We start from the raw sequence: 227,884 nt of genomic DNA on the forward strand, positions 1-227,884 counted from the left end.
GCTATGTACGGCCGGTCACGGCAGTCCCGCGCTCCCGGCATACACCAATGCGCCGATCAGAAGCGCGAGGCCGGCAAGCAGCAAGGCTATGATAAACCACTGCCGGGTCGATTTCGCCTTTTCCCCTTCGGAGAGCGGCCGCATCGCATCGGCATACTCGGTTGACGTGTCCACCGGGGTTCCGGAAAGCTGGTCGTTGCGCGCGTCTTGCGCAGCTCGCCGGGTGACGGGCACTCCGCCCGCTTCGTCATCGGTCTCAAGCGGCGCTGCTGATGGATCGAAGCCGCGCGTCTTGTCCCCGGTGCGTCCATGCTGGACGTCGCCGCGCACCTGCGCCGGATTCGTTCGAGGCTGTCTGGTCATGCTCGCTCCTGTCTCCTCAAGCAACAACCGGCTTTTGCACCCTTTGTTCCGGTGTATGCAGATTCCGCAAGAGTTAACCCACGGTCTTGCGGTCTGAACCTGCTTAGGTCATCCGTGAAAGCGTCATCATCAGCAGAAAGCCTGCAGCGTTGGCGATCGCGGCAGATTGCTGGAAGTGGTGCGCCTCCGCTTCCGGCACCAGATCGGTAATCGTCAGATAGAACATTCCTCCCGTCCCCGCCGCAAAGAGGATGCCGATCACCGTCTCTGAAAGGCCGCTCAGGAAGTACCAGCCTGCAAGCGCGGCGACGAATACAGCGAGGCCGATAAGCGAGGTCCAGCCGATGATGCGCCACTTTGCGTTCTTCTGCATTTCGGACAGGCTCAACTCGCCGATACTCATTCCCTCGCTGAAGTTGTCGATGCAAATGGCGAGCGCCACGATGACGGCGGTTTTCGGTTCGAAGGCGGCTCCAATGCCAATGGTGATGCCTTCGATCACCTCCTCCGCGCTGGTGCCTCCGGCAAGGACGGAAACACCGCTTCCACGTGGCCTCCTGCGCTGGTGCAGGCGATCGACGGCCGGTTTCTCGTCTGCCGCATTTCCCGCCATATGCCAACGGTTTACGTATAGGTCGAGGCCGTAGACAGCCCCAAGGCCAATCAGGAAGCCAGCCACGGTGAGCGGAACGGATGCCAGCTCCAACGACTTCGGCATCATTTCGAATGCGAAGGTACCCATCAGGACGCCGGCGGCAAAGCCGACCGCGATCGAAAGGACGAGGCTCGACGGGCGGGTGACAATCGCGGCCAAACCGCCGAGCGGTGACGCAAGGGCGGCTGCAGCCGCCACGCCGAAGATCATAAGGAGATCGTGATCCATCGATCACCCGCTAAATTCAGCGCAACTTTCCCTCCGGCGAGCGGTCGTACAGCTCCTCGACTTTTTGGTTCTGCGCTTCCTTGTCGGCAGGCGGGAGCGGCTTCTGTCTCATGATCGCATAAACCACCGCGGCACCGAGCGCAAAAGCTCCGCCCGCGGTCGCCAGCAGCCACAGGTAATCCATCACCATAGCCTTCCCTCCAGTTTCATTCGCTCCGCGGCGTCTTCACGTCGCCAAAGCGCACCTCTTCACGCTCGGGATTGTCGGCGATCGCCTCCTCCTCATCGTCGCTCGGGAGAGCATCATCCGTGTCGATGTTGGCTTCATCGCGACTGCGAACCGGAGGAACCCGCCCCTGGTCCAGGGGCTCCGCCTCCTCCGTGTTCCGGGCGCTTTCGGGCCCTTTCTCTTCCCATTCGGGAGAGAGTACATCCTCTTTGGCAGGACCGGGCTTTGCTCGCTCGTACTGTTCGGGGCTGTGTCTTGGCATCGGATTTCTCCCTTCGACAAGGGAAAGCCGAGATCCGCCATTTGTTCCGGCTTCAATCATGGTCGTGCCGCCGCGCATGCCGCACGGAACAATTCCAACCTCTGGCGATTGAGTTGCCCAGGAACACACGGGATAGGAAAACATGCAGGAAGAGCTGAGGATATATCGGCTGTCGCCGCTCGCCGCACTCGACGACCCGAACTGGCAAAATGCGACGTACCAAGGCGAAGTGATCGTCGCCGCTAGATCAAGTGGCGACGCGCGTATCGTCGCCGCGGAGGCGGAACTCGACTTTCTCGAGATCGACGCCAAACCGGCGGAGGGAGTCACGACGGAAATGGCCAGCGCCTTTCGCAGCGACAAGCTCTACAGCGTCATAGAGGAGGGGCCGGCGCCAGTTGGATTGAAGCGCGGTGTGGTCGGCGGCACAGTCAGGGTCGACAACATCGTATCGACGCAACTCTAACGCGTTCGTTCTTATAGGCCGAAGGGGAATGTCTCCGGTATCCCCTCGCCGACGTGGTCCGCACCAAGCGGTGTGACCGGTGTCGTCTCGTCGAACCAGACGAAGGCATCGAACTGCCGGGGAAGCGACGCATAGGCATAGTGGCTCAGGCGCTCCGTTTCCGGACGGTAGATCACGCCTATAAAACGCTCGAGCTTCGGCTCCAGAAGACGCTGGCGAAGCGCGGGGTCGCGCGAAAACTCGAGAAGAAAGTGTCGGACCTGCGAATCGTGGCACAGCCGCTCATAGCTGCCCTCAAGCGAAGCGCGGATCGGCTTCACTTCCATGTCGCCTCCCCAATCGGTCGCGGCTGCGACCTTGCCGCCATGGGTGCCGAAGCCGATCAGCGCCGTCTCGCCGGGAAATCGCTCGCGGCACAGCTGACCGATGTTCACCTCGTCCCGCGCCATTCCCATGTCGGTGTAGCATGCATCGCCGATGTGCGAATTGTGAGCCCAGACGACTGCCTTGGCGCTGGGGCCACGCGCCGTCAGCAGATGTTCCAGTGTCTCGAACATGTGGGTGTCGCGCATGTTCCAGGATTCTGGCCCAGCATAATACATGATACGATAATATCGCTCGGCCGAGGCGACCAGGCGGGCGTTCTGCGCCGCGTCCATGAGTTCGTCTCCGGCCGCAAGTCCGGCGCGCAATTGCTGCTCCAACAGTTCCCGGCACTGGCTGACGACGGCCTGCTCGCAATTACGGAAGCCTTTCGACAGCGCCGCTCGGCCGTAGGTCGAGGGCTCGTTCTGCCAGGGCGTCAGGCACCCGTAGCGCTCACGAGCAACCGCTGCCGCCTCCGGGTCGGTCCTGTCGAGATAGTCGAGAACCGCCGCGATCGAACCGCGCATGTTGTATATATCCAGCCCATGGAAACCGGCGCGGTCCGCCTCGGCTTTCTGTTGATTGTAAGCGCGCAACCACTCGACGAATTCGACGACTTCGCGATTTCGCCACATCCAGGTCGGGAAGCGTTCGAACGCGGTCCGCGGTCCCGCAGCCTGCCGCTGCCGCACGTAGCGGTCGACGGCTGCCGCATCGGGCCAGTCCGCTTCGACGGCGACAATCGTGAAGCCATGCGCCTCGATCAGCCGGCGGGTGATCGCCGCGCGTGCCCGGTAGAATTCGGAGGTGCCGTGGCTGGCTTCGCCCAGAAGCACGAGACGGCGGGCCGCGAAGCGGTCGAACAGACGGCCGAAGGCCGGGTCGTCGAAATCGGGCAGGGGTTCGGCGGCGGCGGCAATCAGTTCGGAGAGGGGCATGGCGGGCGGCCGCCCTTTCGCGCCCTGTTGATCGGCGGCCCGGCCCTGCTCCGAGACGAGCGGCACAAAGCGCACGCCACCGAGATCCTGTTCCTCGAACGTGGTGGCGTTCACGCGCGTGATCCGCATCAGGCGCTGTTCCTCGGCGGAGCCAACCGGAATGATTAACCGGCCGCCAAGATCGAGCTGCTCTTTCAGCGCATGCGGCACATTCGGGCCACCGGCCGCCACAAGGATGGCGTCGAAGGGCCCGGCCTCCGGCCAGCCAGCCGTGCCGTCACCGATGCGCACATCGATATTGTCGTAGCCGAGATCGGCAAACCGATTCCGTGCCGCCTTCGCCAGTCCGGGGTGCCGCTCGATGGTATAGACATGCCCTGCAATCCGGCTGAGAACTGCCGCCGCATAGCCGGAACCCGTTCCTATTTCGAGAACGATGTCGCCCGGTTCAAGCCCAGCGCGTTCGATCATCAGTGCGACGATATAGGGCTGCGAAATAGTCTGGCCGTGACCGATCGCGAGGGCTGAGTCCTCATAGGCGAACTCCTCGAAGCCTGGATCTACAAAAGCCTCCCGCGGGACGTTTCGCATTGCGTCGAGCACATCTGGATCATTGATTCCGCGGCGGGAGAGCTGCGACGCGATCATCCGGTCCCTGGCGCGTGAAAAATCGACCATGTCGGACGGCCTCCAGCCTCGGTTGGACGTTCCGGTGTTGCCGATCAGGAACCGCGCATGGACCGCATTGTTCCCCATCACGCGCAGGCACCGGTTCGTGCGGCGTCCGCTGCCTCACTCTGGAGGGCCTTTCGCCCGGCCGAAGGCGGGATGGACATGGAACCTGCCCGTGTCCCTGACGTTCATTCACCAGGATGGTCACGCGAAAGAAAGCGTCGAGGCGCGAAAGCAAAGACACCACGATCCCGATGAGCAATCACATCGAGACGGACAGTGAGCTGCACAATGAATCCGACACGCGGCCGCTCGAGCCCGATGACCTGATGAAACAGCGGGCCGCGCGGGAGGCGACACGCATCAAAAGGGATGAATATCTCGTCGAAACCGACTTGGAAGATGCGGATGAGCGTTTTCCTCTGCCGAATATGAAAGAGCAGGAGTGACTCAAGGAGAAGAGCCATGAAGAAGAAGCCGAAACCGGGAGCGCCGGGTACTACGGAACAGTGGCCGAGATGGGAGGGTCCGAAGGAAACCCGACCCAGAGGTTACATGCCCGCCAAAGACGACCCGGAACAGGACAGGGACGCGGTCGGCGAAAATTTGAAGGATCCCCATCGCGGCAAGCTGAGCGACGCCCTCAAGCAGAAAGACGAGTGAGGGTCGCTTGCCGGATCGTCAACGCAGCGGTCTTGCGATCAGGAGCGGCGGCAAACCCTCGGGATAATCGTGGACAGGAATATCTGCACGGTCTCGGAACCGAGCGGCGGTCCGGCGGTTTGGCTGGGGTCCAATCTTGAAAGGAGAACGGAATGGCTAGCAGGCACGAATGGAGGCGCAACGATCCCGAACGGCGTCACCGCAGGGACTGGTATGGCACACCGAACGACGAGGACCGACGCCGAGCCCGCCGTTTCGAAGAGACCGGCGCACGCGGGGCAGATTGGGAGAATGCGGAGTACTATCCGGATGCCGAGCCGGGTCGCGCCGCTCGATACCGTGGATGGGGCCAGGACTACGAGGCCAGAGATCGCGAACGCGCATTCCGCGACTATTACGGGCCCGGCTTCGGCGCACGTGGTGGCTATTACCCCAGCGGCGACTATTACCCGGACTACGGTTACGCCCGCCGCTATCCCTATCGCGACTATGATCGGGATCGGGATTATGGCGAACGCGGGTTCATGGAGCGCGCCAGCGATGAGGTCGCTTCCTGGTTCGGCGATGAGGATGCCGAACGTAGGCGCAGGATGGACGAATACCGTGGCAAGGGACCCAAGGGATATACGCGGTCCGACAGCCGCATCCAGGAAGACGTCAGCGATCGCTTGAGCGACGATGGAGCGCTCGACGCTTCGGATATCGAGGTGTCCGTCTCCAATGGGGAGGTGCAACTCGGCGGTTTCGTCAATTCGAAATGGGCCAAACGGAGAGCGGAGGACTGCGCCGAAGACGTCTCCGGCGTGACCAATGTCCAGAACAATATCCGTGTTCGGGCAGAGAGTTCGTCCGAATGGAGCAGCGCGGAAAGCGAGACCTAAGCAGGTTCAGCAAAAGCGTCCCACCGCTTTGCGATCAGAACCTGCCGCAAGCCTAAGGGCCTGATATAAGCAGATAGTCGTGGGTAAACCCACGACTATCTGCTACAGCGATCATTTTATCGCGTGCCTTCGCGGCGGCGAAGCCGGACCTGACGCGCTCGCTGATCAGATCACGTTCGAATTCCGTAATGCCGGATATGTCGCGAGCATCCGGCCGTGCGGCGAGGACAGATCGAATGCCATGCCGTTCATGGCGATCACTGAGACCTTCCATCCTTCCAATTTGCGCGGCGTGTGGAGAAGATCGACGGTCGAGCGGTCCCAGCGAGACAACTCCGTGGCCAATATCACGTCGATCTTTCGAGCTGGACAAGAGCCATGACTTTTTGGCTCGACCCCTTAAATCGACCTTGTTATCCCCAAACGCGACGAATCGCATCGAACGCAGCGGCGATGGTGGGATAATCCCTGCGAGCCTCTAGACAAAGGAAACTTAAGGTCGTCCCGATCGTTACCGCATCGGCGACGATAAGCCCATGCGCTTGCTGTTCGTGAAGGGCTATCGATTCGCGGCAAAGGCTTAAACCCACGCCCGTCCGAACCATGGCGACCATCGATGCTTCCTGATCCACTTGGGCGACGAAATTCTGCCGTAAGCCGAGATCCATGAACAGGCGCGTCAGAAGGCGATTGTGTACCGAAGCAGGCGGAGTGCCAATCCATGGCAGGGCGGCAAGCTGTGTCCAATCCGCACCACGCACGAAGCTGGCGAGGGAGGGTGGTGCGACGACGCGGTAAGTCAATCGCGCCAGATCCCTGCCGTGGAACAGCTTGGCTGCGTCTTCGCCGCAAAGTTCAGATACGGGTTCGAAGTCGTTCGGGTCTCCAAGGAAGAAGCCGGCATCGAGTTCGTTTCGCCGGAGCCCTTCGGGCACGTCACCGCTCATGCCGTGGCGCAGCGTCGTTTCGATGCCAGGCCCGCTTTCGATCAGCGCCTTCAGGAACGCGCCCAACCGCGTGAACTCCGGGTCGATGATCGTGCCAATCCTTAGTTTTCCCCGGACGCGGGTGGCGAGATGCCCGGCCGTCTGTCCGAAATCCACCAGCGCTGCGAGCACCTGCTCGGCCTTGGCAGCCAGCAGGGCGCCTTCATGGGTCAGTTCCAGACCTGTTGACGTTCGCCGGAACAGGGTGATGCCGGTATCGGCCGCAAGGCGCTTCAGTTGCAGGGTGACGGCCGGCTGCGTGAGGTGCAGTTGTTCTGCGGCGCGCGTGACATTGCCCTCGCGCGCGACGGTCACGAAGGCTTTCAATGTTCTAAGGTCGACCGAGTGCATCATATTAATTTCACTTATAATGCTTTGCGTCATTTGTCATTGGATTTCCCCGCTGATCGTCGGCTATTGCTTGGAAAATGCGAGGAGGACGATTGAATGCCGTGCCCAACAGTTAGGCTTTATAAGTGCGAACTGTCTCTTCGCGACGGGCGCGTAAGCCGATGACGCGCCGGGACACTCGTCAATCCGACGATCGCTTCGACTACATCGTCGTCGGGGGCGGCTCCGCCGGCTGCCTGCTGGCCAACCGTCTCAGCCGCGATCCCTCGATGCGCGTGTTGCTGCTCGAAGCCGGAGGGAAGGACGACTATCCCTGGATCCACATCCCGGTCGGCTATCTCTACTGCATTGGCAACCCGCGAACCGACTGGTTGTTCAAGACCGAACCGGATGCTGGCCTGAACGGGCGGTCGCTGCGCTATCCACGCGGCAAGACGCTCGGTGGCTGCTCCTCGATCAACGGGATGATCTACATGCGAGGGCAGGCCCGCGACTATGACGGCTGGGCGGCGGCAACCGGGGACGATACCTGGACCTGGCAGAACTGCCTGCCCGATTTCAAGGCGCATGAGGATCACTATCGGCTCGACAATGGCAACGACCCCGAGACCGGAGGCAACAGCCGCTTTTCCGACATGCACGGGCACGGCGGCGAGTGGCGAATCGAAAAGCAGCGGCTGAAATGGGATATTCTCGAATCCTTTGCCGAGGCTGCCGTCGAAGCCGGCATTCCGCGTTCCGACGATTTTAACAGCGGCGACAATGAGGGGGTCGGCTATTTCGAGGTCAACCAGAGGTCCGGCTGGCGCTGGAACACCTCCAAGGCCTTTCTGCGCCCGGCGAAGAACCGGCCCAATCTCTCTGTCTGGACGCAGTCCCATGTCGAAAGGCTGGTGCTCGAAACTGAGGCCCCGGACCCCAAGCGCTGCACCGGCGTCGTGCTTCAGCGGCAGGGCCGGAGAGTGGAGGTCCGCGCTGACAGGGAGGTCATTCTCTGCGCCGGCGCGATCGGTTCGCCGCACATCCTGCAATTGTCGGGCATCGGGCCGGCCGGCCTGCTGAAGCGCCACGGAATCGCTGTGATACACGATCTGCCCGGAGTCGGGGAAAACCTTCAGGACCATTTGCAGATCCGGGCGGTTTTCAAGGTCGGCAACGCGAAGACACTGAACACGCTCGCCAATAACCTCCTTGGCAAGGCGATGATCGGGCTCGAATATGTGCTGAAACGCAGCGGCCCGATGAGCATGTCGCCGTCACAGCTCGGCGCCTTCACCCGCTCGGACGACAGCCAGGCCCACGCCAATCTGGAATATCATGTCCAGCCTCTGAGCCTCGACACCTTCGGCGAGCCGCTGCACAACATCCCCGCCTTCACCGCGAGTGTCTGCAACCTAAACCCGACGAGTGTCGGTAGCGTGCGGATTCGATCCAACAGGGCCGCCGATGCGCCGGCGATCGCGCCGAACTATCTGAGCACGGAGGAGGACCGGAAGATTGCCGCTCAAAGCCTCCGGCAGGTGCGCAAGATCGTATCGCAGCCGGCGCTGGCGAAGTACCGGCCGGAGGAATGGAAACCCGGCCGGCAATTCCAGAGCGACGAGGAGCTTGCCCGGCTCGCCGGCGACATCGCCAACACCATCTTCCATCCGGTCGGGACGACGAGGATGGGGCGCGACGACGATCCGACGGCCGTCGTGGACAGCCGCTTGCGGGTCAGGGGTATAGCGGGTCTGCGCGTCGTCGATGCCGGCATCATGCCGAAGATCACCAGCGGCAACACCAATTCGCCGACGCTGATGATCGCCGAAAAGGCTGCAGGATGGATCGTGAATGACGCGCGGCGGCGCGGATAAGAACAATATAGTCCGGAGGAACCCCACATGACATCGATCTCACGCTCCGCCCTTCCTCTTTCCGGCGTCAGGGTCCTCGATTTCGGCCAGTACATCGCCGGGCCGGCGGTGGCAATGATCCTCGGCGATCTCGGCGCGACCGTCGTGCATGTCGATCCGCCGGCGGGCCCCCTCTGGGACAATCCCGCCAATGCGATCCTCAACCGCAACAAGCTGATCGTTTCCATCGATCTCAAGACCGAAGAAGGGCTGGAACAGGCGAAGGCGCTGGTGGCGCAGGCGGACATAATCGTCGAGAATTTCCGCCCCGGCGTGCTCGCTCGGCTCGGTATCGATTTTGCGGCACTGCGCAAGGCCCGGCCGGAGCTGATCACCCTGTCGATCCCCGGTTTTGCTTCCAACGATCAGTTGCGCCGCGACTGGCGTGCCTTCGAGACGGTGATCGCGGCCTCCTCCGGCGTGTTCACCGACATGGGCCTGAACCGGGTGCTGATGGGCATCAACCCGTCCTTCTCGCCGCTGCCGCTCGCGTCCGCCTATGGGACGATGCTGGCGGCCTCGGCCTCGGTCCTGGCGCTCCAAGCCCGGGAACGCACCGGGCATGGCGACCATATCGAGGTGCCGCTGGCAAGCGCGGTCATGGAGGGCCTGTCCTACAATTCGATCCAGATCGATGAGTATCCGCTGCGCTATAAGACCCAGCGCGAACGGGAGATCGAACGACGGCGGCGCGAAGGCCTGCCGATGGATATGTCCTATGACGAACTCCAGGAATTCCTCGACCCCTTCTATCGCAGCTACATGTGCAGCGACGGGCGGATGTTCTACGTCGTCTGCCCTAGCCACAAGAACCATGCAAAGCGTTGCCTGCAAACACTCGGCCTTTATGACGAACTCGTGGCAGAAGGGCTTCGCGAGGAGGAAGACACCTACCTGCCGGTCTCGGAGTGGTCATCGGACGTCTCGCTCGGCGTCTATCCCCTTCCGAAATATTGGGCCGACAAGATCGCGGGCCGCATGAAAGAAGTCTTCTTGACCAAGACGGCGGCGGAGTGGGAACGCATTTTCGGGGAGGGGCAGTTTCCGGGCGCGCCGCAGCGCTGGCTGAAGGAATGGATCGCCGACGATCACGCGAAAGCCGCGGGCCTGATGATCGAGGTGGAGGATCCGATTCTCGGCCGCATGATCCAGCCGGGACCGATGGCCTGGTTACAGGAAAGCGGCGAAGCCATGCTGACGCCGCAGCCGCGCACATGGGGAAGATTTCCGGACGCATTGGCAAAACTGTCAGAGAGCAAAGGTCCAACATTGTTTGCTCCGACGACCAATGTCCCTGGCGGTTGGCTTGATGGTGTCAAGGTGCTCGATCTCTGCAACGTGATCGCCGGTCCGCACTCGGTCGCCTATCTCGCCCGTTTCGGCGCCGAGGTGATCAAGATCGACCCCGCCAAGCCGCTTTACGATTGCTGGAATACTGTGATCTTCGGCATGTCGCATATGCGGGGCAAGCAGTCGGCGCTGCTGAACATCGGTTCACCCGACGGTCGGGTGATTTTCGAGGAACTGGTGCGGTCCGTGGACATCGTGGTCTGGAATGCCACCGACCGCCAGGTCAAGGCGATGGGGCTCGATGCCGAGCACTTGAAGGCGCTCAATCCGCAGGCGATCTTCTGCCAGCTCGATTGCTTCGGTGGCGTCCGCACCGGGCCGCGCACCGACTATCTCGGTTATGACGATCTGGTTCAGTCGGCGACGGGCATCATGTTGCGCTTCGGCGGATCGATGCAGACGCCGGAAGAACATGCGCATGTCGGCACCATCGATGTCATGTGCGGCTTCGGCGCAGCCCTTGGTGTGGCGGCCGCCCTTTACCAGAAATCGAGGACGGGCATCGTCGGTCGGCCCCGCACCTCGCTGTCGGCACTGACCGGGCTCGCCCAGATTCCGTTCTGCTACGATTATCAAGGCCGCCGGCCGTTCGACGAACCGGCCGGGCGCGAGACCAGGGGCTATGACGCGATGTCGCGTCTCTACCAAACGGCATCCGGCGATTATCTTCTGCTTTGCGCATCGGAAGCGGATCTCCCGCGGTTCGAAAAGGTCGAGGGATTGAGAGGGCTTCCCTCGATGCCCGCATCCGATCGCGAAATCTATCTCGCGCAGGCGTTCATGACCGCGCCCGCTGAAACCTGGCAGCAGAGACTGCTACAGGCCGATATCGGTGTCTCGCTCTGCGAGAACATCGAAACGATCAGAAGCCGAAGCGTACGAATCGCGGACGGCAGGCCGGGGACCGACCGCGGCAGCTATTCCTTCTCGATCTTCCCGGATCATCCCAGCGGGCACACCGTGACCCAACTCGATCCCTTTGCCATTCGTCCGGCCGTCGGCAAGGTCACGGCGGTCGCGCCGGCGGAAAAATACGGTGCCTCCACGCGCTCCGTTCTGAAGTCCCTGAACTATACCGACGTCGAGATCGACAGGCTGATCGCCTCCGGAACGATCAGCGAGACATGGAGCTCGCAATATCTGCCAAGCTGACCGACGACGGCGGAGACGGAGCTCTGAGGAGGGCGCCGGAGGCAGTCCGTTTGACGTGTGCGATGTCGTCGGCGGCTGAGGAATTCCAGCATCGCTTGGGAGGAAGTGCTATGAAAGAAATGTTCGCGTCGACATGCCTTGCAGCGGCCATGTTGACCATTGCCAATAGCGCCTGGGCCGCCGATTGCGGCGAGGTCACGATTGCCAGCATGAACTGGCAATCGGCCGACGTGCTTGCCAGTCTCGACAACATCCTGACCGAAGGCTACGGATGCGACGTCTCGATCATACAGGGAGACACGGTCCCGACGATCACGTCCATGACCGAAAAGGGCAGACAGGATCGGGGGACGAGTAAGCTGCCTCTGATGGAAAACCGTAGTTGAAAGTCAACTCTATTTCTGGGTCGACAGCAAAACCTTGGTTTGCCCGCAGCGAGGCGGGGCCAACGGCGACCGGGCCGGAACCCATCGCACCATATGATACTTTTCCGGCACCTGCTCAGACCGGGCCTGTCGACGGCAGTAGACGACGGGCGCCATTCATTGGCGCTGGTCGCGCCTGCTCCCGGTCACGGCTGGTGCGGGACAGGAACCTCAGCATCCGAGCCTCCTCCAAACGCAGTTCCGACTTCCCCCGGCTGCGCGCGTGCAAACGCCCGGCCGAGGAAGCGGAGGCGCCGCTGCCCAGGGCGATGATGTCCGGATGGATGTAGCTCTTGCGGCAGATCGCGGGCGTATTGCAGAGGACCGCTGCCGCCGCCTCGCTCATCTCTTTGACCGTCGGCCGCCGGTCCTGCTCGATTGCCGCCCGTGCCGCCGCGAAGGCCGCCACACTGCCCGCCCAGGTACGGAATGTCTTCGCTGATACCGAGAAGCCGGCGATCTCCGCGAGGTACCGGTTGAGGCGACCGGAATCGACGGCACGCAAGGCGTCACTCTCGTCCTTCCAGACGAACAACTGACGGCCCGGCAGGTCCGCAATCTCCTCCAGCAGCCGCTGCAGCTTGGGCCGGCGTAGCCGCCGCCTCACACGTTTTCCGCCCTTGGCGGTGAAGCTCAATTCGATGAACTCACTTCCAAGCTTGAGATGCCGCTTCAAGAGCGTCGTTGCACCGTAGGTCCCGTTTTCTTCCACATATGTGCGGTTTCCCGGTCGCAAATGCATTTCGTCGAGAAGCGCCACCATAGCTGCAAGCACGGTTTGGATACTTTCGGGCCGGCCGTCCATATGGCGTCGTATCGTCCGCCTTATCCGGGGCAATGCTTTCCCGAAAGGGATTAATTGCGCGAACTTGTCGGCACTTCTCAGCGCTTGCCAAGCTTGGTGGTAGCGATATTGCTTGCGGCCGCGCGCATCGTAGCCGGTCGCTTGCAGGTAGCCGTTCTCCTCAAGACAGATCCAGACATTCTCGTAGGCTGGCGGCAAGCCGAGGGACGCAATGCGTGCCTTGGTCTCGGGGTCGGACAAGATTGAACCATCCGGCATTCTGTAGACGAAACCCTTGCCGCACCGTCGCCTTGTGATGCCCGGCTCGCAATCGCTGACAAAGACCAGATCCGCTGCCGAGATCCCCTGCTGATCCGCAAAGGGCGGCTCCCCCGCGGACCGCCGGGTTCCATACTTCTGCTGCCTCGCATCGAGTTGCAATTGCATCCGCTTCTTCTTTCTTCGAGCGTGAAGTCCGCATCGCAAGTAACGCGCGCGCTGCTCGATCGGATCCTCGGGCGAGCACTAAAAGCGGGCTGCGCCGCCGCCGCGTGTCATTTCAGATGCGCAAAGACCCGCGTTGGCGCAGGGGAACATATTCAGGCGCAGAATGTTCCTCCGGCACTGGCCGAAGCGGGAGAGCTGCGATGCGAAAATCTCTGAAAGACGCCGTGGTCGTCATCACAGGTGCCTCTTCCGGTGTCGGACAGGCAACGGCCGAAGCGTTCGCCAGCCGCGGGTCGAACCTGGTGCTTGCGGCGCGCGACGCAGCGGCGCTGCAAAGCGTGGCCAAGACGTGCCGCGCGCTTGGTGCGGTCGTTCTGGTCGTGCCGACCGATGTCACCGATGCCGATGCCGTCAAGGAACTGGCGAGAAAGGCCATGAGCTTCGGCAGGATTGACGTCTGGTTCAGCAACGTCGGCGTCGGCGCGGTTGGGCGATTTGAAGAGACGCCGATCGAAGCGCATGAGCGCGTCGTGCGCACGAACCTCATCGGGCATTTCAACGATGCGCATGCGGCAATCCCCATTTTTCTGAGGCAGGGCCATGGCACCTTCATCAACATGATTTCGCTTGGCGGCTTCGCCTCGACCCCGTATGCGGCCGCCTACAGTGCCAGCAAGTTCGGTTTAAGGGGCTTTTCCGAGGCGCTGCGCGCCGAACTTGCTGATCAGCGCGATATCCATGTCTGTGACGTCTACCCCACGTTCCTTGACACGCCCGGCGTCGCGCATGGTGCAAACTATACGGGCCGCCGGTTGACCGTGCCGCCTCTGGTTTACGATCCACGCCGCGTCGCGCGGGCCGTCCTGCGCCTCGCTCAGCGCCCGCGTCACTCCGTTACCGTCGGCGCAATCGCCGACTTGACGCGCCTGGCGCATTTTCTTGCGCCCAACACAACGTCGCGGCTGCTTGCCCGGCTGACCTCGATGTATCTGAGAAGGGCGCCGCGAGCGGACAAGAGCAACGGCAACCTGTTCCGTCCTCCCGCGCAGCCGGGTGGTGTCGAGGGCGGTTGGCGGTCGCAGCACCGGGTGCCGGTTGCTGCCATCGCAGCCGCCGCAATCGCCGGTCTGGCGCTCGCGGTCGCGCTTCGCGGCGTCCATCGAACATCGTACCGACGAGCCTGGTAGAGGGCATAGCGCTGGTTTCCCGCTAAACAACGCCAAGGTAGAACGAAGCCTGAACGCTGTCACGCCGCTCGCTGTTTTCCAGCCAGGTTGAGCGGTTTCCGGTCGGTTGTCTTCGCGGCACGATCCCAGAGGAAATCGCCGGAGAAGGCGATGTGCTCCCATCCGACCGGTGAGGTATGGGTCAAGAGCTCGTCGGGGACGATTTCGCCTTGTGCCCGCAGGTGCGCCACGGCGTCGGCCATCTAGATCGAGTTCCAATAGACGATCGCCGCGGTGACGAGGTTCAAGCCCGACGCCCGGTATTGCTGGGCATCATCACTGCGGTCGATGACGCGCTCCTGTCGGAACGTGCAGATGGCCTGCGCCAAGGCATGGCGCTGCTCGCCTTTGTTGAGCCCGGCGTGGCATCGGCGGCGCAATGCCGGGTTCTCCAATAGCATGGCGCAGAACGCAAACACGTGATCGGTGGCGCCGCCAGTGTCGGTGTAATGCTCCATGATTGAGAGGTTGCTCCCGTGGTGAAGCAGGCCGTCAAGGACATAGGGTGCCTCGTGCGTCGCCGCCGAAATCACCTTGACGCTTAGGGCCGTGCTGGACGGAGACGTCGGTGTAGATGAAACCGGGATCAACGCCGTAGCGGGCGTTGATGTCGCCGCCGCGGCCGGGGGTCAGCCGAACTGCTTAGCGCAACTTGGGCTTTACGACCAGATATTAGACGTTCGTTCCAACCCGCGCCAACGTCGCATACCGGATTTACGCTGTCATTTTTTTGGCAGTTGGGATCTGTGCGGAGACGGATTGCGCTTGCAGACAGCGAAAATGTACACAGAGATAATTTTCCGGACGCAGTGCTAATGACAAGCGGAAAGCTCGAGCTGAGAATTACAAAACGGCCATAGTATACTCCGTTGGCGTTAACAGTAGTACGCCGAAAGATATATTTTCTAGCTGGCCAAAAATGGTAAGAAATCAACAATGGGATAAGGGTCTGCTGAAGCCGCAAACGCGTTAGCGTAGAAAGTGGCGGAGGGGAAGCAAAGTAAATTTTGAGAATACGCCAGGCCGGCCATTTGAGCGCGCCGGCTGGGGAGGAGCAGGCGTGTGTAGAGTAGTTTCACCTGATGAGGGTGCGCCAGCTTGGATTTCGGGGGAACCGGCTAAGTTTGGTCGGTTTCCCACCCTCTTCGCGAACGCGATTTGCACCGCGACGAATTTCCCCATTCTCGGACGGGCCAGATCTCCGACGGGACAGACGATCCGGATGCCTTTGTCCCGAATTTTCCGGATCCCGCCGGGTCGCTGCGAACGGAATTGCAGGAGCCGCAATTCGGCGCCTTTTGCGCCAGCGAGATTTTCCAGCAGCGGCATATCGTCGGCTGAAGCAAGGCGGCGGCCGCTAGTCCCATGTACCGTGAAATCAAAGTACCTCGACGCAAACGTTAGGTAAGGGGGAAGGCTTATGTCTACGCAGACCACGGGTGGTGGGAGCACTACATCCTTCAGTAACACGCCACAGGCGCAAGGCGACGTCTATGCATGGACCGAAGAGGAGCTGCTCGCGTCCAAATACTATGACGCGGCAACGTACACCATCACTCTGGACGTGATGGCCAACGACCTCGGCGGCAAGGCAAAGACGCTCTGGTCGATCGATGACGGTGGTACGGATTTCATGTCCGAGCTCCTGAAAAGCAACATCACAACTGGATGGGAAAGGACTGCGAACGGAAACTGGATGCGAATCTGCAATGGCAAGATCGAATACAGAATATCTGATGGTTCGGACTCGCCTGATAAAGCCCGAAGTGTCGATTCGCTGACCGAGGGCGAGTACCTTCAGGATACGTTCTATTATTCGATCCGGCTGGCCAACGGTACGCTCAGCTATGCGAAAGTGACGCTGGAGATCACCGGCCAGAACGACGCCGCGACCTTCGGCGGCTCTTCCGCGGAATCCGTGATCGAAGCGGGAGGCACGAACAACGGCCATCCTGGTTCGCCCACCGCCGCTGGCACGCTGCATGTCTATGATGTCGATACCGGCGAGAACCATTTCAAGGCGCCACCAGCAAACGCCCTGAACGGCACTTATGGCAGCTTCAGTTTCAATCACCTGACCGGAGAGTGGAGCTACACACTCGACAACGGCCGCGGGGAGACGCAGGCGCTACACGCCGGGCAGGTGGTGACAGAGAAGCTGAAGGTTTGGTCCGCTGACGGCACGGCCAGCCAAGACATCGTGGTGACCATCCACGGCAGCAACGACGACCCGACGACGGCGCCGGTGACGCTGGCGGCGATCGCCGAGGACAGCGGGCCGCGGCTGATCACCCAGGCGGAACTCTTGACCCAAGCCGGCGACGTCGACGGCGACAGCCTGACGGCGACCAACCTGCAGATCGTCTCGGGCGGCGGCACGCTGGTCGACAACGAAGACGGCACCTGGACCTACACGCCGGCCGCCGACGACGACACGGCGGTGTCGTTCGGCTACACCATCGCCGACGGCCATGGCGGCAGCACCGCCGGGGCGGCCAGCCTCGACATCACCCCGGTCAACGACGACCCGACGACGACGCCGGTGACGCTGGCGGCGATCGCCGAGGACAGCGGGCCGCGGCTGATCACCCAGGCGGAACTCTTGACCCAAGCCGGCGACGTCGACGGCGACAGCCTGACGGCGACCAACCTGCAGATCGTCTCGGGCGGCGGCACGCTGGTCGACAACGAAGACGGCACCTGGACCTACACGCCGGCCGCCGACGACGACACGGCGGTGTCGTTCGGCTACACCATCGCCGACGGCCATGGCGGCAGCACCGCCGGGGCGGCCAGCCTCGACATCACCCCGGTCAACGACGACCCGACGACGGCGCCGGTGACGCTGGCGGCGATCGCCGAGGACAGCGGGCCGCGGCTGATCACCCAGGCGGAACTCTTGGCCCAAGCCGGCGACGTCGACGGCGACAGCCTGACGGCGACCAACCTGCAGATCGTCTCGGGCGGCGGCACGCTGGTCGACAACGAAGACGGCACCTGGACCTACACGCCGGCCGCCGACGACGACACGGCGGTGTCGTTCGGCTACACCATCGCCGACGGCCATGGCGGCAGCACCGCCGGGGCGGCCAGCCTCGACATCACCCCGGTCAACGACAACCCGACGACGACGCCGGTGACGCTGGCGGCGATCGCCGAGGACAGCGGGCCGCGGCTGATCACCCAGGCGGAACTCTTGACCCAAGCCGGCGACGTCGACGGCGACAGCCTGACGGCGACCAACCTGCAGATCGTCTCGGGCGGCGGCACGCTGGTCGACAACGAAGACGGCACCTGGACCTACACGCCGGCCGCCGACGACGACACGGCGGTGTCGTTCGGCTACACCATCGCCGACGGCCATGGCGGCAGCACCGCCGGGGCGGCCAGCCTCGACATCACCCCGGTCAACGACGACCCGACGACGGCGCCGGTGACGCTGGCGGCGATCGCCGAGGACAGCGGGCCGCGGCTGATCACCCAGGCGGAACTCTTGGCCCAAGCCGGCGACGTCGACGGCGACAGCCTGACGGCGACCAACCTGCAGATCGTCTCGGGCGGCGGCACGCTGGTCGACAACGAAGACGGCACCTGGACCTACACGCCGGCCGCCGACGACGACACGGCGGTGTCGTTCGGCTACACCATCGCCGACGGCCATGGCGGCAGCACCGCCGGGGCGGCCAGCCTCGACATCACCCCGGTCAACGACGACCCGACGACGACGCCGGTGACGCTGGCGGCGATCGCCGAGGACAGCGGGCCGCGGCTGATCACCCAGGCGGAACTCTTGGCCCAAGCCGGCGACGTCGACGGCGACAGCCTGACGGCGACCAACCTGCAGATCGTCTCGGGCGGCGGCACGCTGGTCGACAACGAAGACGGCACCTGGACCTACACGCCGGCCGCCGACGACGACACGGCGGTGTCGTTCGGCTACACCATCGCCGACGGCCATGGCGGCAGCACCGCCGGGGCGGCCAGCCTCGACATCACCCCGGTCAACGACAACCCGACGACGGCGCCGGTGACGCTGGCGGCGATCGCCGAGGACAGCGGGCCGCGGCTGATCACCCAGGCGGAACTCTTGACCCAAGCCGGCGACGTCGACGGCGACAGCCTGACGGCGACCAACCTGCAGATCGTCTCGGGCGGCGGCACGCTGGTCGACAACGAAGACGGCACCTGGACCTACACGCCGGCCGCCGACGACGACACGGCGGTGTCGTTCGGCTACACCATCGCCGACGGCCATGGCGGCAGCACCGCCGGGGCGGCCAGCCTCGACATCACCCCGGTCAACGACGACCCGACGACGGCGCCGGTGACGCTGGCGGCGATCGCCGAGGACAGCGGGCCGCGGCTGATCACCCAGGCGGAACTCTTGACCCAAGCCGGCGACGTCGACGGCGACAGCCTGACGGCGACCAACCTGCAGATCGTCTCGGGCGGCGGCACGCTGGTCGACAACGAAGACGGCACCTGGACCTACACGCCGGCCGCCGACGACGACACGGCGGTGTCGTTCGGCTACACCATCGCCGACGGCCATGGCGGCAGCACCGCCGGGGCGGCCAGCCTCGACATCACCCCGGTCAACGACGACCCGACGACGGCGCCGGTGACGCTGGCGGCGATCGCCGAGGACAGCGGGCCGCGGCTGATCACCCAGGCGGAACTCTTGACCCAAGCCGGCGACGTCGACGGCGACAGCCTGACGGCGACCAACCTGCAGATCGTCTCGGGCGGCGGCACGCTGGTCGACAACGAAGACGGCACCTGGACCTACACGCCGGCCGCCGACGACGACACGGCGGTGTCGTTCGGCTACACCATCGCCGACGGCCATGGCGGCAGCACCGCCGGGGCGGCCAGCCTCGACATCACCCCGGTCAACGACGCGCCAGTCAACACCCTGCCTGCTTCCCAAACGGCCGATTCGAACACCGCGACCGCAATCAGCGGTGTTTCAGTTGCCGACGTGGACAGCACCAATGTCACCACGACCCTCTCCGTTTCCCACGGCAAGCTGACGGTTGGAACGGGCGGCGGTGTGACGGTGAGCAACAACGGCACCAATACGGTGACGGTCAGTGGGACGCTCGCCCAGGTGAATGCCGCTCTGGCCGCGCTCAGCTATCTCAGCAATACAAACTACAGCGGTGCCGATACGTTGACCGTTATAACTTCGGATGGCTCTCTGGGCGATACCGATACCGTAACGATCACGGTCAATCCGCCGCCCAATCTAGCTCCTGCAACTCCAACCTTTGCCTTCAATCCGGGCGCAGTGGACAGAGACGACGGCAAGCAACTCCTTTCGGGCACGCTTCTGGGCACCTTCGCCGCGGTCGATCCCGATGGCGATCCAGTCACATACAGCCTTGCGGGCAGCACGATCCAGGGTTTGACCCTGAACCCGGCTTCAGGTGCACTCACCCTTTCGGACAATCTCGCCGGCGTGGACCAGACATTCTACGTGGTCGCGACAGATTCGGCCGGTAATCAGTCAACCTCGACGACTGTAAGGCTTTGGATCGGGACCCCTGGCGCAAACCCCATTACGTTCAATAATAACAGCGAAACGATCATCGCCTTTGGTTTGGACCAAAGAGATACGATAACCATTACGGGGGGGACCGGAAATGACATTCTCGTCGGCGGCGGCGGCAACGATACCCTAAGCGGCGGCGGCGGCAACGACTGGCTCATTGGCGGCGCCGGAAATGACACGATTGACGGGGGTACCGGAAATGATCTGCTTGACGGCGGTGCCGGCAACAACATTCTCACCGGCGGCGCAGGCAACGACACCTTCTTCTTTCAAAAGCTCGCCAGCACGACCAATCACGTCACCGATTTCGAAGCGGGCACGAGTTCGACGACGGTCGACACACTCCGCTTCGATGTCGGTACCGGAGCCAACGAGTTCTCGGTCGGCAACAACAATACGGTGGTGGAGAACTTTAAGACGGGGAATAACGCGGCGATCAATGTTGCCGGCACGGAGGTCGCCGTCAAAACCGATGCCAGCGTCACCAACGCGACAGTCCAAAGCACGATCAACGGCTATGGCAACATCACGACGGGTGCATTCTTCGTATTCCACAATACGGATCTGAGCCACGCCGCGGTTTACTACGATCCCAATCCGGCCGTGGCTGGCGGCGCGGTGCTTGTCGCGGAACTCGACAATGTCACGTTGTTGGGTCTCGGCAATTTCAATGCCGGCGACTTTTTGTTCGTCTAAGGGCCGGGCGAGCGAGGATGCACTCTGTGCCTAACCAGTCCTCACTCCAGGCGGTGATGTCCGAGCTTCGGCGCGCCGCCTGGCCGCTCGTGGGTTTCAGCGCGGCGATCAACGTCCTGATGCTGACGGCCGCTCTCTACATGCTGCAGGTCTACGACCGTGTGCTGTCGAGCCACAGTCTGGAAACACTCACGGCACTGACGATCATCGCCGTCGTGGCTCTCCTGTCGCTCTCGATATTGGAAGCCGCACGCTCGCAGCTGCTGATCACGGCCGGCACTTGGATGAACGGGCGCCTGTCACCCATTCTGCTCGCTGCCTCGATCGAGCAAGCGGCGGCGACGCCCGGCGAGCGCGACGGTCGAGCCCTCCGTGACCTCGAATTGTTCCGCAATTTCCTCACTGGCGCGGGCATTTTCCCGATCCTCGACGCCCCTTGGGCACCGATCTTCTTCGCAGCGATGTTCCTGCTTCATCCTTGGCTCGGTTGGCTGGCGGTTGGTGGCGGCATCGCGCTCTTTGCGCTGGCGGTGTTGACCGAATTCGTCACCCGCAAGCCGGTTGCCGAGGCGAGTGGGGCCCAGGCCAAAGCTTACACCCAGGCAGAGGCAGCCATACGCAACGCCGAAGCCATTCAGGCGATGGGCATGCTGGCGGCGCTGATGCGCAGTTGGACTCCGGTGCAGGCTACTGCCGCCGAGGGGCAGGCGATCGCGAGTATTCGTTCGGCAGTGCTTGCGGCTGCAGCACGTTTTCTGCGGCTCGGGCTGCAGATCGGTGTTCTTGGGCTTGGCGCATATCTCGTCCTCCACGCGGAAGCCTCGCCCGGCGCCATGGTGGCGGCGTCCATTCTGATGGGGCGTGCACTCGCCCCGGTCGAGCAGGCGATCGGCACCTGGAAAGGGGTCGTGGCTGCCCGATCCGCCTATCGGCGGCTGGCGGCCGTCGCGGGAACGCGGCGAGAGGAAGGCCCCATCCTCCCCTTGCCGCGACCGAAGGGACGGCTTCTCGTCGAGGGCATGATCCTTGCGCGTCAAGGCGGCGGCGAGCCGATCCTGAAAGGCATCGGTTTTCAGTTGGTGGCCGGAGAGGTAATGGCACTTATCGGACCGTCGGCTGCCGGCAAGACAAGCCTGGCTCGGCTACTCGTCGGCGCGTGGAAGCCGACGGCAGGACGTGTGCTGCTCGACGGCATGGATGTCGCGCAATGGGCGGCCGAGGATCGCGGTCGGCATGTGGGCTACCTGCCGCAGGATATCGAGCTGTTCGCGGGCACCGTCGCCGAAAACATCGCACGCTTTCAGGAACTCGACGAGCAGAGCTTCCAACAGGTCGTCCACGCTGCGCGCGAGGCCGGTGTCCATGAGCTCATCAAGGGGCTTTCCAAGGGGTACCACACCGAGATCGGCGAAGCCGGCGCAGTGTTGTCGGGTGGCCAGAGGCAACGGATCGCCCTTGCGCGCGCCCTTTATGGCGATCCTGCTTTCCTGCTCCTGGACGAGCCCAACTCGAATCTTGATCGCGACGGCGAGGAGGCTCTGAACGACACCCTAAAGGCACTCAAGGCAGCCGGGAAGACGTTGATCCTGATCGCCCACCGCCCGAACATCATGGAAACGGTCGACAAGATTCTCGTACTGCAGGGCGGACAAGTGGACCTCTTTGGCCCACGTGATGATGTGCTGCGAGCGCTTGCCGATCGAGCGCGCCGCGCCGCGCCCGCGCCGATATTGGGGGTCGTCACCGGATGATCACTGCAACCATGGGCGCGACCAGCAAAGTTCTAGGCACCGCATCCGACGTGTCGCGTCTGCTGCCCCGCTTGAAATCGGTAATCACGCTCGGGCTTGTCATTGTCGTCGGATTCTTCGGCGTCTTTGGCGGTTGGGCCGCTTTGGCGCCGCTCGATAGTGCGGCAGTGGCGCAGGGAGTGGTCAAGGTCGCGGGCGAGCGCAAGTTGGTCCAGCACCTCGAAGGAGGCATCGTTTCCCAGCTGAAGGTCGCAGACGGCGAGCGCGTCAGGGCTGGGCAAGTCTTGATCAGATTGGACGAAACACAGGCGGCGGCACACTTGGAGCTCATCAGGAATCGCGTCCTGTCACGACTGGCCCTCGCGGCGCGCCTGCGTGCAGAGCGGGACGGGAAGCTGGACGTCGAATTCGAGCAGGACCTGCTTGCACCTGGAGCGCCACTGGCAGCCCGCGACGCGGTTGCTGTCCAACGCGACGTCTTTCAGGCGCGCCGCCGGGCTTTGAGCGACGAGAAGAACATTCTGCGTCAGCGGATCTTGCAGGGCGAATACGAGATCAACGGTCTGGAAGAGTTGATCAGTGCTCAGGATCAGGTGATGGAATCCATCAAAAGCGAGGCTGCGGACCTCGAATCGCTGTCGAAGAAAGGCCTGGCCACCCGCGAACGCCATCTCGCATTGCGCCGGCGTCAGGGAGAGCTCAAAGGCGAGCGCGCCACCAATATTGCAGCCGTCGCACGGGCCGGGGAAGCGATTGCAGAGGTCGAACAGCAGATCCTGAACCTCTCGACCACTCGGCTCAACGAGGCAGTGTCCGAGCTCAGCAAAGTGGAGGCTGAGCTCTTCGAGCTCGAGCAGCAGCAGCGTTCTGCAGCGGACGTCCTCGCGCGACTCGACATTCGAGCTCCAGTCGACGGCGTCGTCATGGGAATGCAAGTGCACACCACGGGAGGTGTCGTTCGCCCTGGAGAGCCGTTGATGTCGATCGTCCCGATGGGCGAGCGACTGGTGGTCGAAGCAATGGTGCGCCCGGAAGACGTCGACGCGATTGCCGTTGGCCAGACGGGGCATGTCAGGATATCGGCTTTTGCGCGCTATGACATGAGGCCGCTCGAAGGTGTGGTCGAGTTAATCTCGGCCGATCGCCTCGTGGAGGAGCGCACCGGCATAGCTTATTTCACAGCCACCATCGTCGTCGACGAGCAGGAGCTCGAAAGGCTTGGGAGCCGCAAGCTCCTCCCCGGCATGACCAGCGAAGTGATGATCCGCACTGGCAGCCGCACCATGCTGGGCTATGTGAGCGAGCCGCTGGCCCGGACCTTCCGAAGGGCTATGCGGGAGAACTGAATCTCGGTTCCATTAAGCAGGATCGCGCGGGACTTGAGCAAATATCGGGCAGGCCTCCAGGTATCAGAATCGTCGGCAGCGATTGCAGATTGATGGGACAATGTGGATTTCCACCCAAACGAGAAGTTCGCCGCACCATGCGTTCCCGTACGCTCTTCTTCTCTCCGTTGGCGTAGTTTAGCGGGAAACTAACGCTATGCCCTCTGCCCTGAGCCGCTCCAACTGCCGCGCATTAAGCCGTTCAGGCGAGCACAACCCGCTCTCGGTTTATCCGGTCTCGCGCTAAAGGGGGCGACAGGGCTTAATGGAGCGTCTTGGACTTCGAGGGGCGCACCGCTGCGGAGTCCTGTGCGATCGTGCTTGTGCAGGCGGTGGCCAGAACGTATTGCTCGACCAATTCCATCAGCGCCAGCGCTATCTCCTCCCACGACCAGCCGGCGCTTTCCGCCCACCTCGTCAATGTTTCGAACTCGCAGTTCAGCGCCCGTTCGCATTCCCGCTGGCGCTCGGCTCTTTCTTCAAACACATGGGATGATAACTTCGTCATGACAAAGCAACGCCCAAGAAACACGAAGGTTCCGGCTCCAATGCGTGAATATTGTGAAGAATAGATAATGCGGGATGTCGTGTTTAGCGGAACCCCGGCGAAGCCGCCGGGGCGATTGCTGCAAAGATCAAAGGGTCAACCACAAGCTTGCGCGATGGTGGCAGCTCGCGGCAAGGCCCTCACCAGGTCTGGCGACCGTACCAATCATCGATGTCTTGCCTTACACGATCTCTCGCGATTCCGTAGCGTTCCTGGATCTTGCCTTCGAGCTGTTCGCGGCTTCCGTCGATCTCGTCAAGATCATCGTCGGTGAGGCGCCCCCACTGCTCCTTTACCCTTCCCTTGATTTGCTTCCAGTTTCCTTCGATCCGATTCCAGTCCATGGGATACTCCTTCGTGAGACATCGTCCACCGCAATAATGCATGGGGCGGGCTTTTGGTTCGACTTGTGAACGGGAAATTTCCTGAAGCCGGAAAGAAAGCTGCAAGCTTGCCGCCGCACAAGTGACAAAAGCTGCGCTAGGGGAGTGGTGCCCGGAACCATGATAGCCCATGGCCGTTTAGCTTGTGGAATGCCATCATGGAGGACGTCGAATGCATCTAGTTGGTGTACAGGTCATACCCGAACAGGGCGGTCGAGCCGGCTTCACCGTTGAATTCGTGGGGAAGGAGGGAGAGGTCGTATCGGTCTGCCTGCCCAACGACGCCGCCCGCAATCTCAACCGGTTGAACGCTGCAGAAAGAGCAAAGGAGCTCTTTTCAGAGCTTGCAACCGCGGATCTAGAGGCGCTTGAGAACGTCGGCGATGGAGAACCGCACGCGCGGCGCAGTGCCCGTTCGACAAAGGATGCCGACGCATTGGAGGAGCAGCTGGACGAAGGGCTGGAGGACAGCTTTCCGGCGAGCGATCCGGTTTCCATCACCACATCCACCGTACCAACTGACCGTGTCCGACGGCGGGAGTAGAAGGGAGGGCTGATCGCTCAGCCTTCCTTCCAAGTCCCGGGAGAATATCCGGGCTCTCAGGAACCAAAATGCTGCACAGGCATTCTCCCTCGCGTTACCAAAAATCTCGGGCAGAAGGACTATAGTCGATATGCCTGCCATCATCAGCGAAGCGCGTCAGCCGTCATCGCGAGTAGAAGAACAGGTCGTCGATCTGATACCAGCGTTGCGGGCATTCGCGCGGACGTTCACATCGTCGTCCTTTGAAGCAGATGATCTCGTACAGGAAACTTTACTGCGGGCCCTGCGAAGCATCGACCAGTTCGCGCCCGGTACGAGTCTCAAGTCATGGCTCTTCACGATCATGCGCAATGTGTTCCGGACGCAATACAAACTCAGGAAACGGGAAAGTCCGGGGGCGATGGACTCCGCGGAATTGTCGATACCTGCGGCCCCTGCCCAGGAATGGTCGGTCCTCAATGGTGAGCTTCGCCATGCGCTTGAGTTGCTGACTCCGGAACACCGCGAGGTTCTCGTCCTGGTGGCCGGATTCGGGATGAGCTACAAGGAAGCCGCCGATATCTGCGATTGCGCGATCGGGACAATCAAGAGCCGCCTTAACCGGGCGCGCGAGGAATTGGTCACCCAGATGCATGGCAATCCTCTGAACTGACGTTTCCGCCACGAACCAGTTACTTCATTCGCGCGGCAAGGGCGTTCTGCAGCCGTTGCGCCAGTTGCAAAAGCCGCTCCGGCACGGTCTCCTTTTGGATTTCCTCCATCAGCAAGGCGATTTGCTCGTCGACGGCCCTGTCTTCTCCGACCGGTTCCGCCGGGACTTTTGTTTCGCTCATCCGCACTTCCTATCCGTGGCAGGACCAGAAGATAAAATATCATTCCTCAGCCTCTGTAAATTCCAAATGGCCGACAAATGGCGCGGTGCCGGTATAGGCTCACGACTTCGAAGCGTGCTGCGGCTTGCCCTTGCGCTTCGTCGACGCGAGCTCCTCAAGCTCCTTTTCTGTCATCGATTCAACCATTTCCTTCGAAGCGCCCTTGAGTTCGCTTTTCTTTTTTTCACCACGCTTGGCAGAAAGGGCTGCGCCGGCAGCCATCTGCTGCGCTTTCGATTTCGCAGGCATTGCTCTCTCCTTTGCACGCTGCAGAAGCGGCAATGGAACCGGCCAGTAGGGATTATGTTCCGCCGATTCATCGGAGAAGACGCATTAATTGTGTATGGAACCGCGGCTGTGAAGAGGGGCGGCAGGCGGATGATAGCGTCTCTGCCAGGGCGGATGAGTTGACGCCACCCTCAGCGAAGGAGACCTTGCCCGCCATCTACCCAGACCGGACTTCCCGTGACATGACGCGCAGCATCGGAGACCAGGAAACACACGACGTCGGCCACATCCTCCGGCTCTCCCGGTTTTCCTTCGGTCAGCGGAATGTCGCCTTCCGGCCACTTTACCGGAACCGCCGCTTCGTCTCGGCCGCGCTGGCTCGTATTGTCGGAAATATTGGTCTCAATGGCGCCGGGACAAACGGCATTGACGCGGATCCGGTGCTTCCCAAGCTCCAGTGCCAACTGCTTTACCATCGCCACCTGCGCCGCCTTCGTGGCGCTATAGGCGGTGGCCCCCGGGGTCGTGAAGGTACGTGTGCCGTTGATCGACGACACGACCACGATCGCGCCGCCACCGGCCGCCTTCAGATGCGGAACGCAAAAGTGCAGGGTGAGGTAGGTACCGCGAAGATTGGTTGCGATCGTTTCGTCCCATTCTTGCGGCTTCAGGTCTTCGACGGGCGCCCAGACGCCGTTGATGCCGGCATTCGCCACGACGACGTCGAGGCGGCCGAATTTTCCGATCAGTTCTTCAACCGCCTCGCGCATATCAGCCTCGTGGCGGATATCGGCATTAAGAGCGAGAGCGTCGCCGCCCCGCGCGCGAATTTCATCGACGGTCGTCGCGGTCTCCTCCGGCGTGTGCCCGAGCGCGGCCACGGCGATATTGTCCCGAGCGAGCCGCAAAGCAATCGCCTTGCCGATACCTGACCCGGCGCCAGTGATCAGCGCCACGCGCTTCGATGCCGCCACATTCATCAAAAGGCCCTCCACCGAACGGCCCTGCCGCCGCGCAAGCCAATCATCGTACGCGACACTCGCATGCTATCATGCGTCCTCACGGGGCCAGCGGCTGACGCGGAAGCCTGCTTCACTCGCCGCGTCCAGAAAGGCCTCCAGAGCCGCATCCGGGGAAGCATCGCCGGCCAGTGCGGCCTCGCAACCGGACATGGCAGCCTGCCGCGCCGGGCCCGGCGAGCGCCAATGGTTCTTGAGGCAGAGAAGCGCATCGCGCGTGCTCTGCACACGCAGCACTCGCTCGCCGGCCTCGAGGATCACCGGCTCGTCCCACTGCCGATCAATATTCAGCTCGACCATCCCTGTGTCCCCCCTGCATTGCGCGCTTGATCGGCAACCGAAGCCAGCACGAAAGCGCCGAAATCCGGATATACCCGAGCGATATCCGCGAGCGCGAGGACCCCGATTGCGCGACGTTCGTCGTTCACGACCACAAGTCGCCGTGAACGGCTGCTTGCCATCTTCTGCGCCGCGGCGAGTACGCTATCTCCAGGGGAGCACGTCTCCGGTGAGACCACCATGAATTCGCGAACCGCTGCGGTGGTGGAGAGGCCTTGCGCAAGCACGGAGACGACAATGTCCCTGTCGGAGATCGAGCCGAGGATTGCCCCGACAGGCGGGAACTCGACCGGTAGAAAGCCCACCCCTGTCTCCTCCATGAGGCGAGCCGCCGACTGGGCCGAGTCGTCCGGTGAAACCGTGTAGACCGTGGGCGTCATCACCGATGCCACGGTTATCTGCCCCTCACTCTCGGCCATTGCTCAAACTCCTGCCGTCGATCGATGCTGGCACTCGAACCTCGTCGAGGGGAGACGTCGGTAAAGGCAAGTCCACCTTTTGCGGCACGAGCACCTGCGGCTCCTGCGCGTTCTTTCGAGGGCGCCTCGCTTCCGGCGACTCCGGTTGGGTCACCCTCGGTTTGCTGCGCCTGAGCTTACGTCGCATCATCGCTTCGGCCTCCTTTTGCGGTTGCGATTTGGTCCAATTAGCCCAACGTGCCGACAAGCAGATAGGTTCCCCTCGCCGTCGAATTTTCGAGGGGTTGCGTACGTTCTCATGCGGATCCGCTCGATAACGGCGGCTGAACCGCCGCCAGCCGCCGCTTGCCCCAGCCTTACCGGATCATTGATTGTGAGCGCCTCCCGGCTCTGTCACGCCTTGAAGGCCAACACCCGCGACCGAGGGATCCGACCGGGCAGCGTCGGCGAGCGACACGACCCCGACCAGGCGCTTCGCCCTGTTGACCACCGGCAGCCGGCGAATCTGCTGATCGCCCATATTGTGGGCGACATCCGATAGCTCCTCATCGTCGAAGCAATATTTGACGTCGGTGGTCATGACGTCGGAAACGCGCGTGTTGGCGTCGCGGCCATCGGCCACGCAGCGAACCACGATATCGCGATCCGTTATCATTCCGACCAGCCGATCATGGTCGCCAACCGGTAGGAAGCCGATATCATTATCGGCCATGTGCCGAGCAACTGCCGCAACCGTATCGTCGGGGTTTACCACATGGACATTCTTCGTCATGACGTCTGCAACGCGCATGATTGATACTCCTTACTGATTCAGGCCTTGTTGGCATCCGGGGTTCGTTCGGTTCCAAGGGAGGCGGGGGCTGCCGGCGCATTCAGCGCGCCGGTGGTGCCTTCCGTCTCTTCCATCGGATCTGGCCCGTTGCCGCGGGCCATCTCGCGGCTGGCCTGCTCCCAGTGTCGCTTGTCCTGACCGTCCGGGCGGCCTTCCTTTTCCCAAATTGCATAGGCCCGCCGTCGGATGAGTTCTTCTCTTTCATCCATCACCGCTCTCCCGTTAAAGAATGGACGCGGATTGCCAACGACTGAGCCTTTCATTTGTTCCGCTGCGCGTGGCTCGTGGGAGCAGCAATGAAGACGACGACGCTCTGTTCCGGTATCAGTTCGCTATCGTCGGCGGGACGGACTTCGAAGCTTGCCTCCACGCTGTCCAGGATGTGCCGCCATTGCCAGCCGTCCCGAGATCGGGGTAGAGAGAAGCGGCAATCGGCTCCTGAGTTGAGCATGATGATGAGATCGCCCTCCGCGCTATCGCCGGCGTGCAGGTGCACACCGATTGCCTGCTGCTCCATTCGATGCCAGTCCTCATGCGTCATTTGCTGGCCGTCGGGACGAAGCCACGTGACCAGCTCCGAATCCAGGAAACCATCCTCTCGAAGGAGGGGGTGATCGAGCCGAAAGGCGATGAGCCCCTTGCAAAAGCAAAGGAAATCCTCATCGTTTGCGCCCCAGTCGACCCAGCCGATTTCGTTGTCCTGGCAGTAGCTGTTATTGTTGCCGCCCTGGCTGTTGCCGAGTTCGTCTCCGCCGAGCATCATGGGCACCCCGCGACTCAGCATCAGGGTAGCCAAAATGGCCCTGCGCCGGCGCGCGCGTGCTGCAAGCACATCAGCATCGCCGGTTTGGCCTTCCACGCCGAGATTATCCGAGCAGTTGTCCGCGTGCCCGTCGCGATTTTCCTCGCCATTTGCCTCGTTGTGCCGCTCGCTGAAGGAGACCGTGTCGGCGAGCGTCAAACCATCATGGGCGCTGACCAGATTGATCGATGAGGTCGCCACACGGCCGGAATGATTGAATTCCGTGGGAGAGCCCACAAGGCGCTGTGCGAGGCACGGAACCTGCCCGGGATCGCGCCTCCAATAGCGCCTCACGTCGTCGCGAAAGCGGTCGTTCCATTCGCGAAATGGCGGAGGAAAGCCGCCGAGTTGATATCCGTCGTCGCCAATGTCCCAAGGCTCGGCGATCAGCTTGACGCCGGCGAGCACGGGATCCTGGCGAATAGCGTCGAAGAAGCCGCCCTCGCGGTCGAATTCGATCTGCTCTCTTCCGAGCGCACTCGCGAGATCGAAACGGAAGCCGTCGACATGCATCGCGGTGACCCAGTAGCGCAGGCTGTCCAGCACCATGCGAAGCACCATGGGATGCGCGACATTGAGCGTGTTGCCGGTGCCGGTCATGTCATATGTGTGCCTGCCGTCGGGCGATTGGCGATAGTAGCTCAGGTTATCGAAGCCGCGAAAGCTGAGCGTCGGCCCCAGTTCGGAACCTTCACCTGTATGGTTGTAGACCACGTCCATGACGACTTCGATGCCGGCGGCATGGAAGGCCTTCACCATGGATTTGAATTCCTGAATGCTGCCATTCGACAAATAGCGGCGAGCCGGAGCAAAATAGCCCAGCGGCTGGTATCCCCAGTAGTTGCGCAATCCTCGTTCAATCAGGTGGCGATCGTCGAGGAAATACTGCACCGGCAAGAGTTCGACCACGGTCACGCCAAGCTTCGTGAGATGTTCCATGATCGCGGGGTGCGCCATTGCGCGGAATGTGCCCCGTTCCTGCTCCGGTATGCCCGGACACGTCATCGTCAGTCCCCGGATATGCGCCTCGTAGATCACGGTGTCCGTCCAGGGGCGCCGAATGGCCTGCTCGCCCTCCCAGTCGAATTCCGGATCCTGCACGACCGCCTTCACCATAAAGGGAGCACTGTCGCGTTCATCGAAGCTGAGATCCGCCTCCGCATGGCCGACACGATAGCCAAAGAGAACATCGTCCCATCTCAGTTCTCCGAATATCTGCTTGGCATAGGGATCGAGCAGGAGTTTGTTGGGATTGAAGCGATGACCATTTCCCGGATCGTAGGGGCCGTAAACACGATAGCCGTAGAGCGTGCCGGGTCCGATCCCCTCGATGAAGCCGGACCAGACATCCCCTTCGCGGCTGGGCAGCGGAAGGCGGGCGATTTCCGTTTCGCCGTCGCTGGAGAAGAGGCAGAGCTCGACCTTTTCGGCATGTGCCGAGAAGACTGCGAAATGCGTGCCATCGCCTATGTACTCGGCTCCAAGCTCCGGTTTGAGGAAATCCAGCTTCGAGAAGGAGAGATTCATAGGCGTTTTTCACCCTTTGGCTTTCAGTCGAGCACGATCGGTGGCCGAGAATACGGCAGCGTGCCAACGCGCTGCGAAGCAAGTTTGTTCCTGCGGCCGCGCATGCGCAACGGTTGTCGGGAACTTTGCGCCAGCGGCCGGGTTCTAAGCTCGCATGGGCCATCGAAAAATGCTGACACGCGAAGCAAGAACATGGGGGTCGAGGCTTATCGAGCCCGGCAAGGCCGAATTCCGCATCTGGGCACCGGATCAGGGACGCATGGCTGTCGTCGTCGGCGATCGGACGACCGATATGGTCGCGGAGCAGGACGGCTGGTTCTCGGCAGTGGCGGCAGCCGATGCCGGCAGCCTGTACCAATTCGCCCTTTCTGACGGAACGCGAGTAAGCGATCCTGCGTCCCAGGCTCAGGCCCATGGAGTCGAGGGGCCGTCAGTACTGGTCGATCAGGATCGATATCGCTGGAAATATCGCGAATGGGGCGGGCGCCCCTGGAACGAAGCCGTCATTTACGAGCTGCATGTCGGCACCTTCACCGAGGAAGGAACGTTCCGGGCCGCCAGCGCGCGCATTGGAGATTTGGCGCGCGTGGGCATCACGGCACTGGAAATCATGCCCGTGGCCCAGTTTCCCGGCCGCCGCGGGTGGGGCTATGACGGCGTGCTTCATTTCGCACCACACAATGCCTATGGCACGCCCGACGATCTGAAGGCCCTGATCGACGCGGCCCATGGACATGGAATGATGGCCATTCTGGATGTCGTCTACAACCACTTCGGCCCGGCAGGCAATGCGCTGGCGCGCTATGCATCACGCTTCTTCAACAGCAGACGAGAGACCCCCTGGGGTGTGGCGATCGAATTCGACCAGCCCGCCGTAAGGCGGTATTTCATCGAAAATGCCCTCTATTGGCTTCAGGACTTCCGTTTCGACGGTCTGCGCCTCGACGCGGTAGATCAAATCAAGGACACGCAGGAGCCCTCGTTTCTTCAGGAGCTCGCCCGAACGGTGCGCCGGGCCATACCCGATCGTCACATTCATCCAACGGTCGAGGACGACGAGCGGCGGCCGGAGCTTGTTGCCTATTCGGGCGATGGAGAGCCTTTGCGCTTTTCGGCGAGCTGGAACGACGACTTCCATCACGCGGCCCACGTCATTGCGACCGGGGAGACCAGCGGCCACTACCAGCCTTACGAGCACGCCCCTCGGACGATCCTGAAAGAAATTCTCGCCACGGGCTTTTGGTCGCGTTCGGTTGGCGGAAATCGAAACGTCGGGCAAACCACGCCGTTGTCCCGGGTCGCATTTCTGCAGAACCACGATCAAATCGGGAACAGGGCGCTCGGCGAGCGGTTGCGAACGCTGGTCCCGCCGGACCTTCTCGACGTGCTGATGTCCCTCCTTATACTCTCGCCACAAATCCCACTGTTGTTTATGGGAGATGACTACGGCGAAACCCGGCCCTTTCATTTTTTTGCCGACTATGAAGGCGAGATCGCCGATGCGATCCGGAGAAACCGACCGGAAGAAGCGGTGCGTTTTGGCGGGAACCCGGAAGACGCGAAGCACATCCCCGACGCCTTGGACCCGCGGACCTTCGCGGCTTCCAAATTGAACTGGACCCGGGCCGGGAGCGGGGAAGGGGAGCGCGAACGCAGCAAGCTCAGCAAGCTCATAGCCCTCAGGATGCGCCACATCGTTCCGATCCTCGCTCCGCCGAAACGGGTCGTCGTTCACCCGTCACCCGAAGGGCTGATCGCAATCGACTGGCATTTCAGCCGGGCGACGCTTCAATTGAGAGCCAATGTCTCAAAGGAGCAGCAGGCTTTTCCCGGTGTTGAGGGGGACGTCATCTGGACTATCGGCCGTCCGGCCGAGACGCCGGTGCTCATGGCTCCCGGAATTCTCGTTGCGGTGGCGGAGAAGGCAGGCGAGCGGTGAGGAGGCTGGACACGAGCGGAGCAGGAAAATGAAGCTTGGCCCAGCTCTTGTCGGCGACCATGCACACGGCGCGTCGCTCGACGCCATCGGCCGGCAGGCCGAGGGCTGCCGGCGCTGCGATCTCTACAAGTACGCCAAGCAGCTCGTCTTCGGTGAAGGACCTCGCGACGCCAGGCTTATTCTGGTCGGCGAACAGCCGGGCGACCGCGAGGACATCGAGGGCCGGCCTTTCGTCGGGCCGGCGGGCAATCTGCTCGCCCGGTGCCTGGAAGAGGCCGGCATCGAACGGACGGAGTGCTACGTCACCAACGCGGTCAAGCATTTCAAGTACGAGCAGCGAGGCAAGCGCCGAATTCACTCGAAGCCGAATGCCGGCGAGATCCAGAGCTGCGCCTGGTGGCTCGGGGCGGAAATCGAGAAAATCCAGCCGGAAGTCATTGTCGCGCTTGGCGCAACAGCAGCAAGAACGCTGCTTGGCAGCTCGGTTAAAGTCATACGAGACCGCGGCAGGGCGTTCCACGCCGGACAGGAATTCGATGTCGTGGTGACGATTCACCCCTCCTATCTGTTGCGCATTCGCGAACGCGACACGGCACGACGTGAACGCGAGCACTTCATCGAAGACCTTAAAACAGCAGCATCACTTCGATCGCAACATTGAGCGCCCCCTGGCGACGTGACAGGATTGCGCTCGAGAGTTCAACGAAAACGCGACCCGCGGTCGGCAGGGCCACGGCCGCCACGAACTCATGTGGACAGAGGGAGAATGTTGGATGCCGTGGAATCTCGATGAGACCGTGCAAACATCTGCAGGCACAGTGGCGGCAGGCCGCGCCGGAAACGGACCTCCGCTCGTGCTAGCTCATGGGTGGCCATGGTCCTCCTTCTCATGGCACCGGATCATTCCGGAGCTTTCCGAGCGATTTTGCGTCCATTGGTATGACATGCCCGGATACGGACGATCCGACAAGGACGCGGAGCAGCGCACCTCCCTTGACGTGCAAGGGAGGATATTCGCCGAGATGCTGGCTCACTGGGGCCTCGATCGCCCGAGAGTCATTGCCCATGACATGGGCGGAGCGACGACCCTGCGCGCCCATCTGCTGCATGGCTGCAATTTCGAGCGGTATGTTCTGATGAATGTCGTCGCGATGCGCCCCTGGGGCTCGGAGTTCTTCGCTCACGTCGGACGCCACGTGGATGCCTTCATGGGGCTGCCGCCCCATATCCACAGAGCCGTCGTCGAGGCCTACATCAAAGGGGCGATCATCAACGACATCGATTCCGCCGACGTCGAGATGCTCGTCAAACCCTGGATATCCGAGGAGGGGCGGGCGAGCTTCTACCGCCAGTTCGCACAGGCCGACGAGAGGTATACCGCCGAGGTCGAACCATCATTCGCCGAGATTCGCTGTCCGGTGCAGATAATCTGGGGCGAGGAGGACCCCTGGATCCCGATCGACAGGGGCAGAGCGCTTCACGCGCTGATCCCGCACGCCTCTTTCGAAGCACTTCCGGGCATCGGCCATTTGCCCCAGCTCGAACAGCCGGATCTTGTACTCGGACGATTGCGTTCATTTCTGCGGTAAACTCTGCTGCATGTCTTCGTCCTTAAACCGAGGTTAGTTTCAAGGAAATAGCAGTGGTGCTGTTGAAGCGATATGAAGCGAATCGAGATGTCCATTGAATCTTCCCTTAGCATATGCGTAAATTCTCAACGTCGGGGATGTCAGGAGATTTGTCACCATCATGGAAGCGGTTACGCTTGTACTGACCGTCTGCCTGCTGTCGGCCCCCGAAAGGTGTCAAGAGGAGATTCTGCGGCTCGAAGACACGGGCTCAGTGACGCAATGCATGTTCCGGTCCGTCATGTACATCGCTGCATGGTCCGAGCAGCACCCGGCATTGCGGGTAAAGAAATGGCATTGCAAGCTGCCAGATATCGGCCGAACCATCTGACGCCCGAATACTGTCGCGGGAGTGGAAATGTCCTCGGCGCAAAGCAGAATCTCGCCTCAGGCTATGCACTGCATGGCACACGGACCCGATCTGAGCCGCTGAGGTGGGTTGCGAGGACAGATCGGAGAGAGGCTGCATCCTCTGCGGTGCGCCTGTATTCATGTCGTATACCAAGCCTCAATAATCCCGACTCTCGGGATTCCCAAAAACCGACGAATCTGAATCGACGGCGCAATCAGGAGGTTTGCGATGGGTTCGGCGATTTCGTTGCGATCGGACTTTGATGGGAACCGGCTGCGACTACTGGCCCGGCAGACAAAAGATGCCAGCCAGGCGCGGCGTTTGTTGGCGCTTGCATCGATTTATGATGGTGGCTGTCGTGCGATGCTGCTCGGCCCGGCAGCGTCACTGTGCAGATCGTGCGTGACTGGGTGGTGCGGTTCAACGCGCGCGGTCCCGACGGTTTGATCAACGGCAAGGCTCCAGGCAAGCCGTCGCTGTTGAACGATGATCAACGCGCGGCCCTTGGCGCAAGCCATCGAGCGCGACCCCACACCCTATCTCGATGGCGTCGTGCGCTGGCATCTGTGCGATCTGTCCCGATTGCTTTGGGAGGAATTCCGTGTCTCGGTGAGCGAGCGGACCTTGGGCCGCGAAGCGCGCTCGATGGGCTACCGTAAACTCTCGGCTCGGCCGAGGCATCTTGGTGCGACACTCATGCCATGAACCAGCATCTGATCGAGATATCGCGAAACGTCGCCGGCGGTGCGCACGCCATCCTGATCATGGACCAGGCAGGATGGCATATGTCCAACAAACTGATGGTTCCCGAGAACATCACCATTCTGGCCGTGCGGCCGAAGTCGCCCGAACTCAATCCCGTCGAGAATATTTGGCAGTTCATGTGCGAAAACTGGCTCTCAAACCGCGTCTTCAAATCCTACGAGGACATCGTCGACCACTGCTGTGACGCATGGCGAACACTGCAGGACCGACCCTGGAAGATCATGTCCATCGGTCGCAGGCAGTGGCTCCATGGGTTCTGATCAATGAGCGTTGGTATTAAGAGCCGTCTAGCTACTTTTGGTTATTTTAAAAAAATCTTATGTAATATAAAATCCATTTTCAGAGAAAACCTTGAATACTGGCATTTTTCTGGCCGTCATTACGCTCCCAGTGCCAAAGGTTTGCGCCAAATTGGCCAACATAAACATAGCGGCGCCCTTGTCTGAGCAGCTTCGAGTTTTGCTCGCGATTGCATGGTAAACTTGTAAATCCGCCATCTCATATTCGCTCTTAGAGATAAAACGTTTTGCAGCAGTAGCATATGCGGATTGTAACGCGCGTAACGTCCGCAGCAAGTCGATATACAGTCGTAAAACTTCGGCGGCCTTTGTGCAGCCACAAGGAGTTTGAGATGAAAGCAGAAGATTTCAGCACTAATGGATGCCGGGATAGCCCGACGGGCATGAGCTTTGTCTGCCTAAAGACCGGCACATGAATAGTTGGAGCATCGCGATATCCCGCTAGTGGGAGCAAACCTCAAGGGCCAGCAAGTGAGCTTCGAGATTGGCCACCCAGCCGGCTACCGCCCCATTGTCGTATGATCGCGAGACATACTCACGAGTAAAGGCTCGTGAGTAGCTTTGCCCCGGAGATACGCCATGTTGAGCAAGATCATCGGCCTGAGCCTGCAGTTTCGCTATCTGGTTCTTCTTTGCGCGGCCTTTTTCGTGTTCTCGGGGATATCGCAACTTCGGTCCAAATCCGTCGATCTCCTCCCTGAGTTCGGACCGCTGGAAGTCGAGGTACAAACCGAAGCACTCGGCCTGGCGGCCGCCGAGGTCGAAGCACTCATCACGAACCCCTTGGAAGAAATACTGACCGGCATTCCATGGCTTGAGTCAATGAACTCCAATTCGATCACCGGCCTTTCCTCGGTGGTGCTCGTCTTCAACCCTGGCACCGACATGATGAATGCACGCCAGATGGTGCAGGAGCGCCTTCTGCAGGCGAGCGCGCTTCCGAAGGTCTCGAAACCTCCCACCATGCTGCAACCCGTGTCGTCACTGAACCGGACCATGCAGGTCGGCCTGTCTTCGGGGAGCCAATCTCTGATCGAGCTCTCAATTCTGGCGCGCTGGAAGATCAAACCCCGCCTGATGAGCGTGCCGGGCGTCGCGAATGTTTCCATCTGGGGGCAGCGAGAGCGCCAGCTACAGGTTCAGGTCGATCCGGGTAAGCTCAGGGAAAAAGGTGTTCGGTTGGATGATATCATAAAGGCGGCCGGTGATGCGTTGTGGGTTTCGCCGCTGACCTTCCTGCGTGCTTCCACCCCCGGAAATGGCGGCTTCATCGATACTCCCAGCCAGCGCTACGACATCCGGCACGTTCTTCCGATTTCCTCTTCCGAGCAACTTGGCCGCATATCATTTCCAGTCGCCGATGGCTCCACATTGCTCCTGAGCGACGTTTCAACCGTGGTCGAGGGGCACCAACCGATGATCGGCGACGGCATCGTCAACGACGCGCCGGGCATTTTGTTGATGGTCGAAAAGCTGCCCGGGGCGAACACGCAGCGGGTGACGGATGGCATTGAAAAGGCGCTCGAAGCCTTGAAGCCTGGCTTGGCGGGGGTGGAGATCACCTCCGACGTCTTCCGGCCGGCTACATTTATCCAGACGTCTATCGCCAATCTCTCCCGAGCTGTCATCGCCGGCGGCTTTTTGGCAATCCTGGGTTTCACCCTGCTGCTTAGGAATTGGCGCGCGGCGATCATAGCACTCGTCGCGATTCCGCTCTCACTGCTTGTCGCCTGGATAAGTTTCGTCTTGGCCGGAGTAACGATCAACGCGCTGATCCTGGCGGGGCTCGGGGCCGCTCTCGCCCCGGTCGTGGACGATGCGGTCGCCGACGCCGGCAATATCAAGCGCAGGCTTAGCGAGGAGCGCGATGCGGAGCCGGCTACGACCAAGATCTTCGCGGCCGCGCTCGAAGTCAGGCGACCACTCCTGCACGCCACGGCAATCGCGACGCTAGCCATCCTACCTTTCCTCTTCCGGGATACCGCGGGCGGATTGCTTCAGCCACTCTTCCTGGCGATCCTGGTAGCGCTGCTGGCATCGATGATCGTAGCCCAAACCGTCACTCCGGCACTGAGCCTGCTTATGTCGACGGGATCGCAACAAGCGCGCGAGCCGGCGTTCCCTGGAATCCTCGGACCTTATGAAAGGCTTTTGTCGAAAGCTGTCGCCTCGCCATGGGGAGCGGCTACGGCTGTCGGGTTGCTTGTGCTCCTGGGCCTGCTTACGCTTCCCTTCCTTCACTCCTCTCTGCTTCCTGCATTCAAGGATCGGGACCTCTCGGTCAGCTGGACCATGCCGCACGAAACATCCCACCCGAAAATGAGCCAGATACTGCGCGAGGCGTCCAAAGAGGTGAGGAGTATAGCTGGTGTTCGTTCAGTCGGTGCAATAATGGGGCGCGCGATACAGTCGGACACCGTCGCGGGGATCAATTCCGGCGAACTATGGGTGAGTATCACACCTGATGCCGACTATGACGACACGCTCGCCGCCGTCATGCGGGCATTGGAAAAATATCCGGGGATCCGTAGCGAGCCGATGTCGTTCGCGACCCGACGGGTTCGGGAATTGACGGATGAACGCGGCGAAGCTGTGGTCGTCCAGATCTACGGCCCCGCCTGGGACGTTCTGCAGAACGTGGCAGAGGAGGTCCGGCAAGCCCTTTCTGATGTGCCCGGCGTCGTAACCCCACAAATCCGTACTCGTGAACACGAACCAAGCATCGAAATCGAAGCCAATCTCGCTGCGGCAGAACGTTACGGTCTGAAGCCGGGGGACGTTCGCCGAGCGGCGGCCACACTGATGGGCGGTATCGAGGTCGGCAGCCTCTACGAAGGGCAGAAGATCTTCGAAGTAGTGGTCTGGGGTGCGCCCGAGATGCGGCGTGACCCGACCCAGATCAGTGAAATATTGATCGACAGTCCAAGTGGACAAAAGGCTCGCCTGGGCGATGTCGCCGACGTCCGTCTCACCTCGAACCCCGCGGTCATCAACCGGGGCGGCGCCTCGCGGCACGTTGATGTGGTTGCGGGTATAGGCGACCGCGATCCCAGCGCGGTGCTGGCCGATGTCGGGAAGACGCTGCAAGGCATTGCGTTCCCGCTCGAGTATCATCCTGAAGTGATTGGAGAAGACGCTGAGCAGCAGACTGCCATCGTCTGGCACGCCAGCTTCGGCATTGCCGCGGCAGTAGGAATTTTCCTTCTTCTGCAGGCTTCGCTCGGAAGCTGGCGCCTTGCCGCGCTGGTCTATCTCCTTCTCCCGGTCTCATTGACGGGCAGCGCTCTGGCAATGCTGGTTGGTGGCGGCGCCGTCACGATCGGATCTCTGGCTGGCCTGTTCGCGGTGCTCGTCATCACGACGCGCAGCGCAATCGTTCTCGTCCATCGCTTTCAGCGCATCGAGGAGAGGGAGCACTGGCCCCTCTGGCCGGACATCATTCTGAAGGTCGCTGGATCCCACGGTGCGCACGTCGTGACCACCGCCACCGTCACAACACTTGCACTTCTTCCCCTTCTTATCTGGGGTCCGGCGCCGGGCCTGGAAATCATTCATCCTATGGCTGCGGCGATAGCCGGTGGTCTTGTGACGTCGACCATCGTCGTCCTGTTCGCTCTACCTGCCTTTTACTCGACTTTGCTCTTCCGGCCGAGGCCCGAAGCAGTGATCGAGCCGGAAGTCCGAGCGGAGGGGAGTATCCAACATGCTGCAGAGTAGTCATTGGATTAGCTTTGCGCTCATCGTTGCGGTCCTGCCGTTTCTTGGCGGCCAAGTGGCAGCTGGTTCCCTTGGAAAGGACGAGCCTGCCCATGTCGAACCGGTACCAGGATCAAAGTTCAATCGTGTTACCTTGAAACGAAGTGCTGTCGAGCGACTGGGGATTGAGACCGTTGCAGTTCGCCAGATGTTGGCCGTACGGAAACGGCAGGTCGCTGCGATTGTGATGAATGCAAGCGACCTGGAGAAGATCGGTGTTGCGGCGAGAGTGTCGCAACCGGCGGCCGGCCTCTCGCCCGCTGCTCGAGACGTGCCCGCCACCTATGTCGGAATGGCCTGGTTGCGCGTACTGCCGATCAGCGATGCCCCTAAGGTAGCGCAGGACCAACTTGCACTCGTCATGCCCCTGGTCAAGGGTAGCGGGTTCCGCCCCTTACCGGCACGCTTCGTATTCCCGTCAAGCCCCGACAGTACCAGCGAGGGTGGCGGATCGCTTTACTATGTCGTGGATGATGCGGGCATGGCCTTGCTTCCTCAGACGCGTGTTCTGATCGAATTGCCGTATATGGCGGTGTCTAGAGAAGCCATCCCGTTCAGCGCGGTCTTCTTCGACGAACACGGCCAGGCATGGGTCTATACTACGCCGGAGCCGCTGAAATTCATGCGGCATCCCATTCTAGTGGATTACGTCAGCAAGGATCTCGCCTTCCTGTCCGAGGGACCTCCAGTGGGTACTGAGGTAGTAACGACCGGAGCGTCCATGTTGTACGGCATCGAGTTCGGGGTCGGCCATTAGCCGGGGGGCCAAGCGATGATGCGCTGGATCATTGAAGGAAGTCTCAAAATCCGCTTTTTCCTGGTTTTTGCCGCTGCCATGCTGGTCTTCTTTGGGGTGGGCCAGCTTAGGGGGATGCGAACGGACGTGTTTCCCGAATTCGCGCCGCCTCTCGTGGAGATTCAGACCGAGGCGCTCGGACTTTCAGCCGAGGAGGTAGAATCCCTGGTCACACTCCCACTGGAACTGTCCTTTGCGGGCACGCCCGGGTTGGAGACCATGCGCTCGAAGTCGGTTCCCGGATTGTCATCCGTGGTTCTCATCTTCAAGCGCGGGACCGACCTGTTTTCAGCGCGGCAGTTGGTGCAGGAGAGACTCGCAGCCGCAAAACCCTTGCTCCCCAACGTGGCGCGACCGCCTTTCATCATTCAGCCCTTGTCGGCAACAAGCCGGGTCATGAAGATCGGCCTCTCGTCAAGCGAGATGTCCCTCGTCGATCTCTCGGAAGTCTACCGCTGGACGATCCGTCCGAGGCTGATGAGGGTGCCAGGTGTCGCGAATGTGGCAGCCTGGGGCGTGCGGAAACGCCAATTGCAAGTGCAAGTGGACCCGGAGCGGCTAAGAGCCTTTGGCATTACGCTCGACCAGGTGTTGGAGACAACGGGGGATGCGCTCGATGTCGGTTTGCTCCCGCACAAGCGGCAATCGAAGACACAGACCGGTGGACTGATCGACGCCGGCGACCAGCGGCTGAACGTGCGACATGTTTTGCCGGTGGTGTCCCCGGAGAATCTGTCTCGCGTGGCGTTTCCTGCTGTCGCCGATTCGTCTTTGCGTCTTGGCGACATAGCCGACGTGGTGCAAGGCCATCCCCCGATGATCGGCGACGGCATCGTCAATGACGGCCCGGGCCTTCTGCTGATCGTTGAAAAATTTCCTTGGGCGAACACCCTGGACGTCACCGAGGGAGTTGATCAGGCACTAGAACTTCTCGGGCCCGGCCTGCCAGGGATCGCAATTGATCCCACGATTTTCCGTCCGGCAACATTTATAGAGATGTCTCTCGACAATCTTACGAAGGCTCTGATTGTCGGCAGCATTCTCGTCGTTCTGGTCCTCGTCGCATTTCTCTACCAATGGCGAGCAGCCGTGATCAGTCTCGTTGCAATTCCGCTGTCATTGGTGGCCGCGGGCCTTGTTCTCGACGTCATGGGGGCAACAATCAACACAATGATACTCGCGGGTTTCGCGATCGCCCTGGGAGCGGTTGTCGACGACGCCATCATCGACGTAGAGAACATTGTAAGACGTTTGCGCGAAAATCGTCGCCTCCGAAATCCGAAGCCGATCGCGACCGTCGTACTCGAAGCATCGCTGGAGATCCGTCGGGCCATCGTCTACGCGACGCTGATCATCATTCTCGCAGTGTTGCCGGTCTTCTTTCTCGATGGCCTGTCGGGGGCTTTCTTCAAGCCCCTGGCTTTAGCCTATACGCTGGCCCTTTTTGCCTCGATGCTGGTCGCGCTTACCGTTACGCCTGCTCTAAGCCTGATATTGTATGCGCGGGCTCCATTGGACGAGACCCCCCCCGCATTCTTGCGTACGCTACAAGGGGGCTACAGTAGGCTCCTCTCCTCAATCATACGCGCCCCGCGCGCGGTCTTCGTTATCACCGGGACAGTTACGGCCATCGGCTTCGCGGTTCTGCCCCTTCTCGGTAACGCGCTCCTCCCTGATTTCAAAGAACGCGATTTCCTGATGCACTGGGTGACGAAGCCAGGCACGTCCTATCCGGAGATGAACCGGATCACCATCAAGGCCAGTGCCGAACTGCGGAACATTCCCGGCGTCCGCAACTTCGGGGCGCATGTCGGCCGCGCCGTGGCATCGGATGAAGTCGTCGGCATCAATTTCACGGAGAATTGGGTCAGCGTTGCGCCTGAAGCTGACTACGACAAGACACTCGCAGCCATTCAAGAGGTGGTCGACGGTTATCCCGGTCTGTACCGTGACGTACAAACATATTTGAAAGAGCGAATCCGCGAGGTTCTGACCGGCGCGAGCGAGGCGCTCGTTGTCCGCATCTACGGACCCGAACTGAACGTGCTGCGTGCGAAGGCAGCAGATGTCAAGAAAGCTCTCGGCGATGTTGCCGGCCTTGTTGCCTTGCACACGGAACTGCAGGAGGATATCCCCCATATTACGATACAGCTCGATCTCGCCGCCGCGAAATCATACGGGATAAAGCCGGGAGATGTCCGCCGGGCGGCCGCGACCATTCTGGCTGGCATCGAGGTGAGCGATATTTATCGCGGACCGAACCTTTACGACGTTGTGGTGTGGGGAATTCCGGAGGCACGGCACGATGTCGGCAGCATCCGAGATCTCTTGATCGACACACCGACTGGCGGCCACGTGCGGCTGGCTGATATCGCGGAGGTGAAAGTCGCCCCGACGCCGAACGTAATCAAGCACGAAAGGGTCTCACGACGCATAGACGTCTCTGCGAATGTGAAGGGACGTGACCTTGGCTCAGTCGTGTCAGATGTGAAAGAGCGGCTAGCGCGGGTGGAATTCCCTCCGGAGTATCATCCGGAGCTCGTCGGGGAATACGCAGAACGGGAAGCTGCCGAGAGGAACATGATGCTTTTCTCGGTCGGTGCGGCGACAGGAATATTCTTCCTTCTGCAAGCCTCTTTCGCAAGCTGGCGGCTTGCGCTGCTCGCATATCTCCTACTGCCGGCTGCCCTCGTCGGTGGTTTGCTGGCAGCATACGCCGGCGACGGCGTCATCTCGCTTGGGTCGCTTGTCGGATTTTTGACGGTACTCGGCATCGCTGCACGCAATGGCGTTCTGCTCGTGGACCATTTTCAGCATCTCGAGCAGTACGAAGGAGAGAGTTTCGGACCAGGGCTCGTTCTGCGCGGGGCCTCTGAACGGCTTTCGCCGATCCTGATGACTGTCCTGACAACCGGGCTGGCGATCATTCCGCTGGTTTATCTTGGGCAGGTACCGGGGAACGAAATCGAACATCCAATGGCAGTGGTGATCATCGGAGGACTCGTCACATCGACCCTCCTCAATCTGTTCGTTCTGCCGTCCCTGTATCTGCACTATGGATCAGGAATTCGCAGGACTTCGGCTGGACCGAATACGGCGGGAGTGGAGGCAGCCGGCGCGTGAGCCGGGCGTTCAGAAGAGATTTACCTCTGCCACCTCGATATCATCCCTGACTCTGCCCGGGCAATGCAGGCGGATGTCGTATCTGGAGTGGCGATGGAACTCTCTTCTTCCGGCAGGCACCCGCCGATTGATCAAAGGCCGCGCCTTCGAATTATTCGCTTGTGCGTTGTTCTGGGCATCGCTGGCCTGCTGGTGACCCGGCCCGCGTGGAACGAAGCATCAGCGGTCCACGAGTTGATCGAACTCATTGGTTTCGGGCTTGTGCTGCTGTGTATTATTGGACGACTTTGGAGCATTCTCTATATCGGCGGCCGCAAGAATGTGGAACTGGTGGTAAGCGGTCCTTACTCGATCACCAGGAATCCGCTTTATCTCTTCTCTACAATCGGTGCGGCCGGAGTCGGCTTGATGTTCGGGTCTCTTGTCGCCGCCTCGCTGTTCGGTGTGACGACTTACATCTTACTCTTCAAGACCGCTCGACGGGAGGAGTGCTTCTTGCGGGGCAGGTTTGGGCCAGCCTATCAGTCTTATGAAAAGCGAACTCCGCTATTCTGGCCAAATCCGATCCTATACCTTGGGGCTCGCCAGGAAGTAATTTCGCCGAAGGCCGTCCGGCGGACGTTCAGAGAAGCATGCCTGCTTCTGCTTTTCTTTCCGCTGATAGAAACATCCGAATATTTACAGACCGAAGGGCTCCTTCCAGCGGTTCTCTGTGTCTATTGATGTTTACCGACGTAGTGACATCAACACACGCTTCACAGCCACCAGAAATCGTGCCGTATGCATGTCATGCATGAGTCATGTAACTAAAGTCGAACGGCTGCTCTGGCGCAACCTTTCTCAATCTTTATCAATATGAAGCAAATATGGGCTGTTCGCTGAACGAACCTGGTGAACGCGCCTGCCGCCGCCGAGCGATGACCGCGGGATCGTTCATGAAATCCGTCCGCTTGCCCGGCTTGCGGCCCCGCAGTTTGTAGCCAATCTTCTGTGAGCGCGACGAGCTGCCCACGGCTTTAGTCTGTTGACGGACGAGGAGCCGTCCGTTGTTTCAGAACTTCTGCTTTGCGCGCTTTGGCATGAAGTAGCTTCGGATGTTGACGAGCGCTTCGCCGACTGCAGCAGCATCCTCGTGGGTGGCGGGCCCCTTAGTATCGCTGAATTTGCGGATTGGCGCGATGATATCGCCGGTGACGGCATGGCCGCGAATGACGGGCCTCCACAGCTTTGGGGGCGAATCCGGTTCCTATCAGAAAGCAGACGTCCCAGTCCATGGCATCGAAAGTTAGATCATCGATCCTGGTGAACCTGGGACGGTCAGGCTGCGGCCGCGAATCCGCTCGATCAGTTCAAGACGTTGCAATTCTTTCTGCGACATGGTGATCAAACAAAACATGACGACTCCGAACGCTCATGGTCTCAACCACGCTTCCGTCGCCAGTCTTCCTTCCAAACCTTGACGTTTACACGGCAACTGATCGAAGCAGGAGGGTGATCGCGACGGCCGCTTAGTCCAACTTAAGTGGCCATCGCTGAGCCCCATGAAGAACGGTCAAGATTTCGACGACGTCGGGCCTCACCCGGTAGGCGACAATATAGGGAATATCCGCAAAGACGTACTCGCGGGTACCCTTAATACGTCCGACACGTCCCATGGCCGGCTGCTTCGCTAGACTGTCTACGGCCGAAACGATGCGTGCGACGACGCGGGCGGCAGCCTCGGGATCGTCCTTCGCGATATAGCTACCGATTTGGTCGAGCCTTCGGACAGCTCTGCGAGTCCAGCGTAATGCGTGGCTGCTCATGCTTGGCGAGCGGCCTTTACGTACTTTGCCACCACACTGGCCAATTCGTTCGCGCTGGCAAACTCGCCGCGATCGGCCTCATCTATCCCAGCTTGGATCTCGGCCAACTGCCATTCCTCTCTTGCGACATAGTCCTCAATAGCCTGGGCGGCTAAATTGGCACGAGAGCGATCAGAAAGCGCGGCTATCCTGTCAAGCTTTTCAGCAATTTCGTCTTGCACGCGCACAGTGAAAGCAGCGGTCATTATCTTAACCTCATTGGTTCACGGTTAATATTGGCGAACCATCTTGGTTCGTCAAGGGTAAGGACAACGCGGCAGTCGTCTACATAGTGATCAAACAGGACATAACGGCTCCGACCGCTCATGGTCTCAACCAAGCGAAGGTCGCCATGCTTGCTCCCAACGTTGACGTTGGCCAGCGCGTCGAGAGGCGGGACTGTCGCATCTCTAGCTGGGCCAACTGTTGGCTACACGACATGACATGACATGTCATGTGGCGGCCAGGTTGAAATGTCCGCCGTCGCGCAAAGTCAAAATGTCACGTCAGGCTGCCACACGGCACGCCGACCAGCCCCGATCTGACCGGCTGGGCCGGGTTGCAAGGTGAGATCGGGGCGGGTGAGGGGCACCCATCGGCTTTAGCTTTGACAGCCAGATCCGCCGATCATTCCGCCGCATCAAGTTTAGAAAGCGCCTGCTGCCGTCGGGCGATGACAGTGGGAACGTTCATGAAATCAGTCCGACGTCCCGGCTTGCGGCCACGCGGTTTGTAACCGATCCTCTCGCTGTTGGTCTTCACGGCCGGCTTCGTCTGCTGCTCCTGACGTTCCTTGATGTAGGCCAGCACATCGGAAAGCCGCTTGTTCTCGGTGATCGCCGCATGCGTCACCCGCTGGTCCTTGTCGAACACCCGGTAGGGCAGGGAATGCCCTTTCCAGCGCACATCAAGGTGGCCATCGGCATAGGCATAGGTCTCGACATAGCGACCAGCCAAACCGCGCGTCACCTCGGTCTCCTCAAGCATGATCCGCTGGCGCTCGAACGAAAACGTCAGCTGCGATCCGACATAGCGCTGCTCGCGCTTGCACAGGATCTCTTTGAGCCGATCCGGCGCCAGATTTATCGGCCGGTGAAGGTCATCGGACCGCGCAGGGGCGACCGAAAACCGCGCATTGTAGTGCTCCATGAAGCCCGGCAGAAACGCATTGCCCGCCTCCATGTCGTCGATACCCGCCAGTCTCAATTCCTTCACCAGCCGATCCTGCAGCGTCCGGTTCATCCGCTCGACGCGGCCCTTCGCCTGACTCGAATTCGCGCAAAGAATCTCGATGTTTAGCTCTGAAAGTGCACGCCCGAACTGGGTCATGCCCTGGCCGCCCTTGGCGTCCTTCTTCGCCACCCGGAACACCGAATGCTTGTCGGAATAGAAGGCGACCGGAGCACCATGCGCCGTCAGATAGAGCGCCAGCGCCTCGAAATACGTAAATGCGCTTTCCGAGCGCACGAACCGCAACTGCATCAACTTGCCGGTCGCATCATCGACAAAGACCAGCAGCGAGCACGGATCACCGCGATCTTCGAACCAGCGATGCTCGGATCCATCGATCTGCACCAATTCGCCATAGGCCTCGCGCCGCAAGCGCGGTTGATGAAACGTCCGGCGCTGCTGGCGCGACAGCCACAGGCCGGCCGCCGACATCCATTTGCGCAAGGTCTCGCGCGACACCGTCAGGCCATCAAGCTCCGCAAGCTTCTCGGCCGCCAGCGTCGGACCGAAATCCGCATAGCGCTCGCGCACGATCGCCACGGCATAGTCGCGCACGCCGTCGCTGATCCGGTTGTTCGACGGGCGACCGATCGCCCTGTGCCGGATCGATGCCGCACCCTCCGTCCGGATCCGCTCCAACAGCCGGCGCACCTGACGCGTGCTCAAGCCCAGGACATGCGCCGCCGACACCAGCGTCATGCGGCCGTCGGTCACCTTCGACAAAACCTCGATCCGCTGCAGATCGCGTTCGCTCATCGCAATCAATCCCATCCGCAATCTCCCACGTCATTAAAACGCGGGGAGAGTGACATTCTTACTTTGCAGAAACAGGACACTTTAACTTTGCGGCTACATGTCATGTCACAGCTATTTAAAGATGAGACAACGTAGTCAACTTAGAAATGCGACATCATCCTATCCTTTACTACTGCGTTTGCAAGTTGCTATATTTACAAAGTACGTAGACGCAAGCCGCCGGCCGGGTGGAGCTGGTCAGGGTTGCGCAGCCCGGACGGCGGCGGATGGCTCCAGCTGCAAGATAAACCTTTAGACTTGACACCCCGATCACTCCGCCGCTTTCAGCTGCGCAAGGGCTTGCTGGCGCTTGGCGATGACCACCGGATCCTTGGTAAAATCCGTCTTGCGGCCAGGCTTTGTGCCGCGCTTTTGGTAGCCATTGCTCTGACTGCCGTCGCGAATGCCGAACATATGGTCCGTCTGGCCGGTGCGGCGCGGCCCGCCCTTGCTGCGCTGTTGCTCTCGTCCGGCCTGCATCTCGGCCACCACCGCCAGCATGTCATCAAGGCGCTTGTTCTCGACCACCTCGCAGCGGTGCACCGAGCGCAGCGTGTCGAAGGTTCTATAGGGCAGGGACGTCCCCTCATGGGTGATCTCGAGGCGGCCGTCGGGATAATCGCAGACAATGAGCTTCTGGCCGGCGAGCGCCGTGGCGAAATCCGTCGGATCAAGGAGGAACATCACCTTGTCATAGCGCAGCGTCAGCGACTGCGACAGCTTGCGGATCTCCTTGCGGCACATGGCGCCATCGAGGTTCTCATGCGCGGCAAACGGCCGATGCATGTCCTTCGGATTGCGCGGCGCCTTGCCAAAGCGACGATTGAAGTCGGCCATGAACTCCGGCGCGTAGGCATTGGCCGCCGCGATCGTGTCGATGCCGCGCAGCCGCAGTTCCTTGACGAGGCGATCCTGCAGCGTCTGGTTGGCGCGCTCGACGCGGCCCTTGGCCTGCGGGGTGTTGGCGCAGATGATGTCGATGTTGAGCTCATAAAGGGCCCGCCCGAACTGCGTCAGGCCACTGGTCCTGTCCTTCTTGGAAGCATGGGTGGTGCGGAAGATGCCATGCTTGTCGCTGTAGAAGGCGATCGGCTTGCCCCATTGCTGCAAGTAGGCCTTCGTCGCGTGCAGATAGTCGAAGGTGTTCTCTGAAGTCGCAAAGCGTAAGTGCAAGAGCTTGCCGGTGGCATCGTCGATATAGACGAGCAGGGCGCATTTGGGACCGCGGTTCTCGAACATGGAGTAATCGCGGCGCGACCGTCTCTGGTTTTTGGGCTGGTGAGGGTGGTTGCCCCCGATAGGATGGAAAAACGGGCTCTCGATTGGAACCGGGCCCAAACATCGGATGGAGGCAACCTTGAACCAATATATTGGCCTTGATGTTTCATTGAAAGATACCGCAATTTCGATCCGGGAGGACGGGAAACGGATCTGGCGGGGGAAATGTCCTTCGGATCCCAATCTTCTCGCGCAGATGATTCGCAAAAAAGCTCCGCGCGTGCAGCGCGTCGTATTCGAAACGGGACCGCTGTCGACGTGGTTCTATCACGCGCTGACGAGCGAGGGGTTGCCGGCGGTCTGCATTGAAGCGCGGCACGCGCAAAAGGTATTGAACGAAACGCTCAACAAAACCGATGCCAACGATGCCGATGGTTTAGCTCAACTCGCTGAAGCAGGCTTTTACAAAGCGGTTCGCGTCAAGTCGTTTGGCGCTATGATGACCCGCACATTGGTGGCTGCCCGCGAACAACTCCTGTACATCTCAACGCAACTTGGCAATCAAATCCGCGGCCTGATGAAGACCTTCGGTCTGATCATCCCGAAAGGGAAGGGTCGGGTGTTTGATGGCGATGTACGGAAGCTCTTAGATGGTAACAACGAGCTTGCGAAGATTATCTTGCCTCTTTTGGAGGCGTGGCACGATATCCGCAAGCGCGCAGCCGATCTTGGTCGCCAGTTGCTTATAGTGGCCCGTCGGAGCGAAGCCACGAAACTATTGATGACGATTCCGGGAATCGGCGCGGTCACAGCGGTGTCCTACGTTACGGCAATTGAAAATCCAGAAAACTTTCGAACGTCGCGCTCGGTGGGCGCCTGGCTTGGGCTGACAACCCGGCGTTATCAGTCAGGCGAGGTCGACTATGACGGCCATATCTCGCGAAGGGGTGACAATCGTTTACGTGGGCTGCTTTATGAAGCAGCGACAGTGCTTCTGACGAGAACCAGTGCCAGGACGGAGAGCAGTCTCAAGCGTTGGGGACTTAAGCTGCGCGAGCGACTTGGCTTCAAACGGGCCGCCGTGGCCGTCGCCCGGAAACTCGCGGTCATCATGCACAGCATGCTCAAGACGGGAGAAGTGTTCAACGCATCGGCTGGCGCGACCATATAGGAGACGCTCAGCCTTCCTCCCTCAGCGCGCCATGTAACTTTGGGTGCTGAGCGTCCCTGCTGCGGACGTGGGCAGGATCATTCCGCTTCTGGTGGCTGCAGCTCGTTGAGACTGCGCCTCGAACATCAGGAAGATCCCACCTGCGAAAACCATTGTGCGGCGACACTTGTCGACCGCGGAGACAACCCTGCTCCCAGCACTGGATAGCTCCGGAGGACACGGCCGGTGAGGCGGATCCAGCCAATCAGTTCAGCCGGTTTGCCTGTCCCGCAAGCCGGAAAGGGTCGCTGAATGCTCAAACCAGCTTGACGGATGGACTGCGATTAGACAACCACCAATGATGCGAGCCATCGATCTGGACCAGTTCGCCGAAACATTCGCGCCGGCCGCGCGGCTGGAAGACCCGCTTCTTGCGCTCGCGTCTCGATACCCAAATGCCAGCCTCGATCATCCACTGACGCAGCGTCTCCTTGCTGACCGCTATCCGATGGCGTTCGAGCAGCTTCTCGGCCGCCAACGTTGGTCCGAAATCCACGTAATGCTCACGCACCAGGTCGAGCACCAGGTTGCGAAAATCCTCACTGTAACGCCGGTTGCTCGGACGGCCGCGCTTCTTCGAGACCAGTCCGTCGGCGCCGGCCAGGTCATAGGCCTGCAACAGCCGGTGCACCTGACTGCGGCTAAGACGAAGCAACGCGGCCGCCTCGACGACGGTCAGGCTGCGGCCGCGAACCCGCTGGATCAGTTCAAGACGATGCAATTCCTTCTGCGACATGGTGATCAAACAAGACATGACGACTCCGAACGCTCATGGTCTCAACCACGCTTCACGTCGCCAGTCTTCCTTCCAAACGTTGACGTTTGACCAGCATCCCAAGAGGCGACGACCGTCGCATCTCTAACTGGCTCATATGTCGCATCTCTAAAATGCCGTGGAGAATCTAATCCAAGTGCAACAATGCCGTGTGAAGGGTAGGGCATCAGCTACTTTCGCGCAAATGCGCCATGAAGACCTCCGCCGGTGTTCGATAACCGAGGCACTTCCTGGGCAGCGAGTTCATGTGATGGGCAAGGGCGACCAGCTGTTGCTGGCTGACGGCGGATAGGTCCGTATCGCTTGGCACAAAGCGGCGGATGCGCTTGTTGGTGTTCTCGACTGCGCCTTTCTGCCACGGTGAATTTGGATCGCAGAACCAGCTCCTGGCGCCGAGCCCATCTTCCAGAGCCTTGAAACCGCGAAACTCGGTACCGCGGTCGAAGGTGAAGCTCTGCCGGGCAAAGGCGGGCAGCGGTGAGAAGGCATCGACGATCTTGTCGATAAGCGGCCGAGAGTGGCGGCTGCCATTCTTGATCATCACCGTGTAGCGGCTCTTGCGCTCGACCAGCGAGGTGACATTGGCTTCACCGAGGTCGCGCCGGAAGATCAGGAGATCGCCCTCCCAGTGGCCGAACCGCGAGCGATCGGCAATGAAATCAGGGCGTTGGCTGATCCTGCAGTCCAACGGGATCGAGCCGTCGCGGGGTTTGCGGGAGCGGCGCGGGCGGCGCTTGCGGCGGCCTTCCGGCAGATGCTGATAGAGCTGCAGCGGATAATCTTCCTTGCCATAAATGAAGCGGTAGATCGTTTCCGTGCAGACACGCAGGGCGCTCACACCGTCGGCAAGCAGGCGGCCGGCGATCTGCTCCGGCGACCAAAGTGCCTTCAGCTGCTCAATGACCAGTTCGCGTAATTGCGGGTGGCGGCTGAGCTTGCGCAGCCGTCGCCGACGCTCCTTGGAGATGTCGTTGGCGATGCCGCCGTAGTAGCCGCTGTATTCCGGAAACTCGGCATCATGAAAGGTATTGCGCTTCAGTTCACGATAGATCGTCGATCGATGCCGACCGAGTTGGCGGGCGATGTCGCCGACAGGAACCTTGCGTTCCACGAGCTGATGCAAACGTCGGCGGTCGGAAAGGGTGAGCTGCGAATAGCAGAGCGACATCCAAAAATCTCCAAGGCGAAGCCTTTGTTTTTATTGGCATGTCGCACTTGGAAATAGAATGTACCCCGCTACATGTCAAAATCAGATAATCTATGTTATGGAACTTTACCTGACTTGCCCAAGCGGATGGCAATAATGTGTGCGCAAGGCGTTCGCGCGAAGCGGCACCTGCGGCAAGCGCACGAACGTCCGCGTTCCGCCTGAGAAAAGCCCCGAGACAGGCAAGCCCGAGTTGACTTCCACATCATCCTGTGGGCTAGCCTTTTCAAGGTTCACCGTCGGCGAGCGGAGAAAACGACCGCGCTTCCAGCGAACCGGCGAGCATGGATTGGAGGAACGCACTTGCATCTTCGTCATCAGATCGTCGCCCTGGCCATCGTCCCTCTGATCGTCGCGATCCTGACCATTACCGCCTTCATCACATTGCAGTCGACGACACTCGTTCAAAGCAGCATCGATACCTTCGAGAAAAACATGCTGAAGGCGAAGGAGAATGAGCTTCTGAACCTCACCAATCTCGCCCTCTCGGCAATCAACGAGGTCTATGGCAAGGCGGGTCCCGACGACGAGGCAGCGAAGGAAAAGGTCAAGGCGATCCTCAAGAGCCTCGACTACGGCCGGGACGGCTATTTCTTCGTCTACGACTACGACGGCAACAATCTCGTCCATCCCCGACAGGAGTTCCGTCCGGGACGCAACTGGCTCGGCCTGGTCGATCCCGATGGCGACCGCGTCATCGCCAATCTGATCGCCAAGGCCAAGGAAGGCGGCGGGCTCCATCAGTACAAATGGGAAAAGCCCTCCTCCGGCAAGCTTGCCGACAAGCTCTCCTTCGCCGCCGGCCTCGACAAATGGAACTGGATGATCGGAACGGGGGTCTATCTCGACGACGTCTTTGCGCAAACCGCAGCCGCCAAGGCGGATCTCCGCGAGAATATCCGCACGACCTTTCTGGTCGTGACGCTGATCGCCGTACCGGCCGTGCTGCTCGTCTTCGCCACCTGCATGCTGGTGACGCTGCGCGAACGGCGAATGGCGGACGGCAAGCTGAAGCAGCTGACGCAGCGCATCATCGACACGCAGGAGGAGGAACGGGCGCGGCTCGCGCGCGAACTGCACGACGGGATATCGCAGAACCTCGTCGGCGTGCGCTATGCGATCGACCTTGCGAGCCGCCAGGTCAAGAACCGTAGCGAGGACGCTTCCAGGGCGATCGACGTCGGCGTCGAGGCCTTGAACGGCGCGATCAAGGAGGTGCGACGGCTTTCGCACGAATTGCGGCCGCGGGTGCTCGACGATCTCGGCCTGACGCCGGCGCTGAAGGCGCTGAGCGAGAATTTCACCGAGCGCACCGGGATTGAGGTGGACATGGAAGCCGCGTGGCGGGACATGCTGAGGCCGGAGGCGAGCACGGCCCTTTACCGCATCGCCCAGGAAGCCCTCAACAATATCGAGCGGCATTCCGGGGCAAGCCGGGTGGAAATCAGGCTCTGGAGCGAAAAAGAGCGCGTCAGGATGACGATTGCCGACAATGGCAATGGTTTTGTGGAGGACGAACTCAAGGATGGCCGAGGCGGGCTTGGCCTGCGCAACATGCAGGAACGCATGGCGCATTTCGGCGGTCTCCTGCTCGTCAAATCAGGCCCGGAGGGGACGCGGCTGACCGCTATGCTGCCGAAATCGGCAAACCACGAGCCTGAAAGACGGCGGGAGGCAGCATGAGCAGACAGCAACCCATCAAGGTCCTCCTGATAGACAACCATCCACTGGTGCTCGACGGCCTCAAGGCGCTGCTCGAAACCTACGGCCAGGTGGAGGTGGTTGGCACCGCGGGGCTGGCGCGCGCGGGGCTCGAGATTGCCCTGCGCGCGCAGCCGGACGTCGTGCTGATGGACATCAACATGCCGCAAGTGAACGGCATCGACGCGATCGAGCTCTTCAAGCAGCAACTGCCCGGCATACGCGTGCTCATGCTTTCCATGCATGACAGCCGAGAATACATCTCGACGTCGGTTCTCAAAGGCGCCCGCGGCTATATCCTCAAGGATGTCTCGACCGAGGAGATCGTTGCGGCGATCGAGGCGGTCGCGCGCGGCGAGACCTACTTCTCCTCCGGGGTCTCGGACGTGCTGATGGAACGCAATGCCGACGACAACGCCGTGCCGCTTACCCTTCGTGAGCAGGAGGTGCTGCGTCTCTTGGCGTCCGGCCAGAGCAATCGCGATATCGCACAGACCCTCGGCATTTCGGCTGCCACGGTGGAAACGCATCGCAAGAACCTGAAAAGGAAGCTCGGCATTGCGACGACCGCCGGGCTGACGCGGTATGTCATCGAGCACGGGTTGACGTGAGCGGCCTACCCACTTCTGGGTATGTTATTGAATCTCCTCAATATTCCTCCTTGCAGCCAGGAAAGCGCGGGCATACCAATTGCCGCGACGACCGGTGGTCCCAGCCACCCGTCATCGGGGAGGAAGTTCGATGCCTATTCTATTGTCGCTGTCTCGCGTCATCGACGCGATGAATACCCATGCGGGCAAGGCGGTCTCTTGGCTGCTTCTGGCTGATGTGCTGATCAGCGCCCTCAATGCGATCTCGCGCAAGCTTTTCGACCTCAGCTCGAACGCTTGGCTCGAGGCGCAGTGGTATCTGTTCTCGGCTGTCTTCCTGGTCGCAGCCGGTTTCACCCTGCTCAACAACGAGCATGTCAAGGTCGACCTCTTCTATGGTCACCTGCCGCGCCGTGCGCAGCTCTGGATCGAGGCGATGGGAACGTTCCTTTTCCTCATGCCCTTCTGTCTGATCACGATCTATCTGGCGACGCCGATCTTCTTTGCGAAGTTCTCGAGCGGCGAGATCTCCAACAATACCGGCGGCCTGGTTCTCTGGCCCGTCTGGATGCTGATCCCGATCGGATTCGGACTGCTGGCGCTGCAGGGGCTTTCGGAACTGATCAAGCGCATCGCCATCCTTCGCGGTGACCTGCCCGATGCGATTGCGCTCGCCGACGCCGAAGCCAACGCCCTCTAGAGCGGTATGCGCTCACATGCGTTCGCACAACCGCTCTATCTGTTTGTTTTTGCCGCATTTGTGCGACTTCAGGTGATTCCACCTGACTGCAAAATGCTCTAAATCAGGATCTCGTCACATGTTCGCTTTCTTCGCGGAAAATCTCGCGCCGATCATGTTTCTGTCGCTGATCGTCGTGCTGCTGATCGGCTATCCGGTCGCCTTTGCCCTCGCCTTCGTCGGCTTCGTTTTCGGCTTCATCGGCATCGAAATGGGCCTCCTGCCCGCGAGCCTCTTCGGGGCCATTCCCGACCGGATCTTCGGGCAGATGTCGAACGAGACTCTGCTTGCGATCCCCTTCTTCACCTTCATGGGCCTCATCCTGGAGCGAAGTGGGATGGCGGAGGATCTGCTCGACACGATCGGGCAACTCTTCGGACCGGTTCGTGGCGGGCTCGCCTTCGCCGTCGTCTTCGTCGGCGCGATCCTGGCGGCGACTACGGGCGTCGTTGCGGCCTCGGTCATCTCCATGGGTTTGATCTCGCTGCCGATCATGCTGCGCTACGGCTACGACCGGAGGATAGCTGCCGGCACCATCGCCGCCTCGGGAACGCTTGCGCAGATCGTCCCGCCGAGCCTGGTGCTGATCATCCTCGCCGACCAGCTCGGCCGCTCCGTGGGCGACATGTACAAGGGCGCACTAGTGCCGGGTCTGCTGCTCGTCGCCGTCTATGCCGGCTTCATCGCGGTCATGTCGCTGCTGCAGCCGAAGAGCGTGCCGGCGCTGCCGCCCGAAGCCCGGTCGCTCCGCGGCCTCAAGCTCGCACGCAAGGTGATGACGTCCCTCATCCCGCCCCTCGCCCTCATCTTCCTCGTGCTCGGCACCATCTTCATCGGCCTTGCTACGCCGACGGAAGGCGGCGCCATGGGCGCGGTCGGGGCGCTGATGCTGGCCGCATTCAACCGCCGCCTCGATCTGACGATCCTGCGTTCGGCGCTCTATGCAACGGCAAAGCTCTCCTCCTTCGTGATCTTCATCCTGCTCGGCGCGCGCGTCTTCTCGCTCACCTTCTACGGCGTGAACGGCCATATCTGGGTCGAGCACCTGATGACGTCCATACCCGGAGGCGAGCTTGGCTTCCTGATCGCCGCCAACCTGCTCGTCTTCTTCCTCGCCTTCTTCCTCGACTATTTCGAGCTGGCCTTCATCATCATCCCGCTGCTGGCGCCGGTCGCGGATAGTCTCGGTATCGACCTCATCTGGTTTGGCGTGATGCTGGCGATCAATATGCAGACGAGCTTCATGCACCCGCCCTTCGGCTTCTCGCTCTTCTATCTCCGCTCGGTGGCACCGGCTCGCGCCTATCGCGACAAGGTGACCGGCGAGACTATCCAACCGGTTACTTCCGGCCAGATCTATAGGGGCGCGCTGCCGTTCCTCGGCATCCAGCTGGCAATGGTCGTACTCGTCATGTCGTTCCCCGGCCTCGTCACCCACTACAAGTCCGGCCAGGTGGAGGTGGACCCGTCAGAAATCCAGCTGGATGTCCCGATGCCGGGAGACGCGGAAAGCAATCCCTTCGGCACCCCGGCCGCGCCCTTCGGCACGGAAGACGGCGGGACGAGCCCCGACCTCTCGTCCGTGGACTTCGGTTCGCCCACGCCAGATTTCGGCGCGCCGCAATAGTAAGCACCCAACGACCCTAGTCCGGCTGCCGCTTCGCCCCGACAGCCGCCCGGAATCACCCATCCAAAACTGAGGAGGACCACGCGTGACTCATACTCTCAACAGACGAAACTTCCTGTCGAAAGGCGTGCTGGCCGGCGTTGCAACAGCCGCCGGTTCGACGCTCGCCGCTCCTGCGATCGGCGCGGAATTGCCGACCCTTCGCTGGCGCCTGACCTCGGGTTTCCCGAATAATCTCGACACGATTTACGGCGGCGCCGTGGTGATGGCCGAGGCTCTGTCGAAGATCACCGAAGGCAAATTCCAGATCCAGGTATTCCAGGCCGGCGAGATCGTGCCCGGACCACAGGCCCTCGACGCAGTGAACGCCAACACGGTCGAAATCGCCCATACTTGCGGCTACTATTTCACCGGCAAGGATCCGACATTCGCGATCGGCTCGACCATTCCCTTCGGCATGAACGCGCGCCAGCAGAATGCCTGGCTCTATCATGGCGGCGGCAACGAGCTCTACAACGCGTTTCTCGCCGACTATGGCGTCGTCGGCATTCCTGGCGGCGCGACCGGCGCCCAGATGGGCGGCTGGTTCCGCAACGAGATCAAGAGCCTCGCCGATCTTAAGGGCGTCAAGATGCGCATCGCCGGTATTGCCGGCCAAGTCATGGCGAAACTTGGCGTCGTGCCGCAGCAATTGCCGGGCGGCGACATCTATCCGGCGCTCGAGCGCGGCACGATCGACGCGGCCGAATGGATCGGCCCCTATGACGACGAGCGCCTCGGCTTCTACCAGATCGCGCCGAACTATTATTATCCGGCCTATTGGGAAGGCGGGTTGACCGTGCACTTCTTCGTCAACAAGGCGCAATACGAGGCGCTGCCGGAAGCCTACAAGGTCGCGCTCGACACCGCCTGCAAGGCGGCGAACCTCAACATGCAGGCCATGTACGACGTCAAGAACACGACGGCGATCCGTACGCTCGTCGGCAAGGGCGTAAAGCTCAGGCCGATGCCGCGCGACATCCTCGATGCGGCCTACCAGGCCACCTTCGAGCTCTACGGCGAATTCGAGGACAAACATCCCGCCTGGGCGAAAATCTATCCGCAGTGGAAGAAGTTCCGCGACGAATCCTTCCAATGGTTCCGCGTCGCCGAATACAGCTATGACAGCTACAACTACGCGGCACAGGCGGCCGGCAAGTAAGCAGAATGCAAATCTCGCTCCAGGCCCTCGGCCTGGAGCGAGATTACTCCATATAGTCAGAGCAGTAGAGCCGCTAGCTCATCCGAATTGGAAGGGGCTCGGCTTCATCTAAACGTGCGGCACGGCCGGGGTTCGCTGTGCCCGCAGGTCGTGGAGCAACCGTTCCTGACCGACGCGGATCACATGCTCCATCGCACCGCGGGCGCCCTCCTCGTTCCGGCGCCGGATTTCCTCGACGATACGGATATGGGCCATGGCGACGCGATCGATCTCGGTCGCGTCGGCGCGGGGGCTCGTTCGCCTGAAGACCCCCACCAATGCCGCTTCGATCAGGCTTCCCACCGTATGCATGAATGGATTGAGAGAGGATTCGAGCAGGCTCAGGTGAAATTCCAGATCGGCCTGGGCGAGCGTCTGCCCGTCGTGGCCGGCTTTCCCCATGGCAACGGCGAGCCGCATCATCCGGGCAATGTCCGCATCAGTCGCCCGCCGCGCCGCGAGACCCGCGGCATAGGGCTCGAGTGCCAGCCGCACCTCGCAGACATGGCGCAGAAAATCCTCGTCGACGCCGGCATTGAAACGCCATGTGAGCACGTCGCTGTCGAAGAGATTCCAGCTGGCTCGCGGCAGCACGCGCGTGCCGATGCGGGCCCGGGCGAGCACCAGGCCTTTGGCGGCAAGGGTCTTCATCGCTTCGCGCAGGACCGTACGGGAGACATTGAAACGGGCTGCAAGTTCGAGGTCTCCGGGCAGTATCTCGCCCACCGCAAACTCGCCGCCGACGACGGCTTGTCCCAGTTCGTCCACGACGAGGCGATGGCTCGTCCTTTTGCCCGCAGGCCTGCCGAAGCGTGACGGCATTTCACCCGGCCCTCCCCCTCGTCATGCGTGCTGCCTCTCAGCCCGCGTCAGCCGGATGATCCCCTTCTGCAACAGGATGAAGGCGAAGAGCAGCAGACCGATCAGGATCTTCGTCCACCAGCTCGACAGCGTGCCGTCGAAGGTGATGTAGGTCTGGATCAGCCCCTGGATCAGGATACCGACGAGGGTCCCGGCGACGAAGCCCGAGCCGCCGGTCAAAAGCGTCCCGCCAATGACGACGGCCGTGATCGCGTCGAGTTCGACGCCGACCGCAGCGAGCGAATAGCCGGCCGAGGTATAGAGCGAGAAGACGATGCCGGAGAGCCCCGCCAGCAGCCCCGAGAGGGCGTAGATGCCCATGGTCGTTCTCGCGACCGGCACGCCCATCAGTTGCGCCGTCGCGGCGCCGCCGCCTAGCGCATAGACATTGGTGCCGAAGCGGGTTCTGTGCGCAATCACAATGCCGACGGCGAAGACGAGCAGCATCAAACCGCCGATCAGCGTAATCCGACCGCCGCCGGGCAGCTTGTAATAGAACCCTTTCAAGGTGGCATAGAACGGATGCTTGATCGGAACGGAATCGATCGAGAGCACGAAGGCCATGCCGCGGGCGAGGAACATGCCGGCGAGCGTGACGATGAAGGCAGGCATTTCGAGGTAATGGATGATCGCTCCCATGAGCGCCCCGAACGCCGTGGTGATAACAAGCACCAGCGCGAAGGCGACGAGCGGGTGCATACCGCCCTGCTCCAGAACGACGGCGAGAAACACGCCGGTAAAGGCGATGACCGCACCGACCGAGAGGTCGATGCCGCCGGACAGGATGACGAAGGTCATGCCGACGGCAGCAATGCCGAGGAAGGCGTTATCCGTCAGCAGATTGCCGATCACCCGCGTCGAAAGCATGTTCGGGAACTGCATGACGCAGAGCGCATAGCTCAGTACGAAGATGAGGATCGTTGCCGTAAGCGGAAGATATTTCTGCTTCATTTTGCTTCTCGCTCGGTCGGTTTTCCGGTGGCGCGCGGCAGCCTGACGAAAGTGAAGGCGGTCCTGAAGCGCGGCGATTGCAGCACGAGGATGAACACGATGATCGCCGCCTTGATGATGAGGTTGAACTCAGGGGGGAAGCCGGACAGGAGAATGCCCGTGTTGATTGCCTGGATGATGATGGCGCCGAGCACCGAGGCCGCGATGCTGAAGCGCCCGCCGAGAAGCGACGTCCCGCCGACCACGACGGCGAGGATCGCATCGAGCTCCAGCCAGAGACCGGCATTGTTGGCGTCCGCTCCCCGGATGTCGGCGGCAGCGATGATGCCGGCCGTCGCCGCACAGAGGCCGGAAAGCACGTAGGCAGCGATCAGGAGAACGGGGGTGAGGACGCCGGACAGCGTGCTCGCCTGACGATTGACGCCGATCGCTTCGATCAGCATGCCAAGTGCCGTCTGACGAACGAGTAGCGCGACGAGGATACCGAAGACCAGCCAGATGATGACCGGCATCGGCAGGCCGGCAAAGGAACCGCTACCGATGAAGATAAGGCCAGGGTGGTTGAAGGTCAGGATCGCGCCCTCGGTGATGAGCTGCGCGATGCCGCGGCCGGCCACCATCAGCACAAGGGTCGCGATGATCGGCTGGATGTCGAGGATGGCGACGAGAAGTCCGTTCCAGACGCCGCAAAGGATACCAACCACGAGCGTTGCCAGGAGGGTTTCGGTAAGCGAGTGGCCGGAGGTGATCAGCGAGGCGGCAACAGCGCCGCAGATCGCCATGACGGCACCGACCGAGAGATCGATGCCCTTGGTGGCGATGACCACCGTCATGCCGATCGCCAGCAGCACCACGGGGGCACCGCGGTTGAGGATGTCTATCAGGCTTCCATAGAGGCGACCATTCTGGATTTGTAGGTTGAGAAAACCAGGGAAAACCATTGAAATAGCGATCACAATCGCGGTCAGCGCAATCAATTGCGGCAGCAGTCGGCCGAGATAGGTTTTAGCGGTCGCCATCACGATGGCCCCCTTCATTCGCTGCCGCGATCGCTTCGACGATGTGATGCGCGGTAATTCGGTCGCCATCGAGTTCGGCGACATGGGCACGATCGCGCAGGACGATCACCCGCGTGCTGTAGGCGACCAGCTCTTCGATCTCGGATGATATGACGATCAGCGACAGGCCCTTTTCACGGAGGCTTTCGATGAGCCTGACGATCTCCGCATGCGCGCCGACATCGATGCCCCGCGTCGGTTCGTCGAGAATCAGGAATTCCGGCTCGGTTGCGAGCCAACGGGCAAGAATAGCCTTCTGCTGATTGCCGCCCGATAGCAGCTTGATCGGCTTTTCACGGTCGGCGGTGCGGATATCGAGCACGCGGATATAGTGGTCTGCGAGGCGATTCTGCTCCGAGCGGGAGATCGGCCGGGTCCAACCGCGTCTTGCCTGCAGCGCCAACACGATGTTCTCGCGCACCGAAAGGTCGCCGACGATGCCGGCGGTCTTGCGGTCCTCGGGGCAAAAGCCGAATTTCCGGCGGATGGCGGCCCGCGGCGACAACAGATCGACCGCGCGCCCGTCGATCTCAGCTGTACCGCTATCGGCGCGGCTGGCGCCGAAAAGCACCTCCGCCGTTTCCGTCCGCCCCGATCCGAGCAGGCCGGCAATTCCGACAACTTCACCAGCCCGCACGTCGAGGTCGAAGGGATCTATGTGTCCGCGGCGTCCGTAATTGCGAAAGCGGTAGCGTAGCCGCCCCTCGCTCGCGGATGCGTGATGGCTGTGTATCTCATCCGCGAGTTCGCGGCCGATCATCATTGCGATCAGTTCGCGCCGGTCGAGATCGGCGGTCTCGCGGGTGCCGACCAATTGACCGTTGCGAAGCACGGTGATGCGATCGGATATCTCGTAGACCTGCTCGAGAAAATGGGTGATGAAGATGATGCCCAGTCCGCGCGCCTTCAAGCGCCGGACGATGCGGAAGAGCATCGCCACTTCATGCGCGTCGAGGCTCGCGGTCGGCTCGTCGAGGATAAGCACCTTGCCGGAAAGATCGACGGCGCGGGCGATCGCCACAACCTGCTGGATCGCCACCGAAAAGCTGGCGAGGTCGCGCGTGACGTCCAGATCGAGCTCGTATTCGGAAAGCAGTTCGCGCGCCATTCGGTTCATTGCGCCGGTGTCGATCATGCCGATGCGGCGTGGCTGCCGCCCGAGGAAGAGGTTCTCGGCAACCGTGAGGTTCGGCAGCAGATTGACTTCCTGGTAAACGGTGCCAATCCCCAGCCTCTGGGCGTCGAAGGTGTCGCGCGGGTCGACTTCGACCCCGTCGAGCAGGATGCTGCCGCCGTCGCGTCGATAGGCGCCGGTCAAGCATTTGATGAGCGTGGATTTGCCGGCGCCATTTTCTCCGAGAAGCGCATGGACTTCGCCGCGCCGCAGCTGGAAATCGACCTTGTCGAGCGCCTTCGTACCTGGGAAGCCCTTCTCGATCCGGACTGCCGAAAGAATATTTTCGCTGATGCTGTGCATGGATACCGTCTCGTCAGGACCGCCCGCCGGGGTGGACGGGATGGGAAAGCCCGCGCCGAAATACGGCGCGGGCGATTGGCGAGATCAGTAACCGAGCCCTTTCTTCTCCTCATAGACCTTCATCGGATCGTCCGCCTGGGTGTAGAGCTTCGATTCCGTCTGGATCCACTTCGGGGGCTCCTTGCCGTCCTTGAGGTAAGCGTCGAGGGCGTCGAAGGCGGGGCCCGCCATGTTCGGGGTCAGTTCGACCGTCGCGTTGGCTTCGCCTGCGGCCATGGCCTGGAAGATATCCGGAACGGCGTCGATCGAGACGACGAGAATATCCGTGCCCGGCTTCAGGCCGGCCTCCTTGATCGCCTGGATCGCCCCGACGGCCATGTCGTCGTTATGGGCATAGAGGGCGCAGATGTTCTTGCCGCCGTTTTCTGCCTTCAGGAAGCTCTCCATGACTTCCTTGCCCTTGGTGCGGGTGAAGTCGCCGGTCTGGCTGCGGATGATCTTCAGATTGTCATGACCGGCAAGCGCCTCTTCAAAGCCCTTCTTGCGGTCGATTGCCGGAGAGGACCCGGTCGTGCCCTGGAGCTCGACGACATTGCAGTCCTTGCCGGCAACGGTGTCGACGAGCCACTTGCCCGCGACACTGCCCTCGTGAACGAGATCCGAGGTAACCGCCGTCAGATAGAGATCATCGGAAGCATCCACCGTGCGGTCGAGCAGGATGACCGGGATTTCGGCGTCCTTTGCCTCCTGCAGCACTTCGTCCCAGCCGGTGGCGACGACCGGCGCGAGCAGAATGGCGTTGACGCCCTGCGCGATGAAGGACCGGATCGCCTTGATCTGGTTTTCCTGCTTCTGCTGCGCATCGGCGAATTTAAGGTCGACGCCGCGCTGCTCTGCCTGCTGTTTCGTCAGGGTCGTCTCAGCCGCGCGCCAGCCGGACTCCGATCCAATCTGGGAAAAGCCGACGACGAGGTCGGCGGCCGAAGCGCTGCCGACCATGCATGCAGCAAGGATCGTGGCACTCGCGAGTGCTTTACGAAAATTCATGATTTCCTCCCAAAGAAAGCTGCCTCCGTGCAGCTCGGGGATAAAAAATCATATAATATTACTTTTGTAAACTCCCATTTGTAATCAGGAACACACTTCTCGGCAGCGCTTGCGGGAGAGAGCGCTAGGCACGATCCGCTCTCGAGCCGAACCGTCAACACGGAAGGCCAGCCTCCTACGCAACAATCAAAAAACATCCCGTTTCGTCGCGGAGCGGCAATCAGAAAACGAAGAGACTGTTTGCCAGCGACCGGCGCAAATTGCCTTCGGCTCCGCCCGTGGGGTCGCTGCGGCCGATGGCCGGCCTGTGCCGGCGTTGCTGGATAACGCCTCACGGCGCTGCTGCGCTCCCTTTGAACCTTCACTGCGCGCATGCTGCGTTGCAGCGACGAATTGCACTTGATCTGTTTAGTAAAACGTATATCACTAAACATATTGCTTAACATGAGGGAGTACCGCTTGGGCATGTGAGCAAGGGAGAATTTTTCCGAGGCCGGCGACCGGTCGATACTGTATCTGGGAGGAATACATGCGGAAGATGACGAAGGCCCTGACGGGCATGTCGTCGGCACTCATACTGTCGACGGCGATACCGGGAATGGCGAAGGCCGATGAATTGACGCTGTGCTGGGCTGCCTGGGATCCGGCCAACGCACTGGTCGAACTCTCCAAGGATTTCACCGCACAGGCAGGCACGACGATGAAGTTCGAGTTCGTGCCGTGGCCGAACTTCGCCGACCGTATTCTCAACGAGCTCAATTCAGGCGGTAAGCTCTGTGATCTTCTGATCGGCGACAGCCAGTGGATCGGCGGTTCCGCCGAGAACGGTTACTACGTGAAGCTCAACGATTTCTTCGACAGGGAAGGAATCAAGATGAGCGATTTCGCCGAAGCAGCAGTCAACGCCTATTCCACCTGGCCGAAAGGGACCCCGAATTATTGGGCATTGCCGGCCATGGGCGACGCCAATGGCTGGTTCTATCGCAAGGACTGGTTCACAAAGCCGGAATTGCAGGCCGAGTTCAAGGCGAAATACAGTCACGATCTCGGCCCGCCGCAGACCTGGGATGAGTTGAAGCAGGTTGCCGAATTCTTCACCGGCCGGGAGATCGATGGCCAGAAGGTCTATGGTGCCGCAATCTTCACCGAGCGCGCCTCCGAAGGCATCACCATGGGCGCAACCTCGGCGCTCTATCCCTACGGCTTCAAATATGAGCAGACGCCGGGAAAATACGACATGGACGGCGCGGTCAATTCGCCTGACTCCGTCGCAGGCCTCGAGGCCTACAAGGCGCTCTACAAATGCTGCCAGCCGCCCGGCTATACCGACAGCTACATGGGCGAGGGACTTGACGCTTTCAAATCCGGCCAGGTGGCTATGGCGATGAACTGGTTCGCCTTCTTTCCCGGCCTCTACAAGGACGAGAACGTGGGCGGAGACAAGATCGGCTTCTTCGTCAATCCCAAGCAGAAGGTCGCCGCCTCGACACTCGGCGGCCAGGGCATCTCGGTTGTCGCCAACACCGACAACATGGACGGCGCGCTCGCCTACATCAAATGGTTCGCCCAGCCTGACGTCCAGAAGAAGTGGTGGGCGCTCGGCGGCTACGCCGTGCATAAAGCCGTCCTGAACGATCCGTCCTTCAAGGATAGCCAGCCCTTCGCGGCCGACTTCCTCATGGCGATGAACCAGGTGCAGGACTTCTGGCAGGAGCCGTCCTACGCGATTCTCCTGCAGGCCATGCAGAAGCGTCTGCATGACTATGTCGTGGCCGACAAGGGGACGGCGCAGGAGGCGCTCGACGCCCTGGTCAACGACTGGAAGGAAATCTTCGAGGACGAAGGCAAGCTCTAGCCTCATCTTGAACGGCCCGGCTGCGAAGTCCGGGCCGTCTTGGCCGCGCCCCGAACCTTTCCCAATTCAGGTGACGTCAGTGACCGATGCCCCTTCCACCATCGCGGAGCGATCCGCCGAAATGCTCGCCCGCTCCACGCCGACGACGATCGCGGCCCGGGTGCGCGGCCTTTCCGATCGCGCAATCGCCTGGCTGTTCATCACGCCGACCATCGCCTTGCTGCTGGCGATCAATATCTTTCCGCTGATCTGGGCGGTTTATCTCTCCTTCACGAATTTCCGTGCGAACCGTCCCAATGCCGAAGTCGTCGGTGTCGGTTTGCGCAACTACCAGCGGGTGCTGAACGATCCGGACATCTGGATCGCCATGCAGACGACGGCGCATTTCGTCTTCTGGACGATTCTCTTCCAGACGGTCATCGGCTTCGCGCTCGCCTACCTCATCGACCGCAAATTCCGTGGCCACGCCTTCTGGACGACGGTCATCCTCATTCCGATGATGCTGTCGCCGGCGGTGGTCGGCAACTTCTGGCGCTTCCTGTACCAGCCCCAGATCGGCCTCTTCAATTATATCGTCTCGTTCTTCTCAGGCATCCCGCCGTCCTCCTTCGAGATGCTCGGCTCGGTGACGCTCGCACCCTGGGCGATCATCGTCGTCGATACCTGGATGTGGACCCCTTACGTGATGCTGATCTGCCTCGCAGGCCTCAGATCCATTCCCGATTACATCTACGAGGCGGCGGAAGTCGATCGCGCCTCGGCCTGGCGGCAATTCTGGTCGATCACCGTGCCGATGGCCCTGCCCTTCATCATGCTGGCAGTGCTCTTCCGCGGCATCGAGAACTTCAAGATGTTCGACATGGTGATGCTGCTGACCGGCGGCGGACCCGGCTCGACGACCGAGGTGGCATCGATCACGCTGAAGCGCGAGGCCTTCGAAAGCTGGCTCACCGGGCGATCTTCCGCCTTCGCAATCATACTTTTCGTCGCGGTGTTCGGCCTCGCCAACATCTACGTCAAGGCGCTCAACAAGGTGAAACAGAGATGAGTTCGGTCAACACCACCGCCCATTCCGTGGTCGAGCCGACGCCGACCGTCAAGCGCATCGCCGGCGTGATCGTCATCCTCTATGCGCTCGTGACGATGATACCGCTCGCCTGGATCTTTCTCACGAGCATAAAGTCTCCGCCGGACTCGATCAGCTACCCGCCGAAGATCGTGTTCACGCCGACACTCGAGGGCTATTGCAACCTTTTCACCACGCGTACACGGCAGACGCCGGATTATATCCAGTCCTTGCCGCCGGCGACCGGCACCTGCGACGAGATCACGCGCAGCCGCAACATGGTGATCGCCGGGCCGTCGAATTACTGGCCGCGCTTCGGCAATTCGCTGATCATCGCCTTCGGCTCGACCTTCCTCGCGGTGTCGCTTGGAACGCTTGCCGCCTATGGCTTCTCGCGGTTCCGCGTGCCGCTTGCCGACGATCTCCTGTTCTTCATCCTCTCGACCCGGATGATGCCGCCAATCGCGGTCGCGATCCCGATCTACCTCATGTACCGCCAGTTCGGCCTATCCGACACGGCGCTCGGCATGATCCTGCTCTACACCGCCGTCAACGTCTCCCTCGCGGTCTGGCTTCTCAAGGGCTTCATCGACGAGATCCCGCGCGAATACGAGGAAGCCGCGATGATCGACGGCTATACCCGCCTGCACGCCTTCTGGAAGGTCGTGCTGCCACAGGCGACGACCGGCATCGCCGCCACCGCGATCTTCTGCCTGATCTTCGCCTGGAACGAATATGCCTTCGCGGTGCTCCTGACCTCGGGTTCTGCGCAGACCGCGCCGCCATTCATACCGACGATCATCGGCGAGGGCGGCCAGGACTGGCCGGCGGTTGCCGCGGGGACGACGATCTTCCTGGTGCCAATCCTCGTCTTCACCATCATCCTGCGCAAGCAGTTGCTGCGCGGCATCACCTTCGGAGCTGTACGCAAATGACGAGCCCGCAAGAAATGACCCGTGCATCCCGGCAGAAGCGGCCGTTCTTCCTGCGGCGCGGCCCGATGGAAAATATCGCGACGGTACTGATCGCCAGCGGCTTCCTGATGCTGTTCCAGCCGTTCCTGCTGACGCTCTACACCTATTCGCTCGCCATGCTTCTGACTGGAACCGTCCTGTTCATCATCGTTTCGAAGTTTCCGGAGTGAGCAATGTCCGAGATCAAGATCGTGAACCTCCGCAAACAGTTCGGCGATTTCGCTGCCGTCGAGGATTCGTCCTTCACCGTCGAGGATGGCGAATTCCTGGCGCTGCTCGGCCCTTCGGGCTGCGGCAAGACGACGACGCTCAGGATGATCGCCGGGCTTGAACTGCCGACCAGCGGAAAGATCCATCTCGATGGCGAGGACGTCACCTTCAACCGCGCGAGCGCCCGCGACATAGCCTTCGTCTTCCAGCTCTTCGCACTCTATCCGCATATGAACGTGCGCCGGAACATCGGCTTCCCGCTCCTGTCGCAGGGCGTGCCCAAGGCCGAGATCCGCGCCCGTGTCGAGGAAACCGCGAAGCTCCTGCGCATCGACCACATCCTCGACCGATCGGTTTCGGGGCTCGCCGGCGGCGACCGGCAGCGTGTTGCGCTCGGCCGTGCGATCGTCCGGCGGCCGAAATGCTTCCTGATGGACGAACCGCTCGGCACGCTTGATGCGGAGTTCCGCGAGGTGATGGTCCACGAACTGCGCGAACTGCATAATCGCATCCATGCGACGACGGTCTACGTGACCCACGACCAGCATGAAGCCATGGCGATGGCCGACAAGATCGCGGTGATGAACCATGGCGTGATCGAGCAGTACGGTACGCCGCAGGAAATCTACAATAGGCCGGCCTCGATGTATGTCGCCGACTTTATCGGCTCGCCGCCGATGAATTTCATGCGATTCCGTTCGGGCCTGCACAGGGGGACGCAGTCTATCCTTCTCGACGGTATCGAGATCCCCGTGCCGCAGGTGAGCGAGGATGTGCGGCCCGGTGAACTGGCGCTCGGCGTGCGTCCCGAACATATCCGCTTCAACGACGCATCACGCCTTCGCGGCGCCGTCTACGGCAGCGAGTATCTCGGCACGAACCAGGTCGTTGCCGTCGAAACCGCCTCCGGCATCGTCAAGGCGAGAATCCCGGCCGACCGCAGCTTCAGGCTCGGAGAGACCGTCGGGCTCGAGTTCAATCCGGCAAAGCTCGCCCTCTTCGACTGCGCTTCGGGCAGGGCGATCGCCTCGTCCCTCTATCAGGAGGCCCGCCATGGCTGAGGTCGTACTCCAAGGTGTCCGCAAGACGTTCGGCGAGGCGGTCGCGGTCGACGATCTGTCACTGACCATCCGGGACGGGGAACTCGTCGTCCTCCTCGGGCCGACCGGTGCAGGCAAGACCACCACGCTGCGCCTGATCGCCGGCCTCGAAAGGCCGGATCGCGGGCGGATGACGATTGGCGGTCGCGATGTCGGCAGTCATTCGCCGGCGGAGCGGGACGTGGCCTTCGTCTTCCAGCAATATTCGCTCTATCCACATTTGAGCGTCTACGACAATCTCGCCTTTCCGCTGCGTTCGCCGGCCCGCCGGCTCGCAGCCGAGGAGATCGACCGCCGCGTGCGCGAAGTGGCGCGCATGGTTCGCATCGAGCACAAGCTGGAAAACCGCTCGACGCGGCTTTCGGGCGGCGAGATGCAGCGTGTCGCGATCGGCCGCGCGCTCGTGCGCCGGCCGGCCATCTACCTGATGGACGAGCCGCTGTCGTCGCTCGATGCAAAGCTGCGCGCCGAACTTCGGCTGGAGCTGAAGCGGATCCAGAACGAGTTGAACTCCACGCTCCTCTACGTGACCCACGACCAGGTCGAGGCGATGACGATGGCCGACCGCATCGGCATCCTGTCCGAAGGCCGCCTCGTGCAGATCGGAACGCCGCGGGAGATTTACGGTGATCCCGCCAACCTGCATGTCGCGGCGCGCCTCGGCCAGCCGCACATAAACATGCTGCCGGTCGATCTCCTGCCGGGTGCGGCGCCGCCATCAGGCGCGCGTACGATCGGCGCGCGCACCGAGCATCTGGAGATTGCAGCGAATGTGTCGGGCAATGCCGAGGTCGACTGGATAGAGCACCTCGGCGACCAAAACCACCTGCATATCCGGGTCAAGGGTCACAGGATCGTGACGCTTGCCGACCCCTATCTCTCCATCAGGCCGGGAGACCGGATCGATCTCACGCTGAGACAGCCCCTCTATTTCGGGGCGGACGGCGAACGCCTGCGCTGACGCCGCCGAGCATTCGACGAAGCAATTGGATGACAAACGATGAAGCACTTTTTCAACCGCAGGGAAGATATCGTCACCGAAGCGCTGGACGGCCTGCTGCAGACGGCGCCGGCCGGAAGCCTCGCGCGGCTTGACTCCTATCCCGACATCAAGATCGTCCTGCGCGGCGACTGGGACAAAGCGAAGGTTGCCGTCATCTCGGGCGGCGGGGCGGGCCATGAGCCCTCGCATGCTGGTTTCGTCGGGCGCGGAATGTTGACCGCAGCCGTATCGGGTGAGATCTTCGCCTCGCCGAGCGTCGATGCGGTGCTGACCGCGATCCGGACCGTCACGGGCCCGATGGGCTGCCTGCTGATCGTCAAGAACTACACTGGCGACCGCCTCAACTTCGGGCTTGCGGCGGAGAAGGCGCGAGTCGAGGGTTTTCGCGTCGAGATGGTGATCGTCGCGGACGATATCGCGTTGCCCGACATTGCCCAGCCGCGCGGCGTTGCGGGAACGCTCTTCGTGCACAAGATCGCCGGGCATCTCGCCGAGCGCGGCGCCGACCTCGAGACCGTCGCGGCGGCAGCCCGTTCGGCGGCGGGCAGCATCGTCTCGCTCGGCGTCTCGCTCTCGTCCTGCTCCATTCCCGGCCAGGCCCATGCGGAGCGGCTCGCGGCTGACGAAGGGGAACTGGGGCTCGGCATCCATGGTGAACCGGGTGCTGAGCGGATCGCGCTGCAGGAGGCGCGAAGCATCGTCGCGACCATGTCCGAGCGGCTTTCCAGAGCTCTGCCCGAGGATGGCGACTATGCGCTGCTCCTCAACAATCTCGGCGCCGTGCCGCCGATCGAGATGGGCCTGATCGCCCACACGGTGTTTGCCTCTTCGCTGGCCGATCGCGTGAAACTGACAATCGGTCCGGCACCGATGATGACGGCGCTCAACATGAACGGCTTTTCGCTTTCGCTTATCAGGCTCGATCCCGAGCGCGAGGCGGCGCTGAAGTCACCGGTTGCGCCGCATGCATGGATGCCTGCGGTCGACCGGCGCGAAATCGTCGTTCTGCCGATCGCCGCCGCGCCTGCCGGAGAAGCGCTGCCGGCCAGTTACGACCCGGCCGTCGATCGGCTGATCGCGGCGATTTGCGATCATCTCCTCTCGCTCGAAGCAGAGCTTAATCATCTCGACGCGAGGGCTGGCGACGGCGATACGGGTTCAACCGTGGCGACCGGCTCGCGTAGCGTGCTCTCCCAGATCGAACGGCTGCCGCTGAAAGACATCGGCGCGACGCTTTCATCGATCGGAAGCATTCTCAGCACCAGCATGGGTGGGTCCAGCGGCGTGCTGCTCTCGATCTTCTTCACGGCCGCCGCCAAGGCCCACTCCGATACGAAGGACATGGCGAGCGCGCTGCTGGCCGGGCTCGAACGGATGACGTTCTACGGCGGGGCTGCGGTCGGCGACCGAACGATGGTGGATGCCTTGGACCCGGCGCTCCGCGCTCTCAAGACCGGCGGACTTGCCGCCGCCGCGTCGGCAGCGCGTGCCGGCGCCGATGCGACCTCGGCCATGAAGAAGGCAAAGGCCGGGCGCGCCTCCTATGTCGGAGAGCGGGATCTCGACGGCGTGCCGGATCCGGGCGCGATGGCCGTCGCCGCCGTCTTCGAAGTTGCAGCGGGTCTTCGTTAATGCAGGTCCCCCCAAACGTGCGCAATGGTCTTGGGGCAACGATATGCAGAAGGGCAAGAGCCTTAAGCGCGTTGCAGGACTGGTTAATGGCAACGCGCTTTACAGCGCCGCGCATCTTTTCAGACGCGCAAAGGTCGCGGTAACGCTTTGAATCTGCGCATCGGCCCGAAAATCGGGTACGATTTTCGGGCCGATGCGCTAGCCGATCGCGTGTATGATCGCGCAAGGGGTGGCAGAAGGGTGTTGGTCGTGCCGGCAAATGCAGCGCTCATAGGCGGGTTGATCGAAGCCTGCCGTCAGACGATTGCCGCCAATGCCGATCATCTTTCGGAACTCGATAGGGCGATCGGCGACGGAGACCATGGGACCAACATGCGCCGCGGCTCCGAGGCGGTCTATGCCGAGCGGGACCGGCTCGTGCATCTGCCGATGCCGAAGGCGCTGGAGGAGATCGGCCTCACCCTTGTCATGAGCATCGGCGGTGCGGCCGGTCCGCTCTATGGGACGCTCCTGATGGAGATCGGCCGGCAGATGGCCGGGGACGCCGACTTTGCGCGCGTGCTCGAACGCGCGATCGACGCCGTAGCGCGGCGCGGCCGCGCAAGCGCCGGCGACAAGACGCTGCTCGACGTGCTTTACCCGGTGCATGCCGAAGTGGTAAGGCGCGCGGGTCTCGCAGGCATTGCTGAAGAGGCGGAACGCGCGGCAAGCCTCACTTTCGCCATGAAAGCGATGCGCGGGCGCGCCGCGTTCCTTGGCGAACGGTCGATCGGACATGTCGATCCAGGCGCGAAGAGCTGTGCATTGTTGACGGCAGCGATCTGTCGTTTCCTGGAGGAGCAAGGTCCGGCATGAACTCGAAATCCGCAAATGTCGGCATCGTCATCGTATCGCATTCCCCGCTTGTCGCCGAAGGTACCGCCGACATGGTACGGCAGATGGTCGGCGACGGCGTGCCTCTCGCCTGGGCGGGGGGCAACGCCGATGGCGGGCTCGGAACGAACTCGGGCAGCATCCTGGCGGCGATCGAACGGGCCTGGTCGGATGCGGGCGTCGCCGTCTTCGTCGATCTCGGCGGCGCGGAGACCAACAGCGAGATGGCGATCGAAATGCTCGGCCAAGCGCGCTCCGGCCGGGTTGTCATTTGCAATGCGCCATTGGTGGAGGGTGCGGTGATGGCCGCGGCCGAGGCCTCCGGCGGCGCGGCGCTCGCCCGCGTGGTGGCGACCGCGGAGGAGCTTTCGCCGTGATGGACAACAGGTCGCGACAGCAAGCCCCGGCGGCAGGTGATGCACAGGGCTACTGCCAGACGGAGATCGAGGTGACGCACGGCTTCGGGCTGCACGCCCGCCCGTCGGTCACCTTCACGCGGCTGGCGAAGTCGTTCCCCTGCACCGTCGAGATCGAGGTCAATGGCAGCCAGGTGTGGCTGAACGGCAAGAGCATCGTCAAGATCATGGGAGCCCGGATTCGCAGGGGATCGATTCTGAAGATTCGAACCCGTGGGCTGCGTGCGGCAGAAGCGATCCATGCCCTCCAGGCGCTTGTCGAGCGCGACTTCGATGAAGAAAAGAAACATGGCCGGAGCGCTTGAAATACAGGAAATACAAGGGCTCTGCGCGTCTCCGGGCGTTGCAGTCGGGACCGTCCATCTCGCCGTGGAAGTTGCCGCCGATGCGCTGCCGCCGGGCGATAGCCCGGCCGCGGACCGCGAAAAGCTGCGTCGGGCCGTCGCCGCCGCTATCGCGGAGTTGAAGGCGCTGGTAGGCCGGTCGGACGAGGAGAGCGCCGGCATTCTCGATTTCCAGATCGAGATGCTGCTGGACCCGGTACTCGTCGAAATGGCCGAGGAGCGGATCCTCGCAGGAGATGGCGCCGCGCTCGCCTGGGTCGCGGCGCTGGACCACTATATCGCCGGTATCGAGGAGGCGCCCGACGAGCAGCTCCGCGCCCGCGCGGCCGATGTCGTCGATATCCGCAATCGCGTCCTCGGCGCATTGACCGGCCGCGCGCCGGAGGATTTCGCGCCGGGTTCGGTCTTCGTCGGCAAGGACCTGCAGCCTAGTCTCTTCCTTGCGCATGACTGGACCGCCGGTGGCGGCATCGTCCTCTTCGACGGCAGCATCGCCAGCCACGTTGCGATGCTCGCCCGTAGCCGTTCGGTGCCTATGATCGTTGCGACGGGACGTTTTGAAGTCGCCGATGGCGCGCGCCTGCTCGTCGATGCGAAGGAGGGGCGAGTCGTCATCGCGCCGGAAGAGGCGCGCATTCGCGAGGCGAAATCCAGAATGGCTGAAGCAAGGCCGGCTGAGCCGCCTCGCGCGGGCGGAACGATCGAGACCGCCGATGGCGTCGCGATCCGCCTGTCGGCGATCATCAACGATCCACTCGAGTTCGGGTCCATCGATCCTTCGCTGTTCGCCGGTATCGGCCTGATGCGCACCGAGTTTCTGATGACGTCACCCACGGATGCCTTCAACGAGGAAAGGCATTACGAGATCTATCGGCAGGCGCTGCGCTGGGCCGGCGACGCGCCCGTTATCGTCCGCATGCTGGATCTCGGCGGTGACAAGACATTGCCGGACCTCGGAGCCAGGAAGAGCGAGTCATTCATGGGCTTGCGCGGCATACGGTTGCTCCTGGCGCGGCCGGAGCTTGCCCGTCTCCAGGCACGCGCGCTGTTGCGCGCAACTGCGCACGGCAGGCTCGGCGTCCTGCTGCCGATGGTGACGGTCCCGGACGAGCTTGATGCGATGTCGACGATCTTCGAAGAGGAATCGGCCGTTCTCGTCAGGCGCGGGGTGCAAACGCGCATGCCGGAGATCGGTATGATGGTGGAAGTCCCGGCGGCGGCGCTGATGCTCGACCGCTTTTCGCGTTCGGCCTTCTTCTCCTTCGGAACGAACGACCTGGCACAGTATCTGGCGGCGGCGGCAAGAGACGACCGGAGCGTGGCTGAACTCTACGATGCCGCCGCGCCGGCTATCTGCCGTCTCATCGCCGGGGGCGTGGCGCTTGCCGACGCGATGAAAAGGCCGGTCGGCATCTGCGGCGAGATGGCCTCCGAGCCCCGCCACATCCCGGCCCTGCTGGCCGCCGGCCTTCGCAACTTTTCGGTGGCGCCCAATCGTTTAGCGGACATACGATCGGCTATCGGCGGCTTGTACTCGGACGGACTGGCCGCGGCGGAGAAGAGCTGAATGACTCGCGAGACGGTTGAAGACGCCATCATGGCCTATAAGACGATCCTGGCGCAGATCATCGACAATCGGCCGTCGGGGACTCGTCAGCGGCTCGCCGTGGCTCTCGGCAAGCATCGCAGCTTCGTGACGCAAGTGACAAGCCCGGCTTATTCGACCCCTCTGCCGGCGCGCCACCTCGCCACGATCTTCCAGGTCTGTCACTTCAGCCCCGGCGAGCAGGAGCGGTTTCTCCAGGCCTATCAATCGGCGCATCCCGGCAAGCTGCCGGATCTCGGAGGTGCAGAGAAACTGCGCCAGCTCTCGCTGATCGTTCCCGATCTGGGCGATGAAAAGAAGAACCGCCTGTTCGACGAGGCGATCGAGGAACTCGTCCAAAACATGGCGAAACTGATTGGAACGGTGGATTAGCCAGGCCCGATGCGGTTCAGTGAATGCTACCTGCGGCATGCCCCTTGAAAATCTGCACCGATCGAGGGGAGCTTGTGCCAAGTTGGGGATATTGCGGCGCTTGTTGCTGAGCGCGAGGAAGCGTGGCGTCGAGGAGGGGCATTATGAAGAAATTCATGAACAGGGCCGAAACGCTGGTTGCCGAAAGCCTCGCCGGCTTTGTCGCAGCACACGAACGCCTGGTGGCCTTCGGCGCCGAGCGGAAATTCGTTCGCCGGCGGACCCTTCGTCGGGGCAAGGTCGCGCTCATTTCGGGCGGTGGCGCCGGGCACGAGCCGATGCATGTCGGTTTTGTCGGGAAAGGCATGCTGGACGCCGCCTGCACCGGACATGTCTTCACCTCTCCGACACCGGACCAGATCATTGCCGCGATCCGGGAAACCGACGGTGGCGAGGGGTGTCTGCTCATCGTCAAGAATTACGACGGGGACGTCATGAATTTCGAGATGGCCGCGGAGCTCGCGGCGGCCGAGCACCGGATCGCCACCGTGGTCGTGCGCGATGACGTAAATCCCAGCGGGTCGAAGCGCAGCCAAGGCAGAAGAGGCGTTGCCGGAACCCTCGTGGTCGAGAAGCTGCTCGGAGCGGCGGCGGAGGCAGGCTGGCGGCTTGAGGAACTGAGTGCGCTTGGCGACGACCTGAACGCCCGCATCCGCACCATGGGAGTGGCGCTTGGCGGCGTGACCGTACCTGACACCGAGCGGGAGACGTTCGTGCTCGATGAAGACGAAATGGAGATGGGCGTCGGGATTCACGGAGAGCCGGGCCGCGCACGGGTCAACTTCGCGACCGCCGACCAGATCGTGGAAACGATGCTCGAGGCGATCTTGAGCGATCTGGCGCCGGACGGGGGCGACAAGCTGCTTCTCTTCATCAACGGCTTCGGTGGCACGCCGGTGTCGGAGCTCTATCTCGCTTACAATGCCGCCCGGGCGCGGTTTGCGCGCCTCGGCGTCACAGTCGCCCGGTCGCTGGTCGGAACCTATGTCACCTCCTTGGACATGGCGGGCCTCTCAATCACCGTAGCGCGCCTCGATGAACGAGAGCTTTCCTTGTGGGACGCACCAGTCGACACCGCGGCGCTGCGCTGGAGAAGCTGATCGCATATATCGGTCTGCGCACGGCCTATGGAATTTTAGGTCTTCGTGAGGAAAGCACTTCTTGGGCGCGTTTGCGGGAGCCGGCAGCCGGGGCGTGGACATCACTAAATCTGGTGCAGCGAGTCTACCCCCGTCGGTGCGGGTTAAGTCAATCGGCGAATTGCCGGAAAGCTCGCCTTTTCTACACTTGGCGTTCTGCTCGAATGAGAGGAGAGAACCATGCGTACGATCTCGACCGCGATTATCGGGCTCGCCGTTCACCCCGAGCTGATTTGCACCGTGAACATAGCGAGTGGTGACGTGGCGTGATAGGTGTTGGACTTGGATCAAGTCCAGCATCCACCTGAACGCCCGGCAGAGGACAGATGCCATGGGAGACCAGATACGCCCGCTGCAACCGGGGGAATACGCGCCCGCATTCGCGCTTCCGTCGGCAAATCAAGAAGGAACGGTCTCTCTCGCCAGCCTCCACGGTCACCCGTTTCTGATCGCCTTCTTCCGCGGGTTGCACTGCCCGTTTTGTCGGCGTCAACTGGCACAGCTCGGTGGCCTACAGCCTGCCCTGCGCGCCGCAGGGGTGGAAACTATTGCCGTGATCAACACGCCGGTGGAGCGCGCCCGCATATATTTCGGGCACCGGCCGACGCCGGCCGTGCTCCTATGTGACCAGGATTGCTCCACGCACCGTGCCTTTGGCGTACCGCGCGCCGAGTTCCTGCCCGAGGACAGCCGCGAGCAGCCTGTGTGGCCCTATCTGGCAAGCATGGAGCAATTCGAGACCGCTCGCATTAACCCGACGGGCGAATTGCCGGAAGCCCTACATCCAATGGCGGCCAATACCATACTCAACGCCCAGGACGGCTTCGAGCTTAATGAAGTTGATCGTGCTATCCTCGTAAGTCACCCCACACAGCTTGTCGGGCACTTCCTCATCGACGCCGACGGCATCGTTCGCTGGGTGCAAATTGAAGCGCGCGACGGGCCGAACAGCCTCTCCGTCTTTCCAAGCGCGGCGGAGATGCTCGCAGCTGCCAACAGTCTCCCTCACTGAGGCCGCATCTTCGAAATTCGTCTGGCCTGCATCACGTCGCCGGGGCGGCGATGAGTTTGACGGGGGATGGTTAGGAAGACTACAGCGCAGACAATCGCAGGGCGCTGTCGGTTGGAGTCAAATCGGACCAGATGCACTTTGCCCTTCACCAGTGACCGTAGTAGGTCGAACTTGGCAATCTGCTGGCGTGTGTGGCCGAAAACCCGCCACCATCCTCGCGTGAAAGTCGTCACGGCCGCTCACGGGGGCAAGGTAACCCGCCCTGTCGCTTGTGGCATTTCGCATGCGACTAACGCCGCCGGTGCCCGCGCCTCACGCTCGATTGATGGTCGGCAGTAGCAGCTGCACTTCGCGTTGGCACTCGGGGCTCAAGGTCTCGACATGGCGTTTCCAGAACGCCTCCGCCTCGTGCGGCTCGGACTCCCATTCGCGAACCGATGTCTGGTTATCGTCGATGACGACCCGACGGTGTCCGCCGAGACGCAGATACTCATCGGCCAGTCTGCGCGCGTTTGTCAGTTCCATGGCTGTCCTCCAGATCTCGTCCCGGACGCCTTGCTGCACATCGGTACGAACCCCGATCCGGACGTCCCGGGACCATGCAATGGGTATTGTTATACGCGTTTTGCCTCACCGATGCGAGGTTCGACCGGGCGCCGGTGCAGTGACAGCCATCCGCTCCCGCCGAGACGGACTTCGATATGGGCGTAATGCGCGAAACTCACATGCGGCGTTTCACCCGCAGCCGCATGCGCTCCGGTGATGACCACGATCTCGGCCCCGGCCGCCCTGCCGGCGAGGATCCCCGCCGGAGCGTCCTCGAAAACGAGGCAGTCCTCGGCACGCACGCCAAGCCTCTCGGCCGCCAGGCGGTAGCCCTGCGGGTCGGGTTTGCCGATCGTCACGTCCTCGCCGGTCACCATATGGCGTGGGACCGGAATACCGGCCGCGGCGAGCCGGCGCGTTGCGAGTTCGAGCGGCGCCGACGTCACGATTGCCCAACGCTCCGGCGGCAGAGAGCCGAGGAAGGCGATCGCGCCGGGAATTTCGACGACACCCTCGACATCGGCGATCTCGACCGCCGCAAGGTCGCGGGCCTCGCGCTCCGGATCGACCGGCAGGCCGAGCTTGCGGATCACGTCGGCCGCCCTGACGCCGTGCACCGTCTTCATCAATCGGGCCGGATCTATCCCGTTGCGAATGGCCCATGCACCCCAGACCCGTTCGACGACGGCCATGGAATTGAGCAGCGTCCCGTCCATGTCGAACAGGAGGGCTGCGAAATCATTGGGGAATATCGCTGAAGACGGGAGATCCAATTTGGCTCCTTTTGGCCCCTCGTGCTCAAGGGCAGTTTCGACGACCTGGGGCGGCGGGCGCGCGAGTCCTTGCCCCTCCCCGGCTGGCTCCTCACCCTAATAGGCGTCTTCTCCGGCGGCCACAAGAAACTCGATCGGCCCGCCCGGCGCATCGTCGTCGAAGACGGCACAAGAGAGCATGCCGCCGAAAACCGCACCGGAGTCGACATTGGTCCTGTTGCCGACCGTCCGCGGATTGCTGCGGCTCGGCGTATGTCCGTGGCAGAGATGCCGGCCCCAGTAGCGCCCCGAATAATCCGGATCCGTGCGGATCCAAAGCAGAACCTCGTCGCTCTGCTCCTCCAGCGGAACGGCTTCATCGACGCCGGCATGGGCGTAAATTCGAAAGCGGTCGACGAGGATCGACGGCAGATCGGCCATCCAGACCAGATGGCTGAGCGGTATGGCGCCGCCATAGGACTCCAGCGTCTCATAGCCGCCGTTCATCAGCCACATGCTCATCTCGGCCATGCCCTTGCGCGCCGCCACCAGCATTTCCTCGTGATTGCCCTTGAGGGTGACCCATTGCCAGCCGGGACGGGTCGGCCCGGCCATGATCCGTTCGACGACGCCGCGACTGTCCGGCCCCCGGTCGACGAGGTCACCGAGAAAGATGACCCTGCCGCCAGGGGCGGCGGACTCGATGCTTGCCAGGAGCGTATCGAGTTGCGCGAGGCAACCGTGAATGTCGCCGACCGCAAAGGTGAGACGCCGGCCATTCATGAACTGGTACTCCTCTGCCCGCGAAACCCGGCATTCTCCACTTGCAATTGATCAATCGGCGCCGGCGGGCTGAAGGCGCATAGGTGCTTCCATTACGAAGACCTTTCGAAGAGGTCTAGCGCATTCTCTTCCGCATCGGAATCGATTTCCGCACAAGATATAGAAACTCAAGAGGTTAAGGTAAACGAGCGGCACAGCGCTGACGCGTTGGGAGGGGACGGCCAAGTGCCCCGGCCTTGCAAGACCAAAGCTCGCTCCGATTGTGGCGCGCTCACCGCCGCGGCGTGCCCCGCGGGATCGTCGAACTGGTGATGGAGACGGGATCGCTTGCCGGAAACGTATCCTCGAGCCCCTCCTCCAATTGCTCTTCCATCGCCTGCTGGTCATGCGCCTGGCGCGCGCTTGCCAGGGTGCCTGCCGGCACCGATGCGGATCGCCTCGTGGCGGTGATGCCGGGCGGGATCTCCTCGGCCTCTGCAGCAGCGGCCAGGATTTCCTTTGCACGGGAAACGGCATTCAACCGGTTGAGCGTGCCTTCGGCATTTTGCGGACATAGGACCGTCACGATCTCGCCGTCCGCGCCGACGAATTCGACGGTGTAGCCCGCCTTGCCGCCGCGTTCGGGAAGAATCTGAATCCCAACGAATTTCATCGGTTCCCTCCTTGGTTGGGCAACGCCACGTTCACCGTGAGAGAATAAAACAGGGCCGCGGCTCCGAAGCCAAGTCTATCAGATTTGCCGCATGACCGACAGTTTTGCCCTGCGCCGGTCAAGCGGTCGGGCGGTGAAAACCGCCCGTATCGGTGCCGGCCAGCAATGTCGGCCTCTCAGTTGATTTGCCTCAAGGCGGATCGGGCAATTGGAGCCTAAAGATTTTGTATGAAGGACCGGATTTTCGTAATCGGCGCATCGCTCAGCGGCATTGATGCCTTGTGCGACCTGGTGTCCAAACTGCCAGCGGGATTTCCGGCCCCGATCTTCGTTGCCCAGCACGTTGCACCCCATAGCCCCGGTATGCTGCCTTACCTGCTCAGCAACGCCGGGCCGCTTCCCGCCATCCATCCAAAGACCGCGGAGTTGTTTGAACCCGGCGCGATCTATGTCGCGCCACCGGACCGTCACATGCTCCTCGAGAGGGGCTACATCCGGCTGTCGCACGGCCCTCGTGAGAATCTGGCCCGACCGGCAATTGACCCGTTATTCCGATCGGCAGCAATCGCCTATGGCTCGGCTGCGGTCGGGGTGGTTCTCACTGGACAATTGAACGACGGGACCTCCGGATTGCTTGCCATCAAGGACCGTGGAGGATTGAACTAACCCGCTGACGCGGGAGAGGTGGGCATTGGAGGCGCGGTCTCCTGATGGGATGTTGGGGTGTTGAGAACCAACCCCTGACCAGGAGACCGACCGATGACCGACGCCCCGGCAGCGGTGAACCCGCTGCGCCGCCGCATGATCGACGACATGACGCTCCGCAACCTGTCGCCGGCCACGCAACGATCCTACCTGCATGCCGTGACAAAGTTCAGCCGTTATTTTGGCCGTTCACCGGATCGACTGGGGCTGGAGGATGTGCGCGCCTACCAGGTGTACCTGGTGTCGCAGGGCATCTCCTGGCCGGCGCTCAACCAGACGGTTTGCGCATTGCGCTTCTTCTACGGCGTGACGCTGGACCGGGCCGAGATTCCCGAGCGGATTGCCTATGCGCGCACGCCGCGCAAGCTGCCGGCGATCTTGAGCGCCGACGAGGTCGTGCGGTTTCTCGAAGCGGTACCATCCCTGAAGGCGCGCACGGCGCTGACGGCCGCCTATGCCGCGGGCCTGCGCGCTTCGGAGGTGGTGAGCCTGAAGGTCGCCGATATAGACAGCCAGCGCATGGTGATCCAGGTCCGGCACGGCAAGGGCGCCAAGGATCGCACGGTGATGCTCTCGTCGCAGCTGCTTGGCATCCTGCGCGTCTATTGGCGGCTGGCGCGCCCCGGGGACTGGCTGTTTCCCGGACGCGGCGACAAGCCGATCGATGTGCAGGTGCTTTATGCCGCCTGCCGTTCGGCGACCAAGGCGGCGGGATTGACCAAGCGGGTCAGCGTGCACACGCTGCGGCACAGCTTTGCCACCCATCTGCTCGAGAGCGGCGTCGATATCCGGATCATCCAGGTGCTGCTCGGCCACACCCACCTGTCGACGACGGCGCGCTACACGCAGGTGGCGACAACCACGATCGCCCGGACCGAGAGCCCGCTCGATCGGTTGCGCCTCGAGGTGGTGCCGCCGGCCTGAGATCGCGCCATGCGGCCAGCGCTGGAGGTGGCGGAGATCTTCCGCCGCCATGGCCTCGCCTATCGTCGTGTCCATGACGGTCATCTCGGCCGGGGGGAGCGCCGCGTCATGGCGGCGATCGAGCTGTGCCGAACGGCGGCGCTCGGCGGCCATGTCGAGACCTGCGACGACTGCGCCTTGAGCCGCGTCGCCTATAATTCGTGCCGCAACCGCCACTGCCCCAAATGCCAGGGTGCCGCGCGCGAGCGCTGGCTCGCCGACCGAGAGGCCGATCTGTTGCCGGTGCCGTACTTCCATGTCGTGTTCACCATGCCGGCCGAGATCGCCGCGATCGCCTATCAGAACAAGCGGCAGGTCTATACAATCCTGTTCGAGGCTACCGCCGAGACGCTCAAGACCATTGCCGCCGATCCCAAGCATCTCGGTGGCGAACTCGGCTTCCTTGCCATCCTCCACACCTGGGGGCAGACGCTGACTCATCACCCGCATCTCCACTGCCTCGTACCCGGCGGCGCCTTGTCCGCCGACGGCGGACGCTGGATCGCCTGTCGCCGCCGCCGTTTCTTCCTGCCGGTCCGGGTGCTCTCCCGACTGTTCCGCCGCCTGTTCCTCGAGCGCTTGCAGGCGGCACAGGCGGCCGGAGGCCTGCATTTCTTCGGCGCCCTCGAACCGCTTGGCGACGGCAATGCCCTGGCCCGGGCGCTGCGTCCGCTGCGCAAGAAGCGCTGGGTCGTCTATGCCAAGCCGCCGTTCGGATCGCCCGAACAGGTCCTTTCCTATCTCGGCCGCTATACCCACCGCGTCGCCATCGCCAACAGCCGTCTCGTGAGCGCCGACGACACCGGCGTGACCTTCCGCTGGCGCGATTATCGCCATGGCAATGCACCGCGCTCCATGACGATGGCGCCGCACGAGTTCATCCGCCGTTTCCTGCTCCACTGTCTGCCCGACGGCTTCCACCGCATCCGCCACTACGGTTTCCTCGCCAACGGCATTCGCCGCACCCGGCTCGCAATCATCAGGCGATTGCTGGCCGATGCCCCGCCGGAGCGCCGCCGGGCCGAAGGTTGCCAGCGCGCGCCCTTCGATCCGACCGTCTGTCCCTGCTGCGGCGGCATCCTGCGCATCACCGCCAGGCTGCCGCCAGCGCGGTTATGGCCCGATACGTCATGAATAGCCGCCGCGCCCATCGCTTCCGACAGCCTTGCCGCACCGGCCCTCGTCGAGGCAAGGCGGAGCTGTGCCCCCTGCGCCATCCCGGGCGGGATCGGGGCTGTCACCAGCGCGCCCAAGCCCCCGGGCAGCCCCGCCGCGCCAGCGCAGGACGCCGCCCCACTGCGGCATCACCCTTGCCGCAACGGCGCGCACCATCAATACCGGCGCGCCAAGCTCAAACGCCGCAGCACTAAATCCATAGCGCCGTGCCAGCGTCAGCGGGCCAGTTCAATCCGGCTTCAATGAGGTCGCGCATCGCGTCCGGTCGCCAGCGCATCCCAGCGCGACCTCACAGAACCCTCCAGATTCACAATCGTGCAGGAGCCTGGCGAGGCAACGTCTCGCTCCATGCCGTTGAGCGCCATTCGCCACGTCTCGGTTGACAGGGTGTGTAAGCTGGACGAGATGGCACGCCTCTTCGTTGAGCTTGCCAATGACGCGCCGCCACCGGACGACCAAACTCTGCAAAGGTTGATGCAGATCGAAAACCGTATTGCTGGAGGGATATTCAGGGTCGAGGACTGGTGGGAACTGGAACGAATGAGTACACCGTCTGGACTGAACTGCCCCTATTGCCACAGCGCGCTCTACGAGCTGAAAGACCACCGCGTGCTACGCTATCGCTGCCGGTCGGGCCATGCCTATTCGGCGGAGAGCCTCTTGAGCGGACAAGCGGACACTCGTGAGGCGCTTCTGTCGTCGCTCTTCGGCGCCCTCATAGAAGAAGCCACGCTCGCAAAACGACTGAGGCATGAGCCGACTTTTTCCGGGGACGCTTCCGAGGGCCTGGACGAAAGGATCAGTTCATTGGACCGCGAGGCGAATCAGGTTTCCGAGTGGCTGCATTTGATGGTCGGACTCGTAGAGCCCGAGCCCCGCATGTCGGGTTCGGGTCTGACATCGGCGGCAACAAAGCCAAGTGGCGAGCTTTGACGCGATCAGGGAGTACCCCCTACTCATGCTCCAGGTCGGAAAGTGCGATGACTTCAAGCCGCTTCGGCCAAATTCAGAGAGCATTGGCCAAAGTCGCAGCCTTGGCTTCGCCCGCCGCGTGGTATCCCGGCGCTCCGTTTCTTTCTCCGTCCGGAGACGGCGTACAGGCGGCGAAGGCGTCAAGGGACCGGTCATAGACGCCCGTTTGCACATCCATCATGCCGAGCACCGTGTGGAAAAGGTTGTCGTGCGACTTCGGTAAATTGGCGTCTTTCGCCAAGCAAGCGATATCGACCCCCATTTCCTCCTGATAGACTTTGGAGAACCAGGCGATGAAAGGCACCTGCGTCTGCTCCTTCGGGGCGATCGCATAGGGCGCGCCGTGCAGGTAGATGCCGTTTTCGCCGAGCGACTCTCCGTGATCCGACATGTAGATCATCGCCCCGGAAACGTGATCATGGTGCTTTTCGATGAGTCGGGCAACGCTCGCGAGGATATGGTCGGTGTAGAGGATCGTATTGTCATAGGCATTGACGATTTCGTCGGTCGTGCAGTTCATCAACTCGGCTGTCCGGCAATCCGGCCGAAAGCGGCGATAAGCCTCCGGGTAGCGCAGGTAATAGGAGGGCCCATGGCTGCCGAGCTGGTGCAGCACGATGACGCTGTTCTTCGTCGTCGCGCCGAGCTTTCGGTCCAGTTCGTCGAGGAAGATTTCATCGAGGCATTCGCCATTGTTGCAAAGTGGGCTTTCCTTACTGTGGGTCATTCTGGCAAAGCTGATGAGGTCGGCAATGCCCTTGCTGCCGGTGTTGTTGTCCCACCAGGTCACGGGAACGCCGGCATGGGTCAGCACGTTCACCAGGTTTTCGGTGGAGCGGGCCTTCCAGTCGCTGTACTGCTTGTGCGTATAGACGGAAAACATGCAGGGCAGTGAAACGGCGGTCGCCGTGCCGCAACTCGTCACATTTCGATAGTTGATGGTCCCTCCGAGCGCCCCGAGTTCTGGATTCGTGTCCCGCTTGTAACCATTCAGTGAAAAGTTCATCGCCCGGGCCGTTTCGCCGGCGACCACGACGACGACCACGGGCTTTCCGGCTCTCGCGAGTCGCTGCCCGACATGTGCATCGGTTCCGAGTGGCTGAACCACCAGGTTGCGCTCGCGATAGGTCGAAAGACCGTAACGCACCGCCGACGTGATCGGTCCCGCCGGATTGAAGCGGGGCATCAAGTCCCTGTGCTCCCGCAACGCATAGGCGATGGTGGCGAAATTGCCGTAGATGAGCAGACCGCTCAGGATGAGCGATGGGCCGATGAAGAGGAAATTGACGCCTGCTTTGGCGAAGAACCGCCTGTGCGTGATTTTGATCCAGGCGATCAGAAGTGCGGGCACGAGAGCATAAAGAGCGAGATGAAGCGCAAGGCTGCCGGTCAGCAGATGGCCCGCCTCGGCTCCGGTGGTGGCCGTGACATTGCCGATCATGTCCTTGTCGATGATGACGCCGAACGTGTCGACGAAATAGGAGGCGGAAACCGAGACGAGAATGGAGAAGATCAGGACCGGCTTCGCGACGTACTTCATGGATAATGCCGTCAGGACTGAAAAGGTCGTGAGCCAGAGCGCCACGCCGAGTGCCAGCAATCCTGGCCATGCGCCGTCGAAATAGACCACGGCATGGCTCCAGAAGGCCCTGTTGGCTGCCAGCAGCAAGTAGAGCGTGACGAGGGCACTCAGGGCCACGCTACCGATTTCGGGTGGGCGAATTCTGAAAACAGCCAAAACAATCTCTCCAAGCGGAAGCTGCTCGCTCAATCGCGTCGCAGCATCACGGGGTCGCCATCGATTGCGTGAATGCAACCGACCGCCGGCACCCTCGAGCCATTCGCCAGTAATCCGGGCAAACCGTCGAATTCCTGTCAGGGACCGGCCGAGGAGGCGGAGGCGCACCGCTGATTTTGGCCACCGACAGGGTTTCGACAGCTTTGCGACGTCAGGTTCCGCATGGCCGTTCCCGAGGGCGGCCTCTTGGTCAAAGGAGCATTTTATGAAATCGATGTTTCTCTGTGCGTTGGCGGCCGTCGCCCTTCCCGGCTTGGCCCTCCCCGGCTCGGCTTTGGCCGACGACGACGATGCTGTCTGCACGAAAGCGCCCAAATCGGCCTGGATGAAACCGGAGGAGGCGGCCTCGAAGCTTCAGGAGGCCGGCTATTCCGACGTGCGAACCGTCAAGGTGGCCGGCACGTGCTATGAGATCTACGCCTTCACGACGAAGCACGAGCGAGCCGAGGTCTATATGAACCCCGTGAACGCCGAAATCGTCAGGGCGGAGATTGACGACTGATGCCGGAGTCGACAGTTGCAAAGCGGGAGGCAATCGCCTCCCGCGGCGGCGGCCTCCGTGTCTGGGACCCGCTGGTTCGCCTCTTTCATTGGGGTGTAGTGACGTGCTGTGCCCTCAACCTGTTTCTCCTGTCCCCGGGCAAGATGGCGCACCGTTACGTGGGCTATACGGCGCTGACGCTGCTCGGCTTGCGCTTTGTCTGGGGCTTCCTCGGCACGAGACATGCCCGTTTCTCCGACTTCGTCCGCGGACCGGCCGCCGTCCTGCGATATCTGCGTGTCTTTGCCGCGGGCAAAGCCGAGCGCCACATCGGGCATAATCCTGCCGCAGGCTGGATGATGGTGCTGCTGATGGTTCTGCTGGCGGCGGTCGGCGCATCCGGCTGGCTGACGACGCTCGATGCCTTCTGGGGCAACAAGCTGCTCGAGGAAGGTCACGAGGTGCTGGCGAACCTTATCCTGGTCCTTGCCGGGGTGCATGCTTTCGCCGCAGTTGTCGAAAGTTGGCACTTTAGAGAAAACCTCATATGGTCGATGGTCACCGGCCGTAAGAAGGCTTGAAGTCAAGGAAAAGCATGCGCCTGCTGCTCGTCGAAGACAGCCCACGCCTCATCGAACTGGTGGGCGAGACCATGCGTGAGGCCGGCTGGCGGCTCGATGCGGTTTCAAGCGTGCGCGCGGCAGAGGCCGCAATCGCAGATCGGGAGCACGATCTTGTACTCCTTGATCTCGGACTGCCGGATGGCGACGGGCTCGACCTGTTGAGATGGATAAGGCAAGAGCATGCCGGCTTGCCCGTATTGATCATCACGGCGCGCGGCTCGGTCGACGAGCGCGTTCAGGGACTGGACGCCGGCGCCGACGATTATCTGGTGAAGCCGTTCCACCACCGCGAATTACTGTCGCGCTGCAGGGCCATGCTTCGGCGTAACCCGCTCGCAATCCAGCCGGTGCTGGAAGCCGGTGCCCTGCGCTTCGATCCTGCCACGGCGGAACTTTGCTGCGACGGGTCCGTCGTGCCGCTGCCGCCGCGCGAACGGTCCCTGATCGAGATCCTGATGCGTGAGGTCGGACGCGTCGTTCCAAAACGCCGGCTCGAGGTCGCCCTCTCCGAGTATGGACAGGAACTCAGCGCCAATGCGCTGGAACTCGCCGTGTCCCGGGTACGAAAGCGATTGCAGCCGCTCGACACCGGCGTATCGATCGAAACCGTGCGCGGCATCGGCTATCTCCTGAGGACCGCCGCATGAAAGAAGAAAACCCGTCGCTGATCGGCATCGTCGCGCGACGCATCATCGCGTTTTCGCTGCTCGCGATGGTGCTGCAGATCGGCGTCGTCTTCGCCGATTATTGGTTCGACGACTACAAGCTCAGCATTCTGATGCTGCAGCAGGAGACAGCGACATTTTCGCGGGCGATCACCAGGCACGACGGACGTCTCACCTTTAGGCCGGGTCACGACTTGCAGGAGCGCTACCGGGTGCGCCCCGGTGACGAGGGCGCCATTTATGTCCGGGTGCGTACCGGTTCCGGCTCGGTGCTCTTTTCCAACTGTGCGACCGAATGCGCCGAGCACTTTCTGCCTTTGAGCGTCGACGTGCCGAGTTTCTGGAAGCGCGTGATCAAGCCGGGTAAGCCCTTCAGCATCGCCGGCGGGCAATCCTTCGATCGCAACGGCATGCCGGTTCTCGTCGAACTGGCGATCATCAAGGACCCGAACGGCTTCATGTACGATGCCCTGCTGCACGAGATGTTCGATTCGATGATCGTGCCGATGACGCTGATGTTCTGCCTCGTCATCGGGGCGACGATCTGGTCGATCCGCAGTGCGCTCAAGCCCGTGGCGATGGCTGTCAGGGCGGCCGACGCCATCGACCCGCGCGACAGCGGCGCGCGCCTGCCGGCAGCCCGCATGCCGCAGGAGATCGAACGCCTCGTGAGCGCCGTCAACCGGCTGCTCGCGCGCCTCGGCGATCTCATCCAATCGCAGAAACTCTTCTCCTCCTCGATCGCGCATGAAATCCGCACGCCGGTCGCGATCGCCAAGATGGAACTGGGCCGTATCGCCGATCCCCGTGCGCGCAATGCCGAACGCGACCTCGACGCGCTCACCCATATCCTGGAGCAACTGACCTCGCTTGCCCGCGCCGATGTCGTCGACCCTTCCGCCTACCGGCGCGCCAGCCTCTCCGAAATCGGCGCCGCGGTCGCGGAAGCAACGGCACCCTTCGTCTTCGATCAGGGCAAGTCGATCGAGTTCATCGACCACGGCACGGCGCCGGTGACCGTAATCCCCGGGCTGGTCGAGAACATGCTCAGAAATCTGATCGAAAACGCGGTCAAGCATAACCCCGCGGGCACCGCCATCATCGTCACCTGCGGGCCCGGTCCGCAGGTGACCGTCGAGGATAATGGCCGCGGTCTCGTCGACCTGCCGGAGCACAACGAGGATCTGGGCTACGTCAAGCGCTCGGGCCAGCTTGGGCTGGGCCTGAAAATCGTTCACCGCATCGCCGAACTCCACAAGGCGAAAATCGCAATCGACACGGCGCGCGACCGCGGCACGAAAATCGCGATCGTCTTCACGGCATCCGAGTAAACTCCTCGCTCTTCAGTGCGTCGGCCCGAAACCCGTACCCGATTTTCGGAAAGCTCCCTGCGCAGGTTCAAAGAGTCCAGCGCGTCTTTCAGATGCGCGGCGCGTATCCTCGTGTGACATTTAACAGGCACGATGCATATTTTTTAATCCGGCAAGTTTTCTTGGATGCGAATTTCGTGCCCAAACTAACGTCACATGCTATTGAGCCGTGCATATTTGCCCCGCAGCCCAGAGCAGCCTCATAGTTCGCACCCCATAGTCCCGAGCATCCATGTCCAAGGCTACATTCCTGCTTCGCCTGATTCCCTCCCTCGCGCCGATCAGCCAGGTCGAACGGCTTCGCTCGTCATGCGGCGCGCTCCTGGGGATACTATTGACCGGATTCATCAGCACGCTCGCGGTTGGCGACGATGCGAGCCTGCCGCTCCTCATCGCGCCGATGGGCGCCTCCGCCGTATTGCTCTTCGCCGCGCCGTCGAGCCCGCTGGCGCAGCCCTGGTCGATCCTCGGCGGCAACATCGTCTCTTCGGCGGTCGGGGTCACCTGTGCGCTTCTCATCCCGGACCCGGTCGTCGCCGCGGCCATCGCCGTCGCGGTTGCGATCGGGGTTATGCTGCTTCTCGGCTGCCTGCATCCGCCAAGCGGCGCGGTTGCGCTCACGGCCGTGCTCGGCGGGCCGGCCATTCGAGAGGCGGGCTATGCCTTCGTGTTTTCGCCGGTCGCCATCAACTCGCTGCTCATCCTCGTCGTCGCACTCGTTTTCAACAATCTGACCGGTCGGCGCTATCCGCATCTCGCACCCGCCGCCAATCCGCACAGCACCGACGATCCGCTGCCAAGCCAGCGCCTCGGCGTCGTGCCGGAAGATCTGCATGCGGTGCTGGCGCAATATGGCGAGGTCGTCGATGTCAGCCCCGAGGAACTGGATGGGTTCATTCATCAGGCCCAGATTCGCGCCTTTACCCGCCGATCCGGTGAAATCACCTGCGGCGAGATCATGTCGCGCGACGTGGCGACCGTCTCACCGGATACCGCCTTGCGGCACGCCTGGCGGATGCTCGTCGAACACCGCATCAGCGCTTTGCCGGTCGTTACCGAAAAGGATGGCCTTGTCGGCATCATCACCCAGACCGACTTCATGAAGCACGCGGTGCTGACGCCGGAGGGGCGGCTACAAACCGGGCTCCGCGAGCGCGTCGGCAACGTCATCGGTCTTCCGCCGAAGTCCCCTCGCCTCGTCTCCGAAATCATGACACGGCGCGTGCAATCCGCCTTGCCCGAAACGATGATTGCCAAGCTCGTGCCGCCGATGGCGGATATGGGCCTGCATCACATGCCGATCGTGGATGCGGATAACCGCATCGTCGGCATCGTCACGCAATCCGACCTGATCGCCGCCCTGTTCCAGAGGCGGATCGAGGCCGATGCGCGCATGCGCGACGTCGCCTGAGCGCGGCGACTCGCCGGCCTTCTTCAGCGAATTGAATCGCCTATATACCGGCGATTCTCGCCGGCTATTCGAATTCATTCGATTGACTTAATCGCTTGATTGAAGCAGGATGCCTGTCATGACGAAAGCCGATCTGACGATACCGCCGCGCGGCGACGCAACCCGCGAGAAGCTCCTCAATTCCTCCATTGGCGTCTTCGGGCGCTATGGCTTCGAGGCTGCGACGACGCGCAAACTTGCCGATGCGGCAGGCGTCAACCTCCAGGCGATTCCCTATTATTTCGGCGGCAAGGAAGGCCTCTATGTCGCCGCAGCCGAGCACCTGGCTTCGCTCATCGGAGCCCATGTCGGCGAGCTGCGGGCTGCGCTGCAGAACCGTTTCGCCGAACTCGACGTCGAGGGCAGGCAGATGACGTCCACCGAAGCGCGTGGCCTTCTCACGCAGATGGCTCAAAGAATGATGACGCTCTTCGTCAGCAAGCAATCGGAAAGCTGGGCACGGTTCATCATCCGCGAGCAGATGGAGCCGACGGAGGCCTTCCAACGCATCTACGGTCAGATCATGCGGCCCATGATAGAGATGGCGCGCCGTTTGATCGGCGCCATTCTGGGGGAGAATCCGGCATCGGAACACATTAGGCTCAGGACGCTGTCCTTCGTCGGGAGCGTACTGGTCTTCCGCACCGCCCATGCGGCTGTCTTCACCCAGCTCGAATGGAAGACGGCCGGGCCGCGGGAGCTTGAAATCCTGCAGCGCCACGCCGCCGAACTCGTGGCCGTGCTTGGCGCCGAGAAGAGCGACCGGCCATGAGAAGAGTCGTCCTGATCGTGCTTCTTCTCGCGGCAGTCCTCGCCGGCGGCTGGTGGTTCGACGCACCGGAGCGGCTTGGCTGGGTGGAGACGCGCCGGAACGGAATTCTCTATGGCAATGTCGACATCCGTCAGGTGTCGCTCGGTTTTCGCGTCAGCGGCCGCATCGCCGAACTGCTCGTCGACGAGGGCGACGCCGTCAAGGCCGGCGATCTGATCGCCCGCCTGGATGCCGCGCCGCTCCAGCAGGCTTTGGACGCGGCGAAAGCGGAAGCCGACGCCCTGCGGGCCGCGCTCGCGAAGCTGAAGGCCGGTGCCCGAGAGAGCGAGATTGCCCAGGCACGGGCCACCCATGAGGAGCGGCTTGCGGAACTGGAAAATGCCAGGCTTGCCCACGAGCGTGCCGAGCGATTGCGGCCGGCCGGCACGATCTCGCAGGCCGAACTCGACCAGGCGAGTGCCACCCGCGCCGCCGCCGCCGCGCGCGCCGCATCGGCACGCGAGGCCCTCGCCCTCATCGAGGAGGGCAGCCGCCCGGAGGACATCGCGGCGGCGGAAGCGCAGCTTGCTGCGGCGGAGGCCAAGGTCGCAAGCGCCCGTACCGCGGTCGAGGACGCGGCATTGCTTGCGCCCAACGACGGGATCGTTCTGTCACGCGTGCGCGAAACCGGGGCGATCGTTTCCCCCGCCGACACGGTTTATGTCCTGTCGCTCACAAAGCCGGTCTGGGTCCGCGCCTATGTCCCCGAAACCGATCTCGGGCGCGTCCATCCCGGCATGAAGGTGACGGTTGCCTCGGACACCGGTCCCGAGCAGCCCTATCGGGGCACGGTCGGCTTCATCTCACCCGTGGCGGAATTCACGCCGAAATCGGTCGAGACGCCGGAACTCAGAACCGACCTTGTCTACAGGCTCAGGATCGTCGTCACGGACCCCGGTCCCGACCTGCGCCAGGGCATGCCGGTGACGATCCACCTCCGGCCCGAGGAGGAGGCGTCGCGATGACGCGCCGCAACGAGCCGAGCCCCGCGCCCTTTGCGCGGCTGACGGCAGTCACCAAGCGCTTCGCTCAGGCGCCGCCGGCGCTCGACGGCATCGAAGCGACCATCCGTGGCGGGGAGATCACCGGTCTCGTCGGTCCGGACGGCGCCGGCAAGACGACCCTGATCCGGCTGATGACGGGGCTGATGCTGCCCGACGAAGGGAGCGTCGAGGTGCTTGGCCATGACACCCGCCGGAATCCCGCCGAGATACAGGCGGCCATCGGCTATATGCCACAACGCTTCGGCCTCTATGAGGACCTTTCGGTGCGGGAGAACCTCGACCTTTACGCCGATCTGCGCGGGCTGCCCACGCCGGAGCGCGCCCGCACCTTCGCCGAACTGCTCGATTTCACCGACCTCGGCCGCTTCACGACGCGTCTTGCCGGCCGGCTTTCCGGCGGCATGAAGCAGAAGCTCGGCCTCGCCTGCGCGCTGTTGCGCAAGCCGCAATTGCTGCTCCTCGATGAACCGGGCGTCGGCGTCGATCCGATATCGCGGCGCGACCTGTGGCAGATGGTCCGAAAGCTGACGGAGGAAGGCATCGGCGTCGTCTGGTCGACTGCCTATCTCGAAGAGGCGGAAGCATGTGACCACGTCCTTTTGCTGAACCGCGGCAGGCTCATGTTTTCCGGTCCGCCTCGGGAAATGACCGCACGCGTCGAAGACCGCGTCTACCGCCTCACCGGCGTCGATGGCCGGCGCCGCGACCGGCTCGCGCGCCTGCTCGGCGATGAAGGCGTCGTCGACGGGGTGATCCAGGGTGAAGCCATTCGCCTTGTGATGAAGCCCGGCGTTCCCCCTCCCCGGCGCTTGACAGACGACGAAGCCTCGGCGCGCACGACCGCCGCGCCGCCGCGTTTCGAGGACGCATTCGTCGACATGCTCGGGGGCGGACCCGGCGGCCGATCCCGGCTGGCGGAAGCCCAGCGCTCCTTCGTCGCCGAAGATCACCAGCCCGTCATCGAGGCGCATGGGCTTACAAAGCGCTTCGGCGATTTTACCGCCGCCGCCGACATCACCTTCGACATACCCCGCGGCGAGATTTTCGGCCTGCTGGGGCCGAATGGCGCCGGCAAGTCGACCACATTCAAGATGCTGTGCGGTCTCTTGAAGCCGACCGCCGGGGAAGGCCGCGTTGCCGGCTTCGACTTGCGGCGCGATGCGCCGGCGGCGCGCAATCGGCTCGGCTATATGGCCCAGAAATTCTCCCTCTATGGCGATCTGAGCGTCGGTCAGAATCTGAATTTCTTCGCCGGCGTCTATGGCCTGTCGGGCGCCAGGAAACGCGAACGCATCGACCTGATGACGGATATCTTCGATTTCCGGCCAGTCGCCGACATGTCGGCGAAGAATCTGCCGCTCGGCCTCAAGCAACGGCTGGCGCTTGCCTGTGCCGTGCTGCACGAGCCGGAAGTGCTCTTCCTCGACGAGCCGACCTCCGGCGTCGATCCGATCACGCGCCGAGAATTCTGGACCCATATCAACGGCCTCGTCGAAAAGGGCGTGACGGTGCTCGTCACCACCCATTTCATGGACGAGGCAGAATATTGCGACCGGATTTCCCTGATTTATCGCGGCCGCTCGATCGCGCTCGGCTCGCCCGACGAGATGAAGACGCGCGCCGCGAGCGAAAACCTCCCGGATCCCTCCATGGAAGACGCCTTCATTGCCCTGATCCAGGCGTCGGAGCAGGCGGCATGATCGTTGCGCCCCCAAGCCGAAAGGCACGCGCCGGCGCCAGCCGCCGCTTCGCTGCCCTCGTGCGCAAGGAAATCTACCAGATCATCCGCGATCCAAGCAGCATCCTCATCGCCTTCGTGCTGCCGATGATCCTCCTCTTCCTGTTCGGCTATGGTGTTTCCCTGGACACGACCCGCACGCGGATCGGCCTCGTCGTCGAAGACGAGACGCCGCTCACGCGCGATCTCGCCGCGAGCTTTGCGGCTTCGCGCTATTTTGCCGTCGTCGAGGGACGGCACCGCCGCGATTTCGAGGATGACCTCGTGCTCGGGCGCGTGCGCGGCCTCGTGGTGATCCCGGCAAGCTTCGCCGCCGATCTTGCGGCAGGGCGCGAGCCGACCGTCCAGGTGCTCGTCGATGGCACCGATCCGAATACGGCCAACTTCGTCCAGAACTATGCGCAGGGCGCCATTGCCAACTGGGAACGCCAGCGCACCAACGAAGGCCTGGCGCGCCCTCCGTCGATCGCCGCCGAACAGCGCTTCTGGTTCAATCCCGAGCTGACGAGCCGCAACTTCCTCGTTCCCGGTTCGATCGCCATCGTCATGACGCTTGTCGGCACGTTGCTGACGTCGCTCGTCGTCGCCCGAGAATGGGAGCGCGGCACGATGGAGGCGATGATGGCGACGCCGGTTTCGGCCGCAGAACTGCTCGCCGGCAAGCTCCTGCCCTACTTCATTCTCGGGCTCACCTCCATGACGCTCTGCGTGCTGATCGCGGTCTTCCTCTTCGACGTGCCGTTCCGCGGCTCGGTCGTCGCCCTTTACGTGCTCTCCGCCGCCTTCCTCATGCCCGCCCTCGGGCAAGGCCTGCTGATCTCAGCCGTCACCAAGAACCAGTTCCTCGCCTCGCAGCTCGCCCTGATCTCCGGTTTCCTGCCAGCCTTCCTGCTCTCCGGCTTTCTCTTCGAGATCAATTCGATGCCGGCGGCCATACAATGGATCACCTATGTGGTGCCGGCGCGCTATCTGATCCCGAGCCTGCAGACCGTGTTTCTGGCCGGCGACATCTGGCCGATGTTCGCACAGGCGATCGCAGTCATGCTGCTGATCGGCTCCATCTTCTTCGCACTTGCCGCCCGCAATACCAGGAAGAGGATCAGCTGACATGTGGTGGGCAAGACTGAAAGCGCTGATCGTCAAGGAGCTGCTGGCCGTCCTGCGCGACCCGAAGGGCCGGACCATTCTCATCGGCCCCCCTATCATCCAGCTCCTCGTCTTCTCCTATGCGGCAACGCTCGAAGTGAAGAATGTCGATCTCATCGTGCTGAACCGTGATGCGGGCCATTGGAGCCAGGAATTGGTGCAGGAGATCGGCGGGTCCCCGACCTTCCGCACGATCAGCTTTGCGTTGAGCCCGGGGGAGGTCCGCCAGGCGATCGATGCGCAACGCGCTCTCGCGGCGATCGAGATCGGTCCCGGCTTCTCGCGCGACATAGAAGCGGGGCGGCCGGCGAAAGTGCAGGTGATCCTCGACGGAAGGCGCTCCAATGCTTCGCAAATCGTTTCCGGCTATCTCGGCCGCATTGTCGGAACGCTTGCAGCCAGGACGCCAGCGGGCGAGCGCGCCGTTTCCGATTCGGTCAGGGTCGAGGCACGCAATTGGTTCAACCCCAACCTCACCTATCAATGGTTCATGGTGCCGAACCTGGTGGCGAGCATCGCGCTTCTGATCGGTCTCATCGTCACGGCGCTATCGGTCGCCCGCGAGCGCGAGCTCGGCACCTTCGACCAGCTGATCGTCTCGCCGCTGCGCACGCATGAGATCCTCCTCGGCAAACTCATCCCGCCGATGATGATCGGGCTCTTCCATATCACGATCTATATTCTGGCGGCCGTCTTCATCTTCGGTGTGCCATTACGCGGCTCGCTGTTCCTGCTTTACGGCAGTGCCGTCTTCTATCTCGCCGCCGTCGTCGGCATCGGTCTGTTCATATCCGCGCTCTCGATGACGCAGCAGCAGGCCATCCTCGGCGCCTTTCTGTTCATGGTGCCTGCGATGCTGCTTTCCGGCTTCGCCACCCCGATCGAGAACATGCCAGGCTGGCTGCAGCCGGTGACATTCATCAATCCGCTGCGCTACTTCCTGGTGATCGTGAAGGGCGTATTCCTCAAGGACCTGCCGCTTGCCGAGGTTGCGCGCCAGACGGCCCCGCTCTGCCTGATCGCCCTCGTCACCCTCTCCGCCGCCGCCTGGCTCTTCCGCCGGCGGCTGGAGTGAAGGTTCAGACGAGCCGGATGGGACCGGGATAGCGCCCGACGCTTCCGCCCGTCCCGCTAGAACGGCATGGTGATGTCTTCGCCGATCTGCATGGCCCCTGCCCTGAGACAGTCTCCAAGACGGTTCCTATCCTCGTCGGTGAGCATCCCCGCCCCTGCCCTGATGCCTTCCTGCCACGCGTGCCCGCGTTCCCACGCTTCATTGTAGACAAGCGCCAGATCGGATGTCCTCCTCGTCTGCTGGAGGGCTTCGAACAGGAGCGCAGCTTGTCGGATGTCCTTGTTGCGCTTCACGGACCCTTGCCCGCCGTATTGCCGACGGCTCGCCACGATAAGCTTGTGGACAGCGTACCGGGACGGATCAGGGACCGTTACAGGGACGCCGCTCTTGTGCAGCAGCATCGTCCTGACGGGATCCCGGGTGAGGAAGTCGAGAAAGCGAAGCGGATCGGCGCTAGCCCCGCCGAGAGCGGGCATCTTCGCCGGCTGATCCAGGCAGTCGTCGCTGCCTCGGTTGGTGGTCAAGAATTCGACCCTGTAGCCGGAGCCGTTCACGAACGCCGACGAAGCCGCGGCCCCCGATCTATGCGGGACGGGGCGGAATGTCGGATCGACCGACTGCACCAGTTCGAGGATAGGAGGCAGGCTGTCGTCGACCTCGGACGAGACGGCGTAGTCCTGGGCGACGTCAGCATCCCCGGTCAGGATCGCCGCCATTGGCAGGCGCACCCCGAGGATTCCGGAGTAGGTCTGAAAGGCGACCGTCCCTATGAGGACGCCCCGGAGCCGGAAAAAGCCGCCTGCAGCCAGCGCCTCGATGACATCGCCGGACATGCTGTCGGGAGCGATCATCCCTCCCTCGCGCGTCAGGCTGCTGACCATGCGCCTACGGGCGCGGAGGTCGTCCTTCTCCCGCTTATGGGTCTCCACTCGCTGCGCGATGTCCTGATCGTCGGCAGGACCGACGTAACGACGTGTCTTGCCGCCTTGCCCATCCGGGATGTCGAAGTACCAGTACGTCCTCCCCTTCACAGTGACTGGCGTGAAGCGGCCTTCCGGAGGGAAGTCGGCTGTCCAAGCCGCGTCGAGCGAGCGCTGGCCGAGCTCGGCGAGCATCGTCTGGTACACGAGATCGATCTGCTTCACGCCGCTCACCTGTCGGTGTTATACCTTTTTTGGGAAAAGATATAGCTGGCGAGGCAGTGGTTGCAAGAGGGCCGTCATATGGGGGTCAGAACAAGATCTGTTCTCCCAGACACGCTAAGGCCGTACGGAACATGAACATCACGCGGCGCGCAGGATTCTTCCGGGAAGCCGCAATGGTCTACGTCGATTGGAACACTGCCAAGACACCTATTGACACAAGGGAGCCTAAACGTTTATGTATCGGCTTGAGGAGAACATAAACGTTTAGGTGAGGAGCTGAACGTGCCACCCCGGGTGACATTGCACGATATTGCCAACGAGGCAGGGCTGTCGACATTTACCGTTTCGAAGGCGCTTAACGGCGGCAAGGGCGTGTCCGCGAAGAGCCGTGATCACGTACTCGCGGTCGCGCGCAGTCTAGGCTACGTCGCTAACCTCGCGGCGCAGGAACTGCGCGGGTCCGTCAGATCCTCCGTCGCCGTCATCACGGCGGGAACTACCAACGCCTATTACCTCGACATGATGAACGGCATACAGCGGGCCATGCAGGACACGAACCAGTCGGTGGTCCTGATGGATATCGCGATAAACGGTGTGTATGACGAGGGTCTTGAGGACCGTACGATCCAGCGTTTGCTGGAAGCGCGGATGTCCGGAGTGATCTCGACCTTGACGCTCAAGCCCGAGAGCATTGAGCGGCTCGCACAGTGGGACATCCCGGTTGTCTTTGTCGACTCATCGCCACCCGAGGGCATGGCGCATCTGCCGAGCGTAACGACCGACAATTACAACGCCAGCCTATTGGTCGGTGAGCACCTTGCCGAACACGGCTACATGGATTGGCTTTTTCTTGTCTATCCAGGCATCTGGTCTAGTCGGGAGGACCGCGAACGGGGCTTGCGCGAGGCCGCGCGGCGGTGCGGGGCCGAGGTGCAAGTCATTGAGAGCGCAAACGACGCGGCCTCCGCAAGACAGATCCTTTCTGACGCGTTTGATGCGCGCGGCGGAAAACTGCCCGAGGTCTTAATCGCAGGAAATAGCCCACTGCTACTCGGCGCGTTGACCACAATGCGCGAGCGCGGAATCATCGTACCGCATGATATGCCTATCGTGAGCTATGACGATTTTTCTTGGGCTCCCTTTATCGAACCGCCACTCACGGTCCTCGACGAACGTTCCGAGGAAATTGGCCGGCGGGCAGCGGAAACTCTGATCCGGATCATCGGCGAGCAGATCGAAGCGGGCAAAAGCGGCGAAACCGCCGCCCCCAGCTATCGCGACGAATTCAAACAGCAAGTGCCGGTCGGGCTTATCGTCCGACGGTCCTGCGGTTGTGGCGCAGAGGAGGCGAGCGACACCTGACGCGCCAAAAGCCAACCGGGACGGGACACCAGCGACCCAATCTCGGCAATCCAAGCTGGAATCACTGGAGGAGAACCTATGCGATTTAACGCTTTCCGCCGCGCCGGCTATGTCGGCGCAATGGTTACGTGCGGCCTGCTGGCAAGCACCGCGACGGCACAATCGATGCCCGACAAGATCGAAAAGATCGGCCTTATGGTGCAGGACATGTCCAATCCTTTCTTCTCGGCGATGGACCGTGGTGGCCGCGGCGCAGCCGAGGAAATTGGCGCCGAGCTTAACGTACAGGACGCCCAACTCGACCTTTCGGCGCAATACAATCAGATCGACGCCTTCATTCAACAGGGCGTTGACCTGATCATCGTCTCCGCGGTTGACGGAGGCGGGATCGAGCCTGCGATCATTAAGGCGAAAGAGGCCGGGATCATCGTGATTGCCGTGGATACGCCTGCGAAAGGTGCCGACGCGGTCATCATGACCGACGCCGTGCAGGCGGGGATGAAATCCTGCAAATACCTCTTCGACCAGATGGGCGGCAAAGGCCAGGTCCTGCTGGTCGACGGCACGCCGATTCAGACGATCATCGACCGGATCGACGGTTGCAAGAAGGTCGCAGAGGACTATCCGGGTATCAAGATCGTCGGTCAGCAGTCGTCGAAGAACGACCGCGCTTCAGGCCTTCTCGTAACCACCGACATGCTCACGGCGAACCCGGACGTGACCGGCATCTTCGGAATGAACGACCCCTCGGCGCTCGGGGCCGTGCTTGCCGTGGAACAGGCGGGCAAAGCCAAGCAGATCATCGTGACCGGCGTCGATGGCAGTCCCGAGGCGGTGGCCGAACTGACCCGGGAAGGTTCGCCCTTCATCGGCACTGCCACCCAGAACCCAGGCAAGATGGTGACGGAAGCCGTACGGCTTGCGCAGGATATGGTCGCAGGGAAACTGCCCGCCGAGACCACCATCCTGATCCCCAGCGAACTCGTCACGCGTGACAACGTGGGCGAATATTCGGGCTGGTAATTCGCATAACAAGGATGGTGCGGGCGGCTCCATTGCCCGCACCCCCGAACTGGAGGTCAGACGATGACTGCTCCCCTTCTACAACTCGATCGCGTTTCCAAGCGCTATGGTGGCACGCTGGCCCTGAACGACGTGTCACTGGACCTCTTCGCTGGCGAAGTCCACGCCCTTATGGGCGAAAACGGCGCGGGCAAGTCGACGCTGATGAAGATACTTGCAGGTAACGTTCCCGCCGACACGGGCCGCATTTTGATCGACGGGCAGGACGTCGAGGTGCGGACACCAGCGGACGCGAGCAGCAACGGCATCGCCATCATCCACCAGGAACTCAACACCGTCCCCTACATGACGGTGGCCGAAAATCTCGCCCTGGGCAAGGAACCCAAAGGACGGTTCGGGATTCTTGATCGACGGAAAATGCTGAGCGATGCGCGCGATAAGCTCGCTCGAATTCACGCCGACATTGACCCAACCCGCGAACTCGGGTCGCTCAGCGTGGGCATGCAGCAGATGGTCGAAATTGCGCGCGCGGTGAGCGAAAACGCGCGCATCCTCGTGCTCGACGAACCCACCGCCGCACTGTCGCGGCAGGAATCGCAGGAGCTCTACGTTCTCATCGAAAAGATGCGCCGAGAAGGTGTAGGCCTCATCTACATTTCGCACCGAATGGAAGAGGTTTGGCGACTGGCCGACCGCATATCGGTGCTGCGCGACGGAGCCCATATTGGAACCGGTGACGCCAGGGAACTGACCGAGGCCGAGGTCGTCTCGATGATGGTCGGGCGCAACATCGAGGATCTCTATCACCACGAACTCCGCACTCCTGGCGCGCAGCTTCTTGAAGTACGCGGTCTGGCTGGAAATGGAGTTGGCCCGGTCGACCTGACGGTCCATGCCGGCGAGGTCGTCTGCATGGCCGGCCTCATAGGTTCGGGTCGAACCGAGACCGCGCGCATGATCTTTGGGGCGGACCAGCGCAACGCCGGCGAGGTCCTGATCGCGGGCCGCCCGAGCAGGCCGCGTGATCCCTCGGATGCGATCCTCGACGGGATCGGCATGGTGCCGGAGGACCGCAAGTACGAGGGCCTTTTCCTCGAACACTCGGTCCTCGACAACATCGCGGTTTCCAGCCTCGATCGGCTGTCGAGTTTTGGCCGGATCCGCCGGGCAGAGCGCCGCGCCGAGGTGTTCGAGAGGATGGATCAGCTCCACCTGCGCCGGAACGCTATCGACTTAGCAGTCGATGCGTTGTCTGGCGGCAACCAGCAAAAGGTGGCGGTGGCGCGCTGGCTGATGCGCGACTGCGAGGTCCTGATCTTCGACGAACCCACGCGGGGCGTGGACATCGGTGCCAAGCGGGAAATCTATGACTTGATCGACAGGCTCGCCCGCAGCGGCAAGGCGATCCTAGTGATCTCTTCCGACCTGCCGGAAGCCATCGGCATCGGCGACCGGCTGCTAGTGATGCGCAACGGCCGGATCGTTCATCAAATGCCATCGCGGGAGGCGACGGAGGAAATCGTGATGCTCCACGCGACCGGTGCAATCAAATATGACGCTACCGCAGAGGAGGAGGTGACAAAATGCTAACCGCTATCGACAAACAGCAATCCCAGACCCAGAACGCCCGGGCCCCCTTCGATTTTGCCAGGTGGTGGGACCGCGTGGGCATCCTCGTGGTGCTCGCCGGACTCGTGATCTTCATGGCGCTGGTCGCGCCGAACTTCACGCGGGTGGACAACCTGCTCAACATCCTGCGGGCGATCTCGATCAACGCGATCCTTGCCGCGGGAATGACCTTCGTCATCCTGACCGGGGGGATCGACCTGTCAGTCGGCTCCACTGTCGCGGTTTCGGGAGTCGTCGCGGTGCTCGCTGCCATCGGGGGCATACCTGCACCGCTCGCCATCCTCATCGGAGTCGGCACCGGAGCGCTCTGCGGTCTGGTGAACGGCGCGCTTTCGGCATATCTCGCGCTCGCGCCTTTCATCGTCTCCCTCGGGACGATGACCTTCCTGCGTGGGCTCGCCTATACGCTGACCGCGGGACAGCCGATCGTTTCGTCGAGCCTGAGCTTCAAGGCGCTCGGCAGCGGCTATTTCGTCGGCATCCCAATCCCGGTCTACGTGATGATCGCCGTCTACCTCGTCGCCTGGTATCTGCTCGAACGCACCCGCTTTGGCCGTCACGTCTATGCTGTGGGCGGCAATCCCAAGGCCGCGCGGCTCGCCGGGATCAAGGTCAGCCGCATCCTCACCTCGGTCTACGTGATCGCGGGAACCTGTGCCGGGCTTGCGGGGTTGATCTTCGCGGCCCGCGTCATCTCGGCCCAGCCGACGGCGGGCGAGGGCTATGAACTCGACGCAATCGCGGCGGTCGTCCTTGGTGGCACCGCGCTTGCTGGCGGCCGCGGGCGGATCATCGGCACGCTCATCGGCAGCGTCATCCTCGGCGTGCTGACCACGGGCTTGATCCTGCTCAATGTACCCTTCTTCACCCAGCTTCTGATCAAAGGGATGGTTATCATCTTTGCGGTTTCCATCGACAGCCTTAAGCAACGCCCGCAGCTCTTCACGGTTTGGAGAAAGAAATGACCCCGGCCAACGCAACCGTCAGCACGCTGACCGACGCTGCCGACCTCGCAGGAACCGTAGTGACGATTACCGACCCCGTTCCGGGCATGCGCCGGTCCGAACCCATAATCTTCGAAGTGCCGGTCCGGGTGGACGCCCCGCTCTGGTGGGCAGAGACTGCGACCGGCGAGCGCGTGCTTTGCCAGCGGCTCGCCACCCGCTCGAGTACGGACAGCACCGCCCTCGTCGTTACCCTAAGCTTCGAGGGAAGCGCGAGCCTGCGGCTTACCGGCCCCTGCGAGGAGGCGTCGCCCACGGGCATCGCCGAGCTTCCCGGCAAGGAGGCGGATTGCTTCGTCCGGCTTGACACCGGAGCCTTCGACCTTGAAATGTGTTCTGGTACCGCGCAGGGCACCGGCGCGTCGAAGTGGGGGCTCCGGCATTTCCGTGGTACCGAAGACGGACTCGAGCTGCTCCCCTCTGGAAACAACGCCATCGGCGGCTTCTACGGCCCGTTCTTTACGCCTGAGAACGGCCTAATCAACCCACCAGAGCACACCGTCGTCGAGATCGAGACCATCGAGAAGGGGCCGGTAATGCATCATTACCGAATGAAGGGCACTATCCCCGACGGGCTGCTCGATGAACTCAAAGGCAAGTCCTTTACCATTGACTGGATATTCACCCACGGTACGCCGTTTTTCCAGCGTCGCTACCTGGTCGATCCCTTCCGCACTGTGATCAACGGACGGTCGGTAGACAACAAGATTACCGTCGGCGACGAGTTCGAAGGCGGGCAAGGCGAGCTGGTCTTTGACCGTTTCGCCGCTTATCAGGGCACGGTCTATCGGTCAGGCGATCCCTATGCGGGCGAATTAGTCGAGATGGTGCGCGATACCCTGGAAACCTCGACTGAGGATAACCCCAAATTCGCCGAGTTCCGGCGTGAACTTAAGGACATCGAGGCCGCGCATTGGGATCTCTACTGGCGTATGTTCTGCACCTGGGAGGGCGTGCTCAGCGATGACGAGATCCGCGAGCGTCTTGGCCGAGTGCGGGCAGAGTCTCATATGAAGGCCGACCTGACCTCGCGCGTTTGGGAGATTTCATCCGAGCCGGTGAACGTCTCGGCCATGCCTCATGAGACGATCTTTCAGGGTGCCGCGAACAAGACGGCGGAGCTCCACGAGGCGAGCGGTCGTGCGATGGTCTGGTGGACCTCGGAACCCTCCGGCGCGTTCCAGATCGTGCAGCGTAAACAATCGGGCTGGGTGAACTGGGGCAGCAACGGCGAAAACGAATGTCCGGAGCTCCCGGTCGGAGTGGACATCAAGACCGCCTATGGCACGTTCGCAGAAAACTGGAAGGTCGTGGCTGACCAACTCGAACAGCCTCCACATGTCGCGGTGAATGGATCTGCGAATTGAGTGTCCAGGCCGATCCCGCTTCGCCACGTTTATCCCCTCCCCTCCTGCCAGATCAGAGTGGCCTGGGTCAGAACAATCAGGCCGTTGGGGTTCCCCGGACATGTGCTCTGGAACGCATGATGTTCACAATCCGTTCGGCCTTAGCGTGTCCGGGGGAACAGTTCTTGTTCTCCCCCCGTACGGACCGACATATGCGGCGGGGACTGCAACCGGTCGGTCGCTTGTAACGTTTCTGCGATTACCGAAAAACGATTTCGCCAACCGCGCCGACGACCCCGTCTTCAGGATGTTCTCCTTGATCGACAGAACGCTGGCAACTTGATCGTGGAATTGTAGTGCAAGCAATGACTGGGCTGAAGTGACGAAGCCGATAGCGTTTGAGTATCTGCTTAGGGCATCGCCGATGATTTGATCGGTGCCGCGAAAGGCAATGACAACCTTGTTGTCAATTGTGTATCCCTTGCTGAAAAGTCGGTCGACTAGGATCGATTAAGCGTCCAGGAATATGCACTTCTCGCGCTCCAGTCGTATGACGACCCCAGCGACATTGGAAATGCCCAGGTCCTCCTAAGCTCTGAGCTGTTAGGCGGAGATTTCTAACGCTCCCTTTCCTGGGCAATCTGATCGGCGAGCGGCCTGATCAGATAGGAAAGCGCCGCGCGTTCGCCGGTCTGGATGAACGCCTCCACCGGCACTCGGGGGTATCATGCCGGAAAAAAGATCAAGGGGCGCAAGCGCCACATCATTGCCGAGATGCTCGGCCTGATGGTCGGTCTCATGGTCGATAGCGCTGACATTCAGGACCGGGACGGTTGCCGGACCGGTTGAAACCCATCCGCCACGATGGCCCTGGTTGCTGCACGTCTTTGCCGATGGCGGCTATACGGGCGACAAGCGGAAACGGCGACATCACCCGACGTTTCTCAAGGTATTGCTACCATTGAGCTCTTTTCGAGTCCGACTCTCAAGGACCTGCCGCTTGCCGAGGTCGCGCGCCAGACGGCCCCGCTCTGCCTGATTTCCGTCGTCACCCTCTCCGCCGCCGCCTGGCTCTTCCGCCGGCGGCTGGAGTGAAGCTCAGACGAGCCGGATCGGCCCCGGATAGCGTCCGACGATTTCATCTGATGTGAGCAACAGCAAACCATCGACCATCGACTGGGCGACCAGGATGCGGTCGAAGGGGTCCTTGTGGATCGGGGGCAGTTGATCGATCGCAACCGCATGGGCGCCATTCACGGCCAGTTCCTCATAGCCGTTGTCGAGCAGGCTGCGACGCAGGATCCGGGGCTCCACTTCGAGGTCCGCCCGCCCGAGCCGACGTTTGATGGCGATCTCCCAAAGACTCGCGGCACTGAAATACAGGAGGTTTTCGCGGTTCTCGATAAGGTGTCGCGCCTCCGCCGGCAACCGGCTTGGATCACCGGCTGCCCAGAGGAGGATATGCGTGTCGAGAAGAAGGTTCATTCGCCGAAAAGCTTCTCTATCTCGTCAGTGGCCATCCCGTCAAAATCGTCCGGAACACGGATCTGGCCCGCGAGAAAGCCAAGGCGACGCTTTTCACCCTGCGGCGGCTGCTCGATCGGCACGACCTTCACCATTGGTTTTCCCGCCTTGGCAATAATGAAGGGCTCACCGCGCGCAGCCTTCTCAACCAGACGTGACAGGTGGGTTTTCGCCTCGTGGATATTGATCGTTTCCACCGATGATCTCCGAGCATAATAAACTTAGTTTAGTAAACTTAGTCTACTACCACTTGTTGTTCAAGCCAGCCGGTTGGTCCAGGTAGTCGTCGCTGACCCGGTCAAAAATTCGACCCTGTAGCCGGATCGGGGGCCGCGGCTTCGCCGGTGTTCGTGAACGGCTCTAATTCACCGAACTCGATCTATCTTGCGTTGACCTTGGGCCGCAAACGTTTCCTGAAACGTGTGTACATTCTTCCCGTCGAGGCGACGGCGCTGTAGAGTTATCGAACGTGCGCCCGACCATCCCACCCGGAGGCTCCTTATGGCTGAGGTCTTGCTGTTCCACCACGCACAGGGGCTGACCCCCGGCGTCCGCGCATTCGCCGACGACTTGCGCGCCAGCGGTCACATCGTGCACACGCCGGACCTGTTCGACGGACGCACGTTTAAAAGTATCGACGAGGGTCTCGCCTACATCGGTGAGATCGGATTCGACGGCATTCGTGAGTGCGGCGTCCGCGTCGCCGACGAACTGCCTCCCGAGCTCGTCTATGCCGGGTTCTCGTTCGGCGTGCTGCCGGCACAGAAGCTTGCACAGACACGGCCCGGAGCCCGCGGAGCCCTACTCTTCCACTCTTGCCTGCCGATCAGTGGCGAGTGGGCCTTTGGACCCTGGCCGGACGGCGTCGCGGTCCAGATTCACGGCATGGACAACGACCCGATCTTCGTCGGCGAGGGCGACATCGACGCCGCCCGCGAGATTGTGGAGAAGGCCGTGGATGCGGAGCTTTTCCTGTACCCCGGCGATCAGCATTACTTCGCCGACAGCTCGCTCCCGTCGTACGACGCGGATGCAACCGCGCTGCTGACCATCCGAGTTCTTGACTTCCTGGATCGCGTCTGATGCATGGCGGCGTCTTTGCTTGAGCTCAGTCGGTGGTCCCGCAACAGCGCTTTCGTTAATCTCCGTATCACGTCGTCATGAACCGCCCGATCGCGGCGATCTCGTTCTGGCGGATGTCGTGGCCGCCGGAATGCCACTCGAGTTCAAGGGTCGCCTTCTGCGCCATAAAATAATCGGCGAGCGCCTGCGTCAGCGGCGCCGGGCAGATCGGGTCGCGTTCGCCGGCGGTGATCAACACTCTCCGGCCCTCGAGCGCCGGATTGTCCTTCGGCCGGAACGGGATCAACGGATGCATGAGAACCGCCCTGTCGAAGATACCCTCCTCGATCATGACATTGGCAAGAATATTGGCGCCGTTCGAATAGCCGAGGCCGATGATTTCCGAGGCATTATGCTCGGCCGCCAGCGCCTTGACGAAGCCCGCCATCTTCCCTGTCGCACGGGCGAGGTCCGCCATGTCGTAGACGCCCTCGCCGGTTCGCTTGAAGAAGCGGGCGGCGCCATGTTCCGAAACATCGCCGCGCGGCGACACGATGGTGGCAGCCGGCAACAGCTCGGTGCCGAAGCCGAAGAACTGGTTCTCGTCGCCGCCGGTACCATGGAGGACGAAAAGGATCGGGCTGCCGGGCGCGCCGGACTTCAATTTATGCACATAGCCGTGATCGGGCATTGATATCTCCTTTGCCGCGACAGCGCGGTGCGTCCTTTAGAACGATGGACGCTGCAGGGTCTTGACGTTCTTTTCCTTCCCCGCCCCAGGCAAAAACTCGGGGCGGGACGGGATTTCCGTTTAGTCCTCGAGCTTCTGCAGATGGCTCTCGAGGATCGGCCGCAGGTGCTTGTGCTGCTGCGGCAGCTTCAAGGCCTCGCCGAGATGGGCGGTATCCTCGTCGCGATCGAAGCCGGGCTCGTTGGTCGCGACCTCGAAAAGCACGCCGCCCGGGGTGCGGAAGTAGATCGCCCAGAAATAGTCGCGGTCGATGACCGGCGTCACCTGATAGCCGGTATCGATCAGCGCCTTGCGCACCTCGAGCTGCTTTTCGCGGTTGTCGACGGCAAAGGCGACGTGATGCACCGAGCCCGCGCCCTGCGCGGCCCGGTTGACGTTCGGCATCGTCTCGATGTCGACAAGGCGCGCGCCGTTGCCGCCCGGCACGATCAGCCGCGTGACACCGTCCTTGCGATCAAGCTCCTCGTATCCCATGAACTTGAGCAGTTCGGCCGTCGCGCCTTCGTCGCGCAGCCGCATGGCGACGGAATGGAAGCCGCGGATCGCATGATCTTCGGAAATCCCACCCACGGTCCAGGGTGTGCGCGGATCGTCCTTGACCTCGACCAGGGCAAAGCCATCGCCATCCGGGCCGGCGAAGTTCAGCCGCTTCTCGCCGAAGTTTTCCTCTTCCTTGAGCCCGGTGACGCCGAGCGTTGCCAGTCGATCCTGCCAGAAGCCGAGCGACCCTTGCGGCACGGCGAAGACCGTCGTCCCGACCTCGCCGGTGCCGGCACGGCCGCGCGGCATCTGAGGAAACGGGAAATAGGTCATTACCGTGCCGGGCGTGCCGATCTCGTCGCCGTAATAGAGATGGTAGACATCGGGCGCGTCGAAATTCACCGTCTTCTTGACGCGGCGCAGCCCAAGCACCTGCGTGAAGAAGTGATTGTTGGTGCGGGCATCCTCCGCCATCGACGTGACGTGATGCAGGCCTCTGATCTGGTCGAGCATGTCTCGCTGCCTTTCTGCCCGTCTGGACCGGGCGCTTTGGTGACGAACAGATGCGCCCTTTGACCATGTCAGAAAAGGCCGCGCAAACAGACGCATTGTCAACGCAGCGTTGACGCGAAATCCCGGTCGTTTGCCATAGGCGGCTGTATCTGGTGCCGGAACCCACGCCAGTATGCACACCAGCGGGAGATTATGGAAACAAACAGCGGCTCGAAACGTTGATCTCACCACGCGAAGGGAGATGACATGGCGCCGCGCCCGTACTGGAAAGGCTACCTGAAGCTTTCCCTCGTGACCTGCCCGGTGTCGCTGACGCCGGCGACGAGCGAGGCGAACAAGGTGCGCTTCCAGACCATCAACAAGGCCACCGGAAATCCCGTGCGCAGCCGGTATGTCGATGCGGAGACCAACAAGCCCGTAGAGGACGAGGATGAGGTCAGGGGATACGAGACCGAACCAGACAAGCATGTGATCATCGAGGACGAGGAACTTGAGGCTGTTGCCCTCGAAAGCACTCGCACCATCGACATCGACCGGTTCGTTCCCGCCGACAGCATCGAATGGATCTGGTACGACAGCCCGTACTACCTGATGCCGGACGATGAAGTCGCCCAGGAAGCCTTCGCCGTCATTCGCGAGGCGATGGCGAAAACGGGAACTGTCGGCATGTCGCGGCTGGTGCTTTCGCGGCGCGAACGGGCCGTGATGCTTGAAGCCCGCGGCAAGGGCATCGTCCTGTGGACACTCCGGTATGGTGACGAGGTGCGCGATCCGGAGGACGCATTCAAGGACATCGACGGGGCAAAGTCGGACCCCAAGCTCCTCTCCATGATCACCACCGTCATTGAAGGCATGACGACGCCCTGGTCCGCATCGCTGGTGCGCGATCCGGTGCAGGAGCGGCTCCAGGAGATCATCGAATCCAAGCGCAAGAAGCAGGCGAAGAAGCCGCGAAAGACCGCGAAGGGGGACGAGCCTGAGCCGCCGAGCAACGTGGTGAACATCATGGACGCCTTGAAGCGGTCGATCTCGCAGGAAAAGAAGAAGGGCAAGAGCTAATGCACGTCGTCCAAAAGTGTGCAGCGGTTTTGGGGCAACGACGTGCATGAAAACAAAGACCTAAAGCGCGTTGCACGAATGCGATTAAATGCGACGCGCTTTAGGCTCGTTTTTGCCTGACCGAAGGGATTACCGCCGACTTCCAGAAATCCTCCCAGGGATCAGCGTCGAGCGCGTTCAGTCGCGGCAGCGCATTCTCAACCGTGAAGTAGTCCGGTCCGACGGCGGGGCTGAGCTCGTCCCAGCCCAACGGCATCGACACTGCCGCTCCCTCCCGGGCCCGCGTCGAATAGGGGGCAACGGCTGTCGATCCGCGGGCATTTCGCAGGTAGTCGACGAGAATCTTGCCCTTTCGCTTCGCCTTGGTGACCGTCGCGACGTACCGGGCGGGATCATCGGCCGCCATCGCGTCGGCGATGCTCTTGGTGAACGCCTTGACCTCCTGCCAGTTCGCCTTTGGTGTGAGTGGCGCGACGACATGCAGCCCCTTGCCTCCCGAGGTCTTGACGAAGCTCGAAAGTCCCGCGTCGGCAAGACGCGCGCGCACGTCATGGGCCGCCTCGATCACCGCCGCCCACTCCACACCTGGCCCGGGATCCAGGTCCATGATGATCATGTCGGGCCGATCGAGCTCGTTAAGCTGCGATCCCCAGGGATGGATCTCCAGCACCCCGCCCTGAACGAGCCCGATCAGTCCGGGAAGGTCGTCGATGGCAATGATCGGCTCGTCGTCCTCGGGATCGACGGCCTTGAGGATCTCCTTGGCCTGGCCGCGCCAGGCGTGCTTCTGGAAAAAGCAACTGCCTCCGACGCCATCCGGACAGCGCACCAGAGCGAGCGGACGGTTGACGATATAGGGACCGATGAAGGGCCAGACATCGCAGTAGTAATCGGCAAGTCCCTGTTTGGTGACGCCGGCATCTTTCCAATAGAGGCGGTCAGGGTGCGTCAGCCGCACCGCGGGCGTCGCTTTGATAGCCGGACCGGCGCCGGCCGTTTCCCGAACGACATCTTTCGGCTTCTTGTCTTCGCGTAAGCCCCGGAACGACGCGTGCCGCACGACGCCGTCCGCGGTCCACGCCCTGAACTCGACTTCGGCGACAAGCTCGGGCGAGACGAAACGAACCTGCCGGGCGTCCGCGGCCGCGAGCTTTGTGGCGAACGGGGTCTTTTGCACCTCCAGCTTTTCGAGGCGTTTGCGGAGGTCATGGGCGAGCTTGCTGGTAAAGCCGGTCCCGACCTTGCCGGCATAGACGAGATCGCCGCCGTCGTAGTAGCCGAGAACGAGAGAACCGATGGCCTTTGGGGACGTGGTCGATGGGACGAAGCCGGCGACGACGAACTCCTGGCGCTGTGAGCATTTTGCCTTGATCCAGTCATTGCCGCGCCCGGAGCGATAGGGCGCGGTCCTGTTCTTCGAAACGACACCCTCCAGGCTCAGCCGGCAGGCGTGGCGAAGGATCAGATCTCCATCCTCGTCGAAATGTTCGCTGTAGCGCAGCACTGCCGGCGCTTGCCTGAGGAGCCGCTCAAGGGTTGCCTTGCGCTCAGTGAGCGGAACGGGTCGCAGATCGTGTCCATTGAAATAGAGGAGATCGAAGAGGAACAGCACCAGCCGATCGGTCCTGCCGGCCGCAAGATCCGCCTGCAAGGCGGAAAAATCGGAGGCTCCGGCCGCGCCTTCGACAATGGCTTCGCCGTCGAGGATGGCATCTTCCACCGGCAGCTTCGTCAGCGCCGTGGCGATCGCCGTGCCGAACTTGCTGGTCCAGTCCAGCCCGCTCCTCGTCAGCAGGCTCGCCTTTCCGTTGCGCACATGCGCCTGGAGGCGGTATCCGTCGAACTTGATCTCATGCAGCCAGTTGCTGCTGCTCGGTGGCGACGCCTTGAGGGTTGCGAGCGCCGGATCGATGAAGCCGGGGAACGCGGCCTTCCTGGCGCGCTTCGGCATCGCCGGCGGCTGCGCTTCTTTCCACTCGATCTTGCCGGCTTTGGAAGACCAGCCGGGGTCCTCTCCTTCGACCTCGCTGATCACCCTTCCGGTTTTGACCGATTCCGGCCGCTCCTCGAGTATGTCCGGTTCATCCTGAGTGCGGGCGAAGTCGTCGTCGCTTTTGATCAGCAGCCAGTTCTCCTTCTTGTCGCGCGGCTTTTTGGCCATGCGCACAAGGTGCCAGCGTCCGCCGAGTTTTTCTCCATGGAGTTCAAAGACGAGATTGCCCTTGGCATAGGCTTTCCTGGCGTCGCCGACCGCCGCCCAGCGGCCACGGTCCCAGACGATCACCGTGCCCCCGCCATACTCCTTCTTCGGGATCGTCCCCTCGAAGTCGCCATATTCGAGCGGATGGTCCTCGACATGCACGGCCAGGCGCTTTTCGCCCGGCACAAGGCTTGGTCCCCTGGTTACCGCCCAGCTCTTGAGCACACCATCCATCTCGAGCCGCAGGTCATAGTGAAGACGGGTTGCCGCATGCTTCTGGATGACGAAGCTGTCGCCGGCCGGCGTCTTGCGCGAGCCGCCCTTTGGCTCTGGCGTCGCCTCGAAGTCGCGCTTCTTTCGATAGGCGGTAAGCGACATCAGCTCGCCTTGCGCCGCTTCTCGGATGTGGCCTTCCTGCGCTTGCTCGGCGCCGGCGGTTTCGCCTTGGTAGCGCCCGCACTCTGCCGCAGCGCCTCGAGGAGACTGGTGACCTTCTCCTCCTTGGGCCGCTTGGGCGCCTTGATCGCGCGGCCCTCCATCTTGGCCTTGACCAGTTCGGCCAGCGCTTCATCGTAACGGTCATCGAACTCGCGCGGGTTGAACTCGCCCTTCTTGGTATCGATGATGTGCTTGGCGAGATCGAGCATTTCTCCCTCGATCTTGATCTCGGGGATGTCTTTGAAGGCCTCCTCGGCCGAGCGCACTTCATAGTCAAAGTTCAGGGTATGGGCGACAAGGCCGGGGCCTTGGGCCCGCAGCATCACCGTTCGCACCCTCCTGAACAGCACGGCCCTTGCCAGGGCCGCCACTTTCTTGCGGCGCATACCCTCGCGCAGCAGGCTGAACGGATCGGTGGCGATGGAGCCGGAGGGGGCAATGAAATAGGGTTTGTCGAAATAGACGGTATCGACCTGCGGGCAATCGATGAACGCTTCGATGCGCAGCGTCTTGTCGCTCTCGGGGACTGCTTCGGCGATCTCGTCCGGCTCGAGAATGACGAACCGGTCGTCATCGAGTTCGTAGCCCTTGACCTGCTCTTCCTTCTCGACCGGCTTTTCCGTTTGCTCGTCGATATACTGGCGATGGACGCGGTGGCCGGTCTTGCGGTTGAGCACATGGAACGAGACGCGCTTGGAGGTTGTTGCCCCCGCGTACAGGGCAACCGGAAACGTGAGCTCGGCCAGCTTGATGTGCCCCTTCCATGTTGCCCGTAGCGCCAAAACCTTCTCCTCACGCTGTCGAGTGAAACGCAGTGCAGGCAGGGCTGTTCCACACTGGTGCAGGCGCCGGGCTCAAACCTGGTTTCCAGACCGTGTCTCAGGGATTGGTGTAGCGCGAGCGAGCGGGAGGCTACCGCCGAGCCACGCCCCTCGGCGTCCCCTCGGTGGGAGACGGCCCGAATCGGAGGATTCTGCAGGGCAAGTCGAGCGAGGTCCGGTTTGATCGACCCGCGGCTCAGTGCGAGTGGTGGATCCGCCGAGCGCTCCGCCTAAGGGGGGCCACCGCAAAGGACCGCTCACTGGCGCGATCCAGAGCTTAACCGAGGCGTGGCCGAAGTTCGCCTCGCCACCCTTCTGCGTCTTTCGGGAACGTGAAAAATCAACCCGTTACGGACCTTTATGGGCGTGGCGATTGGTGCTGTGCCTACTCCAAGGAAAACCTCCTTATCCATGCGGAATGCACCAGAACTATCTGCTACGTGCATGTCGGCAAAAATGGTATGAAGGCAGGGGGGCGGTTTAGTCGAGGGGACATGCGCCGCCTGCAGCAGGGAGGTGCGTCGTGCCAATCGCCACCGTGTCCAGCCGAATGCTTGCCGTCACCGAGGAAATGCGCACGGTCATGGATTTTGCGCGAAAGGTCCTGGAGGGCGACGGCCTGGGGCCCGATGCCTGCGATTTTATGTTCGGCAATCCGCAAGAAACGCCGTTGCGTGGACTTGTCGATGCCTTGATCCGCCACGTCGAGCCACAGGATGTGCACTGGTTCGGTTACAAAAAGTACGAAGCGCCGGCGCGCGAGTCGGTGGCCCGTTCGCTCAGCCAAGCGCGAAGCCGGCACTACAAGCCAGACGACATTGCGATCACCGCGGGAGGGTTCGGCGCGATAGCGGCTGCGCTGCTTGCCGTGCTCGAAGTGGGAGACGAGGTCATCTATCCGCGCCCCGGCTGGTTCGCCTATGGTGCTCAGATTCGCGGCGCGGCAGGGACCCCCATCGCCGTCGACCTGGCCCCGGGAACCTATGACCTCGATCTCGAAAGGATCGAGGCAGCGATCACCGCGCGCACCCGCGTGGTGGTGGTCAACACGCCGCACAACCCGACCGGCCGCATCTTTCCCCGCGCTCAACTGGACGCACTCGCAGACAAGCTCGCGGCGGCGTCCGAAAGATTCGGCAAGGTGATATATCTCCTTGCCGACGAGCCCTATGCTCGACTGGTGTTTGACGGCCATGCGCATATCAGTCCGGCCGAGAGCTACCCGCACACGCTGATCGCCTATTCATTCGGCAAGACCTTGCTCGCGCCCGGCGAGCGCCTGGGGTGGCTCGCACTCGGGGCGGATATGCCCGAGGCCGACCGGATAAGACTGCGCGAGGCTGTCGATATGGCGCAGGTTTCGCACGGTTGGGCTTTCGCCGGCCGTACCCTGCAGCGGGCATTGCCTGATCTCGAGAAGCTCAGTATAGATGTAGCAGCCCTCGCGCGGCGCCGCGACCGCATGGTCGAAGGCTTGAGGGCAGCGGGATACGACCTGCCGGTGCCTGAAGGTACCTTCTATCTCATTCCACGGTCACCGATACCGGACGACATGGCCTTCGCGGCACGTCTCGCAACTGACGGTGTCTGGGTGCTGCCCGGCAGCGTCGCCCAATTGCCTGGACGTCTGCGGATCAGTTTGACCGCAAACGACGACATGGTGGAGCGCTCTTTGCCCGTCTTTGCGCGCGCGATCGGGGAAGTCGCGGGTTAACTCCTGGTGAGCAGAGCTCACACCGGCCGCCGCCGTTGTGACGTTCTCCCGACACGGGTGGAAGCGTGGGCTTCTCCTCCTGCGTTCCGCCGCGGCGAATGCCGCAGACAGCCGCCTCGCGACGCCTTCGTAGTCAAAGTGGCGAAAAGGCGACTGTGAAATCGAGCGTATGCACTTGTTCGTCGGACGCTCGACATCTAAATTGGCCGGATGCTTGACTATTCGTCTCGACCGTCGCCGCCGCATATCCCGATGGATGCCCTAAGCGAAGTCCTGCAAGACTTTCGCTTGAGCGGGGTCAATTATGGCCGCTGCGAACTCCGGCATCCATGGAGCATTGCCTTTCCACAGCAACAGCTGCTTCGTTTTCACTTTGTCAGCCAGGGTCCGTGCTGGATCAATACCGAAGCTCAGGGATGGCAGGAGTTGCACCATGGCGATCTGGTGCTGCTGCCGCAAGGCATCGCACATCGATTGGCCAGCGCGCCGGATGTTGTGGGCGACTCGCTCAAGGGCTGCCAGGTGACAAAGTTGGGGAGCAACGTCAGCGACGTCGTGCAGGAAGGTACGGGTGCAATCAGCACCCTTTTCTGCGGCTCCATGGCTTTGGGCGCCTATGCCCTCAACCCCTTGATCGCTTTGATGCCGCCAATCATCAAGGGCTGCGATGTGGCCGGCAATGACCCGGTCATCGGCCCCCTCTTGGCGGCCATGACGGCGGAGGCTGCACGACCCCAGCTAGGTAGCGCAACCGTCTTATCGCGGATGGCGGACTTGCTCACCGCGCGGCTCATCCGCTGCTGGGTCAATTGCAGCGGAGCCTCGACCACCGGTTGGCTCGCCGCCATTCGCGACCCCCATATCGGTCGCGTTCTGGCGGCGATGCACCGAGACCCCGGTCATAAATGGACTCTCGAAAGCCTCGCTGGCGTGGCGGGCCAATCCCGCTCGATCTTCGCTGAACGTTTCAGCGCTGTCCTCGGCGAAGGCGCGGCACGCTATCTCGCCCGTCTGCGCATGCAGCTTGCCCGCGAATTGTTGGGGCAAAGCGGCATATCGGTTGCCGAAGTCGCTTCCCGCCTGGGTTATGAATCCGAGGCATCCTTCGCTCGCGCTTTCAAACGCATGACCGGCGTCTCACCGGGCGTTGTGCGTCGCACAATTTCCGGACGAACGGACATGGATTTCGGATTATAAGACACATATCATCCGGAAAAATTCGTCTATGAAATCTCCGAAACCAGGAGATATTTCAATGACGGACACGACATCACAGCTTGACGACTCGGTGATCGACTTTGAAGCTGCCGAGCCAGCCGCGTGGAGCGCGGCCACCTGGTTCGCCGTTTTTTCAATGGCGGCCACGAGCTTCGCGCTGGTATCGGCTGAGTTCCTGCCGGCAGGACTGTTGACGCCAATGGCGCGAGATCTCGGCATTAGCGAGGGAACAGCCGGACAGGTCGTAACCGCCACTGCTTCCGTCGGCGCCGTGACGGCCTTGTTGAGCAATGTTCTCATCGGCAGGTTGAACCGCAAGACGGTGCTGGTCGGTCTCAGTGCGTTGGCGGTCGGCTCCAATATTCTTGCGGCGTTGGCGACCGATTTTTGGCTATTGTTGTTGGGCCGAGCCGGGTTGGGCATCGCCCTCAGCGCTTTCTGGGCGCTTTCGGTCGCCGTCGTGGCGAGGCTGGTCGGCGCCAATGCCGCAGGTCGAGGCATGGCCATCGTCACCCTCGGCGTCTCGCTCGCCACCATAGCTGCGCCATCGATGGGGGCTTTGATCAGCGACTGGCTGGGTTGGCGCAGCGCAATGGCCATGACGGCGGGCTTTGCCGCGCTTGCCATGCTGCTGCAGGTGCTGAGCCTGCCGACTCTGCCTGCAAGCACAAGCAACAGTCTGGCCGATGTTTTCCAACTGACACGGCGGCGTGGTGTTCAATTGGGAATGCTTGCCATCCTTTTGCTGATGACAGGGCATTTTGCCGGCTCGGTTTATGTGCGTCCCTTCCTTGAACAGGTGACGCTCCTTCAGACCGCGCCGATCGCCCTGGCGCTGCTCGGGTTCGGCATTGCCTCCGTGATCGGCAATATCGCCGGTGGCCGAATGGCCGACGCTAATATCCGCATGGCACTCGCTGTCACCGCCGCGTTGATGGCGTTTGCGGCACTCGCCTTGGTGCTTTGGGGCGCACACATCGGCGTTGCCTTCGGCTTCGTCACATTTTGGGGCTTCGCCTTCGGCATGGGACCGGTGGTGCTCCCTACCAATCTGTCCCGCGCGGCACCGGACGCTCTCGAGCCAGCGGGCAGCCTGATGGTCGTGTCTTTTCAGGTCGCCATCAGTATCGGCGCAGTATTCGGCGGCTACGTAGTGGATCACTACGGCGCTCTGGGGCCCCTGACCCTTACCGCCGCGCTAGCCGCATCGACAGTCGCCCTGGCGCTGCTGCAGCCCCGCAGTTGAGCTTTGCTTCAGGTATGTGTGCCGAGGCGTTCACCAGACTCCAATCGGGGCCGCAGCGTTCCAGTCGATGCGGCCCAGAACTTGAACATCCTCGCAAGGAGCCGGCGCGCGTGGGCGACGGCAGGTTTGCGCCCCCAAGTCAGACACTGAGCAGAGCACGGTGGTATCCCAGAAGCGGACATGCATACATGCCGCCGAGCTGAAAGTTTGCACCACTTCCAGACCTTACCCTCTGAAGCTGCGATCGACGCGTTTCGACCGTTTGAGGTCATTCATTCACAGCGACCCGAATTACCGGTGTTGCCCCCCAAGTGGACATTTATGTCTCCGGTCCGCCACGAGCCCTTTTAAGGAACATTCTCTCAGTCGTGGTGTTTTTCCTCTTTAGGAACGGCGACATGAGAAGCCCCATAGGGACGCGGCCGACGCATATCCGGCAGGTGATGGCAACCGATTACAACGTCGCATTTCTGCGATCACTTCCAGTGTTCAGAGTTAGACCCAAACTCCCAAAGAATATAAGAGTTCTCCTCAAGCGGTTGCATGATGTGGAGAACGCAGGGAAGTGACCGTCCCTCACGTAGACGGCTTTGGAGGCCCCCTTGACCAGGGATGTTGGCCGGGGTCGTTACCACGTCCTCAACGGTAAGCTTGCCAGCAGTTCCCAATGTGCGACGTTCAGATCAGGCACGATAGATCTCTTCATACAGGGCTAGTCTAAAGGCGAGTGTCGCGGTTGTCGAAGACATCAGGATGACAGGAGCGCGAGGAACGTCCCTCATCTCGTGAGGCATTGCAGCTCGACTGGCAGACCTTGGATAGCGTAGCGGCCCAACCGCGATCCGGGCGGTTGCCTGTGCTTGCCGGCGATGCCCAATTGACATTCGAGCTTCGCCGCTAGCCCCGACGGGGATTCAACACCCTGCAAGGAACAACCTAGTAACCAACAATGAGGCAGTCTCAAAAAATGTCGGATCATCGACAAGGACATCCGCGCGATAGCCAGCTTCGTCTAAAACTGACACACCCGCAGCTCATAAGCAGGAGCTAAATCTCGTAACTGTTAGCAATAAGGTATTTTCATTCGCCGAGGAGGCGGTAGCGACTAGTGGCCCAGACCCGCTCTTGCCCTTTCGAGGGCGATTGCGCGATGAACGGCGTAGCACCGAGGTCAGCCGGCGGCATCCGTTGGAACAAACCTCTTAGCTCAGCAGTTCGATCAATACCGAATGGAGCTTATGATGCGCTGCCGGTACCTCATCGCGTTTCTGGCCGCTGTTTCTCCGAGTGTGATCGCGCTCGCTGCCGGCGACGGTTCAGGGGCAGTCGAAGTATTCCGGCGAACGTGCCTTGCACAAGGTTCAAGTTTCGACGCGATCGCATCCGCCGCCGCCGCTAAGGGATGGAAACCTTTGCCAGGAGGCGACTTCGAGCGTCTCGCTCCTCTCGAGGACGTTGATTTCTCAAGTGGATGGATGGCCACTGATCGAGCCCTTCCGGAACCCGTTGTAATCGGAGTCACCAAGGCTCGACGGGACGGAAGGCCCGTCGAGACCTGCACCGTCGCCTTCACGAAGGTGCCCATTGAGCCATTTCTCAAGGCATTCTCCGACAGTACCGATGCGGAGAAACTTTCCGAAGAATCGGAAGGAACCTGGACCTCGAGGCTCTACATGCTGGTTGCCGGAGACCGCAAACAGTTCGTCAAGCTCAAATACGCCCGTTCGCCCGATGGAAATGGGCCAATGGCCGCGAGCTCAATCGCGGAGAGATAGGATGCATTACGGCGTGACATGCCTCCCGTTGTAGAACTCAGACGCATTTACCCGTTACTGCCGGAAGGCACTCCGCTCAAGGGGCCGGGGTATGAGCATAATAATCAGCATCATCACAAGCATCCTGATTACAGCCCTTGCCTTCCTGGTGCTCTACCTCGTGCAAAAACTACCGATTGACTCAACGATGAAGCAGATGGCTCAGGTCGTTGTTGTAGTCGTCGGCGTAGTTTCGTTGCTCAGCTATCTGGACGTGTTCTAAAAAGCGCCGGGGGCTTGCCTGCACTTCTCTCAGGCGGTTCTTGAAATCGAAATGGAACGTTGCATGCGCCGTCTATGCGGGCAGCAACTGGGCAGCATCCACCCAGTGGGCGGAAGGGCCAACTGTCAACCTGTTGAGCCGCTCCTGAGGGGGCCATCTTAGCAGCAACGTTTCGGTCACGTTAGCCCGCCGCTTTCCGGCTTGCCTTTCGCCCGCCTGCGTTCGTCTAGCAGATTCAGCAAGTCCGTTCGATCATCCGCATCGAAATAGTCCAGGCCGGCTTGCGGTATGCCTTGCCATCGAGCAGGCCAGCCGGTGAAGCGATCAATCACGCTCCACAAGCCGTTGCTGTCATCATGCAATTCGTATCGCTGGGTCATGCTGGCATCTTAGCGCACCCTTAAACGCCGCGCTATCGCGCGGTCAATATTCTTCACCAGCGCGGTGTGCCCTGCGAGGGCAGCCGTGCTGGTGTGTTCCACAGGTGTATGATCACGGTTAGGTTGGGTTATTGAGAACCAACAGCGCTCTCGCTGCATTTTTCGGGTTAAGCCCTTCCATCTTCCAGGGGCCGATCTCTGCAGTTTCTCCGGTGAAGAGGTGATATATGGTATAGGTTCCGTCGCCTACGAAACGGCGGCCATACTCATCGCGCTGTCCGGATCGGTTCGGCGCGCCCCCTTCGGATTCCCATGTGCTGATGGCGAGCGCGTGTTCTTCGTGTTTACTTTTCATCTGCAGCTCTCCTCCCCACAGTCGCCTGCGCGACAGCTGAACGCTGATCAGTTATCGGACGTCAGCTCGTCAATCGGCTCCAGATTATCTTCGTTGCTCACGCGCTCTTGGCCGAGTTCATCATTGCGCATGCGATACTGAGGCGAATTGTCTCTCAGAGGGAGTTTAGCGGTGATCTGATAGCTTTCCGCCGCACGAGGGGAAATATTTGCGCGATTCTTAAGTCGCACTGACAGCCCGATCGGGAATAGATGATGGCGCATTGGGAGTTGCCTTATGGTGAAAGTGACGGGAAGATTGCGGCTGCGTTGCGATCGACTTGCATCAGGCGTTCAAGCTCCTCAGGATCGATCGCTATCAGCCGCATTCGGTATTTGTTCTCGGCCGTAGCTGGTAGCTTGATAAAGGTCGCCACACGGCGATAGGCGAGCCAGGAGATGCCTTCGATCAATTCCTCGTCCTCATCTACCTCGTAGTCGCCAGCCGGAACCGTTTCACCGAGGTCTGGCATCCAGAACGGTTGGTCGAAATGGACTGTTCGATGCGTCGTCGTCCGGGCAAACATTCTGCCCTCCTGTTCTGTGGCTTCGTCGTCGTGAGATTAAACCAGCCCGTTTGGCGCCACTTGAGAGCGCACCGCTAACGCTCTGGACTGCCGCATTGGAGCAGGGCGCAATCGGCGGCCCACACTTTGGATATGCGGAGCGGTGAGCTTGGTTTAGTGCCTCTGATGAAGCGAAAAGGCAAGTAAGAACCTCTATCCATTGAATGTGGCATTACCGTGTTTTCTGAGATGAAAGCAGTTTTTATAGAAAATAAAATTTGAATTGCGCAAATATAGACGTGCCAGACGCGGCGCTATTTTTCGTATGGATGCCGAAATTTTCTACAAACTCCGGCTGAAACGTATTTGTGAATGAGAATCTCAATTAGTTGTTTACTTTAAATATTTTATGGCGCAAAGATAAAAAATCTGGATTGCCATCGGCTCCTGGTCCGAGCACGGCCTGCAACGATCCCGATAATCAACCTGATTAAAGGGAATGAAATCATGACATTCGATCAAATCCTCGAGCGGACAAAACCCTATGCGATCGGCCTGGTCGTCGGACTGTTCGCGGCGCCGATCATCGGCTTCAATGCGGGATGGCTCACCACCACGACTGCCAGCACTCTGGCGGCAGAAACGGCCAGCGTGGACGCGCTTGCCGGCATTTGCTCGAGTGCGGCAGGGCGAATGGCTACGGCCAACAGCACGGATCTCGCAACGCTTAAGGGCTACGACAATCGTGCGAGACGTGACGAACTGGTGGCGACCATTATGGCCGATATTCAAGTTCCAGCGGACATCCTCGGCAAGGTCAGCACGACTTGCAGTCGCTCGCTATCCTGAAGCGCGCTAACGCGGCGCTTTGGGCATCTCGACGAAACTTAGGAGATCGCTATGAAAAACCTCATCCCCGCCCGCTTCTATACCTACGACTTCACGCGCCTGTTCGTATCGCTTGCGTTTACGCTGGCGATTGCTGTGATTGTCTATTCGGTCCTGTTCGGAAGCATCCTGTAGTCGTCTGATCAAGCTTGCATCCGCTCTACGACGTTGGAAAACATCCTGGACGGACGTTCGGGGTGCAGCGCCGTTGAATGAAGCTGGTAAGTTATCCCGACATTAGCTCTTTCAGGCGCGTAAAAAAATGGACCTGCCATTGCGAAGAGTGGTCGGGACTTTATCCATGACACAGGCTCAGGCTTTCGCCTTCGCCATTCTGATCGGCCTGATGGTCGCTTTCATATGGGGACGGCTCCGCTACGACCTCATTGCAGTTCTCGCGTTGCTTGCCGCGGTTTTCACCGGCATCGTGCCGAACAACGCAGCGTTCTCCGGCTTCGGCGACGACATCGTCATCATTGTAGCCAGCGCGCTGGTCGTCAGCGCCGCGATTGAGCGCAGTGGTGTCATAGAGGCATTCCTCCATCGCCTGGCACCCAGCGTGGCCTCTGTGCAGGGGCAGGTTGTTATGCTCGTGACGACTGTCTCGCTTCTGTCCGTCTTTCATCAAGAACATCGGCGCGCTGGCGATGATGATCCCGGTCGCATTCCAGATGGCGCGGCGGTCGAAAGCGTCTCCTTCGTCTTTTCTCATGCAGATGGCGTTCGGTTCCTACGGGCGCAACGCGTCGAAAGCGGAAAGGAGCTTCGATTCCGAGGCTTCCGACCTGCCCAATTCGGCACCCGCTATCGCGAGCGCGCCGGCCTCGACGAAGAACCGCACCTCGAACATACCGTCATGGACGAGGAAACGGACGGCGTTCCTTTTTTCATCGAAGCTGCGGCTGGGATTCGGAAATGACAGCGTCATTATCAGCGTGCCTCTGTTTCACGCGACGCGGACCGCGCGGGTAACGATAGCCTGATCCGTTTTATCAGGCGCTCAATATTGCGAAGGTTGCCGCCGACACGCGCCGGTGCGCCTGTGAACACGTGATAGACCGCCCAGGAGCGATCCGCATCGATGCGGCGGCCGCATTGATGATCCATTGTGTCGGGCGCCGGCGTCCCACCTTCATTTTCCCAGATGCTGATCGCAAGCGTATTTCGCCGGGCTTCAGTTTCATTGCTGTGGGCGTTCATGGTTGTGGCCTTTCATCAAGATTTTCGATGGTGTCGAGCCTGCTTGAATGGATGGTGTTTCCATCTTCGTCGGTGATGGTCATGGCGTCCGGACGCTGCGGCATGTCGAGCGTCCGCAAGAGCTCCCGCGCAATCGCTATCGCCTCGTCGAGATCGGCAGCTTCCGCGGTTTCGCGGCCGACGATCGCATGCGCGTCGTCCACCTCCCGGATACGATAGAACGCAATCGCGATCTTCATCGCCATCCTCTCCGTTGGACAGAAGGGTGGTAATTGTCAGTGCTTGCCCTTGGCGAGCGAGGCGCTGCCGTTCGCAGCGGGGTTGATCCGGTTGCCAAACGTCCTTTCGATGAGTATGGCGCCTTCATCGGCGGAGGACATGCGCACCGGTTCGAGCCTGTCCTGCGTCGTCACCCGCTCATGATGTTCGTCGTCGTTTCGAATGCGGTATTGCGGCGAACCGCCGCTCGGCGGCAGCGTGCCGGTGATGTGATAGACCGGCACAGCCGATCTCCGATCCCCGCCCTTCAGCCAAACAGCTTGACCAACGGTAAAGAGATGTGTTGCTGCGTCGCGGCGGGTCGGACGAGGACTGTGTTGGAGAATTCTTGTAGCGGTCATGATTGTTGGTGATCCTTTTCGAGTGCGGCAATCGAGCTCAGCCGGATTGATCGGCATCATGTATGACGTCGACCTTGCATACCGCGCGGGCATATGGATGAAGGACGTCGCCCCGCCGATGCGAGGCGTCTGCGTAGTGCGGCTGGTCATGGCGGCGCTCCGCAGAAGCACACGAGGCGGCCCGCATTCTCTGTCATCCCGTGATCGCGCTCGAGTGTCCGTGCGAGGTTCGAACGAAGCGACGCTGCGCGTCCGATCGGCGTAAGGCATTCGCATCAAAGTTCGTGGTGAATGGCGGGTCCTCTGACGCCGCGAAGCCAAATTGGCTAGTCCAGCCAAATTAATGAGTTTCTTATATGTGGGTCTCAAATCGGATTTAAACAAGGTCCCGGCGTCTTTGTTTTCGGCTGACAGGAAGGGAGATCTCAATTGAATAAATCGACTCCGTGAATTCGCGGTTTTGACTGCGAGAAGGCCTCCCGTCCGCCGAGGCCGCCGAACTGATCCAACCTATGTCTGAAGGCGCCAAGATCACAGACGGCGGCCAGTTCGCGAGCAACCAGGAACATCGAGACGCAGGCAGCGTTTAGATTCAGAGCCTGGACTGGGAGGTGATGATGAGAAAGCACTCCCGCAAGATGCCGCCTGAAGTCCGCGCGGCGATCAGCGCGTTTCTGAGCGCGTGTCAGAAAGAAGCCCGGCCGCTTGCGACCTCTGAAGCCCTTGGCGCAGTGCGGCGCGCTTTCCCTGATCTGGATATTTCAGATCCCGACCTGATGGATGCCATCATCAGCGAAGCATCCATGGCGGGTTTCGACGTAGACACCCCGGATCCTGCTTCCGCGGCGCGGATGAGGGATTCGCTTGAAGAATGGGATAATGAAGGCGGCGCAGTCGGCAAACCGCCGCGCAGCGAAACTCGCGGCGGCAGTGGCAATGACACGGATGGCACACGGCGACGGGCGAAAGCGACCAAGGACCGAAATGAGCTGCTCTAGCACGGCTCTAGTTTAGCAGTTTGACCATTGGACCTTTCGCGAAACTTCAACGCCAGCTGGGCGCGCAGTCCCGGTGATGCCTGCGCAAGAGCAGGACCCAATCGTTCCATTCCGTTTTCAAGTACCGGCGGGGGCGTCGGCCGAAACAAATACGGGCGATAGCCTCAGAACAGAAAAAGGCCAGACATCCGCCTGGCCTTTTCGAACTTCTTGCCGCCATGCCAGTACATCCGTGGTCATCGACGGCGAAAAGCTTTAGGCAGCGCGGAGCTGGCCTGCGGACATCTTGCCCGACTTGTTGTCGCGCTCGAGCTCGAAGCCGAGTTTCTGACCTTCGACGATCGAATTCAGGCCCGCGCGTTCAACAGCAGAGATGTGAACGAACACATCGGCGCTGCCGTCGTCAGGCTGGATGAAGCCGAAGCCTTTGGTGGAATTGAACCATTTTACTGTGCCAGTGGTCATAACGAACCCTTTCTTAGCAACATTGATCACCGCTGCGCGGCGCACAGCGGCATTTTTTCGACTTTTGAAAGGAGAAGTTCGTCACGAGGCGCGAGGCCAGCAAAAACAAATATCGGCAAACAAAGTATCGATGGTCTTCAGTACAGCTCTTTGATCGGTGCGTCAATTTCTTGTTTTGAGTTTCGCAGATTTACTACCGTGACTAGCAATCGGCAGGCAAGGTCGACCGCGCCTGCCGCCTTGGCCATCACACGCAAGGGGGACGCCGGGACCGCGTGAAGGTCGCGACATCACATGCCCCGCCGCGGTAAAGGGGATGCATAAGTTTCTTAAAGCCTCCGCATCTGTTGACCCTTCGTAGCGGCTTTCCTCGACCTCCAGAACGGAGCCGCGAAGCATCCAGACCAGCATATCCTCGGGCGAGTGCCGCCGATTGGGCGACTTTGCCGCTTCTTCATTCAGTGCATGCAGAGGGAGCATTGTGCCTGATTGAATGGTCTACGTCGGAACGGCTGGCAAGCACGATTACCATCGGGGGACGTGATCGGGAACAAAGGAGTTCTTCCGATGCTTCTATCGTTCAGGCGGGCGTCGAAACAGCCTCTCCTAGTGACCGAGACAGGAGATTTAGCCTTATCACGCATAATGCCGCGATGACGAATCTCAGCGCTATATGAGGATCCGGGAATGCCACATGGAGGACTGAAGGAATTTGCAGCGAGCTCGAATGGCGACAAGTGGCTTCTCGAGCATGATCGAATTACCGGCGAGCATATTGTCATCCATCGCGCTAACACCGCCTCTGGTGGTGCCGAGACGAGATGGTCGGTACGCAGCTTTTTGGAGGTCGCCGGCGATCATCCTCAAGGCCAGGCTCTCCGCGAAGCTCTGCTCGACATTCGTCTCGAAGGAGAATCAACCAGCGACGAGAATCCCAAAGCTGATTTTCCCGAAAAGGAGTGACCGAAGCCGAGCTGGTCTCCTGCGGGCCGACTGATAAAATGCAGGCGATTGCGTTCCGGCTTTGCGTACCGACTACCGCCAGTCGTACAGCGTACGCGCCGAGCAGATTCGACAAGCCTCTGACCGCAAGTGCCGCCGCGATACTTTCGGCCCATGTGGCGTCGAGCGGCAGTAGCCTCAATGACTCCTCACCCGCCGAGACTGCACGCCATTTCTATGCCCAGGGGGCCGGATACGGATTCTCTGTTATCGAGAAGTCGACATGTGGGTTTTGCATCGTGCGGTGCCGTTTGATCAATGCGCAATTACATCGCCAGCAAAAGCATCGCCCTTGCAATGGATCAACACTCCATCCATATACCATCCATGTGGATGGAACTCGACGGGCACATGAAAGACAATGTACATAAGTTACGCGACAAGGGCGGTGAATCGGAGAAGATCACCATCAATCTCGGTTATGTCGATCTTGGTCGCATAGACCTTCTCGTGCAGGAAGGCTTCTATTCCAATCGCGCCGACTTCATCCGCACAGCGATCCGCAACCAGCTTGCGGCCGAGGCCGAGGCCGTGAGGCAGTCGGTCGTTCGGCACACGCTTGAGTTGGGATTGCGTGACTATAGCAGAGCCGATCTGGAATCGTTGAAGGCGGCCGGCGAAAGACTTCACATCAAAGTGGTCGGACTTGCCCGCATCGCGCCAGACGTCACACCGGAACTTGCTCTGGCAACAATTGAATCGATCACCGTGCTCGGCGCCCTCCAAGCCAGCACCGAGCTGAAAGCAGCGCTGGCCGAACGCATCCGATAGAACTGCGGCCCGACCAACAAGGACAACTCCATGAACAACGATTTTGCGACGGCCATGCGGCGCGCGCTACGGTCCACGCGCGCCTTGAACATCGCCGAGGCGACGCGCGTGATCCAGGATGCGCTGGCCGGTCGATCGGGCTCCGCTATTCGCACCCCGACACTAGACATCACACCACCGCCGCCAATCCAGCGTTCCACCCCCTTTCCGGTCGATCCGGATGCGGAAATCATCGAGCCATCGGCAAAGCCTGAGGCCGAAGAACCGGCCGAAAAGGTCGGCGACGGCACTGCGTCGCGAAGGTTCCGGAAATCCTTGGCAGAAACGATACGGATCTTGCGCGAGGGCCGGTTGGCATCCGGTCTTTTCGGATCGCTACACGGCGCCGGCCTGCCGGGAACCGCCAAACAGGTTCCCCAGCCCATCATGCCGGATGGGGCACAGTTCCTGGCGCGATCCTTCACCTGCCCCGCCGGTGCGCGAAGCTACAGGCTCTACATTCCCGCGTCCGCACCCGATCGGCCGCGCGGCCTTGTCATCATGCTTCATGGCTGCAACCAGGATCCCGAAGACTTTGCTGCAGGAACCGGCATGAACGCGGTCGCCGAGACGCACGGCCTGGTGGTTGCCTATCCGCGTCAAAGCGGGGCTAACAATGCGTCGTCCTGCTGGAACTGGTTCAAACCCGCCGACCAGATGCGCGAAGTGGGGGAACCTTCGATCATTGCGGGAATCACGATGGAGGTCATGTCGGAATTCGGCCTCGATCGCAGCCGCGTCTTCGTGGCAGGCCTATCAGCAGGGGGCGCAATGGCGGCGGTCATGGGCGAGACCTATCCCGATCTCTATTCAGCCGCGGGGATTCATTCCGGCCTGGCCTACGGGTCGGCCAACGACGTCCTGTCAGCTTTCTCCGCGATGCGCGGCGAAGCCGGTGTTGCATCCAGTCCGAAGCGGCACGCCGATGGGCACCGGCTCCGGACGATAGTCTTCCAAGGAAATGCGGATCGGACGGTACATCCCTCCAACGCCGATCGGATCGTCGCTGCGGCAACGCCAACTGGCGCGGGATGGCCCGTCCGGAAGGAAACCGGCCGGTCCGCCAGCGGCCGGACCTATGCAAGAACCATTGTCGCGGACCCCGCGGGAAGGCCGGCGGTTGAATATTGGCTGGTGGACGGTGCCGGCCATGCCTGGTCCGGCGGCAAGTCCGCTGGATCGTATACAGACCCGTATGGTCCGGACGCCTCTTCCCAAATGGTGCGGTTCTTCCTCGATGGGCTGGAGTGAAGCCGATGGGCGGCCTGACGAATACACCTATGTTGCGCTGTCCGCACGGCGCGAGATATTGCCGCGGTCAACACGCCTTGTGAAACGTTCAACTCTAGATGGGCACTTGCTAGAGCCGTGCTAGAGCAGCTCATTTCGGTCGTTGGTCGCTTTCGCCCGTCGCCGTGTGCGATCCGTGTCATTGCCACTCCCGCCGCGAGTTTCGCTGCGCGGCGGTGGGGCCGTCGCTCGGTATGTTCACAGCATCCCGGACGGATGCCGAAACAGCCGTGCTCGAAGTGGCGGAGGCGAAAGCCGATATCGACCCGAATACGGCGCCGCCCGAGTTCCGCGTCGCGCTGGCCCTTGCTATAAGCGAGTATGGCGAAGGCAGCGATTTGGCCAGATGCCTATCCAAAGGCGTGGCATTCCATCACTCAACTCTCAACAGCGAACTGCGCTACCTCGTCGAACGGCTCGCCAGCCTCGGTACGCTCGACTACATCGCGGCCACGACAACACTGGCTCAGGGCATGAACTTCCAGGTTTCGAGCGTTGTGATCCACTCGGTGACTAAAGGTATGCCGGCCACGCCTCTGACGCCTGCGGAATTCTGGAACATCGCTGGGCGCGCAGGTCGCGTGCGTCTTTCCGAAAAAGAGGTCATCGTGTTCGCCAATCCCGGCCACCGGGCCCACTGGGAGCGGTACACGCAAGATCTGTCCGAGCGGGTGGATTCCGCCCTGAAAGATGCGATCGGCAAGATCAACGAGACGGACTCCGTCAAGTGGACCTACAAAATCCACGAAGGCATTAGGCCGTTCATTCAATAACTCGGACATGCGGTAGCAAGTCTCGGAGTGCGACAGACCACTAGCGATCTCGATCGTCTCGTCACGGCCAGCTCGCCGGCAGGTTTCCTCAGACGCGCGCCGCCCTGACGAGGCTTGCTCGGAAGTATCTTGCAGATGTGGCGAGCAAGGATCAGGGGTACATGAAGGTCGCCGACCAGACCGGTCTGGCTTCGTTCAGTTTCGACGAGCTGTATGCATCGATCGCAAGGGATCCGGTTCTGCGGAACGGCGATTACAGTACGGTGTGAATTCTCCGGAAGCGGTGATGGCTTCGATAATGGGCGTTCCTCGCCACGCCGCGACCGGCATCTCCGAAGTGTATCGACGCAGAAACGGTAATCTTACCCCCGAAAAGGGACGCTCAGCAGCCAACGACGCCAAGATGACAGCTGGTACATAAAAATTCATCGCCCGAAATCCCGACCGCGCTCTTTCCACAGGTGTAAATTTGCTGCGGGAGAATATTGTCCGCAGCTGCTGCGGCCAGGTGAGTGACAGTCGCAGGCGAAAACGGCAGGCGCCGTTTGCCGGCTCACACGTTGAACGCCGCCCCGATCAAGGTCTTGGTGTAGGTCTCCATCGGCGCCTCGAAGATCGCGTCCGTTTCCCCTTCCTCGACGATGCGTCCGTTCTTCATGACGATGACGTAGTCGGACATCGCCTTCACCACGGAAAGATCATGGCTGATGAAGATGTAGGAGAGAGCATGCTTCGTCTGCAGGTCGCGCAGGAGTTCGATTACCTGCCCCTGCACCGACCGGTCGAGCGCCGAGGTCGGCTCGTCGAGGATCACCACCTTCGGCTTCAGGATCATCGCGCGGGCGATCGCGATGCGCTGGCGTTGGCCGCCGGAGAACTCGTGCGGATAGCGGTTGCGCGAAGCCGGGTCGAGCCCGACCTCCTTCAGCGCCGCGATCGCGCGGCGGTCGCGCTCCGCCCGGCTGAGGTCCGGCTCATGCACGTAAAGGCCTTCCGTGATGATCTCGCCCACCGTGCGCCGCGGCGACAGCGAGCCGTAAGGGTCCTGGAAGACGAGCTGCAGCTCGCGGCGCAAAGGCCGCATCGCGCCTCGGTCGAAGCCGGAAATGTCGGTCGTGCCGAAACGGTAATAGCCGCTGCTCGGCAGAAGCCTCAGGAGGGCCCGCCCGAGGGTCGACTTGCCCGAGCCGGACTCGCCGACGATGCCGATCGTCTGCCCCTGCCGCAGGCGCAGATTGACGCCGTCGACGGCGCGGAACACGGAGGAGCCGCCGAGAAAAAGGCCGCCGCCGATCGTGTAGTCGACCGCAACGTCGCGGCCCTCCAGGATGATCGGCGCATGGTCCGGCGGCGCCGCCTTGCGGCCGCTCGGCTCGGCGGCGAGCAGCATCTTCGTGTAGTCGGCCTTCGGCCGTTCGAAGATTTCCGCCGTCGTCCCCTGCTCCACCACCTCGCCCCGCCGCATCACCGCGACGCGGTCGGCGAAATGCTTGACGATGCCGAGATCGTGGGTGATCAGCACGATCGCCATGCCGAAGCGCTGCTGCAGCGATTTCAAGAGATCGAGGATCTGCGCCTGGATGGTCACGTCGAGCGCCGTCGTCGGCTCGTCGGCGATCAGGATGTCCGGCTCGTTGGCGAGCGCCATGGCGATCATGACGCGCTGGCGCTGCCCGCCGGAGAGTTCGTGCGGGTAGCTGTCGATGCGGCGTGCCGGCTCGGGGATGCCAACGAGTTCCAGGAGCTCGAGCGCGCGCTTGCGCGCCTCCTTGAAGCTACCACCGCGATGATGAACGATCGGTTCGGCGATCTGCCGGCCGATCGTATAAAGCGGATCGAGCGACGTCATCGGCTCCTGGAAGATCATGGTGATCTTCGAGCCGCGCACGCCGTTGAGCCTTTTCGGCGACAGGCCGATGAGTTCCTGGCCACGATAGCGCGCCGAGCCGGTGACCCTGCCGTTCCTTGCAAGCAGCCCCATGATCCCCATCATGGTCTGGCTCTTGCCCGAACCGGACTCGCCGACCACGGCGAGCGTTTCGCCGGCGTTTACGTCGAGGTCGATGCCCTTCACCGCCTGGACGGTACCATCGGGTGTGTCGAAATCCACCTCGAGGCCGCGCACGGCAAGAATGGTTTCCTTCATGTCTGCCATATCAGCGGTCCTTCGGATCGAGCGCATCGCGCAGGCCATCGCCGACGAAATTCAGCGAGAACAGGGTGATGACGAAGAATGTGGCCGGGAAGATCAGCAGCCAGGGCGCCGATTGGATGTTGTTCGCTCCTTCGGAGATCAGCGCGCCCCAACTCGTCAGCGGCGCCTGCACCCCGAGGCCGAGGAAGGACAGGAAGCTTTCGAGCAGGATGACCTTCGGCACCACGACGGTGACGAAGACGATCACCGGCCCGATCGTGTTCGGGATGATGTGACGGCGGATGATCTGCCAATCACTGAGGCCGAGGGCCTGTGCGGCGCCGACGAATTCCCGGCGCTTCAAAGCCAGCGTCTGGCCACGCACGATACGGGCCATGTCCAGCCATTCGACCGCCCCGATCACCAGGAAGATCAGGATGAAGCTGCGGCCGAAGAAGACGACGAGCACGACGACGAGAAAGACGAAGGGTAGCGAGTAGAGGATCTCGACGAGACGCATCATCACATTATCGACGCGCCCGCCGATATAGCCGGACGTCGCTCCGTAGACGACGCCAATGCCGAGCGAGACGAGGCTGGCGAGCAGGCCGACGGCGATCGAGATCTGGCCGCCGAGCATGACACGCACGAGCAGGTCGCGGCCGTTGGAATCCGTGCCGAAGAGGAAATATTCACGGTCCACGCGACCTTCGACCTTCAGCGTGCGGCCGTCGTCCTCGGTCGCGACAACCTGTGTGCCCTCGAACTCGTTCGTCCGGTCGAAATAGCGCGTCGCGCGCGGATCGATCGGCTCGTCCGACGTGACCGTGGCCGAAAAGGTTCCCCCTTCCACCACGAATTCCTCGAGCGTGACGCGGGCACGGGTCGCGACACCTTCCATCACTCCCTGAAGCGTCGAAACGTCCGGCCGCGGCTCAAGGCTAGGGCCGATCGACACATAGGACGGAAAGACCTGATCGTAGCTGTGCGGCGAGAACAGGGGGCCGACGAAGGAGAAGAGCGCAATCAGCACCAGCATGACTGAGCCGGCCATGGCGGCGCGGTTGCGGCGGAAGCGGATCGCCGCGAGCTGGAAGAGGCTGCGGCCCTTGGTCTCCGGCGAAGCAGCCGGGGTCTGGAGGATATCAGTCATGGCGGACCCTCGGATCGAGAAGGCCGTAGAGAATGTCGACCAGAATATTGAAGACGATGACGAAGATCGCCACGAGGATCACGGTGCCCATGACAAGCGTATAATCGCGGTTGATCGCACCGAGAACGAAATAGCGGCCGACGCCGGGAATGGTGAAGATCGTTTCCACGACTGCCGAGCCGGTCAGCAACGCCGCCGCGCAGGGCGCGAGATAGGAAACGACCGGCAACATGGCGCCGCGCATCGCATGCGTGACCACGACCGTGCGGGACGGAAGACCGTAGGCCTTCGCCGTGCGGATATGGTCGGTGTGGAGCGCCTCGATCATCGAGCCCCGCGTGAGCCTGGCGAAGACGGCGAGTTGCGGCAGTGCGAGCGCGATCATCGGCAGGATCAGGAAGCGCAACGATCCGTCGCCCCAGCCTCCGGCAGGCAGCCACGAAAGGCTGATCGCAAAGATGAGCGTCAGCACCGGGCCGACGACGAAGTTCGGGACCGTAACGCCGATCGTCGAGACCGCCATGATCCCGAAGTCGAGGATGCTGTTCTGCCTGAGGGCTGCAATCGTGCCGGCAAGCACACCGCCGATCACCGCCAGGAGCAAGGCGTAGAAGCCGAGTTCCATCGAATAGGGCAGGCCCTTGCCGATCAGCTGCGCGACGTTGTTGTCCTTATAGATGTAGCTCGGACCGAAGTCGCCCGTCACCGCATTGCTGAGATAGTGAACATATTGGCGCCAGAGCGGCTGATCGAGCTGATAGGTCCTCATCAGGTTCGCCATCGTCTGCGGCGGGAGAGGACGCTCGAGATTGAAGGGGCCGCCGGGGGCAAACCGCATCAGGAAGAAGGATATGGTGACGACGATGAACAGCGTCGGCACCGCACTCGCCAGTCGGCGAAGGATGAAGGGGATCATGGACTTGCTCCGGAGGCGACGCGCGGGGGACCGCGCGTCGCCTCAGTTCGTTATTCGGCGACGCTCAGGAACCGGCTCAGGTGTTCGTTCGGCGCGTTGTCCTGCCAGCCTTGAACACGATCCGAGACGAGCCAGAGATCCGCCTGGGTCAGAAGCGGCGCGATCGGCTGTTCCTTCATCAACAGCGCTTCGGCCTCGTGGAGGATCTTCGAACGTTCGGCCGGATCCTGCTCCTCATAGGACTTCTTCATCAGTGCGTCGTATTCCGCGTTATCGAACTTGCCGTAGTTGAACGTCTTGTTCGTGCTGATGCTGAGAGCAAGGAAGTTTTCCGCGTCGGCATAGTCCGCGACCCAGCCGGCGCGGGCGACGTTGAACTTGCCGCCTTCCTGCAGGTACGCATAGTGCGACGAAACGTCGAGGTTCACGAGCGAGACCTTGGCGCCGAAGGTGTTCTTCCACATGTCGGCAACGGCGGTTGCGACGCGCTCGTGGTTCGGGTTGGTGTTGTAGCGGATTTCGATATCGAGCGGCTTGCCACCCTCGCCGTAACCCGCCTCCTTCATCAGCGCAACGGCCTGGTCTTCGCGGTCCAGCTGCGACATGTCGGCAAAATCGGCCTTGGAAGGCTCGCCATAGCTCTCGATGCCCGGCGGCACCATGGAATAGGCCGGGATCTGTGAACCACTATAGATTTCCTTGGCGATGAAATCGCGATCGACGGCCATCGACAGGGCTCGCCGCACGCGGACGTCGCTGTAGGGTTCCTGGCGCGTGTCGAAGGCATAATAGTAGGTCGCCAGCGTCGGCGAGACATGGACCTGATCACCGTAGGACTGACGCAGGCGGTCGATCTGGTCGGCGGAGAAGTTGTAGACGAGGTCCATTTCCTTGGCCTCGAATCGGCGGACGGAGGCCGCCTGGTCGTCGATCGGATAGAAGATCACCTTGTCGAGCTTGACGTTTGCCGCATCCCAGTAGTTCGTGTTCTTCTCCACCGTCAGGCTGTCGTTTGGCACGTGTGCGGTCAGCCGGAAGGCGCCGTTCGAAACCATCACGCCCGGCTTCACGAAATCGGTCCCGTTCTTTTCGACGCTCGCCTTGCTGACCGGAAGCGCGGTCTGGTGCGCCAGCAGCTCGAGGAAGAAGGGGGTCGGTCGCTCGAGGGTGATTTCGAGCGTCTTTTCGTCCACGACCTTCACCCCGAGCTGGTCGACCGGCAATTCACCCTTGTTGACCTTTTCGGCGTTCTTGATCGGGAAGAGAATGTTGGCGTATTCGGCGGCCGTCTTCGGATCCTCGACGCGGCGGAACGAGAAGGCGAAGTCCTCGGCCGTCACCGGCGAGCCGTCCGACCATTTGGCGTCGGCGCGCAGCTTGAAAGTATAGACGGTGCCGTCATCCGACAGATCCCAGGTTTCGGCGGCACCCGGCACGATGTTGCCGGCGGCGTCGTAGATCGTCAGGCCTTCATAGAGGTCCTTGACGATGAATGCCTCGATATTGATGGAGGTGTGCGCCTGATCGAGCGTCTGCGGCTCGCCGGCATTACCGCGGTGGAGTACCGCCTCGGCAAGCACCGGGCTTGCGCCGACGAGCAGCGAGCCGATGAGCGCGGCGGCACCAAGTTTGAGTTTCATTGAAGCCATTTGTCTGCTCCTTCCCCTCTTTTTGGGTTGTGTCGATCGCAGGAGAGAAGTGCAAATTCTCACCAAAGGCAAGGCGATTTGTGTGGGACCATTGCACTCACTTTTATAAAAGAAAAACCTGATGATCTCCCTGGTTGTATTTCACCTGCGATGGATTCCATCGCTTTTGCGACGTGGACGGCCAGCCGAATTATGCGCCCGGTAATGCCAACTGCAACGTTTTAGATTCGCAGCTGCCGCCGGCGAGATTGCCGCGAACCGACTGCCATGCAAACTTCATGAAACGAGACCGCACTTTACGTAATATGCCGAAAAATTCCGCCGCATTTCCGCAATCTTATTGCGCGTCGCCGTCTCACACGCCTTGGGGCACTTTTGCTCGCGGAAGCATTCGGCTCGCGCGGGGCGATGACCACGGCCACGGACCCAGACCACCACCAGAGGGCGAATTCCGCGATTTCCGGCGGTGCCATTCTTCATCCACAGTAAAAATGGCTGACGCACGTAAATCAAATGGGCGACGCGGCCGCCGGGCCCGTTGCCAAATGACCGGCATCAATTATTGTGCCGGTCACTACAGCGCCGCGCGTCTTGGTTGGACGCGCAAAGGTCGCTGCAGCACTTTGAGGTGCTGCATGTCTTTGTCCTTGAATAGAGGTAGAAGGCATGCAGTGGCGCTCTTCACGCCGGTTTCGCGGTGCCGGATCGTCTTTCGCCGGGCATCCGAAACGGACCGGGGAAGAGCCCGAACGCGCTTTCGCGGGCGAGACTTTCGCCCATCCATATCGCGGCGCCCGGAGTGAGGTGCCGGTCATCAGGGAGATTCGAATGGCATTGATCACGTTGCGGCAATTGCTCGACCATGCGGCGGAGAACGATTATGCGCTGCCAGCCTTCAATGTGAACAATCTCGAATACATTCAGGCGGTAATGCGCGCCGCCGATGCGACGGACTCTCCCGTTATCCTGCAGGCAAGCCGCGGCGCGCGCGCCTATGCGGGCGACGCCTTCCTGCGGCACCTGATCCTCGGCGCGGCAGAGGAATACCCCCATATTCCGATCTGTCTCCATCTCGACCACGGCGACCAGCCGTCGACCTGCATTTCAGCGATCACCAACGGCTTCACCTCGGTGATGATGGACGGCTCGCTCGAGAAGGACGGCAAGACGGTTGCGAGCTATGAATACAATGTCGCCGTGACCGCCGAGGTGGTGAAGATCGCCCATGCGGCCGGCGTTTCCGTCGAGGGCGAGCTCGGCTGCCTCGGCAATCTGGAGACCGGCGCGGGCGACAAGGAAGACGGACATGGCTTCGAAGGCAAGCTGTCGCGCGAGGAACTGCTGACCGATCCCGACCAGGCGTTCGATTTCGTGTCGAGGACAGGAGTCGATGCGCTGGCCGTTGCGATCGGCACGAGCCATGGCGCCTACAAGTTCACCCGCGCACCGGACGGCGACATCCTGTCGATCGACACGATCGCCAGGATCAACAAGAAGCTGCCGAACACGCATCTCGTGATGCACGGATCCTCTTCCGTTCCGGCCGATCTGCAGGAGCTTTTCAACGCCTATGGCGGCGAGATGAAGAAAACCTGGGGCGTGCCCGTCTCGGAAATTCAGAAGGCTATTCCGCTCGGGGTCCGCAAGGTCAATATCGACACCGACCTGCGCCTTGCCTTCACCGGCGAGATCCGCAAGCATCACCTGCAGCATCCGGACAATTTCGACCCGCGCAACTATCTGAAGCCGGCGATCGCGCACATGACGGAAGTCTGCAAGGAGCGTTTCGAAGCGTTCCGCGCGGCCGGCCAGGCTTCGAAGATCCGCGTCCTTCGGCTGCCGGAAATGGCAAAGCGCTACGCGGCCGCCTGACGGCCCCACAGCACCGCGTCTGATCAGGCGCATCAGACGCGCAAAAATCGCTCGAACGCTTTGAATTTCTGCATGTCACCTTAAACCGACGCGATTTACGATGACATGCAGTCGGGCAGAAAACACGATAAAGCCGCGTTCCCGAAAGGGCGCGGTTTTGCCTTTGTGTCACTTCATTGCCGGCGCCTCGTGTTCATAGAGCTGGTCCATGGTGAGCGAGGCCACCTCCGAAAGCCGTGACTGGCTCTTCACCCGACCACTGCCGAGTACCACGATATCGTCGCAGAAGGAGATCGTGCTGCGGTGGTGGCTGATGACGATCGTCGTGCGCCGCCCGGCCCGCAATTTCAGGGTCTCGACGATTGCCGCCTCCGAGAGGCCGTCGACCGCATTCGTCGCTTCGTCGAGGATCAGGACGGCCGGGTCGCGCAACAGGGCCCTGGCGAGGGCGATGCGCTGTCGCTGTCCGGCCGAAAGGCTGGCCCCCCGATAGCCGACAGTCGTTCCATAGCCTTCCGGAAACTCTTCGATGAAGCCATGCGCCTCCGCCAGCCTTGCCGCACGCTCCACCTCGGTGAAAGCGGCCGGCTGGCCATAGCAGATGTTTTCGAGGATCGTTCCGTCCACGAGTTCCAGGTCCTGGCTGGCGACGGCAATCTGGCGTCGCCACTGCCCCGGGTCGATTTCGCCAAGCGGCACGCCATCGACGAGAATGCGCCCCTCATCCGGTTCCACGAACCGGCACAGGAGATTGACAATCGTGGTCTTGCCGGCGCCGGAACGGCCGATGATCGCGGTCGAGCATCCGCTGCGGATTTCGAAATTCGCCGCGTGCAAAACCGTGGTTCGGCCGCCGGAGCCCGGATACCTGAAAGTCACCTTATCGAATTCGATGCGCTCGCCGAGACCCTCGACCGGCCGACTCCCGGACGGCGGCCTTGGCTTGTCGGAGGAGTCGAGCAGCCAACGCACCTCTTCCAGCGAGCCGCTCCAGCCCTGGAACTGACTCCAGGACATCTGCAGCGCCCGCACATGCGGCTGCAGCCGGTAAAGGAGAACGACGAAGGCGACGATCACCGGAAAGCTCACGCCGACGAGCCAGGCGCTGACGACCGCCGCCAGGAACAAGGCGGAATGGAGCACTTCGGTGAGCGGCGGCAACGCGCCCTGACGGGCTTGCAGCACGAAACCGGCGCGGCGGACGGCGTCGGAGGCGGCATCGAAGGCGGACTTCTCACGATCCTCCTGGCCGAAGACGCGGATCAGCCGTCCCGCATGCACGAGATGAAGCATTCGGGCCGCGAGCTCGCTGTTGAAGGAGGTCACATCGCGGCTTGGCCCCTTGAGCGTCGCGGAGAGCGCCGCATGCGCAAGCTGGACGAGGACGAGGCCGATCGCCACGAACAGGGTCATCTGCCAGGACAGAAGCAGAAGGAAGGCGAGCAGGATCACCGCGGCGCAGGCATTCACGATGGCCGAAAGTGCAGTTTGGACGGCATCGGACGCACGCCACGATTCATTGGAAATGATGTTGAGCAGACGACCGGGATTTTCCTGGAGGAAGAAGGGATATCCGATCCGAAGCAACTGGTCGGAGAGTGCGCTGCGAATGGCGTGGCTCGCCTTGCCATAGAGGAAGGTCGTCAGAATCGTATTCCCGAAGGCGAGCACGTTCTTGAGGCAGATCAGCGCCAGCACCGCGGCTGCAATGACCAGCAGCCTTTCGCCGTCGTCAAGGCCCTCCCCCACCTGCTGAAAGAAAGCGGAGATCCCACTGAGCCCGGAGCTATCGTCGTTCCCCGCGATGATGCCGAGCATCGGGATTATGAGGCCGATGCCGGCGCCCTCGAGCGTGGCACTCGCAAGACCAAGAAGAACGACCGCCGGCAGCAGTCGCCATTGCCGCCCGAGGGCATCGCGCAACAGCTGAAAGCCGGGCACAAACATTCGTAGCATTACGGACCTCGCTCCAGCCTCGACACCGCCTCGCCGACGTCGTGCAGTTCGGTAGGCGTCGCGCGGCCGGCAAGCCAGAGTCGTGCGAACCTCGCAGCCCCGGTGAGGTTCATCAGCACGATCGGCCAGTGGGAAAGCTGCAGATCGGGATCGAATCTCGGGCCGAAGAAAGTCTCGGCCAAAGCCGATCGCACTGTCCAGAAGAAATGCTTCACCAGCCATGGCGCCTTGAAGAGATGCTTCAGGCACAGGGCGCCGTTGCCCAGGCTATAGTTTCGGTGAAGCCTCTCGATCTCCGCACGGTCGCGCCGGCCATGATGATGGTATACCGTCATATCCGGCACGTATTCGACGGGGATGCCGAGCACGTAGGCACGCACGAGATAATCGGTGTCCTCCGCGGACTGCAGCGGCGCCCCCGCGCCGAAGCGTTCGTCGAAACGGCCGATGCGGGCAGCCACTTCGCTATGCATGGTCATGTTGCAACCAAGCACGAAGCCGCCGGGATGGACGTCCGGGGTAAACACCGCCGGCACCGGCGATCGTTTGACCGTGAAGGGCAGATCGCAATGATTGCCGAGCTCGACGCGCCCGCCCCGGACGACACGGTCACCCTTGGCGTAGTGCCGCTGCAAATCGCCGAGATAGGGCCGACCGACCTCGCAGTCGTCGTCGATGAAGACGAGGACGCGTCCGCGCGCCCGTTGCATGCCGGCATTGCGGGCAAAGGCAAGCCCCGGTCGGCCTTCCACGACGATGGTGATCGTCACTCGCGAGGCGGCAGCCATGCGGCGGAGCTCGTCCTGCGTTGCGTCCGTCGAGCAATTGTCGACCACCACGATCTCCGTTGTGATCGCGGGATGAGCGCGGCAGGTTTCTTCGATGGAGCGAATGCATGAGGCAAGCGCCTTCGCCCGATCGCGCGTGCAGACGATGAAGCTTGCAAATGGTGCCCGACCGGTCGGGGCCCGCGACGCCGTGCTCACGGCCTCGCACTGCTTCATCTCAATGTCGGAACGTCCGAATGCCATCTCACAGACAACCAAATCGAGGAAGGACCGTTGCGGCCGGCACCGACCGCAGATATTGCGCTAGATCGTCCGCCTTGCGGCTGGCGGCGAGCGAGAGGCGGCTGCACCAGGGTGCTCGGGAGGCGGGCAGCAACCCGTAGCGCTCGCGGCGGCGGATCAGCCCCCACTTCCCCGTTCGCGTCAGGAACTCATGCGTGAGCTCGGGACGGTTCTCATCGGCGATGAGCTGGTAAAGGAAGTAAAAGAAGCAGAGAAGGCCGTCCTCGTAGGCGCCTCGCGTCTCCGTCGGCTGGGCGGCGATCGCCCGCTCGACCTCGAGGATGAACAGCGCGAGCGATCGAATGCCGCTTGACGTGACGGAGAGCGCGATATCGCGAAGGGCGCTCGTATCGACGGAAAATCCCTGGCGTTCAAGGTTTTCGGCAACGATCTTCAGATGCGTCCGACGCATCTGCCGCTGGTGTTTGCTCGTGACGCTGCCCCCATGAATGCGATAGGCAATCAGGGCCTCATCGATCATCGCCAAGGGAAAGCGCCCGGCGATGCGCCGGAACAGATCGAAATCTTCGGCATGCGGATAGGCCGGATCGTAGACGAGCATGTCGTCCGGAATTACGCGGCGATTGAAGACCACCGTCGAATGGATGAAGATCGTGAAAAACGCCGAAAGAATGGGCAGGCTCGCTGCCCGATAGATCGGGTCGGGCTTGCCGCGAAGCAGTCGGCTGCCGATCAGCCTGTCGACACCCGTACCGCACATGGCCAAGCCAGGCTCAGCGTCGAACAGCGCCATCTGGCGCGAAAGGCGCATGGAATAGGCGATATCATCGGCATCCATGCGGGCGACGAACTCGCCGGTGGCAAGCCCCAGCCCTTCGTTCAGGGTAGCAATGAGGCCGCGGTTTTCCCGCGAGACAATAGAAATCCGCCGATCGGCCTGTCGATATCGCTCGATGATCTCAAGCGAACGGTCGGTCGATCCGTCATCGATCGCGATGATCTCAAGGTTCTTGTAGTCCTGGCGCAGAAGGCTTTCGAGCGCCAGCGGGAGATAGGCCTCCGCATTGTAAACGGGAAGCAGCACGGAAACCAATGGGGTGAACGTTGCTTGACTCATGTCCATCGCGTGTCCGAAACCTGGAGGGTCCCTCCACGCTCGACCGTTGCGCCTGGGTAGGCCGCGCTTGCGGCATCCGCCCCTGCGATGGCCGGGGCGCTGCCGGCTTGCCGCGCATAAGGGAAATGGCGCTTCAGCGCATTCAGCGGACTTTCGAAGGCGATCCAGGAGATCCAGGCGAGGAGCAAAGTGGCGGTGCCGGCGACTGCCAATCGCCCGGCGCCCTGCTCCGAGACATTGACCGGAATGAAAGCTTGCGCCTTGACGACCAGTGCAAGCGCGATGGCGTGGTAGAGATAGATACCATAGCTGATGCGCCCGAGTGCGGTGACGGGCGGAGCTTGGACCAAACGTCCGACATAGCCGCCAATGCCGCGCGAGCACGCGCCGACGAGCAGCGTCAGCGGCAGAAGCGGGAACACCTCAAGTCCGATCCAGACAAACCATTCGAGCACCGGCGTCGTCGCCACGCTCTTGAGCGGGAACAGGATCAGTGACACGACCAGGAGTGGCTTCCAAGAGCGCTCCGCCCATCGCGGCAGGGCTGCGCCGCCCGCTCGATGGGCCGCCAGCAGCGCACCCGCCGCCAAGGCATCCATCGAGGCAGGCGGCAACAGATCGCGCGCCAGCGTTGGCGTCCCGGTCACGGGCCAATAGAAGCGGAAAGCGAGCGAGCAGAGGACGACACCGACGCAGATCGTCGCGATCGAGCGTCGCGGCGCCACAAGCACGACCAGCGGCCAGACGATATAGAACTGCTCCTCGATGCTCAGGCTCCAGGTGTGGCAGAGAACCCAGGGCGTCCATGCATCCTGATGAGCATACCAGAAGTTCGACAGGTAGAGCGCGTGCCAGCCGAGCACCTTTCCGGAGGTCTCCAGGCCGGTAAGCCACACGGCTCCGAGAACTGCGAAATAGGGCGGAAAGATGCGCAGCGCCCGACGCGCATAGAAGGACTTCAGCGCCGTTGCCGGTTCGAAGCGCTGGTCGTCTCGTGCGTCCAGGAGCAGCCGCGTGATCAGAAACCCGCTCAGCACGAAGAACAGTCTGACGCCGATATGGCCCCAATGGGATCCGTCCGTCGCATAGAAATGCGCGTAAACCACCATCAGGACCGCGACGGCTCGAATTCCGTCGAGCTGCTGGTCGCGCGCAATCCGCATGCACATCCCCTTCGAGTCTGACCTTTTCCGGCTCCCGGCGTCGTCGCCGGCTTTGTCAAGAACGCTACCGGGCGGTGGGCTTGCGTCTCCTTGAATCGACCTCGGGAGTTGATTCAGGCTGCTATAGAGAGCGTTGCGGGCCTGATAAGGCGCAACGCTGAACAGTAAAAAACGGTCGGGGCAAATGTATGGTCGAATCAGGCCAAATTTTGGCTCCCGGTGCAAAGACTTGTCCTGGCCGAGCAAGAGAAATCGCCGGCGTTGTTCTCGGAACAACGAGTAAACGCAACAGTTGCATTTATCGCCACTTCAGATTTATACATTTCTAGTTGTATTAATTTTGGCAATGCGCGATATGACTGCGCCAGGAGTCACCATGCCGCAGGAAATCGGCGCTCAATTCTTGGGCTTAGGGCCAGGACCCTAGAAGGTTGGCGGCGTATTGATCCAGAGCAGGACGGTTTCACCATCGTGCCGGTTCGACCATGCATGGCGGCGACGGCTCGCGAAATAGAGCGAGTCGCCCGGGTTCAGATCGTAGAATTGGTCCCCCTCCAACACGAACTCGACACGGCCGGAGAGAACGTAGACGAATTCCTCGCCCTCATGCCCATAGGCGCCCTCGCTCGATGCACCGGGTGCCAGCACGAAGCGATGACAGTCCATTTGGTTCTGCCCCTCGGCGAGGACCTGGATCGTCACACCGGGGGTGGTCCGCGGCCACGTGCGCCACTCTCCGGCCCTGACGAGCGTCCTGTCGCGCAGTTCATCTTCACCGGCGAGGCTCGAGATTGTGGTCCCGAAATATTCTGCCAGGTTGTGCAGCACCGCGATCGACACGCCTTGCGACGTTCGCTCGAGTGTCGACAGCACGGACGCTGCGATTCCTATATCGCCTGCCACCTCTTCGAGCGTTTTTCCCGCCGCGTGCCTGAGGCTGCGCAATTTGCGGCCGACTTGCAAATCGACATTTCTCTCCTGGGCACCTGCTGAAACGGCCACCTCTTCGCCGGGAGCCTCCGCCTCCAGTGCCTCGCGGATCGCCGCCGGGTTCAGACCGCGCTCGGAGCGAAACCAGGAAATGCGTTTCAAGCGCTGAAGGTCGGCCTCCGTATATTGACGATGGCCTGTCGGCGACCGCTCCGGCACGACGAGGCCTTGCGTTTCCCAGAGCCTCAGCGTCGACGCCGAAACGCCGGCGAGCCTTGCCGCCTCGGCAACTTTGTAGCGGATGTCGTTGTCTCCGTTCATCTTTCCCTCGTGTCGCGTCGCCAGCGGCAATCCCACAGTTGACCCGGGGGCTGCCAAAGCGCCCATCAGGCGCCGTGTTCTCTTTATCAGCAAATTTGATTTGCATTCCCTTTCAAAAGATGTACCACTTCCCGACCGAAGTTGCAGAAAAAATGCAATTTATCTCACAAAGCCAAGGGACGACTGCAATGACCAGCCTGACAGACCGCAAGAATGCCGCCATATCCCGTGGCGTGGGAATGACCACGCAGATCTATGCCGATCGCGCGGAAAATGCCGAGATCTGGGATAAGGAAGGCAATCGTTACATCGATTTCGCCGCCGGCATCGCCGTCGTCAATACGGGCCACCGTCACCCGAAGATCATCGCCGCCGTCAAGGCGCAGCTCGATCGCTTCACCCACACCTGTCATCAGGTCGTGCCCTATGAAAACTACGTGCATCTCGCCGAACGGCTGAACGCGCTGGCCCCCGGTGACTTCGAAAAGAAGACGATCTTCGTCACCACCGGCGCCGAGGCGGTGGAAAATGCCATCAAGATCGCCCGCGCCGCGACCGGACGCCAGGCGATCATCGCCTTTGGCGGCGGCTTTCACGGCCGCACCTTCATGGGCATGGCGCTCACCGGCAAGGTCGTTCCCTATAAGGTCGGCTTCGGTGCGATGCCCGCCGACGTCTTCCACGCCCCCTTCCCGATCGAACTGCACGGCGTCGGCGTCGAGCAATCGCTCGCGGCGCTGAAAAAGCTCTTCGCCGCCGATGTCGATCCGGGCCGCGTTGCCGCGATCATCATCGAGCCGGTCCAGGGCGAAGGGGGGTTCTATCCGGCGCCGACGGCCTTCATGAAGGCGCTTCGCGAAATCTGCGACCAGCATGGTATTCTCCTGATTGCCGATGAAGTCCAGACCGGCTTTGCCCGCACAGGCAAGCTCTTCGCAATGGAGCATCACGACGTCGCGCCGGACCTCATGACCATGGCGAAAAGCCTGGCCGGCGGCTTTCCGCTTGCCGCCGTCACCGGCCGCGCCGAGATCATGGACGCGCCGGGCCCCGGCGGGCTCGGCGGAACCTATGGCGGCAGCCCGATCGGCATCGCCGCAGCCCATGCGGTCCTCGACGTGATCGAGGAGGAAGATCTGTGCGACCGGGCCAACCAGCTCGGCAACCGGCTGAAGCAGCGGCTTGCCGCGATCCGGGAAAAAGTCCCGGAAATCGTCGATATCCGCGGCCCGGGCTTCATGAACGCGGTCGAATTCAACGACACGAATACCAATCAGCCGAGCGCAGACTTCGCCAACAAGGTTCGGCTCAATGCCCTTGCGAAGGGTCTGATCCTGCTCACCTGCGGCGTCCACGGCAATGTCATTCGTTTCCTGGCGCCGATCACGATCCAGGATGAGGTCTTCGCCGAGGCTCTGGATATTCTCGAAGCTTCGATCCTCGAAGCGCGCAGTTGACCTGACGCCGGGCGACCGCTATCGCGGTCGTCCGGCTGGCAAAGCGGCGGCCACTTGCGCTTTCCTTACGGCGCCGCGCGTCTGAAAAGTACGCGGCGCTTTAAGGCGTGGGCCATCGGCTTGCCCGGAAGCAGAACAACAGCGCGCTTGTGGCGGCGGCAGGCACGCGGGAGGATACGTCATGGCCCTGACACCTGCACTTACCAAACACCTCCACGCGTCAGACCTGTTCGCTAGGCTCGACCATCTAGCCTGCCCTTTGGAGCCGTGGACTGGCCCGACCTTCGATGTCCTCAACCCATCGACGGGCGAATTGCTTGCCACTTTGCCGGACATGAGCACCGACGAGGCGCGCGCCGCAATCGACGCGGCCCAGTCGGCGCAGGCGCTCTGGGCGTCCAAGCCAGCCAAGGACAGGAGTGCCCTCCTGCGGCGCTGGCACGATCTGATCGTCGAGCACGCCGATGATCTCGCGTCGATCCTCACCGCCGAAATGGGCAAGCCGCTCGCCGAGGCGAAGGGCGAGGTCCTGCATGCCGCCTCCTATGTCGAATGGTATGCGGAGGAAGCCAAGCGCGTCTATGGCGAAACCTTTCCCGCGCCCGCCAACGACCGCCGCATGCTTGTCATCAAGCAGCCGGTCGGCGTCGTCGGCACCATTACGCCCTGGAACTTCCCGGCCTCGATGGTCGCCCGGAAGATCTCGCCAGCGCTCGCCGCCGGCTGCGCCATTGTCCTGAAGCCGGCGGAACAGACGCCGCTCGTCGCCGGTGCGATGTTCCTGCTCGCCGAGAAGGCGGGCTTCCCCGAAGGCGTCCTCAACCTCGTCTATGCCGCCGAGGGTGCGCCGATCGGCCGCGAGCTCTGCAGCAATCCGAAGGTCCGAAAGATCAGCTTCACCGGCTCGACCGAGGTCGGACGGCTGCTGATGCGGCAGTGTTCCGACCAGATCAAGAAGGTCAGCCTCGAACTCGGAGGCAATGCTCCGTTCATCGTCTTCGACGATGCGGATATCGACGCGGCGGTCGATGGCGCCATCCAGGCGAAGTTCCGCAATGCCGGCCAGACCTGCGTCTCGGCGAACCGCATCTATGTGCAGGCGGCGGTACATGACGCCTTCGCCGAGAAATTCGTCGCACAGGTGCGCGAGCTGACCGTCGGCGACGGTTTTTCCGCCGGCGTCACGATCGGCCCGATGATCGACAGCCACGCGATCGAGAAGATCGAGGCGCATGTCGCCGATGCGCTCGCCAAGGGCGCCGAACTGCGCTGCGGCGGCAAACGGATCGGCACGACGGGAACTTTCTTCAAGCCGACGGTGCTGACCGGCATTTCGCACGACATGCGCGTGGCGGAGGAAGAGACCTTCGGTCCGATCGCCCCGATCATCCGCTTCGAAAGTGCCGAGCAGGTGGTGGCCGAGGCGAACGATACGATCTATGGCCTCGCCGCCTATTTCTACGCGGAGAACCTGAAGCGCGTCTGGCATGTGGCCGAGGCGCTGGAATACGGCATGGTCGGCATCAATACCGGTCGCATGTCCTCCGAGGCCGCCCCCTTCGGCGGCATCAAGCAGTCCGGCATCGGCCGCGAAGGCTCACGCCATGGGCTCGAGGATTATCTCGAGATGAAGTATCTCTGCATGGGCAATATCTGAGCCGGCGATCCTCTCGCACGCCCCCTTGAAATTCTTGCTGCGGCTTGCCAATTGGGGCCGCAAACGATGGAGCGGGATCAGCCAGCTGAATGCCGCCCTCGCAACTTCAAACGCAATTTCCGGAGGTCCGCAACGCGATGAGTGAAGTCGAAATGTCCGTAGAGAAGCACGTCTTCGAAGCCGACGTGGCGAAACTGCTGCACCTGATGGTGCACTCCGTCTACTCCGACAAGAATGTCTTTCTCCGCGAACTGATTTCGAACGCGGCGGACGCCTGCGAGAAGCTGCGCTACGAAGCGATCGTCGCACCCGACCTCCTCGGCAGCGATCCGGCTCCGCGCATCGCATTGACCCTTGACGAGGAGAACGCCCGCCTGATCGTCGAGGACAACGGCATCGGAATGAGCCGCGACGAACTCGTCGAGTCCCTCGGCACCATCGCCCGCTCCGGCACGCGCGCCTTCATGGAGCGCATCGAAGCCGCCCAGAGCAGGGATGGCGCCCAGCTGATCGGCCAATTCGGCGTCGGCTTTTATTCCGCCTTCATGGTCGCCGACAATGTCGACGTCGTCTCCCGCCGCGCCGGCTCGGACAAAGCCTGGCACTGGGCATCGGACGGCAAGGGCAGCTACACGGTTTCCGCCGTCGACCTCGCAGATGCGCCGGCCCGCGGCACGCGGATCACCCTGCACCTGAAGGATGACGCCAAGACCTATACCTCGCGTTGGACGGTGGAGCGCATCGTCAAGGATCAATCGGGTCACGTGCCGGTGCCGATCTCGATCATGGAGAAGCCCGGTGCGGAGCCGGCGCAGGTCGCCGACGGCACGGCGCTCTGGACGAAGCAGAAGAGCGAGATTTCCAAGGAAGACTATACGGACTTCTACCGGGGCGTCGCCGGGCAGTATGACGAGCCGGCGCTGACCGTGCACTTCCGCGCCGAGGGCCGCCACGAATATACAGCGCTTGCCTTCGTGCCGGGCTCGAAGCCCTTCGATCTCTTCGACCCGGACCGCAAGGGCCGCATGAAGCTTTACGTCAAGCGCGTGTTCATCACCGACGAGGCGGATCTGCTGCCGCGCTACCTGCGCTTCGTGCGAGGACTGGTCGACACGGCCGATCTGCCGCTCAATGTCTCGCGTGAAATGATCCAGGAAAGCCCGCTGCTCGCCAATATCCGCAAGGGCCTGACGAACCGGGTGCTGACGAGCATCGAAAAGCTCATCGACAGCGATCCGGACGCCTTCGCCAAGCTGTGGGAAAACTTCGGCAGCGTCATCAAGGAAGGCATCTACGAGGATTTCGAGCGACGAGCCCAACTGCTGGCGCTTTCCCGCTTCCTGACGACCGCTGCCGAGGACAAGCCGCGCGCCTTGAGCGACTATGTCAAGGACATGAAGGACGGCCAGGCGGCAATCTATTACCTGACCGGGGAAAACCTCGCGCAACTGAAGGCATCGCCTCAGCTCGAAGGTTTCCGCGCCCGCGGCATCGAGGTGCTGCTCCTGACCGATCCGGTCGACAGCTTCTGGGTGACGACGGCGCCCGACTTCGACGGCAGACCCTTCAAGTCGATCACGCAGGGCGCGGCCGACCTCGCAGCCGTGGCCAAGGAGAACACAACCGCCGCCTCGCCTGCGGCGAGCCCGTCGGTCACCGATTTCGTGGCTTTCGCCAAGGCGACGCTCGGCGAGGCTGTCTCGGATGTCAGGATCTCCGACCGCCTGACGGAGAGCGCCGTCTGCCTCGTGGCGCCGGAACATGGACCGGACCGCCAGTTGCAGAAGATGCTGCAGGGCGCCGGTCGCATCGACGATACGGCAAAGCCCATTCTCGAAATCAATCCCGGCCATGCCTTGATTGCCGCCCTCGCCGCCGGCCCGTCGGACGACCAGACCTTCCGTGAAGACGCTGTCAAGCTGCTCTTCGATCAGGCACGTGTACTCGACGGCGACAAACCGGAAGATCCGCGCGCCTTCGCCGAGCGGTTGTCGCGCGTGTTCGATCGGGCTTTGAAGCATTGATGCGGAAATGCGGGCGAATTCCGCCCGCACTCAACGATTCATCTCTGCCTGGCTATCGCTCTACAGCGCCGCGCGTCCTCTCGGACGCGCAAAGGTCGCTGTAACTCTTTGAATCTGGCATCGAGCTTTCCGAAAATCGAGTACGATTTTCGGGCCGATCCGCTAGCCGGGCGGCTCTGCTGTCCCGGTATCGGAGCCGAGGTGGGACGCGTATTTGAGCTGGAACTCGCTCGAGAGTATCATGCCCAAGGCCACGCTTTCCCGGGTTATCGTGCCTCCGCTTAGCGTCTTGGCGTAGCTGTCGAGGCCGTCTGGGTCGGCCGCGCGGCCCAGAATCAGGAGATATAGGAAGCTGACGTAGGATCGGTCGGTCAGACCGAAGGTTGCATATCGCCCGTTGAACTCGTCGGATTTCATCAAGGCGATGGTCATGGCCGCGACAGTTGTTTCGCTCTTCTCCAATGCGTCCACCCAGCGCTCCATCTCTTCCGGGTCGCCCTGCCGCCCAAGCACAAGGCAGAAGGCAAAACGCGCCTGTCGGACCGCCAGCGGATCGGACGTCCTGCTTTCCGCCATGTCACAGTCTCTGCGCGGAACCGGTATCGGGCGTTTCCCGCGGATAAGATCCCTGACCGCAATGTAGGCCGGCTTTGGTTCCCCTAGTGTCCAGCCACCATCGCCCTTCGCGACCAGGCGTACCAGGCCCATGTAGGCCTCGAAGCCGGGAGCCCAATAGGTCTCGTCCAGCAGTTCGTAAATATGCGCGGCCTCCACCTTGTACTTTCCCTCAAGCTCCCGGATGCGCATCATCGCCTGTTTCAGTCCGTCGGCTTGCTGCTGTTCGCTGCGCTGGCTTCCATAGGGATTGTTGAACTCGGTGACCCAGATCGGGTGGCCGTAACGTGCGAGTTCCTTGAAGGCCCATTCCGGGTCTTCGCCATACATATGCCAGACGGAAATATCCCATTTGATTCCGTCCTGCCGCATCCGTTCAAAGGCGCCGAGATGTCCCCAACCGGCCGTGCCGATCGCTTTGCGGATCTGTGGATCGACCTCCGTCATGCCGTCCGACAAACCCTTCAGTACCGCACTGACCTTCGCCCAGCGCGGCCCATAGTAGTCCAGGGGTGCCACGCCGCCGGCAGGGCCCCACTCGCAGGGATACTGGCTGCCGTCGTCGCGCTTTTCGCAAGGTTTGATGATGGCATGGTTTTCCATCTCGTTGCCGAGCTCCCAGACGCGGATGTCGTCCTTGAACTGTGAGGCGAGTGTGACGGCGAACGCGCGGGCCTTATTGTAGAGCTCGTCGGCGCTGTCCTTAGCGAGATCGACATTGCTCGGGGTGATCACAGGAAGAATATCTATCCCGCGGGCCTTTCCTTCCTTCACAAGTCGGCCCAAGTCCCGCGCCTTCCCAACATCGGGAATGTTCACGCGGTAGGACTTCATCCCGAGATCCCTGACAATATCGAGCTGCCGTTCAATTCCGACGCCGGGATAGGCGGTGAACGGATGACCGTTGACGCCCCAGAGAATGTCCGCGGAGGCCGGGGCGATCGTAGCCAACAGACACACTGTTCCGACTGCCAGTCGAGCGAACATACTCGTCTCCCTCTCGCTGCGCAGCCTGGAGCATGCCGCCTCTCACCCGGCGCGGCAATTTGCCGGAATTGAGAATCCGACCGCTTTTGCTACCACTTTCGACCCATTGGATAGCTCGTACGGACAGTGACTGCCGGATCATTTTATCGGCATCACTGCGGGGTTCCGCAGCGCAGCCTCTGCCATATCGCCGCCGCTCGACGACCGTAGCGGCGTTGACCAAGCGGGGCATCGTGTACGCTGCGGCACAGCTTGCCGCCCATCTGCGGCAGTTTGCCGAAATGGCCGAACGGGCCGCCCCGCTACCTCTTTCGTTGGTCATTCCTATCCAATTTTCCGCCGGAGCCCGGCACGATCACCGCCTTTGGGTACATGGTTACCATCCGGCACTGCCTATAGAGTGTTTTGCTCCGCGTATTTGGAACCATGGCCCCATGCATATCTCGATCGTCGGTATTTTGATCTGCGTGGGGATATTGCTAATCGGAGCTTATTGCCGGTCCCCCCTGATCATCGGACTGATCGTTTCGCTGGCTTTCGGCGCGACAGCATTTGTGACGCTCGTCGCAATCGGGGGGTCGTCGCCGCTGATCTATACCTTCTTTGCTGCCCTTCTGATAACCGCCGTCATTACCAGACGGCGGTTTCCGCGGGAGATCGGCAACACATTCGGAAAGATTCGACCGCTCTGGGTGCTTTGCGGTCTGATGACATATTCCGTGGTCGGTGCGTGGTTGTTTCCACGCCTTTTCGCGGGACAGACGAGCGTCTTCGTTCAGTCCACGATGCGTCGTGGCATCGTCGAGGCTTCGCTTGCGCCTGTTTCGGGCAACATCACGCAAACCGGATATTTCGTTCTGGGGGGGCTCACCGCCATCGCTCTGTGCGTCCTGCTTCTGAAGGAAGACAGGATGGACGCTGTTCGGCGCAGCTTTCTTCTCTTGTGTGGTTTTCACGCCGGGATGGGGTTGCTCGATTTGATCGGCAAAGTCGCAGGCGCCGGCGATATTCTTTGGCCCATCCGTACCGCCAATTACGCCATGCTTACCGAGGTCATGGAGGGTGGTTTCTGGCGCATCACAGGCGCCAATTCGGAGGCGTCGTCCTTCGCAGGGGTCTCGCTCATCTGCCTTGCCTTCTGTTACGTCTACTGGCGCGAAACCAAATCGCGACTGGCGCAGGGACTGGCCGCGCTGCTGCTCGTCCTCGCCCTCCTCTCCACGTCGTCCACCGCCTATGTGGGATTGACGATTTTGGCCATGCCCGTTGCGCTTTCCATCCTCCGGTCCTTCCTGTCGGACCGCATCGACAGCGACGAGATCCTGATCATCGCGTTGCTTGGTGTTGCTATTGTCACAATCCTGGCAGTCATCCTTTACCACAGTGAATTTTTTGCTCTGTTCGTCCGCCTCATTGATTCCATGGTTCTCAACAAGGCTAGTTCTGCCTCCGGCCAGGAACGGGCCTACTGGAACATCAAGAGTCTGCAAGCCTTCGCGGACACCGGCGGTTTCGGCGTCGGCCTTGGCAGTTCGCGCGCGTCGAGCTGGCCGATCGCGGTGGTTTCGCAACTGGGCCTCGTCGGCGGGGTGATGATGGCCACGCTGCTGATGATCTTGGTGCGGGGCATGGGCCGTCTCAAGCCTTACCTCGATCCCGAGACGAACGCCGTCGTCTCAGGCGTACGGGCTTCCGCTTTGGCGTCTGCCCTCTCTGGCACATTGATTTCCGGGACTGCCGATCCAGGCATGTTCTTCTTTATTGCTTTTGCGGTCATCTCGGTGAGCAAGGTTCATGCGCGCAGGGAGAGAGATGCACGCTTGCGCGTTCCGCAGCTTAGCCGCCCTGCGCCTGCCGCACCCGCCGGGCCAGCCGGCCGCTCATCGCCGAACACGCGCGCAGCCAGCGCGCTTTACCGACCGTGAAACGTTAACGCATCGGCCCGAAAATCGTACCCGATTATCGGAAAGCTCGATGCGCAGATTCAAAGAGTTACAGCGACCTTTGCCCGTCTGAAACCGTCTGAAAAGACGCGCGGCGCTGTAATGTGGCCAACCGCACGGTCAGCCCCCCACGCGTCGAAGGGATTTCCCGTACTTTAACAGAACCTACACCAAACTGACATTTCGCCTTCACGAAACGCGGCTATCGCAGGGTCGTACCGATCATCGGTCTCCCCACAAGAGGACCTGCACGCCCATGTTTCAGTTGAAGGATGTCACTCGCCGGTTCGGCAAGAAAACCGCCGTCAGTTCGGTCAGTTTCGACATCCCCCAAGGCCAAATGGTCGGCATTATCGGTCGTTCCGGTGCGGGCAAGTCGACGCTCTTGCGCATGATCAATCGTCTCGTCGACCTCTCTTCGGGCTCGATCGTATTCGGCGGCGTCGAGGTGTCCTCGCTCAAGGGTGCGGCCCTGCGCAATTGGCAGCGCGATTGCGCGATGATCTTCCAGCAGTTCAACCTCGTGCCGCGCCTCGACGTGCTGACCAACGTGCTGCTCGGCCGGCTCAATCACCGCTCGACGGTATCGAGCATTCTCAACCTGTTCAGCCGCGAAGAACGCATCATGGCGATCGGCGCGCTCGAGCGGCTCGGCATCGAACAGACGGCTCTGCAGCAGGCCGGCACCCTTTCCGGCGGGCAGCAGCAACGCGTGGCGATCGCCCGTGCGCTAATGCAGCAGCCGAGGGTGCTGCTCGCCGACGAGCCGATCGCTTCGCTCGACCCGCTCAATGCCAAGATCGTCATGGACGCGCTGCGCGACATCAGCGAACGGGACGGCATTACCGTCGTCACCAATCTGCACACGCTCGATACGGCGCGGAACTATTGCGAGCGCATCATCGGCATGGCGCAGGGTCGCGTCGTGTTCGACGGGCAACCGAACGATCTGACCGCCGCGGCCGTCGCAGAGATCTATGGCGCAGACACCCCGATCGAGGAGTCGATGACTTCGACCAGCATCAATATTCCCGCGGCGGTTCCGCAGGAACAAACGGCATCGGCCGGCTTCAAGCCGCTGGCACTGGCCGGCACCTGACGCCCGCCAGGATCGAGCGCCCGCGTCAAGGGCACCTCAATAAAACCGATAGTCATCCGGCGCGGCCGGAAAAACGGGAGACGAACCTCATGTTGAAGAAAGCTCTTCTTGGCGCCGTAGCGCTCTTTGCCCTCGTCGGCCATGCCCGGGCCGAAGATCTCAAGGAATTCCGCATCGGCATACTCGGCGGCGAAAACGAAGCGGACCGCCTGCGCAACTTCCAATGCATGATCGACAAGCTGCCGGCGGCAATCGGCGTCGAAAAGGTTTCGCTGTTCCCGGCCGCCGATTATGACGGCGTCATCCAGGGTCTGCTCGGCGGCACGCTAGACTATGCCGAACTCGGCGCGTCCGGCTATGCCAAGATCTACCTGGCCAAGGCCGATGCCGTCGAGCCGATCCTGACGACGGTCCAGACCGACGGCTCGACCGGCTATCACTCGATCATGGTCGCCCGCAAGGATTCCGGCATCACCAAGCTCGAGGACCTCAAGGGCAAGAAGCTCGGCTTCGCCGATCCGGATTCCACCTCGGGCTACCTCGTTCCCCTCGTCACCCTGCCGGAAGCCATCGGCGCGCCGGTGAAGGAATTCTTCGGCGAGACCGGTTTCGGCGGCGGCCATGAGAACCTCGTCCTCGAAGTCGTCAAGGGCAATTTCGATGCCGGCACGACCTGGGGTTCGGGCGTCGGCGAATTCAAGGACGGCTATACTTCGGGCAACCTGCACAAGATGGTCGAGAAGGGCATTCTCGATATGAACGACCTCGTCGAGCTCTGGAAGTCCCCGCTGATCCCGAACGGCCCGATCGTCGTGCGCTCCTCGATGAACGACGACATGAAGGCGAAGTTCAAGCAGTTCATGATGAACCTGCCGAAGACGGACGCCGCCTGCTTCTCCGCCATCCAGGGCGGCGACTTCACCGGTTTTGTCGAAGTCAATAGCGACTTCTACAAGCCGATCATCGACGCTCGCAAGGCGACGATCGGCGGCTGATCGTCAATCCTTCCACGCCGGGCCGGCCGCATCTGCGGCCGGCAGTCGATTATCCAGCCGGCCTTGGGGATCCCGCTCAACGCGGGGCAAGAGGGAGTGCGGGCGGTTTCTTCGCCCAGCCTTCCGCGTCTCAACTTATCCAGAGGCCGGCGTTCGCCGAGAATCCGATGGCCACCTCCATGCTATCCAGCCAGTTAAGCGAAAACGGCGCTCTTGTGGACCGTCACTGGCAAGAGCTCAACGCCCGTCGGCGCCTTTACACCTGGGCCGGCCTTGCAGCGCTTGCGGTGGCGCTCTTTGCCTCACTCTGGTTCGCCAACGGCTCGAATGCCGGCAAGTTCTTCGAACGCCTGCCGCATTTCTTCGATTTCGTTGGCGATCTGATGCCGCGCGACGGAATGGAGGTCGTCCGGGCCATGTTCGATCTGCCGTCGCCCTATGACGACGGCAGCTTCAAATACAACTATCCGGACGGCCGGCTCTATCTGACCGACAGCATCTACATCCCTGAATACTTCCACAAGATGCTCGAGACGGTGAACATCGCCATCTTCTCGACGGTGATCGGGGCCTTCTTCGGCTTCATCCTGTGCTTTCTGGCCGCGCGAAACCTCATGCCCAATCCATGGATCCGCGGCGCGGTGCGCCGGATAATGGAGGTGCTGCGCGCCTTTCCCGAGGTGGTGATCGCCGGCTTTTTCCTGGCAATCCTTTCGCTCGGACCCATTCCCGCCATCGCCGCGGTTTCGATCCATACGATCGGTGCACTCGGCAAGCTGTTCTTCGAGGTGGTCGAGAATGCCGACATGAAGGCGGAGGAGGGTCTGCGTGCCGTCGGCGGCAACTGGATAGAGCGCGTCTGGTTCGGCATCGTGCCGCAGGTTCTCCCGAATTTCATGAGCTACTTTCTGCTGCGCCTCGAGATCAATGTTCGAGCCTCGACGATCATCGGTGCGGTCGGTGGGGGCGGCATCGGCGAAGTCCTGCGTCTGTCGATCGGCCAGGGGCATCAGGCAAAGACACTGGCGATCGTCATCCTGCTCTTCGCGACGATCTGCGCCGTCGATCAGTTTTCCGCATGGTTTCGCCGCCGCCTCGTTGGCGACCAGGCCTTCCAGCTTACGCAATAGGAGCGCGCCATGATTGCCTCGACCAAGCCCGGCGCGCGTGAAATGGAAGCAATTGCGGCCCGTCACCCGCATCTCTTGCGGCCGACTACCCGTTGGAAAGCCATTCTGATCGGTGCCGGCCTGGTACTGTATCTGGTTCTCAGCTGGTGGTTCTTCTCGATCGGCCACGTGCTTGCCAACGCGAACTGGGGTATCGCCGGAACCTATCTCGCCGACTGGGTATCCTACGAGATTCGCCCGGATATCACGATAGCGCGTGACGGTACGATGAGCGTCTCGTATCAGCGCAATTCGCCGCTCGGAAAGAATCCGAACCCGGAATGGGTCTCGCTCGACAAGCAGACGGTGACGCGCAGCGTCGAGACGCCGGCGGCCGTGCCGCAGGCGCCAAAGCCGAAGACAACTTCCTCCTTCAGTTTCATGGCGCCGAACGCGTCGCTTGGCGGAAGCCAGAACGATGCCGAGCAGCCTGTTGAAACGACCCGCACCGAAGAGGTCGTTACACGAGCGGTCATAACCTATGACCGCTCGACGCGAATCGAGGTCGCCGACAGGCTGGTGCGGGCCACCCATGCCGGAGAGACCTTCACCATGGCGGTCGACGGCGCCGACGTAGTGACGCCGCAAGATCCACTACCAGGCTGGGCGAAACAGAAGCGGCCGGGCGAAAAGATCACGCTCTCCTTCGGTCTGACCGGTTGGGCGGAGGTCGAAGGCGGCGAGGTCTCGATCCGCAACCGCTTTTTCGGCTGGGCGAACTTCCTGTTCGACACCGAGTCGCCGTTCTTCGGGAAGCCCTACGGCGAAGTGGTATCACTGATCCTGTCGGGCGACCGGATCGACCCGACGCGCTCCAATCTCGGGCTCGCCTGGGACAACATTCTTTATAATGCCGAATGGCAGCATCTCGACGTCTGGACCAAGCTCCTTCAGACGATCGTCATGGCCTTCGTCGGCACCCTTTTCGCCTCGCTGGTCGCCTTTCCGCTCTGCTTCCTGGCGGCGCGCAACATCACGCCAAACCGCGTCACCAATCAACTCGTCAAACGCTTCTTCGACTTCCAGCGCTCGGTCGACATGTTCATCTGGGCGCTCTTCTTCACCCGCGCCTTCGGACCCGGACCGCTCGCCGGCATCTCGGCGATCTTCTTCACCGACACCGGCACCCTCGGCAAGCTCTACTCCGAGGCCCTCGAAAACATCGACGACAGGCAGCGCGAAGGAGTCAAATCCGTCGGCGCCGCGCCGATTGCGGTGCAGCGCTTCGGGGTACTGCCGCAGGTTCTGCCTGTGTTTGCCAGCCAGGCGCTCTATTTCTGGGAGTCGAACACGCGTTCGGCCACGATCATCGGCGCCGTCGGCGCCGGGGGAATCGGGCTCAAGCTCTGGGAAGCGATGCGCACCAATTCGGATTGGGAAAATGTCGCCTATATGGTGCTTTTGATCTTGATGGTTGTCTTCTTTTTCGACAGCATCTCGAACGCGTGCCGCTCGCGGCTGGTGGGAGGCAAGGTGCACTGATAGGCTTTCGCGCTTTGGCATCAGGATGTTGTCACGCAAATCAGCTAGCTGCGCAACTCACCCCGCGAATAGCTCATTGCCGCAGGTCGCGGCAATTCGATACGGAAAGTGAAGCCCGTGCGTTACGCAATCTACTTCGCGCCGCCGGCCGATGACCGGCTGTCGCTGACGGCAGCCCATTGGCTCGGCCGAGACGCCTTCACCGGTGGCGCCCTGGCATGGCCGGAAGACCCTGTTTTCACGCCCGAGCGGCAGCTTGCCCTGACGGCCGAACCGCGCCGCTACGGTTTCCACGGCACGTTGAAGGCGCCTTTCGCACTCGCGCCGGGCCGCAGCGAGGCCGAGCTGATTGCCGCTTTCGACGAATTTGCCGCCGAGACCGAGTCCTTCGTCGTGCCGGAAATCGCGCTTCACCAGCTCGGGCCTTTTTTCGCCTTGATCGCAAAGGAGGATTGCCCGCCGCTCCGCAACCTGGCTGCACAGGCCGTGCGGCGCTTCGAGCCCTTCAGGGCGCGGCTTTCGGAAGCGGATATCGCGCGGCGGAACCCGGAGAGCTTGACACCGCGCCAGCGGGAATACCTCGCTGCCTGGGGTTACCCATATGTTTTCGAGGAGTTCCAGTTTCATCTCACGCTCACCGGACCGGTGCCGGAGGAGATGCAGGATCTCGTGCGGGAAACGCTCGAAGCCGCTTTCGCCGAATTCATCGGCAGGCCGCTTGCCATCGACACGATTGCGCTTTTTGCCGAGACCAGCCGCGGCACGCCCTTTACCGTTCATTCCCTGCTGCCGCTCGGCAGCGCATCCACACGAAAGATCGCATGACATGAGCAATGAACAGGTTCTGACCAATGCCCGCATCGTCCTGGAAGATCGCATCGTCGACGGTTCGGTGCAGATCCGAGACGGTCGGATTGCCGACATTTCGGAAGGTGCAAGCCGCGCCGGCGAGGATTTCGAGGGCGATTATCTGCTGCCCGGCCTGATCGAGCTCCACACGGACCATCTGGAGGCGCACTATTCGCCGCGGCCGGGCGTGCGATGGCTCAAGATCGCCGCCCTCCAGGCCCATGACGCGCAGGTCGTCACCTCCGGCATTACCACGGTATTCGACTGCCTGCGGCTCGGCACCGACGAGGACAACGGTTTCCCGAAGGGCGAGATGCGCAGCATGGCCGATGCGCTGGCAAAGGCCAAGGACGAGGGGCGCCTCAGAGCCGACCACCTGATCCACCTGCGCTGCGAGGTGTCGACCGCCGATGTTCTCGATCAGTTCGAGGACTTCCAGAACGATCCGCAGGTCAGGCTGGTATCGCTGATGGACCACGCGCCCGGCCAGCGCCAATTCCAGACGATGGATCAATACACGCTCTATTACAAAACCAAGCGCGGACTGTCCGACGAGGCATTTGCCGCCTTCGTCGAGCGCCAGCTGGCGCTCTCCGCCCGCTATGCCACACCCCACCGCACGGCGCTTGCCGAGGCCTGTATACTCCGCGGGATCGCCATCGCCAGTCATGACGACGCGACGACCGATCATGTCGAGGAGTCGATCGGCTATGGCGTCCGCCTGGCGGAGTTTCCGACGAGTTTCGAGGCGGCGGAAGCCTCGCACCGCGCCGGCCTCAGCGTGCTGATGGGCGCGCCGAATGTCGTACGGGGCAAGTCGCATTCGGGCAACATTGCCGCACGAGACCTGGCCGAGTGCGGCGTGCTCGACGTGTTGTCTTCGGATTATGTGCCGTTCAGCCTGATCCATGCGCCCTTCGTGCTCGCCGACGAGATCGAGACGATCGACCTGCCGAAGGCGATCGCCATGGTCACCGCAACGCCGGCGCGTACCGTGGGGCTCGACGACCGCGGCCGGATTGCGATCGGGCTGCGGGCCGACATCGCCCGCGTCCATCGGCGCGAGGGTGTTCCGGTGGTCCGCTCCGTCTGGCGTGAAGGGAGGCGTGTCGCATGATTGGACAAGAAAAAAGTCGCGGGACTCTCATTGCCGTAGTCGGTCCGAGCGGGGCCGGCAAGGACAGCGTCATGGGTTTTGCCGCCAGCCATTTCGCAAATCGGCCGGATATCCTCTTCGTCCGGCGGGTGATCACGCGGCCTTCGGACGCCGGCGGCGAAGTGCATGAAAGCGTCTCTGCCGCGGAGTTCGAGGAGATGCACCGATGCGGCGCATTCGCCGTCTCGTGGCAGGCGCATGGCTTGAGCTATGGCGTTCCGCGGGAGATCGCCGCCAAGGTCGCAAGCGGCATGATCGCGATCGTCAACGGCAGCCGCACGGCCTTGCCGGCCTTCCGCGCCGCATTCGGTGAGATTTCGGTGGTGCTCGTTACGGCGGAGCCGCCGGTTCTCGCCCGGCGCCTCGCAGAGAGGGGACGCGAAAGCGAGGCGGACGTGCTGCGCCGCCTGACGCGCCAGGCGCCCGAAATCATCGCTGGCCCAGACGTGACGGTGATCGACAATAGCGGCCGGCTTGAGGTCGCCGGAAACCGCTTCGTCGCACTTATCGAGCGCTGCTTGTCCGAGATGCATCATCCCGCCTGAGAAATGCGTCGGCCCTCGACGGCGCCGCGCCGTCTCCGACGCTCGCCGCAACAAGTCTGATTTCGAAGCCCCGGACCCAAGCGGTTCCGGGGCTTTTCCTTTTGGCTCCTCGCCTGCCCCGCGCCATCCTACCTCCGGTCCGAGGGCGCGATTTTCTTCTTGCAGCCCTCGCGTTATGTATATACATTATGCTGCATCAGGGAGGCGGAACGGATGAATGCAAGCGAAATCGCCGGCACGAAACGGACGAGCCTGTGGCGCAATCTGCGCCTGGCGACGTTTCGTGAGGATCTAGGTCCGCTTGGCGTTGTAGAAGATGGCGCCGTCGCTGTTCGGGAAGGCCGGATCGTCTTTGCGGGCGCCGAAGGCGAGCTGCCATCGGACCTTTTCAAAGCCGACGACGTCGTCGATTGCGATCGCCGCTGGATGACGCCGGCCCTCATCGACTGCCACACGCATATCGTTCACGGCGGCAACCGCGCCCGCGAGTTTCAGCTGCGGCTGGAGGGCGCGACCTACGAGGAGATCGCAAAGGCCGGCGGCGGCATCGCTTCCACCGTATTGGCGACGAATGCACTCTCGGTCGACGAACTCGTCGACGTGGCGCTTCCACGGCTCGACGCCCTGCTCTGCGAAGGCGTTTCGACGGTCGAGGTCAAATCCGGTTACGGCCTCAATATCGATGCCGAGCTGAAGATGTTGCGTGCGGCGCGGCAATTGGAGAAACGCCGTCCCGTACGCATCGTCACCAGCTATCTCGCCGCTCACGCCACGCCCCTGGAATACAAGGGCCGGAACGGTGCCTACATAGATGAGGTCGTCCTGCCCGGTCTCGACCGTGCCCAATCCGAGGGCCTCGTCGACGCGGTCGACGGGTTCTGCGAGGGCATTGCCTTCACACCGGCGGAAATCGCACGCGTCTTCTCCCGGGCGACGGCGCTCGGACTCCCGGTCAAGCTCCATGCTGAGCAGCTTTCCGATCTCGGAGGAGCCAAGCTTGCCGCCTCCTATGGCGCCCTCTCGGCGGATCACCTCGAGTATCTCGATGCCGAAGGGGCCGCCGCCATGGCGGAGGCGGGAACCGTCGCGGTCCTGTTGCCAGGCGCTTTCTACACGCTCCGCGAAAGGCAGTTGCCGCCGATCGAAGCGCTTCGCGCTGCCGGCGCACGCATTGCCGTCGCCACGGACTGCAATCCGGGCACCTCACCGCTGACCTCGTTGTTGCTGACGATGAACATGTCGGCCACCCTCTTCCAACTGACTGTCGAAGAGTGCCTGGCGGGTACCACCCGCGAAGCGGCGCGTGCACTCGGCATTCTGGATGAGACCGGCACGATCGAAGCCGGAAAGTCCGCCGACCTTGCAATCTGGAACATCGATGAACCGGCGGAACTGATCTACCGCATCGGCTTCAATCCCCTGCACGAGCGCGTATTCAAGGGTGAAAGGACCCTCCGATGAGCATCATCCTCAAACCCGGTTCGGTTCCGCTCAGGGACCTGCAGACGATCTTCTGGACCGGCGAGCCGGCGCGGCTCGATCGCGCCTCCGACGCCCCGATAGAGAAGGCAGCCGCCCGGATTGCCGAGATCGCTGCCGGCGAGGCCCCGGTCTATGGCATCAATACCGGCTTCGGCAAACTGGCATCGATCAAGATCGACAGCGCCGACGTGGCGACCCTGCAGCGCAACCTCATCCTGTCGCATTGCTGCGGCGTGGGGGAGCCGCTGCCGGAGAACATCGTGCGCCTGATCATGGCGCTCAAGCTGATCTCGCTCGGGCGCGGCGCCTCCGGCGTGCGGCTGGAACTCGTGCGTCTTATCGAGTCGATGCTGGAGCGCGGCGTCGTTCCCCTGATCCCCGAAAAGGGGTCGGTCGGCGCCTCGGGCGATCTCGCGCCGCTCGCCCACATGGCCGCAGTGATGATGGGCGAAGGCGAAGCCTTCTTCCAGGGCGAGCGCATGACGGCGATGGCGGCGCTGCGGGCAGCCGGGCTTTCCGCCGTCACGCTCGTCGCCAAGGAAGGCCTGGCGCTGATCAACGGCACACAGGTCTCGACGGCGCTGGCACTCGCCGGCCTCTTCCGCACCCATCGCGCCGCGCAGGCAGCGCTCATCACGGGCGCGCTCTCGACGGATGCCGCGATGGGTTCATCCGCCCCCTTCCACCCGGACATCCACACGCTACGCGGCCATCGCGGTCAGATCGACACCGCCGCCGCGCTTCGCCGCCTGCTCGAAGGCTCCGCCATCCGCCAGAGCCATGTCGAAGGCGACGAGCGTGTGCAGGATCCATACTGCATCCGCTGCCAGCCGCAGGTTGACGGCGCCTGTCTCGATCTCCTGCGCTCCGTTGCCGCCACGCTGACGGTCGAGGCAAATGCCGTGACCGATAATCCGCTGGTGCTCTCGGACGATTCCGTCGTCTCCGGTGGCAATTTCCACGCCGAGCCGGTGGCTTTCGCCGCCGACCAGATCGCGCTTGCGGTCTGCGAGATCGGTGCCATTTCGCAGCGGCGGATCGCGCTTCTCGTCGATCCCGCGCTGAGCTACGGCCTGCCCGCGTTCCTTGCCAGAAACCCCGGGCTCAATTCCGGCCTGATGATTGCCGAGGTCACCTCGGCCGCGCTGATGTCGGAGAACAAGCAGCTCTCTCATCCCGCATCGGTCGACTCGACGCCGACCTCCGCCAACCAGGAAGACCATGTCTCCATGGCCTGCCACGGCGCCCGCCGTCTCGGGCAGATGACCGACAACCTCTTCTCGATCATCGGCATCGAGGCCCTTACCGCCGTGCAGGGCATCGAGTTCCGGGCGCCTCTGACGACCAGCCCCGAACTGCAGAAGGCCGCCGCTGCCGTGCGCGCCGTTTCGCCGACGATCGCCGAGGATCGCTACATGGCCGATGACTTGCGGGCGGCCGGCGAACTCGTCGCCACCGGCCGGCTCGCCGCCGCCGTCTCCGACGGCATCCTGCCGGACCTGGAGAGCTGACATGGCCGTCTTCGAAGTCCGGCGCGGCACCTCGCCCGTCATCCTCGGCTTTCCCCATACGGGCACAGACGTGCCGCCGCCGATCTGGCAGCGGTTGAACGACAACGGCCGGCTTCTTGCCGACACCGACTGGCATATTCACGAGCTCTACGAGGGCCTGCTGCCGGAAGCGACGACAGTGCGGGCGACCTTCCATCGCTACGTCGTCGACGCCAATCGCGATCCGCAAGGCGTCAGCCTCTATCCGGGACAGAACACGACCGGCCTTGTGCCGGAGACCGATTTCGACGGTGCGGCGATCTGGAAGAAAGGCGAAGGCCCGCGAGACGCGGACATCGCCGCGCGGCTGCGCGACTTTCACGCGCCCTATCATGCGGCCCTTGCGGCAGAGGTCGCCCGCGTCAAGGCGATCCACGGCATCGCTGTCCTCTACGACTGCCACTCGATCCGCTCGCATATTCCTTTCCTCTTCGAGGGCAAGCTGCCGGACTTCAATATCGGCACGGATATGGGCCGGACCTGTGACCCGGCAATCGAGACTGCGGCAGACGAATGTGCTGCAAACGCAATCGGTTACAACCATGTCCTGAATGGACGCTTCAAGGGCGGCTGGACGACCCGACACTATGGCAGACCGGAAGACGGTGTACACGCGATCCAGATGGAACTGGCGCAGTCGACGCATCTTGCAATGGAGGCGCCGCCCTTCGCGCTCGACGCGGCCAAGGCCGAACGGCTTCGCGCCCATCTCAAGGCCATACTGGAACGCATCGAGACAAAGGCATTCGACCTCAAACGCTCAAGGAGTGAGGCATGAACATCAACAATCCGCGCCACAATATCCGCGAGGTGCGCAGTCCGCGCGGAACCGAACTCAACGCGAAGAGCTGGCTCACGGAGGCGCCGCTCCGGATGCTGATGAACAATCTCGACCCGGACGTTGCGGAAAACCCGCACGAACTCGTCGTCTATGGCGGCATCGGCCGCGCTGCCCGGACCTGGGCCGATTTCGACCGCATCGTCGCGACGCTCAAGGACCTGAACGAGGACGAGACCCTGCTCGTGCAGTCCGGCAAGCCCGTCGGCGTCTTCCGCACCCACAAGGATGCGCCGCGCGTGCTGATCGCCAATTCCAACCTCGTGCCGCACTGGGCCAACTGGGATCATTTCAACGACCTGGATAAGAAGGGCCTTGCGATGTACGGCCAGATGACGGCCGGCTCGTGGATCTATATCGGCACGCAAGGCATCGTACAGGGCACCTACGAGACTTTTGCCGAGGCCGGGCGCCAGCATTATGGCGGCAATCTCAAGGGCAAGTGGATCCTGACCGGCGGCCTCGGCGGCATGGGTGGCGCGCAGCCGCTGGCGGCCGTCATGGCCGGTGCCTCATGCCTCGCGGTCGAATGCAATCCGGACTCGATCGATTTCCGCCTGCGCACCCGCTATCTCGACGAGAAGGCGGAGACGCTCGAGGACGCAATGACGATGATTGAGCGCTGGACGAAGGCCGGCGAGGCGAAGTCCGTCGGGTTGCTCGGCAATGCTTCGGAAATCCTGCCCGAAATGGTCCGCCGCGGCATTCGTCCCGATATGGTCACCGACCAGACCTCGGCGCATGATCCGATCAACGGCTATCTGCCGAAGGGCTGGACCATGGCCGAATGGAAGGCCCGGCGCGAAAGCGACCCGAAGGCAGTCGAAAAGGCGGCCCGCGCCTCGATGAGGGAGCATGTCGAAGCCATGCTCGCCTTCTGGGACGCCGGTATCCCGACGCTCGACTACGGCAACAATATCCGTCAGGTCGCGAAGGACGAGGGCCTGGCGCGTGCCTTCGACTTCCCCGGCTTCGTGCCCGCCTATATTCGCCCGCTCTTCTGCAAGGGCATCGGACCGTTCCGCTGGGCTGCCCTTTCCGGCGATCCGGAGGACATCTACAGGACGGATCAAAAAGTCAAGGAACTGCTGCCGGACGACGAGCACCTGCACAATTGGCTCGACATGGCGCGCGAACGCATCGCCTTTCAGGGGCTTCCGGCGCGCATCTGCTGGGTCGGACTCGGTGACCGCCATCGCCTCGGTCTCACCTTCAACGAGATGGTGCGCACGGGCGAATTGAAGGCCCCGGTCGTCATCGGCCGCGACCACCTCGATTCCGGCTCGGTGGCATCGCCGAACCGCGAGACCGAAGCGATGAGGGATGGATCCGATGCGGTGTCAGACTGGCCTCTGCTCAACGCGCTTCTCAACACCGCCTCCGGGGCAACCTGGGTGTCGCTGCACCATGGCGGCGGCGTCGGCATGGGCTTCTCACAGCATTCCGGCATGGTGATCTGCTGCGACGGCAGCGAGGAGGCGGAGCGCCGCATCGCGCGGGTACTCTGGAACGATCCGGCGACCGGCGTCATGCGTCACGCGGATGCGGGCTACGACATCGCGATCGACTGCGCCAAGGAACAGGGACTGCGCCTGCCCGCCATTCTCGGGAACTGACGGAAGAAGGAGGCCGCCGCAGCGGCCTCCTTCTCTGCGGCCTGGCGGAACCACCGGCGGTTCAATGCAATTCTTGCGGGAGGATCTTCCCTTTCGACATACGCTCCATAGTTAAAGCCTTATGGCCGCAAAGCATTCATCCATGGAAGCGGGGGTAAGATGTCCGTGTTGATCAGCATTCTGATTACGTTTCTCGTCGTCGTCCTGGTGCTCTACCTTGTCAACCGGCTGGCGCTGGACGGCCGCACCAAGCAGATCGTCCAGGCCATCGTGATCATCATCGGAATTCTTTCCTTGCTGAGATATCTCGCCGTGTTCTGACGGCCGGCGGGAATCAGCTCTCGCTCCACCGTCTCGACAGGCGCGACCTCGGCACGAACTCGAATTCGGAATCGAAAGGGAACATCGGGCGTCGGCGGCGTTCGCAGGCGAGGCTCGCTATGTCCTGATTGACGACGCCGTCCGTCAGCGCCATCAGGTTGGGCTTGGCAATCGGCGCCAGTTCCGGCGAGAGATAACCGGACTTCACGACGAGCAGCCGCATGGCCTCCGGCTCGAGGCCGAGACGCCGGAAATCCTCCAGCGCGTGATAAGGCCGGCGCCGCGCCGACAGGACGGCCATGATTCCCCCGACCCGGATCACCGCCTGCCGCTCCGCCGAAGCGCCCGGATTATCAAGCCGCACGACCTCGGCCGTCACCGCAACGCTCGCGCTCGATCGATCGAGACTGCCGCCGATGCTCAGGTTCAGGCAGTCACCCTCGCCGGCTGCGAAACAGGCGTCTACGGCCGGCCGATCCGCAATGCCGGCGATCAAGGCGTCCGTCCAGTCGCGAGCCAGAAGCGCCTTCAGCACATCGGTGCGGTCACCGACGCCGCCCCCGGTCGGGTTGTCGCCGGAATCGGCGAGAATGACGGGTCTGTTGGTCGACCTTTCGGCGATGGCGAGCATATCCTCGAGCGGGCCTGTGACAGGCCCAAAACGAAACTTCTTCCGTGCATTCCAATAGCTTGCGGCGATTTCTTCCGCCGCTTTCGAGGCCGCGACCCTCTCGAGACCGGTGATGACGGCGCAGGCGGTCGCCCGCGGCTCGTCCGCCCAGACGTAGCCGACCATCAGGTTGGCATCGAGGATGCCAGGACGCCTGTCGATTTCCGCCAGCGCACGATAGAGATTTGCCGCCGGCTCGTCTTCTGTCGAGGTGCGCTCGCCCGGCAGCAGCACCGGCACCGGCGCCCAGGCAACGCCGGGACGCATTCCCTTGCCGCACGCCTTGACCAGCATCGACCAGGCCCTGACCATGGTTTCGACCGTGTCGATATGCGGCGCGGTCCGGTAGGCTGCGAAAATGTCGATCGCATCGACGACCCGCTGACTGACATTGCCGTGCAGGTCGTAGCTGACCGCGACCGGGCAATCGGGGCCAACGATCGCGCGAGCGGAAGTGATCCAGTCGCCCTCGGCATCGTCCATGCCGTCGACGTTCATTGCGCCATGCATGGCGAGATAGAGCCCGTCGATCGGCAGGGCAGAGCGAAGCCGGTCCAGAAACTCCCTCTTGAGAACGTTATAGGCCGGTTGGGATACCGGGCCGCCGGGCACGGCCCGCGCATGGAGGAGTGGAAGAGGCTCCACGCCATCCGCCTCGACAAAGCTGAAGGCACCGACCTGCAGCAATTCTTCACCCCTCAGGATCCGGAAATCGTCGACGGTCATCAGAACCGGCGAGTAGGTGCTGCACTCCGTATGAATACCACCGACGGCGATCCGCATGGCCGCCTCACAGCATTGGGCTCAAGGGCGCGATCGCCGCGAAACGCAGCCAGTCTTTTTTGTCCTTCGGCGTCCAGGCCGCCTCGGCAATCGCCGGCAGGCGCGGGAAGACCAGCCGGTTGAAATAGCCGCGCGAAAGAAAGTGCTCGGACCAGATGCAGGCCTGCACGCCCCTCATCCGGCTCCTCAGTTCCTTGGGAAATTCGCCCTCGGCTTCGTAGGCATATGTGTGTTCCGGCGTTGACGTTCCCGCCCAACTTGCACCTGGCTCCTGCCAGGCGTCCGCCTGCGCCATATCGAGGTAGTAGGCCTGGCCCGGGGTCATGACGACATCATAGCCGTCGCGCGCCAGATCGATGCCGACCTTCGGATTTTCCCAGGCCATCAAGAGCGTGTCCTCGGCACCGACGCCGCCGCCATGGGCGACCTCGTTCCAGCCAACGAGGCTACGGCCGCGCGCCGTCAGCATCTGTTTCACTTTCTTCAGGAAAAAGGACTGCAGCGAAAAAGTGCCGGAAATGCCCTCCTCTTCCATCAGCCTGCGGGCTTTCGGGGAGGCTAGCCAGGATCCGTCCGCTACCTCGTCACCGCCGATATGGATATAGCGGCTCGGAAAGAGATCGACCATTTCATCGAAGACTTTCGCGAGGAACTCGTAGGTCAGCGGGACCGCAGGGTTGAGCGCATTGTTCGGGTAACCCTGGACGGAGTGGTAGCTTTCCGGTGCCTCCTGCCCGTCGGCGAGTTCCGGAAGCGCGGCGAGCACGGCGGTGCTGTGGCCGGGAATGTCGATCTCCGGAACGACCTCGACATTCAGCGCCGCCGCATGGGCGACGATTTCCCGGACATCCTCCTGGCCATAATAGCCGCCGACCGGTTCGGCGCCGTTGCCGAGTTGCGGCAGCAGCGGCTCGTCCGGCCCGCGCAAGACCCCGAGTGTCGTCAAAGTCGGAAAGGCCTTGATCTCCAGCCGCCAGGCCTCGTCGTCCGTCAGGTGCCAATGGAAGATGTTGAGCTTGAACCAGGCGAGAATGTCGATCAGCCGCAGCACGTCTGCCGTCGGATAGAATTGCCTGGAGACATCGAGATGGCAACCGCGCCAGCCATAGCGCGGAGCGTCGCGGATCGTGCCGGAAGCCGGAAAACGGAACGTCCCCGGGTGATGGCGCGCGCCGTCGAGAAGCTGCGCCAGTGTCGTCAACCCGTATTGGCGGCCTGCGGGTGAGCCGTAGCCGAGCCGGATCTCCCCACCGGAGAACTCAAGGTCATAGGCCTCCTGTCCCAGATGTTCTTTCTGCGCAAACGCAACCGACCGCCCCTGTGCCGAGGGCGCGAGACTGAAGGGGGCATGCCCTGCGGGAAACAGCCGATGGAAGAGAGCGAGAACGTCCGACATCGCCGCGATGTCCTGCGAGCGGCTGCCCTCCGCCGGAAAGAGAACCACCGGCAGTCCCTCCCCCGGCTCCGCGTCGATTGCGGCCGGCCAGGGCTGCAGCGAAAACGGGAGCTCCAACCGCCCTTCCGGCAGCCGTGCAGGCGGGGGCTCGCTTTTCGCTCCGTCCAATTGCAGATCCGAAACCGCGACCGGCAGATGCCGGCCATCCGAAAGCGTCAGATAGGCCGACTTCGCCCCGTCCACGCAATGTTTCGCCTGCCGGTGCAGGCCGCCGACGGTGAAGAACCAGGCTTCTCCCGGCTGCAGCGTCAGATCGTCCGGCGGCGCGAATTCATGGAAATTGGCATTGCGGCGCAGGAAAATCGCATTCTCGCAAGCGCTCGGATCGATGACGCGGGTGAGTGAGGTATAGACCAGACGAAAGCCGCTGAGCGGCGCCTCCGACAGATTGAAAAAGGTGAAGGTGAAGCGTCCATTGGCGCCGCCTTCCGGCTGCCAGGCAGATTCGAGGCGATAAGAGACCGGCTGCATGCGCATCCTCCAGTAGGTTCAATAGTGGCTGGACTGCGAAAATGTGCGGGCAAGCTCGGCCTGCCCGGCGGTGAGCCCGCAATCGACCGGCAGGCAGACGCCCGTGATGGCACTCGCCTGCGGTCCTGCCAGGAAGTGCACGGCATTGGCGACGTCCTCGGGATTGACGATGCGCTGCAGCGGATACCAGCGCTGCGCCTCTTCGAAGACTTGCGGGTTGGCCCGGGCACGCGCCTCCCACGCGTGCGTGCGCACCGTGCCCGGCGCCACGGCATTCGCCCGTATGCCGAATTTTCCATATTCGACGGCGATCAGCCTCGTAAGGTGCAGAAGGCCCGCCTTGGCGGCGCTATAGGCCGGATGGCCGAAGACGCCGACAGCGTTCACCGAGGCGATGTTGACGACGGAGCCGCGGCTCTCCTTCAGCATGTCCTCGACCGCTCGGAAGCAGAGGAAGGCGGCCTCCAGATTGAGCGCATTATCGCCCCGCCAGACTTCCGGCGTCGTCTCCTGCAGGCTGACGGCGCGGGCGCCGCCCGCATTGTTGACGAGCGTTGTCACCGTACCGAGACCCGCGGCCGCTGTCGCCATGGCCGCTACGCTCGCGGCCTCGGTGACATCGCAGGCGATCGCCACGAAACGGCCCTCGCCGAGATCACGGGCAAGCCCACCGGCGGCTTCGCCGTCAAGGTCGGCGAGCACGATAACATCGTGGCCGTCGCTCAGCCGCAAACTGATGGCACGCCCGATGTCGCCGGCGGCGCCGGTGACGATCGCAACGGATCTAGTCGAGCGGGCTTGCCCTGGCATATCAATCTCCAAGAAGTTGGCGGTCGTCGCCATCCCTGTGCGTCACCAATTGCTGCTTGATGCGTCTGAGCGTCTCGGTCGCCTGCGGCTGCACCCGGTAGGCGACGAGGCTTGCGAGGATGTCGACCAGCGCCAGATAGGCGATGCGGGTGGATGTCGGACGATAGATGTTGTTGCCCTCCGGCAGATCGACCGGAACGGCGATATCGGCGGAAGCGGCAACCGGACTGTCGCTCTGCGTCAGCGCGATCGTCAAAACCTTCGCCTCGCGGGCGAGCGTGAAGGCGCGCACAAGTTCCGCATTTCGCCCCGAAAAGGAAGAGCCGATAATCACGTCTCTCGGCTTCGCCGCTGCCGCCATCATCAATTGCATGCTGTGGTCGGAACTCGACGTGATGCGCAGGCCGAGGCGGAAGAGGCGGTTCTGCAACTCGCCCGCGATCATCGAGGAATTGCCTCCGGAACCGAAGGCATAGATCATCTCGGCGGCGGCCATCCGGTCGGCCGCCTCGGCGACCGCCGCCACGTCGAGCGACCGGTGCAAGAGGAACAGCGCGTTCTGCGCCTTGCCGATGATATCCTGCGCGACATCGGCCGGCTCCTGGCTCTTCGGCTCGGGCTTGAGATACCTCATGCCGACATAGGCGGTACGGGCGAGCTGAACCTTGAAATCGGAAAAGCTCTCGCAGCCCAAACGCCGGCAAAAACGCGTGACGGTCGGCGGCGAGACGTCCGCCCGGCCCGCCAGCTCGATGATCGATGCGTTTACGGCGAACTCGAAATCCGTGAACAGGATTTCGGCGATGCGGCTTTCCGACTGGGACAGCCGCTCCTTTTCCTCCTGCAATGTCGCAAAAATGTCCATCCCGAACGGCCACTCCCCGGTTCCGGCGTCCCACAGCGCCACGCCTGTTTCTGACACGGCGAAGGCGCTGTAGTGCTTTGAATTTCTACATGTTTTTATCCTCGAACGGGAACCAAAGGAAGAAGCAGGCATGCTAGGCGGAGGTCGACCCTCATTCAACCGGCGCGGCCCGCATCGCGGCAAGGCGGCGCGACATCTCTTTATGCAAATTATTTTCGTCATTGATTGACAAATCACCACACAACGGGGATTTTGGCTAGCAGAAAACGCAACTTATGAAAATTATTTCAATAATGAGGAGGAAGATGCGGAATCCTGTTGAGAATCCGTTCGCGCCGAGCGACCACGCCCGACATTCGATCTGGGAAATGCTGGTCAGCCGGGACATCGACGCCTTCCTTGCCGCCGACTGGTCGATGGTGGCCGACGATTTCCTTGAGAAGGAATTCATCGCCATCGACGGGCAACGGAAAGCGAACCCGGACGAATGGCGCCTCGCCTTCCCCACTCTCGCCGCCTACCGGCACGAGTGGCTGCGGCAGGCACGGGATTTTGCCGGGCAATCCTTTGTCGAGGATCCGCGCGCGGCGATTTTTTCCGCCACGACGCTCGAGGACATCGAGATAAATGGCGATCTGGCGCTTGCCCGCAAGAAGTTCGACGGGCGCATCAGGAGGGCGGACGGCCAATTCGATGTGTTGAGGTGGCAAACGGTCTATTATTGCCGCCGGCAAGAGAGCCGCTGGAAGATCTGCGGCTTCACCGGCTACCTGCCGAACCCCATGGGCGTGGATTGAGGGAAGGCGACGGCATTGCGGATCTTCACGGCGGCGCTTGCGACCGAAACGAACACCTTCTCCCCCATCTGCATCGACAGGCGCGCCTTTGAAGCCTCGCTCTATGCGCCGCCCGGCAAGCATCCCGAGACGCCGACGCTCTGCACGGCGCCGATCACCGTCGGTCGACGCGTGGCCGCGGAAAGGGGCTGGCGCCTGATCGAGGGAACGGCCGCCTGGGCGGATCCCGCCGGTCTGGTCAACCGTGTCACCTATGAGACGTTGCGTGACGAAATTCTCGGGCAGCTGCGCGCAGCACAACCCGTCGACGCCGTCGTGCTCGGTCTGCACGGCGCAATGGTCGCCGACGGCTACGAGGACACGGAGGGCGATCTTCTTGCCCGCGTGCGCGAGATCGTCGGCCCCGACGTGCTCGTCTGCGCCGAGCTCGACCCGCACAGCCACCTGACGGGAAGCCGTGTTGCGGCGGCCGACTTCTTCGTCTTCTTCAAGGAGTTCCCGCACACGGATTTCGTCGACCGCGCCGAGGATCTCTGGCGCATTGCCGTCGACACGCTCGAAGGCCGTGTGCGGCCGGTCATGTCGGTTTTCGACTGCCGGATGATCGACGTCTTTCCGACGTCCCGCGAACCGATGCGCAGCTTCGTCGACAAGCTCATGCGGATCGAGAAGGAGGATCCGGAGGTGCTGTCGCTTTCGGTGGTGCACGGCTTCATGGCCGGAGATGTGCCGGAGATGGGCACGAAAATAGTTGCGGTGACGAATGCCCGCCCGGACAAGGGCCAGGAACTTGCCAGGAACCTTGGTCTCGAGCTCTTCGCCAAGCGCGGAATGTTCCGCATGCCCGAGATCGACGCGCGCCAGGCGGTCGCCGAGGCAATCGCAACGCCCGTCGGACCGGTGGTGATCGCCGACATGTGGGATAATCCCGGTGGCGGCACGGCCGGCGATGCCACTGTCGTGCTTCAGGAACTGCTCGCCAGCGGCGTCACCGATGCGGCGATTGGCACCATCTGGGATCCGATGGCGGTGCGGATCTGCATGGCCGCCGGCGAAGGGGCGGAGATTCCGTTGCGCTTCGGGGCAAAATCCGCGCCGGGAACCGGCAATCCGATCGACGGTATCGTGAACGTCGTGCGTCTAGTCCGCAACGCTGAAATGCGCTTCGGCGAGAGCTTGGCGCCCTTCGGGGACGCCGCGCACATCCGCTATCGCGGCATCGACATCATCCTGAATTCGACCCGCGCCCAGGGTTTCGACCCCAGCCTCTTCTCGGTCATGGGCATCGATCCGCGATCGAAGAAAGTACTCGTCATCAAGTCCACGAACCATTTCTACGCCTCGTTTTCGAAGATCGCCGCGAAGATCCTTTATTGCTCGGCGGGAAGTCCCTACCCCAACGACCCGACCAGAACGCCCTACCGCCGCGCACCCCGCGACATTTGGCCGATCGCCAGCGATCCTCATGCGAAGCGAGGCGCGGCTTGAGGGCGTGGTTGACCTCTACTGGAATGGACCCTGTGAATCCTGCCTCGCTGAATTTGCGCGATCGCCTTGCCCATGCAGTTGCTAAAGAGCATGCCTCTTTGCTGCTCAACCTCGGAGAGGACTTCTCGCGGACGGATGTCGAGACGCTTTAACACCAATCTGGAGGAACAGGTCCCATCGTTTATTTTTGGGGCTGATAGCCGGCCTCTCCCTTCAGCCATAATGCGAAGACTTCCGCCGCAGCGCTAAGCCGGCCGTTTTCGGGGATGACCAGCCAATAGGCCGTATTCTCGGATCGGACGATCAGCGGGAATGGGCGCAGCAACCGCCCCGCCGCGATATGATCGCCAACGAGGAGCAAACGGCCGATCGCCACGCCCTGACCATTGAGAGCTGCCTGGAGAGCGATGTTGTAATCCGTCAACTGCAGCACGCGGGCCTGCCGGTGATCGAGGCCGGCCTCGTCCAACCAGAGCTCCCATTCAAACGGATTCATGGAGTCGAGCAATGTCTCGGATAGCAGGTCCGCCGGGTCGGCGAAGCGCGAACCGTCACCGAAAAGATCCGGGCTGAGCACCGGGCTCAATTCTTCGTTCATCAATCGCTCGGCCCTCACCCCCTGCCATCTGCCGGCGCCGAAGCGGATGGCGAGATCAACCTCGTCGGCAGCGAAATCGGTGAGGCGCAACGTCGGCTCGAGTTCGACCTCGATATCGGGATACTCGTGCATGAATCGCGATAAGCGGGAAACGAGCCAGTTGGCCGCAAAGGACGGCAGAACGCTGACGCGCACCCTCCTCCTTCCCGCCTGCCGGCGCATCTGGTAGGTGGCGCTCGTGATGATTCCGAATGCTTCGTTCGTACGCGCGAGGTAGGCGGCACCCTCGGGCGTCAATTCTATGCTCTTGGCCCTTCGGATGAACAGGCGCAAGCCGAGCGTGTCCTCGAGTTGTTTGATGTGGTGGCTCACGGCGCTTTGCGTAATGAGCAACTCCTCACCGGCGCGACGGAAACTCGATAGTCGGCCTACCGCCTCGAAGACGCGCAGCGCCTGCAGCGGCGGCATGGTAGTCGATGCACGCATGGTCTCCCCGGAGACATTAGCCAGTTCGATCGCACCATAGCGAAGTTTGAATTGGAAGCAACGCGCTCAGCCGTGCATTCTCCCGCTACTTCTAAGGGAGATCGCCATGTCAGACACATTTGCATCCAGACTTGCAGCACTCGGCCATTCCTTGCCGGAGCCTTCGTCCCCCGTGGCCAACTACGTCTCTGCGGTCAGAGCGGGTAACTTGCTGATCGTCTCGGGTCAGATCAGCGTGAGGAATGACGCGGTGCTGACGGGAGCGGTCGGAGCAGGCGTTTCGCCGGAGCAGGGTCGCCTCGCTGCAGAATGCGCAGCGGTCGGTGTCATCGCGCAGATCGCCGCCGCAACCGACGGATCGCTCGCAAGCGTCCGGCGCATCGCTCGCCTCGGTGTCTTCATCGCGTCGGCCCCGGACTTCTCGGACCATTCGCAAGTCGCCAATGGTGCTTCAGACGTGTTCGTCGGTGTCTTCGGGGAAGCGGGGCGGCACGCCCGCGCCGCGGTCGGCGTCGCGTCCTTGCCGGCCGGCGCGACCGTGGAGGTCGACGCGCTTGTGGAACTGGAGCCCGCGGCATGAACACATTCGACGTGGAAGAGCTCCGCTCCGAAACGCCTGGCTGCGAGTTTGGCGTGCACTTCAATCACTCCGGCGCCTCGCTGCCTTCCCGGCCGACCCTCGAGACGATCTGGCGTTACCTGCACAGGGAAGCGGTCGATGGACCGATGGAAACTGCGATCGATGCGGGTCCGCTATTGGAGGATGTTCGAGCCGATGCGGCTAGTTTAATCGGCGCCACACCCGACGAGATGGCCTTCATGGGCAGCGGAAGTGCCGCCTGGGGCGCTGCTTTCGCGGCGCTGCCGCCGCTTGCCGCCGGCGATCGTATCCTGGTTGGTCGTCAGGAATGGGGTGGCAATCTTGCCACGATGCAGGCAGCCGCCGCGCGCACCGGAGCACGCGTCGAGACCATTCCGGCGCGCGAAGACGGGGGCATCGACGCCTCCGCGCTCGCAAACCTGATCGATGATCGCGTGCGTCTCGTCTCGTTGACATGGCTTCCGGCGAATGGTGGCTTGATCAACGATGCCGCAGCGGTCGGATGTGTCACCAAGGCGGCAGGCATTCCCTACTTCATCGACGCGGCGCAGGCTCTTGGCCAGATCCCCATCCACGTCGGCGCCCTCGGCTGCGACGCCCTGACGGCGGCCGGGCGGAAGTTCCTGCGCGGTCCTCGTGGCACGGCGATCCTTTATGTTCGGCGAGCATTCCTGCAGCGATTGACTCCGTCTTATCTGGACGTCGTTTCCGGCCCGATCGTCGACGGCGTAGTGGCCATGCGCAACGATGCGCGCCGCTTCGAAGCCAGCGAGAATTCACCAGCCCTGCTTCTCGGCCTCGGCACTGCAATCCGTCAGGCAAAGGCAATCGGGATCAACATAATTCACGAGAGGATCACAACGCTCGCAGGCACGCTGCGGGACAACCTGCGCAGCATTCCGAAAGTGACCGTCCGCGATCTCGGCACGGATCTTTCCGGCATCGTCTCCTTCACTATTGATGGCGTACCGGCGAGCGAAATCCGCGTAGCGCTTGCCGAAAGACAGATTGCGACCGGCGCCAACGGCGTCCCCTACACGCCGCTCGACATGACGGCACGCCGGCTGGACCAGGTCGCGCGCGCGTCGGTCAGCTATCTCAACACTCCATCCGAGGTGGCCCTGCTTTCCGATGCAGTCGCAGCGCTGGCCGCAAGAGCATGAGGCCGCCATCTTCATCGGACAGGCTCGCATGCGCTGTCGGCTCGTCCGGGCTTCCAGATTGGCAAAGAATTTAGTGGAGCACGCAATAATGGACTTGGGTATCAAAGGAAAACGAGCACTCGTTTGCGCTGGTTCAAAGGGCTTGGGGCGAGGCGTGGCGGAGAAGCTCGCCGAGGCGGGCGTCATCCTGACGCTCAATGCCCGCGAGCCGAAGCAGCTTCGCGAGACGGCCCGGGCCATCAGCGAAACCTACGGCACGCAGGTGGAGATCGTCGCTGCAGACGTGACGACGGAGGAAGGCCGCAATGCGCTCCTTCGCCAGGAGCCGAAGCCCGACATTCTCATCACCAATGCCGGCGGCCCGCCGCCCGGCGATTGGTCGAGCGTCACCGAGGCCAATTGGCAGGAGGCGATAAGGTCCAATATGCTCGCCCCGATCCTGTTGATGAAAGCGGTGCTCCCGGGCATGATCGCGCGGAAATGGGGCCGGATCGTCAATATCACCTCCGCCTCGGTCAAATCGCCGATCCCGCAGCTCTGTCTCTCGAACGGCGCCCGCAGCGGCTTGACCGGTTTTGTCGCCGGCACCGCGCGCCAGGTGGCCCGTCACGGCGTCGTCATCAACAACCTGCTCCCGGGCTCGCACGACACGGAACGGCTGGAAAAACTGCTCGAGAAGACGGCCAAGGCGCGGGGAATATCGCTCGACGAGGCGCGCGCCGAGGAATATGCGCACAATCCGACGGGACGCGTCGGCACCCCGGAAGAATTCGGCGCCGCGGCGGCATTTCTCTGCAGTCAATATGCCGGCTATATCGTCGGGCAGAACCTGCTGATCGATGGCGGAGCGTTCAACTCGACCTTCTGAGCGGCCGCCCGCAAATATCTGCTCGGTTCACGCCACGATGCGTCGCGCCATGAGGATGTCATCCACTTCCCGGCCGTTGCGGATGCAACCGCCGGGAATGCAGCCGATCTGTGCAAAGCCGTTCCGGCGGTAGAAGCCGATCGCCTTCGGATTCTCGGCGCTGACCGCCAGTTCCAATTGGCGGATTCCCTGGGCGAGCGCGTGATCGGTCACGGCCTTGAGAAGGCTGGTCGCGAGCCCCGTCCCGCGGGAATCCTGGCGCACATAGACCATCACCAGCGTTGCGCGATGCGCCATGTTTTTCGCCCGTTCGCGCAGCAAACCCATGATGCCGACCGGATCCTCGCCACGAAAACCGGCGAATACGGAACCGTCGACCAGTCGCCTCCGCCACTCGTCGTCGCTCAACTTCTCCCAGTCCTCGACGCTGCTGGCGAAGCAATCGGGCTCGGCACGCAGTGCCTCCAGCCGAATACGCTGGAAGATTTCGATGTCGTCGGGGACGAGCAGCCGGATGCCGACGGGCATGTCAGGCCGCTGCCGGATTGAAGAGCGCCGCGTCGATGTCGGTCATCTCGACCCGACGCTCGAAGGCAATGCCGTTCTCGTCGAAGAGATGGCAGTCGGCAGCCTTGATGCCGGTCCTCACCTGTTCGTCCGTCCGCAGGGAGACGGTTCCGGGGAGCATGGCGCAATAGTTCTCGCCCTCGCCCCCGAGCGAAGCATAGGCAACGGTATGAGCGCCGAGGCGCTCGATGACGGAAGGCGTGATCGTCAACGTCAGGTCTCCTGGAACGGTGTGAATGTGCTCCGGCCGAACGCCGAGTGTCAACGTCCCGCCGACGATCCCGTCGCGCGGCTCCACGGGTATCGTCGCCCTCTCGCCCCTGTAGTCCACCTCGACACCGGCATCGCTCACGCCCTTGCAGGTGACCGGGAGGAAGTTCATCCTGGGATGGCCGATGAAGCCGGCCACGAACATGTTGGCCGGCTTATGATAAAGCTCGAGTGGTGCCCCGGTCTGTGCGATCCGGCCGGCATTCAGTACGACGATCCGGTCCGCCATCGTCATCGCCTCGACCTGGTCGTGCGTGACGTAGATCATCGTCGCCTTCAATTGCCGGTGAAGCTTCGCAAGTTCGATGCGCATGTCGGCGCGCAGCGCCGCGTCAAGGTTCGACAGCGGCTCGTCGAAGAGGAATATCTTCGGCTCGCGCACGATCGCCCGGCCGATCGCGACGCGCTGCCGCTGCCCACCCGAGAGCATGCCGGGCTTCTGCTCAAGCCGCTGCTCGAGGTGAAGGATGCGGGCCGCATGCTCCACCTTCGCCTTCAGCTTGTCCTCGGGCATCTTCTCGACGCGCAGCGGAAAGGCGATGTTCTCGAAGACCGTCATGTGCGGATAAAGCGCATAGGACTGGAAGACCATGGCTATGCCGCGCTTGACCGGCGGCAGATCGTTGACCCGCTTGCCGTCGATCAGGATGTCGCCGGCCGTCGTCTCGTCGAGACCGGCAATCATCCGGAGAAGCGTAGACTTGCCGCAGCCGGACGGTCCGACGAAGACCACGAATTCGCCGTTCTTCACCTCAAGCTGAATGCTCTTCAGTACCTCATACGTACCGTAGAATTTTCGAACTCCGTCGAGATTGAGCTGTCCCAAAACTCTGTCTCCAGCCGCCGCAGCGCTTCCGAAATAGGAAGGACCGCGGGAAGAACCCGCGGTCCACGATGAGCTTACTTGTACTGTTCGAGTTCGCCGGCAGCCTTTTTCAAGGCATCGGCTGGCTCCGCCTTGCCGGTGACGACCGACTGCACCATTTCGATCATTGCGTTCTGAAAGCCTTTGTAATCGGTGAAGAGCGGCTCCGGACCGCCATAGCCGATGCCGTCGATCAATGGCTTCCAGGCCGGGTCAGCCTTGACGAATTCGTCGACCTTCGGGGACGGGCGTAGCGGCGTCAGCCCTGCGCCGCCCTGCAACTCGTATTCGCCCTGGGGACCGGGAGATGTAATGAACTTGGCGAATTCGATCGCCTTTTCCTCGACTCCCGTGTCTTTGAAGATCGCAAGACTGTCGGTGATCAGCAGCGTGCCTTCCCCCTTGGCCGAAGGGCCGAGCGGCAGCGGCGCGATGCCCCAGTCGATCTTTGTATCCTTGAGCAGCGCAGCCGCCCCGGAGCCCGACTGGATCATGCCAGCCTTGCCATCGAGGAAGATGGCACGAATCTCGTTCTGCTCGTAGGCCGTCGCCCCCTCGACGGAGTAGGGCACGATATCCTTGTAGGCCTGCAGCGCGGCCAACACCTCGGGACTGTCCATGACGATCTTATCGCCATCGATCACCTTGCCGTTGTTGGTGTAAACCCAGTGCATGAACTGATGCATCGTGTTGTCGAAGGTTTTGGCCGGCAGACCATAGCCGGCGACGCCGGTCTTTTCCTTGATCTGCTTGGCAAAGGCGACTTCTTCGGCCCAGGTCTTCGGCGGGGTTTCAGGATCGAGGCCAGCCTGCTTGAAGAGATCCTTGTTCCAATAAAGCGCCTTCGTCGAGAAAGCGATCGGAACGCCCCATTGCGTGCCTCCAAATGTCACCGTGTCGACGATATTCGGGTAATAGCTCTTCTTTTCCTCTTCGGTCATAGGGACCGGAACGATCAGATCGTTCTCGGCGAACTCCTTGAGCGTGCGGGACCCCACATAGGCCATGGCGACCGGTGTCCCGGCAGCCGCGAGCGTCGTCGCCTTGTCCTGGCACTGCGCCCAGCCGACGACTTCCGGCAAGACCTTCCAGCCGGGGTTCCGGCCTTCCCACTCCTTGATGTATTTCTCGTGGATGGGATCGATCTTGTCGCCGCAATAGATCCAGGCGATCTCCTGGTCGGCGGCCTGTGCGGCAACGCTGCCGAGCGCGGTCGATCCGACGAGGGCAAGCGTAAGAAGTGCAGCTTTACTGGCCATGGTCACTGATGGAACTCCCCTTTTTTGATGGTTGCTCATTGCTTCACCGCGCCGGCGGTCAGGCCGCTGACGAGATAACGTTGGAGAAAGAAAATCACGATCACGGCCGGTGCAATGCCGACGAAGCTCGCCGCCATCAACTCGTTCCAGACGACTTCCTGCCGGCCGAAATAGGCGTAGAGACCGATCGGCAACGGCATGTATTCGGTCTTCGAATTGAAGGTCAGGGCGAAGATGAACTGCTGGGCATAGGAACCGATGAAGGTGGTGATCGCGACGACCGCGATGCCCGGCATGGCGATCGGCAGGATCACCCGGCGAAGGGTGTAGACATGGCTGGCCCCGTCGACGAAGGCGGCCTCGTCGAGTTCGCGCGGGATGCGCATCATATAGGTGCGCAGGAGCCAGATGGCCGAAGGGATGAGAAAGGCGACGCCCGGCACGATCATGGCGAAATAGGTGTTGAGCACGCCGAAACTGCGCATCAGCCGGAAGAGCGGGATCAGGAGCACGGCGCCCGAGAACATGTTGACCGCGAGGAAGGCCGCCAGCAGGGCGCCGCTGCCGCGGAATTTGAAGCGGGCGAATGCATAGGCCGACGGCACCACCAGCAGAAGCACCGCGACCGTGATGATCGTGGAGATGAAGAAGGAATTGAAGATATAACGGGCAAAGCCCGGCACGCTCACCCACATCGTGCGATAGGCCGCGAGGGAGCCGTTCTCCGGCCAAAATCGATAGGGCGACGAAAACAGGAGCGCGAGCGGCTTCAGCGACACCAGAAACCCTTCGACGAACGGCGCGAGGATGAAGGTCAGGAAGAGGAGAATGCCCGCATAGATGCCGACGAGCTCGTACCAGCGATAGCGGTGGATCATGGTCGGTTGGCTCATCGGTGCTCCTCCGAGGCGAGGCGATGGGTGACACGGAAATAGGCGATGCAGAAGATCGACAGGAAGATGCAGATGAGCACGGCGCGCGCCGCCCCTTCCCCGTATTTCTTGGAGCCGATTGCGGTACGATAGGTGTCGATGATCATCGTCGTCGTATCGCCGTTCGGGCCCCCCTGGGTGAGGATCCAGATGATGTCGAAGGAGTTGAAGGTGGCGATCAGCGACAGCATCGACATGGTGATCATCGCCGGGACGAGGAGCGGCAGGGTGATGCGGCGGAAGCGGTAGAAGCGACCCGCGCCGTCGGTCCATGCCGCTTCGTAGAGGTCCTGCGGAACCGCCTGCATCGAGGCGAGCATATAGAGCGTCACCATCGGCACGCCGATCCAGACATCGGTGACGATCGTCGCCCAGAAGGCGGTGGAGCCGTGCGCGAGAAAGGCGACTGGCCCGTCGATCAGGCCCCAGTTCTGCAGGAGGCCGGAGATCATTCCGAACTGGCCGTTATACATCCAGCCCCACATGAAGATGCCGATCGCCATCGGCACGATCCAGGGCGGCATGGTGAGCACGCGGAAGAGCGCCCGTCCCGGCACGGCCGCATTCAGCATCACCGCGCCGAAGGTGCCTATGATCATTTTGATCGCCACCGAGAAGGCGGTCCACACGAAGGTGCGGATGATCACCTCGGCGAAGGTACCGTTGAAGATCTTCTCGTAATTGGCAGCGCCGACCCAGTTGGTCGTCTTCTTCAGCGAGGCATCGGTGAAGGACAGGATGAAGGTATCCACCAGCGGATAGGCGACGATCACCGTCACATAGAGCACGGCCGGAAGCAGCAGGGTCCAGGCGAAGATCAGGGTGCTGCGGCGGACGCTCATGCCTCTTTCTCCGCTCAGGCCGCGCGGGCTTGCAGGGCTTCGTCGAAGCGATCCCACAACGGCCTCAGGTCAACGACCGTGCGCCTCGTTCGCGCTTCGTCCATGGAAAGCGCCAGGATGCCCGCTTCCAGTGCATCGAGCGGCGAGACCGGCAGCGGCCCGCCATTCCTCACATGGGCAATGATCTCGGCCGCCATCTGCTCGTCGGCGCCGTAATGCTGCGAGAGCTCCGTCTCCTTTGCATAGCGCTTCTCGACGACCTTCTTGCCCGAAAGCACCTCGTGCACGTCGAGATAGCCGCGGATGAAATCACCCTCCGCCATGCCGCGCGAACCGATGACGCAGAAACGGCGGAACTGGTCCGGCACGTTCAGGTTAGTGTGGAAATTCATGGCGACGCCGTTGGCATATTCGACGATCGCGACCTGGTAGTCGATGATATCGCCGTCGCTGTCGAAGACCTTGTCGGAGCCGAGCCAGCCGCTCGGCTTGCGATGAAAGAGTTGCAGGTCGTTGACGCCCTCGCGGGCAGGATCGTTGACCGGCACGAAGCTCTTGCGACCGCCAAAGCTTGCGACGCGCTCCGGCCGGACACCGACCACGCCGTTATAGAGGTCGAGGTCGTGGCAGCATTTCTCGAGCATGAAGCTGCCCGAATAGCGCCCATAGCGCCGCCAGTCGCGCATGAAGAACGCACCATGACAGGGCTCTATATGCTCGCACGCTTCGATCGAGACGATCTCGCCGAGCGAGCCGGCAGCCTGCGCGGCACGAAGGTCGCGATACATCGGCGCGTAGCGCAGCACGAGACCAACCATCAGCCGGTCATGGCCATATTTCGCCAGCAGCGCCGCAAGCTCGAGGCTCTGCTCCACTGTGCTGACGATCGGTTTCTCGCAAAAGACCTTGAGGCCGGCCTCGAGGCCGATGCGGATATGGCCGAGATGCAGGTGGTTCGGAGAGCCGATCATCAGGAGATCGAGCTTCTCGCTGGCGATCAGTTCCTCGGGAGTGGCATAGGCCTTGCCGGCGGAAATGCCCTTTTCCTCGATACCCGCAAGTCCCGCAGGGTCGGGATCAACATAACCGGCGATCTCGAAGCTCTCGTCGATCGCCCGGAAGACATAGCCGAGGTAACCGAGACGGAATCCGAGTCCGATCATTCCGACCTTCATGCTGTCCCCTGTTCTTTCGTAATTTATTTTCTTAGACTGAGATAGAAACTCCATTCCGTCAACCGCAAATCACGAAATCGATGAATTAGTGAAATTCATTTTCATAAGCAGCAGCGTTTATCCGATTTGAGAGATAGGCAGCAAAACGCTGATCTTTCGTGGGAATGGGATGCCCTGATCCGTGGTGCTTCAGATGTGGGAGCGCTGCGCGAGTGCGTGCTCCACGGCCTGAAGCGCATCATGGATGAGCACGGCAAGGACCGCCACTATAAGCCCTCCCTGCAGCACGAAGGCGAGGTTGTTCGCCTGCAGCCCGGCGATGATGACTTCGCCAAGCGTCTTTGCCGCCACCGTCGAGCCGATCGTCGCGGTGGCCAGGCTGATCACGACGGACAGCCGAACGCCGGTCAGGATCACCGGCAGCGCCAGCGGAAGTTCGACCCTCAGGAGGCGCTGGCGCTCGGTCATCCCGGCGCCGCGCGCCGCCTCGATCACTGCCGGCGGCAGGGTCGTTAGCCCGGTCAGGGCATTCTCGAAAATCGGCAGCAGGCCGTAGAGAAAGAGGGCGATCAGCGTCGGCTTCTCGCCGAAGCCGAAGATCGGAACGGACAGCGCCAGGACCGCAACCGGCGGGAAGGTCTGGCCGATATTCACGAGGCTGCGCGAAAGCGGCAAAAACTCCGCCCCCGCCTCGCGGGTGACGAGGATCGCCAGTGACACGGCGACAATGATGGCGGCGAGCGTCGCGACGAGCACGGTCCTCAGATGCAGGACCGTCAGCCAGAGGAGGCTGCCGCGATTGTAGATCGCCGGCGCGTTTTCCTGAACCAGCGGCTTCAGCAGCGCTTCGAACCAGCCGGGCTGCAGCAGGAATGCCAGCAGGATGACAGCGCCGCCGAACCGCAGGAGATTGGCGGGGGAAACCATCACGCCGGCCTCGCCGCGCGCCGCACGAGACTTTCGAGACTGATCCTGCCGATAATCCTGCCGTCCGCTGCGGCGACGGGCAGCGCGGCACGGCCGGACCAGAGGAGTTCGGAAAGCGCATCGCGCTGGTTGAGCGTCGCCGGTATAGGTTCGCCCTCGGCGTGACCGGGCTCGAGCGCATCGCCGGCCGTCTCGATCGCAAGCAGGCGGAAGGGCCGTTCACTGGCACCGATCAACGCCTGCACAAAGGGGGTGGCCGGCCGGACCAGCATCTCGGCCGGCGACGCATATTGCACGACCTCACCCTTGTCCATGACCGCGATCCTGTCGGCGAGACGGAAAGCCTCCTCCATGTCGTGCGTCACGAGGATGATCGTCGTGCCGAAATGCTTCTGGATTGCCACCAGATCGTCCTGCGCCTTTGCGCGGATGATCGGGTCGAGCGCGCCGAAGGGCTCATCCATCAGGAGCAGGTTGGGCTCGGCTGCCAGCGCCCGCGCGACGCCGACCCTTTGCTGCTGTCCTCCGGAGAGTTCGTGCGGATACCGCGCGCCGAAGAAGTCCGGGTCGAGCTGGAAGAGCTCCAGCAGTTCCTCGACCTTGGCCTTGATCCGCGCCTTCTTCCAGCCGAGCAGTGTCGGGACCGTGGCGATGTTCTCCGCGACCGTCCGATGCGGAAAGAGGCCGTGGCCCTGGATCGCGTAGCCGATGCGGCGGCGCAACTCGAAAGCGGGCACGGACCGATTGTCCTCGCCGTCAATCCGGATCATGCCGGATGAGGGCTCGACCAGGCGATTGACCATTCTGATGAGGGTGGTCTTGCCGGAGCCGGAGGTCCCGACGACGACGGTGACCGTGTGCGGTGCGACGGCGAGCGAGACGTCGCTCACCACCTCGGCATCACCGTAGAACTTGCTGATATGCTCGAATTCGATCATGGCGCCTGGCTCCGGCCGCGATCCGCGGCGATCATTTCGATCAGGCAATCGAGCACGATCGCCGCCACAAAGGCCAGAAGCACGGTCGGGGCCGCTCCGAGCAATACGAGATCCATCGCCGTCTGGCCGATGCCCTGGAAGACGAAAACGCCGAAGCCGCCTCCGCCGATGAGGGCGGCGATCGTCGCAAGGCCGATATTCTGCACCAGCACGATGCGGATGCCGGCCAGGATCACCGGAAGGGCCAGTGGCAATTCGATTGCGAAAAGCCGCTGCCGGTCCGTCATGCCGATCCCGCGTGCGGCATCATTGGCGGCGCGCGGTACGCCGGCGAGACCGACGACCGTGTTGGCGACCATGGGAAGGAGGGAATAGAGAAACAGCGCGACGAACGCCGGAGCGAAGCCGATGCCGCGCACCCCGATCGCCATCGCCCCCGGGACATGAGCGGCAATCCAGCCGAGCGGGCCGATCAGGATGCCGAAGAGGGCGATCGACGGGATCGTCTGGATGGCGTTGAGCACGCTCAAAACAGCGTTGCGCAGTCGATCGACGCGATGGCAGAGAATGCCGAGCGGCAGCCCGACGAGAGCCGCGGCAGCGAGGGAGCCGAGCGCCAGCGTCAGATGTCGGCCTGCTTCCGCCCAGAACGTGTCGGCGCGGCTTGCATATTCCTTGAGGATAGAGAGCCCGTCCCAGCGGCCGGTCACCAGCATTGCACCGATGAGCGCCAGAACCCCGGCGAGGAAAAGGAGCCGGATACCCGGCCCCGGGGCGAGCCGCGTCAGCGCATCGGCGATAAGCAGCGCGAACGCGAAGATCAGTATCCAGAATCCGGAGGCCGGCGAGATGCGGGCATAGGCATTGTCAGCCGGCATCAGGTGGTCGGCGGAGATCCCGACGAGAAGTGCGAGCGCAACCAGAACCGCAACGGCGGCAGCCATGCGAACCGCCGCGGGGGTTTTCAAGAGCGCGATGGCGGCGCCGGCTATCAGGACGAAGAGCAGCCCATAGCCGAGCAATGGCGGCAATGCCTCGAGGATCGCCCTCGTTTCGCCCTGCACGATACGGTTGGCGCGGAACGTTGCAAAGGGCGCAAGGAAAGCGCCGTAGACCGCGAGAGCCGCAATGATCACGCCGAGCTTGTCGAGAGCAAGGGCCCTGCGCTGCTCTGTATCGGGAATGGTATCGATCGCCATAAACTCGTCCGCTCAATGCCGAAAGCCGGCGAGCGTCGCCCGAAGTCGGGTAACGCTCTTTTTGCGAGCTTATACCAAGTCTCGATGATGGGAACCGCCAGTGTTCAAGGTCTGACGCTTGGTACCGGAGTCGTAAGCCCGCTCAGGGTGGGATCCGGAAATTCGCAGCGAAAGTGCCAGATGGCTGCTTTTCTCAAACGTCGGCGCACAGCTCCCCGTCGGGACGGTATTGTGCTGTAGCGATCGGGACTGCCAACCGGTCCATGGTGCCGCCATCACGGAAGGACCGGAAGGATATGTGGTGGAGGAAACGGGCGAGGTCATACGTTACCGCGATTCTAGAGTGAAATCGTCTCCGGATGGCGAGTTTCATGTATGCATGCAACCGAGTAAGGTTCGCTCCCGAGCGATATGTCTCTTGTGCCGCCGCGGTCTTTTTAGGCTGAATTCACCAGCGTCTGACGCACGCTCGAGTGGAATGCGTTTGGAGCGGATCGGCCGTTTTTCGTCGCTGAGGACCTCACTGAAGCCTGGAATGTCGTTCCCCGGCCACAATCGCGCCTGCCCCCGTGGTCAGAGGGCAGAGTACACGGTCGATGCTACGTGTGACTGGAGGCGTCATGTGGCCGGCGCGGGCATCCGGCCGCTCCTTCCTTCACCTTAACGCTGAGCCCGTTCACTTCGAACATTTGGGGAGAGAGTGCGTTCAAAAAAGCGACACCTCATTGCTCGCGGCGATCGTCGCTAACGACAGCCGCGACGGCGGCATGATCAGCGGGCCAGACGAGCGCGGCGACGAGCAGCCCGGCCGCGGACATGGCGGCGAGAATTGCGAAGGTGAATGCGATGCCGACAGTCGCACCCGCCATCCCGGCCGTCAGATAGGCAATGAACCAGCAGGCATGGGTCAGGGCAAACTGGGCGGCAAAGAGAACGGACCGGTCCGACCTGCCTGCCGCCCGCGCGACCAATCGGCCGGCCGGCGTGAGGATCAGTGCATAACCCGATCCAAGGCTCAACCAGAGCAGCAGCATAGTTGCATAGCCGGTGATCGCAGCCCCGGCCCCCAAGCCGCCCGAGCAGAGACACGCGCCCGCCAGCATCACGACACGCTCCGGAAAGCGGTCAAGCAGCCTCGGTATGAGGACGGCCGCCGACATGGATCCAACGCCGAACACACCGATTGCCAGAACAGTGGCTTTCGGCTCGAGTCCCAGTTCCGACTGGACGAGGACAACCGTGTTGACGAGCACCATGGCGCTGGCGGTAGCCGCGCAGAAGGTTAGGGCGAGAAGACATCGCAGCATCGGCGTGCCGAGATAAATCCGAAGACCTTTCACCGCGCGCGCGCCCACGCCGAGGCCGACGGCGGGATTCTGCGCCGGGAGAGACACGGACGCTATCAGGGCCGCCGAAACGAAAAACCCTGCCACAGCAACGATGAAGAGCCCATCGAGCGGGACGAGGCTCAGGAGGAGGAGGGCAAGCAGGGGACTCGCCACGGTTTCCATATCGTAGGAGAGCTGGGTGAGTACGAGGGCCCGGGTGTAATCCTTCTCGTCGGGCAGGATGTCGGGAATGGTGGCCCGCACGCTCGGCACGAGTCCGGCAGAGACCGAATGCAGCAGCACGATCAGTACGTAGACCTGCCAGACTTCCGTGACGAATGGGAAGAGGAAAATCACCGCCCCGCGGGCGATTTCGAGCCCAATCAGGACGCTGCGTCGGGAGAACCGCTCAAGCCAGGCGGTGACGAAGGGAGAAAGTCCGACCGTGGTCAGCGTCTTCAGGGCAAGCGCCGTGCCGAGCACAGCGCCGGCCGCACTGCCGGCCAGCTCGAAGGCCATGAGCCCGAGCGCCACGGTCGCCAGCCCCGCCCCGACGAGCGAGGCGATCTGTGCCAGGTAGAAGGCACGGAAGGTTGGATTGGAGAGGACACTGAGCATCTGACGCGCCTGCAGGTTCTGGAATCCGGCCGTTCCGAGGGTTCACGCGCATGGCTGCGCCTGCCGACGCCTGGACTGAAATGCGCGGGGAGAGATTGCGTCGCTGTGGGATCGCTCGGAACAGAAGCCCGCGCGATCCCGAGATGACAGTTATTCGACGGAAAGATCCTTGGTCATCAGGTAATAGACCAGAGGATGCATATCGTAGTTCTTCACCCGCTCACTACGAGCATCGAAGGACGTCTCATTCACCAGATAGACGGTAACTGCCTCATCGAACAATTTCTTGGCAAGCTGCGCATAGATCTCGTACCGCGCCTTCGAATCGATGAGCGAAGATGCCTTCTCAATCTGCGCATCGACTTCTTCCGAGCAGTAGTGTGACATGTTGTAGCTGCCACCGCAGGAATAATCCGCCGTCAGAAAGCCGAAGGGATCGGCAATGTCGGTGAGATATCCACGCGACATCAGCGCCATGTCATAGTCGCCGGAGATCATCTGGGGTTCGATCGCCGTATACTCGGCCACGCGCAGATTGACCTTGATGCCGATCTCACCAAGTTGTGCCTGGATGATGGCACCAATGTCCCTCAGTTCGGTTCTTGACGTATAGGCCAGAAGTTCGAGCTGCAATTGCCCGGGCCGGATTCCGGCCTCCTCCAGCAACGCCTTCGCACGAGCCGGATCGTAGATCGGCTTGATGCCCTTTGGCGCCCAGGGATCGTCAGGCGAGAAGGCAGAAGCCGCAGCCGTCACCGTGCCTTCATAGACGCTTGCCGCAATCGCCTCGCCGTCGATTGCGGCCTGAATGGCCTGGCGAACGCGGACATCGTTGAGCGGTTCCTTCTTGTTGTTGAGCAGCAATTCGGTTACGCGCGGAGTTTTCAGCTGTATCAGTTCGATCCCCTGCGCCCCTTCCATTTGCTTGACGCCATGGGGCGGGATCAGACGAGCGATATCGGCTTCACCGCTGCGAACCTGAGTCATGCGGGTATTCGCATCGGGAATGAACACCACCATGCCTCCCTCGAGCGTGGGCTTGCCGCCCCAATAATTGTCATTGCGCTTGAATTTCAGATACTCCTTGGGTTTGACTTCGACGATCTCGAAGGGGCCGGTGCATCGGCCGACAGGATCAATCGATGCGCCCTGGTAGGCGGCCGGCGACAGGATTGTCGTGTTGGGTGCAGCGAGCTGCGCCGGAAGCAGGACCGAAGGGGTATGGGTGGTGATGCGGACGACCTTCTCCCCGACCGGTTCCACGGACTTGATCAGTTTCGGCGAGAAGGGCCGCGCCGGCATCTCTGCGGCGAGCAGATGTTTTAGCGCGCCGGTCACGGCCTCGGCTGTCAGAGGCGAACCGTCTTGGAATTGTACGCCATCGCGCAGCGTGAACTCCCATATCGTCGGTTCGACCTGCTCCCACGACGTGGCGAGACCCGGTTCAAGCTGCAGTTGCCAATTGAGGCGCACAAGCGTCTCGAAACAGCCGGCGCGGCTACCAAGGTAAGAATCGTCGCTGGCCATCTGCCAATTCGTCTGAACCGGCTGGAAATCGGCATAGGTGAGCGTTTTGTCTTCCTGGGCAATGGCGCTGGCGGTCAATGTCGTCGCGCATAACGCCGCAAGTGCATATCTCTTCATTTCCTGTTCCTCCTCCTATTTTGTTTCGTATCGACCTGTAACCGTCATGTCGAACGTGACGGGCAGCCAGCAATGCGCTGCCATTCGGCATGACAGCGCACCTCCCTTCATTTCGCCCTCCCTTGGGCTGGGCCCGCCTCTGGTGACTTTCCGGGCTGCAATTCCCGCCAGAAGTGGCAGCGTACCTGATGGCTCTCGCTCGCCGCTTCGAATTCCGGCTCGGCCTGTGAGCACTTCGCTTGCGCGTGGGCGCAGCGGGTGTGGAAGCGGCAGCCGCGGGGCGGGTTGAGGGGGCTCGGAAGGTCGCCGCGCAACTGAATCTCCGGCGCATAGAGCCCGGTCCGATCGAGCATGGAAGCGGCAATCAGTGCTTTCGTGTAGGGGTGGCGCGGCGTCTTGAAGAGCGCATCACGGTCGGCGACCTCAACGATCCGACCCAGATACATCACGGCAATGCGGTCGCAGATGTGGCGTACCACCCTGAGATCGTGAGAGATCATCAGCATGGTCAGGCCGTGGCGGCGCTTCAGATCCGTCAACAGATTGAGGATCTGCGTGCGCATCGAGGCGTCTAGCGCCGATGTCGGCTCGTCGCAGATCAGGAAGCGCGGCTCGAGGAGAAGTGCCCGACCGATGACGACGCGCTGCAATTGTCCGCCCGAGCATTGCCTGGGGTAGCGTTCATAGAAGCTTTCGTCCAGGCCGACTTCCGCGAGCATGCGCATGACTTTCACACGGCGCTCCTCGCGCGTTCCGATGCGATGCTGCGCCAGCGGCGCCTCCATGCTCGTGCCGATCCGCATACGCGGGTCGAGCGCCCCGAACGGGTCCTGGAAGACGAGCTGCACGGTGCGGCGCAGGCGCTTCAGATCCTTCCCGCTTGCCTCGGCAATCTCATGCCCCGCTATCTTTACCTCGCCGCTCGTTGGCGTTGTCTGGCGTGTCAATAGGCGAGCGATCGTACTCTTGCCGCAGCCCGACTCGCCGACAAGGCCAAGCACTTCCCCTTGTCCTATAGCGAAAGAGACACCGTCGACCGATTTGATCGAGAACGACCGGCTGAGGAAGTAATACTTCGCAAGGTGCTCGACCTCCACCAGTGGTGGTTGAATGGCCTGGCGGGCGGGCGGCTGGGCATTCCTCGTCACGGCCTGCAAAAGCGTGTGGCTGTTCATGCTGCCGTCTCCTTTTCGGCTTCGACGGCCCAGCAGCGCGTTACATGGCCATCCGGATCGGGTTTGAGCGCCGGCTCGGACCGCATGCACCGGCCGGTGAGGCCGTGCTGCGACGCCGCACTGCAACGCGGATGGAAGCGGCAGCCGCAGGTCAGTTCTCGTGCGTGTGTCCCCGAGCCGGGGATTGACAGCAATTGCCCCCTTGGATCGGGAACAAGCAATGAGCAGCGCATTAGCGCCTGCGTATACGGGTGTTGCGGCGACTCGAGAACCGCCTTCGCCGGTCCCTCCTCGACGATCCGCCCGGCATACATAACCGCGACCCGGTCGGCGAGCGCCGCGACGACGGCGAGGTCGTGGGTGATGAGCAGCGTCGCCAGGTTGCGCTTGCGTCTCTCCTCGTCGATAAGCCGCAGGATCTGCGCCTGCACGGTGACGTCGAGCGCGGTCGTCGGCTCGTCTGCGATCAGCATATCCGGATCGCCGCTCAGTGCTGCCGCCATCATCACGCGCTGCGCCATCCCGCCGGAGAGTTCGTGCGAAAAGCACCGCGCCCGCACCGCGGGGTCAGGGATTCCAACGTCGCGCAGAAGGTCGAGCACCCGACTCATGGCCGCCCGGTACCCGAGGCCACGATGCAGCCGCATCGGTTCGGCGATCTGGGCGCCGACCCGCGAGGTTGGATCGAGCATCGCCTGTGGCTGCTGGAACAGCATCGCCATGCGCCCGCCGCGCAACCGATTCATCTGCCGGTCAGCCAGCGACAGGACATCCTCGCCGTCGAAGCGGATGCGCCCGCCGGTAATCGCGCCGCCAGCTGGCAGCAGCCGCATGAGCGACAGCGCCGTCATGCTCTTGCCCGAGCCCGATTCGCCGACCAGCGCCAGAACCTCGCCACGGTCGAGTGTCAGGCTGAGCCCGTCGATCACCGGCGCCGATTGGCCCGGAAAGGCGACCTTGAGGTTCTCGATCACCAGCAACGGTTCGTTATTTTTATTCATCGCCTGAGTCTCCATCTCTGGCTTCGATCTCCAGCCCGTGCCCGATCCAGGTGACGCTGAGCGCCGCCACGAAGATCGCCAGGCCCGGCGCGATCATCAAGATCGGCAGCCGCTCCACATAGGGCTGTGCATCGGCGAGCATCAGTGCCCAGTCGGCCGCTGGCGGCTGTACGCCGAGCCCGAGGAAGGAGAGCGCTCCGACCGTGATCAGCTTGTGGCCGAAGCGCAGGAAGCTGACGGCCGCGATCGGACGGATGATGTTCGGAATGACGTGGCGGAGGATGATGAAGGACCGGCTGCATCCCAGCACCTCCGCCGCCCTAATATAACCCTGAGCATTGATTGCCAGGGTCAGCCCGCGGGCGAGCCGCGCAAACGGTGTCCAGCCGATAACCGTGAGAGAGGCGATCAGCGTCGCATAGCCGGGGCCGAAAATGGCAACCAGGAAGATTGCCACCACGACGTCCGGGATTGAGATCAGAACGTCGATGACGCGCATTGATATCTCATCGACCAGACTGCCTTGGACGCGTCCGGCGACGACGCCGATCAGCGTGCCAATGGCAAAAGACAGCAAAACTGTGACCATGGCGATGGTTACGGTGAAGCGACCGCCGACAAGGAGGCGGCTGAAGAGGTCGCGCCCGAGATGATCCGTACCCAGCCAGTGCTCCGCGCTCGGCGGCGACAGCCGTGCAATCAGGTTCTGCACGGCCGGATCATAAGGAGCGATCCACGGCGCCAGGATGAGTGTAATCACGAGCGCCACCAGGATCACGATCCCTGTGCGGAACGTCCAATGGCGCCGGCGGAGGAACTGCCACAGCCGCGGTGCGGCCGTATACCTAAGCCGCATCGGCGCAAGCGAGCTGGCAGACACACCTTGTGAAGTGTTGTCAATGCGCATGGCCGGACCTCACTGCCGGGTTAAGCACGACATAGAGCATGTCGGCGATTGTGTTGATCAGGATCGACAGCGCCACGATGGACACGAAACCGCCTTGCAGCATCGGGACGTCGCGATTGATGACAGCCTCATAGAGCAGCCGCCCCATGCCGGGGATCGCGAAGATAACCTCGATCACGACCGACCCGCCGAGGAGCCCGGCCAGCCACAGTGCAAAGAAGGTGACGATCGGCAAAGAGCCGTTGCGCAGGCCGTGGCGCATTACCGTCTGGCGCATGCTGAGGCCACGGCTGCGCGCTGCGGTGATATAAGGGGCCTGTAGCACATCCATCATGGCGGCCCGGGTCACCTGCGTGAAATAGGCCATCGGGCGCAGCGACAGCACTGTGGCCGGCAGCACTAATGCGGTCCAGCTCGTCCAGCCAGCGGACGGTAGCCATCCGAGGTAAAGTGCGAAAACGAGGATGCCCATCGGCGCCAGCCAATATTCCGGCGTTGCCACGAAGGTCTGGACCATCAGCGTCGTGGCGCTGTCGACCTTCCCGCCCGGCCGCGTTGCCGCCAAGGTTCCTAGCGGTATGGCGACGGCAGCGGCAATGCCGAGCGCCGTCAGCGCCAAGGTTATCGACACGCCGAGCGCCCGTCCGATCTCGGAGGCAACGGGCCTGCCGCTCGCGAACGAATAGCCCAGATCGCCCTGGACCGCCTGCCACAGCCAGGCGCCATATTGCACCGGCAGTGGCCGGTCGAGACCTAAATTGACGCGCATCGCCTCAACGGCGGCAGGATCGACAGCAAGGTCGCGAACCCGTGACATCAGTATCGTCCGCGCTGGATCGCCACCGCTCACATACGGCACGAGGAAAGCCATGAGCGAGACGCCAAGAAGCATCAGGCCTAAGATCAAGAAACGTTGAAGCCACGTCGTCCACATGCCCGTTCTCCCATTTTCGCGCCGCGGCCGCGAGTCGCCTCGCCACCACAGGACGCCGTGCAGAGGGAGTCTAAGCTCCGCCGAGGCTCCACTTCTGCAGAGCTCGAACAAGATGCGGACATCTCAGTCCTCCCATTTCCGGCGAGCGCCTGCCCCCTCTGGCTTATTGCGCTCCCCACCGCGGTTGGCTGTCGCAAAGGTCACACTGGACCTTCGCTTCCGTTCATTCCTTCATCTCTCGTCACTTCGGTCAAATAAAGTGTACTGCATTTCAAAAAGAAGAATATGCTAAATTACGAACACTAAAAGCATTTGCTATCGTTTCTAAGACATTTTTCGGGTATTCGAAGCATAGTCCGAATACCAAGTGTAACAACCTCCCGAGAAATATTCATCGAGATACTGAATTAACATAAACGCACCTGGAAAGTGGTAGAAGAACCTAGGTTTGATACTCAACCGTGGTCATCATTCCTCCAGTCATATGGTAGAGGTGGTGGCAGTGAAGCGGCCACTTGCCTGGGTTCATTGCATCGAAAGCGACTGTCACGCTGCCCTGCGACGGGACGAGCACGGTGTCGCGCACCGCTCCCGCGATCCGCTTGCCGTTGATGGCGACCACCTGAAAGTGATGGCCGTGCAGATGCATGGGGTGCGCCATCGTGGTCTGATCGCGGAAGGTGATCTCGACGCGCTCTCCCTCGGACACAGAGAGCGGTGCGTCTTCGCCGCTCCTCTTGCCGTTCAGCATCCAGACATAGCCGGGCGCCTCGGTGATGGTGACCGTGTGCTCGCGGTCGGCCGGTCGTCCCGCCAGTGGCTGCACAGCGCGCAGCTTTCCTTCGAGGGCGAGCCCTACCGCGTCGGCGGCTTCGTCTGTCTCTCCGCCGGTCCGTTCTACGGCGCCGGCCGAGGTGGCCAGTATGAAACCGGTGCGCGCACGCTCTCCCTCGCGGATGGCAAAGATCGGCCATGCGCCTTCGTTCTTCGGCAATTCCAGCGCGATATCGAGGCGTTGCGCGATGGCGAATTCGAAACGCCGTCCGCGGACCGGCTCGACCGGCATTCCGTCGACCGCGATCAGCCGCCCCTCGAGCCCGCCAAGGTCGATCCAGAAGTTAGTCGCGGCAGCGCCGTTGATCAGCCGTAGGCGCACCCGCCCACCGCGCTCCACCCGGAAGACTTCGGGATCGTCAAGCGTACGGTCATTGGCGAGGAATGCGTCGTATTCGACGTCGTTCAGGTGCGCACCTGCGGGCGCAGCTACACCACCTCCGCCAGAATGCCCGCCTGCTGCGGGCGCCGGAGCCCCATGACCCATCGCGGCGTGGCCCATTGCGGCATGATCCATGGGCGCAGCCTGTGCTTGGGCAGCTGCTTGGGCAGCCTGCCCGCCACCCTGCAAGCCGGCCAGCACCTCGGCCGGATCGCGGAAGGTGAAGTCGTGGAAGAGCACGACCACTTCCTGCACGTCTTCCCGAGCTTCGGCCGGGTCGCGCACGACAAGCGGGGCGGCAAGCAGGCGCTGTTCCTGCAGACCGTGATGGGAGTGCATCCAGTTGGTGCCGGCCTGCTTCAGCAAGAAGTCATAGTCGTGCGCGGCGCCGGGGGAAAGCAGCGCCTGAGAGACATTCGGAACACCGTCTTGCTTCCACGGAGGGGTAAGCCCGTGCCAATGAATCAGCGTCTCCTCGTCGAGCCCGTTTTCCAACCGCACCCTGAATGGACCGCCTGCCTCCGCGATAAGCCCGTGCGTGCCGTTAGCCTGCATCAGACCGTAAACCGTGGCGGCCCGGCCGTTGACCTCGATCGTTCTGGTTCCGGCCCTGATCGACGTTGCCGGCGCTGCGGAAGCGTGGCGCGCGGGGACCAGCAATGACGGACTGGCTACAGCCATAGCGGCGGCGGCGCAGGAAGTGAGAAACTGACGACGTGAGAGGTCTGGCATTCTCGTCTCCAACTCTTTTCCCTAGCGGCCGCTCACAGGATTTCTTTCTTTCGGCGCACGGGGTCGACACCGCCCGCCCCAAAGCGCGTGAGGTCCATGTGCCTGGCTTCAACCTCAATCGCGCCGGCCAAGTCCTCGAGGATCGGACACTCCGGGCGGTGGTCGCCATGACAATGTTCGGCCAGGTGTTTCAGTGCGTCTGTCATCGCCCGGAGTTCCTGGACCTTGTGTTCCAGTTCCGCGATGTGCTGGCGGGCTATACGCTTGACGTCTGCGCTGGCGCGATGGCCATCCGACCAAAGGGCCAGCAACTCGGTCAGTTGCGTCACGGAGAAGCCGAGATCCCGCGCCCGCCGGATAAAGCGCAGCTTGTGCACATCCTTCTCGCAGTAGATGCGGTAGCCCGCCTCAGTCCTATGAGCGGCCGGAATGAGCCCGATCTCTTCATAGTAGCGGATCATCTTTGTGGAAACGCCCGACTCTCGGGAAACATCACCGATATTCATTTCACATCCTCCAGTTTCTGCTCCGGCTCGAACGCCGCTTCCGGTGTGAAAAACACATCGACATGAAGTTCGTCGCGCTGAAGTCCGCGTTCGAGCAGGATCGGTGTCGCGCTGTCGGTCATTGCCGGCGGGCCCGCCATGTAGGCTTGCCAACCATCGAGATCCTGCAGATCCTCCGCAATGGCTTGGGTAACGGTGCCCGTGCGGTAAGCAGCGGAGCGCTCGACCTGCGAAAGAACCGGAATAAAGGTCAGGTTCGGATGGCGCTCGCAAGCGGCCGCGAAGTGATCGACCAGATAGAGGTCCCGCTCCTGGCGCACGCCGAAGTACAAGCGGATAGGCTGGCGGAATCCGTGGTTCAGCGCCGTCTCCACGACAGCCTTCATCGGCGCCATGCCGGACCCGCCGGCAACGGCCAATATCGGCCCGGTATGGCGGTGGCGCAGGAAAGCGCTCCCAAAGGGGCCGCGCACCGTCACCTCGTCTCCGACGGCCAGCGTGCTGGCTACCCGTTCGCTTGCCGCGCCATTGGGGATGCGGCGTATGTGGAACTCGAGTTCCCTTTCGCCAGGCCTGTTTGCCATGGAATAGTCACGCGTCGGCGCTCCCGGAAAGGAAAGCTGCGCATATTGCCCTGCGCTGAAGGAGAGCGGCAGGCCGCTTTCCGGCATGATCCTCACGCGCTTTATATCATGCGTGGCGTTGTCCAGCGAAATGACTCGTGCCTGGAACGTCTCAACCGGATGGTCCGCCCGGTCTTCCTCTCTGCCCAGCCAGGCGACCGTCGCGTCCGTCTTCGGCTGCGCCCGGCAGGCAAGGATCAGCCCCATGGCCCGCTCTTCGGGCGTCAGAGCGAAGGGCGTGTGCGGCAACAACTCAACCTCACCTGTTATCAGGCGCGACTTGCAGGAGCCGCAGCGACCTGAGCGGCAGCCATGGGGATAGGCGATACCCTGCTCCAGGGCCGCTTCCAGGATGGTGCGCTCGTCCGCTACCGCAATCTCCCGGTCCACCTGGCGGATATGGACTGACTTTCCCACGAGTACTCCTCCCTTGCCCATTGCTATTGCGCTGCCGCGAGGCGGCCATTCACGTCAGCCTGCACTGCGTCGAATTTCATGGGAGCCCGGAAGCGCTTGAGCCGCAGCGCGTTGCCCAAGACAAAGACACTGGACAGCGCCATCGCGCCGGCTGCGATCATGGGCGAGAGCAGCAGCCCATAGGCGGGAAACAGCGCTCCGGCCGCAACGGGTACTAGCACTGTGTTATAGGCGAAGGCCCAGAACAGGTTCTCCTTGATGTTGCGGATCGTCGCCTTCGAAAGGGCGATGGCATTCGGCACGCCGCGCAAATCGCCGGACATCAGCACGACATTGGCACTTTCGATGGCCACGTCGGTCCCCGTGCCGATAGCAATGCCGACATCAGCGGCCGCCAAAGCAGGGGCATCGTTGATGCCGTCCCCCACGAACGCCACCTTGCGGTCAGCGGCGCGCAAGTTTTCCAGCGCCTGGACTTTTCCGTCCGGAAGCACCTCGGCCACCACCTCGTCGATCTTCAGCCGGCGAGCAATCGCCTCGGCGGTTTTTCGGTTATCGCCGGTGATCATCGCAACTCTAAGCCCGAGCTTGTGCAGCGCGTTGACGGCCTCGACGGTTGTCTGCTTGATCGGGTCCGATACGGCGATCACCGCGGCGATCTTGCCGTCGATGGCCGCGAACAGCGGGCTCTTGCCTTCATCGCCAAGCCGATTGACTTCGCCTGCGAAGGCTGAGACATCGAGGCCGAGTTTCGTCATCAGCCGGTCAGCGCCCACCTGGACGGTGCGTCCCGACACCAGCGCCTTGGCGCCGAATCCGGGAATGGCGTCGAACCCTTCCACTTCAGGCAGAGTAAGACCTGCACGGTTCGCCGCCGCGATGATGGCTTCTCCGATGGGGTGCTCCGACCGTGTCTCGACGGCGGCCACAGCGGCTAGCACCTCGTCCCTGTCGAACCCCCCGGCGGGGATGAGATCCGTGAGTTCGGGACGGCCCTTGGTCAGGGTGCCTGTCTTGTCCATGGCGATCACATCAGCGCTTTTAAGCGTTTGGAGCGCCTCGCCCTTGCGGAAAAGAATACCCATTTCGGCGGCGCGACCCATACCGACCATGATGGAGGTTGGAGTAGCAAGGCCCATGGCGCACGGGCAGGCGATGATGAGCACGGCCACCGCGTTAACGAGCGCGAAGCTGAGCGCCGGCGTCGGACCAAAGAAAAGCCAGACGAGGAAGGTGGCGGCGGCTGCCAGCATCACTGCCGGAACGAACCATGCCGTGACCTTGTCGACAAGCGCCTGGATCGGCAACTTGGCGCCCTGCGCCTGCTCAACCATGCGGATGATCTGGGCGAGCACCGTATCGGCGCCGACCTTGGTGGCGCGGAAGGTGAAGGCGCCTGTCTTATTAATCGTGCCGCCGACCACGCTTGCCCCCAAGCCCTTTGCAACGGGCACGGGCTCTCCGGTGATCATCGATTCGTCGACATAGGACGAGCCGTCCACCACCTCGCCATCGACTGGCACCTTGTCGCCCGGTCGCACGAGAATGAGGTCTCCCATCTGCACCTGATCGAGCGGGACCTCGACCGTCTCGCCATCGCGCACAACTCTGGCAGTCTTGGCCTGCAGGCCGACGAGGCGCTTGATCGCTTCCGAAGTGCGGCCCTTGGCGCGGTTTTCCAGATAGCGGCCGAGCAGGATGAGGGTAACGATCACCGCAGCAGCCTCGTAATAAATATTGGCCGTGCCGTTGGGCAGGAGCGAAGATGCGAAGGTGGCGACGACGGAGTAGCTCCATGCCGCTGCCGTGCCGAGGGCCACGAGGCTGTTCATGTCGGGGGCCCCACGCAAGAGAGCGGGCACGCCCTTGCGGAAGAAGCGGAGGCCGGGTCCGAAGAGCACGATCGTCGCCAGCAGGAACTGCAAATACCAGCTCTCCTGCATGCCAATACTGGTCATGACAAAGTCATGGATCGCCGGCACGAAATGCGACCCCATCTCAAGCACGAAAATGGGAAGCGTCAACACGGCCGAGAGGCTCAAGGCACCCGCGAGACTGCGCGCCTCGCGATCGCGAGCCTCTGCCTGTGCATCCTCGGGGTTTTCGGCAGCGACTGCCCGGGCGGTGTAACCCGCCCGCTCGACGGCCGCCATCAGGTCCTGGATACTGGCAGCGCCGCTAACCACGTGCAGGAAGGCCCTCTCGGTGGCAAGGTTCATCGTGGCGTCGAGGACACCCGGCACCCTTCTTAGCGCCGCTTCAATGCGATTGACGCAGGAGGCGCACGTAGCGCCTTCGACTGCGAGTTCTATGCTGTCCGTTTTCGTGGAATAGCCGGCGTTCTGAACCGCCTTTAAAATGGCACCCAAATCCGCCGGGCCTGCGAACGCCACATCGGCGCGATCCGTCGCCAGGTTCACGGCGGCGGACTTCACACCAGGTACGGTTCGAATAGCCTTCTCGATTCGATTGACGCAGGAAGCGCAGCTCATTCCTTCGACATAGATGCCGAGAAGAGCAGGATTTGTAGCAGTCGCCGGGCTCATGTTGCTCCTCCGAAAAATCGACTGCATCTGTTTGTAAGGCTTACAACGGTCGGAAGGTCAAGCCCCCAAAAAAATTTATTTCGGCCGCATAAGGGTGAAAAAAGTTCTTGACCTTCCAACCGTTGGAAACGGCAGGATGCGTGTGCATCAATGATTACCCAGGAGATGAAATTTATGTGCGGAGAACATCAGCATCATGCTTCCAGCGCCAGCGAACCTGCCGTTTCGGGGGTCCGCTTCAAGGTAGCCGACATGACCTGCGACCATTGCGCGGGTACGATACGCAAGGCCTTCGCGACGACCATGCCGGGGACCGAGATCTCCATTGATCTGGCGTCTCGGGAGGTTACGGTAGCGGGAGACGCGGCCGCAGCCGCAGAGACCCTTCGGACAGCCGGCTACGAGCCCCAGCCGATCGGCTGAACCACGAGAGCAGCCGCTCGGCAGTGATCAAGGCAAACCTCTGAGGCTCCGACATCGAAGGGTCTCGGAGGCGTGCGCCTGGGGAGCGGCCGTGTCTCACGGGACCTGGTATTCGGATCGACGGCTTTCACGGCTTTCCACTGCACTAACGCAATGCCCCCAGGTCATGTCGGGGACGTCGATGTGGTGCACTTGGAAGTCTCCTTTTTATCTGAACCCGATCGGTGGAAACCAAGGGTCGGGACGTATAATCGAATGGAGTCGTGCGGCTGCCAGGGTGAGCCCGCAAGTCTGATGGTTGAGGACTCGACCAGGAGACGAGTGTTCTCTGCCGCGGCATCAGACTTCCCCAACGCCGTGGGCGGGGTACCAGACTGACGCAGCCGCCGATCAGGCCCGGCGAGAGCTTCCTGTACGAGTTCATCCTGCCGGATGCGGGACCTTCTGGCGCCACCCGCATGCAACAGTCTCGCGCAGCTCGGCGGCAGTCTTGCCGGAGCGGTCATCGTCGAGCGAATCGCTGTCGACCGTAACGGACAACACGCTCGAAATAGACCGCTCAAATCAGGTGCTCAGGTGTTCGGGCCAAGCATGTTTGTTCTGGCTTCGACAATGTGGTCGTACATGTTTCGCTCGGCCTCTCTGCTGTCGCGATCTTTGATGGCGTCAAGAGTGGCCTGATGCTTTGCGATATAGGCCTTCATGCGCTCAGGGGTTAGGGACTGCTCCTTCATTTTCCCCCACAGGTTTCCCGCCCGTACCGTGTGAATGCCTTCATAGAGCGAGGCGAGAAGACCATTGCGGGCGGCTCCGACAATGATGCGGTGAAAGACAGCGTCCCATTTCTCGAATTCGACCAGGGTTTCCGCCGCGCTGCCCCGATCGATCGACTTCTGCATTTCGTCGATCTCCTGCCTGGTAGCCCGTAACGCCGCCAACGCCGCGATCTTGGGCTCCATGATCAGCCGAACCTCGAAAACTTCGGCCGGATAGGTGCGCAACGCATCTCCCGTGCTGCCTGGCGGGCGACGCAGCGCCGTCGAGGTAACCCCGCTGCCGGCGATGAATGTTCCCCTGCCCACATGCCTGATGAGCCGGCCCTCCTTCTCCAGAGAAGCAAGCATCCGTCGAAGTGCGGTGCGCGGCAGCCCGAGTTTGAGCGCTAGGTCGCGCTCAGGCGGTAACCGGTCCCCCGGCTCCAGACCTTCCGCCTCGATGAAATCCTTCAAGACCGCGCTCATGGGCCCTCGCCAAATATTTTCCGCAACCAAATTGATCTACATTGACACCAATTTCAACACCAATCCTCTAACCGCGTGTCAAACCTGATTGGTAGCGAAGGGTGCTGAACCTGGGCCAGCTCCCGCGCAACAAACCAACCCCTTGTCTCTCGGCCTCGGCTTAGCAGTAGTCGGCGATGCTCCTGCCCAGTTGTTCATCCCCGCCGTGATCGTGACCCAAACACTCGGGTAGCTGCTGAGCAAACTGTTCTATGTACGCTTTCCGCCCAGCTGGGAGCAATTGCCGCAGCATTCTCGTCGGCGGCTTGATCAGACACCGACGACGGCATTCGTCACGGGCATTCTTAGCTTGCATTCAGCAGACAGGCGTTGCCCTCTGTCGTCCATGATAGTATATCCCCCTATATCATTATCCGGGTAGTTTGGGAACTTCATGATGCCATCCCGCAACCTGCATGGTCATTCCGACCCTCACAGCCAGGATCACGGCCATCGCCACGAGTCCAGTCGGGCGCTCAACGCGGCTCATGATCATCTTTTCCTCGGCGACAGCCACGCTCGCAACGAGCGGCGGACCTGGCTCGTCATTGCCATCACCGCCACTATGATGGTGGTGGAGATCGTCGCAGGAAACCTGTTTGGGTCGATGGCGCTTGTGGCCGATGGTTGGCACATGTCGACACATGCCGCCGCCCTGCTTATTACGGCGCTCGCCTACCTCTATGCTCGCAAACACGCCCATAACCGGCGTTTTTCTTTTGGCACCGGCAAGCTCGGTGATCTTGCCGGCTTTGCCAGCGCCGTCGTGCTCGCCCTGATTGCTCTGCTGATCGGCTGGGAAAGCCTCATGCGTCTCAGAAGTCCTGTCGCCATCGACTTCAATGAAGCGATTTCCGTTGCTGTCGTGGGTTTGGCTGTCAATCTCCTTTGCGCATGGCTTCTGAAAGACGATCATCACCACCACGGGCACGATCCCGGTCATCACACGCATCATGACCATGCGGGCGAGGACAAGAACCTTCGGGCAGCCTATCTCCATGTCCTGGCCGATGCACTGACGTCGGTACTGGCGATCGCAGGGCTGGCCTGTGGTAGCCTTTATGGTTGGACCTGGCTGGACCCCGCCATGGGCATCGTCGGCGGCTTGGTCATCGCGCGCTGGTCATGGGGGCTCATTCGCGATGCCGGCTCGGTGCTGATCGACTACATTCCGGAAGACGAGGACCTGCCGGACGAAATCGAGGGGATCATCACGCGCGAAGGTGCGGACATCGTTGATCTGCACGTATGGCAACTCGGACCGGGCCATCACGGCGCCATCGTTTCGATCGTAACGGACAAGCCCCGTGCGCCCTCCTATTATCGGGATAAGCTTGCAGCTATTCAGGATTTGTCGCATGTGACCGTCGAGATTGAAGCTCGCGCGGCTTAAACCGGGGCGACAAGGAACTGCACATGAGCCACACCATCCGCGAAAAACAAAAGCTGATTAATCGCGTGCGCCGCATTCGCGGCCAGATGGAGGCTGTCGAGCGTATGCTCATCGACGAGAAGGACTGCGCCGAAGTCATGCAGGTGCTCGCCGGGGTGCGTGGCGCCGTCAACGGCCTCATGGGCGAGGTGATCGAGGACCATGTCCTGATGCACGTCGCCGCCGAGGGGCTATCCCAGAAGGAACGCGACGAGGGCGCTGCCGAACTGATCGATGTTCTGCGCGCCTACCTAAAGTAGCGGTCGGTTTTGCGGGCCTGCGGTACAGGCTTCGGCGCCGGTTCGACCGCGAGCTTCCGTCAGACTGACGTTCGTGGCCGTCGAAGGCGGCTCCGGCTAGCCTGTGGCCCCCGGTCGGTTCGCCGCGCGCAGCCTCGGATCTTCGCCTGTCGCGGCGAGAACTAAAGTAAAGCGCGGGTGCAAATGTCCGCGAAATGCGCGGTCGCGGTCAATAGCCGTTTCCGGTTCGGGAGCCGGCCGTTCTGACTGAATGCTAGCGAGGTCCGCAATGGGTCGGAACAGGTAATTCGCACTCGGTACCAAGCATCAGATTTTCACCACTATGATCCTATCATCGAGACTTGGTATTACTTCAGGAAACCGTTCTTCTTCAGAAAATCCTCTGCGACAGCTTTGGCGGGCTCGCCGCCGACCTGCACGCGGCCATTGAGTTCCTGCAGCGTCACCAGATCGAGCTTCTCGAACACGGGTTTCAGGAGCGTCTCGATTTCCGGGTTCTCCTTCAGGACCGCTTCGCGAATGATCGGCGCCGGCTGATAGACCGGCTGCACGTTCTTGTCGTCCTCGAGAACGACGAGGCCCGAGGGGGCGATGCCGCCGTCGGTGCCGTAGACCATTGCCGCATTGGCGCCGTTCGTCTGGTTCGCGGCCGCCGAAATCGTCGCCGCCGTATCGCCGCCCGAAAGCGTGATGAGCTGTTCCGGCTTCAGCGTGAAATTGTAGGCGGTCTGAAAGGCGGGTAACGCGGCGGCCGAGTTCACGAATTCGGCGGAGGCTGCAAGCACGACCTCGCCACCTTCGCTCACATATTTACCGAAGTCCGACAGGGTCTTGAGGTTGTTCTCGTCGGCAACCTCCTTGCGCAGTGCGATCGCCCAGGTGTTGTTGGCCGGCGACGGCGTCAGCCAGACGATCTTGTTGGCTTCATAGTCGAGCTTCTTGGCCTCTTCATACGCCTTGGCTGCATCCTTCCAGATCGGGTCGTCCGCCTTCTCGAAGAAGAAGGCGGCGTTACCGGTATATTCCGGATAGATGTCGATCTCGCCCGCGGTGATCGCCTTGCGCACGACGGGCGTGGCGCCGAGTTGGACACGGTCCGTCGTCTCGATGCCATTGGCATTCAAGACGGCGAGAATGATATTGCCGAGCACGCCGCCCTCCGTGTCGATCTTGGAGGAGACCACGACGTCGGACTTGGCCGCGGCGGAGGTGAGCGCAAGGGCTAGAGCAGTACCGATAAGCGTTTTCACCAAAGTCAGGCGCATGATTGTCTCCCTCGATTTGATCCCACGGTGTTGATTATGGATTCTCGGCTGCGTCCGTTCGAGCTGCCATATAGGTCAGCGTTCGGCGAAAAATAGAGTAAGCTTCCCCTCCGGACCTGAGGTTGAATTTGCCCGACGATCCCCCCTTCAGCAAGGTTGCAAACGCCGTTGAAGTCGGTCACTCTTGCGGGGTCCGCCGTCGCGGCGATCTCCCGGCCGCAACGAGCCGGTCCATTCCTGCTCTTGCAAGGCAAGCATGATACGGGACGGCTGAAAAGCCACGCAATTTCTGAAGCGTTCGCATGGTCCGCTCGAAGCCCGCGTGGAGGCTCAAAGATGCTCTATACTCTTGCTCTTCTCATCGGCATTGTGGCGGGTCTTCGTACGATGACAGCACCGGCGGCCGTGAGTATCGCGGCAACGGCCGGCTGGCTGCCCCTTGCCAATAGCTGGGCCGCCTTCATGGGGTTCCGCTTTGCACCCTACATGTTCGGCCTTCTCGCTATTATCGAATATGTCACCGACCAGCTCCCGAACACGCCGAGCCGCACGGTTCCGCAGCAGTTCGGGGCGCGGATCGTGAGCGGCGGCTTCTGCGGGGCGGCGATGGCCACCGTCGACGGCTCACTCTTTGGCGGCGCGGTTGCCGGCGTGATCGGCGCCGTCATTGGTACGTTCGGCGGCTTTGAGTTCCGCAAGCGCCTGGCTGCGAGGCTTGGAGGCAGGGACCTCCCCGTCGCCCTCCTCGAAGATCTGGTCGCCATTCTCCTGGCATTCTGGGTGGTATCGTCATGAGCACGCATTTCGACGCAATCATCGTCGGCGCCGGCCAGGCCGGGCCGTCCCTCGCCGGCCGGCTGACGGAAGCCGGCAAAACCGTGGCGCTCGTCGAGCGCAAGTTCTTCGGCGGCACCTGCGTCAATACCGGCTGCACGCCGACCAAGGCCATGGTCGCCAGCGCCTATGCGATCCATACGGCCCGACGCGGCGCGGAGTACGGGATGACGACCGCGCCCGTGTCCGTGGACTTCGACCGCGTGATGGCGCGAAAAGATAAGATCCGGCTCGATTCCCGCTCCAGCGTGGAGAAATGGCTCAAGGGCATGACGAACTGCACCGTCTTTGAAGGCCATGCGCAATTCGAGGGCCCGCGAGAAATGCGCGTCGCCGACGAAGAAATTTCCGGCGAGCGGATCTTCTTGAATGTCGGTGGCCGCGCCGCGGTCCCCGATCTCCCCGGCATCAACGACATCCCCTATCTCACCAACAGCTCGCTCATGGAGCTCAATCATCTGCCGAAACATCTCGTCATCATCGGCGGCAGCTATGTCGGGCTGGAATTCGCGCAAATGTTCCGCCGCTTCGGATCCGACGTCACCGTCATCGAGAAGGGGCCGCGCCTGATTTCGCGGGAAGACCCGGAGGTCTCCGACGCAATCCGTGCCATTCTCGAGAAGGAGGGCATCCATATCCGCCTCAATGCGGAATGCATCCGCTTCGCCAAACAGGCAGACGGCATTTCCGCGGGCGTCGACTGCACCTCGGGCGCGCCGGAAGTCGTCGGCTCGGACGTGCTGCTGGCCACCGGCCGCCGCCCCAACACCGACGATCTCCGCCTCGACAAGGCAGGGGTCAAGACCGATGAGCGCGGCTATATCGAGGTCGATGACGTCCTGCAAACCAATGTGCCGCATATCTTCGCGCTGGGCGACTGCAATGGCCGCGGCGTTTTCACCCACACTGCCTATAACGATTTCGAGATCGTCGCGGCCAACCTCCTCGACAACGACCCGCGCAAAGTCAGCGATCGCATCCAGACCTATGCGCTCTACATCGATCCGCCGCTTGGCCGGGCCGGCATGACGGAGAGCGAGGCTCGCAAGAGCGGCCGTAAGCTGCTGATCGGCACGAGGCCGATGACGCGGGTCGCCCGCGCGGTCGAGAAAGGCGAGACGGAAGGGTTTATGAAGGTGATTGTCGACGCCGACACCGAGGAGATCCTCGGGGCCGCCATTCTCGGAACCGGCGGCGACGAGGCGGTCCACAGCGTGCTTGACGTGATGTATGCAAAGGAGCCCTACACCACGATCAAACGGGCCATGCACATCCACCCGACAGTCACGGAGCTGATCCCGACGGTGTTGGGCGAGCTTTCGCCGGCGACCTAGTGCACGTCGCCCAAAGGTATGCAGCGGTTTTGGACAACGACGTGCATGAAAACAAACTAAAGCGCGTTGCACGAACACGATTAAACGCGACGCGCTTTAGCGCATCGGCCCGATCATTCCCTGCCGGTCCGACCGTGCCAGGGGTCCGGGCCGGGATCGCGTCCAGCAGCGACCTCGGCCAGCCGGTCGAGATAATGGGCCCAGCCTTCCGCATGACCGGCGCATTGCTCGGCAGTGGGCAGGCCCGAATGGGTCAGGCGCAAAAGTGTGCCGTCCGGCTGCTCGACGAGGTCGATCTCGACCAGGCTCGAGGCCGGCGGCACGATATCGCTGTCGTCCCAGCCGAAGCTGTATACCAGCCGGTGCACCGGCACCACTTCGCGGAAGGAGCCACGGGCACAGCGTGCGCCGGTAACATTAACGAGATAGAGACCGCCGGGATGCGGCTCGACCTCGGCCTCCGTTCCCATCCAACGCAGGATCTTCTCCGGATCGGTCAGCAGGGCGAACACCGCGGCGGGCGGCGCCGGAATGTGCGTCTCGCGGCGGACGACGAGGGCTTCTTGCATCGGTCTCCCCCTATGGTGATGACGGCAATGAACGACTTCAGCCGACCTGACCTGTGATGGTCGCTGCAGCGCTTCGATTTGTTGCCTGTCATTGTCCTAAAAACGAGGTCAATTTAAGGAGACGGGCAGCAGGCGCCGCGCCGAGCTCCGCAGCGAAACCCGCATCGATCCAGACCGCCGGAGCCGAACGCTCCACCACCTCGCGCGGATGACAGGCCTGTGCCCGTCACGCTATGATCGCCGGCATGGATCTGCCCGCACCTCTCGCCTGGCTCCTGGACGAGGCCAGTGGCTCGATCGGCCCCGACCGGTTTCTGGCCGAGCTCGGCGAACGACTATTGGCCGACGGACTTCCTTTGGCCGGCGGGGCCCTGACGCTGGCGGTGCCGCATCCGATCATTGCCCGCCGCACCTGGCTGTGGCGGGCGGAGACCGGGGCGGTCATCGAGGCGCTCGGCTTTGCCGGTGCTCTACCCACTGAGGATGGGCGAAACTGGCTGACCGGGCTTGGTCCGGTTGAGGAGGTTGCGATCGGCCGGACGCCGGACGGGCCGGTTCTGGGCTGGGCCGGAACACGACCATTCGCCCCTGCCGAAGCCGGTCAATTGCGCCAGGCCGCGCGCTTTGCCGCAGCGCCCTTGGCCGCCTTGACCGAGCGGGCGGCACTGACGGGGCTGCTGGAGGCCTATCTCGGAAAGCGCAGTGCCGCCCGGGTGCAAGCCGGCGCGCTCAACCGCGGCACGGGAGAGATGATCCGGGCCGCCCTGCTTTACGCCGACATGCGCAACTTCACCGCCCTTTCGGAGGCGAGCGAACCGGCTGCGATGATCGCCGACCTCGACGCCTGGTTCGACCGGGTCGCCGGAGCGATACATGCTTTCGGCGGCGAGGTATTGAAGTTTATCGGCGATGGCGTGCTGGCAATCTTCCCCGTCACGCATGGGCCGGCCGAAGCCTGCGAGGCGGCATTGCGTGCGGTCGTCGCCGCCCGCGCCGGCATGGCCCATCTCGATGAGCGGCGGCAGGCGCGGGGCCTGCCGCCGCTCCCCTATGGCACGGCGCTGCATCTCGGCGATATCCTGTGGGGGAATATCGGCGCGGTAGACCGGCTGGATTTCACCGCCATCGGCCCCGCGGTCAACCTTGTCAGCCGGCTGGAGGGCCTGTGCCGGCCTCTCGGCCGATCGGTGCTGATTTCGGGGGCGGTCGCCGCCGAAACAGCCACGCCGCTGCTGCCGCTCGGCGAGCATGCGCTGCGCGGCATCTCATCCCCCTGCGCCGTCTTCACCCTGCCGGATGCATGAACGGCGCACACTCACATCTTGTCATTGAACCACCGCAACGACATGCAGGAGAGCCCGGCATCGATCTTGCCGATATCCGTGGTCTTCAACGGCGCGACCCGATAGCCCGCGTTGTCGAGCATCTCGATCGTGCGCGGAAAATCCGAACCGACCATGACGACATCGTTGACGCGGAGCGCATTCGCCGCCGCCTCCTCGCCCTCCGGAACGATCATCTGCCGGAATGCCTTGAATACGCCCGAACGCGTGAGGCGGCTGGTCGTAAGTACCGTCTCCTCGTCGAGGAGCGAGCAATCGGTCTTGAAATGCAGCACGCCCTCGGGCGTCGCGACGACCTCGCTCTTGCGACCAAGCTTTTCGAGACTGGCCTTGAGCGCCTCGGCGCCGACCCTGTCAGTGCGGGCGGAAAGGCCGATCATGACCCCACGCGCCGTTGTCAGCACATCGCCGCCGTCCGCATAACCGTCCGCTAGTCTGAGAACCACATCGAACATGTCGTGCAGGGTCGGCGCTATCGCGTCGACCTCCTTCAGGCGCGTCGGAGCGCCCGGTCGCAGGAGGATTGCGCCTTCCGAGAAAACAAGCGCCGGATCCTCGACGAAAACGGAGTCGGGGAAAGCGGGGAGCGGCGGCAGGACGGTGACCTTTGCGCCGGCACCGCGCATCGCCTCGATATAGGCTTCGTGCTCCGCCTTGACGCCCTCGTAAGTTGGGCTGCCGCGATCCTCCGCACGCAACCCATTGACGACGCTGAGCGAAGGTTCACGGACAATGACCGAATTGAACTCGAAGACGGCAGCCGGAATCAAATCTGTTCCCTCCATGGTTTGTTTCCCAAGCAGATTGCGCGGCTTCGCCGACGTCCTGCTCACCTTTTGTTTTGTCGGAATGCCGTGGGACGCCCTCTTCCCCGTTCAGCCCGAAACCCTGCTCACGAATTCGGGGTTGCCCCGCAGGCTATTGCTGATCGTGCAGATCTCGTTTTCCGCCGCCACGGCGATGGCTTGACGAACCACATCATCGAGTTCGCCCTTGATGGTCAACTCGATATCGAAGCGCGCAATGCGAGAGGGCTCATCGTGGGCCTTCTCGCCGGTGACCCTGGCAGAGACCTCGTCCAGCCGGTCGAGGACGCCGAATCGGCTTGCAGCGTCACGAGCGCCGAGGACAAGACAACTCGCAAGCGAAGCATAGAGAAGGTCGAGCGGATCGAAGCCCGGCTGCGACGGGCTGGTGACGACGTCGAGCACCCCGCCCGACATCGAGGCCACATTCGGGAAACCCGTTCGCCCCACCACGGCGGTGGCGCCCGTATGCCGGCTCGTAAGATTCAGCTCCATCATGGTCGGCTCCCATCCTCGAAACGAAGACAGTATTCCAGCAAAGACGCGGTTCCACCAGCGTCCTGCTGGCATGTACCTTCAGCCGATTGTGTTTTCAGTCCGACTCCGGAGGAATGACACCCTTCGTGAGAAGGAAGCAGCCGTAGAAACGGGTTTCGCCCGTTGTAATGACGCAATAGGCTTTCTTGGCAGCTTCGTAGAAAGCGAAACGCTCGATGCCGTACATGGGCGCCGGTTTTCCCTCGGCACGGTCGATCTCGGCCTGTACCTCGCCCTGGACCGGCGGGATCTCGCCGGGTGCTCCCATCACTTCCATCCGACCGACCGAGGGCTGAAGCGGCGTGTCGAGCGGGAGAACCGAAAGCACGGCCCTCATCGCCCGGGCGGCCGAGACATTGTCGATGTGCAGCAATTTGCCGAGCGTCGTCTGGCGGGCAATCGCATCCGACGGGAAATTCGTGTCGGAAATCACCAGTGTGTCGGCATGCCCCATCGAGCGCAGGGCATGCAGCACATCCGCGTTTAGAGCCGGGTCGATATTCTTGAGCATTCCTGTCCTCCTGCCAATGCGCCGCGGGCGGAAGCCGACGGCAGCCTCGCGGCATCAGGCCGTTTCCGCCGCCCGTCGTCAACGGCCTTTCCGCTTTCTCCACTGCTGCGAGCTTCGGCGCTACTCGCCGTAGGGAATCCAGATGTTCTTCACGTCCACGGCCCTGCGCAGAAATGCCGGGCCTTCGGCGGCGGATCGATCCATCCAGTCGATTGCCTTGCCGTAGTCGACGAAGGTGCGCTTCAGATTGCCGGTCGAGAGCTTCTCGACGAGCGTCGACAGTTCCGACGAGCCGCAAGCCCAGAGCGCGTCGACGTCGTTATGCGCAGCAAGCGTCTTTGCGAGTTCCACCGCCGAGCCGGTGACGATGTTGACGACGCCGGCCGGGACGTCGGAGGTTTCGAGGACCGAGTAGAAATCGGTCGCGGCAAGCGGATGCGGTTCGCTCGGAACGGCAATAACACGATTGCCGACGGCGATCAGCGGCGCAACCAGGCTGATGAAGCCCAAGAGCGGCGCCTCTGGCGGGCAGATGACGCCGACGACGCCCTGCGGCTCCGGCATGGCCAGCGCAACGCCCCGCAAGGGCGGCTGGTGCACGGTACCCTCGTATTTGTCCGCCCAGGCGCCATAGCTGAAGAGCCGCGCAATTGACGCTTCGACCTCGGCTTTCGCGTTGGCTGCGGATGCACCGGTCATCGCGACGATGCGATCGGCAAACTCCGCCACCCGGGAGCTCAGGTTCTCGGCAATGTAATAGAGGATCTGCGCCCGGTTGTGCGCGGTTGCCGAGCTCCAGGCGGATGCCGCTCGCGCGGCGACGACGGCGTTGCGGATATCCTTGCGATTGCCCTCACCGACCTCGCCGACCGGCTTGCCCTTGGGCGACAATATCGGGCGCGAATAGTTTCCGTCCGGCCGCGCCTGCTTGCCGCCGATGAAGAGCTTGGCGGTGCGGTCGAGCGCCGGCAAGCCGAAATCGCCGGCGACCGGTTTCAGAGCCGGTTGAACCGGCTCCAGTCTCAGCTTGCGGCCGAGCCAGGCTTTCGGCTTCAGATATTCGTAGCAGCCCTCCTTGCCACCCTCGCGGCCGAAGCCGGATTCGCGTTTACCGCCAAAGCCGCTCGAGGCGTCGAAGAGATTGGTGGCGTTGACCCAGACGACGCCGGCCGCGAGCTTGGCCGCCACGTGCAGGGCAAGCCCGATCGTTTCGCTCCAGACGCTGGCGGCAAGGCCGTAGCGGGAATGGTTGGCGAGCTGGATCGCCTCCTCCGGCGTGCGGAAGGTCATGGACACAACCACCGGCCCGAAAATCTCCTCCGTAGCCACGACGGAGGTCGGCTGGACGTCCGTCAGCAGCGTCGGCGGGTAGAAGCTGCCGCCCTTGGGCAGTTCGATCCTCGGCTGGTGCATGGACGCCCCCTCGGAAACACCCTTTGCGACCAGAGTTTCGATCCGCTGCAATTGTACCGGCGCAATGATCGCCGCCATGTCGATCGCCTTGTCGAGTGGAAGGCCGACGCGCAACATCGCCATACGTCGCTTCAAGCGCTCATGGAAGAGCGGCGCCACGCCTTCCTGCACGAGCAGACGGGAGCCGGCGCAGCAGACCTGGCCCTGATTGAACCATATCGCATCCACCACGCCTTCGACGGCCGCGTCGATGTCGGCGTCGTCGAAGACGATGAAGGGCGACTTGCCCCCGAGCTCCAACGTCAGCGACTTGCCGCTGCCGGCGGTCTTCTCTCTGATAAGCCGGCCAACCTCCGTCGAGCCGGTGAAGGCGATCTTGTCGATGTCCTCGTGTTCGACGATCAGCGCGCCGGTCTCGCCCTCGCCCGTCACGACGTTCAAAACGCCCGGCGGCAGCCCGGCCGCACCCGCCAGCTCGGCGAAGAGCAGCGCCGTCAGCGGCGTGAACTCTGCCGGCTTCAGGATAACCGTGTTGCCGAGGGCCAGTGCCGGCGCGACTTTCCAGGCCAGCATCAGGAACGGGAAGTTCCAGGGGATCACCTGGCCAACGACTCCGACGGGAACGTGGTCGGCGAATTCCGTTTCCTGCAGCTGCGCCCAGCCGGCATGGTGATAGAAGTGCCTGGCTGCCAGCGGAATGTCGATGTCGCGCGTCTCGCGGATCGGCTTGCCGTTGTCGAGCGCCTCGACCACTGCAATCAGGCGCGCATGACGCTGGATCATGCGGGCAAGCGCGTAAAGATGCCGCGCACGGGCGTGGCCGGGCAGCTTCGCCCAAGGCGCTTGCGCCTTGCGGGCGGCGGCAACCGCGGCGTTCACGTCCTCCGATCCGCCGAGCGCCACCTTTGCCAGCAGCGTGCCTGTCGCGGGCTCAAAGCTGTCGAAGGTCTTGCCCGACGCTGCGGCGACGAATGCGCCATTGATGAAGTGGCCGAATTCGCCGTCGTGCCGCGCCAGCCATTGGCGCGCCTCGGCGTCGGCTTCGGGTGCGGGACCGTAGGACATTTCGTCAAAAAACCTGGCGACGCTCATCGCTTTATCCAATCGGGTGTCTGTGGAGGGCCGAATAGGCGCCGCTGACATGGTGTTCGAGCTGGCGCTCGATGTCGGCCAGCAGGCTTGATGCTCCGATGCGGAAGAGATCCGGCTCGAGCCATTCCCGCCCGAGCTCCTCCTTCATCAGGAACTGGTAGTTCAGCACGTCCTTCGCCGCCGAGATGCCGCCGGCCGGCTTGTAGCCGACCTTGATCCCCGTCCGCTCCTGATAGGCGCGGATCATCCTCAGCATAACGAGGGTGACAAGCAGGGTGGCGTTGACGCCTTCCTTGCCAGTCGAGGTCTTGATGAAGTCGGCGCCGGCCATCATTGAGACGAGCGAGGCGCGGGCGACGTTGCGAAGCGTCTTGAGATCGCCGGTCGCGAGGATCGCCTTCACATGGGCATCGCCGCAGGCGGCCCGGAAATCGCGCATCTCGTCATAAAGCGCCTGCCAATTGCCGGTCAGCACATGCTCGCGGGTGATCACGATGTCGATCTCCCGCGCGCCATCCGCGACCGATGCTTCGATTTCGCGAAGCTTGACGTCATGCGGCACGAGCCCCGCCGGAAAGCCGGTCGAAACGGCGGCGACCGGAATGCCGGAGCCTTCGAGCGCTTCCACCGCCGTCGAGACGAAGCGATGGTAGACGCAGACGGCACCCGTCGTTATGTCGCGATCGCCCATGCCGAGTGCATCGAGGAGGTCCAGACGTATGGGGTGACGCGCCTTGGCGCAGAGGCGCTTGACGCGCTCCGTCGTATCGTCGCCATTGAGCGTGGTGAGGTCGATGCAGGTCACCGCCTTCAACAGCCACGCGGCCTGCGCGTCCTTCTTGACCGTGCGTCGGCCGGGCAACGTCGCCACGCGCCGCTCCGCCGCCGAGAGATTGACGCGCTGGTCGAGCACCCAGCCCAGATCAAGGTCGACCCCGTCATTGCGCGGCCAATTATGGCCCGCGCCCACGGGAGGGGCGGCAGCGGCGCCCCTCACAGCAAGCTCTTCCAAGCGACTACTCCCTGGTGCCGAGGTTCGCCGGGCAGCCGCTCTCGGCACGCACCGGCATTGTTACGTTTCTACCTTTTGTTAGATTTCCATCATTTTTCGCCCGAGTCAAGAGACGGTTCGGCCGGTCTGCCGCCCAGCATACATCAGTTCGCGCGAAGCGCGGACTCGCCATCCTCGGTGATCACCGACCGGAACGCTTCCATCGGCGCAAAGAAGGCCGGCTTCAACTTGCCGATCTTGCTCTTGTCGACCACAAGGTAATTCTCGCGGGCGAGCGAAATCACCTTCCGCTTGACCGGCACCTCATGAAAATGCACGCAGCTTGCGCCCCTTGCCCTATCGACGCCGGCGGCCGAGAGAAAGGCGACGTTGATGCCGAGCTGCTCCAGCGTCTCCAGTCCGGCCCCGCCCGAAAATGAAGCCGAGGATGGATAATAGACGCCGCCCAGCATGACCATGCGGACATTTGGCTTTCGCGTCAGCCGTTCCGCCGTGTTCATCGAGTAACACACGGCTGTTACTGGATAATTTTCCGGGATCAGGTCGACCAGATATTCGAGCGTGGTGCCGCAATCGATGAAGATCGTCTCCTCTGGGCGAATATGTCTGGCCGCGTGGGCGCAGGCATTCCGTTTGGCCGCGGCGTGGCTGTCGGCCGCGCGTGCAAGCTCGTAAGGCGCATCGCCCTCGATATCCGCGGCCGAAACGATGTGACCGCCGAGATAGCCGAAAAGGCCGGGATTGTCGGCGATATCGCGGCGGACGGTCATCTCCGATACGCCGAGAAGTGCGGCCGCCTCCTTCAGATGCAGCACCCGCCGCGCAGTGACGGCATCCGCCAAGGTGGCAATGCGCTTCGTCTTGCGATTGGTCATCATCCCTCGTGGTGCAGGCAGCGCCAGATCCCTTACAAATGGCCTCGTCAGATTCTGTTATAATTATCACAAATCGTGCTCCAGCGGCAAGAGCGGAGGCGGCGCTGTCGATTGGAACGGCTGAGGCCTGCCGCTGGTCGCGGAGTCTCGGCGCGCCTGCGCTGCCCGTCACAGGCGCAAGGCAGAGCGCAAATCGGTTCCCTTCTCTGCCGACCTGAGGTCAAGATCGGCCTCGATGTGATTAATGTGCTCGACCATCAGCGCGCAGGCCGCGTCGACGTCCCTTCTCTCCAGCGCGTCGACGATCTGCTGATGCTCGTCGTGGCCGCAGCTTGAAGCCACCGAGCGACCATAGAGTGCGATGACGAGAGAGGATCGGGCGACGAGCTCGTCCATGAACCTCTTGAGGATGGCGTTGCCGCTGATTTCGGCGATCGCCAGGTGAACATCGCCGGAGGCCTTGATCTCGGCGCGGCGGGCGGCGGCACCGCGCTCGTTTCGCAGTCTTTCCTCCTCCGCCAAATGCAGCTGCAGGTGCCTGATCTCGGCCTGGCCGATGCGTTGCGCCGCCTCGCGCAGGATCACGGGCTCGACGAGCCGACGCGCCGCGAAGATCTGTTGCGCCTCCAGGATCGACGGATGGGCAACAAATGCGCCGCGGTTCTTCTCGACATTGACCAGCCCCTCATAGGAGAGCGCCTGAAGGGCGGCGCGAACAAGAGTGCGGCTGACATTGAAGAGGCTGCCGACGTCGGTCTCCGACAGCTTCGTTCCCGGCGCTAGCCGGCGCTCGACGATCGCCTCGCGAATCGCATCGCGAATATGGTGGGCGTCGACATCGATGGCGGTTTCCGCCGGAGACGAATTGGGTGGAGTCATAAGGCTGCGAATCCGACCGATACAATTGCGGGCATTCGACCCTAGCGCGTGGTCGCATGGAAGTTAACCGCAAACTGCGCGCAATCCGCATTTTGTTTTGTATACAATATAAGCGCTCGCTGGCGACAAACGCCTATTAAATGTGCAACCAATGTCGCCTTTTCCGGGGACCGAGCCGAGGCGGGATGAACTTGCCCGCGAATTCGGGCCTTTTGCAAACTGGCACGCTTGATGCTTCTGCCCTGCTGTAACGAAAGGGGCCCCATGTCCAAGGCAGCAGAAATCGATATTGCTTCCGTTTCGAAGGTCTACGGCGCAACGACCGCCGTCCACGAGATCAGCCTGAAGATTCCGGCGGGCAGCTATTGCTGCTTCCTTGGCCCGTCCGGCTGTGGCAAAACCTCGACGCTGCGCATGATCGCCGGACATGAAAGCATCACCTCCGGTGATGTCCGCCTTGGCAATGTCGTCGTCACCGATTTCCCGCCCGCCAGGCGCGGCACGGCCATGATGTTCCAGTCCTACGCGCTGTTTCCGCATCTTGACCTGGTCGACAATGTCGCCTTCAGCCTGAAAATGAAGGGAGTCGCGAAAGACGAGCGCCGCGCCAAGGCGCTGGAGATGCTGAAGTTGATGCAGATGGAGGCCTATGCGGCGCGCCGCCCGGCGCAGCTTTCGGGCGGACAACAACAGCGCGTGGCGCTCGCCCGAGCGCTTATCACCGACCCGGAAGCGCTGCTGCTCGACGAACCGCTCTCCGCCCTCGATCCGTTCCTCAAGATCCGCATGCGCGCGGAGCTCAAGAAGCTGCAGAAGACCCTCGGCATCACCTTCGTGCATGTGACGCACAGTCAGGAGGAGGCGATGGCCCTCGCCGACCTGATCGTCATCATGAACAACGGGCGCATCGAGCAAGCGGCGGCCCCGCGGACTGTCTTCGAAAAGCCCGCCACCGCCTTCGTTGCCCGCTTCATGGGCGACCACAACGTGCTCTCCGGTCGCGTAACCTCGATCGATGACGGAATCGTGACGCTGACAGGGCCGGAGGGCCAGAGCTTCACGGTCCGCAACACCGCCCAGGAAGTCGGAAAATCGATCGATATCGGCATCCGCACCGACCGCGTGCGTCTCGAGCTGGCGTCGAACAAGTCGCTCGGCTTCGAGGGCGCCGTCTCGAATGTCGAGTATCGCGGCGCATCCGTAAAGATCACCGTCATCGGCGCCGGCAGCGACGACTTCACCGTGGTCGTCTCCGATGCCGACTATTTCAGGAAGCCCGTATCGACAGGCGATGCGGTTTCCTTGAGCTGGGCCCTGGAGGATGCAATCCCCCTCGGCCGCGTGTCAGCCTGATGCGGGGACAAGAAGCTGCGAATTGCGCCTGTCCCGCTCCATCCGATCCATGCACCACCAAAGGGGAACGAAAGCATGACGACTGAAACGAAGACTGCCACGCCCGCAAAAGGCATTTCGCGGCGTTCGCTACTGAAGACCGGAGCGGCCGCCGTCGGTGCGATCGCCGGCTCGGGCGCGATCACCGGCTTCCCGACGATTTGGGCGCAAAACCCGATTACGCTCCGCCAGTTCGGCACCGGCGTTTCCAACATCAACGCGATTGCCGAGAAGTGCAAGGAAGACCTCGGCATCACGCTGGAAATGACGGCGACCGATTCCGACGCCGCCGCCCAGCGCGCCGTCACCCAGCCGGACTCCTACGACATCGCCGACATCGAATACTGGATCGCCAAGAAGGTCTTCCCAACCGGCGTCATGCAGCCGATGGATGTCTCGAAGATCAAGTATTACGACAAGATCGTGCCGCTCTTCATCGACGGCAAGCTCAAGCCGGACAGCGTGATCGCGCAAGGCACCGCCCCGCACACGGTCGGCTTCGTCGAGGCGCAGGACTCCAAGGCCTTCGCCAAGGAACCGACGCAGTGGATGACGCTGATCCCGACCATCTACAATGCCGATACGCTCGGCATCCGCCCGGACCTCGTCGGCCGGGAGATCAGCAGTTGGGCCGACATCATGGACCCGGCCTTCAAGGGCAAGACGGCGATCCTCAACATCCCGTCGATCGGCATCATGGACGCCGCGATGATCATGGAGGCCCTGGGCAACATCAAATATGCCGACAAGGGCAACATGACCAAGGAGGAAATCGACCAGACGATCGACTTCCTCATTAAGGCCAAGCAGGACGGCCAGTTCCGCGCCTTCTGGAAGTCCTTCGACGAGAGCGTCAATCTCATGGCCTCCGGCGAGGTCGTCATCCAGTCCATGTGGTCGCCGGCCGTCGCCGCCGTGCGGTCGAAGGGTATCGCCTGCAAATACCAGCCGCTCAAAGAGGGCTACCGTGCCTGGGGCGGCGGCCTCGGCCTCGCCGCCCACCTTGAGGGCGCACAGCTCGATGCGGCCTATGAATATATCAACTGGTATCTTTCCGGTTGGGTCGGCGCCTACCTCAACCGCCAAGGCTACTACTCCGCCGCCATGGAAACTGCCAAGGCCCACATGTCGGAGGACGAATGGGGCTTCTGGGTCGAAGGCAAGCCCGCCAAGGGCGACATCCTCTCGCCGGAAGGCAAGATCATGGAAAAGGCCGGCGCCGTTCGCGACGGCGGCTCCTTCGAGGAGCGCATGGGCAAGGTCGCCTGCTGGAACTCGGTGATGGACGAAGACCGCTACATGGTCCGCCGCTGGAACGAGTTCATCGCGGCGTAATGAGCGCCCTCGGCACGGGCCTTTTGCCCCTCTCCTCGGCTTCAACCCGAGGAGAGGGGCAGTTTCCAAGGCAATACTGAAAGAGGATTGAGAATGACGGCAGTCGCAACCTCAGGAGAGATCAGGACCGGCAATCCCCGCCGCTCCCTCGCTGCGCTTGGTCGGCTCACCACCTATCTCCAGGCCACGCCCCTCCTGCTGATCCTCGGTTTCTTCTTCGTCCTGCCGATCCTGATGATCATTGTCGTCAGCTTCTGGGATTATGACTTTGCCGGCCTCTATCCCGACTTCCTGACAATGAACTATACCGACACACTCGGCTCCTGGGTCACCTGGAAGACCTATCTCAACACGCTGAAATTCACGGTCCTCACCTGGGCGCTGACGCTCGTTATCGGCTTCTGGGTCGCCTATTTTCTTGCCTTTCACGTCCGTACGACGACGATGCAGATGGTGCTCTTTCTCGTCTGCACCGTGCCCTTTCTCACCTCCAATATCATCCGGATGATCTCCTGGATCCCGGTCCTTGGCCGTAACGGTCTCGTGAACTCCGCGCTGATCGAGCTCGGCATCGTTCCCGAACCGGTCGAGTGGCTGCTCTATTCCGACTTCGCCGTCGTGCTTGCCATGGTGCACCTGAACACGCTCTTCATGGTGACGCCGATCTTCAACACGCTGATGCGCATCGACCGATCGCTGATCGAGGCGGCGCGCGACTGCGGCGCCTCCGGCTGGCAGGTCCTCTGGAACGTCGTCCTGCCGCTCGCCAAGCCCGGCATGGCGATCGGCTCGATTTTCGTGGTGACGCTGGTGATGGCCGATTTTTCGACGGTCCAGGTGATGTCGGGCGGACAGAGCGCATCCGTCGCGCTGATGATGAAGAACCAGATGTCGCTGCTGCAATATCCGGCTGCAGCCGCCAATGCGGTCGTCCTCCTGATCGTCGTGCTGCTTATGGTCGCCGCGATCCTCAGGGTCGTCGATATCCGCAAGGAGCTCTGAGATGAACCGTGAATCGCGCACCAAGGAATTCTACATTCTCGCGATCTTCTTCGCGCTGTTCGTCCTGTTCCTCTACGGTCCGCTGTCGGCGATCCTCATCCTCTCCTTCCAGGGGCCGGATGGCGGCCTCACCTTTCCGCTGAACGGCGTTTCGCTGCACTGGTTCTACAATCTCTTCGAGAAGCAGGCGGTCGGGGATTTCGGCGCTTCGTTCCGTCGATCCTTCACGCTCGGGCTTATGGTCATGGTCGCGAATGTGGTCGTCGCACTGCTCGCGGGCCTCGCCTTTCGAAACAGGTTTCGCGGCTCCACCGCTCTCTTCTATCTGACGGTCGCAAGCCTCGTCGTACCCTCGATCATCATCTCGCTCGGCATCGGCGTCGTCTTCCAGCAGTTCGGGCTCAAACCCGCCTGGTATTCGTCCGGCTTCGGTGCGCACCTGACCTGGACGCTGCCCTTCGGTGTGCTGATCATGTTCGCCGTCTTCAACCGTTTCTCGCCGGCCTATGAGGAGGCCGCGCGCGATCTGGGCGCCACGCCCTGGCAGACCTTCCGCCACGTGGTGCTGCCGATGATCGCGCCGAGCCTCATCGGCGTCGGCCTTTTCGGTTTCACCCTCTCCTATGACGAATTCGCCCGCACCCTGATGACGTCCGGCACCTACAATACCCTGCCGCTCGAAATCTACGCCATGACAACCAATGTGACCACGCCGGTGCTCTATGCGCTGGGCACGGTCACGACGCTCTTCTCCTTCACCGTTATCCTCCTCACCGTCACAGTCATCCTTCTGCTGCGGCGCCGGCAAGCAAAGTCAGGCTGACATCCATGCGCATCCTGATCGTCAACCCCAACACCACCGTCTCGATGACCGAGAAGGCAGCAGAAGCCGCACGGGCAGTCGCCGGCCACGGCACGGAGATCATCGCCGCCACATCGAAGACCGGGCCGACCTCGATCGAGGGGCACTATGACGGGGCGATTGCCGTGCCCGGCCTCCTCACGGAGATCCGCGACGGCGAGGCGGCAGGGGCGCATGCCGCGATTATCGCCTGTTTCGACGATACGGGGCTCGACGCCGCGCGCGCGCTTGCCGACATTCCGGTCCTCGGGCTTTGCGAATCCGCGGTGATGACCGCCGCCCTCCTCGCCCAGCGCTTCACCGTCGTCACCACACTCGAGCGCTCCCGCGTCCTGATAGAAAACCTCATCCGCCACTACGGCATGGGCGGCCGGGCGAAGGTTCGCGCTGCCGATATTCCGGTTCTGGAACTGGAGGATGAAGCCTCCGGCGCGATCCAGAAACTCAGACGCCAGATCGAGCGCGCGCTGGAGGAAGACGGCGCCGAGGCGATCGTGCTCGGCTGCGCCGGCATGGCCGACCTCGCCCGTTCCCTCCAGCGGGACTATGGCGTGCCTGTCATCGACGGCGTGGCGGCGGCGGTCAAACAAGCGGAAGCACTGGTCGCGCAAGGGCTCAAAACCAGCAAGCGCAGCTCCTATGCCGCACCGCTTCACAAACTCTATACCGGCACCATGCGCGGTTTCGCACCGAGCGGCTCCTGAACCCCCGCCGACGCGTGCCTATGGTTGCAACAGCCGGCTGGCTTAATGCTCGGTTGACAAGGCTCGGGGAAGGTTGGAAGAGTGATGCTCACTCGAAGCGGGCAGCCTTGGGAGGACATCATGTCTGTGCGCGCGTTTCTCGGCCTTTCCACCCTTCTTCTCGCGCTTGTCTCGCTTGGAACGCCCGCAGCGGCGGCTGAGACGGAACGCGAGATCGAAATTGTCAACGACGCCGACTATTTCGGCTTCGACCTGCGCACGGAGCAGAACGTCTCTCTCGACGAATGCCAGAGCGCCTGCATCGCCGACCGCTCCTGCCGCGCCTTCACCTACAATCCCAAGGCGAAGTGGTGCTTCCTCAAGTCCGACTTCAATCAGTTGAACGCGTTCCAGGGTGCGATCGCCGGAAAAATCCTGGAGACCGCGAGCGGCGAGCGCGATATCGGCGCCCCGCCACGCCTCTCCTTCGTCTCTGACGACCTCTTGCGGCAGGCGCGCGAGGTCAAGGCGGGCCTCGCCTTGACCGACGATCAACTCGGTTTCGGCGTCAATGGCCTGATCGAAACGGCGCGCGGCGAGTTGACAGCTGGCAACTTCATGGGCGCCCTCAAAGCCTTTCGCGGCGCCCTGGCGATCAGCCCGGACGATGCTCAGCTGTGGCTCGAAACGGCCCGCGCCGCGAACCGCTTCACCGGCGGCATGGACCTGGCGAGCGAGGCGGCGCTCGCCGCGCTCAACGGCTATCAGCTGACGCGCACGACGGAAAGCCGCGCCGATGCACTCGCCGTTCTCGCCCAGGCGCTCGAGAACCTGCAGAACTACCGCGCCGCGCTCGGCGCCTACAAGGCGAGCCTCGAGCTCGTGCAGGCGAAGACCGTCGAGACAGCCTATCTCGATCTCAGGGCAAGGCAGGGTTTCCGGGTCACCGGCCACACCATCGACGCGGACAGCGCCAGCCCGCGCGCCTGCGTTCAATTTTCCGAACAGCTGTTGAAGAACGGTCCGGACTACGCCTCCTTCGTGACGCTCGACGGCACCACGCCGAAGGCCGTAGAGGCCAAGGGCAGCGAGATTTGCGTCGAGGGTCTGGCGCATGGCAAGCGGTACAAGCTGGCGCTCCGCACCGGCCTGCCCTCCGCCGTCGACGAGATCATCGAAACCCCCGTGAGCCTCGACATCTATGTGAAGGATCGGGCACCGATGGTGCGCTTTACCGGCGACAGCTTCGTGCTGCCGTCGACGGCGCGGCGCGGCATTCCGATCGTGTCGGTGAATACTGAAAGCGCCAATCTCAAGCTTTACCGCATCGGCGACCGCAGCATCGCGTCGCTGCTTGCCGGTTCTCAATTCCTGGTCCAGCTCGACGGTTATAGCGCAGACCGCATCGCGGCCGACAATGGCGAACTCGTCTGGCAGGGCAGCATCGACGTCGAGACCGACCTCAACAGAGAAGTGGTGACGAGTTTGCCGGTCGACGAGGTGCTGCCCGAACGCAAGCCGGGCGTCTATGTGCTCACCGCAGTCTCCGCCACGGGCCTGACCCAGGAATGGGATGCCCGCGCCACGCAATGGTTCATCGTCTCCGACATCGGCGTCTCCACCTTCGCCGGCACAGATGGGCTCTCGGTCTTCGTGCGTTCGCTGGCCAGCGCCAAGCCGCTCGCCGGCGTCGAACTGCAGCTCGTCGCAAGGAACAACGAGGTGCTCGGAACCGCCGTCACCGATGCGGATGGGCGCGCTGCCTTCGACGCCGGGCTGATCCGCGGCACCGCCAGCATGGTGCCGGCCGTCATCACCGCCCGCAAAGGTGATGGCGACTATGTCTTCCTGGACATGACGCGCGCCGGCTTCGATCTTTCCGACCGCGGCGTTACCGGCAGGCCGGCACCGGGGACGATCGACATATTCGCCTGGACCGAACGCGGCATCTATCGCGCCGGCGAGACGGTGCATGCCGCAGCGCTTGCGCGCGACGTCGATGCCCAGGCGATCGAGGATCTGCCGCTCACCTTCGTCTTCCTGCGGCCCGATGGGGTCGAGGACCGGCGACTGGTCAGCAATGGCGGCAAGCTTGGAGGCCACACGCTCGACCTGCCGCTCACCGAAAACGCCATGCGCGGCACCTGGACCATGCAGATCTTCACCGATCCCAAGGGTTCGGCCATGGGCGAAAAGCAGTTTCTCGTCGACGATTTCGTGCCGGACCGGACCGAATTCGACCTGACGAGCGACGCCAGGGAGATCGAACTCGGAACACCGATAGAGGTCGCCGTCGACGGCCGTTTCCTCTACGGCGCGCCGGCCGCGGGCCTCACGCTCGAGGGCGAGGTGTCGGTCAAGCCGACGCGGGAAAGCGAGGCCTTCAAGGGATATTTCTTCGGCTTTGCCGATGAGGAGACGGGCGAAGAAGCACGCGCGCCGATCGAGGGGCTCGAACCGCTCGACGCTGACGGGCGAGCCGTCTTCGACGTCGATCTTGGCGAAGTGCCCGCGACAACCCAGCTGCTGAACGCCAAAGTCACCGTGCGCATGCGCGAGGGCGGTGGACGGGCAATCGAGCGCTCGCTCACGCTGCCGGTGAGGCCGCAGGGCGCGATGATCGGCATCATGCCGGAATTTACCGGTGACCTTGCCGAAAATTCGGTCGGCAAATTCCACGTAATCGCGGTTGGTCCGGATGGCGCCAAGATCGCAATGCCTGGCCTCCTCTGGCGGTTGTTTAGCGTCGAGCGGAACTATCAGTGGTATCGCGAGGGCACCGCCTGGAAATACGAGCCGATCATCTCCACCAAGCAGGTGGCGAACGGCACGCTCGACGCGACCGAGAACGGCGGCGAGATCTCGGTACCGGTCGGCTGGGGCCGCTACAGGCTCGAGATCGAAGCGGCAGCCGTTGATGGACCCGCTTCGAGCGTCGAGTTCGACGCCGGCTGGTATGTCGAGGCCGCCTCGACCGAGACCCCTGACGGGCTCGAGATCGCCCTCGACAAGGAGAATTATGCGATCGGCGAGACCGCAAAGCTCAAGGTCTCGCCACGCTTTGCCGGCGAATTGCTGGTAACCGTCGGCACGGAAAGGCTGATCGCGACAAAGTCGGCGACGATTGCCGGGGCGGGTGGCGAGGTGGACCTGCCGGTCACCGCCGAATGGGGTGCAGGCGCCTATGTCACCGCGACCCTCTATCGGCCGGGCGATGCTCAGGAAAGCCGGATGCCGATGCGCGCAATCGGCATCAAGTGGCTCGCCGTCGATCCGGCCGGGCGCAAGCTCGCAGTCAGCCTCGACACGCCCGAGAAGGCGATGCCGCGCCGGCCGCTCGGTATCGGCCTCAAGGTCGAAGGTGCCGGCGCCGGGGAAGACGCCTATGTCACGGTCGCCGCCGTCGACGTCGGCATTCTCAATCTCACGCGCTACGAGACGCCCGATCCCGATGGCTGGTATTTCGGCCAGAGGCGGCTCGGCCTGGAAATCCGCGATTTCTACGGCCGGCTGATCGACGGATCCCTTGGCGCGACCGGACGACTGCGCACCGGCGGCGACGGCGGACAAATGGCGCTGCAGGCGAGTCCACCCACTGAAAAGCTCGTCGCTTTCTTCTCCGGACCGGTGAAACTCGATGCGGATGGCAGGGCAGACGTCAGCTTCGACATTCCGCAGTTCAACGGTACCGCGCGTGTCATGGCCGTCGCCTGGACGAAGGCCGGCGTCGGGCACGCGTCAACGGACGTAGTGATCCGCGACCCGGTGGTCGTGACTGCCAGCCTGCCGAAATTCCTTGCACCCGGAGACCGGGCGGAACTCAGACTCGACGTCGCCAATACGGACGGACTGCCCGGCGATTATCAGTTGCAGGTGGCGACAAACGGACCGCTCACCGTCGAGCAGCTGACAGCCGACACCCTCCGGCTCGAGGCCGGAGGCCGATCCACCCTCACCCTGCCGATCGAGGGCCAATATCCAGGCGAGGGCCTTGTCACGGTGGCGCTCAAGGACGCTGCAGGCCAATCGCTCGAACAGGTTCTGCATGTTCCGGTTCGCCCGGCTGCGTTACCCGTCGCCCAGCGGCAGGTGGTGTCGATCGCCGCCGGCAGCAGCTTGACCATAGACGATCAGCTGCTCGCAGACAGCGTGCTGCAGGGCGCCTCCGTCAGCCTCAATGTGACCCGCTCGGCTACTTTCGACATCCCTGCGCTCCTAATGACGCTCGACCGCTACCCCTATGGCTGCGCCGAGCAGACCACGAGCCGCGCCCTGCCGCTCCTCTATTTGAGCGAGCTTTCGAAACAGTCCGGCCTCCCTGAGGACGAAGGCGTGGGCAAGCGCGTTCAGGAAGCAATATACCGGGTGTTGTCCTATCAGTCCTCTTCGGGGAGCTTCGGGCTGTGGGGTCCGGGTTACGGCGACCTGTGGCTCGACGCTTATGTCACCGACTTCTTGACCCGCGCGCGCGAGCAGAAATACGAAGTCCCCGAGCAGGCGATGGTTCAGGCGCTGGAAAACCTGCAGAACGCCTTGAGCTACGAGACCAATGTCCAGGAGCGTGGAAACGAGATCGCCTATGCCCTCTATGTGCTTGCGCGCAACCGCAAGGCAGCGATCAGCGATCTGCGCTATTACGCCGACACGATGCTGAACGACTTCCCGACGCCGCTTGCCAAGGCCCATATCGCCGCGGCGCTTGCGCTCTATGGCGATGCCCAGCGCTCGCAGGACATCTTCGCGGCGGCCGTCAACATGTCGACTGGCCTCATCAATGTCAGCCTCGCCCGCTCGGACTACGGCTCCTCATTGCGCGACGATGCTGCGGTGCTGGCGCTTGCGGCCGAAAGCCGGCCAGTCCCGCCGATCATTCCCGAGCTTTCGAGGATCGTCGCCAGAAAATGGCAAGAGGCGAAATATACCAGCACGCAGGAGCAGACCTGGATGCTGCTCGCCGCGCGCGCCATCGAGGGCGGCGACGAAGACATGCGGTTGGAAGTGAACGGCGCCCAACGCTCCGGCAGCTATGCCGCCCGCATCGGCGGAGATGCCCTGATGACCCATCCGGTGGTGATCCGAAACAATGGATCCGATGCCGTTTCCGCCGTGGTGACGACCGTGGCGGCCCCCGCCCAACCGCTTTCGGCGGGCGGCGACGGCTTCTCCATCGAGCGAACCTATTACACGCTCGACGGGGCGGAGGCGAATGTCAGCGAGGCTCGGCAGAACGAGCGCTACGTGGCCGTGCTCAAAGTCACCGAAAGCAATGCGTGGCCGTCGCGCGTGCTGATCACCGACCTGCTGCCGGCCGGATTCGAGATCGACAATCCGAGCCTCGTCGACAGCGCGCAGCTTTCGAACTTTGAGTGGATCGGCGCGGTGGAAGCCGCCCATACGGAGTTCCGCAGCGACCGCTTCTTGGCGGCCTTTGATCGCGCGGCCGGTGACAATCGGGAAATCACGCTTGCCTATGTCGTACGCGCCGTGACGCCCGGTATCTATGACCACCCCGCCGCAAGCGTCGAGGACATGTATCGACCACAATTCTCGGCGCGCACGGCGACCGGTCGCATGGAGGTTCTGGCAGCCCGGTAGGAAGCGAGATGTCGCTCTTGTGGAGGCACTTTGTTAGCTTGACAAGGCGGTTGCGTCGGCGATGGCGCGCGACATTCGCCATTTCGCGGCGCCCCCGACTTTTTCGAGCGCTCGCCCTGATCGTGCTGCCAAGCAGCCTCGTCGTTGCATTGGCGGTCCTCGTGCTCACCTGGGCGGACAGGGCTTTTCCACCGCCAATTGAGCAGGCTCGGGTCTTTTCGCGCGAGGTGCTCGACAAAGACGGACATTTGCTGCGCGCCTTTGCCACCAAGGACGGCCTCTGGCGGCTGAAGACCACCGTCCAGGATGTCGACCCGCGTTTCGTCGAGATGCTGATCGCCTATGAGGACCAGCGTTTTCGCGAACACCGCGGCGTCGACCTCCTGGCGCTTGGGCGGGCGGCGTTGCAATTCTTAACGAACGGCCGGATCGTATCCGGGGCCTCGACGCTCTCCATGCAGGTGGCGCGGCTGATCGAACCGCGCGAGAGCCGCACGCTTGCGGCTAAGCTCAGGCAGGTCGCCCGTGCAATCCAGATCGAGCGACGGCTCAGCAAGGATCAAATTCTCGATCTCTATCTCACCCATGCGCCCTATGGCGGCAATCTCGAGGGCGCGCGCGCGGCAAGCCTCGCCTGGTTCGGCAAGGAGCCGCGCCGGCTTTCGGTCGCCGAATCCGCGCTCCTCGTCGCCCTGCCCCAGCTTCCGGAAAAACGCCGGCCGGACCGCAACGTCGCGGCCGCTGAAGCGGCTCGCCAACGGGTGCTGACCCGCATGGCCGTCGCCAAGGTCCTTGGCGAAGGCGAGGCCGAGCGCGCCGCATCGGCGCCCCTTCCAAACCGCCGCCTCCAGCTTCCGGCCTATGCGGCGCATCTGGCCGAGGCGGCACTTCGAAAGGAACCGAAGGCACTTCGGCATCACACGACGCTTCGCCGCGACATCCAGCACGGGCTGGAAAGCGTCGCTCGCGAGGGTGCAACGAGACTGGGCCCGAAGGTCTCGGTCGCAATGGTCATGGCCGATATCCGAACCGGTGAGATCGTCGGAGAAGTCGGCTCGGCCGATTATTTCGACGCCAGTCGCTCCGGCTGGATCGACATGTCGCGGATCACGCGCTCGCCGGGCTCGACCTTGAAGCCTTTCATTTACGGACTTGCCTTCGAAGAGGGGCTGGTTGCCCAGGAAACGATCATCGAGGACCGGCCGGCGGATTTCTTCGGCTATCGGCCGCGCAATTTCGACATGAGCTACCAGGGCGATGTCAGCATTCGCCAGGCGCTGCAGCTCTCCCTCAACGTGCCGGCAATCCGGCTCCTCGACGCCATCGGCCCTGCGCGGCTGATGGTGCGTTTCCGCAGGGCGGATGTGCGTCTCGCCCTTCCGCCAAACGAAGCACCGGGGCTCGCAATCGGCCTCGGCGGCGCCGGCATCACGCTTCGCGACCTCGTCCAGCTCTATGCGGGGCTTGCCAATCGCGGCTGGCCGGTTCGCCTCGGCGACGGCGTCGAGGGCAAGGCAGGCCTGATCGACGGCGAGCCGCTGCTGTCCAACGTCGCCGCGTGGCATGTTGCCGACATTCTCTCCGGCGTACTGCCGCCGGCGGGCAATCGTCAACGGGGCATCGCCTATAAGACGGGCACCAGCTATGGCTATCGCGATGCCTGGTCCATCGGCTTCGACGGCCGCTACGTGCTCGGGGTTTGGGTCGGCCGGCCCGACAATGGTGCCGTGCCCGGACTAACCGGTTATGGTGCAGCGGCGCCGATCCTGTTTGCGGCCTTCGCCAAAGCCGGCATTCCGGTGACTCCGTTGCCAGACCCGCCGGCCGGCGCCCTTCGCATCTCTCAGGCCGAGCTGCCGGTCGGCCAGCGGCGCTTTTCGACAACCGCAAGCGGATTGCCTCAATCATCGATCCGGGAAGCGGCCCCAACGATTGTCTTTCCGCCGGAGGGCGCGCGGGTGGAGCTCGGCGCCAGGGCCGGCGAAACGATCATGCCTCTCACACTGAAGCTGCAGGGCGGCCGCGCACCCTTCCGCTGGCTGGTGAATGGCCGGCCGCTGCCGGAGATGACGCGTCGGAGAGTGAGCCAGTGGAGTCCGGACGGTGGCGGCTATTCGACGCTGACCGTGATCGACTCGTTGGGACGCGCGGCCACCGTTCGCGTGTTCGTCGATTAGGCGAGCACCTATGCCGCGCGTTTATCACACGCGCGAAGGCCGGCATGCGGTGCCGCACACCGGACCGATGATGCCCTTCAGGCCGACAGGATGGACTTTGGCTCGGTGCCTTGTGGCTTGCGCGCCGGCGCCGCCATGACCAGCGGCATTCCCGCTTCGAGGCAGGCGGCAATAAAGGCCTCCCGCGCCACGGCTGCGGGCGTCATGCGGTTGAGCGCCCGCCGGCAGGTGCGCACGGCCCGCTCATAGCGCTCGCCCTTGCGAAGCGGCCACTCGTTCTCGAGGAAGTCGAGCGCCTCGTAGACGGAGCCGAAAGTGCGCGTCAGGCCATTCGAAAGGCGGACGGTGAGAGGGATCGTCCAGGGAATCTCGTTGAGAAGCATTTTTCCTCCTTTCCACGCCATAATGGGTTGCTGCGCAACAGATATTGGGGGCCGAAAGGCAAATTCAAGAAGCTCCGGACATCGCGCAGCGCAGCGATCTGCGCCGGGTTTTCGCTAGCCCGCGAGATGCATTTTGGCAGGTCATTTTGCCCCTGCATCAGCCGCTTTCTCCCCCTTGAATCGCCTCCAGGACTGACTAAATCCAGTGCATGAGTTGCCTGTTAAAGGGACTCGCCTGTCGAGGAGCGCCAGCCTCTTCGGCGCTTCTCGTGTCCATGTTGCTCAAGGAGGATATGGCTATGAGGACAAGCTTCGACTTCTCACCCCTGTCGCGCTCCAGCGTCGGCTTCGATCATCTCTTCGACCTGCTGGATTCGGCAAGCCGTACGGCCCCGAACGATAACTGGCCGCCCTACGACATCATGCGCGTCGGCGAAAACGAATATCGCATCGCAATGTCCGTTGCCGGATTTGCACCGGAGGAAATCACCATCACGCATGAGCAGCAGTTGCTGACGGTCCGCGGTGAAACCGCCGGCGAGAACGACGCCGAATACCTCTACCGAGGCATTGCTACGCGCAATTTCGAGCGCCGCTTCCAGCTCGCCGACTACGTGACGGTCACCGGCGCCAAACTCGCCAACGGTTTGCTTTCGATCGATCTTGTCCGCGAGCTTCCGGAACGGATGAAGCCGCGCCGCATCGAGATCCACCAGGCCGACACACCCACCACGACCAAGAAGCAGATCGAGGGCGAAAAGAACGCTGCGTAGGATGGTCAGGACCAACTGCTGTCGCAGCGCGATCATTGCAACCACAAAGGGCGGGATGGAAACCGCTGGGGGCTCCTTCCCGCCTCATCGGCACGGAAAGGAACTGAAAGATGAATGTACGTGAACTGATCCCCTGGGGTCGCGGACAGACCCCTGCAACCTATCGCAACGAAGACCGCAACCCGTTCTTGGCACTCCACCGGGAAATGAACAGGCTGTTCGATGACGTCTTCCGCGGCCTCGATACGCGCCTTCCCCAGAGCGCGTTCTCCAGCTTTGGCGGCGGCTGGCCGAGCGTCGAGGTCACCGACGGCGAGAAGGAGATCAAGGTGACGGCGGAATTGCCCGGGCTCGAGGAGAAGGATGTCGAACTGACCCTTACCGACGACGTGCTGACCGT

General features: G+C 62.2%; 203 protein-coding genes and 10 pseudogenes (1 of these 213 cut by a window edge). 115 read left to right on the top strand and 98 right to left on the bottom strand.

The window, feature by feature from the left end:
- Positions 1–15: 15 nt before the first annotated feature.
- From AC4P1R_RS18535 to AC4P1R_RS18550, 4 genes are all read right to left on the bottom strand, one after another.
- On the bottom strand, positions 16–363 hold the full coding sequence (locus AC4P1R_RS18535) for a hypothetical protein (RefSeq protein ID WP_492178449.1): 348 nt from the start codon (positions 361–363) through the stop codon (positions 16–18).
- Between the two features lie 103 nt (positions 364–466).
- The gene (locus tag AC4P1R_RS18540; RefSeq protein ID WP_492178450.1) at positions 467–1,246 is read right to left on the bottom strand and encodes a ZIP family metal transporter; all 780 of its coding nucleotides are present in this window, start codon (positions 1,244–1,246) and stop codon (positions 467–469) included.
- A 16-nt stretch (positions 1,247–1,262) separates the two neighbouring features.
- Positions 1,263–1,436, bottom strand: a complete 174-nt coding sequence (locus tag AC4P1R_RS18545) for a hypothetical protein (protein WP_192803817.1) — start codon at positions 1,434–1,436, stop codon at positions 1,263–1,265.
- 16 nt (positions 1,437–1,452) lie between these two features.
- Positions 1,453–1,737 carry a hypothetical protein gene (locus AC4P1R_RS18550; protein ID WP_492178452.1) on the bottom strand — a complete coding sequence of 95 codons (285 nt, stop codon included), beginning with the start codon at positions 1,735–1,737 and terminating at the stop codon, positions 1,453–1,455.
- A 142-nt stretch (positions 1,738–1,879) separates the two neighbouring features.
- Here AC4P1R_RS18550 and AC4P1R_RS18555 point away from each other — a divergent pair, with 142 nt between their 5' ends.
- On the top strand, positions 1,880–2,203 hold the full coding sequence (locus AC4P1R_RS18555; protein ID WP_069457545.1) for a hypothetical protein: 324 nt from the start codon (positions 1,880–1,882) through the stop codon (positions 2,201–2,203).
- Positions 2,204–2,214: 11 nt separating this feature from the next.
- Here AC4P1R_RS18555 and AC4P1R_RS18560 read toward each other — a convergent pair whose 3' ends face one another.
- Positions 2,215–4,185: a protein-L-isoaspartate(D-aspartate) O-methyltransferase gene (locus tag AC4P1R_RS18560; protein ID WP_492178453.1), complete on the bottom strand. Its 1,971-nt coding sequence runs from the start codon at positions 4,183–4,185 to the stop codon at positions 2,215–2,217.
- A gap of 248 nt (positions 4,186–4,433) precedes the next feature.
- On the opposite strand from AC4P1R_RS18560, the gene AC4P1R_RS18565 reads away from it, so the two are divergent.
- The 3 genes from AC4P1R_RS18565 to AC4P1R_RS18575 all read left to right on the top strand — a co-directional run bounded on the left by AC4P1R_RS18565 (position 4,434) and on the right by AC4P1R_RS18575 (position 5,723).
- On the top strand, positions 4,434–4,628 hold the full coding sequence (locus AC4P1R_RS18565) for a hypothetical protein (RefSeq protein ID WP_492178792.1): 195 nt from the start codon (positions 4,434–4,436) through the stop codon (positions 4,626–4,628).
- Between the two features lie 16 nt (positions 4,629–4,644).
- Positions 4,645–4,842, top strand: coding sequence for a hypothetical protein (locus AC4P1R_RS18570; RefSeq protein ID WP_151613564.1), 198 nt, complete (start codon positions 4,645–4,647; stop codon positions 4,840–4,842).
- Between the two features lie 152 nt (positions 4,843–4,994).
- Complete coding sequence (locus AC4P1R_RS18575; protein WP_069457547.1) at positions 4,995–5,723, top strand: BON domain-containing protein; 729 nt, start codon at positions 4,995–4,997, stop codon at positions 5,721–5,723.
- Between the two features lie 165 nt (positions 5,724–5,888).
- Here the strand turns inward: AC4P1R_RS18575 and AC4P1R_RS18580 are convergent, their stop codons facing one another.
- Together AC4P1R_RS18580 and AC4P1R_RS18585 are read right to left on the bottom strand one after the other, a co-directional pair.
- Positions 5,889–6,074 (bottom strand): recombinase family protein, encoded by a 186-nt coding sequence (locus AC4P1R_RS18580; protein WP_492178456.1) that lies wholly within the window; start codon positions 6,072–6,074, stop codon positions 5,889–5,891.
- A gap of 62 nt (positions 6,075–6,136) precedes the next feature.
- Entirely contained in the window at positions 6,137–7,093 is a 957-nt protein-coding gene (locus AC4P1R_RS18585; protein ID WP_492178458.1) for a LysR family transcriptional regulator, read from the bottom strand.
- Between the two features lie 128 nt (positions 7,094–7,221).
- On the opposite strand from AC4P1R_RS18585, the gene AC4P1R_RS18590 reads away from it, so the two are divergent.
- The 3 genes and pseudogenes from AC4P1R_RS18590 to AC4P1R_RS18600 form a co-directional block, all read left to right on the top strand.
- A complete protein-coding gene (locus AC4P1R_RS18590) occupies positions 7,222–8,916 on the top strand; it encodes a GMC family oxidoreductase (RefSeq protein WP_492178460.1) in 1,695 nt (564 codons plus the stop codon).
- Positions 8,917–8,943: 27 nt separating this feature from the next.
- Positions 8,944–11,457 carry a CoA transferase gene (locus tag AC4P1R_RS18595; protein ID WP_492178461.1) on the top strand — a complete coding sequence of 838 codons (2,514 nt, stop codon included), beginning with the start codon at positions 8,944–8,946 and terminating at the stop codon, positions 11,455–11,457.
- Positions 11,458–11,567: 110 nt separating this feature from the next.
- Positions 11,568–11,801: pseudogene (locus tag AC4P1R_RS18600) on the top strand (glycine betaine ABC transporter substrate-binding protein); the annotation flags it as partial.
- A gap of 157 nt (positions 11,802–11,958) precedes the next feature.
- Here AC4P1R_RS18600 and AC4P1R_RS18605 read toward each other — a convergent pair.
- Positions 11,959–13,113, bottom strand: coding sequence for a DNA topoisomerase IB (locus AC4P1R_RS18605; protein WP_492178463.1), 1,155 nt, complete (start codon positions 13,111–13,113; stop codon positions 11,959–11,961).
- A gap of 200 nt (positions 13,114–13,313) precedes the next feature.
- Between AC4P1R_RS18605 and AC4P1R_RS18610 the strand changes: the two genes are divergently transcribed.
- A complete protein-coding gene (locus AC4P1R_RS18610) occupies positions 13,314–14,300 on the top strand; it encodes an SDR family oxidoreductase (protein WP_492178465.1) in 987 nt (328 codons plus the stop codon).
- Between the two features lie 59 nt (positions 14,301–14,359).
- Here the strand turns inward: AC4P1R_RS18610 and AC4P1R_RS18615 are convergent.
- Positions 14,360–14,954 (bottom strand): annotated as a pseudogene (locus tag AC4P1R_RS18615) (Tn3 family transposase); the annotation flags it as partial.
- A 952-nt stretch (positions 14,955–15,906) separates the two neighbouring features.
- On the opposite strand from AC4P1R_RS18615, the gene AC4P1R_RS18620 reads away from it, so the two are divergent.
- Genes AC4P1R_RS18620 through AC4P1R_RS18630 form a run of 3 tightly spaced genes read left to right on the top strand, consistent with a single transcriptional unit; the run spans position 15,907 to position 23,686 of the window.
- Positions 15,907–20,589 (top strand): beta strand repeat-containing protein, encoded by a 4,683-nt coding sequence (locus AC4P1R_RS18620; RefSeq protein WP_492178467.1) that lies wholly within the window; start codon positions 15,907–15,909, stop codon positions 20,587–20,589.
- A 17-nt stretch (positions 20,590–20,606) separates the two neighbouring features.
- Entirely contained in the window at positions 20,607–22,340 is a 1,734-nt protein-coding gene (locus tag AC4P1R_RS18625; RefSeq protein WP_492178468.1) for a type I secretion system permease/ATPase, read from the top strand.
- Complete coding sequence (locus tag AC4P1R_RS18630; RefSeq protein ID WP_492178470.1) at positions 22,337–23,686, top strand: HlyD family type I secretion periplasmic adaptor subunit; 1,350 nt, start codon at positions 22,337–22,339, stop codon at positions 23,684–23,686. Before AC4P1R_RS18625 ends, AC4P1R_RS18630 begins: the two co-directional genes overlap by 4 nt.
- A gap of 301 nt (positions 23,687–23,987) precedes the next feature.
- Here AC4P1R_RS18630 and AC4P1R_RS18635 read toward each other — a convergent pair whose 3' ends face one another.
- Positions 23,988–24,233 carry a hypothetical protein gene (locus tag AC4P1R_RS18635; protein WP_069456550.1) on the bottom strand — a complete coding sequence of 82 codons (246 nt, stop codon included), beginning with the start codon at positions 24,231–24,233 and terminating at the stop codon, positions 23,988–23,990.
- Between the two features lie 179 nt (positions 24,234–24,412).
- Positions 24,413–24,616 carry a CsbD family protein gene (locus tag AC4P1R_RS18640; protein WP_069456549.1) on the bottom strand — a complete coding sequence of 68 codons (204 nt, stop codon included), beginning with the start codon at positions 24,614–24,616 and terminating at the stop codon, positions 24,413–24,415.
- 211 nt (positions 24,617–24,827) lie between these two features.
- Between AC4P1R_RS18640 and AC4P1R_RS18645 the strand changes: the two genes are divergently transcribed.
- Together AC4P1R_RS18645 and AC4P1R_RS18650 are read left to right on the top strand one after the other, a co-directional pair.
- Positions 24,828–25,199: a hypothetical protein gene (locus AC4P1R_RS18645; RefSeq protein WP_273361451.1), complete on the top strand. Its 372-nt coding sequence runs from the start codon at positions 24,828–24,830 to the stop codon at positions 25,197–25,199.
- A gap of 130 nt (positions 25,200–25,329) precedes the next feature.
- Positions 25,330–25,851 (top strand): sigma-70 family RNA polymerase sigma factor, encoded by a 522-nt coding sequence (locus tag AC4P1R_RS18650; protein ID WP_069456547.1) that lies wholly within the window; start codon positions 25,330–25,332, stop codon positions 25,849–25,851.
- Between the two features lie 19 nt (positions 25,852–25,870).
- On the opposite strand, the gene AC4P1R_RS18655 is transcribed toward AC4P1R_RS18650, so the two are convergent.
- The 8 genes from AC4P1R_RS18655 to glgX form a co-directional block, all read right to left on the bottom strand.
- Positions 25,871–26,032 (bottom strand): hypothetical protein, encoded by a 162-nt coding sequence (locus AC4P1R_RS18655; RefSeq protein ID WP_192803818.1) that lies wholly within the window; start codon positions 26,030–26,032, stop codon positions 25,871–25,873.
- 99 nt (positions 26,033–26,131) lie between these two features.
- Complete coding sequence (locus AC4P1R_RS18660; RefSeq protein ID WP_069456546.1) at positions 26,132–26,320, bottom strand: DUF3008 family protein; 189 nt, start codon at positions 26,318–26,320, stop codon at positions 26,132–26,134.
- A gap of 170 nt (positions 26,321–26,490) precedes the next feature.
- On the bottom strand, positions 26,491–27,279 hold the full coding sequence (locus tag AC4P1R_RS18665) for an SDR family oxidoreductase (RefSeq protein ID WP_492178473.1): 789 nt from the start codon (positions 27,277–27,279) through the stop codon (positions 26,491–26,493).
- 69 nt (positions 27,280–27,348) lie between these two features.
- Positions 27,349–27,618, bottom strand: coding sequence for a DUF982 domain-containing protein (locus AC4P1R_RS18670; RefSeq protein WP_069456544.1), 270 nt, complete (start codon positions 27,616–27,618; stop codon positions 27,349–27,351).
- Positions 27,606–28,076 carry a CBS domain-containing protein gene (locus AC4P1R_RS18675; RefSeq protein WP_069456543.1) on the bottom strand — a complete coding sequence of 157 codons (471 nt, stop codon included), beginning with the start codon at positions 28,074–28,076 and terminating at the stop codon, positions 27,606–27,608. The genes AC4P1R_RS18670 and AC4P1R_RS18675 overlap by 13 nt, the downstream gene beginning before the upstream one ends.
- A 364-nt stretch (positions 28,077–28,440) precedes the next feature.
- Positions 28,441–28,866: a CBS domain-containing protein gene (locus tag AC4P1R_RS18680; protein ID WP_225193036.1), complete on the bottom strand. Its 426-nt coding sequence runs from the start codon at positions 28,864–28,866 to the stop codon at positions 28,441–28,443.
- Positions 28,867–28,886: 20 nt separating this feature from the next.
- On the bottom strand, positions 28,887–29,171 hold the full coding sequence (locus AC4P1R_RS18685) for a DUF2934 domain-containing protein (RefSeq protein WP_225193035.1): 285 nt from the start codon (positions 29,169–29,171) through the stop codon (positions 28,887–28,889).
- Positions 29,168–31,237, bottom strand: a complete 2,070-nt coding sequence (glgX, locus tag AC4P1R_RS18690) for a glycogen debranching protein GlgX (RefSeq protein ID WP_492178475.1) — start codon at positions 31,235–31,237, stop codon at positions 29,168–29,170. The genes AC4P1R_RS18685 and glgX overlap by 4 nt, the downstream gene beginning before the upstream one ends.
- 169 nt (positions 31,238–31,406) lie before the next feature.
- On the opposite strand from glgX, the gene treZ reads away from it, so the two are divergent.
- The 9 genes and pseudogenes from treZ to AC4P1R_RS18735 all read left to right on the top strand — a co-directional run bounded on the left by treZ (position 31,407) and on the right by AC4P1R_RS18735 (position 44,618).
- Positions 31,407–33,176 (top strand): malto-oligosyltrehalose trehalohydrolase, encoded by a 1,770-nt coding sequence (gene treZ, locus AC4P1R_RS18695; RefSeq protein WP_069456539.1) that lies wholly within the window; start codon positions 31,407–31,409, stop codon positions 33,174–33,176.
- A gap of 28 nt (positions 33,177–33,204) precedes the next feature.
- A complete protein-coding gene (locus tag AC4P1R_RS18700) occupies positions 33,205–33,837 on the top strand; it encodes a UdgX family uracil-DNA binding protein (protein ID WP_069456538.1) in 633 nt (210 codons plus the stop codon).
- Between the two features lie 112 nt (positions 33,838–33,949).
- Positions 33,950–34,765 (top strand): alpha/beta fold hydrolase, encoded by an 816-nt coding sequence (locus AC4P1R_RS18705; protein ID WP_069456537.1) that lies wholly within the window; start codon positions 33,950–33,952, stop codon positions 34,763–34,765.
- 160 nt (positions 34,766–34,925) lie between these two features.
- Positions 34,926–35,135, top strand: coding sequence for a hypothetical protein (locus AC4P1R_RS18710; protein ID WP_069456536.1), 210 nt, complete (start codon positions 34,926–34,928; stop codon positions 35,133–35,135).
- A gap of 249 nt (positions 35,136–35,384) precedes the next feature.
- Positions 35,385–36,181 (top strand): annotated as a pseudogene (locus tag AC4P1R_RS18715) (helix-turn-helix domain-containing protein).
- A gap of 618 nt (positions 36,182–36,799) precedes the next feature.
- Positions 36,800–39,937: an efflux RND transporter permease subunit gene (locus AC4P1R_RS18720; RefSeq protein ID WP_069456534.1), complete on the top strand. Its 3,138-nt coding sequence runs from the start codon at positions 36,800–36,802 to the stop codon at positions 39,935–39,937.
- On the top strand, positions 39,924–40,733 hold the full coding sequence (locus AC4P1R_RS18725; RefSeq protein WP_069456533.1) for an efflux RND transporter periplasmic adaptor subunit: 810 nt from the start codon (positions 39,924–39,926) through the stop codon (positions 40,731–40,733). The genes AC4P1R_RS18720 and AC4P1R_RS18725 overlap by 14 nt, the downstream gene beginning before the upstream one ends.
- A gap of 15 nt (positions 40,734–40,748) precedes the next feature.
- Positions 40,749–43,895 carry an efflux RND transporter permease subunit gene (locus AC4P1R_RS18730; RefSeq protein ID WP_069456532.1) on the top strand — a complete coding sequence of 1,049 codons (3,147 nt, stop codon included), beginning with the start codon at positions 40,749–40,751 and terminating at the stop codon, positions 43,893–43,895.
- Between the two features lie 93 nt (positions 43,896–43,988).
- On the top strand, positions 43,989–44,618 hold the full coding sequence (locus AC4P1R_RS18735; RefSeq protein ID WP_069456531.1) for a methyltransferase family protein: 630 nt from the start codon (positions 43,989–43,991) through the stop codon (positions 44,616–44,618).
- Positions 44,619–44,946: 328 nt separating this feature from the next.
- Here the strand turns inward: AC4P1R_RS18735 and AC4P1R_RS18740 are convergent.
- The 5 genes and pseudogenes from AC4P1R_RS18740 to AC4P1R_RS18760 all read right to left on the bottom strand — a co-directional run.
- Positions 44,947–45,223 (bottom strand): annotated as a pseudogene (locus AC4P1R_RS18740) (UPF0149 family protein); the annotation flags it as partial.
- A 180-nt stretch (positions 45,224–45,403) separates the two neighbouring features.
- Positions 45,404–45,700, bottom strand: a complete 297-nt coding sequence (locus tag AC4P1R_RS18745; RefSeq protein ID WP_069456530.1) for a type II toxin-antitoxin system RelE/ParE family toxin — start codon at positions 45,698–45,700, stop codon at positions 45,404–45,406.
- Positions 45,697–45,945, bottom strand: a complete 249-nt coding sequence (locus tag AC4P1R_RS18750) for a CopG family ribbon-helix-helix protein (RefSeq protein WP_069456529.1) — start codon at positions 45,943–45,945, stop codon at positions 45,697–45,699. The genes AC4P1R_RS18745 and AC4P1R_RS18750 overlap by 4 nt, the downstream gene beginning before the upstream one ends.
- 421 nt (positions 45,946–46,366) lie before the next feature.
- Complete coding sequence (locus AC4P1R_RS18755) at positions 46,367–47,740, bottom strand: ISNCY family transposase (protein WP_492178479.1); 1,374 nt, start codon at positions 47,738–47,740, stop codon at positions 46,367–46,369.
- Positions 47,741–48,034: 294 nt separating this feature from the next.
- A pseudogene (locus AC4P1R_RS18760) lies at positions 48,035–49,000 on the bottom strand (ISNCY family transposase); the annotation flags it as partial.
- Positions 49,001–49,121: 121 nt separating this feature from the next.
- On the opposite strand from AC4P1R_RS18760, the gene AC4P1R_RS18765 reads away from it, so the two are divergent.
- A complete protein-coding gene (locus tag AC4P1R_RS18765) occupies positions 49,122–50,153 on the top strand; it encodes an IS110 family RNA-guided transposase (protein WP_069457495.1) in 1,032 nt (343 codons plus the stop codon).
- Between the two features lie 298 nt (positions 50,154–50,451).
- On the opposite strand, the pseudogene AC4P1R_RS18770 reads toward AC4P1R_RS18765, so the two are convergent.
- A pseudogene (locus tag AC4P1R_RS18770) lies at positions 50,452–50,946 on the bottom strand (helix-turn-helix domain-containing protein); the annotation flags it as partial.
- Positions 50,947–51,133: 187 nt separating this feature from the next.
- Positions 51,134–52,135 (bottom strand): IS30 family transposase, encoded by a 1,002-nt coding sequence (locus tag AC4P1R_RS18775; RefSeq protein ID WP_069456380.1) that lies wholly within the window; start codon positions 52,133–52,135, stop codon positions 51,134–51,136.
- A 342-nt stretch (positions 52,136–52,477) separates the two neighbouring features.
- Between AC4P1R_RS18775 and mctS the strand changes: the two genes are divergently transcribed.
- From mctS to AC4P1R_RS18800, 5 genes are all read left to right on the top strand, one after another.
- Positions 52,478–53,857: a two-component system sensor histidine kinase MctS gene (gene mctS, locus AC4P1R_RS18780; protein ID WP_151613594.1), complete on the top strand. Its 1,380-nt coding sequence runs from the start codon at positions 52,478–52,480 to the stop codon at positions 53,855–53,857.
- Positions 53,854–54,486: a two-component system response regulator MctR gene (mctR, locus tag AC4P1R_RS18785; protein WP_151613595.1), complete on the top strand. Its 633-nt coding sequence runs from the start codon at positions 53,854–53,856 to the stop codon at positions 54,484–54,486. Before mctS ends, mctR begins: the two co-directional genes overlap by 4 nt.
- Before the next feature lie 130 nt (positions 54,487–54,616).
- Entirely contained in the window at positions 54,617–55,165 is a 549-nt protein-coding gene (locus AC4P1R_RS18790; RefSeq protein ID WP_151613596.1) for a TRAP transporter small permease subunit, read from the top strand.
- 118 nt (positions 55,166–55,283) lie between these two features.
- A complete protein-coding gene (locus AC4P1R_RS18795; RefSeq protein WP_069456508.1) occupies positions 55,284–56,831 on the top strand; it encodes a TRAP transporter large permease in 1,548 nt (515 codons plus the stop codon).
- Positions 56,832–56,916: 85 nt separating this feature from the next.
- Complete coding sequence (locus AC4P1R_RS18800) at positions 56,917–58,032, top strand: TRAP transporter substrate-binding protein (RefSeq protein WP_069456509.1); 1,116 nt, start codon at positions 56,917–56,919, stop codon at positions 58,030–58,032.
- A gap of 108 nt (positions 58,033–58,140) precedes the next feature.
- Here AC4P1R_RS18800 and AC4P1R_RS18805 read toward each other — a convergent pair whose 3' ends face one another.
- The 5 genes from AC4P1R_RS18805 to ytfQ form a co-directional block, all read right to left on the bottom strand.
- Positions 58,141–58,893 (bottom strand): FadR/GntR family transcriptional regulator, encoded by a 753-nt coding sequence (locus AC4P1R_RS18805; RefSeq protein WP_151613597.1) that lies wholly within the window; start codon positions 58,891–58,893, stop codon positions 58,141–58,143.
- A gap of 21 nt (positions 58,894–58,914) precedes the next feature.
- Positions 58,915–59,883, bottom strand: coding sequence for a galactofuranose ABC transporter, permease protein YjfF (gene yjfF / locus AC4P1R_RS18810; protein WP_151613598.1), 969 nt, complete (start codon positions 59,881–59,883; stop codon positions 58,915–58,917).
- Positions 59,880–60,902: an ABC transporter permease gene (locus tag AC4P1R_RS18815; protein WP_069456526.1), complete on the bottom strand. Its 1,023-nt coding sequence runs from the start codon at positions 60,900–60,902 to the stop codon at positions 59,880–59,882. Before AC4P1R_RS18815 ends, yjfF begins: the two co-directional genes overlap by 4 nt.
- Positions 60,889–62,418, bottom strand: a complete 1,530-nt coding sequence (gene ytfR, locus AC4P1R_RS18820) for a galactofuranose ABC transporter, ATP-binding protein YtfR (RefSeq protein ID WP_151613599.1) — start codon at positions 62,416–62,418, stop codon at positions 60,889–60,891. Before ytfR ends, AC4P1R_RS18815 begins: the two co-directional genes overlap by 14 nt.
- 84 nt (positions 62,419–62,502) lie before the next feature.
- Positions 62,503–63,465, bottom strand: a complete 963-nt coding sequence (ytfQ, locus tag AC4P1R_RS18825; RefSeq protein ID WP_151613600.1) for a galactofuranose ABC transporter, galactofuranose-binding protein YtfQ — start codon at positions 63,463–63,465, stop codon at positions 62,503–62,505.
- Positions 63,466–63,994: 529 nt separating this feature from the next.
- Here ytfQ and AC4P1R_RS18830 point away from each other — a divergent pair.
- From AC4P1R_RS18830 to AC4P1R_RS18895, 14 genes are all read left to right on the top strand, one after another.
- The gene (locus AC4P1R_RS18830) at positions 63,995–65,320 is read left to right on the top strand and encodes an ABC transporter substrate-binding protein (protein WP_192803821.1); all 1,326 of its coding nucleotides are present in this window, start codon (positions 63,995–63,997) and stop codon (positions 65,318–65,320) included.
- 121 nt (positions 65,321–65,441) lie between these two features.
- On the top strand, positions 65,442–66,368 hold the full coding sequence (locus AC4P1R_RS18835; protein WP_116288759.1) for a carbohydrate ABC transporter permease: 927 nt from the start codon (positions 65,442–65,444) through the stop codon (positions 66,366–66,368).
- The gene (locus AC4P1R_RS18840; protein WP_069456514.1) at positions 66,365–67,321 is read left to right on the top strand and encodes a carbohydrate ABC transporter permease; all 957 of its coding nucleotides are present in this window, start codon (positions 66,365–66,367) and stop codon (positions 67,319–67,321) included. Before AC4P1R_RS18835 ends, AC4P1R_RS18840 begins: the two co-directional genes overlap by 4 nt.
- Positions 67,318–67,530 (top strand): hypothetical protein, encoded by a 213-nt coding sequence (locus tag AC4P1R_RS18845; protein ID WP_069456515.1) that lies wholly within the window; start codon positions 67,318–67,320, stop codon positions 67,528–67,530. The genes AC4P1R_RS18840 and AC4P1R_RS18845 overlap by 4 nt, the downstream gene beginning before the upstream one ends.
- A gap of 3 nt (positions 67,531–67,533) precedes the next feature.
- Positions 67,534–68,631: an ABC transporter ATP-binding protein gene (locus AC4P1R_RS18850; protein WP_069456516.1), complete on the top strand. Its 1,098-nt coding sequence runs from the start codon at positions 67,534–67,536 to the stop codon at positions 68,629–68,631.
- Positions 68,624–69,631 carry an ABC transporter ATP-binding protein gene (locus AC4P1R_RS18855; protein WP_069456517.1) on the top strand — a complete coding sequence of 336 codons (1,008 nt, stop codon included), beginning with the start codon at positions 68,624–68,626 and terminating at the stop codon, positions 69,629–69,631. Before AC4P1R_RS18850 ends, AC4P1R_RS18855 begins: the two co-directional genes overlap by 8 nt.
- A gap of 39 nt (positions 69,632–69,670) precedes the next feature.
- Positions 69,671–71,305, top strand: coding sequence for a dihydroxyacetone kinase subunit DhaK (locus tag AC4P1R_RS18860; RefSeq protein WP_151613601.1), 1,635 nt, complete (start codon positions 69,671–69,673; stop codon positions 71,303–71,305).
- A gap of 243 nt (positions 71,306–71,548) precedes the next feature.
- Positions 71,549–72,160: a dihydroxyacetone kinase subunit DhaL gene (gene dhaL, locus AC4P1R_RS18865; protein ID WP_255642796.1), complete on the top strand. Its 612-nt coding sequence runs from the start codon at positions 71,549–71,551 to the stop codon at positions 72,158–72,160.
- Complete coding sequence (gene dhaM / locus AC4P1R_RS18870; RefSeq protein ID WP_151613602.1) at positions 72,157–72,555, top strand: dihydroxyacetone kinase phosphoryl donor subunit DhaM; 399 nt, start codon at positions 72,157–72,159, stop codon at positions 72,553–72,555. The genes dhaL and dhaM overlap by 4 nt, the downstream gene beginning before the upstream one ends.
- On the top strand, positions 72,555–72,899 hold the full coding sequence (locus AC4P1R_RS18875; protein ID WP_069456521.1) for an HPr family phosphocarrier protein: 345 nt from the start codon (positions 72,555–72,557) through the stop codon (positions 72,897–72,899). The genes dhaM and AC4P1R_RS18875 overlap by 1 nt, the downstream gene beginning before the upstream one ends.
- Positions 72,883–74,505 (top strand): putative PEP-binding protein, encoded by a 1,623-nt coding sequence (locus AC4P1R_RS18880; protein WP_151613603.1) that lies wholly within the window; start codon positions 72,883–72,885, stop codon positions 74,503–74,505. Before AC4P1R_RS18875 ends, AC4P1R_RS18880 begins: the two co-directional genes overlap by 17 nt.
- Complete coding sequence (locus tag AC4P1R_RS18885; RefSeq protein ID WP_069456523.1) at positions 74,506–74,916, top strand: hypothetical protein; 411 nt, start codon at positions 74,506–74,508, stop codon at positions 74,914–74,916. It begins immediately after the preceding gene.
- Positions 74,917–75,059: 143 nt separating this feature from the next.
- Positions 75,060–76,055, top strand: a complete 996-nt coding sequence (dhaK, locus tag AC4P1R_RS18890) for a dihydroxyacetone kinase subunit DhaK (protein ID WP_151613604.1) — start codon at positions 75,060–75,062, stop codon at positions 76,053–76,055.
- A 370-nt stretch (positions 76,056–76,425) separates the two neighbouring features.
- Complete coding sequence (locus AC4P1R_RS18895; protein WP_069456525.1) at positions 76,426–77,106, top strand: peroxiredoxin-like family protein; 681 nt, start codon at positions 76,426–76,428, stop codon at positions 77,104–77,106.
- A 312-nt stretch (positions 77,107–77,418) separates the two neighbouring features.
- Here AC4P1R_RS18895 and AC4P1R_RS18900 read toward each other — a convergent pair whose 3' ends face one another.
- The 4 genes from AC4P1R_RS18900 to AC4P1R_RS18915 all read right to left on the bottom strand — a co-directional run bounded on the left by AC4P1R_RS18900 (position 77,419) and on the right by AC4P1R_RS18915 (position 79,839).
- Positions 77,419–77,631 (bottom strand): hypothetical protein, encoded by a 213-nt coding sequence (locus tag AC4P1R_RS18900; protein ID WP_069456402.1) that lies wholly within the window; start codon positions 77,629–77,631, stop codon positions 77,419–77,421.
- An 89-nt stretch (positions 77,632–77,720) separates the two neighbouring features.
- The gene (locus AC4P1R_RS18905) at positions 77,721–78,425 is read right to left on the bottom strand and encodes an HAD family hydrolase (RefSeq protein ID WP_069456403.1); all 705 of its coding nucleotides are present in this window, start codon (positions 78,423–78,425) and stop codon (positions 77,721–77,723) included.
- Positions 78,426–78,521: 96 nt separating this feature from the next.
- On the bottom strand, positions 78,522–79,187 hold the full coding sequence (locus AC4P1R_RS18910) for a metallophosphoesterase family protein (RefSeq protein WP_069456404.1): 666 nt from the start codon (positions 79,185–79,187) through the stop codon (positions 78,522–78,524).
- A gap of 271 nt (positions 79,188–79,458) precedes the next feature.
- Positions 79,459–79,839, bottom strand: a complete 381-nt coding sequence (locus tag AC4P1R_RS18915; RefSeq protein ID WP_069456405.1) for a hypothetical protein — start codon at positions 79,837–79,839, stop codon at positions 79,459–79,461.
- Between the two features lie 228 nt (positions 79,840–80,067).
- Between AC4P1R_RS18915 and AC4P1R_RS18920 the strand changes: the two genes are divergently transcribed.
- The 4 genes from AC4P1R_RS18920 (at position 80,068) to AC4P1R_RS18935 (ending at position 83,616) form a co-directional block, all read left to right on the top strand.
- Positions 80,068–80,505 carry a chemotaxis protein CheB gene (locus AC4P1R_RS18920; RefSeq protein ID WP_492178483.1) on the top strand — a complete coding sequence of 146 codons (438 nt, stop codon included), beginning with the start codon at positions 80,068–80,070 and terminating at the stop codon, positions 80,503–80,505.
- A gap of 93 nt (positions 80,506–80,598) precedes the next feature.
- Positions 80,599–81,468, top strand: coding sequence for a tyrosine-type recombinase/integrase (locus AC4P1R_RS18925; protein WP_492178102.1), 870 nt, complete (start codon positions 80,599–80,601; stop codon positions 81,466–81,468).
- Between the two features lie 9 nt (positions 81,469–81,477).
- Complete coding sequence (locus AC4P1R_RS18930) at positions 81,478–82,641, top strand: IS91 family transposase (RefSeq protein ID WP_492178103.1); 1,164 nt, start codon at positions 81,478–81,480, stop codon at positions 82,639–82,641.
- 390 nt (positions 82,642–83,031) lie between these two features.
- Entirely contained in the window at positions 83,032–83,616 is a 585-nt protein-coding gene (locus tag AC4P1R_RS18935; RefSeq protein WP_492178484.1) for a hypothetical protein, read from the top strand.
- Between the two features lie 73 nt (positions 83,617–83,689).
- Here AC4P1R_RS18935 and AC4P1R_RS18940 read toward each other — a convergent pair whose 3' ends face one another.
- Positions 83,690–85,393 carry a phosphoethanolamine transferase gene (locus AC4P1R_RS18940; RefSeq protein ID WP_151613606.1) on the bottom strand — a complete coding sequence of 568 codons (1,704 nt, stop codon included), beginning with the start codon at positions 85,391–85,393 and terminating at the stop codon, positions 83,690–83,692.
- 265 nt (positions 85,394–85,658) lie between these two features.
- On the opposite strand from AC4P1R_RS18940, the gene AC4P1R_RS18945 reads away from it, so the two are divergent.
- The 10 genes from AC4P1R_RS18945 to AC4P1R_RS18990 all read left to right on the top strand — a co-directional run bounded on the left by AC4P1R_RS18945 (position 85,659) and on the right by AC4P1R_RS18990 (position 95,816).
- Positions 85,659–85,955 (top strand): PepSY domain-containing protein, encoded by a 297-nt coding sequence (locus AC4P1R_RS18945; RefSeq protein ID WP_069456604.1) that lies wholly within the window; start codon positions 85,659–85,661, stop codon positions 85,953–85,955.
- Positions 85,955–86,515 carry a cytochrome b/b6 domain-containing protein gene (locus AC4P1R_RS18950; RefSeq protein ID WP_151613607.1) on the top strand — a complete coding sequence of 187 codons (561 nt, stop codon included), beginning with the start codon at positions 85,955–85,957 and terminating at the stop codon, positions 86,513–86,515. Before AC4P1R_RS18945 ends, AC4P1R_RS18950 begins: the two co-directional genes overlap by 1 nt.
- Positions 86,516–86,529: 14 nt before the next feature.
- Positions 86,530–87,204, top strand: a complete 675-nt coding sequence (locus AC4P1R_RS18955; RefSeq protein ID WP_151613608.1) for a response regulator — start codon at positions 86,530–86,532, stop codon at positions 87,202–87,204.
- Complete coding sequence (locus AC4P1R_RS18960) at positions 87,201–88,553, top strand: ATP-binding protein (RefSeq protein WP_151613609.1); 1,353 nt, start codon at positions 87,201–87,203, stop codon at positions 88,551–88,553. Before AC4P1R_RS18955 ends, AC4P1R_RS18960 begins: the two co-directional genes overlap by 4 nt.
- A gap of 271 nt (positions 88,554–88,824) precedes the next feature.
- On the top strand, positions 88,825–90,003 hold the full coding sequence (locus tag AC4P1R_RS18965; protein ID WP_151613610.1) for an HPP family protein: 1,179 nt from the start codon (positions 88,825–88,827) through the stop codon (positions 90,001–90,003).
- Positions 90,004–90,121: 118 nt separating this feature from the next.
- Positions 90,122–90,814, top strand: a complete 693-nt coding sequence (locus AC4P1R_RS18970) for a CerR family C-terminal domain-containing protein (protein ID WP_151613611.1) — start codon at positions 90,122–90,124, stop codon at positions 90,812–90,814.
- Positions 90,811–91,818 (top strand): secretion protein HlyD, encoded by a 1,008-nt coding sequence (gene hlyD, locus AC4P1R_RS18975; protein ID WP_151613612.1) that lies wholly within the window; start codon positions 90,811–90,813, stop codon positions 91,816–91,818. Before AC4P1R_RS18970 ends, hlyD begins: the two co-directional genes overlap by 4 nt.
- Positions 91,815–93,557: an ATP-binding cassette domain-containing protein gene (locus tag AC4P1R_RS18980; protein WP_151613613.1), complete on the top strand. Its 1,743-nt coding sequence runs from the start codon at positions 91,815–91,817 to the stop codon at positions 93,555–93,557. The genes hlyD and AC4P1R_RS18980 overlap by 4 nt, the downstream gene beginning before the upstream one ends.
- A complete protein-coding gene (locus tag AC4P1R_RS18985; RefSeq protein WP_151613614.1) occupies positions 93,554–94,702 on the top strand; it encodes an ABC transporter permease in 1,149 nt (382 codons plus the stop codon). The genes AC4P1R_RS18980 and AC4P1R_RS18985 overlap by 4 nt, the downstream gene beginning before the upstream one ends.
- A 1-nt stretch (position 94,703) precedes the next feature.
- Positions 94,704–95,816 (top strand): ABC transporter permease, encoded by a 1,113-nt coding sequence (locus tag AC4P1R_RS18990; RefSeq protein WP_151613615.1) that lies wholly within the window; start codon positions 94,704–94,706, stop codon positions 95,814–95,816.
- A 56-nt stretch (positions 95,817–95,872) separates the two neighbouring features.
- Here the strand turns inward: AC4P1R_RS18990 and AC4P1R_RS18995 are convergent, their stop codons facing one another.
- Entirely contained in the window at positions 95,873–96,961 is a 1,089-nt protein-coding gene (locus AC4P1R_RS18995) for a nucleotidyltransferase family protein (protein ID WP_151613616.1), read from the bottom strand.
- A gap of 282 nt (positions 96,962–97,243) precedes the next feature.
- Between AC4P1R_RS18995 and AC4P1R_RS19000 the strand changes: the two genes are divergently transcribed.
- The 7 genes and pseudogenes from AC4P1R_RS19000 (at position 97,244) to AC4P1R_RS19030 (ending at position 104,420) form a co-directional block, all read left to right on the top strand.
- A complete protein-coding gene (locus AC4P1R_RS19000) occupies positions 97,244–98,323 on the top strand; it encodes a LacI family DNA-binding transcriptional regulator (RefSeq protein ID WP_151613617.1) in 1,080 nt (359 codons plus the stop codon).
- A gap of 78 nt (positions 98,324–98,401) precedes the next feature.
- Entirely contained in the window at positions 98,402–99,346 is a 945-nt protein-coding gene (locus tag AC4P1R_RS19005) for an ABC transporter substrate-binding protein (protein WP_151613618.1), read from the top strand.
- Between the two features lie 63 nt (positions 99,347–99,409).
- Positions 99,410–100,936 (top strand): sugar ABC transporter ATP-binding protein, encoded by a 1,527-nt coding sequence (locus AC4P1R_RS19010; RefSeq protein ID WP_151613619.1) that lies wholly within the window; start codon positions 99,410–99,412, stop codon positions 100,934–100,936.
- Positions 100,930–101,940 (top strand): ABC transporter permease, encoded by a 1,011-nt coding sequence (locus AC4P1R_RS19015; protein WP_151613620.1) that lies wholly within the window; start codon positions 100,930–100,932, stop codon positions 101,938–101,940. Before AC4P1R_RS19010 ends, AC4P1R_RS19015 begins: the two co-directional genes overlap by 7 nt.
- The gene (locus AC4P1R_RS19020; RefSeq protein WP_492178487.1) at positions 101,937–103,346 is read left to right on the top strand and encodes a hypothetical protein; all 1,410 of its coding nucleotides are present in this window, start codon (positions 101,937–101,939) and stop codon (positions 103,344–103,346) included. The genes AC4P1R_RS19015 and AC4P1R_RS19020 overlap by 4 nt, the downstream gene beginning before the upstream one ends.
- 684 nt (positions 103,347–104,030) lie before the next feature.
- A pseudogene (locus AC4P1R_RS19025) lies at positions 104,031–104,253 on the top strand (transposase); the annotation flags it as partial.
- Positions 104,190–104,420 carry a hypothetical protein gene (locus AC4P1R_RS19030; protein ID WP_151613621.1) on the top strand — a complete coding sequence of 77 codons (231 nt, stop codon included), beginning with the start codon at positions 104,190–104,192 and terminating at the stop codon, positions 104,418–104,420. The pseudogene AC4P1R_RS19025 and the gene AC4P1R_RS19030, both read left to right, overlap by 64 nt.
- A gap of 3 nt (positions 104,421–104,423) precedes the next feature.
- Here the strand turns inward: AC4P1R_RS19030 and AC4P1R_RS19035 are convergent, their stop codons facing one another.
- Both AC4P1R_RS19035 and AC4P1R_RS19040 read right to left on the bottom strand, forming a co-directional pair.
- On the bottom strand, positions 104,424–104,810 hold the full coding sequence (locus tag AC4P1R_RS19035; RefSeq protein WP_151613622.1) for a type II toxin-antitoxin system VapC family toxin: 387 nt from the start codon (positions 104,808–104,810) through the stop codon (positions 104,424–104,426).
- Positions 104,807–105,046 carry a type II toxin-antitoxin system Phd/YefM family antitoxin gene (locus tag AC4P1R_RS19040; RefSeq protein ID WP_151613623.1) on the bottom strand — a complete coding sequence of 80 codons (240 nt, stop codon included), beginning with the start codon at positions 105,044–105,046 and terminating at the stop codon, positions 104,807–104,809. The genes AC4P1R_RS19035 and AC4P1R_RS19040 overlap by 4 nt, the downstream gene beginning before the upstream one ends.
- A gap of 304 nt (positions 105,047–105,350) precedes the next feature.
- Between AC4P1R_RS19040 and AC4P1R_RS19045 the strand changes: the two genes are divergently transcribed.
- Entirely contained in the window at positions 105,351–105,932 is a 582-nt protein-coding gene (locus AC4P1R_RS19045; protein WP_273362090.1) for a dienelactone hydrolase family protein, read from the top strand.
- A 67-nt stretch (positions 105,933–105,999) separates the two neighbouring features.
- On the opposite strand, the gene AC4P1R_RS19050 is transcribed toward AC4P1R_RS19045, so the two are convergent.
- A complete protein-coding gene (locus AC4P1R_RS19050; protein ID WP_151613625.1) occupies positions 106,000–106,602 on the bottom strand; it encodes an alpha/beta hydrolase in 603 nt (200 codons plus the stop codon).
- Between the two features lie 120 nt (positions 106,603–106,722).
- Positions 106,723–107,655: a VOC family protein gene (locus AC4P1R_RS19055; RefSeq protein WP_151613626.1), complete on the bottom strand. Its 933-nt coding sequence runs from the start codon at positions 107,653–107,655 to the stop codon at positions 106,723–106,725.
- Positions 107,656–107,901: 246 nt separating this feature from the next.
- Here AC4P1R_RS19055 and ku (AC4P1R_RS19060) point away from each other — a divergent pair, with 246 nt between their 5' ends.
- Positions 107,902–108,714 carry a non-homologous end joining protein Ku gene (gene ku / locus AC4P1R_RS19060; protein ID WP_151613627.1) on the top strand — a complete coding sequence of 271 codons (813 nt, stop codon included), beginning with the start codon at positions 107,902–107,904 and terminating at the stop codon, positions 108,712–108,714.
- A gap of 100 nt (positions 108,715–108,814) precedes the next feature.
- Here the strand turns inward: ku (AC4P1R_RS19060) and ligD are convergent, their stop codons facing one another.
- Together ligD and ku (AC4P1R_RS19070) are read right to left on the bottom strand one after the other, a co-directional pair.
- On the bottom strand, positions 108,815–111,292 hold the full coding sequence (gene ligD / locus AC4P1R_RS19065; RefSeq protein ID WP_151613628.1) for a DNA ligase D: 2,478 nt from the start codon (positions 111,290–111,292) through the stop codon (positions 108,815–108,817).
- Positions 111,292–112,134 carry a non-homologous end joining protein Ku gene (gene ku, locus AC4P1R_RS19070; RefSeq protein WP_151613629.1) on the bottom strand — a complete coding sequence of 281 codons (843 nt, stop codon included), beginning with the start codon at positions 112,132–112,134 and terminating at the stop codon, positions 111,292–111,294. Before ku (AC4P1R_RS19070) ends, ligD begins: the two co-directional genes overlap by 1 nt.
- A gap of 562 nt (positions 112,135–112,696) precedes the next feature.
- On the opposite strand from ku (AC4P1R_RS19070), the gene AC4P1R_RS19075 reads away from it, so the two are divergent.
- From AC4P1R_RS19075 to AC4P1R_RS19085, 3 genes are all read left to right on the top strand, one after another.
- Complete coding sequence (locus AC4P1R_RS19075) at positions 112,697–113,887, top strand: aminotransferase class I/II-fold pyridoxal phosphate-dependent enzyme (protein ID WP_210249918.1); 1,191 nt, start codon at positions 112,697–112,699, stop codon at positions 113,885–113,887.
- 210 nt (positions 113,888–114,097) lie between these two features.
- Entirely contained in the window at positions 114,098–115,084 is a 987-nt protein-coding gene (locus AC4P1R_RS19080) for an AraC family transcriptional regulator (protein ID WP_151613630.1), read from the top strand.
- 58 nt (positions 115,085–115,142) lie between these two features.
- Positions 115,143–116,351, top strand: a complete 1,209-nt coding sequence (locus AC4P1R_RS19085; protein WP_151613631.1) for an MFS transporter — start codon at positions 115,143–115,145, stop codon at positions 116,349–116,351.
- Positions 116,352–117,129: 778 nt separating this feature from the next.
- On the opposite strand, the pseudogene AC4P1R_RS19090 reads toward AC4P1R_RS19085, so the two are convergent.
- Positions 117,130–117,376 (bottom strand): annotated as a pseudogene (locus AC4P1R_RS19090) (hypothetical protein).
- 450 nt (positions 117,377–117,826) lie between these two features.
- Between AC4P1R_RS19090 and AC4P1R_RS19095 the strand changes: the two are divergent.
- Together AC4P1R_RS19095 and AC4P1R_RS19100 are read left to right on the top strand one after the other, a co-directional pair.
- Entirely contained in the window at positions 117,827–118,126 is a 300-nt protein-coding gene (locus AC4P1R_RS19095) for a hypothetical protein (RefSeq protein WP_131820454.1), read from the top strand.
- 91 nt (positions 118,127–118,217) lie between these two features.
- Positions 118,218–118,388, top strand: coding sequence for a Thivi_2564 family membrane protein (locus AC4P1R_RS19100; protein WP_192803823.1), 171 nt, complete (start codon positions 118,218–118,220; stop codon positions 118,386–118,388).
- Positions 118,389–118,564: 176 nt separating this feature from the next.
- Here AC4P1R_RS19100 and AC4P1R_RS19105 read toward each other — a convergent pair whose 3' ends face one another.
- The 4 genes from AC4P1R_RS19105 to AC4P1R_RS19120 form a co-directional block, all read right to left on the bottom strand.
- Entirely contained in the window at positions 118,565–118,768 is a 204-nt protein-coding gene (locus AC4P1R_RS19105; protein ID WP_069456628.1) for a hypothetical protein, read from the bottom strand.
- Between the two features lie 118 nt (positions 118,769–118,886).
- On the bottom strand, positions 118,887–119,123 hold the full coding sequence (locus tag AC4P1R_RS19110) for a hypothetical protein (protein ID WP_151613632.1): 237 nt from the start codon (positions 119,121–119,123) through the stop codon (positions 118,887–118,889).
- 47 nt (positions 119,124–119,170) lie between these two features.
- The gene (locus AC4P1R_RS19115) at positions 119,171–119,386 is read right to left on the bottom strand and encodes a hypothetical protein (protein ID WP_151613633.1); all 216 of its coding nucleotides are present in this window, start codon (positions 119,384–119,386) and stop codon (positions 119,171–119,173) included.
- A gap of 11 nt (positions 119,387–119,397) precedes the next feature.
- Positions 119,398–119,688 (bottom strand): hypothetical protein, encoded by a 291-nt coding sequence (locus tag AC4P1R_RS19120; RefSeq protein WP_151613634.1) that lies wholly within the window; start codon positions 119,686–119,688, stop codon positions 119,398–119,400.
- Positions 119,689–120,174: 486 nt separating this feature from the next.
- On the opposite strand from AC4P1R_RS19120, the gene AC4P1R_RS19125 reads away from it, so the two are divergent.
- The 3 genes and pseudogenes from AC4P1R_RS19125 to AC4P1R_RS19135 form a co-directional block, all read left to right on the top strand.
- Positions 120,175–120,516, top strand: a complete 342-nt coding sequence (locus tag AC4P1R_RS19125) for a hypothetical protein (RefSeq protein ID WP_192803824.1) — start codon at positions 120,175–120,177, stop codon at positions 120,514–120,516.
- A 51-nt stretch (positions 120,517–120,567) separates the two neighbouring features.
- Complete coding sequence (locus AC4P1R_RS19130; protein WP_106407803.1) at positions 120,568–120,690, top strand: hypothetical protein; 123 nt, start codon at positions 120,568–120,570, stop codon at positions 120,688–120,690.
- A 166-nt stretch (positions 120,691–120,856) separates the two neighbouring features.
- Positions 120,857–121,286: pseudogene (locus AC4P1R_RS19135) on the top strand (SLC13 family permease); the annotation flags it as partial.
- Positions 121,287–121,291: 5 nt separating this feature from the next.
- On the opposite strand, the pseudogene AC4P1R_RS19140 reads toward AC4P1R_RS19135, so the two are convergent.
- The 4 genes and pseudogenes from AC4P1R_RS19140 to AC4P1R_RS19155 all read right to left on the bottom strand — a co-directional run.
- Positions 121,292–121,483, bottom strand: a pseudogene (locus tag AC4P1R_RS19140) (DUF1488 family protein); the annotation flags it as partial.
- 2 nt (positions 121,484–121,485) lie between these two features.
- Entirely contained in the window at positions 121,486–121,755 is a 270-nt protein-coding gene (locus tag AC4P1R_RS19145; protein ID WP_492178490.1) for a hypothetical protein, read from the bottom strand.
- Positions 121,752–121,994, bottom strand: coding sequence for a hypothetical protein (locus AC4P1R_RS19150; RefSeq protein WP_151613962.1), 243 nt, complete (start codon positions 121,992–121,994; stop codon positions 121,752–121,754). Before AC4P1R_RS19150 ends, AC4P1R_RS19145 begins: the two co-directional genes overlap by 4 nt.
- Before the next feature lie 36 nt (positions 121,995–122,030).
- Positions 122,031–122,258: a hypothetical protein gene (locus tag AC4P1R_RS19155; RefSeq protein ID WP_425353222.1), complete on the bottom strand. Its 228-nt coding sequence runs from the start codon at positions 122,256–122,258 to the stop codon at positions 122,031–122,033.
- A gap of 734 nt (positions 122,259–122,992) precedes the next feature.
- Here AC4P1R_RS19155 and AC4P1R_RS19160 point away from each other — a divergent pair.
- A complete protein-coding gene (locus AC4P1R_RS19160; RefSeq protein WP_069457507.1) occupies positions 122,993–123,373 on the top strand; it encodes a hypothetical protein in 381 nt (126 codons plus the stop codon).
- A gap of 255 nt (positions 123,374–123,628) precedes the next feature.
- Here AC4P1R_RS19160 and AC4P1R_RS19165 read toward each other — a convergent pair whose 3' ends face one another.
- On the bottom strand, positions 123,629–123,838 hold the full coding sequence (locus AC4P1R_RS19165) for a cold-shock protein (protein WP_069457508.1): 210 nt from the start codon (positions 123,836–123,838) through the stop codon (positions 123,629–123,631).
- A 687-nt stretch (positions 123,839–124,525) separates the two neighbouring features.
- On the opposite strand from AC4P1R_RS19165, the gene AC4P1R_RS19170 reads away from it, so the two are divergent.
- The 4 genes from AC4P1R_RS19170 (at position 124,526) to AC4P1R_RS19185 (ending at position 127,713) form a co-directional block, all read left to right on the top strand.
- Positions 124,526–124,801 (top strand): hypothetical protein, encoded by a 276-nt coding sequence (locus AC4P1R_RS19170; RefSeq protein ID WP_151613637.1) that lies wholly within the window; start codon positions 124,526–124,528, stop codon positions 124,799–124,801.
- A 390-nt stretch (positions 124,802–125,191) separates the two neighbouring features.
- Positions 125,192–125,611, top strand: a complete 420-nt coding sequence (locus AC4P1R_RS19175; protein WP_151613638.1) for a CopG family transcriptional regulator — start codon at positions 125,192–125,194, stop codon at positions 125,609–125,611.
- Between the two features lie 30 nt (positions 125,612–125,641).
- Complete coding sequence (locus AC4P1R_RS19180; protein WP_151613639.1) at positions 125,642–126,901, top strand: extracellular catalytic domain type 1 short-chain-length polyhydroxyalkanoate depolymerase; 1,260 nt, start codon at positions 125,642–125,644, stop codon at positions 126,899–126,901.
- Positions 126,902–127,134: 233 nt separating this feature from the next.
- Positions 127,135–127,713 (top strand): helicase-related protein, encoded by a 579-nt coding sequence (locus AC4P1R_RS19185; RefSeq protein ID WP_492178492.1) that lies wholly within the window; start codon positions 127,135–127,137, stop codon positions 127,711–127,713.
- A gap of 553 nt (positions 127,714–128,266) precedes the next feature.
- Here the strand turns inward: AC4P1R_RS19185 and AC4P1R_RS19190 are convergent.
- From AC4P1R_RS19190 to AC4P1R_RS19205, 4 genes are read right to left on the bottom strand one after another with little or no spacing between them, the layout of a single operon-like run.
- Entirely contained in the window at positions 128,267–129,868 is a 1,602-nt protein-coding gene (locus tag AC4P1R_RS19190; RefSeq protein WP_151613641.1) for an ABC transporter ATP-binding protein, read from the bottom strand.
- Position 129,869: 1 nt separating this feature from the next.
- The gene (locus tag AC4P1R_RS19195) at positions 129,870–131,000 is read right to left on the bottom strand and encodes an ABC transporter permease (protein WP_069456813.1); all 1,131 of its coding nucleotides are present in this window, start codon (positions 130,998–131,000) and stop codon (positions 129,870–129,872) included.
- On the bottom strand, positions 130,993–131,916 hold the full coding sequence (gene oppB / locus AC4P1R_RS19200; RefSeq protein WP_151613642.1) for an oligopeptide ABC transporter permease OppB: 924 nt from the start codon (positions 131,914–131,916) through the stop codon (positions 130,993–130,995). Before oppB ends, AC4P1R_RS19195 begins: the two co-directional genes overlap by 8 nt.
- Before the next feature lie 50 nt (positions 131,917–131,966).
- Positions 131,967–133,565 carry a peptide ABC transporter substrate-binding protein gene (locus AC4P1R_RS19205; protein ID WP_151613643.1) on the bottom strand — a complete coding sequence of 533 codons (1,599 nt, stop codon included), beginning with the start codon at positions 133,563–133,565 and terminating at the stop codon, positions 131,967–131,969.
- A gap of 828 nt (positions 133,566–134,393) precedes the next feature.
- Here AC4P1R_RS19205 and fba point away from each other — a divergent pair.
- Positions 134,394–135,437 carry a class II fructose-bisphosphate aldolase gene (gene fba / locus AC4P1R_RS19210; RefSeq protein ID WP_069456810.1) on the top strand — a complete coding sequence of 348 codons (1,044 nt, stop codon included), beginning with the start codon at positions 134,394–134,396 and terminating at the stop codon, positions 135,435–135,437.
- A 168-nt stretch (positions 135,438–135,605) separates the two neighbouring features.
- Here fba and AC4P1R_RS19215 read toward each other — a convergent pair whose 3' ends face one another.
- The 5 genes from AC4P1R_RS19215 to AC4P1R_RS19235 form a co-directional block, all read right to left on the bottom strand.
- On the bottom strand, positions 135,606–137,393 hold the full coding sequence (locus AC4P1R_RS19215; protein ID WP_151613644.1) for an ABC transporter ATP-binding protein: 1,788 nt from the start codon (positions 137,391–137,393) through the stop codon (positions 135,606–135,608).
- The gene (locus AC4P1R_RS19220) at positions 137,393–138,397 is read right to left on the bottom strand and encodes a glycosyltransferase family 2 protein (RefSeq protein WP_246232007.1); all 1,005 of its coding nucleotides are present in this window, start codon (positions 138,395–138,397) and stop codon (positions 137,393–137,395) included. The genes AC4P1R_RS19215 and AC4P1R_RS19220 overlap by 1 nt, the downstream gene beginning before the upstream one ends.
- Before the next feature lie 28 nt (positions 138,398–138,425).
- Positions 138,426–139,541, bottom strand: coding sequence for a glycosyltransferase family 2 protein (locus AC4P1R_RS19225; protein WP_151613646.1), 1,116 nt, complete (start codon positions 139,539–139,541; stop codon positions 138,426–138,428).
- Positions 139,538–140,704 carry an acyltransferase family protein gene (locus tag AC4P1R_RS19230; protein WP_151613647.1) on the bottom strand — a complete coding sequence of 389 codons (1,167 nt, stop codon included), beginning with the start codon at positions 140,702–140,704 and terminating at the stop codon, positions 139,538–139,540. The genes AC4P1R_RS19225 and AC4P1R_RS19230 overlap by 4 nt, the downstream gene beginning before the upstream one ends.
- Before the next feature lie 423 nt (positions 140,705–141,127).
- On the bottom strand, positions 141,128–141,955 hold the full coding sequence (locus tag AC4P1R_RS19235) for a MerR family transcriptional regulator (protein ID WP_151613648.1): 828 nt from the start codon (positions 141,953–141,955) through the stop codon (positions 141,128–141,130).
- Positions 141,956–142,143: 188 nt separating this feature from the next.
- Between AC4P1R_RS19235 and AC4P1R_RS19240 the strand changes: the two genes are divergently transcribed.
- From AC4P1R_RS19240 to htpG, 3 genes are all read left to right on the top strand, one after another.
- Positions 142,144–143,412 (top strand): 4-aminobutyrate--2-oxoglutarate transaminase, encoded by a 1,269-nt coding sequence (locus AC4P1R_RS19240; protein WP_151613649.1) that lies wholly within the window; start codon positions 142,144–142,146, stop codon positions 143,410–143,412.
- Positions 143,413–143,593: 181 nt separating this feature from the next.
- On the top strand, positions 143,594–145,069 hold the full coding sequence (locus tag AC4P1R_RS19245; RefSeq protein ID WP_151613650.1) for an NAD-dependent succinate-semialdehyde dehydrogenase: 1,476 nt from the start codon (positions 143,594–143,596) through the stop codon (positions 145,067–145,069).
- 137 nt (positions 145,070–145,206) lie between these two features.
- Positions 145,207–147,093, top strand: a complete 1,887-nt coding sequence (gene htpG / locus AC4P1R_RS19250) for a molecular chaperone HtpG (protein ID WP_151613651.1) — start codon at positions 145,207–145,209, stop codon at positions 147,091–147,093.
- Between the two features lie 162 nt (positions 147,094–147,255).
- Here htpG and AC4P1R_RS19255 read toward each other — a convergent pair whose 3' ends face one another.
- Positions 147,256–148,695 (bottom strand): DUF4214 domain-containing protein, encoded by a 1,440-nt coding sequence (locus AC4P1R_RS19255; protein WP_151613652.1) that lies wholly within the window; start codon positions 148,693–148,695, stop codon positions 147,256–147,258.
- Between the two features lie 434 nt (positions 148,696–149,129).
- Here AC4P1R_RS19255 and AC4P1R_RS19260 point away from each other — a divergent pair, with 434 nt between their 5' ends.
- From AC4P1R_RS19260 to AC4P1R_RS19320, 13 genes are all read left to right on the top strand, one after another.
- Positions 149,130–150,620, top strand: coding sequence for a hypothetical protein (locus AC4P1R_RS19260; RefSeq protein WP_345790254.1), 1,491 nt, complete (start codon positions 149,130–149,132; stop codon positions 150,618–150,620).
- Positions 150,621–150,894: 274 nt separating this feature from the next.
- Positions 150,895–151,737: a phosphonate ABC transporter ATP-binding protein gene (phnC, locus tag AC4P1R_RS19265; protein WP_151613653.1), complete on the top strand. Its 843-nt coding sequence runs from the start codon at positions 150,895–150,897 to the stop codon at positions 151,735–151,737.
- Between the two features lie 89 nt (positions 151,738–151,826).
- The gene (phnD, locus tag AC4P1R_RS19270; protein ID WP_151613654.1) at positions 151,827–152,732 is read left to right on the top strand and encodes a phosphonate ABC transporter substrate-binding protein; all 906 of its coding nucleotides are present in this window, start codon (positions 151,827–151,829) and stop codon (positions 152,730–152,732) included.
- Between the two features lie 167 nt (positions 152,733–152,899).
- Complete coding sequence (gene phnE, locus AC4P1R_RS19275; protein ID WP_151613655.1) at positions 152,900–153,862, top strand: phosphonate ABC transporter, permease protein PhnE; 963 nt, start codon at positions 152,900–152,902, stop codon at positions 153,860–153,862.
- A gap of 9 nt (positions 153,863–153,871) precedes the next feature.
- Positions 153,872–155,383, top strand: a complete 1,512-nt coding sequence (phnE, locus tag AC4P1R_RS19280; protein ID WP_151613656.1) for a phosphonate ABC transporter, permease protein PhnE — start codon at positions 153,872–153,874, stop codon at positions 155,381–155,383.
- A gap of 117 nt (positions 155,384–155,500) precedes the next feature.
- Complete coding sequence (locus AC4P1R_RS19285) at positions 155,501–156,208, top strand: DUF1045 domain-containing protein (protein ID WP_069456797.1); 708 nt, start codon at positions 155,501–155,503, stop codon at positions 156,206–156,208.
- Between the two features lies 1 nt (position 156,209).
- Entirely contained in the window at positions 156,210–157,349 is a 1,140-nt protein-coding gene (locus AC4P1R_RS19290; protein ID WP_069456796.1) for an alpha-D-ribose 1-methylphosphonate 5-triphosphate diphosphatase, read from the top strand.
- Positions 157,346–157,933: a phosphonate metabolism protein/1,5-bisphosphokinase (PRPP-forming) PhnN gene (gene phnN / locus AC4P1R_RS19295; RefSeq protein ID WP_151613657.1), complete on the top strand. Its 588-nt coding sequence runs from the start codon at positions 157,346–157,348 to the stop codon at positions 157,931–157,933. Before AC4P1R_RS19290 ends, phnN begins: the two co-directional genes overlap by 4 nt.
- 213 nt (positions 157,934–158,146) lie before the next feature.
- On the top strand, positions 158,147–159,394 hold the full coding sequence (gene hutI, locus AC4P1R_RS19300) for an imidazolonepropionase (protein ID WP_151613658.1): 1,248 nt from the start codon (positions 158,147–158,149) through the stop codon (positions 159,392–159,394).
- Positions 159,391–160,926 carry a histidine ammonia-lyase gene (hutH, locus tag AC4P1R_RS19305; RefSeq protein ID WP_151613659.1) on the top strand — a complete coding sequence of 512 codons (1,536 nt, stop codon included), beginning with the start codon at positions 159,391–159,393 and terminating at the stop codon, positions 160,924–160,926. Before hutI ends, hutH begins: the two co-directional genes overlap by 4 nt.
- Position 160,927: 1 nt before the next feature.
- On the top strand, positions 160,928–161,743 hold the full coding sequence (gene hutG, locus AC4P1R_RS19310; protein WP_151613660.1) for an N-formylglutamate deformylase: 816 nt from the start codon (positions 160,928–160,930) through the stop codon (positions 161,741–161,743).
- A 2-nt stretch (positions 161,744–161,745) separates the two neighbouring features.
- Complete coding sequence (hutU, locus tag AC4P1R_RS19315) at positions 161,746–163,419, top strand: urocanate hydratase (protein ID WP_192803890.1); 1,674 nt, start codon at positions 161,746–161,748, stop codon at positions 163,417–163,419.
- A 159-nt stretch (positions 163,420–163,578) separates the two neighbouring features.
- Complete coding sequence (locus AC4P1R_RS19320) at positions 163,579–163,740, top strand: Thivi_2564 family membrane protein (protein ID WP_151613662.1); 162 nt, start codon at positions 163,579–163,581, stop codon at positions 163,738–163,740.
- A gap of 13 nt (positions 163,741–163,753) precedes the next feature.
- On the opposite strand, the gene AC4P1R_RS19325 is transcribed toward AC4P1R_RS19320, so the two are convergent.
- The 4 genes from AC4P1R_RS19325 to AC4P1R_RS19340 are packed head-to-tail and all read right to left on the bottom strand — an operon-like array spanning position 163,754 to position 168,795.
- Positions 163,754–165,193, bottom strand: a complete 1,440-nt coding sequence (locus AC4P1R_RS19325) for a M81 family metallopeptidase (protein WP_151613663.1) — start codon at positions 165,191–165,193, stop codon at positions 163,754–163,756.
- Positions 165,194–165,200: 7 nt separating this feature from the next.
- Positions 165,201–167,120, bottom strand: a complete 1,920-nt coding sequence (locus AC4P1R_RS19330) for a beta-N-acetylhexosaminidase (RefSeq protein ID WP_151613664.1) — start codon at positions 167,118–167,120, stop codon at positions 165,201–165,203.
- Between the two features lie 18 nt (positions 167,121–167,138).
- A complete protein-coding gene (locus AC4P1R_RS19335; RefSeq protein ID WP_192803825.1) occupies positions 167,139–167,963 on the bottom strand; it encodes an SDR family oxidoreductase in 825 nt (274 codons plus the stop codon).
- Entirely contained in the window at positions 167,932–168,795 is an 864-nt protein-coding gene (locus tag AC4P1R_RS19340; protein WP_069456788.1) for a MurR/RpiR family transcriptional regulator, read from the bottom strand. The genes AC4P1R_RS19335 and AC4P1R_RS19340 overlap by 32 nt, the downstream gene beginning before the upstream one ends.
- Positions 168,796–169,100: 305 nt before the next feature.
- On the opposite strand from AC4P1R_RS19340, the gene AC4P1R_RS19345 reads away from it, so the two are divergent.
- Positions 169,101–169,592, top strand: a complete 492-nt coding sequence (locus AC4P1R_RS19345) for a hypothetical protein (protein WP_069456787.1) — start codon at positions 169,101–169,103, stop codon at positions 169,590–169,592.
- A gap of 15 nt (positions 169,593–169,607) precedes the next feature.
- Complete coding sequence (locus tag AC4P1R_RS19350) at positions 169,608–171,080, top strand: M81 family metallopeptidase (RefSeq protein ID WP_151613666.1); 1,473 nt, start codon at positions 169,608–169,610, stop codon at positions 171,078–171,080.
- Between the two features lie 181 nt (positions 171,081–171,261).
- Here the strand turns inward: AC4P1R_RS19350 and gcvA are convergent, their stop codons facing one another.
- Positions 171,262–172,164 (bottom strand): transcriptional regulator GcvA, encoded by a 903-nt coding sequence (gene gcvA, locus AC4P1R_RS19355; protein ID WP_151613667.1) that lies wholly within the window; start codon positions 172,162–172,164, stop codon positions 171,262–171,264.
- Positions 172,165–172,270: 106 nt separating this feature from the next.
- Here gcvA and AC4P1R_RS19360 point away from each other — a divergent pair, with 106 nt between their 5' ends.
- The 3 genes from AC4P1R_RS19360 (at position 172,271) to AC4P1R_RS19370 (ending at position 174,796) form a co-directional block, all read left to right on the top strand.
- Entirely contained in the window at positions 172,271–172,744 is a 474-nt protein-coding gene (locus AC4P1R_RS19360; RefSeq protein WP_151613668.1) for a RidA family protein, read from the top strand.
- The gene (locus tag AC4P1R_RS19365; RefSeq protein ID WP_151613669.1) at positions 172,741–173,928 is read left to right on the top strand and encodes an aminotransferase class V-fold PLP-dependent enzyme; all 1,188 of its coding nucleotides are present in this window, start codon (positions 172,741–172,743) and stop codon (positions 173,926–173,928) included. Before AC4P1R_RS19360 ends, AC4P1R_RS19365 begins: the two co-directional genes overlap by 4 nt.
- 88 nt (positions 173,929–174,016) lie before the next feature.
- Complete coding sequence (locus AC4P1R_RS19370) at positions 174,017–174,796, top strand: SDR family oxidoreductase (protein ID WP_151613670.1); 780 nt, start codon at positions 174,017–174,019, stop codon at positions 174,794–174,796.
- 27 nt (positions 174,797–174,823) lie between these two features.
- On the opposite strand, the gene AC4P1R_RS19375 is transcribed toward AC4P1R_RS19370, so the two are convergent.
- The 19 genes from AC4P1R_RS19375 to AC4P1R_RS19465 all read right to left on the bottom strand — a co-directional run bounded on the left by AC4P1R_RS19375 (position 174,824) and on the right by AC4P1R_RS19465 (position 197,417).
- A complete protein-coding gene (locus AC4P1R_RS19375) occupies positions 174,824–175,324 on the bottom strand; it encodes a GNAT family N-acetyltransferase (RefSeq protein WP_069456781.1) in 501 nt (166 codons plus the stop codon).
- A gap of 1 nt (position 175,325) precedes the next feature.
- Positions 175,326–176,459 (bottom strand): ABC transporter ATP-binding protein, encoded by a 1,134-nt coding sequence (locus AC4P1R_RS19380; RefSeq protein WP_069456780.1) that lies wholly within the window; start codon positions 176,457–176,459, stop codon positions 175,326–175,328.
- Between the two features lie 74 nt (positions 176,460–176,533).
- Complete coding sequence (locus AC4P1R_RS19385; protein WP_427915879.1) at positions 176,534–177,757, bottom strand: ABC transporter substrate-binding protein; 1,224 nt, start codon at positions 177,755–177,757, stop codon at positions 176,534–176,536.
- Between the two features lie 35 nt (positions 177,758–177,792).
- Positions 177,793–178,650, bottom strand: coding sequence for a carbohydrate ABC transporter permease (locus tag AC4P1R_RS19390; protein ID WP_151613672.1), 858 nt, complete (start codon positions 178,648–178,650; stop codon positions 177,793–177,795).
- The gene (locus AC4P1R_RS19395) at positions 178,647–179,531 is read right to left on the bottom strand and encodes a carbohydrate ABC transporter permease (protein ID WP_151613673.1); all 885 of its coding nucleotides are present in this window, start codon (positions 179,529–179,531) and stop codon (positions 178,647–178,649) included. The genes AC4P1R_RS19390 and AC4P1R_RS19395 overlap by 4 nt, the downstream gene beginning before the upstream one ends.
- Positions 179,532–179,545: 14 nt before the next feature.
- A complete protein-coding gene (locus AC4P1R_RS19400) occupies positions 179,546–180,706 on the bottom strand; it encodes a Gfo/Idh/MocA family protein (protein ID WP_151613674.1) in 1,161 nt (386 codons plus the stop codon).
- 189 nt (positions 180,707–180,895) lie between these two features.
- Positions 180,896–181,633, bottom strand: coding sequence for an ABC transporter permease (locus tag AC4P1R_RS19405; RefSeq protein ID WP_151613963.1), 738 nt, complete (start codon positions 181,631–181,633; stop codon positions 180,896–180,898).
- The gene (locus AC4P1R_RS19410) at positions 181,633–182,571 is read right to left on the bottom strand and encodes an ABC transporter ATP-binding protein (protein WP_151613675.1); all 939 of its coding nucleotides are present in this window, start codon (positions 182,569–182,571) and stop codon (positions 181,633–181,635) included. Before AC4P1R_RS19410 ends, AC4P1R_RS19405 begins: the two co-directional genes overlap by 1 nt.
- Positions 182,568–183,770: an ABC transporter permease gene (locus AC4P1R_RS19415; protein ID WP_151613676.1), complete on the bottom strand. Its 1,203-nt coding sequence runs from the start codon at positions 183,768–183,770 to the stop codon at positions 182,568–182,570. Before AC4P1R_RS19415 ends, AC4P1R_RS19410 begins: the two co-directional genes overlap by 4 nt.
- A 722-nt stretch (positions 183,771–184,492) precedes the next feature.
- Positions 184,493–185,716 (bottom strand): MFS transporter, encoded by a 1,224-nt coding sequence (locus AC4P1R_RS19420; RefSeq protein WP_151613677.1) that lies wholly within the window; start codon positions 185,714–185,716, stop codon positions 184,493–184,495.
- Between the two features lie 150 nt (positions 185,717–185,866).
- Complete coding sequence (locus AC4P1R_RS19425; RefSeq protein WP_069456935.1) at positions 185,867–187,360, bottom strand: ABC transporter substrate-binding protein; 1,494 nt, start codon at positions 187,358–187,360, stop codon at positions 185,867–185,869.
- Between the two features lie 107 nt (positions 187,361–187,467).
- Entirely contained in the window at positions 187,468–188,535 is a 1,068-nt protein-coding gene (locus AC4P1R_RS19430) for an ABC transporter ATP-binding protein (RefSeq protein WP_151613678.1), read from the bottom strand.
- Positions 188,532–189,536 (bottom strand): ABC transporter ATP-binding protein, encoded by a 1,005-nt coding sequence (locus AC4P1R_RS19435; RefSeq protein WP_151613679.1) that lies wholly within the window; start codon positions 189,534–189,536, stop codon positions 188,532–188,534. Before AC4P1R_RS19435 ends, AC4P1R_RS19430 begins: the two co-directional genes overlap by 4 nt.
- Entirely contained in the window at positions 189,529–190,443 is a 915-nt protein-coding gene (locus AC4P1R_RS19440; RefSeq protein WP_106407743.1) for an ABC transporter permease, read from the bottom strand. Before AC4P1R_RS19440 ends, AC4P1R_RS19435 begins: the two co-directional genes overlap by 8 nt.
- The gene (locus AC4P1R_RS19445; RefSeq protein ID WP_069456938.1) at positions 190,433–191,377 is read right to left on the bottom strand and encodes an ABC transporter permease; all 945 of its coding nucleotides are present in this window, start codon (positions 191,375–191,377) and stop codon (positions 190,433–190,435) included. Before AC4P1R_RS19445 ends, AC4P1R_RS19440 begins: the two co-directional genes overlap by 11 nt.
- A gap of 442 nt (positions 191,378–191,819) precedes the next feature.
- Positions 191,820–193,325: a multicopper oxidase family protein gene (locus AC4P1R_RS19450; protein ID WP_151613680.1), complete on the bottom strand. Its 1,506-nt coding sequence runs from the start codon at positions 193,323–193,325 to the stop codon at positions 191,820–191,822.
- A 32-nt stretch (positions 193,326–193,357) separates the two neighbouring features.
- Positions 193,358–193,831, bottom strand: a complete 474-nt coding sequence (cueR, locus tag AC4P1R_RS19455) for a Cu(I)-responsive transcriptional regulator (RefSeq protein ID WP_151613681.1) — start codon at positions 193,829–193,831, stop codon at positions 193,358–193,360.
- Positions 193,828–194,892, bottom strand: coding sequence for a 2Fe-2S iron-sulfur cluster-binding protein (locus AC4P1R_RS19460; protein WP_255642789.1), 1,065 nt, complete (start codon positions 194,890–194,892; stop codon positions 193,828–193,830). The genes cueR and AC4P1R_RS19460 overlap by 4 nt, the downstream gene beginning before the upstream one ends.
- Positions 194,893–194,894: 2 nt before the next feature.
- Positions 194,895–197,417, bottom strand: coding sequence for a heavy metal translocating P-type ATPase (locus tag AC4P1R_RS19465; RefSeq protein WP_151613683.1), 2,523 nt, complete (start codon positions 197,415–197,417; stop codon positions 194,895–194,897).
- 174 nt (positions 197,418–197,591) lie between these two features.
- Here AC4P1R_RS19465 and AC4P1R_RS19470 point away from each other — a divergent pair, with 174 nt between their 5' ends.
- A complete protein-coding gene (locus AC4P1R_RS19470) occupies positions 197,592–197,840 on the top strand; it encodes a heavy-metal-associated domain-containing protein (protein WP_069456985.1) in 249 nt (82 codons plus the stop codon).
- A gap of 572 nt (positions 197,841–198,412) precedes the next feature.
- On the opposite strand, the gene AC4P1R_RS19475 is transcribed toward AC4P1R_RS19470, so the two are convergent.
- The gene (locus AC4P1R_RS19475; protein WP_069456943.1) at positions 198,413–199,081 is read right to left on the bottom strand and encodes a FadR/GntR family transcriptional regulator; all 669 of its coding nucleotides are present in this window, start codon (positions 199,079–199,081) and stop codon (positions 198,413–198,415) included.
- Positions 199,082–199,514: 433 nt separating this feature from the next.
- On the opposite strand from AC4P1R_RS19475, the gene dmeF reads away from it, so the two are divergent.
- The gene (dmeF, locus tag AC4P1R_RS19480; protein WP_151613684.1) at positions 199,515–200,513 is read left to right on the top strand and encodes a CDF family Co(II)/Ni(II) efflux transporter DmeF; all 999 of its coding nucleotides are present in this window, start codon (positions 199,515–199,517) and stop codon (positions 200,511–200,513) included.
- 23 nt (positions 200,514–200,536) lie between these two features.
- Positions 200,537–200,812, top strand: coding sequence for a metal/formaldehyde-sensitive transcriptional repressor (locus tag AC4P1R_RS19485; protein ID WP_015886866.1), 276 nt, complete (start codon positions 200,537–200,539; stop codon positions 200,810–200,812).
- Between the two features lie 347 nt (positions 200,813–201,159).
- On the opposite strand, the gene osmF is transcribed toward AC4P1R_RS19485, so the two are convergent.
- Positions 201,160–202,077: a glycine betaine ABC transporter substrate-binding protein OsmF gene (osmF, locus tag AC4P1R_RS19490; protein ID WP_151613685.1), complete on the bottom strand. Its 918-nt coding sequence runs from the start codon at positions 202,075–202,077 to the stop codon at positions 201,160–201,162.
- Positions 202,078–202,413: 336 nt separating this feature from the next.
- Between osmF and AC4P1R_RS19495 the strand changes: the two genes are divergently transcribed.
- Entirely contained in the window at positions 202,414–202,872 is a 459-nt protein-coding gene (locus tag AC4P1R_RS19495; RefSeq protein ID WP_151613686.1) for a DUF4126 domain-containing protein, read from the top strand.
- Positions 202,869–204,245, top strand: a complete 1,377-nt coding sequence (locus AC4P1R_RS19500) for an FAD-containing oxidoreductase (RefSeq protein ID WP_151613687.1) — start codon at positions 202,869–202,871, stop codon at positions 204,243–204,245. Before AC4P1R_RS19495 ends, AC4P1R_RS19500 begins: the two co-directional genes overlap by 4 nt.
- 113 nt (positions 204,246–204,358) lie before the next feature.
- On the opposite strand, the gene AC4P1R_RS19505 is transcribed toward AC4P1R_RS19500, so the two are convergent.
- Positions 204,359–204,814: an SRPBCC family protein gene (locus AC4P1R_RS19505; protein ID WP_151613688.1), complete on the bottom strand. Its 456-nt coding sequence runs from the start codon at positions 204,812–204,814 to the stop codon at positions 204,359–204,361.
- Between the two features lie 245 nt (positions 204,815–205,059).
- On the opposite strand from AC4P1R_RS19505, the gene AC4P1R_RS19510 reads away from it, so the two are divergent.
- Positions 205,060–206,118, top strand: a complete 1,059-nt coding sequence (locus AC4P1R_RS19510; protein ID WP_151613689.1) for an adenylate/guanylate cyclase domain-containing protein — start codon at positions 205,060–205,062, stop codon at positions 206,116–206,118.
- An 11-nt stretch (positions 206,119–206,129) separates the two neighbouring features.
- On the opposite strand, the gene AC4P1R_RS19515 is transcribed toward AC4P1R_RS19510, so the two are convergent.
- From AC4P1R_RS19515 to AC4P1R_RS19545, 7 genes are all read right to left on the bottom strand, one after another.
- Positions 206,130–206,942, bottom strand: coding sequence for a dimethylarginine dimethylaminohydrolase family protein (locus tag AC4P1R_RS19515; RefSeq protein ID WP_151613690.1), 813 nt, complete (start codon positions 206,940–206,942; stop codon positions 206,130–206,132).
- Positions 206,943–207,032: 90 nt separating this feature from the next.
- Positions 207,033–207,461, bottom strand: a complete 429-nt coding sequence (locus tag AC4P1R_RS19520) for an OsmC family protein (protein WP_151613691.1) — start codon at positions 207,459–207,461, stop codon at positions 207,033–207,035.
- A gap of 94 nt (positions 207,462–207,555) precedes the next feature.
- Positions 207,556–208,011, bottom strand: a complete 456-nt coding sequence (locus AC4P1R_RS19525) for an RbsD/FucU family protein (protein WP_151613692.1) — start codon at positions 208,009–208,011, stop codon at positions 207,556–207,558.
- Between the two features lie 120 nt (positions 208,012–208,131).
- Positions 208,132–210,516 (bottom strand): aldehyde dehydrogenase family protein, encoded by a 2,385-nt coding sequence (locus tag AC4P1R_RS19530; RefSeq protein WP_151613693.1) that lies wholly within the window; start codon positions 210,514–210,516, stop codon positions 208,132–208,134.
- Positions 210,517–210,520: 4 nt separating this feature from the next.
- Entirely contained in the window at positions 210,521–211,528 is a 1,008-nt protein-coding gene (deoC, locus tag AC4P1R_RS19535) for a deoxyribose-phosphate aldolase (RefSeq protein ID WP_151613694.1), read from the bottom strand.
- Positions 211,529–211,671: 143 nt separating this feature from the next.
- The gene (locus AC4P1R_RS19540) at positions 211,672–212,403 is read right to left on the bottom strand and encodes a DeoR family transcriptional regulator (protein WP_069456987.1); all 732 of its coding nucleotides are present in this window, start codon (positions 212,401–212,403) and stop codon (positions 211,672–211,674) included.
- A 168-nt stretch (positions 212,404–212,571) separates the two neighbouring features.
- A complete protein-coding gene (locus AC4P1R_RS19545) occupies positions 212,572–213,282 on the bottom strand; it encodes a GntR family transcriptional regulator (protein ID WP_151613695.1) in 711 nt (236 codons plus the stop codon).
- A gap of 264 nt (positions 213,283–213,546) precedes the next feature.
- On the opposite strand from AC4P1R_RS19545, the gene AC4P1R_RS19550 reads away from it, so the two are divergent.
- The 7 genes from AC4P1R_RS19550 to pbpC all read left to right on the top strand — a co-directional run bounded on the left by AC4P1R_RS19550 (position 213,547) and on the right by pbpC (position 226,328).
- Complete coding sequence (locus AC4P1R_RS19550; RefSeq protein WP_151613696.1) at positions 213,547–214,635, top strand: ABC transporter ATP-binding protein; 1,089 nt, start codon at positions 213,547–213,549, stop codon at positions 214,633–214,635.
- A 75-nt stretch (positions 214,636–214,710) separates the two neighbouring features.
- On the top strand, positions 214,711–216,009 hold the full coding sequence (locus tag AC4P1R_RS19555) for an ABC transporter substrate-binding protein (RefSeq protein ID WP_151613697.1): 1,299 nt from the start codon (positions 214,711–214,713) through the stop codon (positions 216,007–216,009).
- 93 nt (positions 216,010–216,102) lie between these two features.
- A complete protein-coding gene (locus tag AC4P1R_RS19560; RefSeq protein ID WP_106407745.1) occupies positions 216,103–217,011 on the top strand; it encodes an ABC transporter permease in 909 nt (302 codons plus the stop codon).
- Between the two features lies 1 nt (position 217,012).
- Positions 217,013–217,834, top strand: a complete 822-nt coding sequence (locus tag AC4P1R_RS19565; protein ID WP_069456958.1) for an ABC transporter permease — start codon at positions 217,013–217,015, stop codon at positions 217,832–217,834.
- A 5-nt stretch (positions 217,835–217,839) separates the two neighbouring features.
- Complete coding sequence (locus AC4P1R_RS19570) at positions 217,840–218,577, top strand: aspartate/glutamate racemase family protein (protein ID WP_151613698.1); 738 nt, start codon at positions 217,840–217,842, stop codon at positions 218,575–218,577.
- A 120-nt stretch (positions 218,578–218,697) separates the two neighbouring features.
- Positions 218,698–224,151: an alpha-2-macroglobulin family protein gene (locus tag AC4P1R_RS19575; protein ID WP_492178506.1), complete on the top strand. Its 5,454-nt coding sequence runs from the start codon at positions 218,698–218,700 to the stop codon at positions 224,149–224,151.
- Positions 224,152–224,276: 125 nt separating this feature from the next.
- On the top strand, positions 224,277–226,328 hold the full coding sequence (pbpC, locus tag AC4P1R_RS19580; RefSeq protein WP_151613965.1) for a penicillin-binding protein 1C: 2,052 nt from the start codon (positions 224,277–224,279) through the stop codon (positions 226,326–226,328).
- A gap of 77 nt (positions 226,329–226,405) precedes the next feature.
- Here pbpC and AC4P1R_RS19585 read toward each other — a convergent pair whose 3' ends face one another.
- Positions 226,406–226,711 (bottom strand): DUF982 domain-containing protein, encoded by a 306-nt coding sequence (locus AC4P1R_RS19585; protein WP_069456960.1) that lies wholly within the window; start codon positions 226,709–226,711, stop codon positions 226,406–226,408.
- Between the two features lie 299 nt (positions 226,712–227,010).
- On the opposite strand from AC4P1R_RS19585, the gene AC4P1R_RS19590 reads away from it, so the two are divergent.
- Both AC4P1R_RS19590 and AC4P1R_RS19595 read left to right on the top strand, forming a co-directional pair.
- Positions 227,011–227,484: an Hsp20 family protein gene (locus AC4P1R_RS19590; RefSeq protein ID WP_106407751.1), complete on the top strand. Its 474-nt coding sequence runs from the start codon at positions 227,011–227,013 to the stop codon at positions 227,482–227,484.
- Between the two features lie 110 nt (positions 227,485–227,594).
- A protein-coding gene (locus tag AC4P1R_RS19595; protein WP_151613699.1) for an Hsp20/alpha crystallin family protein crosses the window boundary here: on the top strand, positions 227,595–227,884 show its 5' portion. Its footprint extends 211 nt past the window's final position; 290 of the gene's 501 nt are visible here — the first part of the coding sequence; it begins with the start codon at positions 227,595–227,597; the stop codon falls past the right edge of the window.

Source organism: Sinorhizobium sp. Y406, assembly GCF_058732025.1.

Bases quoted from the DNA above. Each gene is read 5' to 3' on its own strand.
- AC4P1R_RS18535 (WP_492178449.1), bottom strand. From the start codon at position 363: ATGACCAGACAGCCTCGAACGAATCCGGCGCAGGTGCGCGGCGACGTC.
- AC4P1R_RS18540 (WP_492178450.1), bottom strand. From the start codon at position 1,246: ATGGATCACGATCTCCTTATGATCTTCGGCGTGGCGGCTGCAGCCGCC.
- AC4P1R_RS18545 (WP_192803817.1), bottom strand. From the start codon at position 1,436: ATGGTGATGGATTACCTGTGGCTGCTGGCGACCGCGGGCGGAGCTTTT.
- AC4P1R_RS18550 (WP_492178452.1), bottom strand. From the start codon at position 1,737: ATGCCAAGACACAGCCCCGAACAGTACGAGCGAGCAAAGCCCGGTCCT.
- AC4P1R_RS18555 (WP_069457545.1), top strand. From the start codon at position 1,880: ATGCAGGAAGAGCTGAGGATATATCGGCTGTCGCCGCTCGCCGCACTC.
- AC4P1R_RS18560 (WP_492178453.1), bottom strand. From the start codon at position 4,185: ATGGTCGATTTTTCACGCGCCAGGGACCGGATGATCGCGTCGCAGCTC.
- AC4P1R_RS18565 (WP_492178792.1), top strand. From the start codon at position 4,434: ATGAGCAATCACATCGAGACGGACAGTGAGCTGCACAATGAATCCGAC.
- AC4P1R_RS18570 (WP_151613564.1), top strand. From the start codon at position 4,645: ATGAAGAAGAAGCCGAAACCGGGAGCGCCGGGTACTACGGAACAGTGG.
- AC4P1R_RS18575 (WP_069457547.1), top strand. From the start codon at position 4,995: ATGGCTAGCAGGCACGAATGGAGGCGCAACGATCCCGAACGGCGTCAC.
- AC4P1R_RS18585 (WP_492178458.1), bottom strand. From the start codon at position 7,093: ATGACGCAAAGCATTATAAGTGAAATTAATATGATGCACTCGGTCGAC.
- AC4P1R_RS18590 (WP_492178460.1), top strand. From the start codon at position 7,222: ATGACGCGCCGGGACACTCGTCAATCCGACGATCGCTTCGACTACATC.
- AC4P1R_RS18595 (WP_492178461.1), top strand. From the start codon at position 8,944: ATGACATCGATCTCACGCTCCGCCCTTCCTCTTTCCGGCGTCAGGGTC.
- AC4P1R_RS18605 (WP_492178463.1), bottom strand. From the start codon at position 13,113: ATGCAATTGCAACTCGATGCGAGGCAGCAGAAGTATGGAACCCGGCGG.
- AC4P1R_RS18610 (WP_492178465.1), top strand. From the start codon at position 13,314: ATGCGAAAATCTCTGAAAGACGCCGTGGTCGTCATCACAGGTGCCTCT.
- AC4P1R_RS18620 (WP_492178467.1), top strand. From the start codon at position 15,907: ATGGCCAACGACCTCGGCGGCAAGGCAAAGACGCTCTGGTCGATCGAT.
- AC4P1R_RS18625 (WP_492178468.1), top strand. From the start codon at position 20,607: ATGCACTCTGTGCCTAACCAGTCCTCACTCCAGGCGGTGATGTCCGAG.
- AC4P1R_RS18630 (WP_492178470.1), top strand. From the start codon at position 22,337: ATGATCACTGCAACCATGGGCGCGACCAGCAAAGTTCTAGGCACCGCA.
- AC4P1R_RS18635 (WP_069456550.1), bottom strand. From the start codon at position 24,233: ATGACGAAGTTATCATCCCATGTGTTTGAAGAAAGAGCCGAGCGCCAG.
- AC4P1R_RS18640 (WP_069456549.1), bottom strand. From the start codon at position 24,616: ATGGACTGGAATCGGATCGAAGGAAACTGGAAGCAAATCAAGGGAAGG.
- AC4P1R_RS18645 (WP_273361451.1), top strand. From the start codon at position 24,828: ATGCATCTAGTTGGTGTACAGGTCATACCCGAACAGGGCGGTCGAGCC.
- AC4P1R_RS18650 (WP_069456547.1), top strand. From the start codon at position 25,330: ATGCCTGCCATCATCAGCGAAGCGCGTCAGCCGTCATCGCGAGTAGAA.
- AC4P1R_RS18655 (WP_192803818.1), bottom strand. From the start codon at position 26,032: ATGAGCGAAACAAAAGTCCCGGCGGAACCGGTCGGAGAAGACAGGGCC.
- AC4P1R_RS18660 (WP_069456546.1), bottom strand. From the start codon at position 26,320: ATGCCTGCGAAATCGAAAGCGCAGCAGATGGCTGCCGGCGCAGCCCTT.
- AC4P1R_RS18665 (WP_492178473.1), bottom strand. From the start codon at position 27,279: ATGAATGTGGCGGCATCGAAGCGCGTGGCGCTGATCACTGGCGCCGGG.
- AC4P1R_RS18670 (WP_069456544.1), bottom strand. From the start codon at position 27,618: ATGGTCGAGCTGAATATTGATCGGCAGTGGGACGAGCCGGTGATCCTC.
- AC4P1R_RS18675 (WP_069456543.1), bottom strand. From the start codon at position 28,076: ATGGCCGAGAGTGAGGGGCAGATAACCGTGGCATCGGTGATGACGCCC.
- AC4P1R_RS18680 (WP_225193036.1), bottom strand. From the start codon at position 28,866: ATGCGCGTTGCAGACGTCATGACGAAGAATGTCCATGTGGTAAACCCC.
- AC4P1R_RS18685 (WP_225193035.1), bottom strand. From the start codon at position 29,171: ATGAAAGGCTCAGTCGTTGGCAATCCGCGTCCATTCTTTAACGGGAGA.
- glgX (WP_492178475.1), bottom strand. From the start codon at position 31,237: ATGAATCTCTCCTTCTCGAAGCTGGATTTCCTCAAACCGGAGCTTGGA.
- treZ (WP_069456539.1), top strand. From the start codon at position 31,407: ATGCTGACACGCGAAGCAAGAACATGGGGGTCGAGGCTTATCGAGCCC.
- AC4P1R_RS18700 (WP_069456538.1), top strand. From the start codon at position 33,205: ATGAAGCTTGGCCCAGCTCTTGTCGGCGACCATGCACACGGCGCGTCG.
- AC4P1R_RS18705 (WP_069456537.1), top strand. From the start codon at position 33,950: ATGCCGTGGAATCTCGATGAGACCGTGCAAACATCTGCAGGCACAGTG.
- AC4P1R_RS18710 (WP_069456536.1), top strand. From the start codon at position 34,926: ATGGAAGCGGTTACGCTTGTACTGACCGTCTGCCTGCTGTCGGCCCCC.
- AC4P1R_RS18720 (WP_069456534.1), top strand. From the start codon at position 36,800: ATGTTGAGCAAGATCATCGGCCTGAGCCTGCAGTTTCGCTATCTGGTT.
- AC4P1R_RS18725 (WP_069456533.1), top strand. From the start codon at position 39,924: ATGCTGCAGAGTAGTCATTGGATTAGCTTTGCGCTCATCGTTGCGGTC.
- AC4P1R_RS18730 (WP_069456532.1), top strand. From the start codon at position 40,749: ATGATGCGCTGGATCATTGAAGGAAGTCTCAAAATCCGCTTTTTCCTG.
- AC4P1R_RS18735 (WP_069456531.1), top strand. From the start codon at position 43,989: ATGGAACTCTCTTCTTCCGGCAGGCACCCGCCGATTGATCAAAGGCCG.
- AC4P1R_RS18745 (WP_069456530.1), bottom strand. From the start codon at position 45,700: ATGAGCAGCCACGCATTACGCTGGACTCGCAGAGCTGTCCGAAGGCTC.
- AC4P1R_RS18750 (WP_069456529.1), bottom strand. From the start codon at position 45,945: ATGACCGCTGCTTTCACTGTGCGCGTGCAAGACGAAATTGCTGAAAAG.
- AC4P1R_RS18755 (WP_492178479.1), bottom strand. From the start codon at position 47,740: ATGGGATTGATTGCGATGAGCGAACGCGATCTGCAGCGGATCGAGGTT.
- AC4P1R_RS18775 (WP_069456380.1), bottom strand. From the start codon at position 52,135: ATGTCGCTCTGCTATTCGCAGCTCACCCTTTCCGACCGCCGACGTTTG.
- mctR (WP_151613595.1), top strand. From the start codon at position 53,854: ATGAGCAGACAGCAACCCATCAAGGTCCTCCTGATAGACAACCATCCA.
- AC4P1R_RS18790 (WP_151613596.1), top strand. From the start codon at position 54,617: ATGCCTATTCTATTGTCGCTGTCTCGCGTCATCGACGCGATGAATACC.
- AC4P1R_RS18795 (WP_069456508.1), top strand. From the start codon at position 55,284: ATGTTCGCTTTCTTCGCGGAAAATCTCGCGCCGATCATGTTTCTGTCG.
- AC4P1R_RS18805 (WP_151613597.1), bottom strand. From the start codon at position 58,893: ATGCCGTCACGCTTCGGCAGGCCTGCGGGCAAAAGGACGAGCCATCGC.
- yjfF (WP_151613598.1), bottom strand. From the start codon at position 59,883: ATGAAGCAGAAATATCTTCCGCTTACGGCAACGATCCTCATCTTCGTA.
- AC4P1R_RS18815 (WP_069456526.1), bottom strand. From the start codon at position 60,902: ATGGCGACCGCTAAAACCTATCTCGGCCGACTGCTGCCGCAATTGATT.
- ytfR (WP_151613599.1), bottom strand. From the start codon at position 62,418: ATGCACAGCATCAGCGAAAATATTCTTTCGGCAGTCCGGATCGAGAAG.
- ytfQ (WP_151613600.1), bottom strand. From the start codon at position 63,465: ATGAATTTTCGTAAAGCACTCGCGAGTGCCACGATCCTTGCTGCATGC.
- AC4P1R_RS18830 (WP_192803821.1), top strand. From the start codon at position 63,995: ATGCGGAAGATGACGAAGGCCCTGACGGGCATGTCGTCGGCACTCATA.
- AC4P1R_RS18835 (WP_116288759.1), top strand. From the start codon at position 65,442: ATGCTCGCCCGCTCCACGCCGACGACGATCGCGGCCCGGGTGCGCGGC.
- AC4P1R_RS18840 (WP_069456514.1), top strand. From the start codon at position 66,365: ATGAGTTCGGTCAACACCACCGCCCATTCCGTGGTCGAGCCGACGCCG.
- AC4P1R_RS18845 (WP_069456515.1), top strand. From the start codon at position 67,318: ATGACGAGCCCGCAAGAAATGACCCGTGCATCCCGGCAGAAGCGGCCG.
- AC4P1R_RS18850 (WP_069456516.1), top strand. From the start codon at position 67,534: ATGTCCGAGATCAAGATCGTGAACCTCCGCAAACAGTTCGGCGATTTC.
- AC4P1R_RS18855 (WP_069456517.1), top strand. From the start codon at position 68,624: ATGGCTGAGGTCGTACTCCAAGGTGTCCGCAAGACGTTCGGCGAGGCG.
- AC4P1R_RS18860 (WP_151613601.1), top strand. From the start codon at position 69,671: ATGAAGCACTTTTTCAACCGCAGGGAAGATATCGTCACCGAAGCGCTG.
- dhaM (WP_151613602.1), top strand. From the start codon at position 72,157: ATGAACTCGAAATCCGCAAATGTCGGCATCGTCATCGTATCGCATTCC.
- AC4P1R_RS18875 (WP_069456521.1), top strand. From the start codon at position 72,555: ATGGACAACAGGTCGCGACAGCAAGCCCCGGCGGCAGGTGATGCACAG.
- AC4P1R_RS18880 (WP_151613603.1), top strand. From the start codon at position 72,883: ATGGCCGGAGCGCTTGAAATACAGGAAATACAAGGGCTCTGCGCGTCT.
- AC4P1R_RS18885 (WP_069456523.1), top strand. From the start codon at position 74,506: ATGACTCGCGAGACGGTTGAAGACGCCATCATGGCCTATAAGACGATC.
- dhaK (WP_151613604.1), top strand. From the start codon at position 75,060: ATGAAGAAATTCATGAACAGGGCCGAAACGCTGGTTGCCGAAAGCCTC.
- AC4P1R_RS18895 (WP_069456525.1), top strand. From the start codon at position 76,426: ATGGGAGACCAGATACGCCCGCTGCAACCGGGGGAATACGCGCCCGCA.
- AC4P1R_RS18900 (WP_069456402.1), bottom strand. From the start codon at position 77,631: ATGGAACTGACAAACGCGCGCAGACTGGCCGATGAGTATCTGCGTCTC.
- AC4P1R_RS18910 (WP_069456404.1), bottom strand. From the start codon at position 79,187: ATGAATGGCCGGCGTCTCACCTTTGCGGTCGGCGACATTCACGGTTGC.
- AC4P1R_RS18915 (WP_069456405.1), bottom strand. From the start codon at position 79,839: ATGAAATTCGTTGGGATTCAGATTCTTCCCGAACGCGGCGGCAAGGCG.
- AC4P1R_RS18920 (WP_492178483.1), top strand. From the start codon at position 80,068: ATGAAGGACCGGATTTTCGTAATCGGCGCATCGCTCAGCGGCATTGAT.
- AC4P1R_RS18925 (WP_492178102.1), top strand. From the start codon at position 80,599: ATGACCGACGCCCCGGCAGCGGTGAACCCGCTGCGCCGCCGCATGATC.
- AC4P1R_RS18930 (WP_492178103.1), top strand. From the start codon at position 81,478: ATGCGGCCAGCGCTGGAGGTGGCGGAGATCTTCCGCCGCCATGGCCTC.
- AC4P1R_RS18935 (WP_492178484.1), top strand. From the start codon at position 83,032: ATGCCGTTGAGCGCCATTCGCCACGTCTCGGTTGACAGGGTGTGTAAG.
- AC4P1R_RS18945 (WP_069456604.1), top strand. From the start codon at position 85,659: ATGAAATCGATGTTTCTCTGTGCGTTGGCGGCCGTCGCCCTTCCCGGC.
- AC4P1R_RS18950 (WP_151613607.1), top strand. From the start codon at position 85,955: ATGCCGGAGTCGACAGTTGCAAAGCGGGAGGCAATCGCCTCCCGCGGC.
- AC4P1R_RS18955 (WP_151613608.1), top strand. From the start codon at position 86,530: ATGCGCCTGCTGCTCGTCGAAGACAGCCCACGCCTCATCGAACTGGTG.
- AC4P1R_RS18960 (WP_151613609.1), top strand. From the start codon at position 87,201: ATGAAAGAAGAAAACCCGTCGCTGATCGGCATCGTCGCGCGACGCATC.
- AC4P1R_RS18965 (WP_151613610.1), top strand. From the start codon at position 88,825: ATGTCCAAGGCTACATTCCTGCTTCGCCTGATTCCCTCCCTCGCGCCG.
- AC4P1R_RS18970 (WP_151613611.1), top strand. From the start codon at position 90,122: ATGACGAAAGCCGATCTGACGATACCGCCGCGCGGCGACGCAACCCGC.
- hlyD (WP_151613612.1), top strand. From the start codon at position 90,811: ATGAGAAGAGTCGTCCTGATCGTGCTTCTTCTCGCGGCAGTCCTCGCC.
- AC4P1R_RS18980 (WP_151613613.1), top strand. From the start codon at position 91,815: ATGACGCGCCGCAACGAGCCGAGCCCCGCGCCCTTTGCGCGGCTGACG.
- AC4P1R_RS18985 (WP_151613614.1), top strand. From the start codon at position 93,554: ATGATCGTTGCGCCCCCAAGCCGAAAGGCACGCGCCGGCGCCAGCCGC.
- AC4P1R_RS18990 (WP_151613615.1), top strand. From the start codon at position 94,704: ATGTGGTGGGCAAGACTGAAAGCGCTGATCGTCAAGGAGCTGCTGGCC.
- AC4P1R_RS19005 (WP_151613618.1), top strand. From the start codon at position 98,402: ATGCGATTTAACGCTTTCCGCCGCGCCGGCTATGTCGGCGCAATGGTT.
- AC4P1R_RS19010 (WP_151613619.1), top strand. From the start codon at position 99,410: ATGACTGCTCCCCTTCTACAACTCGATCGCGTTTCCAAGCGCTATGGT.
- AC4P1R_RS19015 (WP_151613620.1), top strand. From the start codon at position 100,930: ATGCTAACCGCTATCGACAAACAGCAATCCCAGACCCAGAACGCCCGG.
- AC4P1R_RS19020 (WP_492178487.1), top strand. From the start codon at position 101,937: ATGACCCCGGCCAACGCAACCGTCAGCACGCTGACCGACGCTGCCGAC.
- AC4P1R_RS19030 (WP_151613621.1), top strand. From the start codon at position 104,190: ATGGCCCTGGTTGCTGCACGTCTTTGCCGATGGCGGCTATACGGGCGA.
- AC4P1R_RS19035 (WP_151613622.1), bottom strand. From the start codon at position 104,810: ATGAACCTTCTTCTCGACACGCATATCCTCCTCTGGGCAGCCGGTGAT.
- AC4P1R_RS19045 (WP_273362090.1), top strand. From the start codon at position 105,351: ATGGCTGAGGTCTTGCTGTTCCACCACGCACAGGGGCTGACCCCCGGC.
- AC4P1R_RS19050 (WP_151613625.1), bottom strand. From the start codon at position 106,602: ATGCCCGATCACGGCTATGTGCATAAATTGAAGTCCGGCGCGCCCGGC.
- AC4P1R_RS19055 (WP_151613626.1), bottom strand. From the start codon at position 107,655: ATGCTCGACCAGATCAGAGGCCTGCATCACGTCACGTCGATGGCGGAG.
- ku (WP_151613627.1), top strand. From the start codon at position 107,902: ATGGCGCCGCGCCCGTACTGGAAAGGCTACCTGAAGCTTTCCCTCGTG.
- ligD (WP_151613628.1), bottom strand. From the start codon at position 111,292: ATGTCGCTTACCGCCTATCGAAAGAAGCGCGACTTCGAGGCGACGCCA.
- AC4P1R_RS19080 (WP_151613630.1), top strand. From the start codon at position 114,098: ATGCTTGACTATTCGTCTCGACCGTCGCCGCCGCATATCCCGATGGAT.
- AC4P1R_RS19085 (WP_151613631.1), top strand. From the start codon at position 115,143: ATGACGGACACGACATCACAGCTTGACGACTCGGTGATCGACTTTGAA.
- AC4P1R_RS19095 (WP_131820454.1), top strand. From the start codon at position 117,827: ATGGCCACTGATCGAGCCCTTCCGGAACCCGTTGTAATCGGAGTCACC.
- AC4P1R_RS19100 (WP_192803823.1), top strand. From the start codon at position 118,218: ATGAGCATAATAATCAGCATCATCACAAGCATCCTGATTACAGCCCTT.
- AC4P1R_RS19105 (WP_069456628.1), bottom strand. From the start codon at position 118,768: ATGACCCAGCGATACGAATTGCATGATGACAGCAACGGCTTGTGGAGC.
- AC4P1R_RS19110 (WP_151613632.1), bottom strand. From the start codon at position 119,123: ATGAAAAGTAAACACGAAGAACACGCGCTCGCCATCAGCACATGGGAA.
- AC4P1R_RS19115 (WP_151613633.1), bottom strand. From the start codon at position 119,386: ATGCGCCATCATCTATTCCCGATCGGGCTGTCAGTGCGACTTAAGAAT.
- AC4P1R_RS19120 (WP_151613634.1), bottom strand. From the start codon at position 119,688: ATGTTTGCCCGGACGACGACGCATCGAACAGTCCATTTCGACCAACCG.
- AC4P1R_RS19125 (WP_192803824.1), top strand. From the start codon at position 120,175: ATGACATTCGATCAAATCCTCGAGCGGACAAAACCCTATGCGATCGGC.
- AC4P1R_RS19130 (WP_106407803.1), top strand. From the start codon at position 120,568: ATGAAAAACCTCATCCCCGCCCGCTTCTATACCTACGACTTCACGCGC.
- AC4P1R_RS19145 (WP_492178490.1), bottom strand. From the start codon at position 121,755: ATGAACGCCCACAGCAATGAAACTGAAGCCCGGCGAAATACGCTTGCG.
- AC4P1R_RS19150 (WP_151613962.1), bottom strand. From the start codon at position 121,994: ATGAAGATCGCGATTGCGTTCTATCGTATCCGGGAGGTGGACGACGCG.
- AC4P1R_RS19160 (WP_069457507.1), top strand. From the start codon at position 122,993: ATGAGAAAGCACTCCCGCAAGATGCCGCCTGAAGTCCGCGCGGCGATC.
- AC4P1R_RS19165 (WP_069457508.1), bottom strand. From the start codon at position 123,838: ATGACCACTGGCACAGTAAAATGGTTCAATTCCACCAAAGGCTTCGGC.
- AC4P1R_RS19170 (WP_151613637.1), top strand. From the start codon at position 124,526: ATGCCACATGGAGGACTGAAGGAATTTGCAGCGAGCTCGAATGGCGAC.
- AC4P1R_RS19175 (WP_151613638.1), top strand. From the start codon at position 125,192: ATGAAAGACAATGTACATAAGTTACGCGACAAGGGCGGTGAATCGGAG.
- AC4P1R_RS19180 (WP_151613639.1), top strand. From the start codon at position 125,642: ATGAACAACGATTTTGCGACGGCCATGCGGCGCGCGCTACGGTCCACG.
- AC4P1R_RS19185 (WP_492178492.1), top strand. From the start codon at position 127,135: ATGTTCACAGCATCCCGGACGGATGCCGAAACAGCCGTGCTCGAAGTG.
- AC4P1R_RS19190 (WP_151613641.1), bottom strand. From the start codon at position 129,868: ATGGCAGACATGAAGGAAACCATTCTTGCCGTGCGCGGCCTCGAGGTG.
- AC4P1R_RS19195 (WP_069456813.1), bottom strand. From the start codon at position 131,000: ATGACTGATATCCTCCAGACCCCGGCTGCTTCGCCGGAGACCAAGGGC.
- oppB (WP_151613642.1), bottom strand. From the start codon at position 131,916: ATGATCCCCTTCATCCTTCGCCGACTGGCGAGTGCGGTGCCGACGCTG.
- AC4P1R_RS19205 (WP_151613643.1), bottom strand. From the start codon at position 133,565: ATGGCTTCAATGAAACTCAAACTTGGTGCCGCCGCGCTCATCGGCTCG.
- fba (WP_069456810.1), top strand. From the start codon at position 134,394: ATGGCATTGATCACGTTGCGGCAATTGCTCGACCATGCGGCGGAGAAC.
- AC4P1R_RS19215 (WP_151613644.1), bottom strand. From the start codon at position 137,393: ATGCTACGAATGTTTGTGCCCGGCTTTCAGCTGTTGCGCGATGCCCTC.
- AC4P1R_RS19220 (WP_246232007.1), bottom strand. From the start codon at position 138,397: ATGAAGCAGTGCGAGGCCGTGAGCACGGCGTCGCGGGCCCCGACCGGT.
- AC4P1R_RS19225 (WP_151613646.1), bottom strand. From the start codon at position 139,541: ATGAGTCAAGCAACGTTCACCCCATTGGTTTCCGTGCTGCTTCCCGTT.
- AC4P1R_RS19230 (WP_151613647.1), bottom strand. From the start codon at position 140,704: ATGCGGATTGCGCGCGACCAGCAGCTCGACGGAATTCGAGCCGTCGCG.
- AC4P1R_RS19235 (WP_151613648.1), bottom strand. From the start codon at position 141,955: ATGAACGGAGACAACGACATCCGCTACAAAGTTGCCGAGGCGGCAAGG.
- AC4P1R_RS19240 (WP_151613649.1), top strand. From the start codon at position 142,144: ATGACCAGCCTGACAGACCGCAAGAATGCCGCCATATCCCGTGGCGTG.
- AC4P1R_RS19245 (WP_151613650.1), top strand. From the start codon at position 143,594: ATGGCCCTGACACCTGCACTTACCAAACACCTCCACGCGTCAGACCTG.
- htpG (WP_151613651.1), top strand. From the start codon at position 145,207: ATGAGTGAAGTCGAAATGTCCGTAGAGAAGCACGTCTTCGAAGCCGAC.
- AC4P1R_RS19255 (WP_151613652.1), bottom strand. From the start codon at position 148,695: ATGTTCGCTCGACTGGCAGTCGGAACAGTGTGTCTGTTGGCTACGATC.
- AC4P1R_RS19260 (WP_345790254.1), top strand. From the start codon at position 149,130: ATGCATATCTCGATCGTCGGTATTTTGATCTGCGTGGGGATATTGCTA.
- phnC (WP_151613653.1), top strand. From the start codon at position 150,895: ATGTTTCAGTTGAAGGATGTCACTCGCCGGTTCGGCAAGAAAACCGCC.
- phnD (WP_151613654.1), top strand. From the start codon at position 151,827: ATGTTGAAGAAAGCTCTTCTTGGCGCCGTAGCGCTCTTTGCCCTCGTC.
- phnE (WP_151613655.1), top strand. From the start codon at position 152,900: ATGGCCACCTCCATGCTATCCAGCCAGTTAAGCGAAAACGGCGCTCTT.
- phnE (WP_151613656.1), top strand. From the start codon at position 153,872: ATGATTGCCTCGACCAAGCCCGGCGCGCGTGAAATGGAAGCAATTGCG.
- AC4P1R_RS19290 (WP_069456796.1), top strand. From the start codon at position 156,210: ATGAGCAATGAACAGGTTCTGACCAATGCCCGCATCGTCCTGGAAGAT.
- phnN (WP_151613657.1), top strand. From the start codon at position 157,346: ATGATTGGACAAGAAAAAAGTCGCGGGACTCTCATTGCCGTAGTCGGT.
- hutI (WP_151613658.1), top strand. From the start codon at position 158,147: ATGAATGCAAGCGAAATCGCCGGCACGAAACGGACGAGCCTGTGGCGC.
- hutH (WP_151613659.1), top strand. From the start codon at position 159,391: ATGAGCATCATCCTCAAACCCGGTTCGGTTCCGCTCAGGGACCTGCAG.
- hutG (WP_151613660.1), top strand. From the start codon at position 160,928: ATGGCCGTCTTCGAAGTCCGGCGCGGCACCTCGCCCGTCATCCTCGGC.
- AC4P1R_RS19320 (WP_151613662.1), top strand. From the start codon at position 163,579: ATGTCCGTGTTGATCAGCATTCTGATTACGTTTCTCGTCGTCGTCCTG.
- AC4P1R_RS19325 (WP_151613663.1), bottom strand. From the start codon at position 165,193: ATGCGGATCGCCGTCGGTGGTATTCATACGGAGTGCAGCACCTACTCG.
- AC4P1R_RS19330 (WP_151613664.1), bottom strand. From the start codon at position 167,120: ATGCAGCCGGTCTCTTATCGCCTCGAATCTGCCTGGCAGCCGGAAGGC.
- AC4P1R_RS19335 (WP_192803825.1), bottom strand. From the start codon at position 167,963: ATGGCGACGACCGCCAACTTCTTGGAGATTGATATGCCAGGGCAAGCC.
- AC4P1R_RS19340 (WP_069456788.1), bottom strand. From the start codon at position 168,795: ATGGACATTTTTGCGACATTGCAGGAGGAAAAGGAGCGGCTGTCCCAG.
- AC4P1R_RS19345 (WP_069456787.1), top strand. From the start codon at position 169,101: ATGCGGAATCCTGTTGAGAATCCGTTCGCGCCGAGCGACCACGCCCGA.
- gcvA (WP_151613667.1), bottom strand. From the start codon at position 172,164: ATGCGTGCATCGACTACCATGCCGCCGCTGCAGGCGCTGCGCGTCTTC.
- AC4P1R_RS19360 (WP_151613668.1), top strand. From the start codon at position 172,271: ATGTCAGACACATTTGCATCCAGACTTGCAGCACTCGGCCATTCCTTG.
- AC4P1R_RS19365 (WP_151613669.1), top strand. From the start codon at position 172,741: ATGAACACATTCGACGTGGAAGAGCTCCGCTCCGAAACGCCTGGCTGC.
- AC4P1R_RS19370 (WP_151613670.1), top strand. From the start codon at position 174,017: ATGGACTTGGGTATCAAAGGAAAACGAGCACTCGTTTGCGCTGGTTCA.
- AC4P1R_RS19375 (WP_069456781.1), bottom strand. From the start codon at position 175,324: ATGCCCGTCGGCATCCGGCTGCTCGTCCCCGACGACATCGAAATCTTC.
- AC4P1R_RS19385 (WP_427915879.1), bottom strand. From the start codon at position 177,757: ATGGCCAGTAAAGCTGCACTTCTTACGCTTGCCCTCGTCGGATCGACC.
- AC4P1R_RS19390 (WP_151613672.1), bottom strand. From the start codon at position 178,650: ATGAGCCAACCGACCATGATCCACCGCTATCGCTGGTACGAGCTCGTC.
- AC4P1R_RS19395 (WP_151613673.1), bottom strand. From the start codon at position 179,531: ATGAGCGTCCGCCGCAGCACCCTGATCTTCGCCTGGACCCTGCTGCTT.
- AC4P1R_RS19400 (WP_151613674.1), bottom strand. From the start codon at position 180,706: ATGAAGGTCGGAATGATCGGACTCGGATTCCGTCTCGGTTACCTCGGC.
- AC4P1R_RS19405 (WP_151613963.1), bottom strand. From the start codon at position 181,633: ATGGTTTCCCCCGCCAATCTCCTGCGGTTCGGCGGCGCTGTCATCCTG.
- AC4P1R_RS19410 (WP_151613675.1), bottom strand. From the start codon at position 182,571: ATGATCGAATTCGAGCATATCAGCAAGTTCTACGGTGATGCCGAGGTG.
- AC4P1R_RS19415 (WP_151613676.1), bottom strand. From the start codon at position 183,770: ATGGCGATCGATACCATTCCCGATACAGAGCAGCGCAGGGCCCTTGCT.
- AC4P1R_RS19420 (WP_151613677.1), bottom strand. From the start codon at position 185,716: ATGCTCAGTGTCCTCTCCAATCCAACCTTCCGTGCCTTCTACCTGGCA.
- AC4P1R_RS19425 (WP_069456935.1), bottom strand. From the start codon at position 187,360: ATGAAGAGATATGCACTTGCGGCGTTATGCGCGACGACATTGACCGCC.
- AC4P1R_RS19430 (WP_151613678.1), bottom strand. From the start codon at position 188,535: ATGAACAGCCACACGCTTTTGCAGGCCGTGACGAGGAATGCCCAGCCG.
- AC4P1R_RS19435 (WP_151613679.1), bottom strand. From the start codon at position 189,536: ATGAATAAAAATAACGAACCGTTGCTGGTGATCGAGAACCTCAAGGTC.
- AC4P1R_RS19440 (WP_106407743.1), bottom strand. From the start codon at position 190,443: ATGCGCATTGACAACACTTCACAAGGTGTGTCTGCCAGCTCGCTTGCG.
- AC4P1R_RS19445 (WP_069456938.1), bottom strand. From the start codon at position 191,377: ATGTGGACGACGTGGCTTCAACGTTTCTTGATCTTAGGCCTGATGCTT.
- AC4P1R_RS19450 (WP_151613680.1), bottom strand. From the start codon at position 193,325: ATGCCAGACCTCTCACGTCGTCAGTTTCTCACTTCCTGCGCCGCCGCC.
- cueR (WP_151613681.1), bottom strand. From the start codon at position 193,831: ATGAATATCGGTGATGTTTCCCGAGAGTCGGGCGTTTCCACAAAGATG.
- AC4P1R_RS19460 (WP_255642789.1), bottom strand. From the start codon at position 194,892: ATGGGCAAGGGAGGAGTACTCGTGGGAAAGTCAGTCCATATCCGCCAG.
- AC4P1R_RS19465 (WP_151613683.1), bottom strand. From the start codon at position 197,417: ATGAGCCCGGCGACTGCTACAAATCCTGCTCTTCTCGGCATCTATGTC.
- AC4P1R_RS19470 (WP_069456985.1), top strand. From the start codon at position 197,592: ATGTGCGGAGAACATCAGCATCATGCTTCCAGCGCCAGCGAACCTGCC.
- AC4P1R_RS19475 (WP_069456943.1), bottom strand. From the start codon at position 199,081: ATGAGCGCGGTCTTGAAGGATTTCATCGAGGCGGAAGGTCTGGAGCCG.
- dmeF (WP_151613684.1), top strand. From the start codon at position 199,515: ATGATGCCATCCCGCAACCTGCATGGTCATTCCGACCCTCACAGCCAG.
- AC4P1R_RS19485 (WP_015886866.1), top strand. From the start codon at position 200,537: ATGAGCCACACCATCCGCGAAAAACAAAAGCTGATTAATCGCGTGCGC.
- osmF (WP_151613685.1), bottom strand. From the start codon at position 202,077: ATGCGCCTGACTTTGGTGAAAACGCTTATCGGTACTGCTCTAGCCCTT.
- AC4P1R_RS19495 (WP_151613686.1), top strand. From the start codon at position 202,414: ATGCTCTATACTCTTGCTCTTCTCATCGGCATTGTGGCGGGTCTTCGT.
- AC4P1R_RS19500 (WP_151613687.1), top strand. From the start codon at position 202,869: ATGAGCACGCATTTCGACGCAATCATCGTCGGCGCCGGCCAGGCCGGG.
- AC4P1R_RS19505 (WP_151613688.1), bottom strand. From the start codon at position 204,814: ATGCAAGAAGCCCTCGTCGTCCGCCGCGAGACGCACATTCCGGCGCCG.
- AC4P1R_RS19510 (WP_151613689.1), top strand. From the start codon at position 205,060: ATGGATCTGCCCGCACCTCTCGCCTGGCTCCTGGACGAGGCCAGTGGC.
- AC4P1R_RS19515 (WP_151613690.1), bottom strand. From the start codon at position 206,942: ATGGAGGGAACAGATTTGATTCCGGCTGCCGTCTTCGAGTTCAATTCG.
- AC4P1R_RS19520 (WP_151613691.1), bottom strand. From the start codon at position 207,461: ATGATGGAGCTGAATCTTACGAGCCGGCATACGGGCGCCACCGCCGTG.
- AC4P1R_RS19525 (WP_151613692.1), bottom strand. From the start codon at position 208,011: ATGCTCAAGAATATCGACCCGGCTCTAAACGCGGATGTGCTGCATGCC.
- AC4P1R_RS19530 (WP_151613693.1), bottom strand. From the start codon at position 210,516: ATGAGCGTCGCCAGGTTTTTTGACGAAATGTCCTACGGTCCCGCACCC.
- AC4P1R_RS19540 (WP_069456987.1), bottom strand. From the start codon at position 212,403: ATGACCAATCGCAAGACGAAGCGCATTGCCACCTTGGCGGATGCCGTC.
- AC4P1R_RS19545 (WP_151613695.1), bottom strand. From the start codon at position 213,282: ATGACTCCACCCAATTCGTCTCCGGCGGAAACCGCCATCGATGTCGAC.
- AC4P1R_RS19550 (WP_151613696.1), top strand. From the start codon at position 213,547: ATGTCCAAGGCAGCAGAAATCGATATTGCTTCCGTTTCGAAGGTCTAC.
- AC4P1R_RS19555 (WP_151613697.1), top strand. From the start codon at position 214,711: ATGACGACTGAAACGAAGACTGCCACGCCCGCAAAAGGCATTTCGCGG.
- AC4P1R_RS19560 (WP_106407745.1), top strand. From the start codon at position 216,103: ATGACGGCAGTCGCAACCTCAGGAGAGATCAGGACCGGCAATCCCCGC.
- AC4P1R_RS19565 (WP_069456958.1), top strand. From the start codon at position 217,013: ATGAACCGTGAATCGCGCACCAAGGAATTCTACATTCTCGCGATCTTC.
- AC4P1R_RS19570 (WP_151613698.1), top strand. From the start codon at position 217,840: ATGCGCATCCTGATCGTCAACCCCAACACCACCGTCTCGATGACCGAG.
- AC4P1R_RS19575 (WP_492178506.1), top strand. From the start codon at position 218,698: ATGTCTGTGCGCGCGTTTCTCGGCCTTTCCACCCTTCTTCTCGCGCTT.
- AC4P1R_RS19585 (WP_069456960.1), bottom strand. From the start codon at position 226,711: ATGCTTCTCAACGAGATTCCCTGGACGATCCCTCTCACCGTCCGCCTT.
- AC4P1R_RS19590 (WP_106407751.1), top strand. From the start codon at position 227,011: ATGAGGACAAGCTTCGACTTCTCACCCCTGTCGCGCTCCAGCGTCGGC.